Here is a 230,686-nt window from a genome sequence, read left to right on the forward strand (position 1 = left end):
CATTTGCGACTTTATTTCAGCTATATCCTTTGTGTTTTGATTTGTCTGTACTGCTATTTGTACCAATTCTTTTGAGCTAATAAAATCTTGATTTTCGATTATAAAGTCTTTCATCTGCTTAAATGTTCTAATTAAGGCTCTACTTTGCCTAATCGCAAGTTCACCTCTTAATACCGTCATAAGCATATAAATACCTTGTTCTGTAAAGGCATTTGGTAAGTATCTTGAACCGCCCCAACTTGAGGTGAAATTTTTGCACCTCAAGTTTTCAAATTCATTCTCGGTCAGTTGAAACATAAAATCTTCGCCTTCAAACTTCTCAATATTGTTTTTCACCTGTCTATTAAAGTTTTTTGTTTCATAACCATATATTTCAGCTAAATCTGCATCAAGCATTACTCTTTGCCCACGAATAAGATATATTTTTTCTTGTATAGTTTTATCATCTACAATAACTATCTCTTTATTCTCTTCTGCCATGAAATGCACCTCCAACATTATCTAAATTCTTTTATATTTTTCTACTCCGCCTTCAGCTTTTCCGATGTGTTCCACATTTTTTACAAGTCTCTTATTTACATTTTCATAAAACCATCTGCCAATCAATGCCGGCGGTGTTGCGATTAACTCTCTCAAAACAAATTCTTTGCCCTTCGGTAAAGAGCTAATTTTGTTTAATAAGGTAGTATATAGGTCAGCATAGCTTGTATTTTCTTGTAAACTGCTACACTTACAATATTCAGTAACGCTTGGGAAACCTCCCTCTATTGCTTTTTTAGTTAAAATTTCAAGTTCTTCATCGGTTACAGTAAATTGAATTCGCATTTATATATCCTCTCCTTATAACTGAGTTTATTACCATATCACTATCATTTTATCATAAATACGATATTTTTTTCATACTGCAATTTTAAGCCCTATTTTACACTTAGCTATAGTCTGATACCTATTTTATCATTAACGCTCTAAAAACACCTTTCCACCGTCTTATACGAGGTCTACAAGTGTTCCCCCTTGTCATAATCTTCAAAGGTATATACTTTTGATTTATGGCTTTCTTTTAATTTACCTTTATCTTGCTCATACCAATGAACTAAGGTCGCATAATGATCTTTATAGTTTCTTCCCGTGCTTTGCATATAGGTTGACAGCTTCTCTATCATTTCTTCCCTATGACCTTGCATTTTATCCTTTAACTTCCCATATTCTTCATCGGTTAAGGAAACATTTTTATATTCTCCATAAAGGTTGGGGGATATTTTTTCTATCTCCCCCTCTTTTTCTAACTCTATATCTATCTCTTTATCTATCTCTATATCTCCGTTGCAGTTTTGTTGCAAAAGGTTGCAAGGTGTTGCACCAGTGTTGCATTGCAACGCTTTTTGTCCTCTCGATTTTCTTGAACGCCTTGTAGAAGCTGTTTCTGAACCTATAAGACTTGGAATTTCTGTTAAAAAATACTCGTCATTTTCTGTAATTATCTCCATCAATCCTTGTGCTACAAGATAATTTACTATAACCATTACATCATCTTCCGTTTCATCAATCGTTAAGGCAAGCTCTTTGATAAAGTCTGTTTCTACTCCATCATAATACAGCTTCCCACTATCTTTTAAGCTAAGTAAAAGCAATTTAAGATAAATGATTGTATAGGTATCTCCTCCTGATATTTTTCTTAGCCTTTTGATTCTCTTATCTGTAAAAAAATCTTCTTTCAATTTTAACCAATAGTATCTTCTGTTGTCTGCCATTTTTATCTTTCCTCCCCTTTATTTTTATAATTTTCTTTAGCCTTTTCTTTTGCTTTTTGTTTGTACTGACCCTTTCTTTCCTCTTGCTCTTGAAATTTTTTCAGTTGTGCAATTACACTTGGTTTATCTCCCCTCTTAATTGCCTTGTCTATCTCTATAGATAAATCTATTCCATACTCGTCACCCACAATCTTTACTGCATATTTGATATGATCTATCTGCTTAAATTCGTCTTGAACTTTAGCTTTATCTTCAGTTAAGTCTTGTATCTCTTTTTCAAGGCTTGATATTTCTTTCTGCCAATCACTCGACTTTATAGCTGATGTTCCAGTAAATTTTTCTATAGTCTTTCTTGCTTTTTTGTAGTTTTCAATTTCATCTTTATGTGAATTGTAAAATTTATCTTTAAGAAAAGTTTTATCTTTATATTCCTGATATACCGCCTTATTTTCTTTGATGATGTCTGCACAAATAAAGCAACGATTTAACTCCTTTATTCTTTGGGTTTTGCTTTGAATATCTTCACTTATCTTTTTACTTTGCTTTGCCAGTTCAAAAACTTTTTCTTGTAGGTCTGCTATGGTTTGAAGATGATTATCTTTTAGATAGTAGATTGCTTTTACAAATCTCTTTAGGTCTGCATTTCCCTTTTTTATCTGTCCATAGTCGGATAGATTTTTTGTTTTTTCTCCCTGTATTTCGTTGTAGATAGAAATATATTCATAAAGGTTAAAGAGTTCTGCTTTGTTCTCCAGTTCATCTTTCTTGGTCTGTTTATACCCATCGTATTTTGCTTGCAGATTTCCAAGTAAAGAGTCTATCCAAGAAGTGATTTCTTTTATCTTGTTCTTGATAGCTTTTACTAAAGAGTTATGTTTTTTTATTTCTCTGTTGATGTTTCCTTTGTCGGTTTCGATTCCTTTTTTCTCTAAGGCACTGGCACTTGCTCCCATGTGAATGGTTGGGATTTCTTCTATCCCTTGCCTTTTGTAGGAACGATGATCCACTCTCTTTTCTTGATGATTTTTTTCTAAATACTGATTACAAAGTCTTGCAAAATTCTCTCTCCATTTCTCTGCGTTTCCTTTATTGTTCCAGTCTGTCAGCTCTACTTTTCTTGTTTTGTAGTTCCCGCTTTTTAGTTTTATCTTTTCTCCATTTTCATCAATTACATATTCTTTTTTGCTTTTTGCCTGCCACTCTCCTTTTTCATTGATTGGTCTAAGGGTAGTCATAATATGAGCATGTATATTGTTGTTATCTTCACTTGTTCTATCATGGATTGCAAGGTCTGCTATCATTCCTTTTGATACAAAATTTTCCTGTATAAAGTCGGTAATGAGTTTCTTGTTTTCTTCAAAAGATAATTCTTTTGGTAAAGCGATAATGAAGTTTCTTGCAAGCTGTGCGTTGCTTGCTTTCTCATTTAGCTCAACGCTGTTCCATAAGGTAGTTCTATCTTTTAATGCTATGGGGACATTCTCCGGCAAGAAAATTTCTGAATGTAAAAGTCCTTTTTTATTGTGATAGTCATGAACTTCTCCGTCCCATTCATTTTTGATTTTCTCGCAAGAGATATATGCTGCACTTGCAACTGCCGATTTACTTTTTCCTCTGCTTATCATTGAAATATTAAAGTGAAATGTTTCTGCCACTTTTAAACTCCTTTCATTTTTTTATTTGTTTTCAGGTAAAGAAAAAAGCAGACGGGTTATTTTTTGTATCTTTTCCTATCTGCTTTATCCGTATGTTTTTATTAGGTTTTGGATTTTCAAAGACTTGCTAAAATCCCTTAGTTTACTAAGGGCGCAATTATACACCCTAAAGGGTGCTTTGCGTCCTGCGGAGCTTTTTGCCCTTGCAGGGAGCTTCTGAAAAAACTAAGGTCTTTTATTTTATCTACTCTATGTCTGTTTCATCTTCCATATCTTTCCCATTTATCATTTCTTCATAGGCTTGTCTGTATTCTTCTGTGTGAGTAGAGATATTTAACAGTTTTTCTATCTCCTCATTGGTAAATATTAGAGGATTTTTAATGACCCTTTCTACTATCAATCCCCTTTGTATGAGCCTGTGATTTCTTCTTTTTCGTTCCTTTTCATTTGCCAGTTTTTCTAATTTTTTGCCTTGATTTTGTAATTGTTTCAGCTTTACATCGCACTTTTCTCTTTCTTCCTGAAGTTCAGAAATTTGTTCCTGTACTTCCTGTAATGTTTTTTCTTTCTTCATTTTTAATTCCTCCGTTTTGGTATCTGCTTGTTTCCATAAAGAAAGGTTAAGCACCTTTTTTGACACTTAACCTTTCCAAGTTTTTAGATTTTATCTTCTAAAATCTTTCTCAGTTTTTCTAAAATCCTATCCCTCCTCCCACTGATTGCTTGATGTGTAACTTTCTCTCTTCTGCTGATTGACCTTAGACTTTCTTCTTTGTAGAAGATGGCTTCCATTAGTTCTCGTTCTTCTTTTGTAAGAGTATTTAATGCTTTATGAAGTTCTTCAATTCGCATTTTTACTTCTACAATTTTTTCTAAGTCTATCTTTTCATCTATGATGTTATCTACAAAGTGTCCATCATGATCCAGTGCCGAAAATGGTATTACATTATGCTTCCAATCTTTTCTTTGGAGATACTTTTCATGCTCTGTTATCTTCCAATAGGCTTTGTAGACTTCTTCACTTACAGGTACGGCTTTGCCTTTTACATAAAGGTAATATTCTTTCTTTGCCACTTAGTCATCCTCCTTTTTAAGTTCTCTGTTTTGGTTTTGAGAATAAAAAAGGAGGACTTCTACACTTTGGCGTAAAAAGTCCTCTCGGCTTAAAAACTAATGTTTTATATAATTTTCTATTTGGTCGTTTCTGGTAAAGTATTATTGCTATGTGTAAGCAATTCCAAGAATAAAAAAGGATAATTATATCGTTCTGTGAAAACCGAAACTATAAGTTTTGACATAATTATCCCTCCATTATTTTCCCTCCTAAGTAAATTTATTATTAAATCACTCCTGCTTTTTCAAAATGCTTTTTGAGTATCTTTGTTGCAACGAATGCTCCTATGCAAGCAAGAACAAATGTTATCAAGGCAAAGCCTACTGCCCATGAAACTTTGAAATAAGATAATGCTTCATTTATTTGTGCTTCACTCATTTTCCATTTTGATGCTCTTTCCACAAAAGAAGCTGTTCCGAATAAAATCACAGGAATTACTGTCCCTAAAAAATCCGCTAATGCAAATATCCCATATCCAATAATCATTCGTCCCTTGCTCTCATAATTTCCTATAATCAAATCACATATAATTCCACCGATTACAGCAAAGACTGCATGAGGCAAATGTCCTCCTGACAATGCAATTAAACCAAGAAGCGTTCCTGATATTGTAAATACGCCCTTCTTTTTAACTTTCAAAGCCATAAGGATATAAACGGTAGCAGCTACCATAAAGCTAACTCCTGAAGCAATAAATCCTCCAATCACTGTTGTTGCCATAGCAAATGCAACCGCCATGTATATGACAATTCCAATTGCATTAAAGATTCCGATTGTAATAAAATCACGACCATTTAATTTGTTTTTCATAAAAGTCCTCCTAATAAATTTTCTGTATTACTATCACAAGAGCAATCATCAAAGCTCCTAATAGTCCAATCAACAAATCCGTTGTTCTAAACCTCAATTTTGTTAATGTAACCCTGTTCTCATCACTATCAAGTCCTCTAATGAGTGCTGAAGCTGACAGTTCATCTGAAATCTTAATCATTCTCATTAAAAGCGGAACAAGCGTATATTCAATATATTTAATTGGATGTAGCAAGGGGAAAAATCTACTTGTTACGATTCCTCGAATCTTCATATTCTCTTTTAATGCCTTGAGTTCTATTTTTATAGTTGGTACAAACCTAAGCAAAACACTAAAAGGTATACCAATGCTTCTTGGTACTTTCATTCTATTTAATGCTTCAAGCATTTCACTTACACTTGTAGTCTTTGTTATATATCCACCAAACATAGCAATTAAGGTCATCCTTGATGCAAAGTAAATAAACATATATATTGCAAATACGATACTTGCTTCACAAAACTTTCCAAGCCATAACTCTATGCAGTATAAAATCACAAAAAACAAAATAAAGCGTAATGCTCTTTTCCACATACTGCTGTATACATACAGAAAAAAGGCAAAGAGAATCAGTCCGAAAAGTAGAATTGTATCGCTTATAAAAAAGCTCGTAAATCCAACAATTGGAAGTAGAGTAAGTTTTATTCTCGGATCGACTGTTTTTCTATCCATCAAGTTATCTACCTCCTCTCATCTTGTCCAATATGAGAATTTTATTACTTTCACTCATATTCAAAACACTTTCTATTTTTCCATCTCCCATTACCCAGAGCTTACTCACTGTGTTCGCTAAAAACTCAAAATCATGACTTATCACCAAAACTGTTGTTCCATTTTTTAATTGTTCTTCAATTAATTTTGCCACTGAAAGCATTGAGTCTTTATCACAACCTGATGTTGGTTCATCATAGATAAAAACTTTTGCCTGTTTCATCATTCCACAAGCTATTGTGAGTCTTTGTTTTTCTCCTCTTGATAAAGCAAACGGATGCTTATCAATGTATTTATCTAAGCCAAGTACATTCAAAATAGACTTTGCCTTTTGAGTATTTTCTTTTTTATCTTTACTTGAAATACCAAGCAGCATTTCATCAAGTACACTTTCCGAAAACAACTGATAGTCTGAATCTTGAAAGACAAAATATGACATATCCATTAAATCTTTATGATTAAGCGAATTATCTTTCCCCGTCCATATCTTCCCCTCTTTTATCTTCTCAAGTCCTGAAATCACTCTTGCAAAGGTAGTTTTTCCGGTACCATTTAAGCCGATAAGACCAATGGCTATTCCGCACTCCATATTAAAATCAAGATGATTTAAAATGTACTGTTTTTGCTTCTTTCCATCCTTAGCTACATTCGGATAGCAAAATCTCAAGCCTTTTCCGTTTATACTTTCATCATTTAATTGATATGAGTCTTTCTTCTCACTTATCCTATATTCTTCTAATTCAAGAGTTCTTAGTCCATTCTCATCCCAAAACTCCCCTTCAAGATGAATAACTTCTTCCCGACTCAAGTCCAGTGCAATTTCTCCATCTTTCACCAAAAGAAAACGGTCAAATAAAGATTTTACATAGTACAAACGATGTTCAATTAGAACAACTGTTGTTCCTTTTTTCTTTAATTTTTCCAAAATTAAAAATAGGTCAAATGTTGCTTTCATATCCAAATTTGCTGAAGGTTCATCTAAAATTAAAACTTTCGGATTCATCGCATAGATACTTGCAATAGCTATCTTTTGTTTCTGTCCGCTTGATAATTCAAAAACAGATTTTCCTTTCAGTTCCTCAATATCCAGTTCTGCATATACTTCTTCTACTCTCTGTTTTATTTCATCTCTTGATTTGCAAATGGTTTGAAGCCCAAAAGCTATTTCTTCATCTGTCGTTGTCGTAAAAAATTGACTTCTTGGATCTTGAAATACAGTCCCTACAATATGCCCTATTTCATGAAGCGATAATTTGCTTATATCTTTTCCGGACGCAAAGGCTTCCCCTTTCATTTTGCCTTTGTAATAATGTGGAATAAGACCATTCATCACACTTCCAAGAGTACTTTTACCACTTCCACTTTTCCCTGAAATTAAAACAAATTCACCTTTTCTAATTTCAAGATTGACATTTTTTAAAGCAGTTCGTCCATCTTCCCATTCATAATAAACATTTTTTAGCAAAATCATGGTTATACCTCATACTGAGCTTTCCATAATTTTGTGTAGTAACCATTTTTTGCAAGAAGTTCGCCATGCTTTCCTTTTTCAAGTAAATTTCCTTTTTGAAATACGAGAATTTGGTCAGCTTTTTGAATTGTTTTTAAATGATGAGCCACTACAAGTACAGTTCTATTCTTTGCAAGTTCTGTAATAGCATCCTGTATCAAAGATTCGTTTACAGGATCAACATTACTTGTCATTTCATCAAGAATTAAAATCGGTGCATCTTTTAGAAAAGCTCTTGCAATAGATATTCTTTGTCTTTGTCCACCTGATAAAATTCCTCCATTTTCGCCAATATCAGTTTCATAACCTTTTGGTAAGCTCATAATGAAATCATGTATCCTTGCCTTCTTTGCAGCTTTAATGATTTCCTCTTTTGTAGCTCCTTTTTTACCTACTCTAATATTTTCTTCAATCGTGTTATCGAATAGTTGAACATTTTGCATGACAATACTGATACGATCCAAAAGCTCATCATAAGGAATATCCCTTATATCAGTTCCTCCGAGTGTAATTTTCCCTTTATGCACATCATAAAATCTTAGAAGTAAGTTTGTTATAGTAGTCTTTCCACTACCTGATTCTCCAACTAAGGCTGTCATTGTTTTTTCAGCAATAGAAAAACTCAATTTTTCCATTTTAAATTCATCTTTTTCATAGGAAAAATCTATGTTTTCAAAAGCTATATCATTATCTTTCGGAACAATTCCATTCACTTTATCCGGGATTACATCTGCATATAAAATTCTTGAAAGTCTTTCGTAACTATCTACCGCCGAAACATAGTACATATAGTGTTGTTCCATAGAAGCGAACGGCTTATAAAACTCTTTTGAAATTACCGCAAAGATAATAAAATTAAGCACATCGAGATTTCCCTTTATAACAAGTATTGCTCCTGCAATTAAAAGAACTAAATATCCAATATCCAGTAAAAAACCAAATATAGATAACTGTTTTGCCTTGAATCTTGAAGCTGCTTTACTTGTTTCTCCGAACTTTTTCGTTTTGTTCATAAGCTCATTATCTAAGCTCTTATTGTTTGAAAAACTCTTTAGTACAGGTATTCCTCTAACATATTCAACAAATAAGCTAACCATATCAAGAAGTGCTGAGTTGTTCTGATTTTCTATTTTTTCAGATTGCTTAATTGTCAGATATAGAAAGATAAGTGCAATCGGAACAGATACAGCCATAATAATAGCAAGTTTGAAATCAATACTTGCAAGACCAACAAATACGACTGCACCTATCAAAAAATCACCAAACATTCTTGACCACATGTGTCCTACAACAAGGGACATATTATCAACATCTTTGTGTAAAATTGTATTGATCTCGCCCAGTCTTTCGTTGGTATAAAATCCTAAGCTGAATTTTTTTAATTTGATAATCATGCGTTCTCTGATTTGCTGAACAATATCAAAACCTGCACTATGCTTTTTCATATCTGCAACCATATTACAAATACCTTTGAACACTACAAGTAATCCAATCGCAATAAAATATTTATATAGACTTGCTAAGCTCGTTCCATCGAATATTTGGAACAGTATAGAAAATACGATCACAATCATAGCTATGGAGCTTAGTCCATAAAGGGCAAAGAATACACTCGATATAATCAAATCTCTCTTGCCAGTTTTTGTAAGTAGTTTTAACATTTCTCTAAACATTTTCTGTTACCACCTCTTTCAAATTCCATCTATCTACCTTGTTCTGTGCTTCAACCATATCCTTATAAAAATCACATCTTTTCATCAGCTCTTCATGGCTTCCTGCATCAAGAACAACACCCTTATCCATAACAATAATTTGGTCTGAATCTCTAATCGTATTTAGATGATGAGCAATTGTAATGATGGTTTTATCCTTGCTTAAATCGTCAATTGCTTCGCCGATAAGTCTTTCATTTTCACTATCAACAGCCGCCATTGCTTCATCTAATATTAAAATCGGTGCATTTTTCAGTATCATTCTTGCTATAGAGATTCTTTGTTTTTCTCCACCGGATAACTTAACTCCCATTTCACCTACTCGTGTTTCATATCCATTTGGCAATGCTGAAATAAAATTATGGCATCTTGCTTTTTTAGCAGCTTCTATGACTTCTTCTTTTGTTGCATTTAGTTTTCCAATTGCTATATTTTCAAAAATACTTAAGTCAAAAAGGATAACTTCTTGTTGCACACTACCAATCAGCATTGAGATATTTTCTTGACTATATTCTTTTATATCTTTTCCATTTATCAGTATTTGTCCTTCATCTGCATCCCAAAATCCCATAAGCAAATTAGATACCGTACTCTTTCCACAACCGCTTGCTCCTACAAAGGCGTTCAAACTATTTTTCTTAAAATTCAAATTGATATTTTTAAGCTCAAAGCTATCTTTTCCGTATGCAAAATTCACATCTTTAAATTCTATGTTTCCAAATTCTAAACCTTGTTCTGTCTTTTTGTTTGGAAGTGGAACTGTTAATACTTTCCCTATCGCCTTTAACGCTTCCTTAAACACAATAGAAAAATGTTGCAATGTAGCTGTCTTACTTATAGAAGCAGTAAAAGCAGACGATAAAATAATGGCAAGGATAAAATTAGGCGTTGTAATATTTCCATGATAAAGAAATATGCTTCCCAAAATCATGACAATAACCACTCCAATTTCCATAAATATGTCAATGAGTCCCATTGGAATTGTAACCATCCCCATGCTCTTTTTAACCCAGTAAATATATTCTCTTGCCGTTTTTAATGTTCTTTCACTAATTTCCTCTTCTTTAGCAAAAGCCTTAATCACAGAAATATTTTTTACATATTCCATTAGCTCTTCTCTCATTCTGTTTTCATGATTGAAGTAAATCGCAAAGTTTTTATCCATTGTTTTCTGTGAAAGAACTTTTACCAAATACATGAGTGGAACTCCGGCAATCATCCCAAGAGCAAGACGCCAATCCACAAAAATCATAGCTACAAAAATAATGGTAGGCAGAAGTGTAACTGACATTATTTCAGGGAGACCATGAGCAAGATATACTTCCACTTGTTCTACATCATGTTGGACAATGTTGGTAAGCTCTCCTGTATTATGTTCTTTAAAGAATCCCAAACTTAGTTTTTTCAGATGACCGATAATATCTAACCTAAGTTCTGTTAATTTTTCGTATGCTTTCTCATGGGCAACCTTTGTTGCAAAATAATAAAACACTCCTTTTAATACAAACGATATAAAGATTCCCAAAAATATATACTTTAAATTACCTTCGTTAATATTGTTTGTAATTAAAGAACTAATCAAATATACGAGTAAGATTTGTGGTATCAAATCAAATACTATTTTTAAAGCAAGAAGTGAATTGGATAAACCGTTTTTCCCAATCACTTTTTTTCTTAATTCTTTTTCCGGCATGAACAACTCTCCTTTCAAAATTGAATAATATTGAATTTTAATTCAGTATTAAGGTTTAAAGTAAGACTTTGCTGATTACGCAAAGTCTATTTTTTTGTGCTGATTATAGGGATTCCACTCCCTTGTAATAACACCTTGCAATAAGTTTTAGCATATCTTTTGCCCACTTTTCACTTTGATAATGCCTTGCTATTTCAAGAAGTCCCTCTGTAAAGTTACTGGCTAAAATATGGGCAAGCATTGGATCATATTCCTGTTTCGATTGTCTTTTTAAACTTACTTCAATATGAACCTGCATTTGTGATATGAGTTTTTGTTTTGCTTCTGTATGCTTTGTACCTGAGCTTTTATCCATTAAAATAATTAACTTCTTACGATCTTTTAAAAGTTCATGAATATAATTTTCTCCAACCTCATCAAACCTTTCAGAAGCAGAACCTTTTTCCAAAGATTCTTCCTCATTAAAAGCTGACTCGAAGTTTATATAAACAGAACTTACTACTGCATCAAACAAAACTTCCTTATTTTTGAAATAGGTATAAATGAGTGCCACAGGAATATCTGCTTCTTTTGCAATTTCTGTTAATTTGGCACCTCTATAATCCTTTTTATAAAATACTTTTTCTGCTGCTTCGAGTATTCTATTTCTAACTTCTTCTTTTAATACTTGTGCCATAGCACACCTCTTTCTATTCCAATACTGAATATATATTTAATAATAAATCAAAATTCAATATTTGTCAAGATAGGTTTAAATATTTGTTTTTATATACTCACTCACCGGTATCCCCACTCTTTTCAAAACCTTTATTTTCTCCTGTTTCTTCTGTTCTCTCCTTGCCTTATATTTATCTTCATACTCTTTCTGTTTTCCGCTTGCTTTTCGTTTCAGGTAATTTTGATGTAGCTTGTCTTTTCTTTTCTTTATTTTTCTTTCTTCTTCCTCAAGTTTTTGTTTTTCTTCATCACTTAACTCCGCCTGTGGCAGTTCATAATTGCCTATGAAATTAAAGTAAATTTCTATCTTTTGCTTTGATGTCTGACTTCCTTTTCTATCTCTTTCATGTACGACAATCTTTTCTACAAACTCATTTATCATTGTGGTTGTAAGTTCATCAAAGTTTTCATAACGACTGATAAGAGATATAAATTTTTTAGCTCTGTCTGTTTCTTTTTCATATCTTGATACCTGCTGCTCCAAATCCTTAATTTCTTTACTTAAAGTTATCTGCTCCGTTTCATATTGGTTATTTAGTATTTCATATCTGCTATTTGGTATTTTGTTAAGGATCATATCTTCATAGATACGACACATCAGTCTTTCTAATTCCTGTAATCTTCCTTTGCTGTCAATAAGCCTTGTGCGTTTCTTTTCTATCTCTATTTTTTCCTTTTCTTCCATTTCATTTTGAATGGAACGGATAAAGGCTTCATTATCTTCATTAAGGTATTTTTTAATATCTTTTAGTGTTTCCCTAATAAGGTTTAAGACCGCTTCTGCTTTTATTCTGTGTGCTGATGGACAAAGTGTGCCACAAGGTGTTTTGGTATAGGCACTGCAAGTGTAATAGGGAATATTCTTATAATTGCTTGTTCTATGAACATACATCTTGCTCCCACAATCTGCACAATGCATTAGTCCTGTGAGTGGGTGATATTCTCCCCAACCGTCAGGATACCTTTTTACATTTCCTCTTATCCTTTGCACATTATCAAAGGTTTCTTGGTCTATGATTGGCTCGTGTGTATTTTCAAAAATAAGCCAGTTATCCTCGGATACATATTTGCTTTTCTTGTCCTTGAAGTGCTTTCTTGTTTTGAAATTGACTGTATGCCCCAAGTATTCCTGTTTCTTTAAAATGCTTGCTATTGTTGAGCTGCACCAACGATAGGGATGTTCAAAGTTTTTGCTTTGATATAGTCCATAGCCTAATTTCTGTTGATGATAGGCGGGTATATCTACTTTTTCACTCTCCAATATCTTTGCTATTCGATACGGACCATTGCCTTGCATGGTCAGGTTAAATATTCGCCTTACTATCTCTGCTGCTTTTTCATCTACTATCCATTTGTTTTTATCTTTTTCATCTTTGATATAGCCATAAGGCGGTGTGCTTGCAGTATGTTTCCCACTTTCGCCTTTTGACCTGAAAGTCGATTGTATTTTTCTTGATGTATCTCTTGCATACCATTCATTCATGATATTTCTAAAGGGAGTAAAATCATCTTCTCTGTAAAAACTATCTACATTATCATTGATAGCGATTAGTCTTACGCCCTTTTGTCTTAGTATCTCCATACATTGACCGACTTTGAGATAATCTCTGCCAAGTCTGCTCATATCTTTTACAATGATACAACCAATATTTCCTTGATTGACTCCGTTCATCATTGCCATAAATCCCGGTCTGTCAAACTGTGTTCCGCTGATTCCGTCATCTGTAAAGTGAATAATGTTTGACAGGTTATTTTTGCTTGCGTATTCTTCCAATATTTTTTTCTGATTGATGATAGAGTTACTTTCTCCTTGCAGTTCATCATCACGACTTAATCTCTCATAGAGTGCTGTTATCTTTTCAAAATTCCTCATTTTTACCCCCTTTCTCTTAATTTTTCAATAAAAAAAGAATTAAGAAGTACATATTTCACTAAAATAGTGATTAAGTGTTCTCCTTAATTCTATTACTCCAGCAGCAAGTTTATACTTTTTATATTGCTTGACTGCAAAGTGTGTAGGCTCTTTCTTTTCTAATGCTTCAAAGAGTCTGTCTATCGGATTCATATAGGTTTCATCATCTTCTCTGACTTCTGAAGCATCAATCATATCAAGCAGTGTCGCAAAGTTCTTTTCTTCTCTTGGAGCTTCATAGAAGATATATCCAATAAGAGCTGTATAGTAGAGTTTTTCGGCTTTGACCCAAAAATCTTCACCTGATTTTTCACCCTCTCCCTTTGTATTTGCAATGATTGTCTGCACTAATTTGAGTATATCTTTTTCACTTCTGAGATAGGCGAATGGATTGTACTTCATGCTCTTTTTGAAGTTGATGGTATTTAAAATTTTTATCTCATAGCCATTATCTTCAAGCATCTTGCCACACTCAATGACTATCGTTCCTTTCGGATCTGTAACACAATATGATGAGTGCATTTGCATTAGATTTGGCTTTACATAAAATCTTGTTTTTCCGGAGCCTGAACCGCCAATAACAAGTACATTTTTGTTACGAGCATACTTTGGATTAGCAGGTCTCCCATTCATGGTTAATCGCTCGGTTTGAGTAAGCAAAATATTGTTTTGGAACTTTTCATCCACATACGGCTCTATATCTTTTCTCGTTCCCCATCTTGCCGATCCATACTCTTTCCCCTGTCTGAACTTTTTTGCATTTTTGCCTTTGGTATAGACGATAAATTTAATTAAAGCTGCCACACCCACGCCCATTAAAACATCTATTGGATGAACGCTTGGAATAAAACTCATGGTATTAAGTTCTAATATTCCTTGAAAAATTTTGTCAATAATATCGCCACCCGTATATGCTCGTACATGGTGAGAAAAGATATTGCCAACATAGAAAAATGCAAGATAGGGAATATTCTGCTTTAGAAACTTTGCCTTATCCTGCACCTTAAATAAGCCTTTGATGTCTTTTAGTATTTTATCTATCATAGGCTCTGCTCCTTTTGTTTATTCTTGACTTTATCTTTAGAAACAGCGTTCTTTGCCATCTCCTTGAACTTCTCAATATTTTTATGAATGGACTCTTTTCTTTCCGTTTTCTTTTCTGATTCTGCAAGAGCGTATTTAAAGGCTTTATCCATTACTTTCATGTCTTTTGCCTGAAAGAATACGGAGTATTTCCCGCTTTCTTTATCTTTCATCACAGAAAACTTTACCCCATACCTATTCAGTTCCTTTTTCAGTTCTTTCAGCTCTGTTTCTTCTACCGGAATTTCTTCAAGCTGTCCCTTTTTTACCATATCTTTTAACTTTACTTCATTTCCTTTGCTACTAACGAGCTTTTCCAGTCCTCCAAGTTTTTCAGCCTCTTTCATCAGTTTCTTTAATAAGTTAAGAAGCAGCTTCCCCGTTACTTTGGCAGCTTTCACTTCCATGTTCAGCGTTTTTCTTGCGATTTCTTCATTGATCAAGTTCTCTCACCTCCTGTCAGCAGTCTTTCTTTATTCCTCTTTAATTTTTCTTCCTGAATAACTTTCCTGTAATCTTCTCCAAGTACCATCACAGGAATACACATCTCGATAATCCTTGAGTAAATTCTTTGGTATTCCACGCTCTCTGTACAGTTTCCAATTTGGCTGTATGAAAGATTTGTGGTAAAGATTGTTGGCTTATGCTTTAAGTACCTGTTATTCACAATGTTATATACCTGCTCTTTTGCATAGCTTGTATCTCTTTCAATTCCTAAATCATCTAAGATGAGAACGGAAGTGTTTACAAGGGATTCGATATATGCGTTTTTATCAAGGTCAAATCCTCCTTTTTGCAGTTCATTAATTATCTGAGCAAAGTTTCTAATCTTTACGCTTATCTGATGCTGTTCAATCAGAGCATTGGCAATAGAGCAGGCAAGATAGGTCTTTCCGCTTCCAACAGAGCCATAAAACAGGAGTCCGATATTTTCTTTTCTCATCAGCTCATAGTCTTTTACAAAATTCTTTGCGATGATAAGGCTTTGATTTTCTTTTCCCTGATAGTTTTCAAAGGTATATGCCCACTGAATCATGGATGTGAAACAGATACTTTTTAATCTCTCGATTTCAAGCTGCTTTTGTCTTTCTTTTTCTTTTGCTTCTCTATCTCTATCGCATTTACAAGCTGTCTTAAATATCATCTGCTTTCCGAAAAATTCTAATGCTTTTCCATCTTTTCTTTCATGGCACACTTTACAGTAAGCATGTCCGTCTTTGATGTATTCTTTTTCAGGATCAAAGCTGTATTCCACATCTTCTATCATCACTTTTTCTAATTCTTTAATCATAAATGTACTCCTTTGTTATATTCCTCCCATGTAGGAATATTGGTTTTTTTCTTACTTCCCTGATCTTTATAAAACCAAGAAAGAATTGTTGCTTTATGGTCTTTATATGTCTTTCCGGTACTTTGAAGATAGGTTGATAATCTCTCAATGTAGTTATCAAGCTCTCCTGCCATTTTTATTTGTAATTCGCCTATATCCTCATTCTTTAAAAAAACATTTTGAAATGTTCCAAGTCCGTTTTCCCCAAAACTATATTCTCTCTTACTATACTTACTCTTATTATTCTCTATATAGTTAGAGTCAACATTTTGAACTTCCTGAAGTTCATTTTCTTTACTTCTGAGGTTAAAATCTTTTACTTCTGAAGTTAAGTTTTTTGACTTCTGAAAGTCATTTTCTTTTACCGCTATTATGCTCATAAAATCTTTAACATAAATGACATTCGGCTTACCAAGTCCAAGCCTTACTCTTTCAATCAGTCCTATTCCTTTTTTGCTGTCTAACTCGTCCAATATTTTTATGGCAGTAGGCTTTGAGATATTTCTTCTTCTCATAATTTCTTCAACAGTAAAATAGATAAATACTCTGCCTTCCTTGTCCACCCAGTTATTCTTAAAGGACATTCCTGTGCGTTTCAAAAGCATGGAGTATAGGATAATGGCTTCAGCAGACAGTCCCTTAAATTCTTCTCCGTCTACCAATATTTCAGGCACTTTTAGAAAGTTAAATCTTTCCGCTTCTCTGTTATAGAAATAGTCAAAGTCCATGCAGGATCACCTCCCTCCTTAAACATTTGCAAAGAAAAAGACGATAGTTTTTTCTCTATCGCCTTTGGTAACCATTTTTATGAAATTTTTTAGATTGATTTTATTGCTTCATTGATACCTTGTAAAAAAGCTATAACTGCTGCTCCAACCATCGGTATTCCGTATGGACTTAACAGGAATCCTAATATCAATGCTTCTATTCCGATGGTAACTTCTTTTTGCAGAAAAGAGGCAATTGCTCCAAATATGCAAAACATCATCAGCAAATATAGTAGGGCTGTTCCAATACCAAGTAGAAATGTCAGAAATGCTGTGAGGATACTTAACACCAAGCTAATTGGAAACAAGATTATTTTTATTATCCATCTCATCATTTAGTAGTCCTCACTTTCTAAAGCATTCTTTGTATCTCCACACACCATATCAATGCAAACATTCACATCAATATAATTTTTTAAGACTTTTTTTCGTCCTCCCTCTCCGTCTTCTACAAATACATAATGCTTGTAAAACTGCTTAAAATGCAATATTTTCACGATTTCACTCTTTGTATCAACGCTATGCACTCTACATGCTGCGTTACATGAATCATTTCTAACGCTACTCCTTCTTGTTCTGCGACTTCTTCTACTCGTGGCTATAATGCATGACACCCCCCACAAGTTTCGCTTCCTAAATAGATTACTTGAATAGTTTTCATATACTCACCTTCCTTATAGTGTAACATTTTCAGAAAAATTTCTTGTAAAATGCATTTCTGAATAGAAAATACTTAACAAACCTAGCTTCCATCTGTATAATGAAGAATGTCTTATAGATATTTTAGAAAGTGAGTGAGAAAATGGGACGTAAATGGGCTAACATCGTAGAAAAGAAAACTAAACTCGATGCTAACAACAGTAAAATTTATGCAAAATTCGGAATTGAGATCTATGTAGCAGCAAAACAAGGTGAACCAGATCCACATTCTAACCAAAAGTTAAAATTCGTAATTGACCGTGCGAAAACGTATAATGTACCTCGTCATATTATCGAACGTGCAATTGAAAAAGCTAAAGGTGGCGGCGATGGTGATTACCAAGAATTACGTTATGAAGGATTCGGTCCTAACGGCTCTATGATTATCGTAGACGCACTAACAAATAACGTAAACCGTACTGCTGCAGACGTTCGTGCTGCTTATAGCAAAAACGGTGGAAACATGGGTGCACCAGGTTCTGTAACTTATTTATTCGACCATACAGCAATCTTCGGTATCGCAAACAAAGATGCAGACGAATTATTAGAACAATTAATGGAAGCAGAAGTAGACGTTCGTGACGTTGTACAAGAAGACAACCAAGCAATTGTTTATGCGGAACCAAACGACTTCAACACAGTTCGTACAGCATTAGAAGGATTAGGCATTTCTGAATTCACAGTATCTGAAATCGAAATGATTCCTCAATCAGAAGTAACATTAACAGGCGATGATTTACGTTTATTTGAACGTATGATTAACGCTTTAGAAGATAATGAAGACGTTCAAAAAGTTTACCACAACGTAAACTTAGAAGACTAAGCATTATTGATTTTTTCAAAATAAAACAAAAGTCTGTCCTAGGAGATGTTCTCCTGCGACAGACTTTTTTCTCGTGTTCTATTTACTTTTCCAATTTTAACAATTTATGATTCAATCGTAACGCGTTTAGCACCACTGATACGGAACTAAAACTCATCGCAGCGCCTGCAATCATCGGACTTAATAATGGGCCTCCAAAGAAATGTAAGACGCCCATTGCTACTGGAATTCCAATCACATTATAAATAAATGCCCAGAATAAGTTTTCTTTAATCGTCATCATTGTCATTTTACTTAATTGAATCGTTTTCGGCACTAATCTTAAATCATCTTGCATCATCACCATATCGGCAGTTTCAATGGCAACATCTACTCCAGATCCAATCGCAATTCCGACTGTTGCTTTGGCAAGCGCAGGTGCATCATTAATGCCATCTCCTACCATGGCTACTTGATAACCTTCGTCTAATAATTGTTGGACAACACTTGCTTTTTCATTCGGTAATACTTGGCTATATACCGTCTCAATTCCTACTTCATTCGCAATCGCTTTTGCTGTTTTTTCATGATCTCCTGTGACCATTCTAACTTGAAGTCCTAACGCTTTCATTTGTTGGATTGCTTCTTTACTCGTTGCTTTAATCGTATCCGCAACTACAATAATTCCGGCTACTTGTTTTTGAATGACTACGAACATCGCTGTTTGTCCCCGAGAAGCGACTATATCAATCACAGCATTACATTCATCTACCACAATTCCTTGATTTTGTAATAATAAATGATTTCCTAATAGCACTTCTTTTCCATCTACAATTCCTTGAATTCCCATGCCAGAAATAGATTGGAATCGTTCAATTGATAAAATATCACATTCTTGTTTTTCAGCTTCTTCCACGATGGCTTTTCCTAATGGATGTTCAGAATGTTTTTCAATCGATGCTGCTATTTTTAGTACTTCTTCTTTTGAATAATCATCGAATACTTGAATATCAACAACTTTAGGTTTACCGTTTGTAATCGTTCCTGTTTTATCGAGTAAAACAACTCCTACATGTCCCGCTTCTTCTAAAGCTGCACTACTTTTAATTAAAATTCCTCTTTTAGCACCGAATCCTGTTCCTACCATAATGGCAGTTGGAGTCGCTAATCCTAAGGCACATGGGCAAGCAATCACTAACACAGAAATCATCACGGTTACGACAAATTCAAACGATTCGCCACCAATCAATCCCCAATATAGACCTGCTAATAGAGACAATCCCATTACGATTGGAACAAAAATTCCGGCTACACGGTCTGCAATAGCAGCAATTGGAGCTTTAGATCCTTGCGCTTCTTCTACTAAACGGATAATTTGAGATAAGGTCGTATCTTTCCCAACTTGGCTCACTTCTACTTGGAATGAACCAGTTGTATTCAACGTAGCTCCAACCACTTTACTTCCTTCTTTTTTGAAGACTGGTATACTTTCGCCTGTAATCATGGACTCATCAACAAAGCTTTCTCCAGATAGAATGATACCATCAACAGGAATTTTTTCTCCTGGTCGAACGAAAACTACTTCTCCAACTTGTAATTCCTCTACAGGAACTTCTACTTCTTTTCCATCACGAATCACTGTTGCCACTTTTGGAGATAAAGCAACTAACGATTGAATGGCCTGAGAAGTTCTTCCTTTTGTTACAGTTTCAAAATATTTTCCTACTGTAATAAACGCTAAAATCACTGCTGCAGATTCTACATAGAGATGCATCACATAATGATACTCTCCAGCTAAAATACGAATCGTATTCCATACACTATATAAAATCGCAGCACTCGTTCCCATTGCGACTAATGAATCCATATTCGGATGCTTTCTAATCAATGCTTTAAATCCATTCACAAAATAACTACGACCCACCCATAAAATAGGAGTTACTAAAATGAATTGTGTTACAGAAAATACAATTGGATGCTCCATTGACTGTATGATTTGTGGAAGAGGAAATCCAATCATTTCTCCCATCGCAATATAAAGTAATACAATGGCAAACACACCTGATACCCACGCTCTTACTTTCAGCGACTGTAATTGTTTTTCTTTTTTTATGGCTGTTTTTTTTAACATATCATCTTCATCTTTGATTAAAATAGCCTGATATCCAGCTAGAGAAACAGTTTCAATAATTTTTTTTACATCTGCTTCCTTTGAATTGAATTGCACCATCATTTTTTCGGTCGCTAAATTCACATTTGCTTCCTTAACTCCTGGAAGATCTTGAACAACCTTTTCAATCGTACTTGCACATCCCGCACAATGCAATCCTTCTAGTGCAAATTCTTCTTTCTTCATTACTAACAACACCTTCTTACCACTATACTATCTCAGCTTGATATCCTGCTTTTGATACAGCTTCAATAATTCTTTTTTCATCCACTTTAGCTTGTAGAAATTGTACAGTTAGTTTTTTAGCTTCGAAATCAATACTTGCTTTTTCAACACCTTCAACAGCACTCGCTGCATTTTCAACAGCTTTCGCACAACCTGAACATTTTAATCCTTCTACTTTAAATTCTTTTATCATTAAAAAACCGCCTTTCTTAAATTTACATTTGTAAACTTTATAAATTGATTATACCTCTTTTTGAAAAAAAGTCAAAAGAAAAAGGAAGACCAAAAAGTCTTCCATAGAAATGTTATTCTGCTAATTCAGGACTAATGTTAATTACTCGCCCTTCTTTTTTCCATTGACGGAATTCTGCTGCTGCTGTGAATAAAACGTCTGTTGATGAATTTAAGGCAGTTTCACAAGAATCTTGTAATACCCCAATAATAAATCCAACTCCAACAACTTGCATCGCAATATCATTTGAAATTCCGAATAAACTACATGCAACAGGAATTAATAATAATGATCCACCAGTTACACCAGAAGCACCACATGCTGCTACTGTTGATAATACACTTAGCACTAACGCTGTTAAGAAGTCTACTTGAATTCCTAAAGTATTTACAGCAGCTAATGATAATACTGTAATTGTAATTGCTGCACCCGCCATATTAATGGTTGCCCCTAAAGGAATTGATACTGAATAGCTATCTTCATCTAATCCTAAATCTCTACATAACTCCATGTTTACTGGAATATTCGCTGCTGAACTACGAGTGAAGAATGCTGTAATTCCACTATCTTTCAAGCAACGGAATACTAATGGATATGGGTTTTCTTTAATCATAAAGAATACAATAATTGGATTCATAATTAAAGCTACAAAGAACATACTTCCAAGTAGCACTAAAATTAGCTCACCATAATTCGCAAATGCCTCTACTCCATTTTCTGAAACAGTTGTATAAACTAAGCCCATAATCCCAAATGGTGCAAAACTAATGACTACTTTAACAACATGACTTGTTGCTTCTGCAATTTGATGTAAAAATGATTTCGTTGCTTCATCAGCTTTACGGAATGCAAGTCCAAATACAACTGCCCATGATAAAATACCAATATAGTTTCCGCTCATTAAAGCATTCACTGGATTATCTACGATTTTTAAAATTAAGGTTTGTAATACAGAAGCAATTCCTTCTGGTGCTGCAATTTCTGATACAGTGTCCGTTAATGTTAATGTAATTGGATACGCAAAGCTAGCGATAACTCCAACTAATGCTGCTGCAAAACTTCCTAATAAATATATAATCACAATTGATTTCATATTTGTTTCGTGTCCTTCTTTATGTTGCGCTAACGCGCTTAAAACAATAAAGAATACTAATAATGGTGCGATTGCTTTTAACGCACTTACAAATACTGTTCCGATAGTTCCTACTGCTACTGCTTGAGGAACAAAAATTCCTAATAAAATACCGATAATCATACCAATGACAATTCGGTTAATCAAACTTAATTGATTCCAAAAAATTAATACTTGTTTCATCTCATTTCCCCTATTCTCTTCATATAGCGACAATCATACACAAACGAACCTTATTTTGTCAATAAAAATCCACATATCAGATACATTTGTACTTAAATCAAAAACACTTCTTTTTCACTGCTTTTGAGAGGAAGAAAATGTATTTTTATATGATATGATTTATCTACGCCATTTTTGACATTTTGGCATAGATAAATAAACTTTGGCGAGATTAGCCTCTATAAACACAAAAAACTATCGAGCCCATTGACCCGATAGTTACTATCATTATTCTTCTGTTTCTTCTTCGTTTTCTTCTTGTTCGTACGCTTCTACTTCTTCTGGAGTTAGTAAGTGTACATGAATACGACGAATTCTTCCATTTTCTACTAAAGTTGGTTTTAATAGAACATTTTCTTGACGAACTTCCACCACTTCATCATCTTCTGGGAAATATCCTAATTCTTCTAAAATAATTCCCGCCATTGTATCCACTTCATCTGAATCAATCGTTGTTTGGAACGTTTGATTGAATTTTTCCAATGTCATTCCCGCATCAATTAAGAAATTCTTCTCATCAATTTCACGATAACTCATTTCTTCCACATCATACTCATCTTCAATTTCTCCGACAATTTCTTCAATTAAGTCTTCCAATGTCACGACGCCCTCGACTCCACCATATTCATCTTTTAAAATCGCCATATGTTGACGTGTTTTTCTAAATTCGACTAATAAATCATCTACGAAAATCGTTGAAGGTACAAATAATGGCTGATGCGCTAAATCCATTAATTGAATTTGATCAAATCCTTGTTCTTTTGCTGCTCTTAAAACGTCTTTAGAATGTAAAACTCCAATGACATTGTCTTTATCTTCTTCATAAATTGGAAAACGTGAATAAGAACTACTTAAAATGATTTCGATATTTTCTGCTAAATCATCTTCCACATCAAGCATTAATGTGTCCGTTCTTGGTACCATCACTTCTCTAGCTAGTTTTGAATCAAGAGATAAGACTCCTTGAAGCATTGTAAATTCTTCTTTATCAATCGCTCCATCATTGCGACTATTCGCTAGAAGAGATTTCATTTCACTACGCGTTAATTTTTCTTGTTCATTATTAAATTCAATCGGCGTCATTCGTTTTAATAAACCAGTTGAAACAGTTAAAATCCATACAAATGGTTTAGATATCTTTTGGACAAATAAAATAATTCCTGCCGTATGTAAGGTAATCGGCTCTGCTAATTGTAAGGCAACTTGTTTTGGATATAATTCCCCAAACACCAATGTTAAATAAGATAAGATTACGGTCACAATTAGTATTGCTAGCGTTTCTGCACCCGGTACATTCTCCAATAACGGTTGAATACGAGAAGCAAAACTTGTTGCTGCAGAAGCACTTGAGAAGAATCCTGCTAAAGTAATCGCAACTTGAATCGTTGCTAAAAATTCATCCGAACTTTCTAACAAACGCATCACTCGTTGTGCCTTTTTATCTCCTTCACTCGCTTTTTGACTCATCTTTCCTTGATTGACCGATACAAAAGCAATCTCAGCCGCTGCAAAAAATGCATTGATGGCAGTTAATAGTACAATAATTAAAATCTGGATTCCCAGCGAACTCCCATCAGAATCTGCTGTCATCATTCAGTTATCCCCTTTACTTTGTTAAATTTTTAAAAATATACAAATATCATACTCACTTTTGTGTAAAAATGCAAGATATGTCCATTATATAGAGATTTTTGCCCCCTATTTTAATAAATTTCTCGTTACTTTTTAATCAAAAAGTGGTATTATCAATAATGAAAACGTGTCTATATTTTACAAAACACGAAAATTAATTTCAAGAAAGGGGCATGTCTATGCTATTAAAATCACTTGTTATTCCTAAAAAGAGTTTAACGGTTGTTAAAGAATCTTGTACTCTTGAAGAAGCCATTGTTATTTTAGAAAACTCTGGATATCGTTGCGTTCCAGTTTTAGATGAAACAGAAACTTTCTTCCGTGGAAATATTTATAAAATGCACATTTATCGTCATAAAGCAAACGGGGGCGATATGAGTTTACCAGTTACTCATCTAATTAAAAATACTACGAAATTTATCAATATTACGAGTTCGTTCTTCAAAGTATTCTTTACGATTAAGGAATTACCTTATATTGCTGTATTAGATGATTCGCAACGTTTTTATGGCATTTTAACGCATAGTAGTTTATTAAATATGCTTCAAGAGTCTTGGAGTGTGAATAACGGTTCTTATGTTTTAACGATTATTTCTGCTGGTGAAAAGGGATCATTAGCTCAAATTTCTAAGATTATTAATCAATATGCTTCAATTGCCAATGTTATGACATTAGATACAGAGAAAGATCGTACACTTCGTCGTTTGTTAATTACGCTTCCAGAAGGAGTTTCAAACGAAACATTGAATCAAATTATTGCAGCTCTAGAGAAAAAAGACTTCTCAATTGCTGAAGTGGAAGATTTGAACGATTACTAGACAATTAGACAAAAATAAAAACAGAAAAAATCTGCGCTATAGTAGCTAGGGACGCTAGTAGCCTCGCTTTGCGAGTCTCTTAGCTAAAAATCGAGCCTTGGTCTCGATTTTTCCCGTACTATAAGCCTCCGTGGCTTATAGTACTAAAGCTACATGCTCCGATTTTTTCTGTTTTTATTTTTTGTATACCTGTTACTCTTTTCATGCAAGAGTTAAAATATTAAGAACAAAACATAATACTAGCTATGCTTATAGTAGAATTCATTGCAAACGCAAGAAAAGTAATTCAACGTAAATACATAAATAAAGCAGAAAAAGATGGAGCTTTTTAGCCATGAGATTCGCAAAGCGAAGCTGCTGGCGTCCTTAGCTACCAAAACGTAATCTTTTTCTGCTTTATTTTTTCGTATTAATCAACAGACTTCAATGCTTCTAACATATCCACCTTTTTCAACATATGGTTCACTAATATTCCTAGCACTACTAAAATCAAAACGATAAAAATGCACGGCCAAATATAAACATCCAACCCAACTTGCGGATTGAACCGCACAAACGCAGGCGCCGCCGCTTCAATAATCACACGGTGCAATACTTTCCCCAACAATAGCCCCACTCCTATTCCAATCAAAGAAAGAACCATCGTTTCACGATAAATGTACAATGTCACCTCTCGATTCAAAAAGCCTAACACCTTAATGGTCGACAATTCTCGAATCCGTTCTGCCACATTAATCATTGTTAAATTATATAAAATAACAATAGCTAACAGAACCGACACAATTGTTAATAAAATCATCACTCGACTCAATGAACCAACAATCGTTTCAATTCGATGAATCATAGAAGTATTTTGTACAACTGCTTTTACTCCATCTTGGGCTAATAATTGAGCAGACATCTTACGAACACTATCCGCATCTTTTTCTTTAAAGCTAACAAAAGTTGCGTTTTTTGCCGGTGTTTCTTGTGCCAGTGTTTCATAAACCGTTGGCGACATGACCATAAAATGTCCCGCATACATTTCAACAATGCCTGACACAACTATGTCTCTTGTAACGCCATCTTTAATCGGCAAACGAACCGTTTCCCCTTCGTGAACATTCAATAACTGCGCTAATTTTTCCGATAAAAACACTCCATCATTTGAAAGTGTCTTTACTTGCTTCGTTTTCGCATCATACAACTGTAAATAACGACTTAGCTCTGCCTCTTCCCCTACTAATACTGTCACTGATTGTTCTTCATGTACGCCAGCAATTTTAGTGGCAATCGTTTCACTATGTACATCACTATAATGCTCGATTTCTTTTGTTGCTAATAATTGGTTCAAGGCTTCTTGTTCTTTTCCTGTCATCACAGCTTCTTTGATGATAATGGCATCATACGTAATAATTTCCCCAAATTGACGTTGAGCAATGCCTGATAAGGAAGATAAAATTCCTCTTCCAGCAAATAATAAGGCGACCGAACCCGCTACTCCAAATATCGTCATCAACATTCGTTGTTTATAGCGGAAAATATTTCGTGCCGTTACTTTTTGAGTGAAACTAAATCTCTTCCAAATAAACGGTATATACTCCAACAAAATTTTAGAACCCACACTCGGAGCTTTTGGCAATAATAAACTTGCCGAACTTTCTTTTAATTCTCGATACGCAATCCATACAGGTGGAATCACACTACACCCAATTGAACAGAGTAAGGCTATAATCGTAATTCGCAAATTAAACAATAGCGAAATCGAAGGAAGAATCGTTTCTTTTAATAAAGTAACGCCTAATATACTTGGTAAAAAGTAAGTCCCTAATCCAATTCCTAGGATTGTTCCAATTATCCCCGCACTAAATCCATAAAAGGCAAATTTTTTCATCACATCAAATGTACTATAACCTAGCGCTTTTAAAATGCCGGCATTCATTCGTTCTTCATTCACAAAACGAGTCATCGTTGTCACTGTTACAAGGGCTGCTACAGCATATAACACAACTGGAAATAAATTCGCTACAGAAATAATTCCATCTGCGGTAGACTTCATATTTAAATAGCCTTCACTTCCTAGCATAGTCGAGCGCGTATAAACAGAATATCGAGGGTTCGTTAGTTTAGCCGATTTGACTTTTGCATCTTCTAAATCCGTCTCAGCTTGACTAATTTTTTCTTGAGCTTTTTCTTTTTCATCTGTATATTGTTCTTGTTTTTCTTGGATTTCTTGTTTTGCCTTTGATAAAGCTTCTTCACCAACTGAGACTTTTCTTTTGCCTTCTGCTAATACTCTTTGCCCAGCATCTAGCGTATTTTGCTTAGCCTGAACGGTTGCTAATCCCTCTTGGTATTGTTTCAAGCCCTCTTGATAACTAGACCATCCGCTCTCATATTGCTTCATGCCTTGTTCATAAGCGGTAATCCCAGCTTCTAATTCTTGTTTTTGTTGAAGGATTTTTTCTTGCATAGCAGATAATGATGTTTGAGGAAGTCCTTTTTCTTTTTGAGCTTCTAATTGTTGCTCTGCTTCCGCTACTTTCTTTCTTCCTTCTTGTAAGACACTATTTTGTTGATCTAACATCTGTTTAGAACTTTCTAACTGTACTCGATTAGCTTCAAGTAATTCAAACTGACTTTGTAAGTTTTGTTTTGCTTGTTGAATTTCTTGATTTCCTCTATTTAGCGAGTCCTGATTTTGTGCGAGTTCTTTTTGACTTTGAACTAATTTATCTTCTTGATTAGCTAATTGTTGTTTCCCATCTTCTAGCTTCGTTTTTCCCTCTTCTAATTGATTTTTAGCTTGAGAAATTTGTTCTTCTCCATCTTGGATTTTTCCATCTGCTTCCTCTTTTAAATCATTCAGCCTTACGGTTCCATTATCGGATAATGTTTCTTCGATAGATTGTTGAATCCCAACAACTTCATCTAAGTATTCCCTACTAAATGTTTTCAAACTGCGTAAATTTGGATACCGTAAACGAGCAATCGTATAAACAGAACTATCAAAACTTTCTTGTGGAACAATGGCAAATCCTGATAAGTCACCACTGCCTGCAGTCGAGACACCTTTACTATTTTTCGATAAAATTTCACTCGAATGAGCAAATCCCACAATTTTAAACTCGTGTTGTTTTAATAATGACGGTGCCTTTACTTCATTTAAACGGACAGAATCCCCAATTTGATAATTTTTCGACAACTGTTCATCTAATACCACCTCATCAAGATTACTAGGATAAGATCCCCTCACTAATTCCACTTCCGATTGCTGAGCAGTCTTCGAAAATACTCGAATCGCTTGCGGGCTGTCCGCTATTACCGTATCCACAAAATATCCAAATTCAACTTCGGCATTTTCTTCTTGTAATTCTTCTTGATCTTTTGGACTTAGTCCATAATCCGCCAATACAAAAATATCCGCTGTATGATACTTCTCCAAATATTGATGAACCGTCTCTTGAATATCCGGACCCGAAACTTTTAATCCCACTAATGCAAATGAACCAAGCATCATTAAACATAAGATGGATAAAAATCTTCCCTTCGATTCCTTCAATGAAGAAAGAATCGCTTTATTCAATATTTTTTTCTTCACGATTCTTCTCCTTTCAATATTCCAATTCCTCAATCGCTTGCGGAGATTCATTCAGTACAATACTTTTCACCCTAGCATCATGCATATGAATCACACGATTCGCTAATGGTGCTAGTGCCGTATTATGCGTGACGATAATAACGGTCGCTCCATAATCTCTTGACATTTCTTGTAAAATCTTCAATACTTGCTTGCCTGTTTGATAATCTAATGCCCCTGTAGGCTCATCACAGAGTAAAATCTTCGGCTTTTTCGCAATTGCTCTAGCAATCGATACCCTTTGTTGTTCTCCACCCGATAATTGTGCAGGAAAATTATGAAGGCGATGCCCTAATCCTACAGCTTTCAATGCTTCTTCTGCGTCCCAAGCATCCTTCACAATTTCAGCGGCTAATTCTACATTTTCTTTTGCTGTTAAATTTGGCACTAAATTATAAAATTGAAAAACAAATCCTACATCATCCCTACGATAATACGTTAATTGCGTTTCATCAAAGTTTGAAATATTGACACCATCAATCCATACTTCGCCCTCATCATTTGTATCCATTCCCCCTAAAATATTTAAGACGGTGGATTTTCCTGCTCCAGATGCTCCAAGAATTATAACGAATTCACCTTTTTCAATATCGAAATTCACATCATGATTGGCAATTATTTCCGTTTCTCCTACTTGATATCGTTTAAAACTATTTTTTACTTGTATATATGTCATCACTTTTCCCTCTACTTATTAAATAAACAACGTGTTGATTATTGTTTAGATTTACTATATAATAGCGCTAAAGAAAATTCAATGCGCAATTACAAGCCGTGTGTTGATTTAAGAAGGATGAAACAATGGAAGTTCAAAAACGACAAACTCAAACGAAAGACATTTTAAAAACAGCCTTAATTCAACTTCTTCAAACAAAGGATTTTGAAGCCATTACAGTTAGTGACATTTCTCGCACTGCAGGCGTGAATCGAGGAACTTTTTATTTACATTATGTAGATAAATTCGATATGATGAATCAGTTAGAAGAAGAAATTTTGCATCATATTTTAACGATTTTGCATCATCATTCTATTACTCAAAAACAAGAAGCCTATCCGGCAGTCGTTCAAATTTTCGAATATTTAAAAGAAGAATTTGAATTTATACACGCAATCGCTACGAGCCGTTTCACGTATACGAACCAACTCGTTCGGAAGTTTCTAATGGAACTAATGGAAAAAATGGACTCAATTAAGCAAAATTTAAAACAAGAACTACCCATTCCAGAAGACTATGCTAGAGAAGTGTTCATTTATAGCAATAGCGCGATTATTTTCCACTGGATTTTAAAAGGGGGAGTAGAATCCCCTGAAGAAATTACGAAAATATTTCTTGGAATGTGCCAAGAATAAAGGAGAACCTATGAAAAAAGAAATTATTAAAGACCCATTTTTCTTATCACAAAAAGCAACCCCTGCTAATCCTATTACGGATAAACAAGTTATTATTGACTTACAAGATACTTTACGTGCCAATCGTGACCGTTGTGTCGGCTTGGCTGCGAATATGATTGGAAGTCATAAAGCCATTATTATTGTTGCTGCTGGTCCATTTGATATCGTGATGGTAAATCCAGTTATGACTAAAAAATCTCAACCCTATCAAACAGAAGAAGGTTGCCTCTCTCATACAGGAATGAAGGGGACTATTCGCTATCAAAAAATCGAAGTTCGCTATCAAGATGCTATGGGGAAACCTCATACAGGGACATTTACAGAGTTTACTGCTCAAGTCATTCAACATGAGATAGATCATTTACAAGGAATTTTAATTTAATCTTTCGAAACCAAACATAAAACGAGCATCTCCTAAATGAGAAATGCTCGTTTTTCTATTCTCTCTTTTTCTTAACGAACTACCGAACTTGCCATTCTTGCAACGGTATGTCTCATACCTCGAATCGCAACAGACAAAGCAAAGATGTTATTTACATCGGCTAAACCGCCATAACCAGCATCCCCAATATGTTGAATATCAACTCCACAAATTTTATTGCGAATCGCTATTTGTTCAATGACTTCCTTAGAAGAACCTTCTTGACTAGTTCCAATGGCAGATAACACAAGTGTTTCATGTTCATGTGCAAACTGGACAATATCAATGAGCGCTTCTTCTGTGAATCCAGGAACTGTTCCTACTGCTGGAACCAATAAAATATCCGCTCCCGCTTCAATCAATTCCTTTGCAATTGCTCGATTCATTACAGGTTCTTTGGAGCCTGCACCATGCATTTTTCCAGCAATAATGACCCCTGTAAAATATTTTTTCGCTTTTTGAATGGCTTGAGCAATTGCTTGATTCGTTACTCCTGTACCAGGATTTCCTGTTAAGCAAATAAAGTCTAAGCCTAATGCTTCTGCTGATTTCAATGTTTCTTTTGAACAAATTCTTCCCGCTGGAATGACTAGTCGAGTCTCCAACATTTCTGCTTCTAAATCGACTGGTTCTAAGTTAGCACCAATAGGACGTCCGCATAATTCTTTTAATCGTTCAATTGGATTGGAGCTACCTTCTACTCCGTATAATTTTGGATTTAAACAATCAAATCCATTTAAAAGCATTAAGTCTCCCCCAAATGCACTGGCGATTTCCGCATGTGTTAATTCAGGAATAATAGGGCGATGATGAATCGCCATTTCACAGCATACCGTTCTACCCTCACCTGCCTGAATGGCTAATTTTAATTCTTCTGCTGAAAATTTTCTAAAATCACTTGCCACACAGTTTAAAATTCGTTTTCCCATTGTAAAGTCCCCTTTATTTTAAAATAGTAACTGCTTCTTTCATACTTTCTAAATGACACAAATCATAATCTCCGCTATCAGAATAGCGATAAGAAACTTCTCCATTCGTTGTCGTTGGATCCACTACCCAAGATTTAAAACTTCCATGAAGTTGTTCTAATCCTGTTTTTTCTAGGATTTCTGTTAGATTGGCAAGAGAAACGCCACATCCTCCTAAAAATTCGATTTGCTTTCCATATTGTTTTTGCCATTTTGCTAAATTCTCCAAGCCAGACATAATATTTTTTCCTTGCCCACTTGTTAAAATACGAGTGCATCCTAATTCGATTAATGTTTCTAGTGTTTCTTCAGGATTTTTCACACAATCAAAGGCACGGTGAACTACGCTATCAGCACCGTATTCTTTACATAGCTCTATCATTTTCTTTGTCGCATCCCAATCCATGTCCCTTTCTGGAGTTAAGAAACCAAAAGCTAAGCCTTTTGCTCCTGCTTCTAAGAAAATTTTCGCATCTTCAAACATTACTTCTTTTTCCAATTCGTTATAACAAAAACCGGCTCCCCTTGGTCGAACCATACAAATAATAGGAATATCGATTTTTTTAACAGCCTGCGTTAAAACAGCTAATGAAGGACTTAATCCTCCTAAATGTAACGCACTATTTAATTCAATTCGATCGGCTCCTGCAGTTTGAGCATTGATACAGTCCTCAATCCCTCCTGCACAAATTTCTAAAATCGTCATCCTTTCCCTCCTTCTCATTATTTTGTTATGAAACTTAATTTATACAATGCTAATCCATAAATAATAGTATTCACTTTTAAATCTTCGATTCCTATCCACTCATTTGGAAGATGTGCAATATCTCTTTGCCCTGGAAAACTTGGTCCATAAGCAATAATATTTGGAATAATTTTCGCATAAGTTCCACCCGTTGTCGTGACAGGTGTTGCATTGCCATCAACGACTTCTTGATACACTTTTTGTAAAGTTTGCACATAAATCGAATCTTTATCATACAACACTGGCTTCCATGAACTGATTTCTTCTAAATGGCTTCCTTCTGGAATATATTTTTGAATATCCGATAATAATTGTTCTTTTGTCACAGAGGCTGGATAACACATCGTCCACTCAATAAAGTGTCTTTCTTCCTCTATTCCGACTGTATATCCTCTTAATTGCATCATTCCAAAATCTTCATCGGAATAGTTGATTCCTAATTCTACTCCTTGATGAGTCGTATGAAGTAAGTACTGATTGATAAAATCATATAATGCTGAAATCTGTTCTAAAGAAGTGCTCAATCTAACTTTCAATCGGCCTCTTTCTCCATAAACAACTGGCCATTTACAGTCTGGAGTCCATCCAAAAGTAGGTGGCTGTTCTTTTGTCAAATAATACTTCACACAACCAAATCCCGTTTCCTCATTTGTTCCAAATACAATTCGAATTGGACGGTCAAATTGAACTCCCTTTTCCTTTAATACATATAAGGCAAATAAATTCGACAAAATCGGTCCTTTATTATCCAATACGCCACGTCCAAATAGTTTCCCATCTCGCATCGTTGCTTTTAACGCAGGACTTTCCCATCCTGTTCCTAATGGCATGACATCTACATGTCCAAAAATACCATAATACTCTCCATCTTCTCGAGGGTCTCCATATTGTGCATAGCCAATGTGATGATCCAAGTTTTTCGTTTCAAACCCTAATTCTTCAGCGATTGCTAATACTTCCAATAAAGCTTGTTTTGGACCTTGTCCATAAGGAGCTTCTGGCAAAGTTTCTCCCCGAACACTTTCAATGGCGACTAATCGCTCGATTGCTTTGTGCAATTCAGGTTGAACGCCTTCCAACGCTTTGACTAAATCCTCTCTTATTCCCATTTATTTCACCTCAAGTGGTTTCATTCGTTCTCTTAAATAGTCATCCAACCATTCTTGAGTGGCTTTTTCATGAAGCATTGTGCCATCTTCTTGTGGATATACTCTGTAAACCGTTAAGGGCTCTTTTTCAGTTGCTACTACAAAAGAAAAATTAGCAATATTCGTTGCAGCTCCCCATTCTCCTTTGTGATTCATCGCTACAACGGATAAATCCCCAGCACTTCCTCTTCGTTGGATTAATTTTTTAGATAAATTCTTCACTGCTGTTTCACACGCTTGTTGAGGATGCATTCCTTGTTCCATGAACCGAACAATTTCATAGGAAATAATTCCCTTCATTAAATCTTCCCCTAAACCTGTGGCAGTTGCTCCACCAATCATGCTATCCACATATAAACCAGAACCAATAAATGGAGAATCTCCTACACGTCCTCTTTTTTTCATAAATAGTCCGCTTGTAGAAGTTCCTGCAACCATTTTCCCGGTTGTATCTAAGCTAACCATTCCAACGGTATCATGACCTGCATATGGTGCTAAAGATTCTGTTTGTAAATCTTTGACACGATTATGATAATGAATTTTCGCGCGATTGGTTAACATATTTTTCCGTTTAAAGCCCTGCTTTTGTGCATAAGCTTGAGCTCCAATCCCAACTAATACATTATTCACCGATTGTAAACTTAATTGACGAGCCACTGAAATGGGATTCGCCACATCTTGAATAGCACATACCGCTCCAAAATCAAGAGTAGTTCCATCCATATAGGCTGCATCTAATTCCACTTCCATCACTTCATTAGGAAGTCCTCCATAACCGACTGATTTATAATAGGGAAAATCTTCGACTGCTTTAATCGCTAATTCAATCGCATCTCCCGAAGATGATTGTTGTTCTAATGTTAAAACAGCCTCTTGCACTCCTTCTAGTGCCATTCTCCAAGTGGCAATCATTCCCCACATAGTCACTCCTCCATTCCATATTGATAATTGTGTTCTAGTATTTGATGGTATTTTTCCATCGTTAAATCTTCACAAATCGCACACATTAGTCGAAGAGTTGCTTCAATATCTCCTAAATGCACAATACTTTGATGCGTATGCATATAACGAATTGGAATTGATAAAGTTGTCGCTAAAATTCCCGTTTCAGATTTGTAAATATTTCCCGCATCTGTTCCACCCTTTGTAAAACAACCAATTTGATAAGGAATTTGATGTTTCTTACAAAGATTTTCCAAATAAATCAGCAATCCCCGATTCGTCACCGTCATATTATCAATGGCAGTAAGCGAGACGCCTTTTCCTAATTTCGTATGATTTTGATTGGCTGGAGTATCGCCTGCTAATGTTGTATCAACTGCAAAAGCAACTAAAGGCTTTTCTTTGAAAGCTGTCGTACGTGCACCTCTTAACCCAACTTCTTCTTGAATCGTTGTTGCTAATGTCACCCTTTTAGATACATGTTGATGTTCTAAAGCTTGCATCAGCCAAATTCCTAACGAAACACTCACTCGATTATCGAGAGCTTTCCCAATCATATATTCCTGATTCAAACCAATCGTTTGGCAAGTACTCACTAAACTCACAACATCCCCTACTTCAATGCCCATTTCTTGAATAGACTCACGATTCTCAACACCCAAATCGACAAATAACTCTTCCATTGCAACAACTTTTTTACGAGCTTCTAGAGAAATCGCATGCGTTTGAGGTCCACCAATAATTCCCGTCCATTTTCGACCATCACTCGTTGTAATGGTCACTAATTGTTGTAACAACGTATGCGCCCACATATTCCCTACAGGTTGAATCGATATATATCCTCTATCATGAATCGAAGAAACAACAAATCCAACTTCATCCATATGAGTGGCAAACATGATAGAAAAGTCTCCCTCTCCTAACGAAAATAATCCTGAGCCTAATTTATCTTGTTCTTTCGTACAAAAAGGAAGTTGTTCTGACACAAATTGTAACATTTGCTCTTCATGTCCTGAGACACCTACAAGATTACTCAATGTTTTTAATAATTCTATTTGATGATTTTCTAACATCGCTTCACCAACTTTCTTGGAAAGCCAGTTGCTGAACTTTTTGGAGAGTTAAATGTTCTAAAAATACTTGAAGCGTATGAATGACAGGTTTCAAATCTTCCTTATTCAATAATTGGACCAATTCTCCCTCTTCTTTTAACGGAATCACAACCACAACCGTCGGTGTTCCTGCTAGAGATTTATGAATAAACGATCCATCCGTCCCTTTTTCTTGGACATTTGCCTTCACTTCGTATCCTAAACTTTGAGCAACTGTTTTAATTTCTTTCACTAACGAAACATTCGGTAATAATGTCTTGTCAAAATAACGAATATAGACAGTTTGTTCTGCATAATCTCTAACTGGCGCTACATCTAATACAATCGAAACATCGGGTAATATCGTATTTGTAGCAGTAATAGCTCCTCTATATCCCACAATCGATTGAGCAATTCCCCCAATACTAAGTGTATACGGCAAAGAGGATATTGTTTTCATCAACTCATATGCAGCATAAACTCCCGCTCGATTAGATAGATTTTTACTTAAAATCATTTGTTCGGTTTCAATCACTGGAATTTCTAATACAAAAGTATCTCCTACTTGAACTCCAAACTCTTCCACTTCTTGCAGTGATTTAGCTCCTATATGAATCCAAAATTTCTCTTGTTTTTGTAGAATATAGCCATAGACTCGTTGATGATGTCGTGTTAACAGACAAACTCGTTGATGAAGAAAATCTTTTGGCAAAATATCTCCAATAGTCACAAAAGACAATAATCCATTTCCATGAATATCGTCAATCACTCCTCCACATTCATCGATATTAGAACTAATCATCACTTTAAAAGGACTATTCTCCACTTGTCTCTCACCAAAAATCGAACCCAACTTATCTCTTTTCAAGTCTAAATTCAATTGTTTATATGCTTGAGACAAATATTGATGGACTTCATACTCATCTCCTGAAACTCCAGGTAGACTACATAAGGTACTTAACTCCACTTCACTCGCTTCCTTTCTAACGATAAATCCGATTCGAATCTTGTTGATCATGCGCAATAATCAATGCAATGTCTTTCAATGCTTCATTCAGACCAACTGCACCTTTTTTAGGCATTTCAATCATTGTCGTATGTTCCTTGAATTGTTGAATGATCTCTTCATTTTCTTTTGAACAAGCTACATACGTTTTACAATCTGTTTGATGTTCAATAAAAGAAGCTACATTCGCTGCCATTTCTGTAAAAGTTTCATCATTAAAGCACGGACCAGCAAATAACACTTCTGCTTTTGTTTTCAAAATCAAATTATGAATTTTATGAAGCACTTCTTCCTTATGATTCGCAAAATAATCTGGACCACAATAGACAGTCGCTAATACTTGTAAATTTTCTTTTAAAAAGTAATCTTTATACATTAAGTAGGAGCCAATTCCTCCTTTTTCTAGCCCAAGAGGAGTATCTGCTCTTTCCTTTCCACCATAACCTGCCTGTATTTGATTTAAAAATAATATCACTCGCATATGCATTCTCCCTTCAAAAAAAGTGGGAATAGCGACAGAAATTTATTCATTTCTGTTGTCTTCCCACCTCCGCACATTCAACTTTTCTACTCGTTTATTACTTTTTATAAATCATCAAAACTTAAATCATCCAATGACAATTCATCTAATTCATCGCTTAATGAATTAGAAGCTTGATGTTCTTCATGAAGATATTGTTTATCAATCACTCTAAAGAATGGATAGTAAATACACATTCCGATAATAATTAATACAATTTGGAATAAACCTGCTACGATACTTCCTGTGGCTAACCAACCAGAGAAGAAGAATGGAGTTGTCCAAGGAAGTGCTGCTCCTGTAGTATATGGAATTAATCCTACAAGAGTTGCAACAGTCGCTAAAACAGTATTCACTAATGGTGTTAAAATAAATGGAATAACGATTAATGGATTTAATACAACTGGTAATCCAAAAATAATCATTTCGTTAATCCCAAAAATACCAGGTACAATGGCTAAACGTCCTAATTTTTTCATACGTTCTGATTTTCCAAAGAATACCATTAAGAAAACAAGTGACAATGTACTACCGCCACCACCAAAGTTTCCAAAGAAATCGCCGAATGGACTTGTAAAGATATTAGGAAGTGTTACTCCTTGTTTAAAGGCTTCTAAGTTTTCTGCTGTTAAAGCTAAATGAATTGGATTAAATACTGTATTCGTTACAGCAGGACCATTAATACCAAAGAACCAGAATAAAGTAGATAAGAACTGATAAATTGGTTCAAAAATTAAACTTTGTCCGAATCCCATTAATGGTGCTTGTAAAATTTTATAAATAAAGTTATGAGCATATTGATAATCTGTTACTGAGAACACTAAATACACTACAAAGAAGAAGAACATTGCAAACGCACTTGGAATTAATGCTGCAAATGATTGTGTTACAGCTGGCGGAACACCGTCAGGCATTTTAATAACCCAACCTTTGTTTTTAACCGTTACAAAAATTTTTACAGAAATAATAGCTGTTAACATGGCTAAAAACATTCCTGCAGAACCTAAATGACCTAACGCAAATCCATTAAACACTTTACCATTCGCTGCATTTACGAAATCAGAATGAACTTTTGGTGTAATAATAAGGAAACATACAAGAGCAACGGCTCCACCCGCAATTGGATCGCTTTCTAATTGACGGGCATAAGCGTAACCAATCCCTACAGCTCCTAATAAACCTAAAACACTAAATGTTGAATCAATGACAGCATCCATTTTACTTGGCCAACCTTGACCAAAAAATTGAGCTAAGAAATCAACATAACCTGGTATTGGAAAGTTCGCAATGACAAGGAAAATAGAAGCCACAATAATTAATGGTGTGGATACTAAGAAACCATCACGAATCGCAATTAAGACTTTATTATTGCCTAATTTTTCCGCGGAACTTCCCATTATTTTTTCTAACGAAGCAAACATAACAATTCCCCCTATTTTTTATTTTTGATCAGTTGAATCGCGCGTTTTAATATACGTTCCCCATTGACATTCCCATAATCTTCCAAATTAATGACTTCTACAGGAATACCAGTAGGTTCGTATTTTTCACGAGTAGCATTAAATTTGAATTTCACTTGAGGCCCCAACAAAATGACATCCGGATGAAATTCTTGAACTACAGAATCTAGCTGAACATCAGAAAATGCTTTAACTTCTATTGGCAATTGATGTTGATTTGCAACTTCTTGCATCTTACTTGCCACTAAACTTGTAGACATTCCTGCATTACAAAATAAATACACACGTTTCATATCTATTCCTCCAATGATTTATGATTTTTCAATTTTATCCAATCGTTGATATAATGCGAGCACTTCTTCACTTGTTACTTGTAAAATTTCTGCACTCATCAATTGATCTTCTGAATGTAATAAAAGCAACGAAAAAGGTACTTTATTTCCTGAACTATCTTTTTGTAATAATTCAAAATGTATTTCATGTCCTTTTAATCGTTGCTGTTGACCTTCCTCAATCAGAGATTGAGCTTCTTCAAAATTTCCTTTTTTTGCGGCTGCCATTGCCTCCATAAAAGCAGAACGAGCCGCCCCTAATGCACTAATCATTTTAAAACAAACTAATTCTATTTCATTCATGATTATTCCTCCTCTCCTAATCATTTTTAAACGCTTTCTTTACGAAGTAATTATAAACCGTTTTCGAGAAAAATCCTAGTCTTTTAACTTAAAACCCTTAAATTATTCCATTTTTTACAAAAAAAAACAAATAAACTCTCAAAACAATAGAGCTTCTATTATTTTGAGAGTTTACTTTAACTAACTTTCTTTTCATAAGGAGTCTTCACAAATTGAATCGCTTTTAAAATCGCCATAATTGGACTTACCAATACTAATACATATTGCATCATCCCAAGCAGTCGTATCACTGAAATCATTGGAATAGACAAATGAAGAATCCATCCTAAACTTAATACTTCTGCCATATAACGATACGACATAAAAAAGATTGGTGTTAACATAATCGCAAACATCATTTCTCCTAATACCATTAATGGAGAATTTTTGCACATTTTCACATTCCGTTGTTCGGCAATCATAATCAATAAGGCCATTAGAAAAACAAATAAAATGACTTCACCATCTTTAGCTAATAATGAACTTCCTTGATTCATGGCATATACTGTTAGGACACTCGTTAGTACTATCATTCCCATGATGAACTTCCAATAATAGGTACTAAACTTTTTCATCACCTTTGCTCCTTTCTCTAACTCCCACCTTTACGACTATCATCACTGACTAGGTATTTAAAATCAAGAGTATCTGAGAAAATTTAATAAAAATTTAGGAAATAAAAAAGACAGCCGAAGCTGTCTATCCTACTGGGGTAGCTGGATTCGAACCAACGAATGACGGAGTCAAAGTCCGTTGCCTTACCGCTTGGCTATACCCCAATGGTGGAGGGGGGCAGATTCGAACTGCCGAACCCTAAGGAGCGGATTTACAGTCCGCCGCGTTTAGCCACTTCGCTACCCCTCCAGCTGTTATTAAAATAACGTACTCGTATATAGTACACTAGTCTTTAACTTTTTGCAATACCTTTTTTCAAAAAAATATTTATTTTTATATAAGAAAACTCCAACCACTTCATTCGAAACGATTGGAGTTTTCGTCATTTTATCCTTGTTGTTCAATCCAATTTTTTTGGTGTTCACGAGAAATACGCATTAATTCAGTATAAAGTTCAGCCAAGTCCTCTTTTAAAGACTCATCTTTTAAATACGATTGAACTTTCAAAATCACTTGTTCCTCACGTCCACTATCTAAAATTGGAATATCGTTCTCTAACTTAATTTTTGCAACTTCTTCGACTACATTCGTACGTTCTTCAAATAACGCAACAATTTGTCGATCAATTTGATCAATTTTTTGACGTTGTTCTTCTAACATGATTTTCTCCTTTCTTACATCCATAGAGTCCCTAATGGATACCCGATTGCGACGGCACTTGCAATACTTAACACCAATAACCATCCACCATATAAAAAGGCATCTTTTGAACTCGTCCATCCACTACCTACAGAAATAGCTACATAAGGCATTGCTGGTGGAGTCATATAGGCTAAACTTGCCATAAAACCAATTAAGCAAGCGACAACTGCTGTATGAATTCCTAAGTCTGTACTAGCAGCAATCGTTGTTAATACTGTCGTCACAACAGAAACGGTAACTAAGTTCGATGAAAAATTCGTTTGAATGCCAGCCCAAATGACAAAGACAATGACAATCATCATCGCACTCCATTGATGGAATAATGGAGTTAACCCACTTTCAATTAAAGGTAATACTCCTAATTCTGGTTTTGTTAATAAAGTTCCTAAACTTAAAGTTGCACCCACTAATAATAAGCTTGGCCAGTAAACGCCACGTGTTAACGCCTCTTGAATCGACAGTAGCGGTTTTTCACCATCACGGACACAAGCTAATAATACAGCCCCAATCATTGGAGGAAATGCCATCCCTGCAGATTTTAAGAAAGCTGCCACACTAGGTGAAACAAGCCCTAACCACTCTGGAATAATCCATAAAGCAATTACAATTGAAAAAATAGAAACAATCCATTTTTCTTTTTTCGTTACTGCTGGTAAATTTTCCAATGATTCTAAACTTTGAAAAGTTACTTCTGATAAATCTAATTTCCATAAGCGGTGTAAACTCGCCAACATTCCAACAAAAATACAAAGCCCGGCAGGCATCGCAATTCCCATATATTGGACATTCGAAATACTTACACCAGTTGCAGTATGATACAAGCCCATTGCCGTAATGGCAAATACATGATTAATCGGCGTCATCGCAGTCCCAATTGCAATAGTTGAAAATAATGTCATTAAAATAAAGGACGCTTGTCGACTGCCTTTTTCTAAACCAAATACTTCCATCATTTCTTCATAAATTGGAAAAACAATCATAAATAAAATCGTCGGTGAAATAAAACAACTAATAACTAATACCGCTCCTAGAAAGGCTCCTAAAAAATGACTCGGACTTTTCTTAGCAAAATTCGTTTTTAAAAACCAACCGACTAACCGTTTCAGAGCAGGAGTCTGTTCTAAAGCATACGTTACTATAAAGGTAAATAATAAGAAAACAAATGTGCTGTTCCCAAAAGAAAGAGAAAACACTTGACTATAGGTTACTTTGGGCAGCCACCCGAGTCCTAATAAGACTAAACATAAAATACTAGGCCAGTCTATTCCTACAAATAACCATAATAATAAGCAACTCATAAAAATTGATAATAAGGCAAATGCACTTCCCGGTATCGCTAATAATTGCCAATCAAAATGTGAATTCATCATCGCAAGAACGATAAAAAGGATACTTAACACTATTGCGCCCGTTTGAAACAAACTTCGCGTGTCTTTTTTCATATTCTACTCCTCTACTTTCATTTATTCCGGTATCCATCCTACCGTATTTTTCTCAAAAATACTACTAAAACTATCATTTCGATTATAGTCGAAACTGAATTGATTTTTCTCCCTTTTATCGACTATACTCGAAACATCTCGTTTGATGACAATTCACCAACTATCTTTAGAACATCAAAAAAACGATAGAGACTTTCCCTCTACCGTTTCCTGTTCTTGTATTTAATTATCTAATACAACCTCTGGATTTAGTTGATAATGTTGACCATAATTATCTCTAATGATAAATTTATAATCCACTAGATAACGGCGCATTGTAGCAAAATCATCATATAGTTCCTTAATTTTTTCATTCAATTCTTTTTCAGTATAAGTCTCTGAATGACTCTTTAAATGCGCATAAATAAATTCAAAAATCTCTATTTTATTTTTCTGTTTTTTAGGAAGAACAATAATCTTTCCATCCTTCATAAATCTTGAAATATTTTCTTCTTTCATATGAAAACACCTCTTATTCATATTTTTGTAAAGTTTATACTACATACAGAAAAAAGGCAAATCTTTATAAGAAACTTCTTCGATCTACAATACCAAGAATTTTCTCCACAAAAAACTTGTTAGAAACGGTAGTTATTTCTAACAAGTTTGGGGTAGTAGGTTTGTTAAATTTATTGTTTTTCTAGTTTTAATACTTTTTCAACTTTTTTATAAAGCATTAACGATAGTACACTGCTTAAACCGAATTTTAATACATTAAATGGTAATAAAGCAAATAGCATTAATGACCATAGATTTGTCACAAATGGATTTGTAGTAGCTGCAAGGGCAACAATTTTATCAATTGGGAAATGCATCGCTGTTGCATATAATGGGAACATTACAAAATAATTCGCTGTTAATAAGACTACTGTTGCAACAGTTGTACCAATCACTAAACTTGTAATCGCCCCTTTGAATGTACGGTTGTATTTATAATAAAATACCGCTGGTAACATGAAACTTAAACTTCCAATTAAGTTAACTGTTTCGCCAATCCCAAATGTTGTTGTTCCATTTAAAACAAAGTTCAATGCAACTTTTACAATCGCAATATACGCACCATATAATGGTCCTAATAAATAACCTCCTAAAATAACAGGCAATTCAGAAAAATCCATTTTAACAAATGGTGGAATAAATGGCAGACTAAATTCTAATAACATTAAAATCGCACTTAACGCACCGAACAGTCCTACTAAAATGATTTGTTTTGTCGCATAACGTGACACTGTTTTTGCATTTGTACTCACCGTACATCTCCTCCTTAACCGGGTGAAGGATCGGATGGTTTCTCATGCTCTTGTTCCATTTTATTTGTATAACTGCACCAAAAAACGCAGCAACAAAATGGTCTACATTTCATTGCCGCATTCTTATATATCAAATGAATTGGTATCTTCGAACGTGAAATATAACCATTTTCTCTCATCTAGACTATCACTATCGGTTCTGGAATTGCACCAAATCATGCCTGTTCGGCTCGCGGACTATACCGCCGGTAAGGAATTACACCTTGCCCCGAAAACGTTATTTTATAAACAAAGAATACCACACTTTTTTTTACATGACAATCATTCTGCTTGAGTTCTCAAAAAAGTCTAACTTTTATGATAAACAGTCTCTAAAAACTTTAAGGCAGTTCATTATTTCAATACTTTCCTCAAATATTGCCCTGTAAAGCTTCCTTCAACTTGAGCCACTTCTTCAGGTGTTCCAGTAGCGACAACTAGTCCTCCGCCACTACCACCTTCTGGTCCCATATCAATAATATAGTCAGCCGTTTTAATTACATCTAAATTATGCTCAATCACTAAAACTGTATTTCCTGATTCTACTAAACGATTCAATACTTCTAATAATCGTGCAATATCATCTGTATGAAGCCCTGTCGTTGGCTCATCTAATACATAAAAGGTATTGCCTGTAGACACTCGTTGCAGTTCACTCGCTAATTTCATTCGTTGTGCTTCTCCACCTGATAAAGTTGTAGCAGATTGCCCTAAAGTCACATAGCCTAAACCAACATCTTTAATCGTTTGAAGTTTTCGCTTAATTTTTGGCACAGCTTGGAAAAATTCTACCGCATCATCTACCGTCATTTCTAATACTTCAGCGATGCTTTTTCCTTTATATTTGACTTCTAATGTTTCTGAATTATAACGACTACCATGGCAAATTTCGCACGGAACGTATACATCAGGTAGGAAATGCATTTCAATTTTTAAAATACCGTCTCCCTTACAGGCTTCACATCGTCCACCTTTGACATTAAAACTAAAACGTCCTTTTTTATAGCCACGTAATTTTGCTTCATTTGTCGTTGCAAATAAATCACGAATATCATCAAATACACTTGTGTAAGTCGCTGGATTACTTCTTGGAGTACGACCAATTGGACTTTGATCGATATCAATAATTTTATCTAAACCTTCATATCCTTCAATTGATTTAAAGGCCCCAGGTTTTTCTTTTGATTTTGAAATTTCTCTTGCTAAAGCTTTTTTCAATACTCCATTGACAAGAGAACTCTTTCCAGAACCTGAAACTCCTGTAACTGCTACTAATCTTCCTAAAGGAATATCCACATTAACAGATTTTAAGTTATTTTCACTTGCTCCTTTTAAGTGAATCCACCCTTTATCTTCTGTTCTACGTTCAGTTGGAACGGCAATTGATTTTTTCCCTGATAAATATTGACCCGTTAATGAGTTTGGATTTTTTTCCACTTCTTTTGGCGTTCCAGCAGCAATAATTTGCCCACCAAATTCCCCTGCTCCTGGTCCGATATCAATTAAGTAATCCGCTGCTCTCATGGTGTCTTCATCATGTTCGACTACAATTAATGTATTTCCTAAATCACGCATATTTTGTAACGATTGAATTAATCGATCATTATCTCTTTGATGCAATCCAATTGATGGCTCATCTAAAATATATAAAACTCCTGATAAATTCGATCCAATTTGAGTCGCTAAACGAATCCGTTGCGCTTCTCCCCCTGATAATGTTCCTGCTGCACGGCTAAGGTTTAAATATTGCAAACCAACATTTTTCAAAAATGTTAAACGAGATTGCACTTCTTTTAAAATAGGAGCGGCAATTTGTTCATCTTGTGGAGATAAGGTTAACTCTTTGAAAAATTCAATTTCTTCATCAACGGATAATTCTAACACTTCACTAATATGTTTATGATTCACTTTTACTGCTAATGCCTGTTCATTTAAACGGTGTCCATGACAAGCTTTACACGATAATTCTGTCATATATTGACGCATTTGTTCTCTTGTATACTCGCTATTCGTCTCATGGTAACGGCGTTTCACATTGACAATGACTCCTTCAAAAGGTACATCCACATCTCGAACACCACCAAATTCATTTTCATAATGGAAATGGAAAGTGGCGTCTCCAGAACCATATAACACTAGATTTTTCTGAGATTGTGTTAATGTTTCAAAAGGTAAATCCATTGGAACTTTAAACTGCTCACAAAATTGACGCAGCATTTCTGGATAATAGTTCGAACTAATCGGATTCCAAGGCGCTAATGCTCCTTCATTTAAAGTTTTCTCTTTATCTGGAATAACTAAGTCGATATCCACTTCTAATTTCATTCCTAATCCATCACATTTCGGACAAGCTCCAAAAGGTGCATTAAATGAAAATAGACGTGGCTCTAATTCTCCAATAGTAAATCCACAATGAGGACAAGCATAATGCTCACTAAACAAGATTTCTTCTTGCCCAATGACATCGACAATCGCATACCCTTCTGCTAAACGAAGCGCTGCTTCTAATGAATCGAACAATCTTGAACGGCTCTTATCGGACACAATAATACGGTCAACAACAATTTCAATCGAATGCTTTTTATTTTTTTCTAATGAAATTTCATCCGTTGTTTCCATCATTTCGCCATCTACTCGAATACGAATATAGCCGTCTTTTTGAATATTTTCGAAAACTTTTTTATGTTCTCCTTTTTTCCCTTTTACAATTGGAGCTAAAATTTGAATTTTTGTTCTTTCTGGCAATTCCATTACACGATTCACCATTTGTTCAATCGACTGACTTTCAATTAAAGTTCCGTCATTTGGACAGTAAGGTTTTCCTACACGTGCATATAGCAATCTCAAGTAATCATTAATTTCCGTTACTGTTCCCACTGTTGAACGAGGGTTACGAGAAGTTGTTTTTTGGTCAATCGCAATTGCCGGACTTAATCCATCAATACTATCGACATCTGGTTTATCCATTTGCCCTAAAAATTGTCGTGCATAGGCTGATAAACTCTCTACATATCTTCTTTGTCCTTCTGCATATAATGTATCAAATGCTAGTGAGCTCTTCCCTGAACCAGATAATCCTGTAATTACTACTAATTGATCTCTTGGAATTGTTACATCGATATTTTTTAAATTATGGGAGCGTGCTCCACGAACGATAATCTGATCTTTCGCCATTCCATCTTCCTCTATTTCTATCTAAAATCAAAAACTCTGCCTTTAGGCGTTCGCCTTAGTATAGCATAGTTTCTTTTACATTACGAACAAACGTTCTTGTATAGTCATACATCTTCATTTTAAGTGAATTCAAAAAAATGAGCAAATTTTGAGCAGATTCCTACTTAACAAAAAAGTCTGAATCTTCATAGTCCCTCACTACCAAAATTCAGACATTTTTAAACTCTTAGATAATTTCCATCTCCACTGGACAGTGGTCACTTCCGGTTACATCCGCACGAATTTTCACTTCTTGAATGCGAGAGGTTAACACTTCTGATACAACAAAATAGTCAATTCTCCATCCAATATTTCTTGCACGAGCACCACCCATATAGCTCCACCAAGTATAAGCTCCTACTGTATCTGGATAACGATAACGGAACGCATCTACTAAGCCATTCTCTACAATTTGATCAAATTTTTCACGCTCTTCTTTTGTAAATCCTGCATTTTTTGTATTTGTTTTTGGATTTGCCAAATCGATTTCCTTATGCGCTACATTTAAATCACCACACAAAATAACCGGCTTTGTTTCTTCTAACTTTTTAATAAAGGTTAAGAAATCATCTTCCCACACTTGGCGATAACTTAAACGAGTTAAATCACGTTTTGCATTTGGCGTATACACTGTCACTAAATAATAGTCCGTATATTCTACTGTAATGACACGTCCTTCTTGATCATGTTCTTCAATTCCTAATCCATATTGAACAGAAATCGGTTCTTCTTTTGTAAAAATGGCTGTTCCAGAATACCCTTTTTTCACAGCTGAATTCCAATAGGCATGATATCCTGCAAATTCCATTCCTAACTCCACTTGTTCAGGCTGTGCCTTTGTCTCTTGTAAACATAAAATATCTGGTTGAGCTTCTAATACATATTCTTGTAAAGCTCCTTTATTTAACACCGAACGAATCCCATTCACATTCCATGTTGTTAATTTCATACTTCTTCCTCCACGTTCATTTTGTTCTATCATAACAATTTTATAAAATGATGACTAGCAAAAAGATACCGACCTCCAAGCGTTAGATTTTTAGTCAAACTTTTCGGGGTCGGTATTTCAGAAATACTTTTTCTTTAAACATCCGCATCATTCGGCAAGCAAATATAAAAACTAATCACTTCTCCAACGGATTCAGCTAACATTCTTCCACCATGACTACGAACGATATTATCCGCAATGGCTAACCCTAGGCCTGTTCCACCTGTTTCTTTCGAACGAGAGCCTTCTGCACGATAGAAACGACTAAATAAACGCTCCAACACTTCTTTAGAAATAGGTTCTCCAATATTACGAACCGCAATGGTTACAATGTCTTTTTGTTCCAATACTTCTATCATAATTTTTGTATTTTCACGACCATATTTAATGGCGTTTGATAGCAAGTTATGAATAACACGCACCATTTTTTCCGCATCCATTTCTAACACCATTTTTTTCTTTGGCGGAATCACTTCAATCGTCATTTGACGTTTTTGTGCTTCTAATTCAAAATCGGCTGCTACTTGTTCTAAGAAATTTGCTACCGGAATGTCATTCAATCGCAACGGTGCTCCATTTGGACTTGTCGTTGTATATTCGAATAAATCATCTACTAATGCTTTCATTTGTTGCGCTTTATGATACGCAATTTCTGCATAACGTTTTGTTTCTTCGGGTGTTTTTGGCTTACCATTAATGACTAATCCTAAATACCCAATAATAGATGTTAAAGGGGTACGAATATCATGAGAAACATTTGTAATCAATTCATCTTTTGATTTTTCAATCATCCGTTCATCTTCCATGGCGCTTACGGTTGAATCTACTAAACGATTAATACTCGTCACTACTTTTCCCATATCACCTGCTAATTGGAAAGGAATTCTTCGATCATAATCTCCTTGCGCAATTAAATGTAATTCCTCTAAAACATGAGACAATTGCATTTGATGATAACGACGAATTAAACGCCAATAGGTAAATCCAATCGCAAAAATAATCGAACTAATGGAAAAAATATTTTTATATAATCGAATTTCACTAAGATCTACATTCCATGCTTGACGAATCGAACGACTACCGTCTACAAAGTATCTAGGTGCATCTAGAAATTGATTCAACAATACTAATGCTCCTAAATATAAGACAAAGACGATACAGAGCGTAATAATGCCTTCTAAAAATAATTCACTAATTTCCCTGGCTGTTAATTTCAATAAGGCAGCAGGTTTTTCCACTCTAACTGCCTTTTTTTGAAAAAATCTCCTATTTACTTTCAATTTTATAGCCAACTCCCCATACGGTTTCAATGACTTTATCTCCACCTGTTGCTTCAGCAATCTTGTCACGTAAATGACTCACGTGAACCATTACGGTTTTAGTAGAGACAATACTTTCTTGTTTCCATACTGTTTCAAAAATCTCATCCGCACTAAATACTTTATTTGGATGACTTGCAAGTAGGAATAGAATCCCAAACTCTAACACGGTTAATTGAATTTCTAAACCATCTAATGTTGTTACTTGATGAGAGCCATTATTAATTAATAATGGACCAATCGTAATCTCTTCAGTACTTTCACTTTCTTTTGTTAAAGCTGAAGTTCGACGTAATAATGATTTTACACGTGCAATGACTTCTAATGGGTTAAAAGGTTTCGTTACATAATCATCTGCCCCATTTGTTAATCCTTGAATTTTATCAATATCTGTTGATTTAGCACTAAGTAATAAAATCGGTAAAGTATCATTCGTTTTACGAATTTCATGCACAACAGAAATTCCATCTAATCGTGGCATCATAATATCTAAAATCACCATATCAATATCTGGATAAGCTTGGATTTTTTCCAATGCTTGTTTTCCGTCATATGCTTTTACAATTTCAAATTTTTCATTTCTTAAATAAATCGATAATAATTCAACAATCTCGCGATCGTCATCTACGACTAAAATTTTCATAAAAATCCCTCTTTTCGTATTATTTTCAACTTTATCCTACTCAATCTCTAAGAAAAACTCCACCATTTCATTAAAATCTTGAAAATTCTTTAATAATTTGGCAAAAAAATCGCTTCTTTATGCCTGAATACGCGTTTTTTTGCTATAATGTAAGTGTATTCCTAATTTATTGGAAAGGATTTTTTATGATACAAACACCTATTACAAATCAACAAGTACAATTACTAGAAACGATTGTCTCTTCATCAGAACAAATGCAAGATTATTTTGTTCCATTTGCAGTGGATGAATCCATTTTACATCATTTGGTGCAATTCCCAGCAGAAACTTTTCTACATTTTTGGGAAATGGAAGATACAGTCATTTTAGGAATGACAGATACTAAAACACCCTATTTAGAAGAAGGAGTTGCTTTATTAAAACAACGAAACTACACACCAGTTGTTCGTCATGCTGGAGGCTTAGCGGTTGTTAGTAACTCAGGCGTTTTAAATATTAGTTTATTATTTTCTAGACAAAACGCTACGATTGCTCAAGTCTATGAATGGATGCAAGAACTCATTACACGTGCCTTTCCAGAAGCCATTGGAAAAAAAAAATCCAAGCCTTTGAAGTGAGTGATTCCTATTGTCCAGGAGACTATGATTTAAGTATCCAAGGAAAGAAATTCGCTGGAATTGCGCAGAGACGTTTCAAAAATTCTATTTGCGTCTCTATTTATCTTAGCATTAATGGAAATCAAGAAGAACGTGGAAACTTAATCCATGATTATTATGAAAAAAGCATTAAGAGAGAAGAAACTCGTTGGCATTATCCAACTGTTAACGCCAATAGTATGGCAAATATATCACAATTATTAGACTTAACACTAACGGTACAAGAAGTCAAAGAACGCATTTTAACAGCTCTATTAGATGGGCAATGCGAATTATTAGAATCAGAAATTAATTTTGCAACGGAAGCAAGTTATCAAAAAGCCATGGAGCGTTTAAACCTTCGAAAAGTTTAACGATAACTCCAGATAATATAAGGAGGAAAAGATTGATGTATATTGAAGAACTATCCCGTGAAAAAGTATTACGTGACCCTGTTCATAACTACATTCACGTTCAACACCGTGTTATTTTAGACTTAATTAATAGCCGAGAAATGCAACGATTACGCCGAATTAAACAAACTGGTGCTTCTATGTTCACCTTCCATACGGCTGAACATTCCCGCTTTTCTCATTCACTAGGCGTCTATGAAATTGCTAGAAGAATTTGCGACAAATTTGTTCGAAACTACCCTTCTACAACCCCAGAAGATGGATTATGGGATGACTCTAATCGACTCGTTGTCCTATGTGCCGCTCTTTTACACGATATCGGACATGGCCCTTATTCTCATGCTTTTGAGAAAATTTTCGATACAAATCATGAACAAATTACGATTGATATTATTTTGTCACCAGACACAGAAGTGAACAAAATTTTAAAAACAGTCTCTCCTACTTTCCCGGAAGAAGTAGCCAGTGTCATTCAAAAGAAACATCCAAATCCACAAGTCGTTCAATTAATTTCTAGTCAAATTGATGCTGACAGAATGGATTACTTACTACGAGATGCTTATTTCACAGGAGTAAATTATGGAACTTTTGATTTAACTCGTATTTTACGTGTGATTCGTCCTTATAAAGGTGGGATTGCCTTTAACTTTTCAGGAATGCATGCCGTAGAAGATTATGTCGTTAGCCGTTATCAAATGTATATGCAAGTTTATTTCCATCCAGTATCAAGAGGGATGGAAGTTGTGTTAAATCACTTATTAAAACGTGCTACTGAGTGTTATCATTCATCGACTCATCCATTAAAATATACCGCCTCTTTCTTAAAACCATTTTTTGAAAAAAATTGGACATTAGAAGATTACCTTCGTCTAGATGACAGTGTATTAAACACTTATTTTGCTCATTGGCAAATTGAAGACGATGCGATTTTAAGCGATTTAGCCGATCGTTTTATTAATCGTAGACCTTTTAAATCCGTACCATTTAATCATGTCAATGACATGGCAACGATTGAACGTATGAAAGAACTTGTACAAAATGTTGGTTATAATACCGAGTATTATACTGCGATTAATAATAGTTATGATCTGCCATATGACTTCTATCGTCCAGATTCCGTAAAACCAAGAACGCAAATTGAATTAATGGAACGAAACGGCAATATGGTCGAATTATCTCTTGTCAGCTCGATTGTATCAGCTATTTCTGGAAGAGTGCGTGGAGATGAACGCTTATACTTCCCAAGAGAAATGTTTGCAGAAGGAACATCCGAATTATTTAGCGAAGATTATCAAGAATTTCAAGAACTAGCTTCAAAACTTGATGTCTACTCAAATCAAATGAAATAATATTACAAAGACTTTTCTAAACTAGCGAACTCAACTTAGAATTCAGCTACAAAGGAAAGTCTTTTGTGCTTTTTCATTCAGTTGTAAAATATGATATAATGAAACTGATACAAAATAAAGGAGACTAACTATGATTAAATTAATTGCCATCGATATCGATGGAACTTTGATTAACTCAAAACACGAAATTACACCTCGTGTTCATGCAGCATTAACAAAAGCAAAAGAACAAGGCGTCTATGTTGTTCTTTGTACAGGACGTCCACTTCCAGGCGTTCAAAGATATTTAAAAGAACTAAACTTAATCAATGATCGTGATTTTGTCATTACTTATAATGGTTCACTTGTTCAAAGAACAGGAACAGGAGAAAGTTTAGTACGCTTTGGAATGACGATGGATGATTTAAAACAGATGGATGATTACCATCAACAATACGGCGTTCACTATCATGTAATCGATGAAAAAAATATTTATGTAACAACTCCAAATATTGGAAAATACTCTTATATGGAACGTGATCTTATTGGAATGCCGATTGTACAACAACCTCTAGACCAATTTGACCCAAATGCTACTTTTTCAAAAATGATGTTCGTAGATGAACCAGAAATTTTAGAAAATCTTATTCCAAATTTAAGTGACTCATTCAAAGAAAACCATAATATCGTTCGTAGTATGCCTGTTTACTTAGAAGTTCTACACCCACAAGCAAGTAAAGGACATGCTGTCGCTAAACTAGCAGAACTATTAGGATTAGATGCCAGCGAAGTCATGTGTATCGGAGACCAAGAAAACGATAGAGATATGATTGAATATGCAGGAATGGGCGTTGCAATGGGAAATGCGATTGACGAAATTAAAGAACTTGCAAACTTCATTACAACAATAAATGATGAAGATGGCGTTGCAGTAGCTGTAGAAACTCACGTATTAAATACGGAGGACTCTCTATAATTCAAAAAATAAGAACAATAAAGCGAAAAACCAAAGGAGACTCTCCGTTCTCCTTTGGGTTTTATTACAATTCAACAAAAAGAAACTCTTCACAAAACACGATTATTAATAATAATTTTTGAAAGAAAAATCGATTTTTAACGAATGTTCGTCTTATTTTTTTATTGTAATTTTCGTAAATTTCTGTATAATAGTTTTACTGGAGCAATCTTCAGCCAGAGCTGTCTTATAAGCTTTGATTCAAATTAAAGGAGGCTAACCGATGAAATTAAAGAGAAGCGAACGTTTAATCGATATGACACAACGATTACTCGATAATCCTCACACATTGATTTCATTAACAAGTTTTACAGATTTATACCAATCTGCAAAGTCTTCCATCAGTGAAGATATTGCCATTATTAAACGCACCTTTGAAATCCAAGGAATTGGTGTTGTTAATACACTTCCTGGAGCAGCAGGAGGCGTGATTTTCACTCCAAAAATAAAAAAAGGACAAGCATTAGAAGCAGCACAAAAAATTTGTGACCAGATGAATGACTCAACTCGTCTACTTCCTGGTGGATATATTTACTTATCTGATTTACTAGGAAAACCAGATGTTCTTCATCACTTAGGAAAAATGATTGCTTCTGCCTATGAAGATAAAAAAGTTGATGTCATTATGACTGTAGCCACAAAAGGCGTTCCAATTGCTCAAACAGTTGCCAATTATTTAAATGTGCCATTTGTTATCGTTCGCCGTGATTCTAAAATTACAGAAGGAGCTACTGTAAGTATTAATTACGTATCTGGTTCATCTTCTCGTGTTGAAAAAATGGAATTATCCAAACGTACTCTCCCTAGTGGATCAAATGTATTGATTGTCGATGACTTCCTAAAAGCCGGTGGTACTATTAATGGGATGCGAAGCCTTATCAAAGAATTTGATTCTCATGCAGTAGGGGCAGTCGTTTTCTGCGAATCAGGAGTCTCAGGGCATCAATTAAAAGATTATTCTTCTATCATTCGTATCACAGAAATCAACACCGAAAACCAACACATCAAAGCTGAACTCGGCAACTTCTTCGATACACATACATTTTTAGAGGAAACACATTAATGAACTATTAAGAATTAAGAATTAACCATTAACACAAAATAACAGAAAAACTTCCTTTAATAGCAACAGTAAAATGAGCCACGGAAGTGGCTTATTTTACAAGGGAAATTCGAAACCAAGGCTCGAATTTTAGGCATGAGACTCGCAAAACGAGGCTGCTGGCGACCTTGCTATTCAAGGGAAGTTTTTCTGTTTATTTTTACTTTACGTCATTAAATTTTACATTCTACTGGAACACCATCGAAAACAACATCATCCATACGGGTAAAATCACGATATAGAGTAAAGTCGTAATCGTAACAGCTGATGTCGCAAAATCAATGTCCGCATTTTCCTCCGTTGCCAATAACGGCATAATCACCAATGTAGGAATCGTTGATTGAAGGAAGAACGTTTCTTGTAATTTCATTGGTAATTCGATTGAAAAGAACTGCATGACTCCCACTTGAATTGTTAAAAGAATTGCTGGGAATAATACAAAACGTCCAAATATCGATAAACGCATATCACCATCGAATGTCAACGAACGCAGCCCCACTTGTGCCAAATGAATTCCAATATACATTAACGATAATGGAGTTACCAAACTACCTATATAAATCAGAGAATCATTCAAAAATTCAGGAAGTGTCCACCCAAACCATACCCAAATCATACTCCCTAAAAAAGCGATTAATGGTGGTGAGAAAATTCTCTCCCATTGAATTCCTTTTCCAACATGTTGCTGATTATAATAAGCAAACAAATAGGTTCCTACTGTAAAAGTCGATAAAGTATTCACTACATAATATACTAAAAAATAAGGCCTAGCCTTTTCACCAAATAAAGATAAATTTAACGGTAATCCCATAAAAATCGTATTCGCATTAACAATCGTATTCATTACCGTTGCCTTACGTTCATTAGGAATACGAAAGACTTGAACAATGATCCAAGCAACAAAATATCCAATAATGACACTCAAAAGTGGAATTCCTAAACTTCCTACAAATTCAATCATTTTTTCTCTTGAAATAAATCTTAAAACAGAAATCATAATCGAAGCAGGTAAAGCAATTTTAATAATAAGGGAAGCAATACTGGATGAAAAATTTTTATCAAACCATCCCTTTATTTGTAATACATATCCTAAACTAATCATGATGACAATCGTTGCCATACTTGAAAAGATTTCACCTAACATTTTAATCCTCCAATTTCTTCGTACAGTCACTATACTCTGCTTTTCCTCTACCTGTCAACATTCTATAAAAGATAAAAAATCTCGAAAAATCTGTTAGACAAACTTTCCGAGACTTCACTTTTATTTCTTCAATTGATTTTTAATCATTGTTGCAAATAAACTAATTACCAAAATAATTAAGAATACACAAGTAATCGTAGCACCTGGTGGTGTATCAAATTCATAAGACATACTTAATCCACTAAAAATACCAAAAATACTAATGAACACACCTGACACAATAACTCCTGTAAAACTTCTCGTTAAACGAATTGCGATAGATGCTGGTAACACGATTACCGCTGAAACTAATAAAGCTCCAGCAATTGGCATCATCACAGAAATGACTACACCCGTAATCATCGTGAAAACTTGTGTCATTAAACGAACAGGTAATCCTGCCGTATAAGCCGTATCTTCATCAAATGATAAAACATATAACGGTCGTCTAAAAATCAAATATAACACAACCACAATGATCGCTAAAGCAATCATCAACCACATTTGTTGTTGTGTAATCGTCACGATAGAACCAAATAAAAATTGATCAACACTAATCGTTGAACGCCCTTTTTGGAAATTCATTAAAATTAAGGCAATTGCCATCCCACCGGACATTAATATCGCAACGCTCACTTCTGAATAACCTTTAAAGTATTTTCCAATTACTTCTAATACAATGGCTGCTAAAACTACCACTACCAAAGTCATAAAGGTAGGATTGTAGCCTAATAATAAACCTAGAGAAACCCCCACTAAGGAAACATGCGATAATGTATCTGCCAATAATGACTGTCTTCTTAAAATTAAAAACAATCCCAAAATTGGCGTAATCATCGCCATTGCTAATCCTGTGATGAATGCTCTTTGCATGAAACCATAGAAAAACATCTCCATGGAGAATCCTCCTTTCTCATCAAATGAATATGTTTATCCACATAATGTTCCAAATCTTCTTCTTCATGCGTCACCATTAAAATTGCTTTTCCATGATGGGCACAACTATGATGTAAGAGATGATAGAAACGTTCTCTACTTGTTTTATCCATTCCTGCTGTTGGTTCATCTAATACAAATAAGTCTGGATCTGTCGCAAAAATACGTGCTAAACAAATTCTTTGTTTTTGACCACCTGATAATTCTCCAATTCGTTTATCACGTTCATCCCACATTCCAACAGATTTTAAGGCTTTTTCAATATGTTCATGGTCTTCTTGATCTAATCGTTGAAACCAGCGACCTTGTTGGTAACGACCTGAAGCAACTAATTCATAAACGGTTGAAGGAAATCCCACATTAAAAGAAGAAATTTGTTGTGGGGCATACCCAATCGATAAAGTTTCTCCTTGTGTATTAACGGTTGCGATTGTTGCTTTTCCTTGTTTTGGAGTTAATAATCCTAAAATATTTTTTAATAAAGTGGATTTTGCTGCACCATTTTCGCCTGTTAAAATGACAAACTCTCCCGGTTCAACGGTAAAACTAATGTTTTCTAAAACGGGTTCATTATCATACGAAAATGATAAATTCTCAACTGAAACGTAACTCATGCTAACTCCTTCCTTTTCTAAATCGTAGTAATTCTTTTTTATATACGTTTGTTAGGATAGCATATTTTAGTACGAATAATCAAGAATTTACGATACTGTTCACGAAATTTATAGACAAAAAAGTAGGCAATGACAATTGCCCACTTTTAATTGTTTATTTTAAAGTTGCTAAATGATCTTTTAATCGTTTGATCACTTTTTGCTCATAATCTGTACGAACTTTTTGAGAAATTTCTGTCGTTTTAAATGGTAGACTTCCTGTTTTCTGAATATAAGAATCATCCACAAAGATAAAATGTCCAGAATCTCCTAATCCCACACCAAAATATTGATCTTTATAAGATTTTCCAGAATTTACTCCAGCAACACTTTGAGCGTAAACATTTTCTTGATGATTTAATAAGAATAATAAAATAGATTCTCTTATTTCTGTACGAATTTTGAAATAATCTTTATTTTGGAAATCAATACTAATTTCACTTTCATAATACTGAGTTCCTTTTTCTTTCGCATTATCTCCAGAAGTTAATAATCCATATTGCTCTACTACTTTATTAATAGCATGAGCATCATGACCTTTTCCATCTAAAACAAATCTACCATCATTCATATATTCTTTCGCAATTTTTTTGAAATCATCACCATTGTTTCTGTCACTTTTACAGGAGATAATTTCATTTATTGACGAACGGGATTCATTAAAGAAGCTGCGTAAAGATTTAAAGATTGTTTCACTTCTTCAGGCATTGTACGTAAATTATATTTTTCTAATAAAGTAGTAGAAATATTACCTATATCCTTTTTATTTTCTTTTTGTAACTCTTCGCTTAAAGATTTTAATTTTTTAATATTTTCCTTAATTTTTCCTTTATAAGAAGAACCATATTCCATTAAATATTTTACATAAGAATCATTAATCGTAATAGAATCTTCTGATTCTAACCATTGAATCGCTTGTTCTAAAGCTTTTTCTCAGCTTGTTGTGTTTGAGGAGAATTGCCAAATTGTCTTTTAGCTTTTTTAACTTCTGTCTCTCTTATTTTTCCATCAGATTTTAAATAATACCAAAAATCATTTTCTTTAATCCAACCTTGTTTTGAAGTTTCTTCTGCATGTACAGCAGTAAGACTTGTTAACGCGACTGTTGTTAGTAATGAAATAACTGTTTTCTTGTTCATAAAGATCCTCCTTTATTTCTACTGTTATTGTACAGAATCTTCTGTAAAAATTAACTAATATCCTAAAAAGAGAAACTCCACTCTCAGGCACAACTCTGATAGTGGAGAAAAAGGGAAAACACACCAAAATGATGGCAACAATTTGGTGTTTTACTTCAATTCGAAAGCACATGTTTCCTGTTAACAGAAACAATCCGTTAAAACTATATAAAAATCCCCTCTTGTTATTACAAACAAAAAGGGAATCATCGCATAATCATAGATTGGAATAAAATACTAGTTTAAAAACTGTAAGTTACCCTTTTTCTATACTTGATCGTCATTTTCCTTCGCTGGTATTATCCAGAACAGGTTCAATGGGTATGATCTCAGCCTTTCGGCACCCCAAATGCTTCTCTATTGAATTGAGTTCAGTATAGCATGTTTCCTCTAAGAAGAAAAGTTATCTAAACTACTTTTATGAATGAATATGATGATTGTAAGCAAAAATTACTAATTGCGTACGGTCTCTCAAAGCTAATTTTGATAAAATTGTACTAATATTATTTTTAACGGTTCCTTCAGATAAAAATAATGCTTCTGAAATTTCTTTATTATTTAACCCTTGAGATACAAGTCGAATCAATTCAATTTCTCTATCCGTTAATCCGAATGAAGAAATATCCATTTTTTCGATAGTAGTCGGTGCTTTTGGTTGCATGACTAATTTTTCAGAAACTGTCGCATCCATCACTACTTTTCCAGATAAAGCCACTTTAATCCCATCATAAATAGCTTCATAACTACTATCTTTTAATAAATAACCTGAAGCTCCATATTGCATCGCTTCTATAATATATTCTGTATCTTGAAAGGTTGTCACCATTACAATCTTCACTTCTGGATAAGCTTCTTTAATCAGTTTAGTTCCTTCAATTCCCGTACTTACTGGCATATGAATATCCATTAATACAACATCTGGAACTTCTTTTTTACAACATTCAAATGCTTCTCGTCCATTTCCAGCTTGATGAATGACTTCAATATCTGGATAAGTTTCTAGCATAATTTTTAAACCTGAACGAATTAATTGCTCATCATCTACTAGCATCACTTTAATTTTTTCAGACATTGGTTTCTCCTTTCAATTTCATTTGTACTGTAAATCCTTGTTCAGTATTTTTGATTTCTAATTGCGCTTGTTGTTCATGCAGTCGCTCTTCTAACACTTTTAATCCGCCTTCTAGTGAAATAGCTGAAGAGCCCACTCCATTATCCATAATCGTTACAATGAGTTCATTTGCAGAATACATCATTAATAGCGTAATTTTAGTTGCTTTTCCATGACGAATTGCATTTGTCGTTGCTTCCTGCACTCCTCTAAAAATCGTCAACTCTTGCCCTTTAGTAAGTTGAATCGTTGGCTTATTTTGTCTAAATACAAATTCCACTCCACTATGTTGTTTTGTTTCATAAATAAATTCTTCTAAAGCTACATTCAATTGTTGTTTCGTTAATTGTTCTGGTTTTAAATCATGAACTACAGTACGCACTTCTTGTAACCCTTTAACTGCAAATTCTCTTAATTGTGCGCTCATTTGAGAAACTTGTGGACTATTTTCTTCACTTAATTTACTAATCGCTCCTAGTTGAATAATAATCGTTGAAAGACTATGTCCAACTGAATCATGAATTTCTCTTGAAATACGATTTCTCTCTTGTAAAGTATATAATTCCTTCATTGTTCCCATTGTATATTGGGCTTGTTGCAATTCTTTTTTCTGCTCGAACAATTGATTTTCTTGCTCTTTCAATAAATTTCCTTGGTCATTTAACTTTAAAACAAGCTGTGCACCATAATAAAATAATACATTTCCAAAAATCATTACCGAAATCGCCCACCATTGTTGCTGCTTAATCCCTAATATAATAACTACTAGACTAATCATCCCTTGAAGAATAATCGCATACATAGATGAAAATCGAAAACTAATTTCGAAACATAATAAAAGCATTAAAGTAATAAAAATATTCCCTGTAAAATAACAAAATAGCAAAATAGCTGTTCCTTGAGCTAAAATTGCCCAAGGATATTGAATCGAATAATAATCTAATTGGGCTACAACAACAATAACAAGAAATAGAAGCAAGTGATAAGCATTCACTGGATGATATAATGCCCACTCTACAAGAGCTGTTATTAACAAGCCATAGCGAATTAAAAATTTTAATTGATTTTCTTGAATCATTTTCATGCTAGGAACCCTCTAGCTACTAAAAAAATCATCGCAACACTATTACTTACAAAATGCATTAACATGGATGCCGCAACATTATCCTCATAATAGCGATACATTCCGACTAAAGGAATCGTTAACGGAACATACATCAAAGCAGCATTCCAATCAATTCCACCACTATTTGAAATCGAATGCAGTAAAACAAAAAAGAAAATAGAAATTCCCGTTAAAATCCAAGAATTCATTTTATCTTTAAAAGCTCCAATAATCGCTTCCCTAAATACTAATTCTTCCACAATCGGTGCAACCACACAGGTTAAGATTAGCATTAATACAAGAGATGTAGAATTTAATAATGATTCAATATTAGCTTGATTATCTGTTTGCTGTAATGGAACAACAAGAGCTACAAACATAGTCAGTACAACTCGAACTACATAACCAATCGCAATATCGCGAACAAATCTACGCTTTACTAAATTTTCAAACCCTCTTTGAATTACTTCTCGATAAGACCAAACTGCATACATTGCTGTAATCAATTGAACTAAAATATATACTTTTCTGTCCACATGTAATGTACCATCTTCAGCTTGTGTTAGAAAAAATCGAGGAACAATCATTAAATTAGAAAAATAAACAAACCATAATAATACTGCTTTCTTCTTCATCCTTTACCTCCATTAATGGAAATCTTTATGTTCTAAACTATAAATTTTTTGAATTTCACCATCATGCCATACAACACCATGTAAAGCTCCGCCAAATACAGCTCCGCCATCCATGCCGATTTTTCCATCCTGTTGCCATAACTTCATATAATCTCCATCTTCATTTAAACCTTTTAATGGAGTATGACCAAAAATAATCGTTTTTCCAGTTGTATTTTTTCCAGTATGGAAAGGTTCACGAATCCAATAAAAATCTTTTGGAACAGTGTCTAACCAATGATCTAATCTTAAATCAACTCCAGCATGAACAAATAAGACATCCTCTTCATCAATATATAAAGGACGTTCTCTTAATAAAGATATTAACTCAGGATATTGTTCTTTTACCAATTCGCAATCTTTTAAAGAATCTATTTCTGTATCGACTGGACGATTTAATAAATGGTTAATAGTTGTATTTCCATTATTTCTCATATAATGATCAAAACGCTCTTCTGGATTATCAATCCATGCTAAGAACATGACTTCATGATTTCCCATTACATACCAAGCATTTTTTTCTTTTACATACTCCATTGCAGTTAAAACACTTTTTTTATTATTAGGGCCTCTATCAATTAAGTCACCAAGGAAAACTAATTGTTGAGTACTTTCATCCCAATTTTTTAACATTTCATCGAGCATTTTATCCTCTCCATGAACATCTCCAATAATAAAATAAGTTTTTTTCATATATTTCTACAACTCCTCTTTAAACATACGATGATTATACCATACTACAAAGTTTCAAAAAAGCTTGTAGAATCATGTAGGAAGTAGCTAAAACAAAAAAAAGACTGGTATTCACCAGTCTCACTTAATTTTATATTTTTATGTAAGCTACTTGCCGGGATTGAACCGGCGACCTCCACCTTACCAAGGTGACGCTCTTCCGACTGAGCTAAAGCAGCAAGTTGCTGAATTTTGGGTAAAAAAAAAGAACTCCGCAAGTAGGACTCGAACCTACGACATCATGATTAACAGTCATGCGCTACTACCAACTGAGCTATTGCGGAATATTTGAAAAGCGTGGCAACGTCCTATCCTCACAGGGGGAAACCCCCAACTACTATCGGCGCTAAGAAGCTTAACTTCTGTGTTCGAGATGGGAACAGGTGTATCCTTCTTGCCATCGTCACCACACTTCTCTCTTGAAAAAGCTCTCGCTCTCTCAAAACTGAATCTATATCCAATTCCTTCCTCATTTACCTTCAACCTTGGTTAAGTCCTCGACCGATTAGTACTAGTCCGCTCCATGCCTCACGGCACTTCCACTCCTAGCCTATCTACCTGTTCGTCTCTCAGGGGTCTTACTCACTTAAAATGATGGGAAATCTCATCTCGAGGGGGGCTTCACGCTTAGATGCTTTCAGCGTTTATCCCGTCCACACATAGCTACCCAGCGATGCTCTTGGCAGAACAACTGGTACACCAGCGGTGTGTCCATCCCGGTCCTCTCGTACTAAGGACAGCTCCTCTCAAATTTCCAACGCCCGCGACGGATAGGGACCGAACTGTCTCACGACGTTCTGAACCCAGCTCGCGTACCGCTTTAATGGGCGAACAGCCCAACCCTTGGGACCGACTTCAGCCCCAGGATGCGATGAGCCGACATCGAGGTGCCAAACCTCCCCGTCGATGTGAACTCTTGGGGGAGATAAGCCTGTTATCCCCAGGGTAGCTTTTATCCGTTGAGCGATGGCCCTTCCATTCGGTACCACCGGATCACTAAGCCCGACTTTCGTCCCTGCTCGACTTGTTGGTCTCGCAGTCAAGCTCCCTTCTGCCTTTACACTCTTCGAATGATTTCCAACCATTCTGAGGGAACCTTTGGGCGCCTCCGTTACACTTTAGGAGGCGACCGCCCCAGTCAAACTGCCCGTCTGACACTGTCTCCCACCTTGCTTCTAGGTGCGGGTTAGAGGGTTCATGTAACAAGGGTAGTATCCCACCATTGCCTCCTTGGAAACTGGCGTTCCCATCTCTTCGGCTCCTACCTATCCTGTACATGTCACACAAACACTCAATATCAAACTACAGTAAAGCTCCATGGGGTCTTTCCGTCCTGTCGCGGGTAACCTGCATCTTCACAGGTACTATAATTTCACCGAGTCTCTCGTTGAGACAGTGCCCAGATCGTTACGCCTTTCGTGCGGGTCGGAACTTACCCGACAAGGAATTTCGCTACCTTAGGACCGTTATAGTTACGGCCGCCGTTTACTGGGGCTTCAATTCAAAGCTTCGCCCTAATGGACTAACCTCTCCTCTTAACCTTCCAGCACCGGGCAGGCGTCAGCCCCTATACGTCATCTTTCGATTTTGCAGAGACCTATGTTTTTGATAAACAGTCGCCTGGGCCTATTCACTGCGGCTGGTATTTCTACCAGCACCCCTTCTCCCGAAGTTACGGGGTCATTTTGCCGAGTTCCTTAACGAGAGTTCGCTCGCTCACCTTAGTGTTCTCCACTCAACTACCTGTGTCGGTTTGCGGTACGGGTTCTGTTAATCTCACTAGAAGCTTTTCTCGGCAGTGTGACGTCAGTTGCTTCGCTACTTTTTTTCGCTCCCCTTCACAGCTTACCCCGTTTGTGACAAGCATTTCACTCATCAGCGGACTCGCTGCTTGGACGTACTTTTCCACTCGTACGCTCAACTTAGCCTCCTGCGTCCCTCCATTGCTCAAACAATTAACAGAAGTACAGGAATATCAACCTGTTATCCATCGACTACGCCTTTCGGCCTCGCCTTAGGTCCCGACTAACCCTGGGAGGACGAGCCTTCCCCAGGAAACCTTAGTCATTCGGTGGACGGGATTCTCACCCGTCTTTCGCTACTCATACCGGCATTCTCACTTCTAAGCGCTCCACATGTCCTTACGGTCATGCTTCTTCGCCCTTAGAACGCTCTCCTACCACTCAGTTATTATCTGAATCCACAGCTTCGGTAATCTGTTTAGCCCCGTTACATTTTCGGCGCAGGGTCACTCGACTAGTGAGCTATTACGCACTCTTTGAATGATGGCTGCTTCTAAGCCAACATCCTAGTTGTCTGTGCAACCCCACATCCTTTTCCACTTAACAGATATTTTGGGACCTTAGCTGGTGGTCTGGGCTGTTTCCCTTTCGACTACGGATCTTATCACTCGCAGTCTGACTCCCGGACATAAATACATGGCATTCGGAGTTTATCTGAATTCGGTAACCCGAGATGGGCCCCTAGTCCAAACAGTGCTCTACCTCCACGATTCTTCATTCCGAGGCTAGCCCTAAAGCTATTTCGGAGAGAACCAGCTATCTCCAAGTTCGATTGGAATTTCTCCGCTACCCACACCTCATCCAAGCACTTTTCAACGTGCCCTGGTTCGGTCCTCCAGTGCGTTTTACCGCACCTTCAACCTGGACATGGGTAGATCACTTGGTTTCGGGTCTACGTCAACATACTCTGCCGCCCTATTCAGACTCGCTTTCGCTACGGCTCCGACTCTTCATCTTAACCTCGCATGTTAACGTAACTCGCCGGTTCATTCTACAAAAGGCACGCCATCACCCATTAACGGGCTCTGACTACTTGTAAGCACACGGTTTCAGGTACTCTTTCACTCCCCTCCCGGGGTTCTTTTCACCTTTCCCTCACGGTACTGGTTCACTATCGGTCACTAGGTAGTATTTAGCCTTGCCAGATGGTCCTGGCGGATTCCGACGGGATTCCTCGTGTCCCGCCGTACTCAGGTGCTCTCTTGTGCCAACTTTCTGTTTTGCATACAGGACTGTCACCTTCTTTGGCCCTGCTTTCCAACAGGGTTCTGCTACAGATTGTCATACACGTTGTTGAAAGTCCTACAACCCCAGTGTGCATGCACACTGGTTTGGGCTCTTCCCGTTTCGCTCGCCGCTACTCAGGAAATCGATTTTTCTTTCTCTTCCTGCGGGTAATGAGATGTTTCAGTTCCCCGCGTCTACCTCGTCATAAGCCTGCGCTTATGCGTAACACCCCATCACGGGTGTTGGGTTCCCCCATTCGGAAATCTCTGGATCTTAGCTTACTTACAGCTCCCCAAAGCATATCGGTGTTCGTTCCGTCCTTCTTCGGCTCCTAGTGCCAAGGCATTCACCGTGCGCCCTTATTCACTTAACCATTATGGTCGCGTTGCTTCTTGTTAAAAAACTCTTTTTCGTTAGATTTCTCTAACTCTCGGTAAATTTTTGGTTTTCATTTGTGATATAGTATTCAGTTTTCAAAGGTCGAGTTGAGAGTTAACCTCTCAAAACTAAACAAAGATTTCAACCTGTAGGGTTCCGTGTTCATCTAACGTCGAAACATTAGATGTTATCCTTAGAAAGGAGGTGATCCAGCCGCACCTTCCGATACGGCTACCTTGTTACGACTTCACCCCAATCATCTATCCCACCTTAGGCGGCTGGCTCCGTAAGGTTACCTCACCGACTTTGGGTGTTACAAACTCTCGTGGTGTGACGGGCGGTGTGTACAAGACCCGGGAACGTATTCACCGCGGCGTGCTGATCCGCGATTACTAGCGATTCCGGCTTCATGTAGGCGAGTTGCAGCCTACAATCCGAACTGAGAATGGCTTTAAGAGATTCGCTTACCCTCGCGAGTTCGCTGCTCGTTGTACCATCCATTGTAGCACGTGTGTAGCCCAAGTCATAAGGGGCATGATGATTTGACGTCATCCCCACCTTCCTCCGGTTTGTCACCGGCAGTCTCACTAGAGTGCCCAACTCAATGCTGGCAACTAGTAATAAGGGTTGCGCTCGTTGCGGGACTTAACCCAACATCTCACGACACGAGCTGACGACAACCATGCACCACCTGTCTCTTTGTCCCCGAAGGGAATGCTCTATCTCTAGAGTGGTCAAAGGATGTCAAGACTTGGTAAGGTTCTTCGCGTTGCTTCGAATTAAACCACATGCTCCACCGCTTGTGCGGGTCCCCGTCAATTCCTTTGAGTTTCAACCTTGCGGTCGTACTCCCCAGGCGGAGTGCTTAATGCGTTAACTGCAGCACTGAAGGGCGGAAACCCTCCAACACTTAGCACTCATCGTTTACGGCGTGGACTACCAGGGTATCTAATCCTGTTTGCTACCCACGCTTTCGAGCCTCAGCGTCAGTTACAGACCAGAGAGTCGCCTTCGCCACTGGTGTTCCTCCATATATCTACGCATTTCACCGCTACACATGGAATTCCACTCTCCTCTTCTGCACTCAAGTCAACCAGTTTCCAATGACCCTCCCCGGTTGAGCCGGGGGCTTTCACATCAGACTTAATTGACCGCCTGCGCTCGCTTTACGCCCAATAAATCCGGACAACGCTTGCCACCTACGTATTACCGCGGCTGCTGGCACGTAGTTAGCCGTGGCTTTCTGGTTAGATACCGTCACACGCATAACAGTTACTCTATGCGCTGTTCTTCTCTAACAACAGAGTTTTACGAACCGAAATCCTTCTTCACTCACGCGGCGTTGCTCCGTCAGACTTGCGTCCATTGCGGAAGATTCCCTACTGCTGCCTCCCGTAGGAGTTTGGGCCGTGTCTCAGTCCCAATGTGGCCGATCACCCTCTCAGGTCGGCTATGCATCACAGCCTTGGTGAGCCGTTACCTCACCAACTAGCTAATGCACCGCGGGTCCATCCATCAGCAGAAGCCGAAGCCTCTTTTCCTTCTTCAGTCATGCGACTAAAGAACCTATGCGGTTTTAGCATCCGTTTCCGAATGTTATCCCCCTCTGATGGGCAGGTTACCCACGTGTTACTCACCCGTTCGCCACTAGATTGACCAATGCAAGCATCGGTCGCTCTCGTTCGACTTGCATGTATTAGGCACGCCGCCAGCGTTCGTCCTGAGCCAGGATCAAACTCTCATGAAAATACATTCATGAGCTTTTGAAAGCTCATTTTAATTACTGACTTATTGTTTTTCTCCTTAGAGAAAAGAAATTGTTGTTTCTTCACTTTTGTGAAGTCCCTACACATTTGGTTTGTCTTCTTTGTTTAGTTTTCAAAGGTCAACGTCGCTTTATCGCGACAACTTCTATATATTATCACAGGTGTTTTTTTCTGTCAACTACTTTTTAAAATTTATTTTAAATTTATTTTTCGCAATCGTTTCAAAGGCGAACGCTCGTTAACAGTGTTTATAATTTACCATAGCCAGAGTTCGTTTGCAAGTCCTTTTATATAAAAAAATTATTTATTTTCATCCTTATCTTCTATTGGCTCTAACCATTCTTTTTTTATATTTTTTTCTAGATTTTTTTGACGTTGATCTTCTTCCATTTTCGGCATCATAATAAATGTATCTCCAAAACTATCAAAGTCGTATTCTTCTTCTATTGATGGTAATTGTATATCTTCCGGTAAAATTACTTTTTCTTTTTTTAAAAATTCATCTTTATTGAATCGTAAGCCCATTTTAATCACTCCTTATATTCTATAATAAGTATCATTTTCCCTTTTTCAATTATTTTTCCTTATCTTTACAAAAAAAGGAAGAATTGAATTCTTCCTGATTACACTTTTTTATTTATTATAAAGAATCATTTATTTTTTCAATTTCAGTTAACAATTCATCATTAGAATTAAATCTTGCAAAAGCTGCTGCATCATTTAAGTATACTTTTACTTCTTCAACATTAGAATTATTCTTTAATGAATTCATTGCTAATTGATAATACAATCTTGATAAATAGTAAGTAATATGGAATTGACTACATAATTCAATACCTCTTTTTAATAATTCATTACTCTTTTTATAATTATTATTTTTTGTAAAGAACATAGCACTATGATATAAAACCATTAATACTCGCCATACATCTTCCATTTTTTCTAATTCATGTTTTTCTATTTCTTGAATAGCTTTAATAAAGAAATATTCTGCTTTTTCTATATCTTCTTGTTTTTGATAAACTAATCCTAGTCCTGTATAAGCTAAGTGCAAATAAGTATCTTGATTTTCATTTTGCTCTGCTAAAATTTTATTGAAATAAAACAAATCATCTTCCACTTTTTTACCTTGTATTACTTGGGTGAATCCTTTTAAGTATAACAAGTGAATTTTTTGTTCATCTGTTAATTGTTCATTTTGAATGGTTCCAATTAATTTTTCAGCCAATTCATAATCCATTGTTACAATACTTTCTTCTATTTTATCTAAAAGTTTATTTGTTGCAACTTCCTTGGTATTAACACTCGCAAATAAGTCCCCTACATCTAATTGCAATCGTGCACACAATTGACTTAGAATTTTCATTGAAGGAATTTGCCCATGATTTTCAAATCGACTTAACGTTGCCTGCGTACAAATCCCATGACTCAATTCAATTTGAGATAAGCCTTTTTCCTTACGACGCCTTATAAACACTTGAATATCCATAATGATTCTCCTAACTATAAAATTTCACTTTTATTGTACATTGTTTTTGGAAATTTTTCCAATGTTTTTATTTGTTTTTCTTATATAAAATTTATTTTATGTTTTATATAAAACACAAATATTCATCGTTGTCTTCTATGTAAAGACACTGCAGAAAACTCATTTTAACCTTTTTCATAAAACGTTTCAACCTTTTAAGTAGGATTTTATCAAGTTTCTTTCTATTTTTTTGTATTTTCCTTCTACTATTATAGTTTATTCATCCGAAGTATATTGATAAACAAAAAAGACTGGAATACTTCATTCCAGCCTCTAACTATTTTATTCTGCAATTTCTACAACCAAATAACGATGTGGTTCTTTACCTTCTGAATGAGTAGAAATACGTTTATTTTTACTTAAATATGCATGAATTTGTTTTCTTTCATATGCCGGTAATGGTTCTAAATATACCGGTTGTTTTGTTTTTAAAACACGACGTGCTGTTTTTTCAGCAATTTGTTGTAAAGCTTCAGTACGACGTAAACGATAATCTCCTACATCTACCTGTACAGACATTCTTCCTTTTACAAAACGATGAACTGAAACTTGCGCTAATACTTGTAAAGCATTTAAAATTTTACCATATTTACCAATTAATAAACCTGGCTTATCTGTTTCAAAAATGAAATTCATTTTTTCTTTTTGTACTTCTACATGAACGACACTTGGTGCACCATAAGTTTCTGCAATTTGTTCTAAATATGCTTTCGTAATATGAGCAGCTTCTTCAATATGATTATCTAAAACTTCAACTGTTTTTTCTTCAGCTTCTTCATCGTTAACTTCAATTTCAAATTCTTCTTCAAAAGATTCTTCGATTTCCTCAACAACTACTTCTTCAATTTTTTCTTTAACTGTAATTGATACAATAGCATCTTTTTGTCCGAAACCAAATAATCCTTTTTTTCCTTCATCAATTACTTCAATTTCTACATCATCTTGTGTTAATTGTAATTGACGTAATCCTTTTTGGATAGCTTTTTCTACTGAAGCATCATTTACTCGAATTGTTTGTGTCATCTTTTATATCCTCCATATTGCAAATTTACATGTATTATCTCATGTTCTTTGGATCTGAACAAGTCTATTCTTTAACTTCTGCCGTGTTTTTTCTTAGCTTTTTCTAAAGCTTTCTCACGACGACGTTTTTCCTGTGTAATAGCTTTTTGCTCTGCAATAAATGTAAATGGATTATTCATAATTAATGTTTGAATAACCATAAAGATATTCCCTACAACCCAATATAATGATAACGCACTTGGGAATGTTAAAGCTGTAAACCCAATCATTGCTGGTAATACAAATAACATAATTTTTCCAGCTGCTCCACTATCTTGCATTTTCATTGTTAACCAAGAAGTGGCATAAGTTGTAGCTACTACTAAAATTGGTAAAATGAAAAATGGATCTGGTTGATCCAAATTAAACCATAAGAATGATCCTGTTTTTAAAGCTTCTGTACGACTAATTGCTTGATATAAAGCAATCATTACAGGTAATTGAATCGCCACTGGTAAACATCCAGCATATTGATTCACGCCTTCTCTCTCATATAATGCTGAAATTTCTTCACGTAAAATTTCTTGTGTTTGGTGATCACGAGCAGAGTATTTTTCTCGAAGTTTATTAATTTCAGGTTGTAAAATAGCTGTTTGTCTTGTTGTCTTATATTGGAAATGCATCACTGGTACTAGTACAATTCTTGTTATAATTGTAAAAACGATAATTCCTAAACCATAACTATTTCCAAATATATGAGATAACGTGATAATAAATTGAGATAAATTATAAATAATCCCTCGATCCCAAATTCCTGTACTTTCTGCTGTTACAGGCGTTGTGCTACATGCTGCTAAAAATAATGTTAAAACTGCTAATGTTAAAGCTAATTTATGCTTTTTCTTCACTTAATTCCCTACTTTCTCCATTATAATCATCTTTCATTAAAATTTTCCCTAATTTTAATACATGCATCATACATTTTTTTATTTCTTGATAATTCATAGATACTACAGGTTTACGTGCGATCACGATAAAATCAATCTCTGACTGTAATTGTGGCTTTAGTTCTGTTAATACACTTCGTATTAATCGTTTGATACGATTTCTAACAACTGCATTCCCTAATTTTTTACTCACAGAAATTCCTACCCTAAAATGAGATTGATTCGATTTATCGATTTGATAAACCACAAATTGACGATTCGCTACTGAATTTCCATGATGAAAAACTTTTTGAAACTCTTGCTCTTTCTTTACTCGATAAGATTTACGCATACACTCACCTTTATCTAAGTTTTTAAAACATTTATAAAAAAAAGATCACTGAGACGTTCAGTGATCTAAGCTGCTAAAACTTTTCTACCTTTACGGCGTCTGCTTGCTAATACTCTACGGCCATTTTTTGTACTCATACGTTTACGAAACCCGTGAACTTTTTGACGTTTACGTTTGTTTGGTTGATATGTTCTTTTCATAACTTCTTGCACCTCCTAGTTCTGTGTCATGTCTAACTATCCTAGACAGTCTACATCATTATAATGATATTCCTTAACAAAGTCAATACTTTATTTCTTGCATCACTGTACTGGAGTATAATACCATATTTTATTCAAAATACCTAGTAAAATTATTCATCTTCCGATAGTTATCCACAATTATTTTTTGCAAACTTTTGAAATTTTAAACTTTTCCTCATAATTTCCACAATTTTTAAACAAATTCAAAGTGTGTTTACAAAGTTTTATCCACAATCTGTGGATAATGTGGATAGCTTCCTAAAATCCTTTATTTTTATTGCACTTTCGTTATTAATAATTCTTGTGAATAACTAAAATTTCTTTTCTTTTTTTATTATTTATCCACAATTTTGTGGATAACTTATTCTAAATTCAAAAAAATTTGTTAAAATTGGATTTTCTGTGGAAAACTTTTAAAAAAAATGCTACACTTACTCTTAGATTTTAATATTATTTATCAACAAGGAGGTGTTTTTATGGAGCTATTAGATGAATTTTGGAAAATTTTATTACATCATTTTGAAAAAACAAATTCAGATTTTACAATTAAACATTGGATTATGCCTGTGAAATTATTAAAAATTGACAAAAATTATCTATATATTCAAGTACCTTCTCAAACGTATGCAAATTTTTGGGAAGATAATTTATTAACCGACGTCATGGAACGTGGGTATGATTTTTTTAGAAAGTCTTTTGAACCAAAATTTATCATTTCAGATGAACAAGATTTTTCAGCAAAAACAGCCATTATGGAATCTACTCCACGAATTCCAGCAAATGAAGATAAGAAAGAAGTTACTCAAAATATTTATATAGAAGATGATTCTCTATTAAATCCTAAATATACATTTGATTCATTCATTATTGGTAAAGGAAATCAAATGGCGCACGCTGCTGCTTTAGTGGTGTGTGAAAGACCTGGACAATTGTATAACCCACTATTTTTCTATGGTGGTGTTGGATTAGGAAAAACTCACTTAATGCAAGCGATTGGAAATCAATATAAATTGTTAAATCCAAATGCACGTGTTAAATATGTAACGAGTGAAGCTTTTACAAATGAAATGATTACTTCATTGAGAACAAACACGCAACAAGAATTCAGAGATTATTATCGTAATGTTGATTTATTATTAGTGGATGATATTCAATTTTTTGCTGAAAAAGAGGCTACTCAAGAAGAATTTTTCCATACATTTAATGCACTGTTTAATAATCAAAAACAAATTGTATTAACAAGTGATCGACAACCAACAGAAATTAAAGCTTTACAAGAACGGTTAGTTTCCCGTTTCGTTTCTGGACTTCCAGTTGATATTACTCCACCGGATTTAGAAACAAGAATTGCAATTTTATCTAAAAAAGCAGAAACGGTTGGTATTGATATTTCTGTAGATACGTTAAGTTATATAGCTGGACAAATTCAATCCAATGTCCGTGAATTAGAAGGGGCTCTTGTTAGAGTTCAAGCCTATTCTGTAACTCATGGAGAAGATATTACAACGAATTTAGCAGCTGAAGCGCTACAAAACTTTTTACCTGGAAGTAAAGAAAAAATTGTATCCGTTCAAGATATTCAAGAAGCGGTAGCTCGTTATTACCATATTTCTCTAGAAGATTTAAAAGGTAAAAAACGAACAAAATCCATTGTAGAACCTCGTCAAATTGCCATGTATTTAGCAAGAGAATTAACGAATAGCTCTCTTCCAAAATTAGGAACAGAATTTGGCAAAGACCACTCTACTGTATTACATGCCTATGATAAAATTAATGAAGAATATAAACTTCAAGGCGATGTTACAAAAGCTGTTAATGATTTGAAAAAAAAACTTGGATTTTAAAATGTGGATAACTATTCTATTTATAAAAAAGTTTTGCACAAGTTTTATCCACAATAAAAAATAGTATCACTAAAAGAAATCAGATAGTTTTCCACAACATTAACAGGCCCTACTACTATTACTATATTTATTATAAATAAAATTAAATTTAAGACAGGCACACATACAACTAGGAGGTATAAAATGAAATTTTCAATTAATCGTCAAGCATTTTTAAAAAATTTAGCAGACGTTCAACGCGTGATTCCTTCAAAATCAACCATTACAATTTTGACAGGAATTAAGTTAGTTGTTTCTCAAGAAGGAATTACTTTAACAGGTAGTGACTCTGAAGTTTCTATTGAAATTTTTCTTCCAGTAGAACATGAAGAATTACAATTATCTATTGTGGAGACAGGTTCAATTGTATTACCTGCTCGTTTCTTTGGTGAAATTATTAAAAAATTACCTAAAAATACATTTACTTTAGAAACAAATGACCAATTACAAGCAACGATTACAGCAGGAAGTGCTGCATTTACATTAAATGGCTTGTCCGCTCATGATTATCCACAACTTCCAGAAGTTGAAAAAGATCATGTATTAACATTACCAGTTCCATTATTTAGACAAGTAATTTTACAAACATCTATTGCTGTTTCTACTGCTGAATCTCGTCCAATTTTAACGGGAATTCATATGGTCATTTCCAATAATCAATTAAAAGCTGTGGCAACAGACTCTCACCGATTGAGTCAAAGAATTATTCCTTTAGAAATACCTGAAACAAGTAATGCATTAACATTTGAAATTACTTTACCAGGTAAAACATTAATTGAATTATCACGTATTATTGATGGTTTAGAAACGATTGATTTTGCAATTACTGAAAATCAAGTTCTTTTCCAAACAGAAACTCTTTCTTTCTACTCTCGTTTATTAGAAGGACGTTATCCAGACACAGATCGATTAATTAATGATCAATTTAATACAGCGATTACGGTTGTTGCGAGTGATTTAGTAGCAGCTGTAGATCGTGCTTCATTAATGTCACATACAGATAAAAATAATATTGCGACATTATCAATTAATGAAAATCGTATTTTATTAACAGGTAATTCGCCAGAAATCGGAAAAGTTGAAGAAGAAATTATGGTAGAAAATTATGAAGGTGCTTCATTAGATGTTTCATTCAATCCTGATTATTTAAAAGATGCGCTTCGTTTATTTGGTTCTTCAGAAGCAACGATTCAATTTTTAGAAGCGAATCGTCCATTTACATTGACGTTAAAAGATAATCATTCCGATATTCTATATAGTTTTATTCAATTAGTAACACCAGTTCGTACATTTAATGGTTAAATGATAAAAAATAGTCCATGATGACAAAAATCTGAAGTGACCCCAAAAAGTTAGACTTTTTTTGAGACGACTTAAGTCGTCTCTTTTTGATTATGTGACTTTCAGTCCGTCATGCTCCGAAGGTGCGTGACAAATAAACCACCCGCTATGCGGGTGCGCATCTTTCGGATGGTTTAAATCGTGTTCTACAAACAGTTAAGAAACTTCTACCGTATATTCAAAATACATGTGAGTATCCAACACTTTCAAATGAACCTATTGAAGGGATTAACAACAAGATAAAAGTACTAAAAAGAAATGCCTATGGTTACAGCAGTTTTACTCATTTTAGAAATAGAATTCTATTAATGTCTAAACTATTTACTTCAACAACTAAAAAAGGAATTGTTGCATCAACCCTATTTGACAAAGAGTCACAAAATATATCAATAACTCCCTAGGGAGTTCGCGCCAAAATTTTTGGCGCGTTTTTTCTTAGATAGATTATCAAACTTTTAAGTTGAACGAGCTAATTTAATTACTTTAAGAAGAATCTCCAATGCAAATTCATTGATTAATTCTTGAACAATTTCAGTCTTTCTTCTTTCTCTTTTTCCTCCTTCAATCGGAGTTCTCTCAACTTTTTTAGAATTGCATTCTCCGTTCTTAAGTATTCATTCTCTAGTTGAAGACGTTCTAAATCTGTCATTTCTTCTAATGTTTTCTTTGGTTTACGTCCCATTGTATTTGGTCTCTACCCATTTTTCTTATATTGTGCTAGCCAATTCGAAAGTAACCCCCAATTTGGAAGTGCATAATCAATAGATACACTTGATTGTGAACGACCTTCTAAAAGAACTTTATCCATTATTTCCTGCTTTAGTTTTGGTGAATAGTAACGATTTTTTTCTTTTTTAACAATTTCTATTCTATATCGATCAATCAATCGAACTAAGTATTTAATATTAGAAACGGCGATATCGTATTTTTGTGAAAGATTCTTTAAGCTTTTACCTTGTTTTCTTAGTTGATAAATTTCTATTTTATCTTCATAAGTTAATTTCATTAAAAAACACCCCAAAAGTTAGATTTTTCATGTCTAACTTTTGGAGTGCAGTACAATCATCATGGATTTTTTTCTTATTTTTAAAATTTTGAAAAAATCCTAGTAAATTTCATTTTTCCCTTTAAAAAAGGTTTTTTATTTATTTAATAAAAAAATGCAAAAATAGGCTAAATTTTTCAAAATCTTTGAGAATTCTCCAAAAAAAAGGTATAATACAGTAGTATGTGTATACCCAAATGAGAGAAAAGAGGAAAATCATGACAAAGATTGTAACGATCACAGAAGAATTTATTACATTAGGACAATTTTTAAAACATATTGATGTCATTACAACTGGTGGACAAGCAAAATGGTATTTGCAAGAAACAGTTGTATTTGTTGATGGTGAAATTGAAAATCGTCGTGGTAGAAAACTTTATGATAAAACACGTGTAGAAATTCCTGAAGAAGGTATTTTTGTTGTGAAAAGAGAATCTGAGGAAGTAATGGATGAGATTAGTTGAATTACAACTGAATCATTTTAGAAATTATGAAGAACTTTTTCTTGAATTTGGGAACGGGGTTCATATTTTCATTGGTGAAAATGCTCAAGGAAAAACGAATTTAATGGAATCTATCTATACTTTGGCAATGACAAAAAGCCATCGTACTAATCAAAATCGAGAATTGATTATGTGGAATCAAGATACTGCTACCATTAAAGGAAAAGTAGAAAAGAAAATTAGCAGTATTCCATTAGAAATTCGGTTTTCCAATAAAGGAAAAATAGGACGAGTCAATCATTTAGAACAAAAGAAGCTCAGTTCCTATTTAGGACAATTAAATGTTATTTTATTTGCACCTGAAAATTTAGAATTAGTGAAGGGTGCTCCTGCAAATCGCCGAAAATTCATGGATATGGAATTAAGTCAAATGAATCCTATTTATTTACATGAATTAGTGGAATATGAACGCCTTATAAAACAAAGAAATCATTATTTAAAACAATTAGCAATCAAAAAATCATCGGCTGATCTTTATTTAGAAGTTTTAACAGAACAAGTCATTGAAAAAGCAAGTGCAATTTTAAACCATCGTTTAGAGTTTATGGAACAATTGGAAGCTTTAGCGAAACCAATTCATGAACAAATTTCATTAGGAAGAGAAGAGTTTTCTTTGAAATATCAAACATCTCTTTCGATTGAAAAAGGAATATCTCAAGATGATGTAAAAGTATTGTATCAAAAACAATTTGAAGCTGTACAAAAAAGAGAATTGGAGCAAGCGAGCACTTTAGTAGGCCCGCATCGAGATGATTTGATTTTTTATTTAAATGATAAGCCTGTTCAAAATTTTGGTTCTCAAGGGCAGCAACGTTCAACTGTATTAAGTTTAAAACTAGCAGAAATAGAATTAATGAACATTGCTACTGGAGAATATCCAATTTTATTATTAGATGATGTGCTATCCGAATTAGATGATGATCGACAAACACATTTGATTAAAGCAATTGAAAATAAAGTACAAACATTCATAACAACGACTAGTTTAGATGGAATTCGTAAGCAATTTATTAATGAACCAATTGTATTTCCAATTCATCAAGGTCAAGTTCAATGAAAAATGGAGTGTGAGAATAGAAAATGACAGAAGAAAATAAAGAAGTTCTTGCTGCACAATATGATGCCAGTCAGATTCAAGTATTAGAAGGATTAGAAGCTGTACGTAAACGTCCAGGGATGTATATTGGTTCTACAAGTAGTGCTGGTTTACATCATTTAGTATGGGAAATTGTTGATAACTCAATCGATGAGGCTTTAGCAGGATTTGCGACTCATATCGAAATTGAGATTACACCTGAAAACCATATCCGTGTTACCGATGATGGTCGTGGAATTCCAGTTGATATTCAAGAAAAAACAGGCCGTCCTGCTGTAGAAACTGTCTTTACGGTACTACACGCTGGTGGTAAATTCGGCGGCGGAGGTTACAAAGTTTCTGGTGGTCTTCACGGGGTAGGTGCTTCTGTTGTAAATGCACTTTCTATAGAGTTAACTGTCCAAGTTTTTAAAGATGGAAATATTTATGAACAGTCTTATAAACGTGGTGCTGTTTTAGAAGATTTAAAAGTAATTGGACAAACGGATAAACATGGAACTAGTGTTTATTTTGTTCCAGATCCAGAAATTTTCCAAGAAACAACTGTATATGACTTTGAAAAATTAGCGAATCGTGTTCGAGAACTAGCTTTTTTAAACAAAGGTTTAAAACTAACGATTACTGATTTGCGAGTAGAAGAGCCTGTTGTAAAAACATTTTATTATGAAGGCGGAATTAAAAGTTATGTGGAACATTTAAATAAATCTAAGCAAGTATTATTTGAAGAACCGATTTATGTTGAAGGGGAACAAGATGGCATTCAAGTGGAAGTAGCCATGCAGTATACTTCAGGATATCATACGAATTTATTAAGTTTTACAAATAATATCCATACTTATGAAGGTGGAACGCATGAATCTGGAATGAAAACTGCCCTTACTCGTGTTATTAATGATTACGCTCGTCGTCAAAAAATCATGAAAGAAAACGAAGAAAAATTAAGTGGGGAAGATGTACGTGAAGGATTAACGGCTGTTGTATCTATTAAACATCCTAATCCACAATTTGAAGGACAAACGAAAACAAAATTAGGAAATTCTGAAGCAAGAACAATTACAGATCGATTATTTGCGACTCATTTTGATAAATTCTTAATGGAAAATCCACAAGTCGCTCGTAAAATTGTTGAAAAAGGGATTTTAGCTTCTAAAGCACGTTTAGCTGCTAAAAGAGCTCGTGAAGTAACTCGTAAAAAATCTGGTTTAGAAATTTCTAATTTACCAGGAAAATTAGCGGACTGTTCAAGTAATGATCCAAGCGTTTCAGAAATCTTCATCGTCGAAGGAGATTCTGCGGGAGGTTCTGCAAAACAAGGACGTTCTCGTCACTTCCAAGCGATTTTACCAATTCGAGGGAAAATCTTAAACGTTGAAAAAGCATCATTAGATAAAATTTTAGCCAATGATGAAATTCGTTCCCTATTTACTGCAATGGGAACAGGATTTGGTGGAGATTTTGATTTATCGAAAGCTCGTTATCATAAATTAGTTATTATGACCGATGCCGATGTCGATGGAGCGCATATTCGAACATTATTAATTACATTATTCTATCGTTATATGCGTCCAGTAGTGGAAGCAGGATACGTTTATATTGCGCAACCGCCTCTTTATAAATTAAAACAAGGAAAACAAGAGTTTTATATTCAAAATGATGAGGAATTAGAAGCAAAATTAAAAGAACTTCCAGCTAGTCCAAAACCACAAATTTCTCGATATAAAGGCTTAGGAGAAATGGATGCGGAACAATTATGGGAAACAACAATGAATCCTCAAAATCGTTCGATGTTACAAGTAACGGTTGAAGATGCTGCTGAAGCTGATCAAGTGTTAGATATGTTAATGGGCGATAAAGTAGAACCACGTCGAGAATTTATTGAAGCAAATGCGAAATTTATTGACGTGAATGATTTAGATATTTAATGATTGAAGAAGAGGAGAGACAAAATGTCTGAGGAAAAAGATTTAGAATTTTTCGAAGAAAAATTCGAACCAACGGATTTAGCAAAAACAATGCGTAAATCATTTTTGGAATATTCCATGAGTGTTATTGTATCTCGTGCGCTTCCTGATGTTCGTGATGGGTTAAAACCCGTTCACCGTCGTATTTTATTTGGAATGCATGAATTAGGAGTAACGCCAGATAAACCCCATAAAAAATCCGCTCGTATTGTTGGGGATGTAATGGGTAAATACCATCCACACGGAGACTCTGCGATTTATGATGCAATGGTTCGTATGGCACAAGATTTCTCATATCGTTATCCATTAATTGATGGTCACGGAAACTTTGGTTCTGTCGACGGAGATAGTCCAGCGGCAATGCGTTATACCGAAGCAAGAATGAGTAAAATTGCTTTAGAAATGCTACGTGATATTAATAAAGATACGATTAATTATCGTGATAACTATGATTCAACAGAGCGTGAGCCAGAAGTTTTACCATCTCGTATTCCAAACCTTTTAGTCAATGGAGCTACAGGGATTGCGGTAGGGATGGCAACGAATATTCCTCCACATCATTTAGGGGAAGTCATTTCTGCTTTACATTTATTAATGAAAAATCCTGATGTTACAACAGCTGAGTTGATGGAAGTATTACCAGGACCTGATTTTCCAACAGGTGGAATTGTACTAGGTAAATCTGGAATTCGTCGTGCTTATGAAACAGGTCGTGGATCTATTACGGTCCGTGGACGTGTACAAATTGAAGAATTAAAAAATGGAAAAGAACGGATTATTATTACAGAATTACCATATATGGTCAATAAAGCTCGTTTAGTAGAACGTATTTCTCAATTGCATCATGAAAAGAAAATTGAAGGAATTACGTACTTAAATGACGAATCTGACCGTAAAGGAATGCGTGTCGTTATTGAAGTGAGAAGAGATGTTTCTGCTTCAGTTGTGTTAAATAATTTATACAAATTAACGCCATTACAATCAAATTTTGGATTTAATATGTTAGCAATTGTAGGGCAAGAACCAAAAATTTTAAGCTTAAAAGAAATTTTACGACACTACTTAAATCACCAAGAAGAAGTGATTCGTCGTCGTAGTATTTTCGAAAAGAAAAAAGCTGAAGATCGTGCTCATATTTTAGAAGGTTTACAAGTAGCTCTAGATCATATCGATGCCATTGTGGCGATTCTTCGTAGTTCTGCTAGTGGTGATATTGCTAAAGAACGTTTCATGAATGAATATGGATTAAGCGATAAACAAGCTCAAGCTATTTTAGATATGAGAATGGTTCGCTTAACAGGATTAGAACGTGAGAAAATCGATGCAGAATATGCAGATTTACAAGCACTTATCAAAAAATTAAATGAAATTTTAGCCAGCGAAGAAAGACGTTATGAAATTATCGAACAAGAATTATTAGAAATTCAACAAAAATTTGATAATCCTCGTCGTACTGAATTATTAGTCGGAGAAGCTTTAAGTTTAGAAGATGAAGACTTAATCGAACAAGAAGATGTAGTCATTACATTAACGAAGAATGGCTATATTAAACGATTAGCAAATTCTGAATTTAAAACACAACGTCGTGGTGGTCGTGGTGTACAAGGAATGAGTGTCCATGATGATGACTTTGTAGAAAATATGATTTCATGTTCAACTCATGATTCATTATTATTCTTTACGAATACAGGTAAAGTATATCAAGCAAAAGGATATGAAATTCCAGAATACAGCCGTACTGCGAAAGGATTACCAGTCATTAACTTATTGAATATTGACTCAACTGAGAAAATTCAAGCGATTATTAGTGTACCGGAATCTGATGAAACAGAAAGATTCTTATTCTTTACAACTTTACATGGAACTGTTAAACGTGTGAAATTATCAGACTTCAAAAATATTCGTACAAATGGATTACGTGCGATTCAATTACGAGAAGATGATCAATTGATTCGTGTAGTAGTAACAAGTGGTCAAGATGGCATCATTCTTGGAACTTACCACGGAAATGCTGTAACATTCCATGAAGAAAAAGTTCGTGCAATGGGTCGTACAGCAGCAGGGGTTCGAGGCGTATCCCTACGTGATGATGACTTCGTGATTGGAATGGATATTTTAACGCCTGAACGTGAAGTATTAGTCGTTAGTGAAAAAGGATATGGTAAACGTACAGCTGCCAGCGAATATGCCTTAAAAGGTCGTGGTGGTAAAGGAGTTAAAACCCTTCGTATTACTGAGAAAAATGGTCCTCTTGTATGCTTAAGAACCGTAACAGGTGAGGAAGATTTAATGATTATGACGAATAAAGGAGTAATCATTCGATTCCACGCTTCAGATGTTTCTCAAACAGGTCGTGGAGCTCTTGGAGTACGTATGATGCGTTTAGATCAAGATGCTATTGTAAGTTCATTAGCCATTGTTAATCGTGAAGAGGAAGCAGAAGAAACGATTACTTCATCAGAAGAAACAGTTGTTTCTGAAAAAGTAACCGAAAACTTACAAAACTTCGCACAAGAATTAGTAGACGAACAAGAATAAAATAGTAAAAATAGACTTTTCTAAATGAGCAAAGGTATTAGACATCCTTTCATGCTATGAGGAAAAGTCTTTTTTCTATTTATGATTAAAATACAAAAAATCAAGCAATTCTATTGAAAAATCAGACTTTAGTCACTAGAAAAGCGCTATTATTAGGTGTATAATCATCGTAATTACAGGATGGGAGGAAGTTTGTCATGATTGAATTTAAACAAGCAACAAAAAAATATGGAGATAAAGTAGCTTTAAACAACTTAAACTTAACGATTGAAAGTGGAGAAATTGTTGGATTAATTGGACATAATGGTGCAGGAAAATCCACAACGATTAAATCATTAGTGAGTATTTTGCCACTCACTAGTGGAACCATTGAAGTAGATGGTGTTCCTCTATCACAAGATCCATTAACGATTAAGCGAAAAATTGGATATGTAGCAGATTCTCCAGATTTATTTTTACGTTTAACAGCTAATGAATTTTGGGAATTAATTGCAGTTTCTTATCAATTAACAATGAATGAAGTAGAAGACAGATTAACCGATTTATTAGAGTTATTTGACTTTACTCCTTATCGTTATGATGTTATTGAATCATTTTCTCATGGAATGAGACAAAAAGTATTCGTCATTGGGGCTTTATTATCCGACCCAGATATTTGGATTTTAGATGAACCATTAACTGGTTTAGATCCACAAGCTGCTTACGATTTGAAAAAAATGATGCGGGAACATGCTGAAAAAGGAAAAACAGTCTTATTTTCTACTCACGTATTAGAAGTAGCAGAACAATTATGTGATCGTATTGCCATTTTGAAAAAAGGTGAATTACTATTTTACGGTACAATCGAAGAGTTAAAAGAACATAATCCTCAAGAGTCTCTTGAAAGTATTTACTTATCTTTAGCGGGACGTAAGGAAGGAGAGACTGTCGATGAATCTGCAAGCTGTTAGAAAATTAGTGAAGTTGAATTTATTATATGCAGTTGCTCCTGCTCAATTAGCTGCTTATCGAAAAAAACAAGAAAAAAATCCACTAAAAAAAATCGATATCCCTAAAAAAATTCTTCGTTCTCAGCTCATGATTGGATTAATTTATATTGCTTTTTTTGGGGTGTTTAATTCATTTGTAAACCCTATTGGAAACAATCCTGTCTTATTTGCAAATATGATTAGTATTTTTAGTGCTTTTACATTTTCTCAAAGTTTTATTGCTTTTTATAATGTATTTTATGAAAGTAAAGATTTAACTTCTTATCGACCTTATGCTTTTAGAGAAGTAGAAATTATTCTTGGAAAAGCTATTTCAGTTATGATGGTCACTTTAATGGGATTAGGCCCTATTATTGCTTTTTTTATTGTTTTACCGATTCAATATGGAAAAGATTTTTGGTATACCATTCCTTTAATGATTGTTAACTGCTTCATCTTATTAGTCTTTTTAGGAGTATTTATTTTTACACTCGTACATTATTTGACAAGTTTGTTATTTTTTAAGAAGCATAAAAATATTATTTCGAATATTTTATTAGGGTTTGTTTCTATTTTTTCAGGTTTACTCTATATTTTAATTTCTAATCATAATAGTGTTTCAATATTAACGAAACAAGAGAGGGCTTTTATTCCTCCTGTTGAAGCTTTTTATGCGATGATTCTTCATCCATTATCATTTGAAGGAATGATTGGCTATATTGGATGGATTGGAATTACAGTTCTCTTATTAGTAAATATTCACTATAAAGTATTGCCAACATTTTATGAAAAAGCGATGGAAGTTAGTTCAATTCAACAATATTCTAAAAGAGTTCGTAGCTTTACATTGGATAATTTTTCAAAATTAGTGAAAAAATACCATATCCAATTAATGAAAGAAGGCTCCATTATTGTTCAAGGAATCATTGTACCAAGCATTTTACCGTTTTTGATGTTTTTACCAATGATTTTTGGAGTAACGAGAGAAGGAATTACTGTTACAGAATTTTTTACCTTCCGATTTTTAGTTTCTTATTTATTATTTGCATTACTATTTGCAGTAACGAACTCAATTGGAAATAACTTAACAAGTATTGGTTTTTCTTTAGAAAGAGAAAATTTTGAATATTTAAAAGTATTACCAATTGATATGAAAAAATATGCTCGTGAAAAATTTAAAGTATTATTTTTAGCGCAATCTTCAGTGCCAATTTTATTATTAAGTATTGTATTATTAGTACTACGCATGCCAATTTTATTAGTATTAGCTGTACTAGTTACTTGGTTTTCAATTAGTTTTGGCTTATCAGCTTGGGGATTTGAAAGAGACTATCGTCTACGTGTTCCAAATTGGAGTAATATTGTCGAACTACAAAGTCGAGGAAATAAATTTTTATTAGGATTATTAATGTTTATTTTATTTATTTTTTTACTCCTTTGTATAGTAGCCTCTTTCCCAATTATTCACTTCCTTCCCGAAACAATTGGTTATATTATAGGAGCTGTAGCTTTTATCATTCTCAATGGACTAGGGCTATTCTTTGGGGAATATTATTTAAGAAAATTGAAAAAAGCCTTATAATTTTTGACTCCATAGTGAAAGCTATGGAGTTTTTGTAAATTTTAATATAGTTTTAAACTATAACTAAAGACAATAATTAGATAGTTTGTTAGAACACTTTTTCCTGTTATTCTAAGTTCAGTTAAAGAACAGCACTGTGAAAATGTGAGTAGAGAAGGAAACTTGTTTAGAGAGTCTCGGTAGGTGAAAAGAGATCAAGATTAAATTTTTGAAGATGGCCTTGGAGTGTTAGATATTGAATGATTAAATATCTACGGGTAGCCTGATATAGAAAGAGTATAACTATACTCAAAGAGGGAATTATTGCGAAATAATTCTAAAACAAGGTGGTAACACGAAATTTCGTCCTTGCAGTGAAAAACTGTAAGGATTTTTTATTTTAGGAAGAATGTATCATGACAAAACAACAAGCACCATTTAGAGTATCACGTAGGAAGTTTCTTACGTACAAAGGAATTAGTAGAAGCAAGAGAAAAATTTGCAAACGGAAGTATTTCTAGAGAAGAGTTAACAGCAGTGAAAGATAAAACGATTCAAGAAATTGTGAAAAAACAAATTGCTACTGGATTACAAGGGGTAACAGATGGAGAATTTCGTCGTGCTTACTGGCATTTAGCCTTTTTTTGAGGGGTTTTATATGGAGTAGAACATGTAGTGGGTGAACGTAGCTATTTATTTCATGGAATTGAAACAAAAGCTGATACCGCAGTACTTAAAGCACCGATTAATGGAAAAAAGCACCCATTTGTTAAACATTTTGAGTTTTTAAGAGATTTAGTAAAAGAAGAAGATGTCATTGTTAAATTTACAATTCCTTCACCTTCACAATTTTATTTTGAATTAATTCGTACACCAGAGCATATTGTTGCTCGTGCTTTACGTTTAAACAATGGTGTCATTGCAAATGCACTTAAAGATTTAGTGATTAACACTCACGTTTGTCGTGGTAATTTCCATTCTACTTGGATTTCTCAAGGAGGATACAATAAAGTAGAAGATGAATAACTGGTGGAAAAAATGTAAATGCCTATTATTTAGAATTTGATACAGATCGTGCAGGGGACTTTAAACCATTAGTAAAAGTTGGAACAGAGAAAAAAATAGTTCTTGGACTATTAACATCAAAATTTGCTGATTTAGAAAATAAAAATGACATTATTGTTCGTATTAAAGAAGCTGGTCAATATGTTCCATTAGAAAATCTATATTTAAGTACACAATGTAGATTTGCTTCAACAGAAGAAGGAAATATTTTAACGATTGAAGCACAATGGGATAAATTAAAACTAATTGACGAAATTGTTCGTGAAGTTTGGAAATAGTCTCTTAACAGTATGTGGATTCTCTGCATATTATTTTTCAAACTAGAACATAGATTGAGAATTTAGCTATTTAAACGATCACAAGGAGGAAGTTTTTTATGTTCATCTAGTTGTTTAATGACTAAATGTTTACGAATTTCTTTTGAAACAGAAGAAGGATCTTTCTCAATTTTAGCGGAAATCTCTCTAAATGAAGAACTTTGTGTAATACCTAATTCAATTTCAATACGATCAGATAATGTTAAATGTTTATGTTTCATCGTTCCATACCATCATTTGTCCCATACTAAATTCTACCATAAAATGTAGTCTTAGATTAACTTCTAGTATTGATACTTAACTAGAAGTTACTTTGAAACTTTATGGTTAAATAAAAATTAATGCAAAATCGTGTCAAGCACAAGTTAAAATGTCCCGAAAAAATTAGTTTAGTACAGGTGTGCTATACACGCTAAAGCATGTATAGCTGCCCAAAAATAAAACATCAAAATATAAATATTTTAATGTTTTATTTTCGGAAAAAAAGGGGGGTTAGTGTTTCTTACTCAGTTTATTTAAATAATTCTGATAAGACTGTGCTTTCCAAGGATGTGACATAGGTGGAATATGAGGTTTTTTAGCTTTTTTTCTACCTGTTCGATCGTTTCTAAGTCAAGATCCTTAGACACAGCCTCATGCTCTTTAATAACTTCTAAAGCATATAATTTATCATTTAAACTAGCGAATAATTGTTCATCTAGTGTTTCTATAACCATTACTCTAGAGTTTCGTAGTAAATAAATTTGTTCACCATTCGCATCAATAAAACGATAAGCATTGTTTTTATATTTAATAGAATGCCCTGCTGATACCGTTCTAAATGTATGTTTTGACAATAATTGATTAATCGATAATGTTGTATCTAGCTTTTCGAAAGCATTTTGTGTATCCTTAAGAGGGAAAGCAAATTGTTTATTAAAATTTTCAACAAAGGATTGTAAATAAAGATTTGCTTCTTCAAAAGTTTGGATATTGTAAAGATACAATTCGCTTGCGAGGCGGCTTTGTAAGGTGCCAAAGAAACGTTCAACCCGTCCTTTTGCTTGAGGAACAGAGGTAGTATCTAAGGAAACACCTAGAGTTTTACACATATATCCATATTGAGTAAGGGTTTCTCCGTCGGAAGAGGAATCCTTCTTTTTTTTCTGATTGTATATAAAAACAGAACGTCTATCCGTTAAAATTTTAACAGGAATTCCGTATTTTTCTAAAAATTGAGCGGTTACTTCGTAATAGCCTTTCAACGTTTCTTGATGATCAAAATAAGCTCCGACAATCATCCCAGTACAATCATCAACAGCGATATGTAAATGCGACACCTCTTCTCCAAACCAAACAAAAGGCGAAGCATCCATCTGCAATAATTCACCAGCGTATTTTTTTCTAGGACGAGATGGATGAGCCTTTTCTAAAGGAACGATATTTTCTTTAACAGAGGAATCAGAACTATCACTATAGTTTTCCTTCTTTTGTTTTTTTTCGAGTACTAATTTTTTCTTCATCTTTCTTTTCGTTGCTTTACGAGCTTTAGGAGAAAGGCAATTTGCTTCAGCAAGAATATTTCTTAAAGAACTTAAAGACACTGAAATATTCTCATGAGAACGTAGAAATTCATGAAAATGAATAAAATTAAACCCATTATATCTAGAACTATAAAGAGCAATAATTTGTTGTTTTATTTCAGACGAAATGGCAAAGGAACATTTCCTACCAGCATTTTTATGTTTAAAACCAGGACGACCTTCAGCAGAAAATCGTTGAATATAACGATTAATTTGTCTACGAGATAATCCTAATTCGCATTCTGCTCTTTGTTTTGATTTTTTCCTTCTACAACTTTTTTAATGACTTCATATTTAATTTTTTCGTTCATATTTAGATAATCCTCCATACAAGCCCTCCATAATATTAGAATGAATTTATTGTAACATTAGTTGGGACATTTTTACTTGTGTTTCATTGAGACATTATCACTTGTGTTTGACAAGTTAAATAAAAATTAATGCAAAATCGTTGTCAGAATGCAATTTTTCTGTTATAATGATGGAACATGAGTATTAGTTTTAATACTCTCCTTGCTTGTTCAAAAGAATAAGCCAAAAGTCCATAAGGAGGTGACAGTCAATGAGTCAAACATCAAATTACGAGATTTTATACATTATCCGTCCAAACATCGATGAAGCTGCTAAAGCTGAATTGGTTGCAAGATTTGATGCTGTATTAACAGATAATGGCGCTGTTATTGTTGAATCTAAAGACTGGGCGAAACGTCGTTTTGCATACGAAATTAAAGATTTCCACGAAGGTATCTATCATTTAGTGAACATCACTGCTGAAGATGCAAAAGCAATTGACGAATTCGACCGTTTAGCTAAAATCAGCAATGACATCTTACGTCATATGGTTGTTAAAGTAGAAGCATTTGCTTAATAATAAGTAAAACAAATCTTGAAAGGAGCAGATACTATGATCAATAATGTTGTGTTAGTTGGTCGTTTAACTCGACCAGTAGACTTAAAATATACTCCAAATGGAGTAGCGGTTGGAACTTTTTCAGTTGCATGTGACCGCCGTTTTAAAAATCAACAAGGAACAAGAGAAACAGATTTTATTAACTGTAGAATTTGGAGAGAACGTGCTGAAACGTTAGCGAAGTACACTCGTAAGGGTTCTTTGATTGGAGTTGAAGGACGTATTGAGACTAGAACTTATGAAAATCAACAAGGACAAAAAGTTTATGTAACTGAAGTTGTCGCTGAGAATTTTTCATTATTAGAGTCTAAAAATGTTACTGAACAACGTTCAATGAATGATTCTTATAACGGTTATTCACAACAAAATCAGTATCAATCACAAGGTGGTTATAACTCACCAGGTGCTCCTACATCATCATTTGGAAATGTTCCAGCAGACCCATTTTTAGCTAATGGTGAAGCAATTAATATTTCTGACGATGATTTACCATTCTAATTAAAAGGAGGATACCGTAATGGCTCAACAACGTAGAGGTGGCGGCGCTCGTCGTCGTAAAAAAGTTTGCTATTTCACTGCAAACCACATTAAATATATCGATTACAAAGATGTAGAATTATTAAAACGCTACATTTCTGAAAAAGGTAAAATCTTACCACGTCGTGTAACAGGTACTTGTGCTAAATATCAACGTCTTTTAACTGTTGCTATTAAACGTGCTCGTATTATGGGATTATTACCATTTACAACAGTAGACTAATTAAGATAAAGGACTGGTTTTCCAGTCCTTTTTTCTATCAAAATGTTTCACGTGAAACATTAGAAGAGAATTTCAATATCAGAATAAATGTTTCACGTGAAACATTTTGACAAAGCATCAAGGGTATTCCTAAGCTGGAAAATATGTTAAAATGTATATAGAAAGATGGTGATAAACATATGTTAAATCATTTTAAGGAATGGTATGAAAAACTTCCATCTTATCTAAGAGTCCCTTCTGTAAAATATTATGGAGGATCTTTTATAATCCTTTTATTTATTCTATGTATAATGAGTTTTGTAACTCATGTATGGTTAGGTTTCGTATTTTTATTTTGGATATGTTTATTTGCCACATTAGTATATTTTTCAATACAGCATATTAATAAAAAAATTAATGAATATGCGATTGATATAGCTTACAAGATTCTTAAAGGTGAGCAAGACGCCTATTTAAAAATGCCAATAGGTATGATTTTATATGATAAAAATGAGAATATTACATGGATAAATCCATATCTTCAGAAGAAACTCCAAAGACAGGATGTTATAGGAATTCCGTTAAAAGAATTAAATGAACGATTATATTATCAAGTGAAAAGACAAATTCAAAATCAAAAAGAAAATGATATCTTTACTCATGTAGATAAAAAATATCAAGTAATCGTACATTCTGACATTCGAATGATTTATTTAACAGATATTACAGAATATGCAAGTGTTGAAGAAAAATATCATGAAGAACAAATTGTTTTTGGACAAATATTTTTAGATAATTTTTCAGAAGTTTCCCAGTCATTAAATGATAGAAGAAAATCAAATTTAAACAATTTTGTAACGAATCAATTATCAAGTTGGGCAATTCATCATAATATCTTTATGAAGAGAGTGGACGATGATCGTTTTATTGCATTTTTAAATCGAAAATCATTGGAAATTTTGGAAAAAGAAAAGTTTGATATTATGGATAAAATTCGTGAAACTACAGCTAAACAAAACTATCCATTAACTGTAAGTATGGGATTCTCCTATCCAGATAAAGAAAATAGTGATGTAACATACCCAGAAATTGCTTCTTATGCGCAAGCAAACTTGGATTTAGCTCTAGGACGTGGTGGAGACCAAGTAGTTGTTCGTTCTCAAAATGAGGATGCACGTTTCTATGGTGGAAAATCAAACCCAATGGAAAAACGAACAAGAGTAAGAGCAAGAATGGTTTCTCAAGCATTAAAAGATTTAATGGAAGAAGCATCTGAAATTATTGTAATGGGACATCAATTTCCAGATATGGATGCTATAGGAGCTTGTTTAGGAATTCGACGTATTGCAAACATGAATCAGAAAAAAGCTTGGATTGTGACAAATGAAAATCAATATTCTCATGATATTCATAAACTGATGGATGTCATTCAAAAACAAAAAGCACTACGAGAGGATATAATTACTCCAGAAGAAGCATTGGAAAAACTAACACCCAATACATTAGTTATATTAGTGGATGTGAGTCGTCCAGTCATTGCTGCTTCTCCAGAAGTGTTGAAACAAGCTAATAAAATTGTTGTAATCGACCACCATCGAAGAAGTCAAGATTTTCCAAAAAATCCTGTGTTGGTTTATATTGAACCTTATGCTTCTTCAACTGGTGAATTAATCACAGAATTATTTGAATATCAGAATAATTATGCAGAAAGTATTCAACCAATTGAAGCAACAGCGATGTTAGGTGGAATTATTGTTGATACAAGAAACTTTACATTAAGAACAGGTTCAAGAACATTTGACGCAGCAAGTTATTTAAAATCAGTTGGTGCAGATACAATTCTAATTCAAAGATTATTGAAAGAAAATGTAGAAACTTTTTTATTAAGAAGTCATTTATTAAATTCATTAATTTTATTGGATAATAATATTGGAATTGTACAAGGGGAAGAGGATAATCCTTATTCAACAGTTGTTGCTGCACAAACAGCCGATATGATGCTTTCAATGGAAAATATTGATGCTTCATTTGTTGTTACAAAACGTGAAGATGGACGAATAGGTATTAGTGGAAGAAGTTTAGAAAATAAAAATGTACAACGAGTAATGGAAAAAATGGGGGGTGGAGGACATCTCTCGAATGCAGCTACTCAATTAAGTGATACTACGATTGAAGAAGCTGTTATCCAATTAAAAGAAGTAATTTCTGATTTAGGAAATGATATAGATTTATAGGAGGTAAGAAAAATGAAAGTTATTTTTCTACAAGATGTTAAAGGTAAAGGTAAAAAAGGAGATGTAAAAAACGTAGCAGATGGCTATGCACAAAATTTCCTTATTAAAAATGGTTTAGCGAAAGAAGCAACAAATGCTAGCTTATCAACTTTAGCTGGTCAAAAGAAAGCAGAAGAAAAACATAATGCTGAATTATTAGCACAAGCTAAAAAATTAAAAGAGTTTTTAGAAAAAGAAGAAACTGTGGTAACGATTAAAGCAAAAGCAGGAGAAGATGGACGTTTATTTGGAGCAATTCCAGCAAAACAAATTGCAGAAGAATTTAATAAAGCTTTTAATCTATCATTAGATCGTCGTAAATTTGAATTATCTGCTCCTATTCGTGCATTAGGATTTGCTAGAGTACCTGTTAAATTACATCATGATGTTCAAGCAATAATGACTGTGAATATTGTTGCTCAATAATAACTTTTCCAAAACTGTGGATAAATTTCCACAGTTTTTATTTATTTGTAAAATTATTCACAAATAAATGTAAATAAAAACCACCGATTTTCATCGGTGGAAAAAAGGATTAGAAATATTTATTTTGGGAGGATAAATATTCTTATTTGGGAATGACTAAAGTATAGAGGAAGAATATGAAAAAATTATGAAATAAATTTATAGATTTTATTATGTTTTATGAAAAATTATTTATGATAGGCATGCCCTGCAGTAATACGAAATGCACGATAAATTTGTTCAACTAGAACTAGTCTCATTAATTGATGAGGAAGAGTAATTCTACCAAATGAAATTTTAACATTCGCACGTTTTTTTACCATATCACTTAGTCCAAGTGAACCACCAATAATGAAAACAATAGAACTTTTTCCATTTATTCCATAATTTTCAATTTTTTTAGCTAATTGTTCTGAACTAATTAAATCTCCCTCAATTGCCATAGCAATAACGGTATCAGAATCCTTTACTTTAGAAAGAATTTTTTCTCCTTCTTTATCTTTAACTTGCTCCATTTCTTTTTCACTTAGATTTTCTGGAGCCTTTTCATCAGGAACTTCAATGAATTGAAGTTTACAATAACTTCCTAATCGTTTGGCATATTCGTCTATACCTTGTTTCAAATATTTTTCTTTTAATTTTCCAACACTAATAATGGTAATATTCATATGACTCTCCTTTAAAAAGTTTACGTTAGTATTATACTAAATATTTGGATAAGATTTCATTTATTTTATCGATTTTTTTATTGAAAAGCATTATAATTTTCAAGAATAGATTTTTTATCATTAAAGGAGGAATTAAATGATTCGTTTTTTATTTCAACAATCCATTCCTAAAAGAATAGCAGCTAGTTTTGCTATCGTCATTTTAGTGGGTTCTTTATTATTAAACTTACCTATCTCACAATTAGAAACTTCACAGGCAACTTATTTTGATCATTTGTTTACGACAGTTTCTATGGTTTGTGTAACTGGATTATTTACTCAGCCAGTTGCTTCTACTTATAATACATTTGGTCAAATGATTGGTATGATATTAATACAAATTGGTGGGCTCGGGTTAATGAGTATGATTGCTTTTTTCTTTTTTGATTCAGGAAAGAAATTGTCTTTAATGGATCGTCTGGCACTGCAAGATAGTTTGAATAGAGATGATACAAAGAATTTTAAAGATTACTTAAGTACTATTTTTAAATATACTTTTATCATTGAAGGAATAGCAGCTATATTATTTATGATACGTTTTATACCGATGTTAGGAGTTGGTAAAGGGATATTTACTTCGATATTTCTTGCAATTTCTGCTTTTTGTAATGCTGGATTTGATAACTTAGGAAGTAATAGTTTGATTGATTACGCAACAGATCCATTATTATCAATTGTCATTTCAGCATTAATTATATTAGGGGGAATTGGTTTTGCAGTATGGTTTGATGTGAAAAATTCTATTTCACGCTATCGTCGTTCGCTTCCAAATAAATATCACAAGTCATTTTATCAACGATTACATTATCATACGAAAGTGGTCATTTTATTAACATTAGGGATTTTGCTAACAGGAACTTTCTTAACGTTGATAACAGAGTGGCATAATCCTGATACGATTGGAAATTTGAATTTTGGAGAAAAATTATTAGTTAGTTTTTTCCAAACGGTGACGATGAGAACAGCAGGATTTGCTAGTATTGATTATACAAAAGCTAATCCTTCAACTTTATTACTCTATTGTATTCAAATGTTTATTGGTGGATCTCCAGGAGGAACAGCAGGCGGTGTGAAAACTACAACAGTATTAGTCGTTTTATTATTTATTCGTTCTGAAATTTATGAAAAGAAGTCCATTAATTTTAGACATCATACGATTTCCTATGAAATGGCTCGAAAATCATTAACGATTTTTATGATTTTTACCGTTTTAACATTAAGTAGTGTATTCTTGTTAAGTTTAACGGATCCACAGGTTCCATTATTATATACATTATTTGAAACAATTTCTGCCATGTGTACAGTGGGGGTAACAGCTAATTTAACACCGACCTTATCGATGTTTGGACAAATTATTATTATGATATTAATGTTTATAGGAAGAATTGGGCCTTTAACAGTATTACTAAGTTTTTCAAATCGTAATCAACAAGAGTTACTGATAAAATATGCGAAAGCTCCATTATTAATCGGATAGAAAGTAGGAATATATATGACAAAAACAGTAGGAATCTTAGGAATAGGCTTATTTGGTACTACCATTGCGAAGCAATTAAGCCAATATGACTGTGATATTATTGCAGTAGATAGTCAAGAAGAAAATGTGAATCGTTTAGAACCTTATGTGGCTAAAGGAGTCATTGCGGATATTACAGATATTCATGTATTAGAAGAAATTGGTATTAGTGATTGTGAAGTTGTAGTGGTAGCTACAGGAAGTAATTTAGAAGCAAGTATTTTAGCAGTGATGCATTGTCATAAATTAGGAGTTCCAAAAATTGTAGCCAAAGCAAAAAGTAAAACTTCAACAGAAATTTTAATGAAGATGGGAGCCACTAGAATTATTAATCCTGAAAAAGAAACAGGAATTCGAGTTGCAAAAAATATTGTATATCATAAATTAGCAGATGTAATTTCTTTAGATGAAAATATCTCCTTAGTAGAATTTTATCCACCATTATCATGGGTTGGAAAATCTTTAGATAGCTTACAATTACGCCAAAAATATGATTTGAACTTAATTGGCTATCGTACAGAAGAAAATGCTTCGTTAAATACACAATTAAGTGCTGATTTTGAAGTGAAAGAGAAGTTTATGTTAGTTGCTATTATGGATAGTAAACGATTAGAAAATGCTGATTTTTTAAATGAGGAGTAACAAAAAGAGGCTGGGCAAAAAGTCTCAAAAATAGAAGAAAGCACGTCCCGATTTTGACTGAAATCAAAATTAGGACGTGCTTTTTAATAAATTCAGTAAAATCAAGGGGGATAAACCACCCTTGATTCATATTATTTAAGATATATTTCCTTAATCTCTGCAAATTCATCCCTAAAAAGAGCAGACCAATGTCATTATGAACTGCATTTTTACCTCTAACATGAGTTCTGCGCATGCCAAAATTGCGCTTCATTTGACCGAAAACTGGCTCAACTTCAATTTTTCGTTGAGCATATATACTACTTCCACGGTCACTATGTAACGCTTCTTTAATCGTTTCTTTATAAGATTCCCAAACTTGGTTTACACGGATTTGACGTTGTTGTCCAGTAGGAGTTTTCGCTAATTCATCCAATGCTTCTGTTTCTTGAATTGAATCTGTCTCATACACTTTAAATCTACGAGTAAATCCATTCTTATCGTTTCTTGTTGAATAATATTTAAAACTAAATTTTACACCTAAATGATCAATATAATAATCTTCCTCTTCATTGTAATACCAATTTTGTCTATTAGATGGATCATTTTTAAATTTCTTCGTTTGTTCTTTTTCGTACATTGTGTAAGGAATCAAAGGTGTCTTTTCATACTCTTCAAGAATCAATTGATAGTTTTCTTCACTACCGTATCCAGCATCCGCAATAATAATAGAAAATTTGTCTAATAGTTTAAATGAATTTAAAAATGGTTTAAGAGTACGCATATCTGTAGGATTAGGAAATACATCAAAACCTAAAACATATTGATGATTCGTTGCGATTTGAAGATTATAGCCAGGTTTTAATTCTCGATTTTTCATGGCATCTTCTTTCATACACATAAAAGTAGCATCGTTATCTGTTTTAGAATAACTATTCCGGTTATCAAATGTTTCCTTAGCTATCGTATATTTTTCTTTACGAGGCAGAAAATCTTTTTCAAGTTGACGTTTAAAAGAATTTAACAAGCGTTTTTTCTGTTTGTTTTTAGAACCACCAACAATATGTTTAGGTTCTTCTTCAATGAGTTCTTCTAACTGTTCTAGAGAGTTATTAGTAGCTTCAATCATGGCATGAACACCATATTCAGTAATTTTTTCTTCTTCTGATAAAGCAATATTCACTTGATTTTGAATTAATTGATCATATAATGTACTAATTTTTTCATTTAAAGCTTCATCATATCTTTCAATAGCTTTACGCCATACAAATGAATAACGATTGGCATCTGCTTGAACTTTTGTACCATCAATAAATAAACTATCTGAATCAATAATATGATAGTGTTGGAGTAATAAAGTAAAGTATACGAAAATGTTTTTAATGATAGAGGAAAACTGTTCATTACTTCTAAAATTATTAATAACATGGTAACAGACATAAGTTTGTTGAGAAAGCCACTGCATCGGAATATTTTCTTCATTTAATTGAACAATTTTTCTACCACTATACGTAGAACGAGTATAAGCGAAGAGAATCATTTTTAATAACATACGAGGATGATGAGCAGGTCTACCCATTTTTGATGTTGTATTAGGAAAGATAATAGAATCTGGAATAGAATCTACAAACTGATTAATAAATTGAGCAATGTGGTTTTTAGGGACGGTTAATGTAAAATTTAGTTCTAAAGTATCTGTTGGTGTGGTATAATTTTTGTACATAGGAGTCACCCTTTCTTATTTTATTTCATTCAAACTTATTATAACAGAGGTAGACTCCTATGTTTAATTTATAAGACTAAAAAGCACTATAAAATCCTGTTTCAGAATTTTATAGTGCTTTCTTCTATTTTTGAGACTTTTTGCCCAGCCTCTTTTTGCGTTTACATTAACGAATAACTGTTTCAGTTTCTGCATCGAAGAAATGTGATTTATTTAAGTCAAATGCTAAATCAACCATTTCTCCTGGGTTGTGGAAGTCACGAGCATCCACTTTAGATACGAATTCAGTGTCATCTACTTTAGTATATAACATAGTTTCAGCACCTAATAATTCTGATACAACAACTTCAGCTTTTACAGAAGATGAAGGATATGTTTCAAGAACAATTTGTGAACCTTTAATATCTTCTGGACGAATACCGAAGATTAATTCTTTACCGTTGTATCCTTTTTCTTCTAATAGATTTTGTTTAGCTAATGGTAATTGTAAAGCTAAACCTTTACCGTTTGAAATTACGCCATCTTGTAATGTTACTTTGAAGAAGTTCATTGCTGGTGATCCAATGAATCCAGCTACGAATACATTATTTGGAGTATTGTAAACTTCTTGAGGAGAACCAATTTGTTGAACGATACCGTCTTTCATAATAACAATACGGTCAGCCATTGTCATCGCTTCAGTTTGGTCGTGTGTTACATAAATTGTAGTTGTTTCTAAACGACGGTGTAATTTAGCGATTTCTGCACGCATAGCAACACGTAATTTAGCATCTAAGTTTGATAGAGGTTCGTCCATTAAGAATACTTTAGCATCACGAACGATTGCACGACCTAAAGCCACACGTTGACGTTGTCCACCTGATAAAGCTGCTGGTTTACGTTCTAAGTATTGAGCTAATCCTAAGATTTCTGCTGCATTTTTAACACGTTTATCGATTTCAGCTTTGTCATATTTACGTAATTTTAATCCGAATGCCATGTTATCATAAACACTCATATGTGGATATAATGCATAGTTTTGGAATACCATTGCGATGTCACGATCTTTAGGAGCCACATCGTTCATTACAGTGTCCCCAATTTTTAATTCACCTTCAGAAATATCTTCTAAACCAGCAATCATACGTAAAGTTGTAGATTTACCACATCCAGAAGGTCCTACGAATACAATAAACTCACGATCTTTGATATGTAAGTTAAAGTCTGTTACTGAATAGAAATCAGCATTATCGTATTTTTTGTGAATATGATTTAATTCAATTTGCACCATTTTATAATCCCCTTTTGTTATCTTATTGGATAATATAATTATACATGAAAAAGCTTTCAAAACCTACAGTCCCCTTGCCTAAAAATTCTTCGTCATTTTTGTGCAAGATGCCTAGAAATGTAGAGTATAAGGATTTGTAAAAAATGAAGGGACTTCTAGTGTAATTTTCCTCTTTCAATGTTATGATAGAAGAGAATAGAATGATTGGAAAAGGTGATGAAATGGAAAGAAAACGTGGATTTGAAATTATATCAAGTTATCAAGATAAAGGGATTAATATCCCAAAACGTTCCACAAAACATTCAGCAGGATATGATTTTGAAGCAGCAGAAACAATTGTGTTACCAAGTATTTGGAAGATGATTTTTAAATATTGTGCTGTTCAATTAAAACAATGGGTGTACCGTAGCGATAGAAAAGTAGTGGAAGCTGAATTAGAAAAAGAACAAAAAGTATTAAAACCGATTTTAGTTCCTACAGGAATTAAAGCATATATGCAAGAAGATGAATATTTACAATTAGCAAACCGTTCTAGTAATCCATTAAAACACTTCTTAGTATTACCAAATGGAGTAGGAGTTGTGGATAGCGATTACTATAATAATGAAGGGAATGAAGGACATATTTATTTCCAATTATTGAATTTTGGATTATTTGATAAGGAAATTCAAAAAGGTAATCGTATCGGTCAAGGAATTTTCCATTCATTCTTGAAAGTAGATGAAGATGATGAACAAGAAGCGAATGAGAGAACAGGTGGATTTGGTTCATCAGGCGTTCGCTAGGAAGGAGTTTTTATGGCAAAAGCAACCGTTAGCTATCTATGTTCAGAATGTGGGTATGTTTCTCCTAGATATTTAGGGAAATGTCCAAATTGTGGACAATGGAGTACGATGGAAGAATATAAGGAAGTTGCTACAAGTAGTACTAAAAAACAATCTTTAGTGAGTCATTCTGAAGAAAAAAATCGAGCAAAACCACTTCGTATTGATCAAGTTGCTTATGAACGTGTCAAACGTGTAGAAACTTCGATGCAAGAATTAGATCGTGTATTAGGTGGTGGAGTCGTTCCTGGTTCTCTTGTATTAATTGGTGGAGACCCTGGAATTGGGAAGTCTACTTTGTTATTACAAGTATCGAGTCAATTACAAAAATCAGGAGGCAGTGTTTTATATGTTTCAGGTGAGGAAAGTGCTGCACAAGTAAAAATGCGTGCAGAACGTTTAGGGATGCAAGCAGATGGGTTTTATATTTATCCGGAAACAAATTTACAGGCTGTAGTGACACAAGTCGAACAATTAAAGCCAGACTATGTGATTATCGATTCGATTCAGACAATGGCTCATCCGCAAGCAACAGGAATTGCAGGAAGTGTTTCTCAAGTAAGAGAATCAACGGCAACATTGATGAGATTAGCGAAGTTAAATCAAATTGCGATTTTTATTGTAGGACATGTAACGAAAGAAGGAGCTTTGGCAGGGCCTAGAATGTTGGAACATATGGTGGATACGGTATTGTATTTTGAAGGGGAAAAACACCATAGTTTTAGGATTTTACGTTCGGTAAAAAATCGTTTCGGTTCGACAAATGAAATTGGTGTATTTGAGATGATGCAAGATGGATTAAAAGAAGTGGTGAATCCGTCAGAAGTTTTCTTAGAGGAACGATTAAAAGGGGCAACAGGATCTGCAATTGTTGTGTCGCTTGAAGGAACTCGTCCAATCTTAGCAGAAGTTCAATGTTTATTATCTCCAGCAATTTTTGGAAATGCTCGAAGAACAACGAGTGGATTGGATTATAATCGTGTAGCTCTACTAATGGCAGTATTAGAAAAGAGAGCCGGATTATTGTTACAAAATCAAGATGCTTATTTCAAATCTACAGGCGGTTTGAAATTAAATGAACCAGCAATTGATTTAGCGATTGCGATGAGTATTGTTTCAAGTTATAAAGAACAGGGAACAGCAGTAGATGATTGTTTTGTAGGAGAAATTGGATTAACGGGAGAAATTCGTCGTGTCAATCGTATTAGCGATCGTGTAAAGGAAGCACAAAAATTAGGGTTTAAACGAATTTTTATCCCAAAAAATAATATCGATGGATGGGAATTTCCAAAAGGAATTGAAGTTGTCGGAGTTTCCTCTGTGAAAGAAGCCATTCAAAAAGCATTTTAATAAAATCATCAAATAAGGAGGTTGAATAACATGGATTCATCCGTAAAAGGTCAACTTTTTGCTAAACGAATGATTAGCCTTATCTTTGTCATTTTAGGCGGTAGTTTGGGAGTGACCTATTTATCATTATTTTGGGAATTAATAGGAATTTCCAATGATTGGTTGAATTCTGCTGTGTGTAGCGCGGTGATTGGTGCCATTATTTTCTTTTTTATTTCTTTATTATTAACTAAACCAATCATGGCAGGATTTAAAAAATTAGAAAAACTAGTAAATCAATTATCCGTTACTTATTTAGTATTTGGATTATTAGGAATGTTACTAGGATTAGTAGTCGCTTCATTTATTAGTTTACCACTAACAAATTTACAAATACCGGCGATTACACAAGTTGCACCAATAGTATTAAGTATTATTTTTGGATATTTAGGATTTTATATAGGAACGAGTCGTCGTGGGGATTTTCAGAAATTAGTAAGTTTAAAGAAAAAAACAGAAGAACCTCAAGTGCTTGAAAGAAAAGTGGATGATGCTTTCCATAAATATAAAATTTTGGATACGAGCGTGATTATAGATGGACGAATTTATGATATTGCGCAAACAGGATTTTTAGAAGGAGTATTAGTGATTCCAGTCTTTGTACTGAATGAATTACAATATATTGCGGATAGCTCTGATAGTGTAAAACGAGTTCGTGGACGTAGAGGATTAGATATTCTGAATGCTTTACAAAAAGAATCGAAAGTTCCTGTTGAAACATATGATGGAGACTATGATGATATTACTGAAGTGGATCGTAAGTTAATTCGATTAGCTAAAGCGATTGATGGTGTTATTATTACGAATGACTATAATTTGAATAAAGTTAGCGAATTTCAAAATGTTCCGGTCTTCAATATTAACGCATTAGCAAATGCCATTAAACCTGTTGTAATTCCTGGAGAAATGATGAAAATTCAAGTTATCAAATCGGGGACTGAAAGACAACAAGGGGTTGCTTATATGGATGATGGGACAATGATTGTAGTCGAAGATGGTCAGTATTATATGAATCAAGAAATTGACGTCATTGTAACGAGTGCATTACAAACAGCAGCTGGAAGAATGATTTTCGCAAAACCTGCTCATTCACAAAAGAAAATGAATAAACCAGAAGAGTAGACTGAATAAATTTGTAGAAGTGAGAAAAACTTTTTTGTTTTTCTCACTTTTTTGTGTTGAAAAAAGGGCTCTTTGTCAAATAGGGTTGATGAAACAATTTTAGTGAAGGAATTAAGCAGCGTCAGGTTGCTTAATTCCTTTTTTAGTTGTTGGAGTAAATAGTTTAGACATTAGTAGAATTCTATTTCTAAAATGAGTAAAACTGCTGTAGCCATATGCATTTCTTTTAAGTACTTTTATCTTGTTGTTAATCCCTTCAATAGGTCCATTTGAAAGTGTTGGATACTCACAAGAATTTTGTAAATACGGTAAAAATTTCTTAAATGTTTGGAGAACACGATTTAATCCATCAGACAGAAGTTTTGGTTGTACACTTATCAATTCTTCTTTAAATTCAATGAAATTTCTCTCTTTAAAAACTTCTCTTAATTGATGTACTGTTTCATATTCTGGTTTAAGTGAAGGTACTTCTTGTAATAAATAATCTACAATTCCTTGAGAATGCGTTAACCAATCGAATAATCTGTAATAGCTGTAGTGATAGGATTGAAGGTCATCTCGATTTTTTAAGATTAGTTTCCAGTAACGTTTTAATTTATTATAAAGACGTCTATCTTTAAAGCGTACTTGATTCATTTTTCTTGTTCTTGTCTTGTTTAATTCTCTATTTAAAGCTTGAATAATATGAAATGGATCAATAATAATTTTAGCCTTAGGGAATAAATGTTTAATCACTTTAATGTATGGAGCATACATATCAATCGAAATTGTTTTAACATTTAAACGTGTTTGTAGAGGAAACTGGTTGAAATAACGAACTAAATTCTTCATTTTTCTATCTTGAATAACATCAACAAGTTGATGAGTAATAGCGTCACAATAAGCAAAACTCATACTAGCTTCAGCGGAGGCTACAGACTTAAATTCATCCCAACACATATGTTCAGGTAACTCATTTAAAGGCTTAATTCTAAGAGATTCAGCAGTTTCATTGACAACTCTGCGAACAGTATGAACAGAAACATTCATTTCTTTAGCGATATGAGATTCAGAAACTGTTTTGCAAGCTTTGACTTTAATTTCATTTTTTACATTTTTAGAAATAAAAGCATTAAGGTCTACGATACTAGTTGTATCAGCAGTAAAACTATGAGAGCATTCACGGCAGAAGAAACGCTGTTTTCTTAATTTAAGAAAAGCAGGCAATCCAGAAACCGGATTAAGCGTAATTCTAGAAGTACGAGTACCGTTTTTAACAATAGAAAAATCACGATTTACACAACTACAGTTAGGGCAAGCGTCTGGGCAATAGGTATAGGTAGCGAAGAAAAACAAGCTTTTTTTCTTCTTAAAATACCCTTCTTCTACATTATCTTCCCATTTTACATTTTTATCTTTGATTTGTAGCACAACTTCTTGTATAGTAGTCATAGGGTTTCATCTCCTCTTAAATAGTTTAGACGCTTTTAATATAAGGGATGAAGCCCTTTTTGTATACACTAAAATAGGGTTGGTGGATTTTCTCCATCAACCCTATAAATTATAGAACCGAAAAAAGTGACTAAAGTCATTCCAGTTGGTGACGAAAGTCAGTAGGCGAGTGTAGGAATAATTTATATAATAAGGATACAATAAAGTGAAGGGAAGAGTATATGATGACCTATCAAAAAGAAAAAGAAAAAATTGTAATCGTCATATTAGGAATACTCTTAACTTTTGTTTTTTTATAAATTTTTCTTACATTAATGACAATCAATATATAAAGGAGAACAAATATGGCATACGTTGAAATTCAATCTATTACAAAATCATTTGATGAGAAAAAAGTATTAAATCAAGTTTCTTTTGAAATGATGAAAGGGGAATGCTTTGGATTATTAGGTCCTAATGGAGCTGGTAAATCAACATTGATTGATATTATTACTGGATTAAAGAAAACAGACCAAGGAGATGTCTTGATTGATGGGATGTCGATTAAAGAAGACGCCTTGATGATTCGACAAAAATTAGGAGTCGTTCCACAAGAATTAGCGATTATTGAAGAATTAAATGCTGTCGATAATTTAACATATTTTGGTGGGTTATATGGCTTATATGGGAATACGCTAAAAGAGAGAATTGCAGAAATTCTAGCTGTAACTGGATTAGAAGAAAAGAAAAAAGAAAAAGTAAAAACTTTTTCAGGCGGGATGAAGAGACGATTGAATATGGGGATTACTCTCTTACATCAACCAGAATTTTTAATTTTAGATGAGCCAACAGTTGGTGTTGACCCACAATCGAGACAACATATTTTTGACTTTTTAGAAACTTTAAATCAAAAAGGAACTACTATTTTATATACTTCGCATTATATGGAAGAAGTGGAAGCATTATGTGATCGTGTATTTATTATGGACCTTGGAGAAGAAGTGGCCTATGGAACAAAAGAACATGTGAAGGAATTAGTCGGTTTAACGTATTCTATTGAAGTAGTAATGGATCGTGTTCCACAAGGATTCGAGCAAGTAGTGCTAGATAGCGAAAACGGGATTCAAGAAGTAACAGTTTCAAATCGTCAAATGAACTTAGTCGTGGATCGTTCGATTTATTCGATGATGAAATTTATTTCTTTAGTAGAAGAAAATCACTTAGTCATTAAAAAAGTTTCAGTCAATGAAACAACATTAGAAGAAGCCTTCTTGAAATTAACGGGAAAAGCACTACGAGATTAAAGGAGAGTACTATGAAGTTTTGGTATTTTTTAAAAGTAAATATTCAGATGATGTTCAAACAGTTTCATATGCTGTTTTTTATGATTGTATTAGCTCCGCTAGTAGTAGGACTGTTTATTAATTTTTCATGTAAAAATGTCATTGAACGTAAACCGAATAAAGTAGATACATTATTATATGTAGAAAATCAAGATCAAGAAGTGCTAGGAAATATTGTCCAAAAAACGCTTGAACAATTATATGAACAAGAAATCATCGCCCTTACAACTGATAAAGAAAAGGCAGAATTGATTGCTATTATTCCAACAGATTTTTCCAAAACCGTATCAGAGGGTCAGCAAACAAATCCAATTCAAGTACAAAAGAAATCAAAAGTTTCAACGAGTGATCAATTGACGTATGAAATTATCTTGAAAAATATTACAGGTCAATTATTCGAGCAAGCAGAATTGAAGGAATTGGTGAAGGATAAAAAACAAGTGGATGATGCAACGGCAGCTGTAGTATCTACGCAGATTCTTCAAAAAACAAATGAGGTTCTTAGTACAGAACTCTATCAACGAAATGATTATCAAACAAGTCGAATGTTGACAAGCGAGCAATATTTCTCTACGGCACAATTAACGATGATTTTGGCTATAGTTTTTTCAACAGTGGTGGCAAGTGCTGTGAAGCCTGAATTAAGTGGGCTAAATAAACGAGTGAAATTATTACCCCTTAGTGTTCGCCAAAGAGAAACGTATGGATTGATTTCGAATTTTATCCAATTTTATTTTTTTACTTTATTATATGTAGGAATTTGGAAGCTCATTAATCCATCAACTTTTAATGGCAATCTATTGGGAATTGCAGGGATTTTAGCGATTCAATTATTTGCAATACTATCGATAGCAGGATTTGTAAGTATATTTATTACGGAGAAAACGTTAGGATTATTTTCTTCTATTATCTCTATTGGATTTGTTCTTTTTTCAGGAGCTCTTCCACTCGATAAAATGAGTCCAATGTTCCATGGATTTGCAGATAATCTATTTAGAAGAGTATTAGTTGAACCAATTATTCGTATGATGCAACAAGAATCTGTAGCAGAATTTATCATAGTCTATTTGGTTATTATCATTGTAAGTTTAATCATTATGGAATTACAAATTTGTTGTTTACAAAGAAGGGAGGAATACTAATGGATTTATTAAGAGGTATCTGGTTTCATATTAAAAGAATCGTAAAGAGTCCAGCATTAATAGGTCAAATGGTGATTCTTCCAACAGTTGTGACGCTTCTAATGGTGTTTATTCAACTATCGTCTACAAATAAAAATAATACAACAACTTCTTCATCAACTCCTTCACTAGCAATGGTTTTAGAAGAAGGAAATGAAGAGTTTCAAAAAGAATTAGAAAGTTTATATTCTGAAAATATTTTTTATACGGATAAAGAAAAAGCCTTAAACGATTTGGAAAAAGGTTATATTCGAAGTGTGTATGTAGTTCCTAAAAATTTTGTTCAATCTTTAGGAAATGGACAAAAAATACAGATGGAAGTGTATAGTCGTCAAAAACAAAAAGAAGTTTTATTAGAACAAGATATTCAAGGAATCTTGAAAAAACAATTAGTCAATACAGCTATTCAAAAAGAAGGAATATTAGAAAAGGGAGAATTATTCAAACAAAGTGAAAATCAACTGATTCATTTTGAAGAAGAAAACTCAACAACTGTAAGATATGTGTTATTGCTATTATTAGTAATGTTTTATATTTTATTTAATATCGCTTCTATTTCGTTTGACTTAATTACTTTTAAGAAAAATTATGTATTAAAACGTTCATTATTAGCGCCACGTTCAAATGCGTGGATTACAAAGAGCTTTTTAGGGGCATATTTTGTAGTCATGTTTGTTGCGAATCTATTCATTATCTTCTTTATTGATGAAGCAATGTCTGTAGGTATTCCAAATTGGTTCAATGTTTGTTTATTAGTGGCAAGTGGGATTATTTATAGTTTGAGTCTAGGATTGTTTTTATTTAGAATTTTTAAAAATCCAATGATAGCTCAACAAGTAGGGGTTTTCGGTTCCCTTTTACTTGCGGGACTAGGAATGGCACCAAAACTATTTCAGTCTGAGATTATTGATATTGTAGCGCATTTTAGTCCAGTTTACTGGTTTGTTCAAATCGTTGATCGTCAAGAATTACTTCCAGGCATTCCAATGATATTAGTCATGGCACTTGTATTTTTCACAGCTGGGAACTATCGTTTAGAAACGTATGTCGATTAAGAAGGTTTGCATCAAATTTTGAATAATGGTAGGATGAATTGAAAAAATATTAAACGAAGGAGATTATATGCCGGTAGGAATTATTATAAATTCATTTGCCATTTTATTAGGGAATTGTTGGAGGGGTTGCCGAACATAAAACTCTATCGGAAATCAACATTCAATTAAACTTAATTTTTGGATTGTCTGCTATGATGCTAGGAATTACTTCTATAGGATTAGTAAAAAATATTTCAGCAGTTATTCTATCTATGATTATAGGAACAATTGTGGGAATATTTTGTAAAGTAGGAGTAAAAATCAATCAATTGGAGCAATTATTGGAACGTCCAGTGGCGAGATTTAGTAGTGGAGGTCATGGTGGATTAAGTCAGGAAGAATTTTTTTCGCAATTAGTAACAGTAATCGTATTATTTTGCTTTAGTGGAACAGGGATTTATGGTTCGCTTGATTCTGGAATGACAGGAGATCATAGTATCTTAATTGCAAAATCTATTTTAGATTTTTTCACGGCTACTATTTTTGCTTGTTATGCCGATAAGTTGGAGATGGGTTAATTGGATTCTCCCATTGATTATGCAGTAGAATAGGTGTAAAATAAATTGATAAAAAACACAAAAGGAGTGGTTAGAATGATTATTACAACAACGCCAATAATTGAAGGACATCATATTGTTGAATATAAGGGAATTACTTTTGGAGAAGTTATTTCAGGGGTAAATGTGTTAAAAGACCTTGGAGCAAGTTTTCGTGATTTCTTCGGTGGTCGTTCTCAAGGGTATGAGGGAGAATTGTTAAAAGCTCGTGAAGATGCTCTTCGTGAATTAGAAAAACGTGCAGTTCAAATGGGAGCAAATGCAGTTGTGGGAGTAAAAATCGATGCTGAAACAGTAGGAACAGCTGGTATGTTAATGGTAATGGCATCTGGTACTGCGGTCGTGATTGACTAAGCTCCTTATTAAAAGATAGAAATAGGGTTGATGGATTTTCCATCAACCTTTTTTAGTGCACATGAAAAGAAGTAAAGATAATATAAAGTAGTAGTTAAATATAAAGATAAAGAAGAAGTGTATTATATACAGTTATAAAAAATAGGGAATCTTTCATATATTTTTGATGATAAAAATTTCTTTTACGAAATGAATGGAGAAGTTTAAATAAAATAGAAGAATAAGAAAACGTGGTAATTACAGCGTTCTCATTGTTTTTTTAAAAGACTGTTGTTCGATTTTAAGTCAATGATTTTATTCTAAACATTTTTAAAACCACTTAATTTCTAGGCGTCTGTATTAATACAGTTTATTAGAGGTGTTATATTTATAGAGAAATAATCTGTTTTTTTACGAAAAGCTTTAAAAATAGGTTTTTCAATAGTTTTTATTTATAATTTTTGAACAAATTACTTGTATTAAATATCACTTATTTGAAAAAATAGTACAGATTTTTGTGATTATTCCATTGCTAATTCTTGAGAAAAGATGTATAATGTATTTGTTAAAAGAAAAACAAAAATAAAAAAATATAAGAAAAGAGGAAAATAAATGGTTAATAAAGCAGTTGTTGAATCCCAAGATTTTTTTGAAAAAGCTTGGGAAGGCTTCAAAGGTGTAGATTGGAAAAAGAAAGCAAGTGTATCTCGCTTCGTTCAAGCTAACTACACACCTTACGATGGAGATGAAAGCTTCCTTGCTGGGCCAACAGAACGTTCACTACACATTAAAAAAGTAGTAGAAGAAACTAAAGCTCATTATGAAGCAACTCGTTTCCCAATGGATACTCGTCCAACTTCTATTGCTGATATTCCTGCTGGATATATCGACAAAGAAAACGAAATAATCTACGGTATTCAAAATGATGAATTGTTCAAATTGAACTTCATGCCAAAAGGTGGTATCCGTATGGCGGAAACTACTTTGAAAGAAAATGGATATGAACCAGATCCAGCTATTCACGAAATCTTTACAAAATATGTAACAACAGTTAACGATGGTATTTTCCGTGCTTATACTTCAAACATTCGTCGTGCTCGTCACGCTCACACTGTAACTGGTCTTCCAGATGCATACTCTCGTGGACGTATCATCGGTGTTTATGCACGTCTTGCTTTATATGGTGCAGACTACTTAATGCAAGAAAAATTAAACGACTGGAACTCAATCGAAGAAATCGATGAAGAAACAATCCGTCTTCGTGAAGAAATCAATCTTCAATATCAAGCATTGCAACAAGTTGTTCGCTTGGGTGACCTTTACGGAGTTGATGTTCGCAAACCAGCGATGAACACTAAAGAAGCAATCCAATGGGTTAACATCGCATTCATGGCTGTCTGCCGTGTTATCAACGGTGCTGCTACATCTCTAGGACGTGTGCCAATCGTATTGGACATCTTTGCAGAGCGTGACCTTGCTCGTGGTACATTTACTGAATCAGAAATCCAAGAATTCGTTGATGATTTCGTTATGAAACTTCGTACAGTTAAATTTGCTCGTACAAAAGCTTATGACCAATTGTACTCAGGTGACCCAACTTTCATCACAACTTCTATGGCTGGTATGGGTAACGATGGTCGTCACCGTGTTACTAAGATGGACTACCGTTTCTTGAACACTCTTGACAACATCGGTAACTCTCCAGAACCAAACTTGACAGTTCTTTGGACTGACAAATTGCCATACAACTTCCGTCGCTACTGTATGCACATGAGCCACAAACACTCTTCTATCCAATACGAAGGTGTTACAACAATGGCTAAAGATGGATATGGTGAAATGAGCTGTATCTCATGCTGTGTATCACCACTTGACCCAGAAAACGAAGAACAACGTCACAACATCCAATACTTTGGAGCTCGTGTAAACGTGTTGAAAGCACTTCTAACTGGTTTGAACGGTGGTTACGACGATGTACACAAAGACTACAAAGTATTTGACATCGATCCAATCCGTGATGAAGTTCTTGAATTCGAATCAGTTAAAGCTAACTTCGAAAAATCTCTTGACTGGTTAACAGACACTTATGTAGATGCATTAAATATCATCCACTACATGACAGATAAATACAACTATGAAGCTGTTCAAATGGCATTCTTACCAACTAAACAACGTGCTAACATGGGATTTGGTATCTGTGGATTTGCTAATACAGTTGATACATTATCAGCTATTAAATACGCTACAGTTAAACCAATTCGTGATGAAGATGGATACATCTATGACTATGAAACAATTGGTGAATACCCACGTTGGGGTGAAGATGATCCTCGTTCAAACGAATTAGCAGAATGGTTAATCGAAGCTTATACAACTCGTCTACGTAGCCATAAACTATATAAAGACGCAGAAGCTACAGTTTCATTATTAACAATTACTTCTAACGTTGCTTACTCTAAACAAACTGGTAACTCTCCAGTTCATAAAGGGGTATTCTTAAACGAAGACGGTACTGTAAACTTATCTAAACTTGAATTCTTCTCACCAGGTGCTAACCCATCTAACAAAGCTAAAGGTGGATGGTTGCAAAACTTGAACTCACTTTCTAGTCTTGACTTTAGTTATGCAGCTGATGGTATCTCATTGACTACACAAGTATCACCTCGTGCTCTTGGTAAGACTCGTGACGAACAAGTTGATAACTTGGTGACAATCCTTGATGGTTACTTCGAAAACGGTGGACAACACGTTAACTTAAACGTAATGGACTTAAACGACGTTAAAGATAAAATCTTATCAGGTGAAGATGTTATCGTACGTATCTCAGGATACTGTGTAAACACTAAATACTTAACTCCAGAACAAAAAGCTGAGTTAACTCAACGTGTATTCCACGAAATCTTATCTATGGACGATACATTAGCGTAAAAAAAAACATACACCACCTAGCCAACGGCTGAAGTGACCCCAAAAAGTTAGACTTTTTTGAGACGACTTAAGTCGTCTCTTTTTGATTAATAAAACAAAATGTATGAATAACCCCCTAGGGGGTTCGCGCCAAAATTTTTGGCGCGTTTTTTCTTGGAAATATTATTAAACTTTCAATTAGATTTACTAGTTAAGCAATACGAGCAGAGTTTGAATGAGTTATTCTGTAATTTACAGGACTTAGTCCATCCAGTTTAATTTTTATACGTTTGTTGTTGTAATAATCAATATAATCGATAATAGCTTTCTCTAATTCCTCAAGAGACTTAAATTCTTTTTCAAATCCATAAAACATTTCTGATTTCAAAATACCAAAGAAAGATTCCATCATACCATTATCTGCACTGTTCCCCTTACGTGACATAGACGGCTTTATATCTTTACTTTCTAAAAATCGATGATAAGAATCATGCTGGTATTGCCAACCTTGGTCACTGTGGAGAATAGTATTTTTGTATTTTTCATCTGTAAATGCCTCGTTTAACATTGCCTTTAGTTGATGTAAGTTAGGTGAACGAGAAAGATTGAACGCAATAATTTCACTGTTAAATCCATCTAAGACTGGTGATAAATATAGTTTCTGTTCACTACTTGGAATGGCAAACTCCGTTACATCTGTGTAACATTTTTCCATTGGTTTAGATCCTTCAAAATCACGTTGAATCAGATTATCTGATTTCTTTCCAACATCTCCTTGGTATGAATAATATTTGCGTTTACGACGAATACGGGCAATTAAACCAAGTGCTTTCATTAAGCGTTGTACCTTCTTATGATTCACTTTAAAGCCACGATTTCTTAATTCTAAATGAATTCTACGGTAACCATAGTTTTCCTTATGTTCTGTAAAAATATCTTGTATTTCATCTTTAAGCTGTTGATCCTTATCCGGTTGGTTCATTTGTTTTAAATGGTAATAGTACGTTGAACGAGCTAAATTAATTACTTTAAGAAGAATATCCAATGGAAATTCATTGATTAATTCTTGAACAATTTCAGTTTTTCTTCTTTCTCTTTTTCCTCCTTCAATCGTAGTTCCCTCAACTTTTTTAGAACAGCAATTTCCGCCTTTAAGTATAGATTTTCTAATTCAAGATGTTCTAATTCTGTCATTTCTTCTAATTTTTTCTTTGGCTTACGTCCCATTGAATTTGGTCTCCCTCTTGTTTTCTCAACAATAGTATACCCATTTTTCTTATATTGTGCTAGCCAATTTGAAAGTAGGGAACGATTAGGAAGTGCATAATCAATAGCCACACTTGTTTGTGAACGACCTTCTAAAAGAACTTTATTCATTATTTCCTGCTTTAGTTTTGGTGAATAGTAACGATTTTTTTCTTTTTTAACAATTTCTATTCCATATTGATCAATCAATCGAACTAAGTATTTAATATTAGAATCGGCAATATCGTATTTCTTTGAAAGATTCTTTAAACTTTCACCTTGTTTTCTTAGTTGATAAATTTCTATTTTATCTTCATAAGTTAATTTCATTAAAAAACACCCCAAAAGTTAGATTTTTCATGTCTAACTTTTGGGGTGCAGTACAGGCTAGGTGGTTTTTTTAATGACGGACTAAAAGTCACTAATTAAAAAAGGCTGGAGAATAACTCCAACCTTTTTTGTATTTATAAACTTATTTTACTTCTACACGATCTAACCATGAAGTAGCTGTTGCATCTAATACAACATTTAAGTCTTCAATATTTTGACGACCAGTTGAAGCTAACCATTCACGACCTTTTTCGTCTCCTTCGTTAGCATAAACTGCTACTGAATCTTTCCAAGTTGCACGTCCACATAATACTCCGTTAAATTTAGAGCCTGCTTCTTGAGCGAAACGTAATGTTTCTTGGAATAATGCTGCAGATACACCCGCACTTAAGAAGATAAATGGTAAGTGTGTGATTTCTGATTGTTCTTTGAAGTATGCTAAAGCTTCTTGACGAGTATAAACTGGTTCAACGCCTTCTGCTGTAAAGCCTTCTACGAAGTTCATATTTACAGGAACTTCAACTTTTAATACATCTACTTGATAACGTGGATCAGAGAATACTTTCATCGCATCATTTACTTTATGAGGTTTTAAGCCTGCATAGTGAGCAGATTTTACATCTTCATTACTTGCATCATAAGAAACGATTTCTAAGAAGAAAGGAATATCTTCCGCAGTACATTCACTACCAACACGTTCTACCCATGCGTGTTTAATATCGTTAATTGCTGGATCTTCGTCAATATCATAGTATAGTAATACTTTTACTGCATCTGCTCCGATTTCTTTAATACGTTTAGCTGACCAGATTGGTAATAAATCAGGTAAGCGGCCGATTTCAGTAGCGTCATAACCTGTTTTTTCATATGAAATTAATAATCCACAGTCTGCATTTCTTTTTTCTGCAGCAGGTAAGCCATATTCAGGGTCTAATAAAATTGAGCTTGAATATTTCGTTAATTCTTCAGAAATTAATTCTTTAAAATGAATAATACCTTCATCACCTGTTTGGTCTGGATTTCCAGCAGCAATCATTTTTTTAAGTGAACCACGTTGGTCGATAGCTAATGCACCGATGACCTGATTTTTATTTGATAAACGAACTAGATGTTCATATTTTCCTTTTGTTACAGTTAGTTTTGACATAATTAACACTCCTAATCATTTTATTGCAAGGGTTTCTCACGCCTTATATTCTCTGTTTAACCTTTTTTATTTTTCAAAATAAGCTTTACCGTCTAAATAAGTTGCTTGTAATTGTAAGTCATCATCTAATACGATAAAGTCAGCTGCATATCCTGGATTTAGATGTCCACAAACATCGTCAATTCCAACTGATTTTGCAGGGACTAAACTAGCCATTAATAAAGCTTCGTGAGGAGTTGCAATTCCCCATTTTACAACATTTTGAACTCCTTGGATTAGTTCTAAAATACTTCCAGCAAGGCTACCGTTATGTTTCAATCGAGCTGTTCCATCTTTTACAATGACATCAAATTCTCCTAATGTAGATTCACATTCACCTAATCCACCAGCACGCATACAGTCTGTAATTAAAGCTGTACGGTGTCGGCCACAACAATTCATGACAATATTAGCAGAAACTGGATGAACATGGTGACCATCACAAATTAATTCGTCAAATACATTAAATTCATTTGGGAGAGTAAGAGCAGCTCCAACAACACCTGGTTCACGGTGGTGAAGTCCACGCATACCGTTATAAGTATGAACGAAAATATTTGCACCTGCTTCAACTGCATTTTTACATTCTTCATATGTTGCATCTGTATGAGCTAAGGCAACGTAGATATCTTCTTTGACAGCATGTTTGATAAAGTCAACGGCTCCATCACGTTCAGGAGCAATCGCAATTTTTTTCACCCAACCATTTGCTTTTTGTTGCCATTCATCTAAAATTTCTGTTTTTGGATCTCCCATGTATTTAGGATTTTGGGCACCTTTATACGTTTCACTAAAGAAAGGCCCTTCTAAGAAAATCCCTCTAATTTTAGCTCCTGAGATAGATGCGGCATTTTCTCCAATAGTTTGACAGACATCATTTAATAATTCTCTAGAAGCGGTTAAAGTAGTTGGTAAGTAGGAAGTAACCCCGCAACTAGGTAAGCCAGCAGAAATCGTTTTCAAGCCTTCTACATCATTATCCATTACATCTGCGCCTTTGTATCCATGAATATGTGTGTCCACAAGACCTGGGGCAATGCTATAGGCAGAATAGTCTACAATAGAACCGTCCGTTGGTTTTTCTTCTTGAAATTCTCCGAACACTCCAGAATCTAATATAGGTAAATATCCAGGACCTTTTACACTGTTTTCAAAATAAAATTGTTTTGCATAAATATAAGTAGTCATAATAGCCCTCCTTTTAATCTTTTTTACGATATATTTATGAACGAATTAAACATTTAATGGGTGAATGGTTACCCCTTTTACAACACGGTTTACTGTTCCGCTTGGAGAAGGTGTGTCAGGTTTGTTCCCAACTTTAACAGAAGATAGTAATCCAATCGTTTGACCGAAAATCGCATATGGAAGTGCTAAGTAAGCATCTGGAACTGATGAAAATTCTTCTGCAAAATCAAAGCTAGTGCCTTCATATTTACCTTCTACAGATACACCTACTGCACATACTAGAGGTGCAATGCTGTCTCCATACATTTCTTCTAAAATATCTAAGTCATATTGACGTGTATAAGCATCATTTGAAACAAAGACAAATGCTAGAGAACGAGAATCTACGAATGATTTTGGACCGTGACGGAATCCCATAGAAGAATCATAGATTGTGGCAATTTTACCAGCTGTTAATTCTAGAATTTTTAATTGTACTTCACGTGCTAGACCTGCTAATGGGCCAGATCCAAGATAAATGACACGATCATAGTCTAAGTCTACAAATTGTTGTAAGACATGTTCACGTTCTAAAACACTTTCTCCCATTTGACGAATAGCTGTTACAAATGCAGCTTTTTCTTCAAGTGAGTGGCCTTCATCGAAAATTAATAAAGCTGTTAATGTCATACAAGTAAAGCTACCAGTCATTGCAAAACCAGCATCATTTGAACGAGCAGGCATCATTAATAATAAGTTACGGTCATCGCCAGGTGCTGCTAGAGCTAATTTTCCTTCTGGAGCACAAGTAATGGTAATTTGATAGAACTCTTTCACAATTTGTTGTCCTAATTGAACGCTTGCTAAACTTTCTGGAGAATTTCCGCTACGTGCAAATGAAACTAAAATAGTAGGGATTTCTGCTTTAAAATAATCTAATGGATTACTTACTAAATTAGTTGTTCCTACAGATTGGAATTCAAAACGATCTTCACGTCCATGACGTTTTAAATAAGGTAAAATTGTATCTCCTACATATTGAGATGTACCTGCACCGGTAAAAATAACACGATAGTGATTATGTGGTAATGACTCTAAGAATGCTTGAATTCGGTTTAAGTTTTCTGCATAATAGTCAAATGCTTCCTGCCATAATTCTGGTTGTTGGCGAATTTCACGAGTTGTGATTTCCGCTGTTAGTGCTTCTAGTTGTTCTTTTGAAAATTGAAACATTTCAAAACCTCCCATATTTGATTGTTTAATGTTTATTTCTATGATAACGAACTTTATAAAAGAATTGGTCACTTCTAGCAACGCTTAATGTAAATTCAATCACATGATTTTCGCTATTGACACTTGTTCTCTTTAAACGCAAGCAAGCAGCATGAATTGAACCGTCCAATATTGGAGCTTCATCTTTTGTTAAAATACTCGCTGAAAATTCTTCATCTGCATAAATGATTTTTTGTTGAAAATCATCAGAGAAAACTTCATATAAGGAACGATTTTGTAGTTGTTCTTGTGTGAGGTTAGGGAATAGTCTAGCGGGTAGGAAGGTTGTCTCTTTCATCATTGGAATACCATCTGCAAACCGAATACGTTTGAGTCGATAAATATATTCGCCCGTTTCAATTCCTAGTTGCTGAGCGATATAACTATCTGCTTTATAGTAGTGAAAAGCTGTAATGATAGTAGAAGGAGTTCTTCCTAATTCTTTCATTTGTTCTGTAAAACTGTAACCTTCTAGTAAATTTTGACGTTCTTTCCATTGACTAGAAATAAAAGTGCCTTTTCCATGGCGTTTGTAAATATAGCCTAATGTTTCTAATTCTTTTAATGCCGTACGGACAGTGGTTCTGCTAACTCCATACTCTTTACAGATTTCTCTTTCCGACAACATTTTTTGGTGAACCTGTCCATGTGTCGTAATATATTCGATTAAGTCAAAACTAAGCTTGGAATAAAGTGGCACTTGTTCAGTTTCTACCATATCATTTCCTCCTTTCCAAATCATGTAACGTCTACTGGTCATTACCAGTTAACTATATTGTAAGTTTATTAAGGACATAAGTCAAGAAGACACTGAAAAATAATTGTTGGTAACCATAGAATGAGGAAGGTGCTTTTAGATAAAGACTATAGCAAAAAACGATTAGTCGTTCGTATTTTTTTGAATAAGCTAAGAAAGTTGGAAACTTGACGAGCTTCCTAGAAAAAAAGTAAAATAAAGGGTACGAGAAGAGAGGGGGATTATTGTGGATAAAGTGTTCAATTATAAAAGTTGTTTCGATATTATCGGTCCCATTATGATTGGACCATCAAGTTCTCATACGGCAGGAGCGCTTGCGATTGGAAGATATGCCAGACAATTATTTGGAGGAACTCCTACAAGTGTTCAATGTATTTATTACGAATCATTTGCTCAGACTCATAAAGGACATGGAACGGACTTTGCGGTTATTAGTGGTGTTCTGGGATTTGAAACGGATGATGAACGTGTTCCACAAGCGGTGGAAATTGCTACGGAACAAGGCGTTTCCATTGAATTTATCGAAAGAGATGATCCAAGCCCAGTCGCTCATGCGAATACGGCGGATTTAACATTGATGTCTGCCACAAGACGAGTCCGTTTAATTGGGACTTCTATTGGTGGAGGAACTGTGGAAATCAAATATGTGGAAGTAGATGGATTCATCTCTAATCTTTCAGGACCACTACCGATTATTTTAGAAATTCTTCCAATTGAAGAAGCTTCAACAGTGGAACTTCTATTAGAAGAATTTAGTGTTTCGATTGGAAAACGAAAAGAATTGAAGGAAGGTTCATCTCGTTTTATTCGGTATGAATTGAATGGATTAATTTCCCCAACTCTTCAAGAAAAATTACAATTGATTCAACAAGAAAAAACAATCTATGTTTTTACATAAAATTAAGAAAGGAATTTCGTGATGTTTGTTAGCATACAGGAATTAGTCGCATTAGCAACTAGCCAAAATAAATCTATTTCTGAAGTCATGATTGAACAAGAAATGGAAACGACCCAACAAAGTCGAGAATTTATTTGGGCGAAGATGGATAAAAATCTTCAAACTATGAAAAATGCGGTAGAAAGAAGTGTACAGGGTCAGGGAGTATTCTCTCCAACAGGACTAACCGGTGGGGATGCTGTAAAAATGAAAAAATATCGCGAAAAGGGAAAAACTTTATCCGGAGATAACATTTTAGCAGGAGTGCAGTACGCTCTAGGAACGAATGAAGTGAATGCAGCAATGGGGATTGTGTGTGCAACTCCAACTGCGGGAGCAAGTGGGACATTACCAGGCGTTATATTCTCCATTGCAGATAGCATGGACTTAACTCATGAGCAACAAGTTAGATTCCTATTCACTGCTTCAGCATTCGGAATGGTTGTAGCCAATAATGCGATGATTGCAGGAGCAATGGGTGGTTGTCAGGCAGAAGTTGGTAGTGCTAGTGCGATGTCTGCAGCTGCAGCTGTTGAAGCTTCCGGAGGAACCCCACAACAATGTTCAGAAGCTTTTTCGATTGCATTAGGGAATTTGTTAGGATTAGTGTGTGACCCTGTTGCCGGCTTAGTAGAAATCCCATGCGTGAAGCGAAATGCGATTGGAGCAGGAAATGCATTAATTGCGGCTGATATGGCGTTAGCAGGAATTACAAATGTTATTCCGGCAGATGAAACGATTGAAGCAATGCGTTCTATCGGAAGAAAAATGCCAAGTGAATTAAGAGAAACAGGGATAGGTGGAACCGCGGGTACTCGAACAGGACTAGCAATTAAAATGAAAATTTTTGGACAAGATGTTTCGTTAGAAAAAGAGGAGGAATAACGATGGTAAAAGAAGTTGCAACATTTGCAGGAGGATGCTTCTGGTGTATGATTAAACCGTTTGATACACAACCAGGAATTGAATCTGTCATTGCAGGTTATACAGGAGGGCATAAGGAGAATCCTACTTATAAAGAAGTTTGTTCAGGAACAACAGGACATACAGAAGCTGTACAAATTACTTTTGATCCAGAAATCTTCTCTTATGAGCAATTAGTTGAAGTCTATTGGCAACAAACAGACCCAACCGATGCGATGGGACAATTTGTAGATAGAGGCGATTCTTATCGACCAGTGATTTTCTATCACTCTCCAGAACAAAAAGCAATCGCAGAAGCTTCGAAAAAAGCTTTACAAGAAAGCGGACGTTTTAAAAAAGATATTGTTACAAAAATCGAACCAGCAAGTACATTTTATCCAGCAGAAGAGTATCATCAAGATTTTTATAAGAAAAATCCAGACCATTACTACCGTTACCGTGGTATGTCTGGACGTGATACGTTTATTGAAGAGAGTTGGAGATAGGAGTATACAAAATAAACCCGAGGAATTTCGAAAAATGAAATTCCTCGGGTTTCTTATGTTACTCCTAAACTCTCTTACTACCCATTCCAGTAAATTTACTAATAACAGTAAACACAACTGAACCAATAATAGCAGGTACTAACCATTCGAATCCGAATTGATGTAATGGTAAGGTATTTGTCCAAGCGGCTAATTCAGCTAGGAAGTTGCCACCTTGCATTTGTGAGAATAAATGAATCGCTTGAATTCCTCCAATGAAGAATGCTCCAACAACTGCACCTGTATAAGTCCAGTTATAAACAATATAGCGATCAAAAATGGATAAGAAGATTAAGGCGATGACCATTGGGAAAATAGCACTTAGTACTGGAACGGCTAATTGTAATAAGGCATCCACTCCTAAAAGTGATAGAAGGAATGAAAGAACAACTGATACTACAACAATTTTTTTATATTCTAATTTTCCATTTGTTAAAGTTGAAAAATAATGCCCACAAGTTGTAATTAATCCAACAGATGTTGTTAAGCAAGCAAAGGATATGGCAATCCCCATAGCGACTTTACCGAATGAGCCTAACAATTTTTCAATTAATCCGATTAATAATGCAGGTCGTTGAACGGTTGAATCATAAACCGTACTTACAGTTGCTCCGACATAAGTTAAGCTGCTGTACACTGATGCTAGTAAAATGAAAGAGACAATCCCTACTCCAAACATCATTTGATGTTGTTCTTTTTTCTCTGTATAGCCACGTCTAGTTAAGTCTGATATCACAATTCCTGCCATTAAGGCTGCTCCAAGTGCATCCATTGTTTGATAGCCTTCTTTGAAGCTTTGAGAAAATAATCCTGTAGAAGTTGTTGTTTGGAAACCTGCATTTGGCTGAACTACAGCCGCAATAAATACAAGTAGTAAAATGAATAATAAAATAGGTGTTAAATATTTTCCAATCGCATCAATAACGGTGTGTGAATGAATCGCAATATATAACGTTAACCCGAAAAAGATAAGAGACGTTATCCATTGTGGAGCAGTGGGTACAAGTGATTGTACAAAAATCTCATGAGTCGTAGATCCGGTTCTTGGAACAGCAAATAATGGTCCAATTAAGATGATGGAAATCGCTCCAATAATGATAGAAAAATGTTTACTAACTCTTTTTCCTAAATCTGTTGCTTGTCCTCCTAACAGAGTTGTTACAATAACCCCAAGAATTGGTAATAGTGGGTCTGATAATAAAAAGGCGATAGTGGCAATTCCCCAATTATTTCCAGAGATAACTCCTAGATAAGGGGGGAAGATTAAATTTCCAGCGCCAAAGAAGATAGCAAATAATGCAAATCCACAAATAATAATGTCAGTGATTTTCTTTCGAGACATAAAATTCCTCCTGTGTTTCTTAAAAAATGATTAAAAAATTATAAATAGTGTACCATTTCTTTTTCTATAATGCTAGTAATATTTTTTTAAAATCCACAAATGTTTTGTAGGCTAAAAATAGATCATGATAATACACGAATGTTGGCTATCTATGGTACAATAGCTAAGCAGAATGATTGAAAGTGAGGAAATGAAATGAGTTTTAAGATTGGCAATATTCAAATTGACAATCCAGTAGTTGTTGCACCGATGGCGGGAATTAGTAATTCAGCCTTTCGTGTAACAGTAAAAGAATTTGGAGCAGGATTAGTTGTTTGCGAAATGATTAGTGATAAAGGGATTCAATTTAGAAATGAAAAAACATTAAGCATGTTGCATATTGAACCGAATGAATACCCATTGAGCGTCCAAATTATGGGCGGAAATAAAGATACATTAGTAGAAGCTGCCAAATATGTAGCTGAAAATACAGAGGCTGCGATTATCGATATTAATATGGGATGTCCTGTTAATAAAGTGATTAAAGCTGAAGCAGGCGCAAAATGGTTATTAAATCCAAATAAAGTTTATGAAATGGTTGCCGCAGTAGTGGATGCAGTGGATAAACCTGTAACAGTGAAAATGCGTACCGGTTGGGATGATGAACATTTATATGCCGTTGAAAATGCACTTGCAGCTGAACGAGCAGGTGCAAGTGCTGTTGCGATGCATGGTAGAACTCGTGTACAAATGTATGATGGAAAAGCAAACTGGGAAATTCTTGGAGAAGTGAAGAAAAACTTAACACGTATTCCATTAATTGGAAATGGAGATGTACGTTCTCCTCAAGATGCTAAGAAAATGATTGACATTGCGGGTGTAGATGGTGTTATGATTGGACGAGCTGCTCTAGCGAATCCATGGATGATTAAACAAACCGTTCATTATTTAGAAACGGGAGAATTATTACCAGAAAATACTGTTCCAGAAAAAATTGAGATTGCTAAAACACATTTAGACCGTTTAGCGTCGTTAAAAGGAGAAGCAGTAGCGACAAAAGAATTCCGTAAATTAGCTGCTTATTACTTAAAAGGAATTCCACGTGCAACGAAGACAAAAGTTGAGATTAATGAGTCTACAACGGTATCTCAAGTGAATCAACTTTTAGATCAATTTGTCCAAGAACATTTAGAGCGTGTTGAAAGACAGTTAGAGCGTGGAAAAGAAGTAAAGTAAGTCTTTTATCATATGTTAAAGAGATCAAATTGAATTTTTTTCGATGATATAAACGCTTTATTTATCTGACAATAATTGGTACAATAGACTAGAAATACAGTGACAGTTGTCACAAAAAGGAGGAAATACAGTGTCTAACGAAGTAGAAGTACAAGAAACACTGAATGATCAATTACAAGTTCGCCGTGAAAAAATGCATCAATTACGTGAAAAAGGAGTAGAGCCTTTTTCAACAGGATTTAAACAAAAACAATCCACTGAAGAAATTCATCAACAATTTGAAGGTGCGACAAAAGAAAGTTTAGCTGAACAAGAAGAAGTGACAGTTCAAATCGCAGGTCGTATTATGACAAAACGTGGAAAAGGTAAAGCAGGTTTTGCTCATATTCAAGATGGTAAAGGACAATTACAAATTTATGTTCGTAAGGATGTTGTTGGAGACGAAGCTTATGAATTATTTGATAAAGCTGACTTAGGAGATATCGTTGGTGTTGTAGGAACAGTTATGGTGACAAACACTGGTGAATTATCTGTTAAAGCAAATCAATTTGTTCATTTAACAAAAGCTTTACGTCCATTACCGGATAAATATCATGGATTAACAAATGTAGAGCAACAATATCGTCAACGTTACTTAGATTTAATTAGTAACCGTGACAGTATGGATCGTTTCGTAACACGTAGTAAAATTATCCGTGAAATTCGTCATTACTTAGATTCTCGTGATTACTTAGAAGTGGAAACACCAGTATTACATACATTAGCTGGTGGTGCGAACGCTCGTCCATTTATAACTCATCACAATGCTTTAGATATGGAATTATACATGCGTATTGCTCCAGAGTTACACTTAAAACGCTTAGTAGTAGGTGGTATGGAACGTGTGTATGAAATCGGTCGTGTATTCCGTAATGAAGGAATTGATACAACACACAACCCTGAGTTTACATCAATCGAAATCTATACTGCTTATACTGACTATCAAGATGTTATGGACTTAACAGAAGGAATCGTATCAAGCGTTGCGCAAGAAGTATTAGGAAAAACAAAAGTTCTTTATGGGGAATATGAAGTGGAATTAAAAGCTCCTTGGAAGAGAGTTCATATGGTAGATGCCATTAAAGAAGTAACAGGAGTAGACTTCTGGGTAGAAATGACAGATGAAGAAGCTCGTGCGATTGCTAAAGAAAAAGGTGTGAAAGTTGAAGACTCAATGACTTATGGTCATGTAGTGAATGAATTCTTCGAAACATTTGTAGAAGAAACATTAATTCAACCAACATTTATTTATGGACATCCAGTAGCAGTGTCTCCACTTGCTCGTAAAAATGATGAAGACCCACGCTTCACAGATCGTTTCGAATGCTTCATTTGTACAAAAGAATATGCAAATGGATTTACAGAGTTAACAGACCCAATCGATCAACGTGAACGTTTCATGAAACAAGTAGAAGAAAAAGAAACTGGTAACGATGAAGCTCATCCATTAGATGAAGATTTTGTACAAGCATTAGAATATGGATTATCTCCAACTGGTGGGGTAGGTATCGGTATTGACCGTTTAGTCATGTTACTAACAAATAGCCAATCAATCCGTAACGTATTATTATTCCCAACAATGAAGCCAATAGGCTTAGAAAAGGCAGAAAATGGGGGTTTGTCAAAAGAAACTTACGAAACTTACGACAAACTTACGACAGAAGAAATTGACCTTTCAAAAGTGAAAGTTGAACCATTATTTGAAGATATGGTAGACTTTGAAACTTTCTCAAAATCTGATTTTAGAGTTGTAAAAGTTAAGAACTGCGAAGAAGTTCCAAAGTCAAAAAAACTTTTGAAATTTACATTAGATGATGGTTCTGAAAAAGAAAGAGTTATTTTATCTGGTATTAAGGAATATTACAGCGCAGAGAGCTTAATTGGAAAGACACTACTTGCGATTTGTAATCTTCCTCCTCGTAAGATGATGGGAATCGACTCAGAAGGTATGATTATATCTGCAATTTGTGAGTACGACGGAGAAGAAAAACTTAACTTAATAATGTTGGATGATAATATCCCAGCAGGAGCAAAATTATATTAAAGGACACGCTAATTATGAAACTGGGGTTTGTTATGAATCCCAGTTTAATTTTTAGGAGTATGTATGAGATGGATAATTAGAATAATTTTATTACCGATAAGATTAGTGTTGAGTTTGCTCATAGCTTTTTTAACCTTCATATTAAGTTTGAGTACTGCGTTGTTAAGCGTAGTTTCTACTTTGATTTTTATAATTGGATTAGCTAGCATATTTCAAGGAGACAAGCAAATTGTAATTGAAGCACTAATATTAGCATTTTTATTTAGTCCATTTGGATTACCTAAATTAGGTATATATGTTATTGGATTATTAGAATTATTAAACTATACAATAAAATCAATTTGAAGAAAAATAAATATTAGACAATCGTAGACGATAGAAAGTAATAATTCTGTCGTCTTTTTTTTATTTCAAAGAAAGGAGGTAAGAATGAATTTTGATTATTTTTATAATAGGCAATCTGAGATGTATAACTTCATTAGGTTACCTATGGTATTAATGAAAGATGAGATTTTCGAGAGCATTTCTATTGAAGCTAAAGTTTTGTATTCATATATGCTTAATCGAATGGGTCTTTCATATAAAAATGGTTGGATAGATGAAGATGGAAAAGTCTTTATTTACTACACAATAGAAAGTATAAAAGATCAATTTAATTGTGCAAGTGAAAAAGCAAATAAATTAATAGCTGAACTTGATATTAAATCAGGAATAGGACTGATTGAAAAGAAAAGACAAGGACTTGGAAAGCCTAATAGAATCTATGTTAAAGACTTTATGAGCATATTTAATAATATGGAATTAAAAAATCAAGAAGTTCGAAAAACAAAATTTCAGAAGTTCGATAATCGAAATTCAAGAGATTCGAATATCGAAAGTCAAGATTTTCGAAAATCGGAAAGTAACTATAACAATATTAGTAATAATGAGTTAAGAAATAATGATTTTAGTAAAGGGCAAAAGCCTTATGGAATATATAAAAATATATTTTTGACTGATGAAGAATACAAGGACTTAACAAATGAGTTAGGAAGTAGAATTAGTGAATATATTGATAGGTTGTCGTCGTATATGAAAGCAAATGACAGAGTCTATCAAGATCACAAGGCAACCATAATCAATTGGTATCTTAATGATCAGGCAAAAAACATTAATGATAATACAACAAGGAAAATGAATTACGATATAGGAGAGAGTTTATGAAAAGCTTAAAAGATTTTGTATTAAGAAAAAATGATATTGAAAGAAATGGACATATCTATTGTAAATCATGTGGTAAAAGAGTCGATGGAGAATTAGTTGACCTTGGATTTACAAAGTTTATTCCAAGAATTAAATGTGAATGTGAAATAAAAAGAGATAAGGAAAATGAAGAAAGAGAAAGACTGATGAAAATATCATCATTGAAAAGAGATTGCTTCTCATCGCCGCTCCAACACCAATATACTTTTGAGAAATTCTTAAATGAAAAAGGTCAAGCCTATAAGGTTGCCTATAATTATGCCAAAAGTTTTGAGCAAATGAAGGAAGACAATGTTGGACTTTTATTTTATGGAGATGTTGGCAGTGGAAAGACTTATCTTGCTTGTTCTATTGCAAATGAATTAATTGAAAGAGAACAAGTTAAAGTTAAGATTATGAATTTATCTCAAGTTATAAACCAAATACAAAAATCAGCATTTAAACTAGATTCAAATGAAATAATAAGTAACCTCTCTAATATTCCTTTGTTAATTTTAGATGACCTTGGAATTGAAAGGGATACATCTTATGCAAGAGAACAGGTATATAACATTATAAACTCAAGATACTTAAAGGGTAGGCCGACAATTTTTACTACAAACTTATCATTGGAAATTATTCAAAATCCTAATATTGACCTTGAGTATCAGAGGATATATTCAAGAATACTTGAAATGACAATACCAGTTAAAGTTACGGGAGAAGATTTTAGAAGAAAAATCCATCAAGAGAAGTTAAGAAAATACAAAGAGTTACTTTTATATGGAGGTGGAATAGATGATTAATGAAGAAGTATCTAGGTCAAGTCTTAATCTTGAAGTAAGACTTGCAAAAGCAACAAGTAAAGCAATTCTTGATGCCTTAAAGAAAGTACACAAGCAAATAGAAGAACAAGGAGGCTTGAAAAATGTAATAAAAAATAACGGAGAAGAAGTAAAGCTAAAGGATATGGTTAAAAAGGGACAGTTAGAAGAAATTAATCTAAAAGATCCTGAGTTAAAAGAACTAAAGAAAATTTTAAATAAACACGGAGTTAAGTTTTCTGTTATGAAAGATAAGGAAACTGGTAACCACTCTGTGTTTTTTCAATCTAAGGATATAAAGGTAATGGAACATGCCTTTAAAAAAGCAGTTAAGGAATCTGAAAGAAAGGCCGATAGAAAAGATTCAATAACGAAGACAATAAATAAGTTTAAAGATATGGCTAAGGATACCATTAGCAAAGATAAGGTTAAAAATAAACATAAGGAGCAAAGCTTATGATAAGTAATTTAAAAACATTTGAAAATAAGAATTTTGGGAAACTCACTGTTATAGAAAAAGACGGTGAGTTTTTCTTTATAGCAAATGAAGTAGCAACTATGTTAGGATATGTCAATCCAAGAAAAGCTGTTTATGACCATGTAGATGAGGAAGATAAGGGTGTAACGAAATGGAACACCCCTGGAGGAATACAGAATATTTCAATAATTAACGAATCAGGATTGTATTCACTTATCCTCTCATCAAAACTACCACAAGCAAAAATATTCAAAGCTTGGGTAACTAGAGAAGTCTTACCAAGTATTAGAAAAAACGGAGGATATATAGTAGGGCAAGAAAAGAAAACTAATGAAGATCTACTTGCAGATGCAATTCTTGTAGCCAATAGAATTATTGCTGAAAGAGAAGAAGAAATTGAAGAATTAAGACCAAAGGCAGATTATTATGACAAATTAGTAGATTATAACCTACTTACAAACTTTAGAAATACTGCCAAAGAGTTAGGAATACCACAAAATCAATTTATAAGTTTTCTAATGGATAAGGGATTAATTTACAGAGATAAGAAAAAGAAACTCTTACCTTATGCAGATAAGAACAAGGGATATTTTGAAGTAAAAGAATGGATTGATCCACTAGGTACACTTGTAGGCATACAAACATTTATAACACCAAAGGGAAGACACTACCTACTAATTTTATTAGATAGTGAAGGTTTCTACGATGAATAAGATATTAGAAGCCATTCTTTCTGATATTAAATACTTAATTAAAATAGACAACCCAAAGAAATTTATATTAGCAAACATTCCTTATCTATCTTTCTTCTACATTGGAAATATCTTTTCTAAGCACATCAATTCTTATGTAGGAGGAGATATTATTGATAGAATAATGGTGGGAATTTCTGATATAGGAACTTTATCTTATATACCAAGCCTTAATCCAAGGGACTTGTTAGTAGGTATTTCAGTTGCTGGTCTTGTTAAGCTAATTGTTTATAGTAAAGGTAAAAATAAAAAGAAATATAGGCAAGGCAAGGAATATGGATCTGCAAGATGGGGAGAAAGCAAGGATATTGCTCCATACATTGACCCTAAGTTTGAAAATAATGTTCTCATAACTAATACCGAAAGACTTACAATGAACTCAAGACCTAAAAATCCTAAATATGCTAGAAATAAAAATGTATTAGTAATAGGTGGTTCTGGATCAGGTAAGACAAGATTTTATGTAAAGCCAAATCTAATGCAAATGCACTCTTCCTATGTAGTAACAGACCCTAAAGGCACACTTGTGTTAGAGTGTGGAAAAATGCTTTATGAAAATGGATACGATATAAAGATATTAAACACAATAAACTTCAAAAAGTCCATGAAATACAATCCCTTTGCATACTTGAGAAGTGAAAAAGATATTTTAAAGCTTGTCCAAACAATTATTGCCAACACCAAGGGAGATGGAGAAAAGGCAGGAGAAGATTTTTGGGTAAAGGCTGAAAAGTTATATTACACTGCTCTTATTGGGTATATTTATTATGAAGCACCTGAAGAAGAAAAGAACTTTAAGACACTTTTGGATATGATTGACGCAAGTGAAGTTAGAGAAGATGACGAAACCTATATGAACCCAATTGATAGGCTCTTTGAAGCTCTTGAAAAGAAAGACCCAAGTCATTTTGCAGTTAAGCAATACAAGAAATATAAGCTGGCAGCAGGAAAAACTGCCAAGTCAATTCTAATATCTTGTGGAGCAAGACTTGCACCTTTTGACATAAGAGAGCTTAGAGAACTAATGAGTGAAGACGAACTAGAACTTGATAAAATTGGAGATAGGAAAACTGCCTTGTTCGTAATAATATCAGATACTGATGATACCTTTAATTTTGTAGTATCAATAATGTATTCCCAATTATTTAATCTCCTATGTGATAAGGCAGATGATGTGTATGGTGGAAGACTTCCAGTTCATGTTAGGTGTCTACTTGATGAGTTTGCAAATATTGGTTTGATTCCTAAATTTGAAAAACTGATTGCGACAATTCGTTCAAGAGAAATATCAGCAAGCATAATACTGCAAGCACAATCTCAATTAAAAGCAATTTACAAAGACCATGCAGATACAATAGTTGGTAACTGTGACTCAACACTCTTTCTAGGAGGAAAAGAAAAAACAACAGTAAAAGAGTTATCTGAAACCTTAGGAAAAGAAACCATAGACCTATATAACACATCAGAAACAAGATCAAACCAGAAATCTTTTGGTCTAAATTACCAAAAAACTGGGAAGGAACTTATGAGCCAAGATGAAATAACTGTAATGGATGGTGGTAAGTGTATTTATCAGTTAAGAGGAGTAAGACCTTTCTTGTCTGATAAATTTGATATTACAAAGCATAAGAATTACAAGTTGTTGGAAGATTATGATAAGAAGAACTTGTTTGATGTGGAAGAGTATTTAACAAATAGAGATAAAATAAAAATAAACAGGAACAGTTTGATTACAAGATTATGAATTAAGCCTAGGATAAAAATATTTTTGGTATAATATCTATATAAACCATGGAGGTAGGCATATGAGGTCTTATGAAAGTAAGGAAGAATTAAAAAATGAGATAAAGAAAACTTTTGGAAAATATATTTCAGAGTTTGATAATATCCCAGAAGAATTAAAAGATAAAAGAGTAGATCAAGTTGATAGGACACCAGCTGAAAATCTTGCCTATCAAGTAGGTTGGACAACTTTAGTTTTGAAATGGGAAGAAGATGAAAAAAAGGGAATTGAGGTTAAAACGCCATCTGACAAATTTAAGTGGAATCAACTTGGAGAATTGTATCAATGGTTTACAGATACCTATGCTCATAAATCGTTAAAGGAATTAAAAGAACAACTATCACAGAATATAGAAGATATTTACTCTTTGATAGATAATCTTACAGAGGAAGAATTATTTAAACCACATATGAGAAAATGGGCAGATGAAGCAACAAAAACTGCAACTTGGGAAGTATATAAATTTATCCATGTAAATACAGTAGCACCATTTGGAACATTTAGGACTAAGATTAGAAAATGGAAAAAACTTAATAATTTTGTGAATGTAATTAAATAATAAGGTTGGTGCTTTAATTGAATTATGAAAAATTTAAAAAAATAATAAATAGAAAAACCTCTATAATAGTATTAGATACAAATGTAATACTTGACTTAGCTCGATATTCATTATACAGTAGCAAAAACATATTAGAAATTTTCAAGGAGTGTAAGGATTTAATATGGATTCCGAATCAAGTGTATAAAGAATTTAATAAAAATAAATATAGCGTATTCGGACAATTGAAAAAAAGTATCAAAATTTTGAAAAAGATTTACTAAGAGTAATTGAAAGGAGTCAAAAAAATTTAGAGAGTGTCTTGATTAAATCATCTAAATATAATTATTTTGGAAGAAAAAATTTGGAGAATGAATTAAATAACAAGTTAGTTGAATTAAAACAAATAATCAAATCTTATAAAAATAGTGTTGGTATTGAATATGATGAAATAACAACAGATTCTCCTGAAATAATTAAAGATATAGATAATCTTATTTCATATTTAGAAAAAAATAATAGGATAGGTAATAGGATAAGGTTTAGTGAACAATTAAAAATTATTAGAGAGGGTGAACTTAGGTATAAATATAAAATTCCGCCTGGATATGAGGACATTAATAAAGATGGAGTTGAAAAATTTGGAGATTTATTTGTTTGGAAAGAGATATTAGATTTACCAGTTGAAAAATCAGTAAAAGATATTATTTTTATTACGAATGATATAAAAGAAGACTGGTGGAGTAAGGATAGTCAAGATAATTTAGTAGTTCACGATAAATTATTAAGTGAATTTAAAGAAAAAAATCCAAATGTAAATATTGAATTTTTAACAACAGGAATGTTTCAGAATTTCGCTTCAAAAGTATATGATAGATATGATTTTAATGTTTATGTAGATTTAAATAGAAAAGATGTGTCATATGTAGAAAGAGTAAAACAAGATATTTCTAATGATATAGTTGACAGTATTTATAATAACAACTATTATTATCTAGAATCGTATGTTATTGGAAGTGAGGGTATTGAAGAATTAGATATAAATAATTGTGAATTCAATGAGATATTAGATACTTATGAAGAGTTTACAGACGAGATTGTTAGTATAACTTATGAGCTAGAATATTTAATAAATTTAAGTTGTGTATCCTTTGATTATTGGGGACGTGATGATGATACAAAAGAAGTCATACAATCACCACCAATAGAACAAGAATTTAGTGGAAGTGTCATAGTTAATGTCACAAGATTAATTAATAAAGATGATATCGAAGAAGATTCTTTTTATATTAATAATGATAAAGAATATACAGATATTGAAATAATTGAAATTCAGATAGATCAAGATTCTATAAACAAAAATGAAGAAGACTACGATGACTCTTATTTAGAAGAGGAGAATTACAATAATGATTATGCATTTATTTGCTCTAAATGTGGAAAGGGATTTAAGGATAGGCGAGAAGATGTAGGTGGTATTTGTCGAGATTGTTCATTTAATGATTAATAATATAGGATATTTTATTAAAGCAGTAATTATAAAGTTTACTGCTTTTTTTATACTCAAAATTAGGAGGTTAAGATGTTAAGGATAAGAGCTCCTACTTAGAACAATTTAATAAGGAATAATGTATAGCGATTGGAAATAAATAGATCCAGTCGCTTTTTTAATTGAAATTTATAGATTAAGGAGAAGAAATTAATGGATAGAGAAATGATAAATATTAATGCAAATTTAGTTAAAGAAGTGGAATTATCAGAATTTGAAAGAGATGGAGAAAAAGTAGATGTAGCAAATTTTACTCTCATTAAAAAATATGGTAAAGGAAAAGAATATATAAATTGTTCAGTCTACGGAGAAAAAAGCGAACGTGCAAAAGAATTAGATAAAGGAGATCTAATCCATGTCTTTGGATATTTCAAAGAAAACAAAAAAGGAGATAAGGTCTACAAGAATTTTATAGTTAAATCACTAAATAAAATAGAAAATAAGAAAGAAAACGAGGAGGAATAATATGGAATTTTTTACAGCTGGAGTTGGAGTTTTAAAGACACTTGTAACTGCAATTGGTGCAGGTTTAGGAGCATGGGGAGTTATTAACTTAATGGAAGGTTATGGTAATGATAACCGTGCGACACGTTCATAAGTGAAAAGCTTATGCACTAAGTCGAAGGACTAAAAGTTCAAAACTTAGGAGAACTGACAATCTGATAGGTAGAATGATGGGGTAACGCCCTGAAATGCCTACACTGATACTCCGATTGGCAATGAATATTAGACTATTTCATTGTCAAAAGCTCGGTGAAGTCGGCAGAGAGTAGCCGTAAGACTGATATTTCATATCAGACACGAAAGCTGTTCAGAGGTGGACGGTGCTACCTATATGCCGGGTGTCGAATACGCATGGTGAGAATGTGTATACCAAAGCACTGACGTACTTCCGAATGTACAAGTCTAAACGTTTGAATTTGCCTAACGGCAATTCCCATCAAAGATGGGGTGTTTGTGGATGAGTAAGAATGGTTGTTATAAAAATCCATATATTGTTACAGGCGATATGGTGAAAACTAAACACAGGCTTAGAGGAAGAACCTAAACGTATTCAATGATAAGATTGTCGGAACGTGGTAAGCCAAGAACACGGAAGCAGTCTAATGCTAAAGAAGTGTTGAATGGGAAAATGACTGTAAAAACAGCATATAACCGTTCTTTATCTTGGTGAAAGCGGTGGCACAGTACCTATGAAGCGAAAATAATAAGTTCGTGGAGGGATAGCCACCAGTCACAGGAAAGTACAAGAACTGAAATTAAGACAAACACAGCTTCGAGTATGACAAAGAAAATCAAATCCGAAAGGAGATGGTGACTGTGTCCACTTCGAAACAAACACTGAAACAAAGCAAAATCCGTTATACGGAATACTATGACTTGCAAAAAGTCCTTGATGATTTATATGAAGATAGCGGTAATAATAAAGTATTTTCAAATTTAATGGAGTTGATAACTTCAAGAGAAAATATTAAACTTGCCTATCGTAGTATAAAAGGGAACAAAGGAAGTCATACAGCCGGAGTAGATGGCAGAACAATAAAACATCTATCAAGGCTAAATGAAGAAGAATACATTTCTCTCATACAAAAACAGTTTCATTGGTATAAACCACGCCCTGTAAAGAGAGTGGAGATACTAAAGCCTAATGGGAAAATAAGACCTTTAGGAATACCGACTATTGTAGACAGAATTGTACAACAATGTATCTTGCAAATATTAGAGCCGATATGTGAAGCCAAGTTTCATGACAGTTCCTATGGGTTTCGACCTAACAGGAGTACGGAACACGCTATTGCAGAATGTGCAAGACTAATGCAGATACAGCACTTACACTATGTAGTCGATATTGATATACAAGGATTTTTCGATAACGTATATCATGCAAAGCTCATAAGGCAGCTTTGGAATTTAGGAATCCAAGACAAAAAGTTACTTTGTATCATTAAGGAAATGCTTAAAGCAGACATAGTTATGCCCGATAAAAAGGTAATTACACCAACAAAGGGAACACCACAAGGCGGAATATTATCACCGCTACTATCTAATGTAGTCTTGAACGAATTAGATTGGTGGGTTTCATCTCAATGGCTGACAATGCCTACGCATTATCCATATAAACAGAGAACGAACAGTCAAGGAACAGAGATAAAAAGCCATACTTACAGAGCTTTAAGAACAAGCAACCTAAAAGAAATATACATTGTAAGGTATGCTGATGATTTTAAGATATTTTGCCGTAATTACTACGATGCAAAAAGAACCTATCAGGCAGTTACAAAATGGTTGCAAGACCGATTAAAACTAAATGTGAGTGAAGAAAAATCTAAAATAACAAATCTAAAACAAAGGTATTCGGAGTTCTTAGGATTTAAGCTTAAGGTTAAACCAAAAGGCAAAAAGTTTGTTGTACAGTCGCATATAAGTGATAAGGCACTGAAAAATGCAAAAGAAGATATTTCTAAATGTGTTGCGGATATAAAAAGACCTGCAAACGAAAAGGAACAGTACAAAGCAATAGCCAAGTATAATGCCACTGTTTCAGGCTTGCATAATTACTACCAAATAGCAACAAATGTAAGTTTGGACTTTGCTAAAATAGCCTTTCACATTAAAAAGCAGATGAACAACAGACTTGATATTAAAACCAGTGGAACGCTAAACAAAGGATTTATCAAAGCAAAATATGGAAAAAGTAAACAGCTTCGCTTCCTTAATGGACATCCGCTAATTCCAGTTGGATATATTAGGACAAAGGACGCAAAACACAAGAAAAAGATTGTAAATAAATACACTGTAAAGGGCAGAGCTTTTATTCATAAAAATCTGCAAATTGATGTAGATACACTTGTTTGGTTGATGAGACATCCTGTGCTTGATAAAAGCATAGAGTTTGCAGACAACAGAATCTCGCTCTTTGCAGCTCAATATGGCAGATGTGGAGTAACAGGTGTAAAACTTATACCAAACGACATACATTGCCATCACAAGATACCGCTTGAACAAGGCGGTACAGACAGTTACAGCAACTTAATTCTTGTTACAGAAGCAGTTCATATACTCATCCATGCAACAAAAGTAGATACAATCCAAAAATATATAAAAGAGCTTGGGTTAACAGTCAAGCAGATTGAGAAATGTAATAAGCTTAGAAAAATGGCAGAATTGCCACTAATTTAGAGAAAAAAATAATTTGTTACGAAGTGTGTAAGTCTTAGTTAAAACGTGAAAATCTTTCTTGTGATGGAACGCCGTGTGCGGTGAAAGTCGCATGCACGGTGTGAAGTGGGGGAAAATCCGGAGATAACATCAAAGGATTACCTATCACTATCTGGTGCTAAATCTCAAGGTATTAAGCAATTTATGGCAAAATAAGGACGGAATAACACAACAAATTCTCTAAAACAAATCACTAAATCAATGTAAGATTGAATGAAATCAATATTTATGCTATAATTAAATAAATCTAATGAAGAGAAAAAGAGGGATATTATGGCACTAAACTATAAACCATTATGGATACAGTTGGCAAAAAAAGGATTAAAAAAAACAGATGTAATAGCTATGGCAGGACTAACAACAAATGTTATGGCACAAATGGGCAAGGATAAACCAATTACATTTAAAAATTTAGAAAGAATATGTAAGGCTCTATCTTGCACTCCTAATGATATTATTAGTTTTGAAGATGAATTTTAAAAAGAAATTTACAACGGAACAGATATGTATTAAAATAAAAAAACATTATTTTAAATGGTCAAAACACTTGACCATTTTTAAAAACCGTGGTATACTCAAGATGAAGATAATTAAATTAACAAAAATAGAAAAATAAACGAAACTGTAATTTACAAAGGAGGAAATATAGTTGGAATTTTCAGATGGAGAACTACTAGTAATGGAAGAGTTGTGGAAGGGCGATGTATTAGATGAAAATGGAGAAATCCAAGCCTTAGAATTATCTAAAGTATTGATGGAAAGGCACAATATAAGCAAAACATCTTGCTACACATTTTTTGGAAGATTAGTAGAAAAAGGAGCTATAGCTAGGAGGTATCCTAAATATACAATTAGGGTCCTTGTATCAAGGGAAGATGCACTTTTGAATAAGCAAAAAGAAGCCTTTCACAAACTTTTTAAGGGATCACTTTTAAATATTTGTAAAACGTTTTTACAAAATGAAGAAGTTACAAAAGAAGAAATAGAAGAGATGAAAAAATTAATAGCAAGCTTTGACGAAGAGGAAGAAGACCAAGAGGAAAAAAAGGATGACACTAAGTCTAACTAGTGTTTTTATACTCGAAAAATCAATAAAAAGTCTTTTAATATTAGCCATAATTTTCCTAGTTAGACCAATCTTAAATAAAAAAGCCTTCAGGTCAGCAAGTATCATCTTGTGGATTCTCTTAATAATCTATTTAATAACTCCCTACGAACTCGATATTGGAATAGAAAACGTAAGAGGAAATTCTATATTATTTGTTATAACAAATTTCTTTGATTCATCCCTAGGATGGTTAGCAAATGAAATAGGCTGTATCTTTTTTAAACTAAACCGCCTAATAGGTTCGATTTTGATTTTTACTTATCTAGGAATAAAAATTTATAAATTCCATAAAGTTATGAAAGGCTCAGTCCTGATTGACAATAGCTTGTGCAAGGAAAAAATAAGGGAATTTGGACTAAAAAGAAAAGTAGAGATTTATATCAATAACAATTTAAAAACTCCCCTTACCTTTGGGATTTTAAAACCCAAGATAATCTTACAAGATCATATCCTAGCAGATGAAAAATTACTAGACCATGTTTTGATTCATGAACTAATCCATATAAAGAAATTTCATATCCTACTCAACCACCTTGTAAATATATTAGCCTGCCTATATTGGTTCAATCCACTCTTATGGTTAAGCTTAAAATACCTAGACCAGGATATCGAAATCAACTGCGATAAGCTAGTGGTTGAAAACTTAGGCGATACTGTAAAAAATAGAAAAGAATATTGCATGTCAATGCTAAAATTATTAGAAATAGGAAGTAATACAAATAATTTATTTTTAAAATTAAACCCAAATAAAGAAAGGATACTTATTATGAAACAATGTAAGAAGACACTTACAGGACTGGTAGTTTTTATATCGACATTTATATTTTGTTTACCAGCCTTTGCCAATGTGGCTGATCTAAATCAAGATAGGATTGATACAAAAGGTGAAATAGTCACTAATATTAATTCGGAATTTGGAGATAGAGTTCAAATAATAAGTGACGAAGAGTACCAAAAATTGGAATTAGGAGAAGTATCGAGAACAGGTCTTAGAGCAGCAAATGTTGATGAGAATATAAGGTTAAAAAGTTTTGATAAGATAGACTATAAATTTAACATGGATACATGGACAGGTCCAGTTCATGATGGTTTTACAGTTAGATTAAAAGATATGTCTTGTTCCGGAGGAATTAAATATCAGGTAATTATTCAAGAAGATGGAAAAATTATATATAATAAATTTTTTGCTTCAGACTCAATATTAAAGGTTAAGGCTAATAGGAGAAGTAATTATATAGTTACAATTGATAATGAATTAAATAAAATATTATCAGGCAAGGTAAAGATAAACTCATATGTAAGGTAGATAGGAGGTGAATTGATAATGAACTTAAATCCTATGAGGTATAAGAATGGTGATATATTAAACTATATTTTCACTTTTGGATAAATGTATAGTTGAAATTCTAAGCTTAATAAAAAATATTTCGGGTTATAAAAATTTAGTGCATAAAGTGAGGTTTTTTATGAAAAAGAATTTTAAATTAATTGTATTGATGCTATTAGGAATAATAATATCACCTAGTATTGTAAGTGCAAAATGCAATAATGAATTTGAATATTTTATTACACCAAAATCAGAAGAATGGAAAAAATATAGTGCTTATGAATTACAGGATAAATTAAATATCCCTAAAGAAAATGTGGATAAATTAAATACAAAAGACTTGTTAGACTTAGTCTTAGATTATCCATTCATTGGAGATGTCTATGCTTTTAATACTGTAGAAGATGGAATTAACGAGATTAGAAAGAGATTTAATCCACTAGATGTTCTATTAAATAGAGAAGATATAGCAAAAGTATTATATAATAGATATATTAATTTAGAAAATCCAGTTATATCAAAAAATATAAAATGCGAAGAGAGTGATGATTGTTTAAAGATTAATTTCATAGAATTTCTTCTTGAAAAAAATGAAGTGTTCATAAAGTTAAATGAAGAACAGATCAGAGAAATATCAAAAAAAGCTGTGAAGATGAGTCTTGAATCAGAAATTGAATCAGAATTTGAAAAAAAAGACTCGGTATTTAGTGAGTGTTATACTGATGAATTAAAAAAATCATCTTCTGGTGTGTATACGCCTAGAGGAACGTATGTGGAAGCTTTTATATTAGGCGAACAGTTATCACAATCAAAGAAAAATGAAATAAATTCATATTTTGACAAGACTTATCCTAATGCAAAAAGATTAAGAGGTGCAACTACAAATTATAATTGCCATTCTTATGCATGGTATAGTACGTCAGCGAATAATAGATATTGGATAAACGATACATCTCCATATAAAAATGATGGAAGCTATACAAATGTTGGATTTCTACCAAAACATTCTGGCCAAATATTATATTATCCAGTTGAAGGAGGACATAGTGCAATTGTTAATAGAACAAGCTCTAATATTTGGGGAGTTAATATGACTTCTAAGTGGGGCAGGGCAGGACTTTACAATCATAACTATGGAAATGATCCTTATGCATCTGGAGCTCTTAATATAAGTAATTGGAGAAAAAATTAAGATTTTTATAACACTTTAATTAAAATAATAAAAATATATGGTAGTTATTATAGCAACTAAAATTTATAAAGAGGTTAATTTTATGATTTATGAAAATTCTTATAGGTATAAAAACGGAGATAGTTTAATTTTTAGAATGATTTTATAATTTGAAAAATTTATATTTTAATTTAGGAGGAATATTATGAAATTTAAAAATAAAGTTATCAGTAGTTTTTTATTAGTAAGTGCTTTAGTTACTCCGATAGTTGCATATGCAGCTAAAGAGAGTCTGGATGGAGGAAGCGGAACTTGGCTTGGTGGTATAGATAACCATGTTGTCTATTCTAAAGTATGGGATAATAAAGTGGATGGAAGAAGGTATCATGTAACTGTATGGGTTAAAGATGATAATGGAGATAAAGATGAATTAACAGGGACAACCTATGGTGTTAAGGAAGCTGGTGAAGTGAAGATTACCAAAACTGCATCTTACGATCACTGGTTTACTCCTAATAAGGCTGGTTATAAGAATTTCAGTGTTATAACAAATTATAGTATGGATTATAATGAAATGGATACTGCACCTACTCCTGCTGAACTTGAAGTTAATTTGTGGGATGAGTTACAATAGTATTGAATTGTAATAACATGGGGAGTGAGAATTCTCACTCCCTTACTTTTATTATTGAAGGTGATTATTATGAAAAAATTATTTACATTGACAGGTGTTTTTGCAGGAATATACTTAGTATTTTTATTCATACTTTTTTCAAGTTCTCTGATTTTCCCTAATACTCAGGGACAGTTGTATGACTGTATGTTAGAAAAAACAATTACTGCAAATGAATTAAGTTCCATATCGAATAAATATAAAATTACAACATTTACAACTGAATATAAAAACACTAGTTTTTTTGAAAAAGACATAACCTTTAATTATTTTAATAATTCAGATGCCGACAATATTAGATATGGATTGCAAAAAAAGATAATTAGAACTAATAAAATCGTGTATGAGGAAAATTTAAATAAGGAATTAAAAATACAAAGATTTTGGGCTATAAATAATGATGAAACCAATTTCAAGTTGTTTTCTGAAGATTTAAAAGAGTATGGATTACAAAAAGAGGCATTTGAAAGTCATAGAATGAATTTCTCCATTGTTTTTGCGGAAAGAAACATTGAGTTTTTTATATGTGTAATGATGTTTTTGATTTTTTGCGTAAGTATATATTATATATTGCGAAGCAAGGAAATTGCAATAATGAAATTGAATGGGTACAATGTCTTTCTTATATCTATGAAAATTTTAGTAAGAGCAATTAAACAGATTTCGATAGGATATACCTTAATAGGGTTGGTTTTTATTGTTTATTTAAGTTTGCTGAATAAGACTTTGATTGGTGATTTTTTAAGATTATATATATATATTTTTGTTTGCTTATTTGTCGTAATGTCAGTTATATTAATAATCGGTGCAATTTTTGTTAAAATATTAAAAATAGTGCCGGCTTTAAAAAATAACAAAAACAATAAAATTCTTATTATCTTGTTGGTGGTGTTTAAGGTAGCTATAACAGGAATATTTATATTTTCTGCAACTCATTTATGTAATGACTATTTAGACTACAAATTAACCGGTGAGGGTTATGAAAGCATAGAAAATAAGAATTTTAATTATATAAAAACATCAAAAACACCAGATGAAAATTTAATGAAAAATATTTTGATTGCTATGGGAAATAGTAATTCACAAGATATTTATAATTATTCAAACCCAACCTATAGTCTAAGTGGACATGAGGTATTTAATAATATCAAAAAAAGAGAAGAAATGATTACTAACCCACCTGTAATTAGAATGTCTCATAATATGCTAAAATATATAAAGATATATTCAGAGGATAATTCTGTTCTTGATGTAAAATCTTTTGTTAACAGTAAAGAAACGATTTTATTGTTACCTAACAACTTGAAAAATAGAGAAAATGAAATACTAAAAAAATTTGATTATATATCAAATCCAAAAGTTATATATATAAAAGATAAACAAGAACATTTTAATTTCTTAAGACCTAACGAAAAAGTTTATAATGCTATTTATTTATTGAAGCCTATAGAAAGAAGTATTTATTTTAATAATGGTAGAGTTATTTTTGGCAAAGAAGCAACAACTAAAATGGAAAAATATTTACTGAAAATAGGAGCAGATAAAGGAACAGTACAACTTGTTAACTTGGAGTCTGAACACAAAAAAATGTTAGATAATATGCAATTGAAATTGATAGATAATATTCAATTATTTTTAATAAATACGTTATCGTTTTTCTTAGCAATTATTGCAGTTGGTGTTGTTTACTGCGAATTTAGAAAAAAAGAGATTGCGATAATGAAAGTATCGTCACAAAAACCACTCAGGGTGATTTTTGTATTATGTAGTATAAATATAGCAATTACAACAGGAATAAGTTTGATTTTGAATCCGTTGTTATGTGTGGTTTGTGGATTGGAAATTGTAGTATATCTTCTAATTGTTTATTTATATTATACGAGAAAAGCTGTGAGTGTTTTGAAGGGTGAATAATTTTCACAAGGAGGATTTTATGATTGAGCTTAAAAAAGTATCCAAATCGTATGGAGAAAAAATATTATTTCAAAATTTTGATTGTAATGTAAAAAAAGGAGAGTTTGTAGGTATTAAAGGTTGCTCAGGAAGTGGCAAATCAACCCTTTTAAATATAATAGGCTTGTTAGAAAACTGTGATAGTGGAGATATCATAATAGATGGCCATAAAGTAGATCATAAAGATAAGAAGATGATAAATAAATTATTAAAAACATATATAGGTTATCTATTTCAAAATTTTGCGTTGATAGATGACTTTACAGTTTTAGATAATTTATCAATAGGAATTAGTGGCAACAAGAACGAAAAAATTAATAAGATAAAAAAGGTTCTTGAAGATTTAAATTTAGATGTCGATTTAAATACGAAAATATTCAAACTTTCTGGAGGTGAGCAACAGAGAATTGCAATAGCAAGACTTATATTACAAAATAAGTCTATAATATTAGCGGATGAACCAACTGCATCGGTTGATCCGCAAAACAGAGATATAATTTTAGATATATTAAAAAAATTGAACAAAGAAGGAAAAACGATTATTTTAGTTTCACATGATGACTATGTGATAGAACATACAGATAGAGTTATATTCTTATAAATTATATTATAAAAGGACTATGGTAAAATACTTTAGTCCTTTTATAATATTTTAGATTTAGTAACTCGGATTGGAGAGTAAAACTTCCAACCTGAGTTGATTGAAAAATAGAAACGGAGAAAATAAATATGAAAGAATTAGAAAATGTAATGATTAAATTAGAAAAAGTTACAAAGAAAAAAGAGCAGATGGACAATCAAATTAAGCTATTGAAACAGAAAGAAAAGAAGCTTAAAAGAAGTGCAAAAACAAAAAGAAAAGTAAGGAAAGGTGGAGTGTTTGAAGCCTTTGAAAGAGAAATTACAGGTATGCAGGAAGAAACAAATAATGATTTGATCTATGACTTTTTAGACTATATCCTATCAGATAATAGGAATAGAGAAAAACTAAAGGAACTTACAGAAATTTATCTTAGAGACAGAGAAATTCCTGTAGAAGAAATTGAAAATCTTGATGATGAAAATGATAGCTTAGATAATCTAAAAGACGAAAACTTAGATGAAGATTTGGAAGCTGGCTTTTTAGAAAGTTAAGATTAAAAAATAAAGAATAGATAGGTGGCTTTTATGAAAAAATTAGAGCAAATAAGACAAGAATCAAAAGAAATAAAAGATAAAATAGATGATACAGAAGAAAAACTAAGGCAACTAAAAAATCAAGAAAAAAAGATACTAAAACAAGACATAGTAAAAAGAAGAAAAGAAAGAACTCATAGGCTCATAACAAGAGGAGCAATCTTAGAAAGCCTTATAGAAAATGCAGAAGAACTAACAGATGAAGAAATAAAAATCTTACTTGAAGAAGCAACAAAGACAAAAGAATTTAAAGAAACACTAAAAATAATAAGAGAAAATTAGGGAAAATAAAATAACCAAATCTCCCTTAGATTTTCTAAGGGCGCAATTATACACCCTAAAGGGTGCTTGCGTGCCTTTAGAGCCAAACCCTTGCAGAGACCAACAACCATTCGCTTTTTAAAAGTCAAGGGTAAATAAACTCGCTAACGCTCGCCCTTGACTTTTAAAATTTGAAATGAACAAAACAATTAAGCCGACTAACTGCCTGTACCCGTAAGGGTGAAACAACAAAAATTAATTCAGTAGTCGGCTTTTTCTATTCTATCATTTCAAAACGCTCATTCACAAAGTGGATATAGAAAATCTTCTAAGCCTCCACCTAAAACAACAAAAAAAGAAAGGAAGTGATATAATGGCAGACAGTTTTCATTTTTCAGTAAACATAATATCAAGAGGAAAAGGAAAAAGTGCAGTAGCAAGTGCAGCATATATAAGTGGAGAAAAAATAAAAAATGAATGGGACGGAGTAACCCATGACTATACAAGAAAAGAAAAAGTATTAGTAAAAAATATAATATTACCTGATCATATACCAAAAGAATTTAATGATAGGTCTACCTTATGGAATAAAGTAGAAATGGCAGAAAAAAATTCTAATGCACAACTAGCAAGACAATTCATAATAGGACTACCAAAAGAATTAACTTTAAGTGAAAATAAAAACCTAGTCGAAAGATTTATAAAAGAAAATCTAACATCCCAAGGAATGATAGTAGATTATGCAATTCATGGTGAGAGTCAAGATAAAAATGGAAATATCCATTGTCATATCATGACCATAATGCGACCCATAAACGAAAAAGGAGAGTTCTTAGCAAAGTCAAAAAAAGAATATATCCTAGATGAAAAAGGAGAAAAAGTTTTAAACAAAAATGGAAAACCCAAGACAAGAAAAGTAGAACTAACAACCTGGAATGATAAGGGCAATGTAGAAAAATGGAGAGAAAATTTTTCAGACCTTTGCAATGAATATCTATCAAAAAACAAGATAGAAAAAAGAGTAGACCATAGGAGTTTTAAAAGGCAAGGCATAAAACAAATACCAACAATACATCTAGGAGCAAGTGCTAGTGCAATGGAAAGAAAAGGGATAAGAACGGAAAAAGGAGATATAAATCGTGAAATAAAAAAACAGAATGAACTATTAAAAAACATAGGCAATGAAATAAAGAAAATAACATCTTGGTTAGCAGGCTTTAAAGATAAGCTAAAAGAATCATATAGGGAATATAAAGACCAAAGTAAAAAGCAAATCGAAAATGAATCAGGACTCTTTAACCTTTATGAATATTTAAGCTTCTATCAAGAAATGCAAGAAAATAATAGAGCTGAATTATCATTTTATGGGAAAAGAAACAAGGCAATCTATGATCTAAAAAGATATGCAAGTGGAATAAATTATCTAAGAGAAAATAAAATAAAAACCATATCAGATCTACAAGGACATATAAACACCCTAAGAAGTAAAAACACTGAGATATATAAGACCATAAAAGAAAACAGTCAAAAGATAGAAGACCTTAATAAATGCTTAGCCTATGCAAAGACTGTAAGAAAAACAAAAGCAACCTACCAAGAATATGAAAGCAAGAAAATATTCAAAGAAAGCTTCTACAAGAATAATCAAAAGGAAATAGACCAACATATAAGGGCAAGAAACTTAATTGAAAAAATCAGCGGAAAGAAAAATTTAAGAGAAAAAGAATGGTTAGGAGAAATTAAAAGCTTAGAAGATGAAATTAATATATTAAATACAGAGTCAGAAAAGATAAGGGAAAGATACAAGGAAATAAATCATATCAAATATGCAGTAGAAGTAGTGAATAAAGAATATGGTATCGACCTATCAATAGAAATTGACAAGGCAATCAAGAGAGGAGAAAAAGAAAGTATCATAGAAAAGATAAAAGAATATAAGCAAGATAGTGATAGCTTTAATAAAAAAAGACAAATGACTAAAGACTATTACAAAAATCAAGAAAGATAAGACCTGGTAAAAATATCTTATCCAAGCTATAATATGACCAAGAAAATAAAGGCAGATCTAGGAGGTAATAGAGATGAATAAAAGGCAAGAGCTAATAGATGAACTCATAAAAGCAGATCAAGATGGAACATACAAAACATATAAAAGCACAGAAGAAATAAAAGTAATGAGCAATGAGGAAATACAAGTTTTACACTCCAACATGAAAAACTATCTATCAGACAAAAGAACACACATAAACTACTAAAGGTGGAAAGGCATTGTAAGCTATTTAAAAGTATAAAAGGTACAAAGACCTAAGAAATATATAAAAACATCAAAATAAGCGTTCCACCACCAAGAACAATAAAATAAAAACAAGCAAAGGGAAGTATAGAAAAATTAAAGCCTATACTTCCCTTTTTTTAATTCAAACAAAGGAGATAAAACATGATAAACGAAGAAATAAGCAAAGAAGCAGGTCAAGCAGCACAAACCATAATAACATACACAATAAAGGCAGCAAAAGAATCAATCAACTTAGACAAAGAAATAAGAAAAAAGATGAATGAAACTTTAGAGAAAGCCAATGGAAACCTAAAAAGCCTTATGGGCGATGAAATGAAAATAAAAGACCTCTACAAAAAAGGACAACTAGAAAATATAAGCATAGATCAAAGCGACCTAAAAGACTTAAAAAAAGAACTAAACAAACTTGGAGTAAGTTTCTCAGTAATGAAAAACAAAGAAAGCAAAAACTATGAAATATTCTTCCAAGCCAAAGACATAAAAGTAATGGAATATGCCTTTAAGCAAGTCATAGCCAAAGAAAATAAAAAAGAAAAAGAAAGTATCCTAAAGCAAATAAAGAAATACAAAGACCTATCTAAGAACAAGGATAAGACAAAAGAAAAAGTCAAAAGGAAAGTAAAAGAAAAAGTAAAACCAAGCAAAAAAGATATGACCAGATAAATCTAAGGGAGTAACGAAAAGTTACACCCTTAAATAACCACAATAACAAGACTTCCGAAAATCGGAAATCAAGAATTTCGATTATCGAAAATCAAGAAAGGAGCAGATATGGCAACAAACAAAAGATATTATTGGATAAAATTAAAAAAAGAATTTTTTACAGACAAAATAAACAGAGGACATTGTCCTTAATGAGTCCAACCCATGTCCGACAAGAGATAGAGATAGAGAAAGATATAGAGATAGATAAAGAGAGAGAGGGAGAGATAGAAAAAATTTAACGTTTTTGGTATAATCACATTAATTAAACTAAATGTGTAATGATAAAATGAGCTTGTTTACCGTAAGCTGATTGTGATAAAAAGATTAAAACTCCCACCATTGGAGCAAGAAATAGATAAAATAAAGAAAATCAGATTGGAGTGATGAGAATGAATAAAAAAGATTTAGCTATTGTAGGAGATAGTGAATATATAAAAATGCTTGAGAAAATAAAAAAATCATATACAAGCAGGCAACTTAAAGCAGCAGTTTCGGTCAATTCTGAAATGCTAAAGTTTTATTATAGTTTAGGAGAAGAAATTATTAGCTTAAAAGCAGAAAGCAGATGGGGAAGCGGATTCTATAAAAAATTAAGTTCGGATTTAAAAAATGAAATTCCCAATGTTAAAGGATTTTCTGTTACTAATTTAAAATATATGAAGAAATTTTATGAAATGTATTCGCCATTAAATCGTCCACAGTTTGTGGACGATTTACAAATATCTAAAGTCGGTGGAGATTTTAATATGATTTTTAGTATCCCATGGGGACATCAAAGATATATTATGGATAGATGTGAGGGAAATTTGAATAAAGCATTTTTCTTTATATCTAAAACATTAGAAAATAGCTGGAGTAGAGCTGTGCTTTTAAATTTCTTGGATACAGATCTGTTTGAGAGACAAGGAAAAGCAATAACAAATTTCACAAATAATTTGCCTGCAACCCAAAGTGATTTAGCTAATGAAATGACAAGAGATCCGTATAATTTTGACTTTATATCTATAAGGCAAAATTATGATGAAAAAGAATTGAAAGACGCTTTGATGGATAATATTCAAAAATTCTTATTGGAACTAGGGACAGGTTTTTCGTTCGTGGGCAGAGAATATAGACTTGTAGTTGGAAATTCAGAAGAATTTATTGATATGTTATTCTACAACATTAAGCTACATTGCTATGTAGTTGTGGAGGTTAAAATTTCCGCATTTAAACCTGCGGATATAGGACAACTTGGAACCTATGTAACATCTGTAAACCATATATTAAAGGGAGATGGGGATAATCAAACAATAGGTCTTTTAATCTGTAAGACAAAGGATAATGTATTGGCAAAATATGCTTCTGAAAGCTCCAGAGAGCCTATTGGAATTTCAGAATATCATCTACAAAACTTAATTCCTGAAAGTTTAAAGGGAGCATTACCAACCATAGAAGAAATTGAAAACGAACTAAAATAAATTTTAAAAACATAATAAATGTACACAAGGCGGTAGAAGTAAAAACTATCGTCTTTTTTTATTTGAAGAAAGGTAGGAGAGCATGGCAGATAAAAGAATGTTTTCACTAAAGATAGTGGATAGCGACTTATTTTTGGATATGCCACTAAGTAGTCAATGTCTGTATTTTCATCTATCAATGAGGGCAGATGATGATGGTTTTGTAAATAATCCTAAGAAAATCATCAAGATTATCGGAGCTAATGAAGATGACCTAAAAATACTTATTACCAAAGGCTTTGTGATAGTCTTTGATCAGGGAATTATCGTCATTACTCATTGGAAGATAAATAACTTTATTAGAAAAGACAGATACAAGCCAACAATGTATATCGATCAGAAACAACAGCTTTATCAAACGGAAAATGGAGCATATATTTCAGAAGAAAAAGTTGGTTGTCATCTGGTTAACCAAAGGTTGTCAAGTGGTCAACCCAGTATAGGTAAGGGTAGATTAGATAAGGTTAGTATAGATAAGGGGAGAGAAGAACAGTCCACCCCCATCTTTTATGGAGAATTCAAAAATGTAAGGTTAAGCAAAGAAGAATATAAAAATCTTAAAGAAAAATTAAACTCACACAAAGAAATAATGATAAATAAGCTATCAAGATACATGAAAAGTAGTGGCAAGACCTATCAAAACCACTATGCAACAATCTTAAAATGGTATGAAGAAGATAAAGAAAAACTAACACATCAAGGTGGAAATAAAAAAATGAACTATGATGTAGGAGAATCTTTATAGATAAAAAGAGGTGGAAAGGCATTATTAAAGACTTTAAGTCTAAAAAGGTATCAAAGTATGCCAGAGATAATAAAAATGTAAATATGACACTTTAAAGGCGATTAGAAAATTAAAAATCTAATCGCCTTTTTTTATTGCATGAAAGGATAAGCTATGACAAAAAGACAAACAAAATACATTGTAAAAAGAAATTATGATAATAGAAGAACAGACACAGAAGCTTTTCTAAGACTAATAAAAAAATCAAGCAAATTAAATAAGGCTAATGAAATTGAGTATAACAAATATAATATTGATAGTAATAAAAAAGAGTGCTATAATAAAAATAGTTTTAGAGAAAGTTGTGTTATTTCCGAAAACTCAAATAAGGAGGAATAGGAAATGATACAAACAAATTCAAATCACTTTTCATTCAAAGCTGCAATTTATTGCAGACTATCTAAAGATGATGAGCAGAAAGGAGAGAGTGCCAGCATACAAAACCAAAAGGAACTTTTAGAAAACTATGTAAAATCAAGGGGTTGGAGTATTTACGATGTATATATAGATGATGGATATACTGGATTAAATACAAATAGACCATCATTTCAAAGACTAATTAGAGATATTGAAAATAAAAAAGTGGATATAGTCATCACTAAGGACTTATCAAGGCTTGGAAGAAACTATTTGCAGACTGGATACTATACAGAAAATTTTTTCCCAAAGAACAATGTCAGATATATAGCTTTAAATGATGGAGTAGATACCTTTCAAGAAAACAACGAAATAGTTCCTTTTAAAAATGTTTTAAACGAGTTTTATTCAAGAGATGTTTCCAAAAAGATGAAATCTGCTTATATGACAAGGGCAAGGCAAGGAAAATTTATTGGTTGTCTTGCTCCAATAGGATATAGGAAAGACAATGATGATCCACATAAACTAGTAATCGATGATGAAACTTCATGGATTGTTGAAAAAATTTTTGATCTTGCTTTTAGTGGTTATGGAGTACAAGCAATTAGAAGAAGACTTTTTGAAGAAAAAATACCTACACCTACCTGGTGGAATAGAAAAAAAGGACTTAGAAATAAAAAAACTAAGTTAGAAATGACCGTAGATGGTGGAGAGTATTGGTGGGACTGCACAACCCTAAAAGAAATTATTGAAAACCCAGTTTATATTGGTCATATTGCTAGTCAAAAAGTTAATTATAAATTCAAAGTAGGTTGGTTATCCGATAAACCTAAAGAGGAATGGATAATAGTAGAAAATACACACGAACCAATTATTTCTGAAGATATTTATAATATAGCAAATGAAAAATTAAAGAGCAGGAGAAGACCATTTAAAAATGGAGAAGAAAGCATATTTGCAGGCATTGTGAAATGTCCCGATTGTGGAAAATCTTTAAATCTTGGAAGAAACAAATCGAAAAAAAGAGAAAAGTTACTCACTTGTAACACTTATAGAAGATACGGAAAGTCATTATGTAGTCAACATAGAATTTATTACGATACTCTTTATGAGATAGTGCTTAAGGATATTAGAAAAAATGCAGAAATAGCATTAAAAGATGAAAAAGAAATTATAAAAGCACTTGAAAAATCACGAGAAATTGATAATGAAGAAGAACAAAAATTTATTATGGATAAGATTTACGAAGATCAAATAAGAGTAGAAGACTTAACTAAAAAGATTGAAAGATTATATGATGACTGGCTAGACAATAAGATAAGTGAAAGTAACTTCCAAAAAATTCTTGAAAAATCACAAAACGAACAAGATTATCTAAATCAAAGAATAAAAGATAATCAAAAATTGATTGTCAAAGAAGATCTTGAAGATATTAATGTTAAAAAATGGATTGAACTCATAAAAAAACATAGGGATATAAAGAAGCTGGACAAAGAAACCTTAAACGAACTCATCTCAAAAATCTATGTTCACGAAAAAGAAGTAGTGAATGGAGAAATCACCCAAACAATTGATATTTACTACAATTTCATAGGAAATACAGACACACTACAAGTATTTTACAATCTCTAATTAGGCATAAAGCAGCTTATGGCTGGTGGGGGAATTGTACTAATCGGTATTAAATTAATTCCACTACTTGCAAATGTACTCAAGTAAGAAGAAAAGGAGAAATTAAATGTTTGGGATATTCGACAAGATAGAGGAGTTTTTCAAAGACCTTCTACTGGGCGGTATCCAAGCAAATCTTGAGTCCATGTTTCTTGACATCAACGATAAAGTTGGTGCGATTGCAACGGATGTGGGAAAGACACCAATGGGGTGGAACGGTCAGGTTTTCAGTTTTATTAAAAGCATTAACGATTCCGTTATCATTCCCATTGCAGGGCTAATCATTACGGCAGTCCTTTGTATCGAGCTTATCAATATGGTTATGCAAAAGAACAATATGCACGATACGGATACCTTTGAATTTTTCAAATACATCATAAAGATGTGGATTGCCGTATGGTTAGTGTCTCATGCTTTTCAGTTTTCTATGGCAGTCTTTGATGTGGCACAGCACATGGTAAATAAAGCGGCAGGGGTTATCAATACCTCTGCCGTTATCTCCGGAGATCAGATTGTAACGATGGTAGAAGGCTTAAAGGAAAAAGGTCTTGGAGAGCTTGTCATGATACTCTTTGAAACCTCGCTCATAAAGGTGGCAATACAGGTCATTTCCATTGTGATTATGCTTGTAGTGTACGGAAGAATGTTTGAAATTTATGTTTACTCATCCGTTTCAGCCATTCCATTTGCCACAATGGGAAACAAAGAGTGGGGACAGATTGGAACGAACTATATCAAAGGCTTATTTGCCATAGGACTACAAGGACTCTTTTTAATGGTTTGTCTTGGAATATACGCAGTATTAGTTAAGACAATACAGATAACAGATATACACACAAGTACCTTTACGATACTTGGATATGCGGTTTTGCTGGGGTTAATGATGCTAAAGAGCGGAACACTGGCCAAAAGCGTATTAAATGCACACTAAAAGAAAGGATAGATATGATGAACAAAAGAAAAACAGTATTGATAGCAGTAGCAGTTGGAACAGGTATTTTGGCAGTGATGGATAGAATCAGGCTTCACAGCAAAGTGAATGACTTGGAAGAAAGAACAAAGGACATCGGTCGCTGCCATAATGATTTTTGTCTAATGCAGGAAAGATATAACAGAAGTACAAATGAACAGATTGCAAGCATTCAGGAAGAAATCGGCTCCGTATATGAGCATATAGAGGAGCTTTCAAAGGGTAAAGAAGATGGGAGGTAAGTTATGGCGTATGTACCTATCCCAAAAGACTTAAAGAAGGTAAAAACAAAGGTAGCATTCAACTTGACGAAAAGACAGCTTATCGGTTTTACGATTGCAGGACTGATTGGAATACCAATCTATTTATTTATGCGAAAGGTTGTTCCAAATGATATAGCAGTCATCTTTCTCATTGTGTCTACTCTCCCAATATTTTTTATCACTCTTTTTGAAAAGGACGGACTTAGCTTTGAGAAATACTTTAAGTATATTTACCTTCATAAATTTTATCAGCCACAAAAAAGAGTGAGAAAGGAGGTTTACCTTGAAAGACAAAAGAAAGATTCAGCAGCTAAAGTTAGAACAAAATCAAAAGAAGTTAAGAAGTCAAAAACAGGACTTAAAGCAAAATAAGGGAAAGTCTAAAAAAGACAGGGGCGGATTACTTGACCTTATCTTTAGGAAAGAACCGAAAAGATACACTGTTGAAGATACCATTCCCTATCTTAGACTCTTAAAAAGCGGGATATGTCAGATTGATGAAAAGCATTTTAATAAGAGTATTGCCTTTGAGGATATAAACTATCAGCTTGCCTTAGAAGAAGATAGAGATTTGATTTTTAATCAGTTTGCAAATTTTCTTAATTCCTTTGATCCAAGTGTCAGCATAGAGTTTTCATATATTAATCAGCTTGGCAGAAATGAAGAAATGAAATCAGCTATTCAAATACCGGATAAAAAGGACGGGTTTGACGATATTCGCCTTGAGTTTAGAGAAATGCTGAAAAGTCAGATTGTAAAGGGAAATAACGGACTGAAAAAATCAAAGTATGTAACCTTTACGGTGGAAGCGGATAATTTAGAGCAGGCAACATCAAAACTGGAAAGACTGGAGATAGATATATTATCGAGTCTTAAAAGTATGGGAGTAAGAGCAGAAAGCCTTAACGGAGAGGAAAGGCTAAAGATACTTCATGATGTTTTAAATCCGAATAAGACCTTTGAATTTTCATATAAGGACTTAAAGAAGAAAGAAAGCACAAAGACATACATTGCTCCTGATGAATTTAACTTTACACCGTCAAGGTATTTTAAGTTTGGAAAATTTATCGGAGCAGCAAGTCATTTTCAAATCCTTGCAAGTGAGCTTTCAGACCGTATGCTTGCCGAGTTTTTGGATATAGATGATAACATCAATATTTCTTTTCACATCAAGGCAATCGAACAGTCAGAAGCCATCAAGATGGTAAAAAGGAAAAATACCGATATTGACAAGATGAAGATTGAGGAAAACAAAAAGGCTGTAAGGTCGGGATATGATATGGACATTCTTCCAAGTGATTTAATCACCTATGGGGAAGATGTAAAAAGCCTCTTAAAAGATCTTCAGACAAGAGATGAAAGAATGTTTGTTGTAACCATTATCTTTATGAACTTTGCAAGGACAATTCAAAAGCTGGACAATACCATTTCTCAAATCAGCTCTATTGCCAATCAGCATAATTGCAAGTTAAAAAGGCTTGACCATTCCCAAGAGCAGGGCTTAATCAGTGTACTTCCACTTGGGGTAAATAAGATTGAAATTGACAGAGGACTAACCTCATCATCTACGGCAGTATTTATGCCTTTTACCACAGAGGAGCTTTTCATAAATTCGGCGAACAGTTTGTACTATGGACTAAATGCCCTAAGTCATAACCTGATTATGGCAGACAGAAAGAAACTGAAAAATCCAAACGGTCTAATTCTCGGAACTCCGGGAAGCGGTAAGTCCTTTAGTGCAAAAAGAGAAATGGCAAATGCCATTCTTACAACCGATGACGATGTTATTATCTGCGATCCGGAGGGCGAGTATGGAAACCTTGTGCGTCAGTTTAAAGGAGAAGTCATAAAGGTCAGCAGTAAGTCAAAAGACTATCTCAATCCTTTAGATATAAATATGAACTATGGCGATGGGGACGCACCGCTGAAAGATAAGGCAAACTTCATTATGTCAATGCTTGAGCTTGTAGTAGGTGGTAGCGGTCTTACGGCAGAAGAAAAGTCGGTTATAGATAGATGCCTACCTAAGATTTATGAAAAGTATTTTGAAAATCCAAAGCCTTGGAATATGCCTATTCTTCAAAACCTGTATGATATGTTAAAAAATCAGGAAGAAAAAGTCGGCAAAAAACTGGCAACGGAAATGGAGATTTATGTAACAGGCTCTCTTAATGTATTTAACCATCAGTCCAATGTGGACTTAAATAAGCAGCTTCTTTGTTTTGATATTAAGGAACTTGGAAGTCAGCTTAAAAAAATCGGAATGCTTGTTATTCAGGATCAGGTGTGGAATAAGGTATCGCAAAACAGAGGAAATAAGGCTACAAGGTACTATATCGACGAGTTTCACTTGCTTTTAAAAGACGAGCAGACAGCTTCCTATTCCGTAGAGATTTGGAAAAGATTTCGTAAGTGGGGAGGAATCCCGACAGGCATTACACAGAATGTCAAAGACCTACTGATGAGTAAGGAGATAGAAAATATCTTTGACAATACGGACTTTGTCTTAATGCTTAATCAAGCAAGCGGCGATAGAGAAATTTTAGCAAGGAAACTTAAAATATCACAGCCACAGCTAAAATATGTAACCAATTCCAATGCAGGGGAAGGACTTTTGTTCTTTGGAAATACCATTGTTCCTTTCCTTGATAAGTTCCCGAAAGACACAATCCTTTATCAGAAGATGACAACCAAGCCTGAAGAAGTGAGGTAGGCTTATGGGAAAGAAACTGAAAAAGGACTTTAAGGAAAGGCAAAGGGCAAGGATTGAAAAGGAAAGGCTGCAAAGTAATGGCAGCATAGAGCCTGAAGAAAGTAAGTTAAAGCATAACGATGATTACAGAGGGAAAATCGTCCATGACAAAGACAGATTTCAAGATAAGGTTTATGAAAAGGTCAGTAAGAGAAGTTCAGAAACTGAATTAAACAGGAAAACTTCTAAAAGCAATGCAAGGTATAGAAGTCCTGAAACAGGAAGTGTAAGTCAGGAAGAAATTGGAAAAGCTGATTATATTACTGAGGTTAAAGATGGAAAAATCTATGATCCTTTAGGAAAAGACCTCGACAATGATGGGATTATAGACAGATATGACAATGACTTTAGGGATAGCGACTATTTTGAGTCAACCTATGATGTAGAGGATAATCTTCATCATAAAGTAGAAGATACAAAAGGCTTTTCAAAAAGCCAAAAAGCTCAAAAGAAAAATTATAAGAGAAAAAACTATTCCGATAAGCTCTATACCAGAAAAAAGGACAAAGAAGCCAAAGAGGAAAAGGCGGACAGTAAAAAAAGGGGAAAAGAAGCCATTCTGGATAGAGAAAAGAAAAACAGGCTTTCTAAAGAACAGGAAAGAACTTTTAGGGATAAGGCTTCTAAGGTGTCCGCTTTATCAGGACTTGCTAAAGGAAGTGAAACCGTAAGAGATTACTTATCACATGGAAGTGATGAAAATCAAGGTGTAGAGGCAGGAGAAAAAACAGCCGACACAAGCTCAAAACTCATTCATGGCATTAAGAACTATTCAGATAAGAAAAGAGCAAAAAAAGGATATGACCTTACGAATAAGGACTATAAAATTAGAAAGCGAAAATCCAAGTTAGAGTTTCGAGATGCCAAAGAAGAACTGAAAAAGACACAGGAGTATCAAAAAGCAAATAACTTTAAGCGATTTCAAAAGCGAAAGCAGATGAAAGATTCCATTAAAAGGCAGAATAAGTCAAGGCTTAGAGATCGCATTAAGGAAGGGCTTATAGGAAGTCTTAAAAGTTCAAAGGAAGTTATATTAAGAAAAGCGAAGGGACTTATGATTATTTTCATAGGTCTTATTATTTTGGGAACTTTCTTTATCAACTTTGCAGGAACGGGAATGACAGGCTTTATGAACTCCACAAGTTCTGTTCTTACAACAAGCTATTTGTCAAAGCCAAATGTCCTAAATGAAATCAATCAGAACTTTTCCGCTATGGAAAGTGAGCTTCAAAACGAGGTTGATCATGTCAAAGAGAATTATCCCGGATATGACGAGTACATCCTAAATAACACAGAGTACATCGGGCATAATGTCCATGAGCTTTTATCCTACATTACATCAAGGTGCGGAGAAGTAAAGAATGTATCGGAAGTAAGCTCTGTATTAAATGAGCTTTTTAAGTCCATGTATGACCTTGAGTATAAGGAAGAAGTAGAAATCAGATACAGGACAGTTACAGAAACCTATACCGATGAAGATGGAAATGAATATACCGAAAGCCATGAAGAACCTTACGAGTACAAGAAACTCATTGTAACCCTTCATAAAAGGGAAATGGACAGCATTATAAAGGAAGTCTTTGCAAACTATCCTGACAATCTGAAACACTATGAAGCTTTATTCCTTGCTCAAGGCAATATGGGAGAAGCCTTTGGTAATAGCGACCTTATTGCTTCCAATGGAGGTATCGGAGGTGGAAAAGAATATGAAGCTTCTACGGAAGTTCAAAAGAAGATTGTAAATGCTGCATACATTACGCCATCTCCGGGTGCAGGCTGGTGTGCTATGTGGGTATCGCAGGTTTATCAAAATGCAGGACTTGGATATATCGGAGGAAATGCCTGTGATATGTACCGAAACCACACCTTTACATCAGATAAATCAAAACTCAAGGTAGGAATGCTTATTGCAGTTGAAAGCAGTAGTAGTGGAAGTACAGCAGGACTTACCTATGGTCATGTAGGAATTTATATAGGCGATGGCAAGGTAATAGATAATATCGGTCGAATCAGAGTAACAACTTTAGATGATTGGATAGCAACTTTCTGCAAGCACCATCCAGTAGGCTTCGGCTTTCCGCCAAATGTAAACAGATAAGGAGGACACAATTTGAAAAAAGAACTGACAGCAGTAAAAAACAGAATAAAGAAGTTAAAGGATAAAAAGGCTCTGATTGATGAAGAATTGGAGCCTTTGTTCATTCGTGAGGAAGAACTTGAAAACGAAGAAATTATTGCCATTTGCAGAAAGAACAACATTACAATCAGTGATTTAATGGCAAAAGTAAACAGAGAAAAAGCAGAAGTGAAAAAGGAGAAAACAAATGAAAACCAGTTTGAAAAATAAAAGAATTACAGCTATTGTTGTAGCTTTTACCCTGTTAATGGGTGGAGTTTTAGGGGTGTTAAAAGTTGGTGCAAAGACAGTATTTGCGTCAAATGAACCGCCTGAAAAATATGAAACATATTATGAACTGAAATTTGAGGATCATACTTCAGATGACACCTTTAGAGGATTTTATTATGTAGGAAAAGAAAATAAAGAAGGTCAGCCATTGAACTTTAAGTTTTCCTTATCAAAATCCTTTGAAGAAAAGGGCGGTGTGGTTGTCGATAAGTATAATGAAACCTTTACCAATGAGAACATGGACAAGGAAAATGAGTTAGATGATCTAAGATATATGACAAAGAAAACTTATCCTTATTATCGAATTCATAATGTAGGGACAGGTGCTTTTACAAGTATCGTTTCTCCAAGAGATAAAGATAATTACTATATTGGAGATATTACAGAAAATGCGGAAGAGCGAACCGTAAAAGGAAAGAAAGTAAATGTCATTGTCTATACCTGCCCTGTTTTACAGTTAAATAGAAAAATTGAGAAAGTAACAGTTGACTATGAGGGAGAGCTTAAAGAGGAAACAAAGAACGCTATTATTGGCAGAGTAAAGGAAGCAAATCCCAATATCAATAATGTAAAAGAAATTAAGATTGTTAAGGACAAGCTGATTATTGAAACATGGAACAGATTTCATACCGGTGTACCATACCTTGAATTACCTTTAGAGGATTTATATAAGAGGGTAGCGAATGCGTCAGCTCAAACAGATAATAAGGATACAAAGGATCAGGAAAGTCAGACAAAAAGTGAAGTAAAGGTCAAATATCAATATCAGGACGGAAAGGTATATAAGGAGTATTCAGCTTTCTTTGACAAAAATCAGATGATTGATGCGTCTGACCTTGAAATGCTTCCTGATAATATGAGTTTTAATGACGATTTTGTAAGCTACACAGTAAAAGGTGATGGAAGCGATAGTATTATCCGAATTGTAAAGAAGTTAGAAAGTAATGCTCAGACGCAGACGGAAAAGCCAAAAACAGAAGATAAGGGAACTCAAACAGAGCTTAGCAAAGATGATATTTCCAAAATGGAAAAGGAATCTAAGGAACTTCAGGAAAAACTTGATAAGCTAAGTCAGGAGATTAAGGACAAGGATAAATTAAGCGACAAGCAAAAGGAGAAAATCAAAGACCTTGAGGAAAAAATAGATAAGCTGAAGGAAAAACTTGAAAAGGGCAAAGACGATAAGGACTTATCGGCAGATATGAAAAAGGAGATTGAGAAGCTAACTGAGAAAATTAAGGAGCTTGAGAAAAAGACGAATGAGGTTGGCAAGGCTACAGTTACGCATAATCCTACTGTAACACCAATCAGCCCTATCTCCGGAATGAAAACAGGAACAGGAAACTTTCCTCAAACATCTGTAAGTGATACGGGTAAAGGCTCATCATCACAGGATAATACAGGAAAGATTACAAAGGACACAAATATTGGTAAGAATAATGGCAAAGAAAAAGAAGTTCGTTATCCCAATAAGCTGACACCGAAACAACCTGCCAATAACAGCGGTCAGGATTCCTCTATGGATGGTTCAAGTAAGAATGTAAATACCAATAAAGGAGTTGCTTCTGCTCCATCAAAGGCACGAGGAACTGTTACGGAAAATAAGGATAATGCGAACAAGGATTATCCAATTCACCATAATGACAGTAAAGATAATAAAGAAACGGATAAATATTCTGCTGATGCAAGACAGTTTGTTACCTTTACTACTAAGAATGGCAAGACCTTTCATTTAATCATCAATCACGATGAGGATAGCGAGAATGTCATGCTCCTAACAGAAGTATCAGAAGATGATCTTCTCAATATGGTTGAAAAGAAAGAAGCTCCGAAACAGGAAATTAAAAAGGAAGAACCTGAAAAAGAAGAACCTAAGCCAGTAAAAAAAGAAGAAAGCAGCAATATGGGAACTTACTTAATTCTCATTCTTGTAGTAGCAGGAGCATTAGGGGCAGGATATTATTTCAAGGTCATTAAGAAAAAAGAAGATAAGGAGCTTGAAGGCTTTGAGGAGGAAGATGATGATTTCTTTTCGGAGGCAGAAGAAAGTGAAAATGAAACAGATGAAACAGAAACAGAAGATAAAGAAGATGATGAGTTAGAGTAGATTTGCACCTAAAACTATACAATATTTGGGGCAAAATACAGGGCGAGAGAGTAAAATCTTTCGCCCTCTTATTTTGAAAAACAGGAGGATAAATATATATGAAACTTGTAATTGCTGAAAAACCAAGTGTTGCAATCTCTATTGCAAAAGTGATTGGAGCTACAAAAAAGAAAGACGGATATTATGAAGGAAACGGATACAAGGTAAGCTGGTGTGTTGGACATTTAATTCAAATGGCAAATCCTGATAGTTATGATGAAAAATATGCGAAGTGGAATATGGCTGATTTACCGATTATCCCAAAAGAATATAAGTATGAGATTGCAAAGTCCACAAAGAAACAATTTACGATTCTTAAAAAGCTGATGAATGGTAAGGATATAGACATCGTGATAAATGCCTGCGATGCAGGGCGTGAAGGAGAAGCCATCTTCAGACTTGTCTACAATCAGGCAAATTGTAAAAAGCAGATGAAACGCCTTTGGATTTCATCAATGGAAGATAGTGCCATAAAGGAGGGCTTTGATAACCTGAAAGACGGAAGTTTTTACGATAATCTATTTGAATCATCACAAGCAAGGGCGATTGCAGATTGGCTTGTGGGAATGAATTTAAGCAGACTGTATTCGTGTCTATACAAGCAAAATTACAGTGTGGGCAGAGTTCAAACACCTACCCTTGCAATGATTGTAAATAGAGATGATGAGATAGCCAATTTCAAGAAAGAAAAATATTTTACAGTCGAACTTTCTATGAATGGTTTTACACTATCAACAGATAGAATTGATGATGAAATAACAGCGGAACAGCTCTTAAATTTAGTAGGCGATAAGATAGAAATTACCGATGTTATTCAAAAGGAAAAGATAACAAAGCCTGAGCTGCCATTTGACCTGACAACGCTTCAAAGAGAGTGCAATAAATATTTTGGATACTCAGCTAAGCAGACACTTGATTATGCTCAAAGTCTTTACGAAAAGAAACTGATTACCTATCCAAGAACAGACAGCAGATGCCTTACTGAAGATATGATTGTAAGTACGGTTAATAACATTTTAGGAAAGAATGATTTTGACACAGGGCGTATCAAGACGGTATTTAATTCTAAAAAGGTTACAGACCATCATGCGATTATACCGACAGCAAGCAGTATGAATGGGGACTTAACTTCTCTTCCGGAAAGTGAATTTAAGGTATATGAACTTATTTTAAATAAGCTACATGCAAGTGTAGGCTATCCTTTAATTGAGAATACAACGAAGATTGTGGCTGAATTTGATGGATTTGAATTTACAAGTAGTGGAAAGGTGATTGTAAATGAGGGCTTTACCAAATACCTAAACGAATATGCAAAAAAGAAAAATGAAGCTACAGTGCTTCCGGATGTAAAGATTGGTTATAGTCTTGATATTAAGAACAAAGAGATAAAAGAAAAATACACATCACCGGCTAAACATTTTACGGAAGATCTTCTTCTAAAGGCGATGGAGCTTGCAGGAAATGACGCATTGGAAAAAGGTGTAGAAGTTGAGCGAAAAGGACTTGGAACACCTGCAACAAGAGCAGGAATCATTGAAAATTTAATCTTTAAAGGTTTTGTAGAAAGAGATAAAAAGAATCTTATTGCTACATATAAAGGAATCAGCCTTGTAACTATTGTAGCCGATACATTTAAATCGGCAGAAACAACAGCAAAGTGGGAAATGGAGTTATCGGATATTGCACAGGGAAAATCTTCAAAGAAAGAATTTTTAGAGGCGATTGAAAATGAGATAAAGGAAGTAGTTTCAACTTATAGCAAGTAAAACACTACCAATTTCAAGGTGGAAAAAATGCCCTAAAAATGCTATAATATAAGGTAATCAATTTAATGATTGAGAGGTGATTATGTGTCTAAAATAAATGTTGAAGGTTCAGAAATCAGCATTATTGCCATAGATAATAGGGACTACATTTCTTTGACAGATATGGTTAGAAATATTGAGAACGGCTCTGCTTTAATAGAAAAATGGCTTAGAAACAAGAATACAATAGAGTTTTTAGGTATTTGGGAAGAAATGTATAATACAAATTTTAATTCCCCCGAATTCGAGGGAATTAAAAATGAAGCAGGATTTAACCGATTTATTTTATCTGTTAAGCAGTGGGTAGAAAAAACGAATTCTATCGGTATAGTTGCGAGAGCAGGAAGATATGGCGGAACTTATGCTCACAAAGATATAGCATTTGAGTTTGCTTCTTGGGTATCTCCATACTTTAAATTGTATTTGATTAAAGAATTTGAACGCCTAAAGGAAGAAGAACAAAAGAAGTTAGGCTGGGATATAAAAAGGAATTTGGCAAAAATCAATTATAGGATTCATACAGATGCCATTAAAAATAAACTTGTACCTGAAAAACTTTCAAAAGAAAAAATTAACTTTATTTATGCAAGTGAGGCAGATATTCTTAATGTTTCTTTGTTTGGAATAACAGCGAAAGAATGGCGTGATGAAAATCCGGATTTGAAAGGAAATATTAGAGATTATGCAGATATATCGCAGCTTGTATGCCTTTCTAATCTTGAAAATCTTAATGCGGTATTTATAAATGAGGGCATGAGTCAATCTGAAAGACTGGAAAAACTAAATTCAATAGCAATTGAACAGATGAAGATATTATCCGAGAGTGAATCAATTAAAAAGCTGAAATAGGATGATAATGCAATATTATTACAAAGGTGATTAGAGTAAAATCTAACCGCCTTTTTTGTTTGTAAAAAAAGAAGGAGGTAAACATGCGAATAAATGATTTTCATAACATTTTGGAGCTAATAAAACAAGATATTCTGCAGAGTGAAGCAGAGTATCTGAAGCTCTTAAAGGTTGTCGGAAACAATCAGAAATATGATTTTAGAAGTCAGTTAAGTATTTATGATAAAAATCCTGAAGCGACAGCTTGTGCCAAGTTTGACTACTGGAGAGAACACTTTAACCGAACTGTCATGCGAGGTCAAAAGGGTATTCCCATTTTAGAGGACTATGGCACATACAAAAAGGTGGACTATATCTTTGATATTAGTCAGACAGTTTCCAAAAACAGAGATGTCAATGAGGTAAATCTTTGGAGATTTGATAAAGAAGCTCATAGAGATGTATTAAAAGAAATGATAAAAGCTGAGGGCTATCAAGAAAGCGAAAGCACCTTAGAAAATATCTTTTCCTTAAGTAGGCTTTACGGAGATGAAAAAATAGATAGCTTGATGAATGAACTTAGAATATCTGATGAGGACAAAATATCCTTTACCAAGTTTGCAAGGGACTCAGTGAGCTATGCAGTAGCTTCAAGATTTAAGTTAGACTATCCTGTGGATAAGGAGCTGTTAAAGGAAAACTTTGCAATGCTTGACAGCATTTCTCTTATGAGCCTTGGAGAAACGGTATCGGACATTAGCGGAACAGTCATTGATGCAACCATTCAAAAAAGCAAAGAGTTAGAGCTTCAAAAAGAAGTTTTAAGAGGTAAAGAAGCAGGATATAATAAAATAAAAGAAGAATTAGAGGAGGTAGAAGAAAATGTACTTCGACGAGATGATCAGGAAAGAATTAGTGAAAACGAGCGAATTTTCCGAAATGGAGAGTACGGACGAGATAATAGAGAAAATCAAAGAGAATACACTGAATCAGTTAGAGGAACAGGAGGACTTCATCAAGGAATATCCGAATCCGGTGTACGCAGTGATGAGACTGGATTATCTTTCAAGCAGCGAGGAGCAGAGCAACTTCGAGATGTTAGTGGATCTATACAAGGAGAAGAAGCTGATAGGACACCTGATGGATACTCAGAAACAGGCGATAGAGTTTATGAGAGCAGAGAAGCCGAAACTGATGATGGCTTGGAAGATAGAGGACGAGAGCCATCCGCAGTACAAAGCGATGATTTCAGCCCTCAAAGAAATGACCATCAAGGAGATAGTGGAAATCTAAAAGAAAATACGGATAAAGAGATAAGAGAAGCTGACAAGGCTTCTTTTTCTTTACCCGAAAACAGATCAGGGCAGATTAAACTTACAATACCTCTTACTCAAAATGATATTGACAGTATTCTTGTAAATGGTGGAAACCATGAGGGCGAAAGACTTCCTATCATTGCTGAATTTTCCAAAGGGAAAACAGTAGAAGAATTAGGAGAATACCTTAAAGATACCTTTAGAGGCGGAAACGGTTTATTTCTTAATGGAGCAGAAGTATCTTCCTGGTATTCGGATAAAGGCATTCATTTAGCTTATGGAACTTCTGCAAGAGAAGATAGCACGCAAATTTTAAGCTGGAGTGATGCTGCAAGAAGAATCAATGAGCTTTTAGAAAATGGAGAGTTTGCTACAAATGTAGAGATTTTGAAAGCACATGACTATGCAAGAGATAGAGTTTCAGAATCGCTATGGTATCTATATCACGATTTAAGCGAAGAAGGAAAAACACAAGGTTATTTTGACTTTATAGAAAGGGGTGGTGGCTTTCCGAAAGAAACAAGACAGTTATCGGAAGCTCTTAAAAATCCTGACTATCTAAAAAATGTTATTTCCGAGTACAGTCGCTTTTTGAAAGGATATAGAGAAAACAAAGATGTACTAAGATTTCATTATCACAAGGTAGATAGCCTTTATCAGAAATTACAGGAGCTTGCACTTCCAAGAAAGGAATATATCTCTAACCTAACTGAACTTCCAAAAGTACATGGCTTTATTACAGAAGATGAAGTCCTTGCTACGATTTCAAGGGGAAGTGGAGTCGATAAGGGAAAAGAGCGAATTACTAAGTTTTTCAAAGAAAATCATACCTTGCAGGAAAAAGCAAATTTCTTAAAAGATGAGTATGGAATCGGAGGTCATTCTCATGCTGTTTCAGGAGCAAAGGGAAGTGATGAATGGCACGATGCAAAGGGACTTAAATTACAGAAGAATCATTGTAACGATGTATTTCTTACATGGTCAAATGTAGCAAAGCATATAGATGAGCTGCTTTCTAAAAATCTTTATCTTGAAGAAAAAAATATTGAAAGCAAGGTAGAGATAGAAGAACAAAAAGAGCCAAGTTATTATTCTAAAGATGATCCAAATAATCTAATGACTGATGAAATGCTTGAGAGAGTGCCTGAGCTTTATGCACAGGAAGATGTAGCCTTAGCAGACAAACAGGTTCATGCAGCATACATCATTCCATTTAGAAGTAACTGGACTTGGTATATGACGGAGTATGACAGGGAAAGTAAAGATGCTTTTGGACTTGTTTTAGGAATTGAACCTGAATGGGGATATTTTAATCTTGAGGAGCTAAAGGAATTAAATGCCCAAAGACTTGTTTTAGAGGATTTCCCAAAGACCTTTAGAGAACTGAAAGACAGTGAACTTAAAAAGCAGATGGATGAGCAGGAGCTTAACCATGTTTTTAATGGAGAACTCAGTTTTGAGGACAATATTGCAGAGCTTGAAGCACCTGAAGAAGTAGAAGAAAGAATACAAGCAGAACCTTTTCAGGCTACCTTATTAGATTATCTAAAGGAAAGAGAAGAAGTAGAACTTAACGAAAAAGAGGATAACCCTTCAGATGAGTTTGCAGTTAAAGAAGGTGATACCGTCTATTTTAATCATGAGGAGTACAAAGCAAGAGAGATCTCTAAAAATCAAATCACAGGAAGAAATGATTTGTGGCTTGATCCTGTAAGGCAAGGTAATCATCAAATTCCGATTATATCCTTTATAGATGATGAGGATTTATTAAGACAAGTAAATCTTGAAAGACCTGAATTTATCATCGGTGATGAAGTGAAGTACAAGGGAAAAGAGTATACCATCACAAGATTTGATGATATGGGAAATAACCTAAAGACAGTAACGGTCAAGGATAATACAGAGTATCTTGGAGGTATGATTACAGGCTCCGATGTAATTCCTTATCGTAAGGAAAGTGAGCTTGATAGAATCTTTAAAAATATGACCAATGAGAAGCCCGAAAAGACTTTTAAGGAAGCAGAAATAAAGAAAAATGAGGCTCACAATTTCAAGATTGCAGAAGAAACGATCCCTGCAAAGTTATCTCCAAGTGAGAGATTAAACAATAATCTTGAAGCAATCTCTATGCTTAATAGGATTGAAAGTGGAGAACGAGAGCTTGATATTACAGCTCAGGAAGTTTTAGCAAAATATGTAGGCTGGGGTGGATTATCTGAAGTCTTTGATGAAAGTAAGGATGGACAGTGGAAAGAGGCAAGAGCCTTCTTAAAGGAAAATCTATCGCCATCAGAATATGAAGCTGCAAGAGAATCTACCCTAACGAGTTTTTACACACCGAAAGCAGTCATTGACGGAATATATAAGACGCTTTCAGGTATGGGATTTAAACAGGGAAATATCCTTGAACCGTCAATGGGTGTTGGGAACTTTATCGGTAATCTACCTGATGAAATGAGTAAGTCAAAATTTTATGGTGTGGAACTTGATTCGGTAAGCGGGCGTATTGGAAAACTCTTATATCCTGAAAGTGATATACAGGTTAAGGGGCTTGAAGAAACTTCCTTTTCCAATAACTTCTTTGATGTAGCAATCGGAAATGTTCCATTTGGAGAGTATAAGGTAAATGACAGGGAATACAATCGTAATAACTTTCTTATCCACGATTATTTCTTTGCCAAGTCCATTGATAAGGTAAGAAACGGCGGTGTTATCGCCTTTATTACATCTTCAGGAACAATGGATAAAAAAGACGAAAGTGTAAGACGCTATCTTGCAGCAAGAGCCGAATTTTTAGGAGCAATCAGACTTCCAAATGATACCTTTAAGGGTGTTGCCGGCACAGAAGTAACTTCGGATATTATCTTCCTAAAGAAAAGAGATAGCGTATTAGAGCGCGATGAAGATTGGATACACCTTGCAGAAGATGAAAATGGACTTTCATATAACAAATACTTTGTTGATCATCCTGAACAAGTGCTTGGCACAATGCGTGAGGTAAGCGGAAGATTTGGAAAGACACTCACTTGTGAACCGATAGCTTTTTTAGGGCAAGAGAACAATATGGCTTCGTTAAAGGAGCGTATCGAGATTGCAGGAGAAAGAATTTCAAAAGATGCCAAGTATGAAGAAGTAGAGCTACTTGATGATGAGATCACTTCTATCCCTGCAACTGATGATGTAAAGAACTTTTCTTATACCTTAATTGATGATGAAGTCTATTACAGAGAAAATTCACTCTTTATCAAAAAGGAAGTATCAGATAAAAACAAAGAAAAAATCAAGGATTATCTTGAGCTGAATGCTGTTTTAAAAGATGTAATTTACAAGCAGAAAGAAGATTTTAGCGAGGAAGAAATCAAGGCTTCACAGGAAAAACTAAATGAAGTATATGATAACTTTTCAAAGAAGCATGGCTTTGTAAATAACCTAAGTAATACCAGAGCCTTAAAAGAGGATAGCAACTTCCCGCTTGTTTCTTCCATTGAAATCCTTGATGAAGAAGAAAACTTTAAGGCAAAGGGAGATATTTTCTCCAAGCGAACAATCACAAAGGCGAAGGTTATCGACCATGTAGACACTTCCCTTGAAGCTCTTGTTTTATCGGTATCTGAAAAAGGCTATGTGGACTTTGACTATATGGGAAGTCTTACAGGAAAAGACAGAACGACCTTAATTGAGGAGCTTCGAGGGGAAATCTATCTAAATATCAGAGAAGAACAAAACTTTTACAGACCGCTTTCATTTAACTTAGAGGATGGCGATTTACCTTTTGCCTGTGCAAATGGCAGCAATTCCTATAAATATGGCTATGTAACAAAAGATGAATACCTAAGTGGGAATATCAGGGATAAGATTGCCATAGTAGACAGTTACTTATCAAAGCTCAGACAAACGGAAAGAGAACTCCCTCATCTTGGTTTCGCCGAGAATGGAAAAGAAAAAGAGCTGATAAGATATGAAATGAACCGTTTGGAATATCAAAAAGCAGAGCTTACAAAAGTTCTTCCAAAGGAATTGGAAGCAAGTGAAATCAATGTGCGTCTTGGTGCAACTTGGATACCGATTAAAGATATTGAGAAATTCATCTTTGAAACGCTAAAAACTCCGGGATATGCCAAATGGGATATTAAGGTTAAATTTTCAAATTTGACAAGCGAATGGAATGTAGAAGGAAAAAGCAGGGACAGGGGAAATGACCTTGCTGAGATGACCTTTGGTACATCAAGGGTAAACGCCTATAAGCTGATTGAAGATGCCTTAAATCTGAAAGAAACAAAGGTATTTGACCAGATTGTAAATCCGGATGGCTCTAAAACTTCTGTCTTAAATAAAAAAGAAACCATGCTTGCAGGACAAAAGCAGGAGCTATTAAAAGAAGAGTTTAAAAACTGGATATTTAACGATCAGGAAAGAAGAAACCGTCTTGTAAAACTGTATAACGAGCGTTTTAACTCCATCCGCAATAGAGAATATGACGGAAGTAATCTTTCTTTTGAGGGAATGAATACGGAGATTGATTTAAGACCTCATCAAAGAAATGCCATAGCAAGAAGTCTTTATGGAGGAAATACCTTACTTGCCCATGTAGTAGGAAGTGGAAAGACCTTTGAAATGGTAGCTTCCGCAATGGAAAGTAAAAGGCTTGGAATGTGCAGTAAGTCCTTATTTGTTGTACCCAATCACTTAACAGGACAAATCGGGCGTGAGTATATGCAGCTATATCCGTCAGCTAACATTATGGTGGCTGATAAGAAAGACTTTGAGCCAAAAAACAGAAAGAGATTTATTGGTAAGATTGCCACAGGGGAATATGATGCGGTTGTTATCGGACATACGCAGTTTGAAAAAATCCCTATGAGTAAGGAATATCAGGAGAAGCACATCCAAGATCAGATTGATGAAATCGTAAACTATGTAGAAGAATACAAGAATGATAGAAACCAGAACTTCACAGTAAAACAACTTGAAAAGACAAAGAAAAAACTGGAAACAAGGCTTGAGAAACTAAACGATGATTTTAAGAAAGACGATGTGATTACTTTTGAGGAACTGGGAGTTGATAAGCTCTTTGTTGACGAGGCACATGGCTTTAAGAACCTTTATCTCTATACAAAAATGCGTAATGTTGCAGGTATCGGACAGTCAGAAGCCTTTAAGTCCTCCGATATGTTTATGAAATGCCGATATATGGATGAAATGACAGGCGGAAAAGGCGTGGTCTTTGCCACAGGAACGCCTGTAAGTAACTCAATGACCGAGCTTTATACTATGCAAAGGTATCTTCAGTATGAAAGTCTTAAAAAGAACGGACTGGAGCATTTTGATTCTTGGGCTTCCACTTTTGGAGAAACTCAAAGCTCCTTTGAATTATCTCCTGAAGGAACAGGATATAGGGTAAAGACGAGATTTTCAAAGTTCTATAACTTGCCTGAGCTTATGTCTATGTTTAAGGAAGTTGCTGATATTCAGACGGCAGATATGCTTAATCTTCCTACACCTGAAGCTAACTACGAGGTTATTAAGACAGAGCCTTCTGAAGAACAAAAGGAAATCCTAAAGAGCCTTTCTAAAAGAGCAGATGATGTCAGAAATAGGGTTGTGGAGCCTGATGAAGATAATATGCTTAAAATTACTAATGACGGTAAGAAACTTGCCTTAGATCAGCGTTTAATCAATCCACTTCTTCCTGATAATCCTGATAGCAAGGTCAATGTATGCGTAAAGAATGTCTTTTCCATTTGGGATAAGACAAAAGAAAACAAATCTACACAGCTACTTTTTTCCGATATGTCTACTCCTAAAGGAGATGGAGAATTTAACATCTATGATGATATTAGAGAAAAGCTCGTAGCTATGGGCATACCGAAAGAAGAAATCGCCTTTATACATGAAGCGAATTCCGATAAGCAAAAGGATGAACTCTTTGCAAAGGTAAGAAAAGGGGAAATCCGTATCTTAATGGGTTCAACTCAGAAGATGGGAGCAGGAACGAATGTGCAAAACAAACTGATTGCTTTGCATGACCTCGATGTGCCTTGGCGTCCTGCCGACCTTGAACAGCGTGCGGGTAGAATTGTAAGACAGGGAAACGAAAATGAGAAAGTAAATATTTATCGTTATGTTACGGAGAATACCTTTGATGCCTACCTTTGGGTGCGACATGAAGTCGCTTAATTTAACTGTTTGGCATGATGACCAAACCAACTATTCCGTTAGTTGAGCCGAGTATCGACTGCACTTAGGTGTGGTAAGCCGATATTAAAGTAGCCCTACTTGATGTAAAACCGTGAGGTAATACCGAAACTGCTAGCAACAAGGCGGTTAGGGAGCGAGGCTTGATAATATGGCTAACATATGTGAACTACTGATAAATGTCGTTAAGGCGAACAGGCTAAAGTTGCTGATAAGCCTGAACCAAAATGGTGTGTAGTAGGATAATCCTTTCCGCAGTGGGATTACACGGACAAAAAGACTACCGGCAGAGAGGTAGAGCCTAAGTTATCAACGTTAATTAAGTGAAACATGGTAAGCCTGTACTATTGCCAAAAGGCAAGGCAAATCGTAAGAAATGCTGATAATGGTGCAGGTAAAGGAGAATGGAAAAAGCGAATGCCATCTTGTAATGAGATGGATAGGGGTTCAAAATTTGCCCTAACTTGAAAGAGTGCAGACTTCCATTTGGTTTTTAATCACAAGAGAACTTGTAGAATTTTTGAAAGGAGAAAGCAAATGAACAGTAAAATGTGTGCTACTACTAACAGAGCTAAAAACTGGGAAAGTATAGACTTTTCTCTAGCAGAAAGCTATGTTAAAAAACTACAAATGCGTATTGTGAAAGCGTGGAAAATGAGTAAATATGGAAAGGTAAAATCTTTACAACATTTACTCACAACTTCATTTTATGCAAAAGCCTTGGCTATTAAGAGGGTAACTGAAAATCAAGGCAAGAAAACAAGTGGTGTTGATGGTGAATTATGGCTAACATCACAGGCAAAGTATAAGGCGATAGAAAAGTTAAATTTAAGAGGATATAAACCTAAGCCTCTTAGAAGAGTGTATATACCAAAGAAAAATGGTAAGAAAAGACCTCTCAGCATTCCTACAATGACAGATAGAGCAATGCAAACACTATATAAATTTGCACTTGAACCCATAGCAGAAATTACTGCTGACCCTAATTCTTATGGATTTAGGGCAAAAAGATGTACACAAGATGCTATCGAGCAGTGTTTTACGTCACTCAATAAAAAGAAGTCTGCAAAATGGGTACTTGAGGGAGATATAAAAGGTTGTTTTGATAATATAAGTCATGAATGGATATTAAATAATATCCCAATGAACAAGAAATTATTAAAACTCTGGCTTGAGTGTGGATATATAGAAAAACAAAAAGTATTTCCAACAGAAACAGGAAGTCCACAAGGCTCGCCAATATCACCTATTATTTCCAATATGGTATTAGATGGTTTAGAAAAAGCAATCAAAGAGAAATACCATAGAAGAACAGTAAACAAGAAAACATATTTCCCAAAGGTTAATTTTGTTAGATATGCAGATGATTTCATTGTTACAGGAGAAAGTGAAGAATTGCTTGAAAATGGTGTAAAGCCAATCATTGTAAAATTCTTGGCTGAAAGAGGTTTAGAATTATCAGAGGAAAAGACACTTATAACACACATAAATGACGGTTTTGATTTTCTTGGAGTTAATATTAGGATGTATAAAGATAAGTTGCTTACAAAACCATCTGATAATAACTTCAAGGCTATTGTCGATAAAATCAGACGAATCATAAAAGATAATCCGTCAATGAAACAAGAAATTTTGATCAGAAAATTAAATCCAATCATTATAGGTTGGGTAAACTATCAGAAATATAATGTTTCATCTAAAGCCTTTGAAAAACTTGATTATGAAATATATAAAAGCTTGTGGACCTGGTGCGTTCGTAGACACCCAAAGAAAGGTAGAAAATGGATAGCTAAGAAATACTTCCATACCATTGGAAACAGAACCTGGACTTTCAGTGTAGCAACTGGCGATAGAATGGAAAATGGCGAGAAATACTATCTTCGTCTTAAATATGCTACAGACACTGATATTAAAAGATTTACCAAGATACAAGCTGAAGCAAATCCATTTGATGAAAATTGGCAAATATACTTTGAAGAAAGAGAAGATTTAAAAATACGAAACGAACTTAAAGGACGTACAGTTATAAATAGACTGTATAAAACGCAAAATGGAATATGCCCTGTTTGTGGAGAGAAAATAACTATAGATACAGACTTTAGAGTACATCAAACAATTCAAAATAACATTACCCTTAAAACTTTAGTACACCCTTGGTGTCATAGAAAATTGCATATAAATGATGAAGAAAACACGCTGGCTCTTTAATTAGGGCTTATAAAAACTTGAGCCGTGTGAGGGGAAACTCTCATGCACGGTTCTTAGAGGGGAAAGGGATAGTAATATCCCCGACCTACTCGACCAGACGATAGAAAACAAACAGAAATTCATTTCTCAGATTATGACTTCAAAGACACCTGTTCGTGTGGCAGAAGATGTGGATGAAAGTTCTCTCAACTATGCAGAAATTAAAGCTCTTGCCACAGGTGATCCGAAGATTAAAGAGAAGATGGACTTGGATAATGAGGTTACGAAACTAAAAATGCTTGAAGCAAACTATAAGTCTAACCGTTACAGATTAGAGGATAAAGTGGCGAAAAACTATCCTGAAGAAATTGCAAGAACGGAAAAACTAATTGAAGCTGTCAAAAAAGATATATCTGATGTAGAGCCTAAAGCGGAAGGTGAGGAAAAGTTTACTTCCATTACCATTGCAGGAGAAAAGATTACCGACAAGAAATTAGCCGGAGAAAGACTACTTGAAGCAATTTCAAAGATTAAAATCAATGAAAGCAAGGTTATAGGCAAGTATAGGAATATGGATTTAGAGGTAAGCTATAATTTCTTTACCAATGAGCATAACTTTAGCTTAAACGGTGCTGCAAAGCATTCAGGAGAGCTTGGAACAAGTGCGGACGGTAACATCACAAGACTGGATAACGCTCTTGAGAAAATGCCTGAGAAATTAAACAGGCTTGAAGAAAAACTCATCAGCACAAAGGAACAACTGGAAAATGCCAAAGAAGAACTCAAAAAGCCTTTTGAAAAGGCAGATGAGCTGAAAACTAAGGTATTAAGACTTGCAGAACTGAATAAGCTGCTCGATATGGGAGAAGTAGAAGAAAAGAGAAATGATAATCCGCTTATAGAAGATGTAAAAAGGGCAATCATTGATTTCTGTAACAGGGAGTATGAAGAAAATCACAGCTACGATGAATTTAATACCTTGTATCCTGACTTAAAGCATATCGGTATCGCCTATACCAATACACCGGATGAAAGACATGGTATTCAGTATGAGCTTAATTTAGATGAAAAAACTTGGACACAGTATATTGATGATACGCCTATAAAAACAGAGAGCTTCGATTATGAAAACAAGGGAGAGAATGAAGCTCTAAGGAATATGAAAAATGAAATAGAAATGTCCTCTTTTAGCGATTTAGTTTATGTTGATTCCGAAGATTTAAGAGCAGCAACAGGACTTGATATTGATGATGAGGGTAACTTCTATGATCCACTTTCTAAAGACCTCGATAATGACGGTATTCCTGATAGATATGACAATGACTTTAAGGACAGTGATTATTTTGAGTCAACTTATGATGTGGAGGACAATCTTCATAGCAAAGAAGAAACCGCACAAAAATCAGATGATAAGCCATCTATTTTAGGACAGATAAGAGCCTATCAAAATGAAAGTAAAACAGAAGAAAAGCAAAAAACAAAAGAACAGGAAATTTTAAGATAAGGGGAGGGTAACCTCCCTTTTGCCATGAAAGGAGACAAAAACATGGATTACAAAACAATGAGAAATCAAATAGAAGATATGGTAAATGATAATCATAAGGACTTTGTAAAAGCGATTATAAGCGTAGAAAAAGGTATCAATGATGAAAGTGCTTTAGACAAGCTCTATGACGCTTATATGGACAATGACAGCCTTAATTTGCTACATGAGGAATTTGACTACATGATTGATGATTTAAGGGAACAGGGACAGATAAAAGATCTGCCTTATGTTCAGGAAGAAAAGGATAATCTTATCAATATCGTTGGCAATATTGTAGGGGAAGTCGATTTAGTTGAAAGGGAAAATAAGAACGGAGAAGCCTTTAAGGTAGCTAATTTCTCCGTAGTATCTAAAGACGATGAAGGAAACAAGGTATATCGCAACTGCTCCGCTTATGGAGAAAAAAGCGATATTCCAAAGGACTTTAAGCAGGGAGACTTTGTTAAGCTCTTTGGACAAATAAGAACATCCATTGATGATAACGGCAAGGAGCATAGCAACATCAGGATACTTTCTTCAAAGCTACTAAAGGCAAAGGAACAAATGAAAGGACAAGAAGAAAAGAAAGAATCTGTACTTGGAGCTATCAAGAAATATCAGGCGGAAGATAAGGAAAAGCCAAAAGAAAAGAAAGAAGCAAGCAAAGAAGCTGAGAGATAAATTTATGGTCGGTGTGGTCTTAGGACTGCACCGACTCTTTTTTTATACAAATGGCGTATGTTTGCGTAAAAGGAAGTTTGTAGTGAAAAAAGTGAATAAATATGATATAATGATAAAAAAGAAATCAGATGCATGGGGAGGACAATTGTGTCAAAAATAAGTTATAAAAAGCTATTTAAAAAAATGATAGATTTAGACATGAAAAACTCTGAGCTAATGGAAAAAGCGGAAGTTAGTCGAAGTACTTTTTATAAAATGAAGAATAGTGAGAATATCACTACTGATGTGATTGTCAGAATATGTGATAGTTTGAACTGTGGTATAAATGAAATTATGGAGTTGGTGAATGATGAAAATAATTGATTATGTAATTGAATCTACAAATAAATATATTGAACAGATGCCAAAAGAAATTCGCAAGAAAAATGGGCAATTTTTTACAAGCAAAGAAACAGCTCTTTTTATGGCATCATTATTTGATTTATCATCATTTTCAAAAGAAATTTCTATACTTGATCCGGGAGCGGGTTCAGGGATACTTACTGCGGCACTTGTCCAAAGAATAATTGATACAGATAAGATTAAAACGATAAAAATAACTTGTTATGAAACTGATGGTGATATTTTAGAACTTTTAAATAAAAATTTGTTGTGGATAAGAGACAATTCATCATTAAAAATTGAATACAAAATAGTCAAAGATAATTATATAACGAGTCAAACGCTTGAATACAACAACATGCTGGGTGCGTGTACTGAACCTGAAAAATACGATGTGATTATAGGAAATCCGCCTTATTTAAAGATTGGGAAAACGGCTAATGAAGCTTTATCTATGCCTGACATCTGTTATGGAGCACCAAACTTGTATTTTCTTTTTATGGAGATGGCAAGTTTTAATTTAGTCGATAATGGCGAATTAGTATTTATCGTTCCGAGATCATGGACTTCTGGAGCTTATTTCAGAAAGTTTCGCGAGAAATTTTTAAGAGAAGTAGTTTTGAGGCATATTCATTTATTTGTGAGCAGAGATAAAGTTTTCGATAAGGAAGCTGTTTTGCAAGAAACAATAATTATTAAGGCTAAGAAAGAATCTAACAAGCCTAAAAATATTACTATAACTACAACGAACGCTAATTTTGATTTCGACAGCAAGACTGTTTTTGAAGCTCCTTACGATATGGTTGTTTCTGGAGAACACAAATATGTTTTTTTGATAACTGATAAAGAAGAAGCTGATACGATTAAAAAGGTAAATGAATGGAATGATACCTTGCCAACTCTTGGCTTGAAAATGAAAACTGGTTTGACAGTTGATTTTAGAAATCGAGAGTCTCTAAGAAATGATGCAGAGGAAAAAGCAGTTCCTTTATTTTATTCGCAACATATAAAAGATGGTAAAGTGATTTTTCCTGTTGGAAAAGAAAATGAGTATCTATTAACGGAGCAAAAAGGATTATTGCAGGAGAACACTAATTATTTATTTGTGAAAAGATTTACGGCAAAGGAAGAAAAGCGTAGATTACAATGTGGAATTTATTTAGCTAAAAATTTTTCAACATATAAGGCAATTAGCACACAGAATAAGATAAATTTTATTACAGGCTTACAAGGATTATCAGATTGTTTGGTTTATGGTTTGTATGTTGTAATGAACTCTACGCTTTATGATAATTATTACAGAATTTTAAATGGATCAACTCAAGTGAATGCTACTGAAATTAACTCGATGCCAATTCCGCCACTAACCTGTATTGAGAATATGGGAAAGGAACTGATTAAATTAAAGGATATGTCTGAAGAAAATTGTGATGAAATATTAGGGAGATTTATATATGTCTAAATTAGAAGAAGCAAAGAATATTTTAAGTGAGCTTAAGGTTCCACCAAAACAGCAGTCAGATCTATGTGGATATGTTATTTTGGCAATGGCAGATATTAAAAAGAATGATGAATGGGCTAATGCAACTAATAAATGGATAAGAATACATGATGTTATTGCCTTTATTAGAGAGTTTTATGAGGTTTCATATGCAGAGAATAGTAGAGAAACATTCCGTAAACAGGCGATGCATCATTTTAGGAATGCAGCATTTATTGAAGATAATGGGAAAGCAACAAATAGCCCTAATTACAGGTATCGATTAACTGATGAAATGTTGTTATTAGTAAAAACATTTCAATCAAGTCTGTGGGAAGAACAGAAGAATATTTTCTTAAAATCTCATCAGAACTTAATTGATCTATATAGTTCTAAAAAAGCAGTAAGAAAAATGCCTGTTAAAATAAACGGGGACGAGTTCACATTTTCTCCCGGTAAACACAATCAATTACAGAAATTTATTATTGAAGAATTTGCTCCACGATTTGCTGAGAACTCTGAATGTTTGTATGTTGGTGATACAATTCAAAAGGATTTGGTGAAGAATGAGGAGAAACTAAAAGAATTAGGCTTTGAGATAACACTCCATGACAAAATGCCGGATGTTGTTTTATATTCAGAAGATAAGAACTGGATTTACTTTGTTGAGTCTGTAACTTCTGTAGGTGCAATGGAGCCAAAAAGAATAAAAGAAATTGAAGAAATGACGGAAAATGTTTCAGCTGGGAAAATATATGTAACAGCATTTTTAGACTTTAAAACATTTAAGAAATTTTCAGAGTCTTTAGCGTGGGAAACGGAAGTATGGATTGCGGATATGCCAGACCATATGATTCATCTAAATGGGGATAAATTCTTAGGACCGAGAAAATAATGAGGGAGGTGTTTTTTATTAAAGGTGAAGTATCCAAAAAAGATTTGATTAGAGAAATTGAAAAAGCTATTAAAAGTGATGAATTAGGAGCATTTATTGGAGCAGGATTATCAATTCCTGCTGGGTTTTGTAGTTGGAAAGAACTTCTCAGAGAACCAGCAGAAGAGATTGGATTAGATGTTGAAAAAGAAAATGATTTGGTTAATTTGGCTCAGTATTATTCTAATTCGAAAAAGAGAACATCAATAGATGATCTTATCAAAGGTCAATTTTCTCAATTAGTAAAACCCACTGAAAATCATAAATTATTATCACAGTTACCCATTTCAACTTTTTGGACAACAAATTATGATAAGTTAATAGAAAAGGCTTTAGAAACCAATATGAAAAAGCCTTATGTAAAAACAAAGGATGAACAACTAAGAGGTACAAATTATAATTTTGATGCAATAGTATACAAATTGCATGGCGATGTAGAATCTCCTGAAGATGCAGTACTTACAAGAAGTGATTATGAAGAATTTGGATATAACAAAAGAAAATTATTCAGAGAGGTTTTAGAGGGCGATTTGCTTACCAAGACATTTCTATTTTTAGGATTTAGCTTTGAAGATCCAAACTTTAACTATGTAATAGGAAGATTAAGGGTATTACTCGACGAAAAGAATACAAGAAAACATTATTGTATTATGAAAAGAGTTCAAGATACTGATGAGGATTATGAGTACAAAAAAGTAAGACAAGAGCTGCAAATAGAAGATATAAATAGGTATGGTATTTTTACCTATTTGGTAGATGACTATAATGAAATTACTGACATATTAAGTATACTTGTAGATAGATATCGAAGAAAAACAATATTTGTATCGGGTAGTGCATATTGTTATCCGGGTTATTCTCATGAAACTGGTAAAAATTTTATTCACAAGCTATCTTTTGAACTATCAAAGAATGGTTATCGTATTGTGAATGGATATGGCAAAGGGGTAGGTGAATTTATATTAAATGGTGTCGCAGATTATTGCTTGAATCATAATTCCAAAATAAGTGATTTTTTGACGCTTATGCCTTTCCCGCAAAATAGCTCATTGGGAATAGATTTAGATAAGTTATATAAAGAAAATAGAGAGCAAATGATTGATAATTGCGGAATCGCTATATTCATTTTTGGAAACAAAGAAACAGAAAATATTGCAAGTGGAGTTATAGATGAATTTGAGTTATGTAAAAAGCATGGGTTAGTATGTTTACCAATTGAACATACTGGTGGGTCAGCTAAAGAAATATTCAATAAAATAACTCGAGAAATTACAGATAAAAATACAATAAGTGCAATTGAACAGGCAAATAAACAATGCGATGGCGATATTGATATGTCTGTTAAAAACATAGTTCAAGCAGTTAAAATATTAAACAAGGAGGAGCTTTAAATGGCAAAAAGACAGGTATTTTTTAGCTTTCATTACGATAATGATAATTGGAGGGCAGGACAGGTTCGCAACATGGGGAAAGTAGACAGTAGTTCTACCTTTTCTGATAATGACTGGGAGGAAGTAAAAGAAAAAACTGAAAGTAAAATTAAAGAATGGATTGATGAACAGTTGAATAAGCGTTCATGTTTAGTTGTTTTGATTGGAGAAAAAACAGCAAACAGAAAATGGATAAATTATGAAATAAAAAAAGCATATGAGTTAAATAAAGGAATTGTAGGAATCTATATTCACAAACTGAAAAACGCAAAGGGTGAACAAGATAGTAAAGGTTCTAATCCTTTTGATTACTATAATATAAGCGGAGTATCAATGTCTAAATATGTTAAATGTTTTGAGTCCAATTGGTCAGCAAGTGATAATGTTTATAATGACATCAAGGATAACATAGAAGATTTGATAGAATATGGTATTGAACACAAACCATCAACTTGGTAATAAATGATGGAGAGAAAAGCTATCTCTCCATCTCCTTACCCATGTAAATTCCATAGTTCTTTCGTATTTGATAAAGCTCGTCCATAGTAGATTTGGTAGAAGAATACTCTTGCATTAGGGTATTCTTTTTTTCTTGCAATTTATCAAGTTTATCTAAAATATTCTTTGAATTTGGAAGTTTAGAATAGGAGCTTTTTAGCTTGGAAAGAGCAGTTTCATAGAGCGCAATTTGCGATTTGTATTCTTCAAAAAATGCCTTGTCCGATGGATTTGCCTTATATTCCTTGTAACAGGCTCGATACTTTTTAACGGTATGAATTTGTTCCATCGTATTAGAAAGTAGCTGCATATCCTTGTCAATTTCTTTGATTTTATCTTGTAAGTTCTGTCTCTCTTCAGCACTTTTCCTAATGTATTCATCAAGCTGCTTAACGGATTTAATGCCATGTTCTCTGATAAAAATAACTGACTCAGCCATTGTATTTAAGTTATGCTTGGTTGCCCAATATTCATAGCCTTTGCTCTCTTTCACTTTGGCATTGGTATTCATATTGATGATATTTCCGATTCGTTTTTTGACAGGTGGGGTTTTAATCGTTTGATTTTCCGTAATACGCTCTTTTAATCTTTCTTCGGTATAGTCCTCACCAATCGTCTTAGCCCTTGTAAATCTTTGCTTATCTTTTGGCTTAAAAGCAATGTGTTTTCCATGTTTTATTTCATAACCAAGTTTCGCCATTTTCTTTAGAAATTCCTCCCAATCTTTAGACTGTTTTATCAAACGATCAATATCAAATTGAAGTCTGCTTTTCCAAGAATTGCCTTTCTTAGATTGCTCATTTTCATACCATGACTTACCATTTGTTTTGTACTTTCTCTTATAGCTCTCGTAGAACTCATCAATAACAGATAGATTATTTTCTTTGCATAGTTTATCGCTTTGATACCTGATTTGGTGGTAGCTTCTCTTGTTGGATTGGTAGCACTTGCCTGTAACTATATTTACATTATTGAATATGATGTGATTGTGGATATGCCCTTTATCTATATGGGTAGATAAGACATATTCGTACTCATCCTTTAATATCTTTTTACACAGTTCAAGACCGATTTGATGTGCTATTTCCGGACTTGCTTCTCCGGGTAAAAAGGATTGAATAAGGTGTCTTGCAAGAACAGTTCCGTTTGTTCCGGCATCATTTCGTGTTCTTAAAAACTGGGTATGAGCAGTTTCCTGATGGCATTTATGAGTGCTTACTAAGATTTGCTCATCTGTTTTTTCTCCATTAACAATATATGAAATGGCAAGATTAAGGGTTGATTTTATAGGATGTATTTTTGTAATAGCCATAAAATTTAATCACCTCCGGAAGTTCTGTTAAGAAGCAGTGAATGTATCTGCCACAACTCTTTTGAGAAATGTTCAATCTGCTTTTTCATATCGTTTATATCATCTTTGTAAATTATGCCGATAGAATTTACACGATTTGCAATCTGATTGATGTTGTTTGTAGCGTTGGAAAGCAAGCCCTGTAAATCTCTAAACGGTTCTAAATCCACTTGATATATTTCCTTTTCTAAAACGCACTTGCGAATGAAATGGCTCATATTTCTACACTTAGCAAGTTTTCTTTTCTCTTCAAAAAGAGCCTTTTCTTCTTCGGTTAATTTAATTTCCAGTCTTTCATTTCGCATTCTATTTGCCATAGGTAAATCCTCCTTTGAATGTATTTCGGGGTCTTAGGGTACACCCTAACAAGTTAAAAATTGATAAAAAAAGAAGCAGATCCCAGAGGGCTGCTTCTTTTTTTATCAATTTTTTCGTAAGTGTCCGTACACTTACTGTGCTTGCTACATAAGAATGAATTAGATAGCAAGCATTAAGCAAGTTTTGAATTTATAACTATATTATACCAAATTATAATGATTTATTCAATTCGAGACTATCTGTGAATATAAAACAAAATATTCATTGACTTTTAAAATTGTGGGTGTTATAATATCTATGAATAAAAAATAAAAAATTCATAGATTGGTTTGAGAAGTTTGGAGGTTAAAAATGGCAAAGGCATTTACAGAAGAAGAAAAGATAAAAATCAAAGAAAGTATTATGGAAACTGCTCTTGATTTATTTCATGATAAAGGTACAAAATCACTTAGTATTTCGGAATTGACAAAAAGAGTAGGAATAGCACAAGGAAGTTTCTATAATTTTTGGAAAGACAAAGAATCTCTTATCATCGATTTAATGGCATATAGGTCAATACAAAAATTGGAAAACATTGAAAGAGAATTTTCAAATTCACTCACGAATCCTAAAAAATTCCTTTCAGAGGTAATTTATAAGTATTCGATAGATATGACTGAGAAAATTAAAACTCAGCCAATTTATAAAGAGGCATTTAGAATATTTGCAAGTCAAGATTCAAAGAAAGTGAATAGAGTAGAAAATCTATATGGTGATTTTTTGGATAGGTTAATAGATTATTGGTACAAAAATAATGTAGTAAAAAGCGTAGATAAGCAAGGCTTATCAAATGCCTTTGTTGGCAGCTTTGTTCTATGTTCAAATTATTTCCATTTTAATAAAGATACCTTTGAAGAAGTGCTTAATATTTATATACAAAGCATTGTTTTTAAATATATAGAAATTTAATTGTATAAGGGAAGGTGATAACAATGATTCTGGATTTTAATGAGATAAAAAAGGAAGATGTATTAGTTGCTGGAGGTAAAGGTGCTAATCTTGGAGAAATGACTTCTGCTAAAATAAATGTTCCAAGTGGATTTGTTATAACAGCAGACGCATATAGAGATTTTTTAAAAGTAAATGGGATTGATATTCTCATTGAAAATGGAATTAAAAAATCAGTAGATGATAAAAGAAAACTTCTAAATGAAGCTGAGCATTTTAGAGGAAAGATAAAGTCTGGAAAATTTCCTGAAAGGTTAGAGAATGCAATAAGAGAAAAATATTTTGATCTTGGAAATAATACAAGAGTTGCAGTGCGTTCTTCAGCAACGGCAGAAGATTTGCCAGATGCCAGTTTTGCAGGGCAACAAGAAACTTATTTAAATGTTCAAGGTATTGAAAGTGTATTGAATGCAGTGCGTAATTGTTATGCTTCGCTTTGGGGAAATAGAGCTGTAAGTTATAGATTTCATCAAGGTTATGATCAAACTTCAGTTTCTATTGCAGTTGTTATTCAAGAAATGATAGAGAGTGAAAAATCAGGAGTTTTATTTACCGTAAATCCAGTAAACAAAAAAGAAAATGAAATGCAAATAAATGCAAGCTTTGGATTAGGAGAAAGTGTTGTAAGCGGAAGAGTTACAGCTGATAGCTACATTATTGATAAATCAGGGAAAATAGCTCAAGTAAATATTGGAAGCAAGGAAACACAGATTATATATGGGGATAAGGAAACTGTTGAAGTAGCAGTAAGCTCTGATAAAAGAAAAACTCGTGCATTAAATGATAGAGAAATACTTGAACTTATGAAGTGTGGTTTAGAGATTGAAAAACACTATCGCATGCCTATGGATATTGAATGGGCAATCAAAAATGATATTGTATATATTTTACAGGCGAGAGCGATTACCACATTAAAAAATTCCGGAAATGATATAACTGGCAATGATTTAATAGAGAAGTATATAAAGGGTAAAAAAATCAAAAAGGATACACGAGAAGTAATGTCATTCTTTTTAGAAAAAATGCCTTTTGCACATAGAGTCCTTGATTTCGATTATTTAATGGCAATTAATGATCAGAAAGTAAACATTTTATCAGAAGGTGGGATTATTTTACCAAGAAATCCAATTATAGATGATGATGGCATACAAACTTTTTCTGATGAAGGAAAGCGAATTGGAAAGAATATTTTCAATTTTTTAATATCTTAAAGAACATGAAAGATTTTGAGTTCTGTTATAAGAAGTGCAAAGATTTTATGAATATATATGAAACTGAGATAGAAGAAATCAAGCACTTAAATTTTGAAAATATGACATTAATGGAGTGTGGAAATTTTTTAGAAGAAAGTTATGCTCTTTTGCAAAAGCTTGCTTATGATAGATTTAAGTATGCCTTATTTCCATCAGTATTAAATAGCAAGAAATTTACCAAAATAATAAAAAAAGTAAATAGCAATTACTCATCGTTTGATTTTTATTGGGACTTAGATAATAAAACATCGGTGATTACAAATGATGTCTATACAATGGCTTGTGATATAAGAAAAAATGAAGCTTTAAAAAGAGCGATAATTTCCGGAGATAATTTTAAGGAATTATATAAAAAGTTTAATGATTTTAAGAATATATCAGATGAGTTTATGAAAGATAATGGCTTTAAATCTGATTATAACTGTTATTGTTTATCTGCAAAAACATTTCTCGAAGATCCTGATAGGCTAACAAATATATTACGACCTATATTAAATGAAAATAGTAATGAAAGTAAAGATACAAAGGATTTTTCTAAGCTTATGGAGAGTATAGAGGGAATCTATGGTAAAAAGTATCAGGATATAGAAAAACAGATAAAATATTTTAGATATTTTCATGTGGTTCGTGAAGAAAGTCAATATTTGTGGGAAACACTATTTTATTATGTAAGGAAGTGTGTTAAAAGAATTAACTTTATACTCTTGGGTGATGAAAACATAGAAATAGGAGTGGCTAATCTTTTTCATAAAGAATTACTTAAAGCAATTAACAGAGGTAATTTAAATGAATCAGATAAGGAAAAAATAAATAGGAGAAACGAAAAATTTCCTTTAGCAATGAAAGTATGGGAAGCTTCAAAGTTATTGATTTTTAAAACGGATGGTGATGTCTTAAAAGGAGTAAGCGGAAGCACTGGTATTGCAGTTGGAAAGGTGTGCCTGATAAATAGTCCCAAAGAATTTTATAAAATGAAAAAAGGAGATATATTAGTTTGTCATCTTACAGATCCTGAGTGGACTCCATTATTTAAGCTGGCAAGTGCTGTTGTGGCAGATACAGGTTCTGCTTTAAGCCATGCTGCAATTGTTGCAAGAGAATATAATATACCGGCAGTTCTTGGAGTTGGTTTTGCAACTACCAAATTCAAAGATGGAGATACCATACAAGTAGATGGTAATACCGGCGAGGTCATAGGTTGCTGATATGAAATCAAAAAATCAAATAGATCAAAAAGAATTGAGAAGGCAAAAGATTTTAAGTGAACCGCTTTTACCTTTGATAGTAAAAATGTCTGTTCCAACAATTGTTGGTATGCTAATTATGGTTATTTATAATTTGACAGACACATTTTTTGTCGGACTTTTAAATGATAAATCGATGACAGCTGCTATTGGTGTTGTTTTTAGCTTCGTGAGTATTATTCAGGCTATTGGTTTTTGGTTTGGATATGGCAGTGGGAATATTATGTCTAAAAAACTTGGAGAACAAGATGAGGAAGAGGCAATAATTATTTCTTCAATCGGAATAGTATTTTCTATTATAAGTGGATTTTTAATAGCTATAATGTCATGGATTTTTATATCTGACTTGACAAAGTTCATTGGTGGGAATGCTTCTGTTAACTTATTTAAATTTACTACTCAGTATTTAAAGGTGATTATAATAAGCGTTCCATTTAGTCTGTATTCAATTACTATTTATAATCAATTACGACTTTGTGGAAATGTAAAAGATGGAATGATAGGTTTGCTTTTAGGAATGTTTAGCAATATGATTCTTGATCCTGTATTTATGTTTATATTCAAGTGTGGGTTTGTTGGAGCTGGATATGCAACTTTGACAGGTCAAATAATTGCGTGTATTGCACTTACTATGTTGGCAAAAGGAAATGGTAATATTCCTGTTTCTTTGAAAAATGTCAAATGTAGTAAAGAACGCATATACCATATTCTTGTAGGAGGAATGCCTAACTTTTCAAGGCAAGCAATTACAAGTGTTTCTCTCATTTTATTGAATAGAGTTGCAGCAAACTTTGGGGACAGTATTATTGCAGCTTTAACCGTTAGTTCAAGAATAGTTGCCATAGCTTATATGATTATGATTGGATGGGGGCAAGGGTTTCAACCTATTTGTGCAATGAATTATGGTGCAAAAAAATATGGCAGAGTTAGATCAGCATTTAATTTGACAGTTGTTGTTGGAACTATATTTTTGATTATATCAGCAGTGGTGCTATATATTTTTTCGGAACATTTTGTTATTGCAATGTCTAAAGATAGTGAAGTTATTTCTATAGGAGTGCAAATACTTAGAATGCAATGCATAACAATTCCATTGTTAGCCTATTATGCGATAAGTAGTATGTTGATGCAAAACATAGGTAAATATTTTTGGTCGTTGATAATTTCGATTTCAAGGCAAGGTATTTTCTACATCCCTCTTTTATATTTACTTACTAATTTATATGAGAAGTTTGGGATATATTTATTGCAACCTGTTTCTGATGTGTTGTCATTTGCTTTGGCTGTTATTGTTGTTTATAAAATAAAAAATGAACTAAAAAACGAGGGGAATATACGTTATATGAATTAGCAACAGGTTGAATAGTTGGAGGAAATTACTATGTATTATTTTAGGTCTAATGTTTATATAGAAAAAAATCACAGACCTTTTTGATATTAGTAATTACCATAAAAAATCAAATTTAAAGTATAGAGAAAGAGCAGTATTCTTTCATTTCAGAGGACTTCTTATGCCTATGTGCAGAAGTCCTCCTTTTTTTGCCTGAAAACAAGCAGACAAAAAAAGAAATGGAGGAAGCATATATGCCAAAAGAATATTACCTTTATGTCAGAGGGCAAAAGGTCAAAGTCAGCGAGCAGATATACAAAGTCTACTGGCGAGAAAGAGAACACGAGAAGTATTTAGAGCAGGTGGACAGAAAAAACCACTTGCTCTTTTTTTCATCATTGGATCACGATGGACACTTTGTAGATAATATTGTTGATGAAAGTGTAGATGTAGAAAAGATTGTTGAAACACAGATGATGATTGAAGCAGTCAGAAATGCTATATCAAGGCTCAATGCAGAAGAAAGAGATATTATTGAACGCTTGTATTTCAATGATGAAACGGTTCGCTCAGTGGCAAAGCTAAAAAGTATTACACATCCGGCTTTAATCAAAAGAAGAAACAAAATTCTTGAAAAGCTGAAAAAATTCATCAAAGAACTTTAGAAGTTCGGTAACCAAAGGGGTCAAATTTTCCTTATGTAAAGTGAAGGGGAGTTTGACCTCCTTTACTTTCTTGAATAAGAGATAGCCTGCTTATGGCAAATAGGAAAATGTAAAGAAAACAATCCCTTTCAAATATTGATCTTTGACAACTGAATAGACCAAGGTAGGACTTTATCTACTTGTGGAGAATTATGACTTACGCCATGACCTTTCTGCTGAAAGCAATTTCGGTTCTATGAATACTGGGTTAGCCAAGGATACAAGAAAGTGAGCGATAAATAAGAATACATAAAAAACAGAGGTGGCAATCTGTTCGGTGATACAAGTAGTGATAATGATACTTCAATAGTTTAAGCCGGCTCGTCTTAATAAGGGGCGGAGGTGAGATTCCTATGTTGCTGCCAAGCACCTACCAATGTCAAAAAACTTAAAAATGAATTTTAACAAGGAGGGTTTCGAATGAATAACGAATTACTAAAATATAGCCTCCAATTATCTATGCTATCTATTTTGCTTTCCAAACATTTACTAAATGATATTGAATATAGGAAGATAAAGTTAAAACTGATGAAAAAGTACAACATTTCAACAGAATTATATTTATAATGTTTTGCAAGTGTGGTATAATAAGACTGCATAGAAAGATACAAAAAAAGGAGGCGGATGCAGTGAAGAAAGAAGTAAAAGTTATTAAAGGTGATACCACACTGAAAAGAACTGCATCAGGCTGTGTTGAACGCTCAATAAAGAGAGTGGCAGCTTATTGCAGAGTTAGTACGGATACCGAAGATCAGATTAACAGCTATAATTCTCAGGTAGAGCACTACACAGAATTTATACAGAAGAATAACGAGTGGACTCTTGCCGGAATATATGCTGACGAAGCGATAACAGGAACACAGGTTGATCGAAGAATTGACTTTCAAAGGTTGATAAATGACTGTATGAATGGCGATATAGATATGATAATTACAAAGTCTATATCAAGATTTGCGAGAAATACATTAGATACCTTAAAGTATGTAAGAAAGCTGAAAGAATTTAATGTTGCAGTCTTTTTTGAAGAAGAAAACATAAACACCTTAACAATGGACGGTGAGTTGCTTTTAACAATTTTAAGTTCAGTTGCTCAACAGGAAGTAGAGAACATTTCAGCCAATGTCAAAAAAGGTTTGAGAATGAAGATGGAAAGAGGAGAAATGGTCGGCTTTCAAGGGTGTTTAGGCTATGACTATGATCCGGAAACCAAAAGTATTTCTATCAATGAAAAAGAAGCTGAGATTGTAAGATATATTTTCAGAAGATACATTGAAGGTGTTGGCGGTATGGTAATTTCCAGAGAACTGGAAGAACAAGGATATTTATCGCCAAGAGGAAATAAAAGATGGACTGAAACAACTGTTTTAGGAATCATAAAAAACGAAAAATATAAAGGGGATCTTATGATGGGAAAGACCTATACGGTTGATCCTATTTCAAAGAGAAGATTGGACAATTATGGAGAACAGGATAAGTTTTATATAGAAAACCATCACGAGCCAATCATTTCAGAAGAAGATTTTGAAAAAGCTCAAGGTATTAGATTGAGAAGGTCAAAAAACAGAAATACTGTTGCCAATAATGGTGGTAAAAGAGAAAAGTATTCAAGAAAATATGCTTTTAGCAGTATGCTTGAATGTGGATTTTGCGGTCATAATCTTTCAAGAAGAAATTGGCATTCGAGTTCAGAATACACAAAAGTTATATGGCAGTGTGTCAATGCCACTAAAAACGGAAAGAAGTATTGTCCGCATAGTAAAGGGATTGAAGAAGAAGCCATAGAAAAAGCATTTATGGAAAGCTATCGTCAGGTATGCCATAATAATGTGGAAATTACCAATGAATTCCTTAAAACTGTGGAAGAAGAATTGAAAGACAACAGTTTAGCTAAAGATCTGAAGAAGATTACAAATCAACTTGATAAGGTGCTAAAGAAAGAAAAGGATCTTGTTGAGTTAAGGCTGAATGAGTCAATCAGCATGGATATATATCAGGACAAGTATAATGAAATAGCCATTAGCAAAGAGAAATTACTTGCAGAAAAAAGGACTTTAGAAGTAACACTTACTGATGAAAAAGCATTGAAGAAAAGGCTTGAGGGTTTTAAAAAATTACTTGAATCCAATAAATACCTTGAGGAATTTGATAGAGCTGTATTTGAAAGTATAGTAGATAAAATCATCATTGGAGGAACTAACGATGAAGGAGAAATTGATCCTGCAATGATTACTATCATATATAAGACAGGGAAAAAGGATTCTCAGGACGGAAGATTATTTAAGAGTAGAAGAAAAAATGCTAAGGAAGTTGATGAGAAAACTGATAACAAATTGTATCCTCAATCAAGCGACGAGGTTAATAATTTGTGTTCCTATCCTATTGACAACACATGTCGAAGCTATAGCGTTGATACAAAAGATGTAAATTTAGAAATCCTGCATTTTAAGCAGTTTTATAAGCATTTTGTATTTGAAAAAGACGAAGAAGGATATGTCAAAAAGACTCAAAAAAACTATATGGACGTGAGAGTTGTTTTGAGACTAGTATGAGGAAACACAAAAAATATAATTAACTCATTTTGTACTTTCTACAAGAGTAGCATAAAAAGCTGCTCTTTTTTTATTGAAGGGAGTAAGGATTCGTTACATCCTTTTCAAAATATAAAACAATCACAAGCCAACTTTACATATTCGCTTTTATAACATATAATAAAAGCGTAAACGAGAGGAGGTGGACTATGAATACACTTAAAGAATATATACAAGAAAATTTAGTAATAACTAATAAAGAAGCAGAAGAACTTGGATATAGTAGGCATAATTTATCAGAATTAACAAAAATCGGACAATTAGAAAGATTAAGACCAGGACTATATCAATTAAAAGGAAAAGTAATAGACGATTTTGTTTTAATATCATCTAATAGCAATCGAATTATATTTTCCCATCAAACAGCCCTATACCTCCACGACCTATCCGATAGGACTCCAAATGTATTTCACATATCTGTGCCCCAAGGCTATAATGCAAGCCATATCAAAAAAAGATATGAGGATCTACAAGTTCACTATGTAAAAAAAGACTTATACGAAATAGGAAAGACAGAAATAAAATCACCACAAGGCAACCTTATTCCAGTTTACGATATAGATCGAACAATTTGCGATATCATAATAGACAGAGAAAAAATAGATAAGCAAATTTTTACAGAAGCAATAAAAAGATATTTTAAATCACCAAATAAAAATCTAAGGCGACTCATAAAATACAGTAGACTATTTAAAATAGAAGATGAAATTAGAAAATACATGGAGGTATTATCGTGATTAATATCGAGAGTATAAAGGGTAAGATAAGAAGTTTAGCAGAGAAGAAAAATCTGAAGTCGCAAGAAGTTCTGCAAATATATTTCTTCGAAAGATTTTTAGACAGACTATCTAAATCATCATACAAAAGTAATTTTGTAATAAAGGGGGGATTCCTTATATCATCCTTAATCGGCATTGAAAATAGAACAACCATGGACATGGATACAACCATTAAAGGCATAGCTCTAAAAGAAGAAAAAATAAAAGAAATTGTAGAGGAAATTATAAATATCAATGTAGATGATGGAATAAGATTTGAAATAAAAGACATCAGTTATATAAGAGATGAAGACGAGTACGAGAATTTTAGAATATCACTAATGGCAAATGTTGGTAAAACTAAAAATCCAATGAAACTAGACCTAACAACAGGAGATGCAATAACACCAAGGGAAATAGAATATACTTATCCCTGTATCTTTAGCAAAGAAGCTATAAAAATAATGGCATATCCATTAGAAACAATTTTAGCTGAAAAATATGAAACCATAATCAGAAGAAATATAACAACAACACGAATGAGAGACTTCTACGACCTATACACCCTCTATAAGTTAAAAAAAGATGAGATAAACTATAAAATTTTAAAAGAAGCAATAGAGAGAACCTCAAACAAAAGAGGAAGTCAGGAGATAATTAAAGACTATGAGGAAATAATCGAGGAAATAAAAGAAGATTCATACCTAAGATCTTTGTGGGAAGTATATTGCAGTGAAAATAAGTATATTGAAGATCTGACCTTTGATAAAGTTGTTGATGTAGTGAGAATTGTCTCGGAAACAACAAGTTGATGTAAGTAGACAAAGGATTTTAGGAAAATAAATATAAAAAAAAGTTTGATGTAGAAGGTAAAAAGGAGTATTAAAATGATTTTAAAAAAGATGAAAGTCAAAAACTTTAGATTATTAAAAAATTTTGAGTTAAATTTTAAAGATGAATTGTCGCTAGTTATAGGTAAAAATAATTGTGGAAAAACGTCATCCATTATTGTTTTAGATAAAATGCTAAATTCATCTAAATTATTTTGGGAAGATATAAATTTAGAATGCCAGAAAGATCTTTATAAAAAAATAATTGGTTTTGATATAACAAAGCTGGATGAAGTTCAATTATTAGAAACTATTAATATGCAATTATTTATTGAGTATAATGATAATGATTCATATGAGAATATTCAAAAATTCATGATGGACTTAAATCCAGATAATAACATAATAGTTTTAGAATTTATTTCGTTAATAGCTGCAAAAAAAATCATAGAATTAAAAAACATTATGAGTGAAAAAAATATTGAAGATTTTAAATCATTTTCCAAATTTATGAGTAAGAATTTTGGAAACTTCTTTGAAACGAAAAAATATTCAAGAGGGTTTGATGTTGAAGCAAACGAAATAACGCAAGATAGATCAGAAGAAATTGATAATAAAGATATTCAAAAAGTCATTAAAGTGGCAGGAATAAGAGCTGATCGAGCGGTTTCTAATGATGATCGTAATCATGTTTTATCAGGTTTAACTGGTAAATATTTCAGTTCTTATAAAGCTGCAAAAGATGAAAGTGAATCGGTATTTACAAGACTTGAAGAAAAATTGGAGGAAGCCGATAAAGAATTATATAAGATTTACAATGGAGAAAAAAGTGAAGGTGAAGAACCTATTGATGGTATTTTTAGTGATGTTATAGATGTTATTAAAACTTATGGTGGCGCAGAAAATGGAATTGATATAGCAATAGAGTCATCTATTTCAGAGAAAAATTTATTGTCAGATAATACAAACTTAAGTTATAGACAAGGGGGAGATTGTTCGCTTCCAGAAACATATAATGGGTTGGGGTATTTGAATTTAATTGGTATTTTATTTGAGATTGAAACCAATATACAAGAATTGTTTGAACAACCAGCAGATATAAATCTTTTATATATTGAAGAACCTGAAGCACATACACACCCTCAGTTACAGTATATATTTATAAGGAATATTAAATCTCATATCAAAGCACATAGAAATAAGTTGTTGAAAGAAAAGAATAAGCAGTTGCAGGTTTTAATTACTTCGCATTCATCACATATAGTTTCTGAATGTAACTTTGATGACATTATATATTTGAAGAAAAACGGAAATACGGTTATAGCTAAGAGTTTTAATTCTTTAAAAGAAGAGTATGGCGGAGATGAACAGAAAGGATTTAAGTTTGTAAAACAATATCTGACAATGAATAGAAGTGAACTTTTCTTTACTGATAAAGCTATTTGTATAGAAGGAGATACTGAACGAATTTTAATGCCAATGATGATGCATAAGATTGACAATAAAGAAAAGCCAAAAGCAAATCTTATACCACTATTATCACAGAATATTTCTATAATAGAAGTTGGAGCGCATTCACATATCTTTATTCCATTATTTGAGTTTTTAGGTATTAAGGTTTTAATAATCACAGATATAGATGCCGCTACTAAAAATAACAATGGGAGATATGTAAAATCTCACCCTCAGGAAGCAAAGTATACAAGCAACGCTTCGATAAAAGATTTTTTCAAAGATACTTGTCTTGATGAGTCAAATAATGAATTTGAGGAACTTTTAAAAAAAACACCTGAGGATAAAATTAAAAATAATATAAGAATAGCTTATCAAATACCGGAAACTGATGGTGGGTACCAAGCAAGTAGTTTTGAAGATGCATTTATAGCGTTAAATAAAGACTTTATATTAAAGAATAAAGAAGGTCTTTGTGAGTACGGAGCTTTAAAAGATTTTTCGAATGATGAAATAGATAATGGTGATTATTATAATTTTGCTTTAAATAATGTGAAAAAGAAATCGGCATTTGCATCAAGCTTATTGTATTTTGATGATGAGAATGGAGAAGAAGATGAAAAATGGGCAGTTCCACATTATATTGAGGAGGGCTTATTATGGATACGCTAACATTGGAAAAAGAAGTATTAGAAGCTCTTCAATGTATAAAAAATGGTGAAAATTTTATTTTAGAAGGTGGAGCAGGAAGTGGAAAAACATATTCCTTAATTTCCTTAATAAATGCACTCACAGAGGAATTTCCAGATATTAAGATAGTATGCATTACATATACAAATAATGCAGTTGCCGAAATTTTATCAAGAATAGAAAATGAGAATATTTGGGTTTCAACAATACATGAGTTTATATGGGCTCTTATCAGAAAATATCAGAATGAAATAAAAAATATTTTAGTTGAGCTTATTAACGATGATAATGAAAAGAACTTTAAAAAGCCAAAAGATTTTTCTGAGGATTTAATTTCTGAAGAATATTTCGAAAATCTTTATGTTGATTATGACGAGTATTATTCTGTAACGCCAAATGATGAAAATATAGTGAAAATCAGCCATGATCACATTTTGATTGTTGCAGAGAAAATGTTTGGGAAATATAAAAAAATAGCGGACATTTTAAAGGATATTGCAGATTGTATTTTTGTTGATGAATATCAGGATACAAGTCCTTTAGTTGCTGATATTTTACTAAAGCATCTTGAGCAAAGCGATAAGAAAAATGTAATTGGTTTTTTTGGAGATTCAATGCAGTCTATATATGACGCCGGAGTTGGTAATTTAAATCAATATAATTTAACTAAAATAGTAAAGACGCAAAACCGAAGAAATCCAAGAGTTGTAATCGAAGTAGCCAATAAGTTTAGAGATGATGATATTGAGCAAAGACCTTCAGAAGATATAAATGCACCTAATATGGAAAATGGTACTATTAGAGAAGGTAGTATTAAATTTTTATATGGAACTGAAATAAATGATTTTATAAGTGTAAAGGGGAAGAATATTTTTGAATCTTGGGATTTTTCTGATGGAAAACAAACAAAAGAGTTAAGGCTAACACATAAATATAATGCTGAAATGACTGGCTTTAAAGACTTATATGATCTATATAATGCTGATTTGATAACTAAGCTTATAAGTGGGATAAAGAAAAAAATTGATAAGGGAAATTTAGACTGTAATAAGACTTTGGGAGAAATAGCGTTAGAGGTAAAACCGATATATAACAAAGTGGATCTGTTAGATCAAATTAACGGAAATGAAATTTATCAGTCAATATATAGTGTTTTAGAAGATATGTCATGGGAAGAAGCTTACGAAAAATGTAGAATCACTAAGGAATCACTCATGTCATATAAATTAAATGGAATGAGTGGTAGATATGAAGCTAATTCTTATAGAGATAGGATTTTACGCAGATTAGATATATTAGAGGAGATTATTGAATTATATGAGGCTAATAGATTTAATGATTTTCTACGAATAACAAAATTTTCTATTCATAATAGAAATGATAAGATTTGCCTTAAGCAAGCAATTGATTATCTTGTAAGTGAAGATAATCAAACGATAGAAAATGTATTAAAATTTGCGGAAGTAAAAGGGTTACTCAAAGAAGATGAATTGTTTAGTGATTATATTTCAAATAAAGGGTTTTATTTATGGGAGAGAATAAAAAAGATAACATTTAATCAATATAGAAAAAGCGTTTTATATTTAAAAGAATTTTCACCAATTTGTACTCAACATAGTGTTAAAGGTAGTGAATATGACAATGTATTGCTTGTATTAGAGTCTGATTGGAATAAATATGACTTTAGAACATTATTTGGGAAAGGATCTCCGAACTCTAATGTTCAGAAACGTACAAAAAAATTATTTTATGTATGTATAACAAGAGCAAAAAAGAATTTAATAATATATATGCCTACTGATGATTCTGACATATTAGAAAAAGCTAAAGAGTATTTTGGAGAAGAAAATGTTATAGATCTCTCTTCGATTTAATTGAAAAGTAGGTACTATTTCTACTTATGTTTTAAGCTACTTTTTAATATTATTCTATAGAATGAAAAAAGATAATTACTATTTTTATTTTAAGAATACTCTTGCATGAGGGTATTCTTTTTTTATTGTATTTACTAGAATACTATATTTAAGTTCGGAAAGATACTTTTCAAATCATGTGGATTGATTTGAAAAATAAAAACTTGATTATATTCATGAAAAATGCAGTATTTGATGTACCTAGTTTTTATTAAAAATGTAGAATTTCTCATCTGGTATTTAATGTATTTATAAATTAAATTTTGACTTATATAATAAATTTCATTTTGATTTATTAAGAAGTAGGGAATGGATCTGCCATATTTCTCTTGATAATTTTTCTATCTGTTTATTCATTGATTCGATTTCATTCTTGTAAATAACACCAGTTGTATTAGTAGCTTTTTCAATCTGGTTTATATTATTTGTTGCATTTGAAAGTAGCCATTGTAAGTTTCTAAATGGTTCTAAATCTACTACATAAATTTCTTTTTCTAATACACATTTCCTAAGAAAGTGGGACATAGTTTTGCAATTAGCAAGTTTCATTTTCTTTTCAAAAACTTCCTTTTCTTCATCTGTTAAATATATTTTTAGTTGATTATTTCTTTTTCTATTATCCATAGTATATCTCCTTATCATAAATTATTGGGGTCTTAGGGTTCTCCCTAACAAGGTAAAATTGATAAAAAAAAGAAGCAGTCCATAAAGGTTCTGCTTCATCAATTTTTCGTAAGTGGGTACTCACTTACTGTGCTTGCTATTAAAGTTATAAGCGTTAAGCGCGTGTTATTTAATTACTATCATTATACCATAAAATTGAAATGTCTGTATCTAATAGAAAAGCTTAAAATATAGATGTACGATTAATATGCTATAGTGTATTTTTAGTATAAAAACTAATTTTGGGGTATAATTTAATTGATTATTATGATGCATTAGGAGGTAGAGTTTTGGAATTAAATCATGAAGATATTATAGAAAATGTCCTTGAAGGATATATTTTTTCTGAAAAAAAGGTTACTGATGAATGTAAAATTTATACAATTGAAAATTCTACTGGCTGTGGCGAAATGCGTTGCTACAATTTATTTGAAGGTGTTCAATTATCTTATAATAACCTTAATATGGAGACGGCATATCAAAAAATAAATCCTAAAAGCGGGGTTTTAGAAATAGATCATTGCTTAGAGGGATGTTATGAGTTTAAACTTGAAAATAATGAACGTGCTCTGATAGGTAAAGGTGATCTAAGTGTAATCGAAATAGGTAAAGTTCCTTTTGAAGATTCATGCATACCAACAAAAAAATATGTGGGACTTTCAATATTTATTGATATTGAAAAGGCACAAAAATCTATTGATAAATACTTTCCGTACGCAAAAATTGATTTGTTAGAAATAAAAGACCGTTTATGTAAAAATGGTGCAGCTTTAATTATTCATTCACGTCATGAGATAGACCATGTTATTAGTGAACTTTATAGAGTAGATTCTAGAATAAGACTTTCTTATTCAATTATAAAAACAATAGAGTTGTTATTATTTTTAAATTTAGTTGAAAGTTCAGATACATTTAAGTTAACGTCTTTTTCAGAACCAGTATATAAAGCAACTGTAGAATCATATAAGACGATTTTAAATAATCCTTTTGAAAGATATTCTATTTCTGATTTATCAAAAAAATATGCTATTTCAGAATCCAGTTTGAAGAGATGTTTTATATACATAACTGGAAGCTCAATAGGTAATTTTATTAGGGAAAATTGTTTAGAAGCCGCTGCTAAATTATTAATTCATAAACCCTTAATGTCGATAGGAGAGATTTCTGATTTGTCAGGATATTTGAATCCTAGTAAATTTTCTGAGTCATTCAAAAAACATTTTGGGCAAACTCCTCAAGAATATAGAAAAAAATCCATCTGACCTTTTTAGAGCAAATAAAGAGCTGTCAGGTTATAAAGAAAATATCCATCTTACTTTATAATAAAGTTGAGATGGATATTTTTTTGTAAATATTCTCTATACACATTCTATGTACATTTTATTAATTAACGGAGGTGTTTTATGAACAATAAAAAAATGACTACAAAAGATGTAGTAACAGTAGCTATTATGATTGCTTTATTTTATGCAATTTCTATTGTTATTGGAATGAGTATGGTTGCTGTTCCAGTTGTATATATTTATGGTACTGCTGGAATTGAAATGTTTATAGGAGCTATTTTCTACTTAGTAGCAGCTAACAGACTTAATAAACACGGGCTATTATTTATATGGATATTAATTTATGGTCTTATCACAGCAGCTATGGGTTATGTGTTTATGCTTCCATATTTTATTGGACTTGCTATTTTGTGTGAAATAGTAATGATAGGCAAAGACACTTATATAAATCCAATAAGAAATATGATTGGCTGGAGTGTTTATGGTGCTGGTATGTTCATGGGAATAGGAGTTCCATGTTGGATAGCTTGGGAATCTTATCAAAAGCAAGCTTTAGAGAGTGGGTTTGCAGATAAGACATTAACATTGCAATATAATTTGGTATCTTCACCAAAACTACTATTATTAGGTGTAACAATAACCGTTATATTATCTGCTTTAGGTGTTTTGTTTGCACAAAAAATTCTTAAAAAGCACTTTAAAAAGGCGGGTATTTTAGAGTAAATGGAGATATATGGGAAATGAAAATAGAAAAAATAAGTGGAATAACTTGTCTTTTTTTAACTATTATTTCCTGTATGGTGTCAATATTTACAAAAAGTTACTATATGCATGCTCTGTTTGTAGGATGGCTTTGTATGCTTTTAGCATATTTTGGTTTTATCAAACAGAGCATAATTTATTTTATGATATATAGTTTTACTACATTTCGGTTATTAAAAATGATACCTAGTGGTGTAGTTATAATTTCACCAATGCTTTTGGGAATGTTGTATAAATTCATAGTTCCAATCATGGCAGGATTTTTAACTTTTAAGATACCATCAGGAAAATTAATTTCAATATTTCACAAATTAATGTTGCCACGAAATTTTGTACTTATATTAACGGTAATTATTCGATTTGTACCAACAATTGCTGGGGAATTTAGAACAATAAAAGAAGCTATGAAAGTAAGGGGATTTATAGGTAACTTTTTTCATATTTTATCAAATCCTTTGAGGACTCTTGAATATGCTATAGTTCCTTTAATTTTTCGTTCTATAAAAGTAGGAGATGAATTATCAGCAGCAGCGATTGTTAGAGGAATTGAAAACCCAATAAAAAGGGATTCATATTATAGTAACAAGTTGTGTAAATTAGACATAATTATAATAACTGCAAGCTTTGTTTTATTTATATTATGTCTTATATGAGAGGTGCATCATTGAATAATAAACTGGAAATTAGGAAATTATCTTTTTCATATAATAGCAATAAAGATGAACAGTTGAAAGATATAAATTTAGACATTAAAGATGGTGAATGTTGTGTAATTATAGGGGAGTCGGGATGTGGCAAGTCTACTTTGACAAGGGCTATAAATGGATTAATTCCAAATTTTTACGAAGGAAATTTAGATGGAGAAGTATTTATTGATGGCAAATCTATCAGAAATTTAAAATCCTGGGAAATAGCAAAGTTAGTCGGTAATGTATTTCAAGATCCTAGAAGCCAATTTTTTGCCAATGAAGTTAATGGAGAAATTGCATTTGGACCGGAAAATTTGGGATATAAGCGTGATGAAATAATAAGAAGAGTAAATGAATCAACTGAGAAAATGAATATTGATAAATTGCTAAATAATAGGATATACAATTTATCCTATGGAATTAGGCAAAAAGTAGCAATTTGTTCAGCAAGAGCCATTGAACCATCTATTTATGTATTTGATGAACCATCTGCAAATCTTGATTTACAATCAATATATAAATTTTCAAAACTTGTAATGGACTTAAAAAATGAAGGAAAAACTATAGTAATCGTTGAGCATAGGTTATTTTATTTAAAAGGAATAGCTGATAGGTATTTATTGATACAAAATGGATCTTTAACAAATAGTTATAAAGCAGAAGAATTTGAAAAAATTAGTTCAAAAGACTTAAATGCATTGGGCTTACGCTCAATAAATCTTGATGATATTGTTGTAGATGACTACAAAGTTAAAGAAAAAGAAATTAGTAGTGACAATTCTTTTGATTTTGAGGTGAAAAATATTTGTAAAAAATATAAAAATATTTTCGTACTAAAAGATGTGTCATTTAAATTTGATAGCAATGAGACTATTGCTTTAGTAGGAATAAATGGAACAGGTAAAAGTACACTCGGTAAAATTTATTCTGGGATTCAAAATCAGACTGATGGAGAAATAAAGATAAATGGACTCAAAGCTAATAAAAAGATGAGGTTAAGCAAAGTGTGGTATATTCCTCAAGATTTAGACTCTCAATTATTTGGGGAAGATTTGATGGATGAATTATTAACTGGGTTAAAAAATAGAGAAGATTATATCACGAAAGCAGAGGAACTTTTAAAAAAAGTTGGATTATTTGATATAAGAGATAAGCATCCAGCAACTTTATCAGGTGGTCAAAAACAGAGATTGGTTCTATGCGTAGCTATGTTGAGAGAAACACCTTTTATTATATTGGATGAGCCGACATCAGGGCTTGATTTCAGGAGTATGGATAAGGTGGGGAGATTAATCAAAGAGGAACAAAAAAAAGGAACAAAATTTTTGATAATTTCTCATGATATTGAATTTATAGCAAAGACGTGTGATAGACTTGTAAAACTAGAGAATGGGATAATAACAGAAGATTTTTATATTGATAATATAGGACAGCTGTTAAGAGCTATGGAGGCTAAATAATTTAGGAGGTGCGTAATGGAAGTTTTACCATCAACTTTATTATTTGTTTTACCAACTTCTTTATACTTGTATATGAATGGAAGTATTGAAGTAGGCAATCTAATAATGTGTGTTTTATTATCTTATGCCTGCTACAAACCTTTGATTAAAGCTATGAGTCATATGGATACTATGGCGAATGTAAGAGTTGTAATAGATGAAATAAAAAATGTTATGGAGTTACCAGAGTTAGAACGAGGTAATGGAGAGGAAAAAATAAGATCATACGATATTAATTTTGAAAATGTATGTTTTGCCTATAATGATAAGAAAAAAGTTTTTGATAACTTATCCTTTAGTGCAAAAGAAAATAAACTTACAGCTATTGTTGGTTATTCTGGTGGTGGAAAATCACTATTGCTAAGCTAATTGCGGGATATTGGAACATTAATAAAGGGAAAATATCCGTAGGAAATGTAAATCTTAAAGATGTTTCTCTTGAAAAGAACATGGAACTTGTAACCTATGTATCACAAGAAACTTATCTATTTAGAAAAAGTATTATAGATAATATGAGAATGGCAAATCAAAATGCTAGTATTGGAGAGATAAAAGACGCTTGTAAAAAAGCTTCTTGTCATGACTTTATTATGAGTCTTCCTAATGGATATGAAACCATAATTGGAGAATCTGGGAGCAACTTGTCTGGAGGAGAGAGACAAAGACTTACAATAGCAAGAGCTTTGCTTAAAGATAGCCCAATAGTTTTATTAGACGAAGCTACAGCATATTCTGATCCAGATAATGAAGCTGAAATTCAAAAATCTATAGATGCATTAGTTGAAAATAAAACGGTTATTATGATTGCTCATAGGCTTTCTACAATAATAGGAGCCGATAAGATCATAGTATTAAACAATGGGGAAATTGAAGCAGAAGGAACTCATAAAGAACTTCTTGGAAAAAGTGAAACATATGCAAAAATGTGGAAATCACACATAAGTTTATCAAACGATAGGGGTGAGTAAATGAAAGAATTAATTCACAAGTTATATTGGGTCGCTGGAAAAGAATCTTCCAAAATTAGCAAGATGTTTTTCTTTGAAGTATTAAAAAGTATATTTGAAGGAATATCCCTTGGAGCTACAATGTTGCTTTTACTTAAAATATTTCAAAATATATTTGAAGGAAGAAATATTACACAAGAAGACATCTATGTCGTATTTGCAATAGCTCTACTAAGTGTAGTAGGGAAAATATTATCTAGTTATATGGCTGATAGAAATAAATACATCGCAACTTACAATATGGGAGCAGAAAATAGGCTATATATAGGTGATCAGCTAAAAAAAGTGAATATGGGATATTTTAGCAGTAATCGCCTTGGAAACATTTCAGGCGGATTAACCACAGTTATAGGTGAACTTGAAACCGTAGGAGTTAATATAATAGAAACTTTATTTGTGGGAGTAATTCAAACTATAATAATGGCGATATTTATGATTCCGTTTGATATAGTTACAGGTTCTATAATTTTAGGAACTTTATTCTTAGGAATGTTATGCAATGTTATCTTTCAAAAGAAATCAGATGAGTTGACTAAAAAATTACAAGCGTTAAAAATAAATCTAAACGCATCTACTTTAGAGTATGTTAAAGGTATTAGCGTCATTAAGTCGTTTGGAAAAAGTGGTGAAATGACTAAAGAATTGGACAGAGAGATTTATAAAAATAGAAGAGGCTTTATAAATGTTGAAAAAACTGTAGCACCTGCTGCTTTGATATTTCTAATTATATTTAAATTAGGGATTTGTCTTATTATATTTTCAGCTATTTATAGATTTTGTATAGGAGAAATTGATCACTATAAAGCTGTAATGCTTGTAGTGTCTAGTTTTATTGTTTTTTCTGGTTTTGAAATGGCTGGAAGTATGCAAAACGTTAGAGGAATAGCTATACAAAACTTGGATTCAATTGCTAAACTTAGGAATTTACCAACAATTTCAGAAGGCACAAGAACAAGCTTTGAAAAAGGAGATATAAATCTAAAGGACGTTGACTTCTCATATGACGAACAGAACTTATTTAACCGTTTAAATTTAGATATTCCAAAAGGTAAGACTACAGCAATTGTAGGTGGTTCTGGAAGTGGAAAAACAACACTTTGTAATTTGATAGCTAGATTTTGGGATGTAGATTCTGGAGAAATATTGATTGATGATAATAACATAAAAGATTTTAGGTATGACAATCTGTTATCTAATTTCACTTTTGTTTTTCAAGACGTCTATTTATTTGATGACACTATAAAAAACAACATTAAGTTCGGAAATCCAGAAGCTAGTGATGAGGAAGTTATTAATGTTGCTAAGCAAGCACAGTGTCATGAATTTATTATGAAGTTGTCAGATGGTTATGACACAGTTTTACAAGAGGGTGGTTCAAATTTATCTGGAGGAGAGCGTCAGAGAATATCTATAGCAAGAGCTATGCTAAAACCAAGCAGAATTGTTATTCTTGACGAAGCTACTTCAAGTGTAGATCCAGAAAATGAACAACAACTTATAACTGCTTTAAACAATTTGTTAAAAGATAAAACTGTAATTGTGATTGCACATAAACTTGAAACTATTAAAAATGCTGATCAAATTGTTGTTATGGATAAAGGAAATATTGAAAGTATTGGTAAACATAAAGAGCTTATGGAAAAATCACACATATACAAGAGTTTTATTGAGAAAAGAGAAAAAGCTACTGGTTGGAAAATTGAATAAAATTTAATAGAGGATGATTTTATGAAACAAGATATGAAAGAACAATTATTAACAAAAAGACCCATAGATTTACTTTTTCAATTATCTGTCCCTGCTGTAATAGGAATGATAGTAATAGGTCTTTATCCACTAATGGATGGAATTTTTGCAGGAAATATTATAGGACAAACTGCAATGACAGCTTGTGGTGTAGCTATGCCACTTACCTTTTTTAATAGTGGAGTATCTACACTCATAGGTGTAGGTTCAGCATCAGTTTTATCAAGAGCTATAGGAAAGGGTGACCAAAAAACAGTTGATAAAATTATGGGGAATTTAATCTTTTGGGTTATTCTATTCTCATCAATTATTACAATAGGCGGAATTTTACTTGCACCACATTTTTTAGATATGGTTGGAGCAAGTGGAGAAATTAAAGAATATGGTATCAGATATTTACGAGTAATTTTCATTGGTTCTTTATTTGTAAACTTTACTCAATCAGCAAACATGGTTATGCGTGGAGAAGGATTAATGAAAAAAGCAATGTTCATTATGGGGCTAGGGGCTTTTTTAAACATAATTCTTGATCCAATTCTAATGAAATTAATGGGAAAATACGCAATAGAAGGGGCTGCACTTGCAACTATTACAGCACAATTTGTTCAAGCAATAATAACACTCCATTACTTCAAATATAAAAGTAAAGCAGTAAAAATAAATAAAATCAAACCTGATCAGGAAATAAAAAAAGAAATGTTTGGCGTAGGGTCATCTGCTATGATGATGCAAATTTTATTTATGATTCAACAAACAATGCTATATAAAATGTCATTTAAATATGGCGGAGATACAAATGCTATCTTGATGGCAGCAACACTTAGAATATATGCCTTTTCATTCATTCCACTTTGGGGAATGAGTCAAGGTTTACAACCTGTAGTTGGTACAAATTTTGGAGCGAAAAAATACGACAGAGTAAAAGAAGCTATGAAAGTATTTTCTATCGGAGGATTAGTTCTTGCATCAATATTTTGGATACCAGCATTAGCATTTTCAAAGAATATTCTGTCTTTATTTGGAGTAGAAGAAAGTATTATAACTCAGGGAATAGGAAACTTTAGACTATTTTATTCTATCTTTATCCTATATGGAGTAATGGTAATGACTATAACATTCTTCCAATCAATAGGAAACGCTAAAAAAGCCGGCATAATAGTAATGCTAAGACAGTTATTTTTATTCGTACCTGCCATGATTATTTTACCAATGATATTTGGAGTTAAAGCAGTATGGTTTGCAGAACCCCTTGTAGATTTAATTATGATAATAGCTGGTGTAGTAATGATGTTTGGGGAATTAAATAGGATGGATAAAATCAGTTTGAAAAATTCAAGTAATGAATAATAAGTGGGTTTATTTAAAAGAATGGAGGGAAATATGCAAATAAATATAATTAAAGTAAATTTACCTTTTTTCTTTGGTTTACGCTGTTTACAAGTTAGATAACTCAGTTAAAAAATTAAATACAATTACTATTAGAAAGAGTTTCTTTCATTCTAGAGGACTAACCATGCCCAAGAGCAGGAGTCCTCCTTTTTTTGTCTGAAAACATAAAGACAAAAAAAGAATGGAGGAAACATAAATGACAAAAGAATATTACCTTTATGTCGGTGGACAAAAAATCAAAGTAAGTGAGCAGATATACAAAGCCTACTGGCAAGAAAGAGAACATGAAAAATATTTAGAGCAGGTGGACAAGAAAAACCACTTGCTATTTTTTTCGTCTCTAAATCACGATGGGAATTTTGAAAATAATCTAGAAGATAAAAATGTTGATGTAGAAAAAGTTGTCGCAACACAAATGATGATTGAAGCACTAAGAAATGCAATGTCAAAGTTAAATGAGGAGGAACGGGAAATAATTGAAAGATTATATTTCAATGATGAAACACTTCGTGCAGTAGCGAAGACTCAAAATATATCACATCCTGCTTTAATAAAAAGGCGAGATAAGATTTTAGAAAAACTAAAGAAACTTATAGAAGAAATATAATTTCTGGTTACCAAAGAGGGCAAATTTTCCTTTATAAAGTGAGGGGAGTTTTGTCCTCTTTCTATTTTAAAAGAAATTTAAACAATATTTGAACCTTAACAATTGAATAGACCAAGACAAGACGTTAATCATTTTTGGAGCGTGATAACCTATCCGCCAAGATCTTTCTGCTGAATAATTCGGTAAAACAAGTACTGCTAAGCTAAAAGCAAGGGAAGAAGAAAGGGAGCGATAAGTAAGAGTTTGAATATAGGGAGGGATACCCTATTCGCTATGAAGAAAGTGAGGATAATGATACTTCTAAGGTTGAAGCCGGCTCATCCTGAACAGAGGCGGAGGTGAGATTCCTATGTTGCTAATCCAATGCACTTGTCAATGTCAAAAAACTTTAAAAATATTAAAATAAATATTTTAAATATATTATTTGGAGGATTTATGATTAATGAAAATATAAAAGTAGTTCGTGTTTGTGAAAAAGCATTTCTAACATTAAAAGAAGCATCTGAATATTTTAATATTGGTCAAGATAAAGTTAGACAATTAACGGATGAAAATGATTGCGATTTTGTATTATTTAATGGTAGTAAGCGTCTTATTAAGAAAAAGTTAATGGAAGAATATTTAAATAGACAGTTCTCTATTTAATCTAAAACTATATATAAAACACGCTTAATGCGGTATAATAATTATAGCGTGTCTTTTATCAAAAAAGGAGAATTTTTATGGTAAAAAGACGCAAAGATAGTAAAGGGGTTGTTTTAAAAGACGGTGAATATCAAAGATCAAATGGCACTTATGAATTTAAGTGGCAAGACAAAATAGGTCGTAGAAAATCTATCTATGCGAAAACTCTAAAAGAATTAAGAGAAAAGGAATTAGATATTTTACGCAATACTATAGATGGAATCAACAACGAAGGAAGTAGCTTATCTGTAAATGATACTTTTAAGCTATGGACAAAGGTAAAAAGAGGTTTAAAAGATAATACCTTTAAAAATTACATCTATATGTATCAACAATTTGTCGAACCGACTTTTGGTCGCATTAAACTATCTGATATTAAAAGATCTGATGTTAGAAGTTTTTATAACAGATTAAAGGAAGATCAGGGATTGATGGTTTCTACCATAGATTGTGTTCATACTGTCTTACATCAGGTTTTAGAATTAGCAGTGGATGACGAATATATAAGATTTAATCCATCTGACAATGCTTTGAAGGAATTGAAAGTAGCTTATCGAAATGAATCTCTGAAGAAAAAAGCCATGACAATAGAAGAACAAGTGCTATTTGAAGAATATTTATCTAATAGTGATGAATATAAAAAATGGTATCCAATATTCATTGTTATGCTTTGGACAGGAATGAGAGTTGGAGAAGTTACAGGATTGCAATGGGACGATCTAGATTTTGATAATGGTCTTATAAATGTAAATAGGACTTTGGTATATTATAGTAAAGGTAAAGGATTAAACAATAGATATGCTATTAATACACCGAAGACAGTATCAGGTAAGCGAAGTATTCCTATGGTTCAAAAAGTAAAAGATGCTTTTCTTATGGAAAGAGAGTTACAAAAGACTTTTGGAATCGAATGTTGTGATTCAATCGATGGATTTAAAGACTTTGTATTTTTAAATAGGTTCGGAAAGGTTCACAATAATGGAACACTTAATAAAGCTTTAAGAAGAATTGTTAGAGATTGCAATTTAAGTATAATGGATAAAAATAAATCGAGCTCTAATGATATTCTATTAGTTCCACATTTAAGCAATCACATTTTCAGACACACCTTTACTACAAGGCTTAATGAACAAAATATAAATACAAAAGCAATGCAGTCTATTCTAGGTCATTCTGATATTAGTACAACAATGGATATATATGTAGATGCAACAGAAGATTTTAAGATAGAACAGATGGGAGAATTTGAAAAAGCGATGAAATTTATATTTTAGAATTTACGACAGCTTACGACAAATTTACGACAATTTGCTAGAAATCTATAGGCACTTATAGAGAGTTAGCAAATTGTCGTAAATGGAAAAGTACCATAAAATAGACTTTTATAGAGATTTAGACAATTATCTAAAGTAGAGGGGATTTTCCCAACAATGAAACATCAAGACTAATAGAAGAGGCGCTTCTTAGAAAATCCAAGACGGAGAAACCGACTTGGATTTTTTCTGTTCTGTGAAAGGTTCTGTCTGTTTCTTTTGTAGATTTTATGGTAAAATGACACCGTATGTATGGAATGAAAGAAGGTGTCAATGGACAAGTGGATGAACAATTTGAAGGAAGAATTCCACCGCAAAATTTAGATGCAGAACAATCTGTACTAGGAGCGATATTATTAGATCCAGATTCAATTGTATCTGTAATGGAATTTTTAATGCCTGATGATTTTTATCGTGTGAATCATCAAGTCATTTTTAAAGCGATGGTAGAGTTAAATAATGATTCTTCGCCCATTGATATTGTTTCAGTTGCAGAACGTTTAAATCAAAATAAACAATTAGAAAATGCAGGAGGACAACTGTATTTGCTTGAATTAGCAGAAAAAGTTCCAACTGCTTCGAATGTGGAATATTATTCTAAAATCGTTAGTGAAAAATCAACTTTACGAAAATTAATTCGAACTTCTACGGATATTGCAACAGATGCATATGGTGAAACAGATGAAGTAGCAGCCGTGTTGGATAGAGCTGAAAGAAGTATTTTAGAAGTTTCTGAAAAGAGAAATCGAGCAGGATTTGTAGATATTACAAAAGTCTTGAATGAAGCGTATTTATCTCTTGAAGAGCGTATGAAAAATACGGGAGAAATTACAGGGATTCCAACAGGATACATCGATTTAGATCGAATGACTTCTGGACTTCATTCGGATGAATTAATTATTTTAGCAGCACGTCCATCTGTTGGTAAAACAGCGTTTGTATTAAATATTGCTAAAAATGTTGCGACAAAAACAAATGAAACGGTAGCCATTTTCAGCTTAGAAATGAGTGCGGAATCTCTTGTAAACCGGATGTTATGTTCGGAAGGAAGTATTGATGCAAGTAATATGCGAAATGGACGTTTAACGGAAGAAGAACTACGTAGTTATTTTGTAGCATCGGGTACTTTATCGAATGCACCTATTTATATTGATGATACTCCAGGGATTCGTGTATCAGAAATTCGTGCAAAATGCAGACGATTAAAACAAGAACGAAATAATTTAGGATTAATTGTGATTGATTATTTACAATTAATCGAAGGAAATGGACGAGAAAGTCGTCAACAAGAAGTTTCAGAAATTTCAAGAAATTTAAAGAAACTTGCTAAAGAACTAAGTGTTCCAGTGATTGCTTTATCTCAATTATCTCGTGGAGTAGAGCAAAGACAAGATAAACGTCCGGTGATGTCGGATATTCGTGAATCTGGTTCGATTGAGCAAGATGCGGATATTGTAGCATTCTTATATCGAGAGGATTATTACCGACAAGAACCAGATGAAGATGGAAATGTTCCACAACAAGAATCGAATAATATTATTGAAGTCATTATAGAAAAGAACCGTAGCGGTCCACGAGGAACCGTAGAATTAATGTTTATTAAAGAATATAATAAATTTACATCGATAGCATCGAAAAGTTTAGAAGCTTCAATGCCACCAATGTAAAAAAAATCAATTAAAGAGGTGTGGATATGTCATCAGTAGTAGTAGTAGGTACACAATGGGGCGACGAAGGAAAAGGTAAAATTACTGATTTCCTAAGTGAAAAAGCAGAGTATGTGGCTCGTTATCAAGGAGGGGATAATGCTGGACATACGATTCAGTTTGGTGGAGAAACGTATAAATTGCATTTAATTCCGTCAGGAATTTTCTCGCCAGAAAAACTTTGTATTATTGGAAATGGGGTTGTGGTCAATCCAAAATCTTTAGTAACAGAGTTAGCTTATTTACATGAACGAAATATTACGACTGATAATTTAAGAATTTCAGATCGTGCGCACGTAATTTTGCCATATCATATTGAATTGGATCGTTTACAAGAAGAAGCTAAAGGGGACAAGAAAATCGGTACAACGATTAAAGGAATTGGCCCTGCTTATATGGATAAAGCTGCTCGTGTGGGAATTCGTATTGCGGATTTGTTAGATCGAGAAGTTTTTGAAGAACGTTTACGTTTGAATTTAGAAGACAAAAACCGTCAATTTACTAAATTATATGATGCAAGTCCAATGAATTTTGAAGAAATTTTTGAAGAATATTATGAATATGGGCAACAAATGAAACAATATGTTTGTGATACTTCCGTATTATTGAACGAAGCTTTAGATAATGGAAAACGAGTATTATTTGAAGGTGCACAAGGTGTGATGTTGGATATTGACCAAGGAACCTATCCATTTGTAACTTCTTCTAATCCATTAGCAGGTGGGGTGACAATTGGTAGTGGCGTAGGTCCTTCAAAAGTGACAAAAGTAGTCGGTGTTTGTAAAGCATATACCTCTCGTGTAGGAGATGGCCCATTCCCTACAGAATTATGTGATGAAATTGGAAGCCGTATTCGTGAAGTTGGTCGTGAATATGGAACAACTACTGGACGTCCACGTCGTGTTGGATGGTTTGATAGTGTTGTGATGAGACATTCTAAACGTGTATCAGGCATTACAAATCTATGCTTGAATAGTATCGATGTATTAACTGGATTAGAAACGGTAAAAATTTGTGTTGCTTATCGTAAACCAAATGGAGAAGAAATTAGCCATTATCCAGCAAGTTTAGTAGAATTAGGACAATGTGAACCAGTTTATGAAGAACTTCCAGGTTGGACTGAGGATATTACAGGTTGCCGTACATTGGATGAATTACCAATTGAAGCGCAAAACTATGTACGTAGAGTTTCAGAATTAGTAGGAGTAAAAATCTCAACATTCTCAGTAGGCCCTGATAGAAATCAAACCAACATTTTAGAAGATGTTTGGGATAGTAAATAATATTTCCCGAACGCTCAATCGCAAGAGAGGAGCTAGTTATGAAAAAGATTTTAGTAGTAGATGACGAAAAGCCAATCTCAGATATTGTCAAATTTAGTTTGTCAAAAGAAGGGTTCGAAGTTGTTACCGCATTTGATGGAGAAGAAGGATTAGCAGTTTTTGCTGCGGAAAATCCTGATTTAGTCATTTTAGATTTGATGTTACCAAAAATTGAAGGATTAGAAGTTTGCCGAGAAATTCGTAAAACAAGTAATGTTCCAATTATTATGGTAACGGCTAAAGATTCAGAAATTGATAAAGTGTTAGGGTTAGAATTAGGAGCCGATGACTACGTGACAAAGCCATTCTCGAATCGAGAATTAACGGCACGTGTAAAAGCGAATTTACGTCGTCAACATATTGCCCCTAGTGAACCGGAGGAAGAAAAAGTAGCGAACGAAATTGTATTAGGTTCTTTAATTATTCATGAAGACGCCTATGTGGTATCTAAACGAGGAGAAGAAATTGAATTAACACATCGTGAATTTGAATTACTTCACTATTTAGCAAAACATATTGGGCAAGTCATTACGAGAGAACACTTATTACAAACAGTTTGGGGATATGATTACTTCGGAGATGTTCGTACGGTTGACGTAACTGTCAGACGTTTACGTGAGAAAATTGAAGACACACCAAGTCATCCGACATGGATTATGACAAGACGTGGAGTAGGTTACTATATTAAAACTCCAGAACAAGAAAAAGAAGCTTAGAAAGATGCGCTTTTCTTTACCAAGAACTATTCTGGGAAGAAAAGCGCATTTATTATCTATAAAGGAGAAAAAAGATGCAAAAAGTGAAACGATTCTTTCGTTCCATTCAATTTAAAATCCCTGTGTTATTTATTTTCATGCTGATGATTTCGTTACAATTAATTGTTGCAAATTTCCTTCGTCAATTAGAAACACAGATGATTTCAAATTTCCAAGAACAAATTCAATTACAAGTTGGATTTTTGAAAAATAGTGTGCAACCCATTTTAGATAGAGAAGACAAGGATGAAGTGAAAATTACAGAAATTTCGAAAATTCTGCAAGATTATCCGACGGGAAGTAGTATTGTGGAAGCAAGAGTTTTAGATTCGCAAGGGTATATATTAGGAACGACTAATCAGTCTCAACAATCGGTTATTGGAACTAGAACTACGGAATCAGATGTGCAACAAGTGTTATTAACGAACACTGTATATACATATAATTATACGGAACATGATACACGTTATTGGAAAATTGTTTCCCCAATTTCGTCTAGTAGTGGTAATTTAGGAAATCCTCTAGGCATTATTTCTGTAACGACTAACATTGAGTCGAGGTATACTCAAGTAAAAGATATCGGGGTTATTTTTGTTAGTTCATCATTAATTGCCATTGTGTTGGTCATTATTATTACTTTCTTAATTTCTCAAGGGATTACAAAACCGATTGCGGAAATGAAAAAGCAAACGGAAAAAATTGCGGAAGGGAATTATACGGGTGAAGTTAAAATATACAGTGATGATGAGTTAGGGCAATTAGGTCAAGCGATTAATGATTTGTCCTTTAAAATTAAAGAAGCCCAAGAGAGTACAGAGTCAGAACGTCAACGTTTAGACAGTGTCTTGCGTCATATGAGTGATGGAGTGATTGCAACTGATAGACGTGGTCGTATTGTTATTATGAATACGGCAGCTTTAGATATTTTGAATTTAAAGTCTGAAAAAGTGATTGGAATGCCATTGTTATCTATTTTACCATTGGAAGAAAAAGTGAGTTTTAGAGAGTTATTAGAAACGCAACAAGAGTGTTTGATACACTTGGAAGATGATGGAGAAGATTCCATTATTCAATGTGAATTTTCTGTTATTCAGCGTGAATCGGGATTTATTAGTGGATTAGTTTGCGTTTTAACAGATGTTACCGAACAACAAAAAATTGATCGTGAGCGTAGAAATTTCGTATCCAATGTATCGCATGAATTGCGTACGCCGTTAACAAGTATTAAGAGTTATACTGAAGCCTTAGTCGATGGAGCGTGGGAAAATAAAGAAATTGCTCCAGGATTTTTAAAAGTCATTGAAACTGAAACAGAACGTATGATGCGAATGATTACAGACTTATTAAACTTATCTCGTATGGATCAAAATCGTTTAGGCTTGGAAAAAGAATTTATTCATATGAATGAATTAGTGGTTCATATTGTGAGTCGATTTGAAATGGTATTGCAATCAGAACCTTATCGAGATAAAAATTATCGTATTTTAACAGATATTACGCAACGTGATTTATGGGTGGAATTAGATCAAGATAAGATTACGCAAGTGTTAGATAATATTATTAATAATGCGATTAAATATTCTCCAGATGGAGGACGTATTATTGTTCGTTTAATGGAAACTCATACGGATATTATTGTAAGTGTGAGCGATGAAGGGTTAGGAATTGCTAGAAAAGATATTCCTCATTTATTTGACCGATTTTATCGTGTAGATAAAGCTCGTTCTCGTGCAATGGGGGGAAGTGGTCTTGGATTAGCGATTGCTCAAGAAGTTATTCAATTACATGGTGGAAAAATCTGGGTGAATAGTATTGAAAATAAAGGTTCTACCTTCTTTGTTTCTTTACCATATATTCCATTTGAAGAGGATGGTGAATGGGAATGAGAATACGTTTAAGATTTTTAGTCGCAATTTTGTTACTATTAAGTTTATTGAGTTTAGTATTAACAACAGTCATTGTTTTTCGTCCAGTAGAAATTTTTTCTCCAAATGGATTTACGAGAAATGTTGCTTCTACAAACCAAGATGCTAGTACGCAAACAAGAGTTAATTATACATTAGAGGATGTTTTTCGACCAACACGCTTTGTTTATTCTTATGAAAATAAAGTAAAAATGACTAGTGATCCTTCGATTCTTGACGCGGTGAATAATTTTTTTGTAGGAAAATATAAAGAATTATCGAAAAAAGAAGTACTATCTCAAGAAAATTATGAACAATTAGTCATTCGAGATTCATTTAGTCAGTTATTATTTGATGCTCCAGTAACATTTGGAGTGATGACAAGATATTTTAATGATGTGCCTGATGAATATAAACAAGAAACTTTTAGTCGTATCATTTATCGTCATGATGATCAAAAGAATGTTTACTTTATCAATGATTATACAAAGCAAGTATTTCAAGCTAAGTCAGATGTAGATATTCAAACAGAATTTGCTAAATATTATGAGGAGGATAAATTTCACTTAGTAGAATCGTATATTTTGAAAAATAAACAAATTTTTATTGAAGTGAATACGATTCCTCTTGAAAAACAAACATACTTAATGGAACAAATTCCGATGAGTTTTTATATCACTCAACTTTTCGCAAATCCTTCGGAATTAAGAAATAGAAGTGATGGACAATCGATTATTTATAATGATAATTTATCCCAATTAAAAATGGATCGTTCAACGAATGTTATTTCTTATTACCAAAATCGAGTGGATGATGAACATTTAACTCCAACTGTTCATTTACAACAATCTTTTGCTCAGATGAAAAAATTAGGTGGATGGAAATTAGGAATGAGTTTTTCAGACTTTGATAGTGAGAGAAAAATTGTAGAATATATGCGATATGCAGGGGCTTATCCGATTCTTTCAAATGCCAAAGAAGGATTATCTCAATTTATTATTACAGCAACAGGTATTGAAAAAATGCGTGTATCTTCTTTAATTGCAGAAACACCAATTCCATCTAAAAATGAATCGGTTGATTTAATGAGTGGAAAAGACTTAATGGACCAAATTTTAGGAAAAGGAATTGCACTAGATACATTAGAGGATATTCGTTTAGGATATGCTTGGCAATTAAGCCGTGAAAGTAACCAAATTGTTGAATTTGTTCCAAATTGGTTTATGAAGATAGATCATACTTGGAGAACTTTAGAAGAACTAACTTTACCAACGCTTGAACAAGGAGGAGATAACGATGGATTTTAGACGTTCAACATTAGTGTTAATTATCAGTTTTCTCTTTCTAGATATCTTTTTGTTTGGAACATTTTGGCAAATGAAAAAAGAAATCAAGACGCCTTTAAATACAAGTATCAATGTAATGGAACAAATGAGAGCGGATGGCATAACGGTAACAAGCGTGAATACGACGGTAGAATCTCTTCCTATTATTCAAATCAGTCCAACTAATATTGAACATTTAATCAGCAATTTACCGAACCAAGTTGCAACTTATGATAAAGGTGTTATTTCTTCACAATTATTAGCACCGATTCAACTAACATTGGATGCGAATAGTAATACTACAATGGATAATTTTGCAGAATTAACAAGTTATGTAGAAAGTGGTTCGATTATAAACGGAAATCAATATACATGGTTTAATTATAATCCGACAACACGAAAAGTGATTTACGCGCAACGTGCAAATCAAATTCCTGTCATGGATGGAAGTAGTCAAATTATTTTTACGCTAAATGCCAATAATCAAGTCATTAGTTATGAACAAACTTTTGCGGGAAACGTTGAAGTGTTGGGGGCTAATCGTGCCTTAATTACTTCTCAAAAAGCAATGGAAGTATTATATTTAGCCGGAAGAATCCCAACTCGTTCGACTGTTTCTGTTGTTCGATTATCGTATTACAAGTCTTTAGCATTAAAAGATTTATCGATTTATTCTCCAGCATGGTATGTAGAATTTAAACAAGCAGATGGACAAACTCTCGTTCGTCGAGTAGATGCGATTCGTGGTACAGTATTAACAAATGAGGCTACAGAAACAGTGAATACAACGAATCCATAGTAGAAATGTAGATTATCAAGGAAGGAAACAAGCATGAGTGAATCAAGTTTTTTAGTGAGTTTGCTAACGAGTGGAAGCTCGGGAAATGCGACCTATATTGAAACACCACAACGAAAAATTTTAGTCGATTGCGGTTTAACTGGAAAAGCAATTACTGCTCAAATGGAAAAAATAGGGCGTTCAGTTGCAGATATTGATACCATTTTAGTGACGCATGAACATTTAGATCATATTAAAGGTATCGGAGTATTAGCAAGAAAATATGGTATGGATATTTATGCCAATGAGAAAACATGGAAAGCGATGGAAAATAAAAATATTGGTGTGATTAAGCAAGAACAAAAGCATTTATTTGAACCAGGAGTGACCAAAACTTTTGGAGATATTGATGTAATGAGTTTTGCTGTATCTCATGACGCAGCTTGTCCTCAATTTTACACTTTTCAAAAAGATCAAAAACAATTTGTCATGCTGACCGATACAGGGTATGTGAGTGAGAAATTAAGAAGATTATTATATAATGCAGATGCTTATTTAATGGAAAGTAATCATGATGTCGATATGTTACGCATGGGAAATTATGCTTGGCATTTAAAACAAAGGATATTAAGCGATAAAGGGCATTTATCCAATGAAGATGGCGCATTAGCGATGTGTGAAATGCTAGGAGATAAGACAAAAAGAATTTATCTAGGTCATTTAAGCCAAGATAATAATTTGAAAGAATTAGCGTATCAAACAGCTGAATCTATTTTATTACAACATGATTGTGGCATTCATGAAACTTTTGAAGTGTATCATACCGATCCATATGAACCGACTGAATTGTTTAGAGTTTAATAAAATTTTCAAATAATAACGGGATTTTTAACAGCTTTATAACGATTTCATTACACTATCTTCAAACTTTTTTCAAAAAACTAGATTAGTATAAGAGTGTCAAAAGAAAGCAATGAAGTGATTGCTAAAATGAAAAAGGGGGGATATTCATGACAAATGAATTCCATGAAGAAGTAGAAACTACGCAAGAAAATATCGTATTAAATGAAGAAATCACACCAGAGCCTACTCCGGTAGAAAAGAAAAGTGCTAAAAAGAAAAAAGTTTTTCGTTCAGGTTTTGTTGGAGGAGTAACCGGTGGATTATTAGCGGTTATTATTGGATTCGGTGCTATGAGTGCAACTGGAACATTAAACCAATTAACTGGAGCAAAATCTACGGTAAGTAGTACAACAACTGTCAAAACAAGCCCTACGGCATTATCGAACAAGGGTGCTGGAGATGTCTCAGATGTTGTTGCTAATGTAAAAAATGCAGTTGTATCTGTTATTAATAAACAAAGTTTAAATCAAAATAGTTTATTTGGTAATTACGGACAAAGTCGTAGACAAAATCAAAAAGCAGAAGATAGTGATTTAACAACTGCTTCTGAAGGTAGCGGAGTTATTTACAAAGTTGAAAATGGTTATGCTTATATCGTAACGAATAATCATGTGATTTCTGGTTCTCAAGAATTAGAAGTATTAATGGCAGATGGAACTCGTGAAAAAGCAGAATTAATTGGTGCAGATAAATGGACTGATTTAGCAGTTTTAAAAATTAAAGCCGATAAAGTCACAACAGTAGCTGAATTTGCTAATTCTGATGAAGTGAAAGCTGGTCAAACAGCTATTGCCATCGGTTCACCTCTAGGAACGGAATTTGCTACAAGTGTCACTCAAGGAATTGTGTCTGCCAAAGATCGTTCTGTTCCAACAGATGTAGATGGAGATGGAAAACAAGATTGGGTTGTAACGGCTATCCAAACAGATGCAGCGATTAATCCAGGAAATTCCGGTGGAGCATTAGTCAATGCCGCAGGACAAGTTATTGGTATCAATTCTATGAAGATTAGTAAGACTAGTGTAGAAGGAATTGGATTTGCGATTCCAAGTAATGAAGTTGTTTCGATTATTAACCAATTAGAAAAATCAGGAAAAGTGATTCGTCCAGTCTTAGGTATTTCCATGGTTGATTTAACATCTGTTTCTTCTCAAGGGCGCCAACAATTAGGATTATCGAATGATGTGAAAGAAGGTGTCGTTGTAGCAGATGTTCAAGATGATAGTAGTGCAAGTAAAGGTGGATTAAAACAATATGATGTCATTACAGAAATTGATGGTAAACCAATCAAAGGTGTGCAAACATTAAGAAAAGCACTCTATAGTAAAACAGTTGGTTCTGGTATAGAAGTCACTTACTATAGAAATGGACAAAAACAAACAAAAACCATTCAATTAACAAGTTCAGACAGTCCAAGTTTATAAAAATAGAATCAAATGATGCTATCCACATAGTTATCCACAAAAATGTTGATAACTATGTGGATAGTTTTTTTTAGTTGTGCAGAAAAAAAGAAAAAATTTTTTTAAAATCATTGATATAATAAGCTTTTTTTGAAAATAAGTTATCCACAAGTGAATGGCAAGTTGTGAATAAGTCCACCGTTAATGTCTAAAAAACGTTGTTATAGCAATGATTGTAGCTATTTTGGACAACTTTGGATAGTGGATTAAAATTGTGGATAAAGTAAGCGAACAAGATATAACAGAAATATTACAAAAAAAGGGTATTGACCAATATATAGTGAATAGAGAGGAAAGATAAACAAAATTTAGTAGCGAACATGTGTACATGTGGATAAGTCTGTGGATAAGTTATGAATTTCTTGTAATATTTTGGAAAAATCTTGAGGAGTTGGGGGAAAAGGAATATACTATTGTTTATAATGGAGAAGTACCCAAGAGGCTGAAGGGGTCGCACTCGAAATGCGATAGGTCGTGGAAGCGGCGCGGGAGTTCAAATCTCCTCTTCTCCTTTTAAGTTATTGACATATCAATGTTTCTAGAGTATAAATGCTACTATAATAATGCACACATTTTGGAATTTAAAAATGTACAAAAGTGAAAAAACAAGAAACAAAACATTTGAGCAGTTGGGTTGCATAATAGTTGTATAACTTTTAAAAAAATTGCGAAAATTTAAGGGGGAATAGTTTGCCCTTTTTTAGGAACAGAGGTTAATATTGAATAAGTATGTCCGAAAATGAAAATAAAAAAGGTTTTCCGAAATGATTTTCCGTTTTTGGAATCATTTTTTGTTTCGAGAATCGATTTTCTTTTTCAAAAATAACGAAACCGCTATTTTAGATAAAAAAGTACTACAGAGTAAATGATTTAGAATATAAAAAGTATAGACAATATAAAATTTATCTTTTATAATTAGTGTATTAAAAGTTACGCATAAAAGGTTGACAAGCCATGAAAATACTGACAAAATCCTTGACAGACAGCATAACTCTGTCTCTTTTCACATAGAATTTTTAATTGGCAGAATATATATACCTGATGGATAGGTACGTGTTTCTGACTATTTTTATTCAATTTTTCAAAACAATAAAAGGAATATCAATAAATTGATAAGGAGATATATAAGGTGAAAACATTATTAAAAAAGAAAACGGGGCTATTAATGGCCACATTAGTAGTATTTGGCGTTATGGCTGGAACTACACGAGCATTTGCTGATGGCAGTGCAGAAACAGTTAAGCAAGATCGGCAAGGTGGTATTGGGGAGTATCAAAGTCACGACAAATATACGGAAATAGACATGCAGGAGCCGATTATACCAGACGCAGAGCTGCATGTTTATTCTGTAAAAGACGATAACGGCTCGCCTGCAGCCACAACAACTATCACGTACAAAAATTCGCTTGGAGTTTTCCCTCAGCTTACAGGCGTAAGGGAGTATAAAGCCGTTGCAAAGGAAGGTTGGATTTTTAAGAACTGGACGTACGAGCAGTTTTTTAATGGCAAGGACTACGAAAACTACAAAGATCCTGCAGGGGGGGTCTCTTCATTCTCGGAAAATCGCAACAGCAATAAAACTCCTTATACATCGGGAAATGTGATTTCCGTAAACAGGACGGGAACTATAGGAGAAACAGTATTCAGTAAGCGAATTTATAAGGTCTATGCAAACCTTAATCCTACTATAAAGGCAACTGCCGGTGAAGGCGGATCGATAACTTCTGCCGGAACGACAGAAGTCTCATACGGAGGAAATCAGAAATACGATTTTACACCCAACAAAGGATACGTAATAGCTTCGCTGAAGATAGACGGAGTAGAACAGACCGTCAAACCTGCAGCTTCGGGTTCATATGAATTCAATGCGGTAAAATCGCCTCACACTATAGAAGTAAGCTTTAAAAAAGCGAAAGATTCTGTGCCTATGACGAAATTGAAGCCGCAGACACCAGCTCCTAAGCCGGAGCCTAAGACACCAGCTCCTAAGCCAGAGCCTAAGACACCAGCATCTAAGCCAGAGCCTAAGACACCAGCATCTAAGCCGGAGCCTGAGACACCAGCATCTAAGCCGGAGCCTGAGACACCAGCATCTAAGCCGGAGCCTGAAAAGCGTATTGGTATGCTTCCTAAGACAGGCGAATCAGCATCATATGCAGGCTTGCTCGCAGCGCTTGGCTTCTCAATTGCAGGACTTGCAATTCTTCGTAAGAAGAAAATGATGGAAGAAAACAATAAGTAGGCACTGCTTGTTTTAAGTAACTAGCATTGTTTATTGGAAGATGGCTCTAGCTATATGTTAGAGCCATCTTTTTGTATGTCATCTTGTGAGTGTTATTTGAGAATATGATGCTCCAGCTTGCGCATCAGGGGTTAAGCAGTACAGGGATAATCATTTATGGAAGTTTTCTATTAATTGGGATATATTCACTTAAATCGCTTATGTAAAATCTTAAGTGTTTTTAGCTTTCAATTTAATGATCTTCTTCTACCATTTCTAAACATTCATCTAAATCAAATTCTTCTGTGAATTCTGGATCCAGATGGGTTAAGAAGTGCCAATCTTCAGAATCTTTTTTTCTAAATAGGATTGCTTCTCCGTCTTCTGATCCGAAGTAGGCTCTTTCTACTTGGTAGCCTTTCTTTTCTAAATTTTTCTTTACTTCTAAATAATTATTTTCTCTCACTTCGATATATTCTCTTAAATCTGAATTCGCCACTGTGTAGGCATCCACTCTAGTTGCACCTTCTATGATTCCTTTTCCTTTTTTAGATAGGTTTGGAAGTTCTTTCCAATATACTTCTACATCGTCATCTTCTGTAAACATAAACTTAGTTAGTGGTACTATGTTGCCATTTATTTCTAGTTCCATGTAGTTTGAGATTGAATCTAGCTTTATAGTTTCGTATTCAAATCCGTCTATCTCTTCAAATTTGTATCCTTTAAGTTGAGATACAAATTTTCTTCCTTCTTCTATGGTGTCAAATAGTCCTAGCTCTGTGCTTATTCCATCTTGGTATAATTCTAATATAAACATTTTTTCTCCTTATCTCTATTGATACTATTTTTATTTTCATAAGTGTTTTCGATGTATATATCCCCTTTTTCTGATCCTATATTTATACTACCATATTATTTCACTACATTGGAAATGAAATTGGATAGGATTATTCGAAGGGCAGTCCGGAGCTTCGGAGCAAGAAAGCACTTGTTCAAATGATTAAGGAAGAAAAACTTAAAGAGCTTGAAACAAGGAAGTTCATTGAGAATGCCTTTCGTGTTGGTGGTTCATTTACCGCAGATACACCTAAAGTTTTGAACTATGTTGATTCCTCTTCAAAGCAACCCTTAATGATGGTAGCTGATGATACTGTAACTTATGATTAGCGCACATACTTTTTGGTATGTGTTATAATGAGGTACAAGAAAACGACCACACAGGAGTATTTCTACTCTTGTATGGTCGTTTTTTCTTTTTGTACCGCTTAAAGGCGATCAGTTAAACTTTGTTTTCTTCAATCCCTAACTGAACGCTCCTTTAGTAGCTTTTTTGTTTTACATGAAATATCCTAAGTAATAACGAACAAATAATGCAGCAGCTACAGCACCGATAAATGGAGCAGTACCTGGAACTAATAATCCATATTGCCAGTCATTAGTTACTTTGTTTTTGATTGGTAATACTTGGTAAGCTAAACGAGGACCTAAGTCACGAGCTTGGTTCATCGCAAATCCTGTAGTACCTCCTAGACCCATACCAATAGCCCATACAAGTAAACCAACAATAATGTTTAATTGATCTTTATTCACTTGTTCAGTAGCTAAAATAGCTGTTAAGAAAATAAATGTTGCAAATGCTTCGACGAAGTAGTTACGAGGTAAGTTACGGCAGTTAGGGTTTGTAGAGAAGATATTACGAATCGCAATTCCATCTACTTGACCTTCAGAAGCTGTAAAGTGGTCTGCATACATGAACCATACGATAACTGCACCTACGAAAGCTCCTAAAAATTCAGCAATTGCTACAGGAATAAATTGTTCAGCAGGTAATAATCCTAATACAACTTTTGCTAATGCCATTGCTGGGTTAATACTAACTCCACCAAAGATGAATAATGTAACAGTAATACCGAATGCCCATGTTGTGATAGCAAATAAGTGACCTGAACCATTATATTTAGTTTTTTTCAATACTTCGTCACAGTGTACCCCAACCCCGAATAAAATCATAAGGGCAGTTCCCATAAATTCTGATAATAATAAGTGAATAAATTCTTGTGTAAACATATAAAATAAAAGACTCCTTTTTGTTTTTAATTTTAAATTATAACAATATTTCTTTTTCTAATAGTTGATAGACTTTTCCAATTGGTAATTGATGTTCTTTGGCTAGTCTGGCACAATCCTCGTACTCGAGAGTTGTTTTAGAGATGTTTTGGTATGTGTTTTGTTTGACACGAATCGTTCCTAAACTTGTTTCGACTTCTTGAAAAGTTCGTTGCATGACTTTTCTTGAAATTTTTTGATAACGAAATCCAATGGTGCTTGTTTGTTCAAATAGAATGTTAGTAAATTCCTCTAATTGTGTGAGAGAAATTAGAAGAGTTACATGAATCGCGGGACGATTTTTTTTCGCTAAAACACTGAAATAAGTAACATCTAGTGCTCCTTTTTCATATAGGAAATTCATTAAATAACCCATTTGTTCAGGTGTTTGATCATCGATTGTAGTGTCGATTTGATAAATATCATCGTCTAATTGATGTACTTCTTTGAACGAGTGAGTGGTTGGCTGACATAGGCTTCCACGTAGAGCATTGAATTTTCCAGTATCTCGTTTACCAAATCCATAACCGACAGAAGTAATTTCCAAGTTTTCAGGAATAGTAAAATCTGGATGAATCGCTTTGAGCAAGGCAATACCTGTTGGTGTAATCAGTTCAGTTTTAATATCAAAGTCTTGATGAATTAAGATAGAAGTTCCTTTTCTTAATTGCATGACTGCGGGTACAGGCACAGGCATAACGCCATGAGCAACTTTGATAGTACCACTACCTTCGACTAAAGGTGCGCTATACACTTTTGTAATTCCTAAGTTTTCATACAAAATGAAGAAACTAGCGATATCTACAATAGAATCAATTGCACCCACTTCGTGGAAATGAATGTGTTCAATTGGAACTTGATGAACAGCAGATTCTGCACGAGCGATGTCACGGAACACTTCCATACTTTTTTCTTTTACAAAGTCAGAAACGGTACTATTCTCAAAAATTTCAATAATTTCTTGTAATCCACGAACGTCATCGTGATGATGGTGGTGACCATGTTCATGATGATGATCGTGTCCATGATGATGATCGTGTTCATGATGATGATCGTGGTCATGTGAGAAGTCTCCATGGACTCCTTGATCTTTTTCACCATGGTCTAAATGAACATCAAAATCAATTCCATAAATACTACTTTTAGCAATTTTATGAATATGTAAATGATAGCCATCTACAGCTAATTTTTTAAGTTCTTGTTGTAGATAGTCTGAACTAGCTCCTAAATCAATTAGGAGACCATTTAGCATATCACCACTAATGCCAGATAAAGGTTCTAAAAATAAATGTGTCATGATGAAACACCTCGAATCTGATTAATCATACTAGCAGAATAAGCAGCGCCAAATCCATTATCAATATTGACAACTGTCACACCAGAAGCACAAGAAGTTAACATACTCATCAGAGTCGTTAGACCTTGTAAGTTACTTCCATATCCTACACTTGTAGGCACTGCAATGACAGGGACATCTACTAATCCTGCAACTACACTCACAAGAGCACCTTCCATTCCAGCAATGACAATAATGACGCTAGCACCACGTATATCATCTAAACGATTGAATAGTCGATGGATACCAGCAACTCCAACATCATAAATCCGTTTTACAGGATTGCCAAATGTTTCAGCAGTAATCGCAGCTTCTTCTGCTACAGGCATATCACTTGTTCCTGCCGTTACTACAGCAATGTAATGTTCAGATTGAATTGGAGTTGGATGAACGACAAAAGCTCTAGCTGTTTCGTAATAAAATCCGTGAGGAATTTTTTTTAATAAATATTTTCCTTTTTCGCTATCCACTCTAGTTGCTAGTACAGGAAGATTTTCTTTTTCTAATGATTCAATAATTTTTTTGATTTGCTCTTTTGTTTTTCCTTCTCCATAAATAATTTCTGGAAATCCATTTCTTTTATTACGAGAAAGATCTAAAGAAGCAAAACCCATATCGTCGATGCCTTCTAGTAGAGAGGCAGCTTCTTCTAATGAAAGCTGTCCCTCTTGAAAGCGAATAAGAATCTCTTTTTTATCCATAATGATTACCTAGTCTTCAACGATAACAGATAAACCATCACGAATAACGGTAACTTTAGCATCTGGACCTTCAATTTCAAAGGCACGTGCTAATGCTTCGTCAAATGTTTTAGCAATTTCCATATGCATATCTGTAATTAATGTAGGATCTACTAAATCAGAAACAAAAATCACACGATGATGAACTAAAATACGTGCTAAAATTTGAGAAGTCCATTGGTCTGGGATTGTTTCTAAACGTGGTGTGTTAATTGCTTTTTCTAAAAATTCTTTTGGATGGTTGTAATCCGCTAAGTTGTGATAGAAACCTGAACCACCGTGTCCGTCACGACATCCTGCAACCATAATAATAACGCCGCCTTCTTTATTAGTAGCTTCAGCAGCAGTCATTCCTTTAACAGCTTGATAAATATTTTGGTCAAGTGGGAATCCACCATTTGTTGAAACAGCGATATCGCAAGGAATTTTCTTAACATGAGCTAATTTACGAACAAATTCACATCCAACATGGTGGGCTTCTTCCATATCACCAGCAAATGAACCGATAATACGTTTTTCTCCATCTAATACTACGTTAACAATAAAGGCTAAGTTTGCAGTACGAGCGGCATAAACCATATCTTCATGAATTAAGTTGTGTTTTAAGTTACCTGTTCTTGATTTATCAGAGTCGATAAATTCACCAGAGTGGTTAGCCATAATCGTTTTATAAGAAGCTACCCCAGGCAATACAGATTTACGTCCGCCTGAGAATCCCGCAAAGAAGTGAGATTCAATGAAACCTTCAGCGATTAATAAGTCTGCTTCTGCAGCGATACGGTTAATAATGCAGTCACCACCTGAAGGTAATTTACCAATGGTTACCATATCTTCATCATTTGTTGAAATATGCATAACGATTTCTTCGTTATCTACAATTTCTTGACCATACTTATTAATTAACTCTTCACGAGTTGAAGGACGGTGAAATCCTGTTGCTACTAAAATACGAATACGAGCATCTGGAGCGACACTACGAATACGACGTAAAATAATCGGAGTAATAATATGAGAAGGAACCGGACGAGTGTGGTCTGAACTAATTAAAACAATGTCTTTTTTTCCTTTTGCCAATTCTTCTAATGATTTACTACCAATAGGATTATCCATTGATTTTTCAACAGTTTCTTGTTCAGAAAGTGGATTTGAAAAATTTTCTGCTTCTGATTCTAACAATCCTGCAAAATTTTTATCAGGAATGCTAGCAGTGATTAGTTGTTTGTCATAAGGTAATTTAATGTCTACCATTTTTTACATCTCCTTTGTTAATAGCTAACACAATATAGTATATAATTTTTTTCTTTGTATGTGAATACAAATGATGTTAACATATGTTAATAAAAATATTTTTGTAAATAGGATAATAATGTTTAAGAAATGCAAGTGGATTTTTGAAAAAGGAGTATAAAAATGGAAGAAAATTATCTTGTCAACTTTCTTGAATCGCATAATGCACCTGTGATTAAAAAGAAGAAGCACATGTATTTAGCGTATCACGGATTAGAGGAATCTTATACATATGTATTGAAAGAAGGGGTTGTTAAAACAAGTATCATTTTAAAAGATGGGCGGGAATTTAACTTAGCGTATATTACCCCTATTGATATTATTTCCTTATTAAGAGACGAAGTATCGAATTATACCTGTGCCCCCTTTAATGTACGAGTAGAATCAGATGAAGCAAGTTTTTATCGTATTCAGCGTATTAAGTTTTGGGAATATGTTAAAGAAAATCGAAAATTGCAAGACTATATTCGAGAATATTATCGTCAAAAATTATCTGAAAATATCGAATCTTTACAATATATGACGATGAATGGAAAAAAAGGTGCAGTATGTGCATTTATTTATAAATTAGTAAAGCAGTTTGGAGTACAAACGGAAGACGGGATACTGATTGATTTTGCAGTAACGAATGAAGATATTGCAGGATTTTGTGGTATTTCTACTCGCAATAGTGTGAATCGTATTATTCATGATTTAAAAGTAGACGGCGTTGTCGAAATCAAAAATCAGAAAATTATTGTTAAAGATATTAGTTATTTAGCAGATTTTACTGGAAGAGAAGGCTAATAAGAGCCAATGTTAAGGAGAATCAATATGGATGAAAAAGAATTGAAGCTAAAAGAACTATTAAATGAAATTGGAAAGATTGTTATTACATATTCAGGAGGGATTGACAGTAGCTACTTATTAAAAGTAGCACTAGACACTCTTGGTAGTGAGAATGTATTGGCGGCCGTAGTGAATTCTGAATTATTTCCGGATTACGAGTTTGACATGGCAATTGATTTGGCCAATGAAATGGGAGCTCGTGTGCTAGGATTAGAAATGGAAGAATTATCAGATCCAAGAATTGCAGCAAATACTCCTAAAATTTGGTATTACAGCAAGAAATTATTGTATCAAACGATTAAACAACATGTAGAAAAAGAAGGGTTTACCGTATTATCAGATGGTACGATTATGGATGATGTGGATGATTTTCGTCCAGGAGTAAAAGCTCGTAATGAGGAAGGCGTTCGAAGTTTATTACAAGAAGCTGAATTATATAAGAGCGAAATTCGTCAATTAGCCAAAAGACTTGGTGTAGAAAATTGGAACAAAGTGCCTTCCTGTAGTATGGCATCTCGCTTCCCATATGGTACAAAAATTACCGCGGAAAAAGTTCGTTGGGTACAAGAAGCAGAAGCGTATTTAATTCAATTAGGATTTGAACAAGTGCGTGTACGTGTTCACCATGATTTAGCAAGAATTGAAGTGTCTCTTGATTTAGTCCCTACATTATTAGAGCATCGTCAAGAAATTGAAAGTAAATTACGCTCGATTGGGTTTAGTTATGTTGCATTAGACTTAGCAGGTTACCAGTATGGACGAATGAATCAAGTGTTAAGTGATAAAGAAAAAGCAAAAATTGGATAAGAGATATAGGAGAACTTTGATAAGGAGTTCTTCTTTCTTTGCATAGAAATGAGGAGAGTATGGAAGCTCAAGAAGTATTACAATTTTGGTTTGAGGAATTAGAACCAAAAGACTGGTTTGAAAAATCCGTTGCAGTAGATTCAGAAATCTATCGACGTTTTTTTAACATTCATCAAGCAGCTATTGCTGGAGAATTAAGTCATTGGAGAAAGACTATTCAAGGAAGATTAGCAGAAATTATAGTATTGGATCAATTTTCTAGAAATTTATATCGTGATGATGCGAGAGCTTTTTTATATGATGGCATGGCACTTGTACTCGCTCAAGAAGCTCTACCTTATTCCGAAAAATTAACGATTATTGAACGAAGTTTTTTATATATGCCATTTATGCATTCAGAATCATTAGCGATTCATCACGCAGCGGAAAAATTATTTTCCGAACCTGGTATGGAAAAGCGTGCGAAATATGAACAGATGCACCGAAATATGATCGAACAGTTTGGACGCTATCCGCATCGAAATGAAATTTTAGGAAGAAAATCGACTGAAGAAGAGTTAGAATTTCTTCAAAATCATTCAGGATTTTAAGTAAAAACTTTTTGTAAAGCGGATTAAAAAAAGTAATAAAACCTTAATATAAATAGAGTTGTTTTTTCGTAGAAAATTCGATACGATGGATAGGCAAAAGAGAGAATTGTGGAGATATAGATATGAAAAAATTCAAATGGATGAAGGCGGTAGTGACAGTTTTATTGGCTTGTTGTTTAGCAGCTCCGATGCAAACAAGGGTTCACGCTGATGAACCTGAAAGACCTAAAACAGCAGAAGAAATTGCCGCATTAGAAGATGTAGCATCTTACATTGCTATTGAACAAACAAGTGGAAAAATTTTGATGGAAAAAAATCAAGATGATGTTCGAGGCATTGCTTCGATGAGTAAAATGATTAGTCAATATTTAATATTAGAAGCGATTAAAAATTCAGAAATCACATGGGAAACAAAAATCCCCATTAGTGAACGTGCAAGTAAATTAAGTGCCAATTATTCCTTATCAAATGTTCCATTATGGCCAAATGAGAAATATAGTATTCAAGAATTATTTGAAGCAAGTTCCATTTATTCTGCTAATGCAGCAACCATTGCAATGGCAGAATATTTAGCGGGCAGTGAAGCTAAATGGGTGGAACGAATGAAGGAAAAAGTTGAATCTTGGGGGATTCAAGATGCAACGATTATGAATGCGACAGGATTACCAAATAAATACGGAACAACAGAAAAAAATCCAAATTTTGGTGATGATGCAGAAAATAGTATGTCTGCACGTTCTGTTGCCATTGTTGCAAGACGTTTAGTATTAGATTTTCCAGAAATTTTAAAAATTTCTTCTGTTGCAACGAAGGAATTTAGACCAGGAACTGCTGGGATGACAAAGATGGATAATTTTAACTATTTAATTCCAGGGTTATTATTTGGCTATGAGGGTGTAACTGGCTTAAAAACTGGGACTTCTGAGATGAGTGGAGCTTCTATTACGACAACTGCAACTCGTAATAATTTTTCAGTCATTGTTGTATCTATGGGGTCTAAGCAACCTTTGAATCGTTTTAAAGTAACAGCGAAAATGTTAGATGAATTATTCAAGAAATATGAAGGTTTAGTAGTAGGAATTCCAGGGAAATCGGTTCAAAATATCCAATCTTATCCAGTTAACGGCGGTTCTGATGAAAAAATTAGTGTCGATTATGGCGATAATTTTGTAGCAGCTGTTCCAAAGGGAACGGCTATGAGCCAAGTAAAAGTTCGTTTTGAACCATTTAAGGAATTATTAGATGAAAATAATGCTTTAAAAGCACCTATCACTGCAGGAAAAACAATTGGAGATATTTATTTCCAAATGCCTGGAGAAGATTTGGGATATGTAGATGGACAAGCTGAAGGTCATGTACCAGCTTTTGCAGGATATGAAATTGATCCATCGAATATTGTGACAGATAGCTATCGACAAGCGAGAGGATTTGTTGAAAAGATCATTCACCGAATCCAAGACTTTTTTGCAAATATCTTCCAAAAAGTAACAGGTTTCTTACATGCGCAAGAAGCGTAGCATGGATTTGTTAAGAGTGGGGACGACGAAGGTCGTCTCTTTTTTATAAGCAAAAACTATTTCTATATAGAACGTTTTTATTGATGGAGAATTTATTTTTATATAGAATAAAACGCAAAGAGTTAGAGAACTAGTTCTAAACTCTAAAAATTATTTAACAAATAAGAGAAAAGAGGGAATTAATATGACAAACTTTACAGATTTACAAGAAAAACGCCGTTCAATTTACGCTTTAGGAAAAATTTGGAACTTTCTAATCAAGAATTGGTAGAAACAATTCAAGGAGCTATTATTCTACCTTATTTTATAGTAGATTTAAAACTTTGCAACAGAATCAGAAAAACTTATTAAGTACACGATAGAATAAAATGATCATCTTTCAAGCGATACCTAAACCATGACAGTATCGATGAAAAAAGTAATTTTAGTGATTATAAATAAAAAATGGTTTTACAAATTGAATTTCTCCACCAGATATCCTATCTTAAATGAATCTATTTCGCCATACGACAGCTCACAAAGACAATCTTAAGTCCACCATTTGAAACCAAACTCTTGCTAGTAATTCAAGTTCGTTATATCAATTTGGTTTCAGAGGCTGGGCAAAAAGTCTCAAAAATAGAAGAAAGCACGTCCCGATTTTGACTGAAATCAAAATTAGGACGTGCTTTTTAATAAATTCAGTAAAATCAAGGGGGATAAACCACCCTTGATTCATATTATTTAAGATATATTTCCTTAATCTCTGCAAATTCATCCCTAAAAAGAGCAGACCAATGTCATTATGAACTGCATTTTTACCTCTAACATGAGTTCTGCGCATGCCAAAATTGCGCTTCATTTGACCGAAAACTGGCTCAACTTCAATTTTTCGTTGAGCATATATACTACTTCCACGGTCACTATGTAACGCTTCTTTAATCGTTTCTTTATAAGATTCCCAAACTTGGTTTACACGGATTTGACGTTGTTGTCCAGTAGGAGTTTTCGCTAATTCATCCAATGCTTCTGTTTCTTGAATTGAATCTGTCTCATACACTTTAAATCTACGAGTAAATCCATTCTTATCGTTTCTTGTTGAATAATATTTAAAACTAAATTTTACACCTAAATGATCAATATAATAATCTTCCTCTTCATTGTAATACCAATTTTGTCTATTAGATGGATCATTTTTAAATTTCTTCGTTTGTTCTTTTTCGTACATTGTGTAAGGAATCAAAGGTGTCTTTTCATACTCTTCAAGAATCAATTGATAGTTTTCTTCACTACCGTATCCAGCATCCGCAATAATAATAGAAAATTTGTCTAATAGTTTAAATGAATTTAAAAATGGTTTAAGAGTACGCATATCTGTAGGATTAGGAAATACATCAAAACCTAAAACATATTGATGATTCGTTGCGATTTGAAGATTATAGCCAGGTTTTAATTCTCGATTTTTCATGGCATCTTCTTTCATACACATAAAAGTAGCATCGTTATCTGTTTTAGAATAACTATTCCGGTTATCAAATGTTTCCTTAGCTATCGTATATTTTTCTTTACGAGGCAGAAAATCTTTTTCAAGTTGACGTTTAAAAGAATTTAACAAGCGTTTTTTCTGTTTGTTTTTAGAACCACCAACAATATGTTTAGGTTCTTCTTCAATGAGTTCTTCTAACTGTTCTAGAGAGTTATTAGTAGCTTCAATCATGGCATGAACACCATATTCAGTAATTTTTTCTTCTTCTGATAAAGCAATATTCACTTGATTTTGAATTAATTGATCATATAATGTACTAATTTTTTCATTTAAAGCTTCATCATATCTTTCAATAGCTTTACGCCATACAAATGAATAACGATTGGCATCTGCTTGAACTTTTGTACCATCAATAAATAAACTATCTGAATCAATAATATGATAGTGTTGGAGTAATAAAGTAAAGTATACGAAAATGTTTTTAATGATAGAGGAAAACTGTTCATTACTTCTAAAATTATTAATAACATGGTAACAGACATAAGTTTGTTGAGAAAGCCACTGCATCGGAATATTTTCTTCATTTAATTGAACAATTTTTCTACCACTATACGTAGAACGAGTATAAGCGAAGAGAATCATTTTTAATAACATACGAGGATGATGAGCAGGTCTACCCATTTTTGATGTTGTATTAGGAAAGATAATAGAATCTGGAATAGAATCTACAAACTGATTAATAAATTGAGCAATGTGGTTTTTAGGGACGGTTAATGTAAAATTTAGTTCTAAAGTATCTGTTGGTGTGGTATAATTTTTGTACATAGGAGTCACCCTTTCTTATTTTATTTCATTCAAACTTATTATAACAGAGGTAGACTCCTATGTTTAATTTATAAGACTAAAAAGCACTATAAAATCCTGTTTCAGAATTTTATAGTGCTTTCTTCTATTTTTGAGACTTTTTGCCCAGCCTCATCCGATACGTTGTAAGCGATTTACTAATATGATAAATTACTTTGTAGATACGTATCTAAGAAATGTAAATAAGGAGGTTGTTTTGATGAAAGAGAATATTAGTCAAGCAATGCAAAAATTTTCTCGATCTGTTATCGTTCCTGTAAAATTCATGGCTGTTATGGGTTTATTCTTAGCTTTTTCAGTTGTTTTACAGCTTCAATTTATGCCTAGTTTTCTACAAACATTTGGCACATTGATAAAAACCATGATGGATAGCATGTTGAATAATTTATCATTAATTTTTTGTATAGGTATCGCTTCTTCTTTAGCTAACAAGAAAAAGGTTGAAGCCTCCCTCATCGCTTTGGTTTCATTTCTTTTTTTCTAGCAGCGAATAATGCATGGTTAAATCTAACGAATCAAATCGCTAATCCAGGAGAAGTGGGATTGTTTGGGACAGGGCAAGGAATGGTGTTAGGTTTTCAAGTTGTTGATATGAATGTATTTTTAGGAATGATTATTGGTTGTATAGTTGGTTACTTCCACAATAAATTTTCAGATAAAAAATTTGTTGATTTCTTAAGTATTTATGGTGAATCTCGCTTTACGTTCATGTTACTTATTCCTGTCATTTTAATTTTAGCAGTAGCAATGTGTTATATTTGGCCAATTGTCAATGGATTGATTTCATCACTATCTGGCTTTATTTTAACAACAGGGTTAATTGGCGTATTCGTGTACTCATTCGGAAATCGCTTCTTAATCCCTACTGGTCTTCATCACCTATTATGGATGCCGTTTTGTTTTACCGCACTTGGCGGTACAGCAGAAATCAATGGGCAAGTATATAGTGGTGCAGTAAACATTTTTTATGCGCAATTGGCTAATGCTAGCACAATTACTAGCTTAGATTCCTCTTTAAGATTTGCAACATTCGGTTTTGTAAAAATATTTGGTTCGATTGCAGTTGCTTTAGCAATCATCTACTGTGCGAAAAAAGAAAGAAAAGATGAAGTAAAAGGGATGGTTTTACCTTCAATGTTTGTTGCATCTGTAGCAGGTATCACCGAACCTTTAGATTTCACCTTCTTATTTGTTTCGCCTCTGCTATGGTTCGTTCATAGCGTATTAACTGCTATCTCAGAAACACTTTTATGGGCATTAGGCGCAAGGACATATATGCTCTATGGATTGATAGACACCGTTGTATCAAATTCAGCATTTAGTCCAAGTGTAACCAAGTTTTATATTGTGATTATCGTAGGAATTATTATGAGTGCCATTTGGTTTGTAATCTTTGTTTTCTTGATTAGAAAATTAGATATTAAAACTCCTGGCAGAGAGAATTTAGAATTAGCCGCTGAAGATAATGTTATAACTACCTCAGAAGTAGAAGAAAATAGTCAATCAGAATTGTTAAATTCTAATGACGTTACTTTAGTCATTGATGGATTAGGTGGTCCAAATAACATTGAACATGTAACAAATTGTTTTACAAGATTAAGAGTTACTGTAAAAGACGAAAACAAAGTTGAAAAAGGGATATTAGAAAAAGTTTCTCAACAAAAAGGGATCGTTGAAAATGGAAAAAATATTCAAGTTGTTATTGGTATGGGTGTACAAACTTTCAAAGAAGAAGTATGCGATGTCTTAGGAATTACAGAATAATATGAATCAAGGAGTGGATTAAATATGGAAAGAAAAAAACAATCAGTCGTTATCGCAGGAGGCGGAAGTACTTATACTGCGGGAATTGTTATGATGTTAATTGAAAATCAAGATAAATTCCCTTTACGCACATTGAAGTTTTACGATAATGATCAGAAACGTCAGGATATTGTTGCCAAAGCTTGCGAGGTGATTGTAAAAGAAAGAGCCCCAGAAATTGAATTTATTGCAACAACCGATCCCAAAGAAGCATTTACAGATATTGATTTTGTCATGGCTCATATCCGAGTAGGTGGATTAAGAATGCGAGAAAAAGATGAAAAAATTCCTTTAAAATATGGTGTTGTAGGACAAGAAACTTGTGGACCTGGTGGAATGGCCTATGGAATGCGTTCTATTCCGGGAGTCATTGAGCTGATTGACTATATGGAAAAATATTCCCCAAATGCTTGGATGTTAAACTATTCAAATCCAGCTGCAATCGTTGCTGAAGCAACACGTCGTATGCGACCAAATGCAAAAATCATTAATATTTGTGATATGCCTGTAGCTATTAAGAAATCAATCGCTGATATTCTTGGGCTCGATAGTGAACTTGAAATTGTTGATCGATATTATGGATTGAATCATTTCGGCTGGTGGACTGAAATGTATGACAAAGAGGGCAATGATTTAATGCCAAGATTAAAAGAGCATGTACAAAAATATGGGTATGCTTCTGCTACTGAGGAAAGTAATCCTTTACTTGAAGAAGCCAGCTGGATGGACACTTTCCAAAAAGCAAAAGATGTTTATGCAGTTGATCCTGAAACTGTACCTAATACGTACTTAAAATACTATTTATACTCCGATTATGTAGTTTCTCATGCCAATCCTGATTATACTCGGGCAAATGAAGTAATGGATAATCGTGAAAAAAATGTATTTGCTGAATGCAAGAGGGTCGCAGACAATCAATCAGCAAAAGATACTACTATTGAAGCTGGCGAACATGCAGAGTTTATTGTACATTTAGCAGCAGCATTAGCTTACAATACCTACGAACGTATGCTATTAATTGTAAAAAATGACGGAGCAATTGCTAATTTAGATGATGATGCGATGGTTGAAGTGCCTTGTATTGTAAGTAAACGTGGTTATGAACCACTATGTATGGGTAAAATTCCTCATTTCCAAAAAGGAATGATTGAACAACAAGTAGCAGTTGAAAAATTAGTAGTAGATGCTTATGAGCAAAAATCTTATCAAAAATTATGGCAAGCATTGACTCTATCAAAAACAGTTCCTTCAGCTAAAGTCGCAAAACAAATTTTAGATGAGCTAATTGAAGCAAATCAAGAGTGGTGGCCAACATTAAGTTAATTGTCTTCTATCTGAAAGTATGTTATAAAAATGGATAAGATACTATAAGAATTTTATTTGAGATAGGATGAGTACTATTATGCACTTTACAGATTTAGTAAACGAACATTATGCTGATTTAAACGAAACAGAGTTATTAATGTGTAATTATATCATGGAAAATATCGATATAATTCCCACTATGAGTACACTTAAATTTGCTAGAAATAGTTTATCCTCAAAGTCTTCAGTTATACGCTTTTCACAGAAATTAGGGTTTACTGGATTCACCGAACTTAGAAATTTCATTAAATGGCAAGATCATGAAGAACGTTTTGATGAGCAAATAACTTTTACTAATCAAGTAATTAAAGACATAGAACGTTTATTAAACATCTTGAAAGACCGCAATTGGCTCCCAATTTATCAAATTATTGATTCTGTAGATAATATCTACGTCATTACAACAGGGATTACACAAAAAAATCAGGCAGCAGAATTACAACGATTATTTCTTTTGATTGGTAAACCTCTGCAAATCATTCCTGGAAATGGTAACTCCAACGAGTTCAGAAGAATCCTTGAGAGACTAACTGAAAAAGATATCGTTTTTGTTTTATCATTATCTGGAGAAAATAATCGGTTAGAATCTATCATTCATCAATTAGAACTTGTTAAAAGCAAAATTGTCTCAATTACCAGTTTACAGAATAATTGGTTATCTGGAAAATCAGATTTTAACTTGTATGCTACAACTAGTCGCAGTCCTTTACCTAAAGATTGGTGGATACAGACAGCCTCTTCTTTTTTTGTTTTAATTGAAGCTTTTGCTTTTGGATATATGGATTATAAACGCAAAGAATCCTCTTAAACAATTATTTATCTTATGAAACGACGATGTATTCGTCGTTTTTTTATTATGGCGAAAATTGTTTCTATATAAAAATATTTCACATGCATAAAAGTAGATATTGCTGATTTCTTTTGTGTATACTTTTTATCAAAGAGTAGGAAAACCGATTATTAACTCTTAAATTAGTTCAGAATAGAAGGAGAAATATATATGACAAACTTTACAGAATTACAAAAAATAACGCCGTTCAATTTATGATTTAGGAAAAAATGTGGAACTTTCTAATCAAGAATTGGTAGAAACAATTCAAGGAGCTATTCTTCAAAATCCATCAGCATTCCATTCACAAACAACTCGTGCTGTGATTTTATTTGATGAAGAATCAGATGCACTTTGGAATGAAATTGCTTATTCAGAATTAGAAAAAGTAACACCTGTTGAAGCGTTTGAAACTACAAAACAACGTTTGGCAGGATTTGCGCAAGCAAAAGGGACGATTTTATTTTATGAAGATTAAGATGATTCGATGATTGATTTAGGTGTAGGCAAGACCGTTTTAGTTCGATTAATCAAAACTGAGGAACTACGGGATGTTGCTAGTAGTTATGGCCTTTATCATTTGGCGATTTTACTCCCCTCTAGAGAAGATTTGGCACAGATTTTTAAACATTTTGTAGATCGTTCGGTTCCATTAATTGGAGCGAGTGATCATGACTATAGCGAAGCGATTTTTTTAGAAGATACAGAAGGAAATGGAATTGAAATCTATCGCGATAGACCTGTTTCTGAATGGGATATTAGAGAAGATGGCCGTATTATTGGGACAACAGAAGCGATGAATGCAGAAGGATTATATCGTTTAGCCACTCCTTTAGAAAGTCCTTATCAAATGCCAGAAGGAAGCCGAATGGGGCATGTTCGTCTATCGGTTCGTAAGAGTGGTGTTTCGAGCGAATTTTATCAAAATGTTCTTCAAGTTCAAGATAAATTCTCTGTTCGTTCTGCTTCATGGTTAGCCTCTGGAAATTATCACCATCATTTAGCAGTCAATGAAAGGGATGAGCAAAATTTAACCACTAGAACAGAAGGAATGCGAGGATTAGCTTACTATACCGTTAATTTCAAAGATGAACAATTGTAT

194 protein-coding genes, 5 tRNA genes, 3 rRNA genes, 12 pseudogenes, 2 riboswitches and 1 other annotated feature (2 of these 217 running past the window's edge) are annotated in these 230,686 nt (G+C 33.5%); of the genes and pseudogenes, 126 read left to right on the forward strand and 88 right to left on the reverse strand.

The window, feature by feature from the left end:
• The 19 genes and pseudogenes from LK443_RS02340 to LK443_RS02430 all read right to left on the reverse strand — a co-directional run.
• A protein-coding gene (locus tag LK443_RS02340; protein WP_000797008.1) for an ORF6N domain-containing protein crosses the window boundary here: on the reverse strand, positions 1–480 show its 5' portion. 510 nt of this gene lie to the left of the window's left edge; the window shows 480 of its 990 coding nt (coding positions 1–480); its start codon is at positions 478–480; its stop codon lies off the left edge, out of view.
• Between the two features lie 21 nt (positions 481–501).
• Entirely contained in the window at positions 502–825 is a 324-nt protein-coding gene (locus tag LK443_RS02345) for a hypothetical protein (RefSeq protein WP_001222545.1), read from the reverse strand.
• Positions 826–998: 173 nt separating this feature from the next.
• Positions 999–1,751 carry a phage replisome organizer N-terminal domain-containing protein gene (locus LK443_RS02350; RefSeq protein ID WP_000774839.1) on the reverse strand — a complete coding sequence of 251 codons (753 nt, stop codon included), beginning with the start codon at positions 1,749–1,751 and terminating at the stop codon, positions 999–1,001.
• A 2-nt stretch (positions 1,752–1,753) separates the two neighbouring features.
• Positions 1,754–3,406: a MobQ family relaxase gene (mobQ, locus tag LK443_RS02355; protein WP_227931968.1), complete on the reverse strand. Its 1,653-nt coding sequence runs from the start codon at positions 3,404–3,406 to the stop codon at positions 1,754–1,756.
• 244 nt (positions 3,407–3,650) lie between these two features.
• A complete protein-coding gene (locus LK443_RS02360; protein WP_009346081.1) occupies positions 3,651–3,980 on the reverse strand; it encodes a DUF3847 domain-containing protein in 330 nt (109 codons plus the stop codon).
• An 83-nt stretch (positions 3,981–4,063) separates the two neighbouring features.
• Positions 4,064–4,480, reverse strand: coding sequence for a sigma factor-like helix-turn-helix DNA-binding protein (locus LK443_RS02365; RefSeq protein WP_001074477.1), 417 nt, complete (start codon positions 4,478–4,480; stop codon positions 4,064–4,066).
• 265 nt (positions 4,481–4,745) lie between these two features.
• Positions 4,746–5,330 carry an MptD family putative ECF transporter S component gene (locus LK443_RS02370; protein ID WP_000791747.1) on the reverse strand — a complete coding sequence of 195 codons (585 nt, stop codon included), beginning with the start codon at positions 5,328–5,330 and terminating at the stop codon, positions 4,746–4,748.
• Between the two features lie 10 nt (positions 5,331–5,340).
• Complete coding sequence (locus LK443_RS02375) at positions 5,341–6,045, reverse strand: energy-coupling factor transporter transmembrane component T (protein WP_025194627.1); 705 nt, start codon at positions 6,043–6,045, stop codon at positions 5,341–5,343.
• A gap of 1 nt (position 6,046) precedes the next feature.
• On the reverse strand, positions 6,047–7,552 hold the full coding sequence (locus tag LK443_RS02380) for an ABC transporter ATP-binding protein (protein ID WP_000601969.1): 1,506 nt from the start codon (positions 7,550–7,552) through the stop codon (positions 6,047–6,049).
• A 2-nt stretch (positions 7,553–7,554) separates the two neighbouring features.
• Entirely contained in the window at positions 7,555–9,264 is a 1,710-nt protein-coding gene (locus LK443_RS02385) for an ABC transporter ATP-binding protein (RefSeq protein ID WP_000488165.1), read from the reverse strand.
• Positions 9,257–10,996, reverse strand: a complete 1,740-nt coding sequence (locus LK443_RS02390) for an ABC transporter ATP-binding protein (RefSeq protein ID WP_001114254.1) — start codon at positions 10,994–10,996, stop codon at positions 9,257–9,259. The genes LK443_RS02385 and LK443_RS02390 overlap by 8 nt, the downstream gene beginning before the upstream one ends.
• A gap of 103 nt (positions 10,997–11,099) precedes the next feature.
• Entirely contained in the window at positions 11,100–11,672 is a 573-nt protein-coding gene (locus LK443_RS02395) for a TetR/AcrR family transcriptional regulator (protein ID WP_000079886.1), read from the reverse strand.
• A gap of 75 nt (positions 11,673–11,747) precedes the next feature.
• Positions 11,748–13,586: a recombinase family protein gene (locus tag LK443_RS02400; protein ID WP_001243446.1), complete on the reverse strand. Its 1,839-nt coding sequence runs from the start codon at positions 13,584–13,586 to the stop codon at positions 11,748–11,750.
• A 96-nt stretch (positions 13,587–13,682) separates the two neighbouring features.
• Positions 13,683–14,669: pseudogene (locus LK443_RS02405) on the reverse strand (type IV secretory system conjugative DNA transfer family protein); the annotation flags it as partial.
• Positions 14,666–15,151: a PcfB family protein gene (locus LK443_RS02410; protein ID WP_227931969.1), complete on the reverse strand. Its 486-nt coding sequence runs from the start codon at positions 15,149–15,151 to the stop codon at positions 14,666–14,668. The gene LK443_RS02410 and the pseudogene LK443_RS02405, both read right to left, overlap by 4 nt.
• A complete protein-coding gene (locus LK443_RS02415; protein WP_227931970.1) occupies positions 15,148–15,999 on the reverse strand; it encodes an ATP-binding protein in 852 nt (283 codons plus the stop codon). Before LK443_RS02415 ends, LK443_RS02410 begins: the two co-directional genes overlap by 4 nt.
• Positions 15,996–16,766: a replication initiator protein A gene (locus tag LK443_RS02420; RefSeq protein WP_019117898.1), complete on the reverse strand. Its 771-nt coding sequence runs from the start codon at positions 16,764–16,766 to the stop codon at positions 15,996–15,998. Before LK443_RS02420 ends, LK443_RS02415 begins: the two co-directional genes overlap by 4 nt.
• Before the next feature lie 89 nt (positions 16,767–16,855).
• Positions 16,856–17,137 carry a CD1845 family protein gene (locus LK443_RS02425; RefSeq protein WP_026074037.1) on the reverse strand — a complete coding sequence of 94 codons (282 nt, stop codon included), beginning with the start codon at positions 17,135–17,137 and terminating at the stop codon, positions 16,856–16,858.
• A 3-nt stretch (positions 17,138–17,140) separates the two neighbouring features.
• Entirely contained in the window at positions 17,141–17,302 is a 162-nt protein-coding gene (locus tag LK443_RS02430) for a hypothetical protein (RefSeq protein ID WP_001843395.1), read from the reverse strand.
• Between the two features lie 305 nt (positions 17,303–17,607).
• Here LK443_RS02430 and LK443_RS02435 point away from each other — a divergent pair, with 305 nt between their 5' ends.
• Positions 17,608–18,327 carry a YebC/PmpR family DNA-binding transcriptional regulator gene (locus LK443_RS02435; RefSeq protein WP_227931971.1) on the forward strand — a complete coding sequence of 240 codons (720 nt, stop codon included), beginning with the start codon at positions 17,608–17,610 and terminating at the stop codon, positions 18,325–18,327.
• An 82-nt stretch (positions 18,328–18,409) separates the two neighbouring features.
• On the opposite strand, the pseudogene LK443_RS02440 reads toward LK443_RS02435, so the two are convergent.
• From LK443_RS02440 to LK443_RS02455, 3 genes and pseudogenes are all read right to left on the reverse strand, one after another.
• Positions 18,410–20,894: pseudogene (locus LK443_RS02440) on the reverse strand (heavy metal translocating P-type ATPase).
• 112 nt (positions 20,895–21,006) lie between these two features.
• Complete coding sequence (gene sstT, locus LK443_RS02450; protein ID WP_227931974.1) at positions 21,007–22,248, reverse strand: serine/threonine transporter SstT; 1,242 nt, start codon at positions 22,246–22,248, stop codon at positions 21,007–21,009.
• A gap of 267 nt (positions 22,249–22,515) precedes the next feature.
• Positions 22,516–23,880 carry a hemolysin family protein gene (locus LK443_RS02455; RefSeq protein WP_227931975.1) on the reverse strand — a complete coding sequence of 455 codons (1,365 nt, stop codon included), beginning with the start codon at positions 23,878–23,880 and terminating at the stop codon, positions 22,516–22,518.
• Positions 23,881–24,098: 218 nt separating this feature from the next.
• On the opposite strand from LK443_RS02455, the gene cbpA reads away from it, so the two are divergent.
• Positions 24,099–24,737, forward strand: a complete 639-nt coding sequence (gene cbpA / locus LK443_RS02460) for a cyclic di-AMP binding protein CbpA (RefSeq protein WP_227931976.1) — start codon at positions 24,099–24,101, stop codon at positions 24,735–24,737.
• Positions 24,738–25,146: 409 nt separating this feature from the next.
• Here the strand turns inward: cbpA and LK443_RS02465 are convergent, their stop codons facing one another.
• Both LK443_RS02465 and LK443_RS02470 read right to left on the reverse strand, forming a co-directional pair.
• Positions 25,147–28,317, reverse strand: a complete 3,171-nt coding sequence (locus LK443_RS02465; RefSeq protein ID WP_227931977.1) for an FtsX-like permease family protein — start codon at positions 28,315–28,317, stop codon at positions 25,147–25,149.
• Positions 28,318–28,330: 13 nt separating this feature from the next.
• Positions 28,331–29,032 (reverse strand): ABC transporter ATP-binding protein, encoded by a 702-nt coding sequence (locus LK443_RS02470; protein WP_227931978.1) that lies wholly within the window; start codon positions 29,030–29,032, stop codon positions 28,331–28,333.
• Between the two features lie 125 nt (positions 29,033–29,157).
• Between LK443_RS02470 and LK443_RS02475 the strand changes: the two genes are divergently transcribed.
• Positions 29,158–29,706, forward strand: a complete 549-nt coding sequence (locus LK443_RS02475; RefSeq protein WP_227931979.1) for a TetR/AcrR family transcriptional regulator — start codon at positions 29,158–29,160, stop codon at positions 29,704–29,706.
• Between the two features lie 10 nt (positions 29,707–29,716).
• Positions 29,717–30,130 carry a peptide deformylase gene (locus tag LK443_RS02480; RefSeq protein ID WP_227931980.1) on the forward strand — a complete coding sequence of 138 codons (414 nt, stop codon included), beginning with the start codon at positions 29,717–29,719 and terminating at the stop codon, positions 30,128–30,130.
• 71 nt (positions 30,131–30,201) lie between these two features.
• Here LK443_RS02480 and LK443_RS02485 read toward each other — a convergent pair whose 3' ends face one another.
• From LK443_RS02485 to LK443_RS02585, 21 genes are all read right to left on the reverse strand, one after another.
• Positions 30,202–31,098: a haloacid dehalogenase-like hydrolase gene (locus tag LK443_RS02485; protein ID WP_227931981.1), complete on the reverse strand. Its 897-nt coding sequence runs from the start codon at positions 31,096–31,098 to the stop codon at positions 30,202–30,204.
• 13 nt (positions 31,099–31,111) lie between these two features.
• A complete protein-coding gene (locus tag LK443_RS02490) occupies positions 31,112–31,843 on the reverse strand; it encodes a copper homeostasis protein CutC (protein WP_227931982.1) in 732 nt (243 codons plus the stop codon).
• 17 nt (positions 31,844–31,860) lie between these two features.
• Positions 31,861–32,991, reverse strand: coding sequence for a Sapep family Mn(2+)-dependent dipeptidase (locus tag LK443_RS02495; RefSeq protein WP_227931983.1), 1,131 nt, complete (start codon positions 32,989–32,991; stop codon positions 31,861–31,863).
• Complete coding sequence (locus tag LK443_RS02500) at positions 32,992–33,951, reverse strand: N(4)-(beta-N-acetylglucosaminyl)-L-asparaginase (protein ID WP_227931984.1); 960 nt, start codon at positions 33,949–33,951, stop codon at positions 32,992–32,994.
• Positions 33,952–33,953: 2 nt separating this feature from the next.
• A complete protein-coding gene (locus tag LK443_RS02505) occupies positions 33,954–35,045 on the reverse strand; it encodes a M42 family metallopeptidase (RefSeq protein WP_227931985.1) in 1,092 nt (363 codons plus the stop codon).
• A gap of 4 nt (positions 35,046–35,049) precedes the next feature.
• Positions 35,050–36,081 (reverse strand): hypothetical protein, encoded by a 1,032-nt coding sequence (locus LK443_RS02510; RefSeq protein WP_227931986.1) that lies wholly within the window; start codon positions 36,079–36,081, stop codon positions 35,050–35,052.
• The gene (locus LK443_RS02515) at positions 36,047–36,550 is read right to left on the reverse strand and encodes a GrdB-related putative oxidoreductase (protein ID WP_227931987.1); all 504 of its coding nucleotides are present in this window, start codon (positions 36,548–36,550) and stop codon (positions 36,047–36,049) included. The genes LK443_RS02510 and LK443_RS02515 overlap by 35 nt, the downstream gene beginning before the upstream one ends.
• 104 nt (positions 36,551–36,654) lie before the next feature.
• The gene (locus tag LK443_RS02520; RefSeq protein ID WP_227931988.1) at positions 36,655–38,010 is read right to left on the reverse strand and encodes a PTS sugar transporter subunit IIC; all 1,356 of its coding nucleotides are present in this window, start codon (positions 38,008–38,010) and stop codon (positions 36,655–36,657) included.
• Between the two features lie 11 nt (positions 38,011–38,021).
• The gene (locus LK443_RS02525) at positions 38,022–38,342 is read right to left on the reverse strand and encodes a PTS sugar transporter subunit IIB (RefSeq protein ID WP_227931989.1); all 321 of its coding nucleotides are present in this window, start codon (positions 38,340–38,342) and stop codon (positions 38,022–38,024) included.
• 18 nt (positions 38,343–38,360) lie between these two features.
• Entirely contained in the window at positions 38,361–38,684 is a 324-nt protein-coding gene (locus tag LK443_RS02530) for a PTS lactose/cellobiose transporter subunit IIA (RefSeq protein ID WP_227931990.1), read from the reverse strand.
• A gap of 176 nt (positions 38,685–38,860) precedes the next feature.
• Entirely contained in the window at positions 38,861–39,298 is a 438-nt protein-coding gene (locus LK443_RS02535; RefSeq protein ID WP_227931991.1) for a hypothetical protein, read from the reverse strand.
• A gap of 132 nt (positions 39,299–39,430) precedes the next feature.
• Positions 39,431–39,502, reverse strand: a tRNA-Gln gene (locus LK443_RS02540).
• Between the two features lies 1 nt (position 39,503).
• A tRNA-Tyr gene (locus tag LK443_RS02545) sits at positions 39,504–39,587 on the reverse strand.
• Between the two features lie 138 nt (positions 39,588–39,725).
• Positions 39,726–39,998 carry a chorismate mutase gene (locus LK443_RS02550; protein ID WP_227931992.1) on the reverse strand — a complete coding sequence of 91 codons (273 nt, stop codon included), beginning with the start codon at positions 39,996–39,998 and terminating at the stop codon, positions 39,726–39,728.
• A gap of 14 nt (positions 39,999–40,012) precedes the next feature.
• Positions 40,013–41,482, reverse strand: coding sequence for an SLC13 family permease (locus tag LK443_RS02555; RefSeq protein WP_227931993.1), 1,470 nt, complete (start codon positions 41,480–41,482; stop codon positions 40,013–40,015).
• 222 nt (positions 41,483–41,704) lie between these two features.
• Positions 41,705–41,980, reverse strand: coding sequence for a DUF2087 domain-containing protein (locus LK443_RS02560; RefSeq protein WP_227931994.1), 276 nt, complete (start codon positions 41,978–41,980; stop codon positions 41,705–41,707).
• Positions 41,981–42,150: 170 nt separating this feature from the next.
• A complete protein-coding gene (locus tag LK443_RS02565; protein WP_227931995.1) occupies positions 42,151–42,771 on the reverse strand; it encodes an ECF transporter S component in 621 nt (206 codons plus the stop codon).
• Between the two features lie 163 nt (positions 42,772–42,934).
• Positions 42,935–43,051: riboswitch (FMN riboswitch) on the reverse strand.
• Positions 43,052–43,164: 113 nt separating this feature from the next.
• Positions 43,165–45,984 carry an excinuclease ABC subunit UvrA gene (uvrA, locus tag LK443_RS02570; RefSeq protein WP_227931996.1) on the reverse strand — a complete coding sequence of 940 codons (2,820 nt, stop codon included), beginning with the start codon at positions 45,982–45,984 and terminating at the stop codon, positions 43,165–43,167.
• Between the two features lie 226 nt (positions 45,985–46,210).
• On the reverse strand, positions 46,211–46,972 hold the full coding sequence (locus LK443_RS02575; RefSeq protein ID WP_227932436.1) for an exodeoxyribonuclease III: 762 nt from the start codon (positions 46,970–46,972) through the stop codon (positions 46,211–46,213).
• Between the two features lie 134 nt (positions 46,973–47,106).
• Positions 47,107–48,360, reverse strand: a complete 1,254-nt coding sequence (locus LK443_RS02580; RefSeq protein ID WP_416217397.1) for a sensor histidine kinase — start codon at positions 48,358–48,360, stop codon at positions 47,107–47,109.
• Positions 48,278–48,973: a response regulator transcription factor gene (locus LK443_RS02585; protein WP_227931998.1), complete on the reverse strand. Its 696-nt coding sequence runs from the start codon at positions 48,971–48,973 to the stop codon at positions 48,278–48,280. The genes LK443_RS02580 and LK443_RS02585 overlap by 83 nt, the downstream gene beginning before the upstream one ends.
• Positions 48,974–49,158: 185 nt before the next feature.
• Between LK443_RS02585 and LK443_RS02590 the strand changes: the two genes are divergently transcribed.
• From LK443_RS02590 to purR, 5 genes are all read left to right on the forward strand, one after another.
• A complete protein-coding gene (locus tag LK443_RS02590) occupies positions 49,159–49,590 on the forward strand; it encodes a lipoyl protein ligase domain-containing protein (protein WP_227931999.1) in 432 nt (143 codons plus the stop codon).
• The gene (locus LK443_RS02595; protein WP_265416431.1) at positions 49,587–49,982 is read left to right on the forward strand and encodes a lipoate--protein ligase family protein; all 396 of its coding nucleotides are present in this window, start codon (positions 49,587–49,589) and stop codon (positions 49,980–49,982) included. Before LK443_RS02590 ends, LK443_RS02595 begins: the two co-directional genes overlap by 4 nt.
• Before the next feature lie 35 nt (positions 49,983–50,017).
• Positions 50,018–51,370 (forward strand): HD domain-containing protein, encoded by a 1,353-nt coding sequence (locus LK443_RS02600; protein WP_227932437.1) that lies wholly within the window; start codon positions 50,018–50,020, stop codon positions 51,368–51,370.
• A gap of 130 nt (positions 51,371–51,500) precedes the next feature.
• Positions 51,501–52,325: a sugar-phosphatase gene (yidA, locus tag LK443_RS02605; RefSeq protein ID WP_227932001.1), complete on the forward strand. Its 825-nt coding sequence runs from the start codon at positions 51,501–51,503 to the stop codon at positions 52,323–52,325.
• A 262-nt stretch (positions 52,326–52,587) separates the two neighbouring features.
• Complete coding sequence (gene purR, locus LK443_RS02610; RefSeq protein WP_227932002.1) at positions 52,588–53,427, forward strand: pur operon repressor; 840 nt, start codon at positions 52,588–52,590, stop codon at positions 53,425–53,427.
• 226 nt (positions 53,428–53,653) lie between these two features.
• Here the strand turns inward: purR and LK443_RS02615 are convergent, their stop codons facing one another.
• From LK443_RS02615 to rpmH, 21 genes are all read right to left on the reverse strand, one after another.
• Complete coding sequence (locus LK443_RS02615; protein WP_227932003.1) at positions 53,654–54,610, reverse strand: AEC family transporter; 957 nt, start codon at positions 54,608–54,610, stop codon at positions 53,654–53,656.
• A 120-nt stretch (positions 54,611–54,730) separates the two neighbouring features.
• Positions 54,731–55,546, reverse strand: coding sequence for a metal ABC transporter permease (locus tag LK443_RS02620; RefSeq protein WP_227932004.1), 816 nt, complete (start codon positions 55,544–55,546; stop codon positions 54,731–54,733).
• Complete coding sequence (locus LK443_RS02625) at positions 55,495–56,199, reverse strand: metal ABC transporter ATP-binding protein (RefSeq protein WP_227932005.1); 705 nt, start codon at positions 56,197–56,199, stop codon at positions 55,495–55,497. Before LK443_RS02625 ends, LK443_RS02620 begins: the two co-directional genes overlap by 52 nt.
• Positions 56,200–56,353: 154 nt before the next feature.
• Positions 56,354–56,809: a hypothetical protein gene (locus LK443_RS02630; protein ID WP_227932007.1), complete on the reverse strand. Its 456-nt coding sequence runs from the start codon at positions 56,807–56,809 to the stop codon at positions 56,354–56,356.
• Positions 56,810–56,877: 68 nt separating this feature from the next.
• Entirely contained in the window at positions 56,878–57,090 is a 213-nt protein-coding gene (locus LK443_RS02635) for a hypothetical protein (protein WP_227932008.1), read from the reverse strand.
• A 68-nt stretch (positions 57,091–57,158) separates the two neighbouring features.
• Positions 57,159–57,377 carry a hypothetical protein gene (locus LK443_RS02640; protein ID WP_227932009.1) on the reverse strand — a complete coding sequence of 73 codons (219 nt, stop codon included), beginning with the start codon at positions 57,375–57,377 and terminating at the stop codon, positions 57,159–57,161.
• Positions 57,378–57,684: 307 nt separating this feature from the next.
• A riboswitch (TPP riboswitch) is annotated at positions 57,685–57,774 on the reverse strand.
• A gap of 60 nt (positions 57,775–57,834) precedes the next feature.
• Positions 57,835–58,488, reverse strand: a complete 654-nt coding sequence (locus LK443_RS02645) for a response regulator (protein WP_227932010.1) — start codon at positions 58,486–58,488, stop codon at positions 57,835–57,837.
• Positions 58,481–59,611, reverse strand: coding sequence for a sensor histidine kinase (locus tag LK443_RS02650; RefSeq protein ID WP_227932011.1), 1,131 nt, complete (start codon positions 59,609–59,611; stop codon positions 58,481–58,483). Before LK443_RS02650 ends, LK443_RS02645 begins: the two co-directional genes overlap by 8 nt.
• Positions 59,608–60,267: a CPBP family intramembrane glutamic endopeptidase gene (locus LK443_RS02655; RefSeq protein ID WP_227932013.1), complete on the reverse strand. Its 660-nt coding sequence runs from the start codon at positions 60,265–60,267 to the stop codon at positions 59,608–59,610. Before LK443_RS02655 ends, LK443_RS02650 begins: the two co-directional genes overlap by 4 nt.
• Positions 60,268–60,279: 12 nt before the next feature.
• Positions 60,280–60,999: a metallophosphoesterase family protein gene (locus LK443_RS02660; RefSeq protein ID WP_227932014.1), complete on the reverse strand. Its 720-nt coding sequence runs from the start codon at positions 60,997–60,999 to the stop codon at positions 60,280–60,282.
• Positions 61,000–61,144: 145 nt separating this feature from the next.
• Positions 61,145–61,217: transfer RNA gene (locus tag LK443_RS02665), tRNA-Thr, on the reverse strand.
• Between the two features lie 31 nt (positions 61,218–61,248).
• Positions 61,249–61,322: transfer RNA gene (locus tag LK443_RS02670), tRNA-Asn, on the reverse strand.
• Positions 61,323–61,333: 11 nt separating this feature from the next.
• Positions 61,334–61,449: ribosomal RNA gene (rrf, locus tag LK443_RS02675) — 5S ribosomal RNA — on the reverse strand.
• A gap of 74 nt (positions 61,450–61,523) precedes the next feature.
• A 23S ribosomal RNA gene (locus LK443_RS02680) occupies positions 61,524–64,440 on the reverse strand.
• A gap of 202 nt (positions 64,441–64,642) precedes the next feature.
• Positions 64,643–66,192 (reverse strand): 16S ribosomal RNA (locus tag LK443_RS02685).
• Together the 16S, 23S and 5S rRNA genes with 2 tRNA genes alongside form the textbook arrangement of a ribosomal RNA operon.
• 319 nt (positions 66,193–66,511) lie before the next feature.
• Positions 66,512–66,736, reverse strand: a complete 225-nt coding sequence (locus LK443_RS02690) for a hypothetical protein (protein ID WP_227932015.1) — start codon at positions 66,734–66,736, stop codon at positions 66,512–66,514.
• 115 nt (positions 66,737–66,851) lie between these two features.
• The gene (locus tag LK443_RS02695) at positions 66,852–67,700 is read right to left on the reverse strand and encodes a helix-turn-helix domain-containing protein (RefSeq protein WP_227932016.1); all 849 of its coding nucleotides are present in this window, start codon (positions 67,698–67,700) and stop codon (positions 66,852–66,854) included.
• A 321-nt stretch (positions 67,701–68,021) separates the two neighbouring features.
• On the reverse strand, positions 68,022–68,762 hold the full coding sequence (jag, locus tag LK443_RS02700) for an RNA-binding cell elongation regulator Jag/EloR (RefSeq protein WP_227932017.1): 741 nt from the start codon (positions 68,760–68,762) through the stop codon (positions 68,022–68,024).
• Between the two features lie 71 nt (positions 68,763–68,833).
• Entirely contained in the window at positions 68,834–69,649 is an 816-nt protein-coding gene (gene yidC, locus LK443_RS02705) for a membrane protein insertase YidC (RefSeq protein WP_227932018.1), read from the reverse strand.
• On the reverse strand, positions 69,633–70,019 hold the full coding sequence (rnpA, locus tag LK443_RS02710; RefSeq protein WP_227932020.1) for a ribonuclease P protein component: 387 nt from the start codon (positions 70,017–70,019) through the stop codon (positions 69,633–69,635). Before rnpA ends, yidC begins: the two co-directional genes overlap by 17 nt.
• A gap of 65 nt (positions 70,020–70,084) precedes the next feature.
• Complete coding sequence (rpmH, locus tag LK443_RS02715) at positions 70,085–70,219, reverse strand: 50S ribosomal protein L34 (RefSeq protein ID WP_006703104.1); 135 nt, start codon at positions 70,217–70,219, stop codon at positions 70,085–70,087.
• A gap of 518 nt (positions 70,220–70,737) precedes the next feature.
• On the opposite strand from rpmH, the gene dnaA reads away from it, so the two are divergent.
• The 3 genes and pseudogenes from dnaA to LK443_RS02730 form a co-directional block, all read left to right on the forward strand.
• The gene (gene dnaA, locus LK443_RS02720) at positions 70,738–72,105 is read left to right on the forward strand and encodes a chromosomal replication initiator protein DnaA (RefSeq protein WP_227932021.1); all 1,368 of its coding nucleotides are present in this window, start codon (positions 70,738–70,740) and stop codon (positions 72,103–72,105) included.
• Between the two features lie 183 nt (positions 72,106–72,288).
• Positions 72,289–73,446, forward strand: a complete 1,158-nt coding sequence (gene dnaN / locus LK443_RS02725) for a DNA polymerase III subunit beta (RefSeq protein ID WP_227932022.1) — start codon at positions 72,289–72,291, stop codon at positions 73,444–73,446.
• A gap of 161 nt (positions 73,447–73,607) precedes the next feature.
• A pseudogene (locus LK443_RS02730) lies at positions 73,608–73,886 on the forward strand (transposase); the annotation flags it as partial.
• Between the two features lie 57 nt (positions 73,887–73,943).
• On the opposite strand, the pseudogene LK443_RS02735 reads toward LK443_RS02730, so the two are convergent.
• A pseudogene (locus LK443_RS02735) lies at positions 73,944–74,491 on the reverse strand (transposase); the annotation flags it as partial.
• Positions 74,492–74,748: 257 nt separating this feature from the next.
• On the opposite strand from LK443_RS02735, the gene yaaA reads away from it, so the two are divergent.
• The 7 genes and pseudogenes from yaaA to LK443_RS02770 all read left to right on the forward strand — a co-directional run.
• Positions 74,749–74,994 carry a S4 domain-containing protein YaaA gene (gene yaaA, locus LK443_RS02740; RefSeq protein ID WP_020991435.1) on the forward strand — a complete coding sequence of 82 codons (246 nt, stop codon included), beginning with the start codon at positions 74,749–74,751 and terminating at the stop codon, positions 74,992–74,994.
• Positions 74,981–76,090, forward strand: coding sequence for a DNA replication/repair protein RecF (recF, locus tag LK443_RS02745; RefSeq protein WP_227932023.1), 1,110 nt, complete (start codon positions 74,981–74,983; stop codon positions 76,088–76,090). The genes yaaA and recF overlap by 14 nt, the downstream gene beginning before the upstream one ends.
• Positions 76,091–76,113: 23 nt before the next feature.
• Positions 76,114–78,051, forward strand: coding sequence for a DNA topoisomerase (ATP-hydrolyzing) subunit B (gene gyrB / locus LK443_RS02750; protein ID WP_227932024.1), 1,938 nt, complete (start codon positions 76,114–76,116; stop codon positions 78,049–78,051).
• Positions 78,052–78,075: 24 nt separating this feature from the next.
• Complete coding sequence (gene gyrA, locus LK443_RS02755; protein WP_227932026.1) at positions 78,076–80,628, forward strand: DNA gyrase subunit A; 2,553 nt, start codon at positions 78,076–78,078, stop codon at positions 80,626–80,628.
• Between the two features lie 197 nt (positions 80,629–80,825).
• Positions 80,826–81,578 (forward strand): ABC transporter ATP-binding protein, encoded by a 753-nt coding sequence (locus tag LK443_RS02760; RefSeq protein WP_227932027.1) that lies wholly within the window; start codon positions 80,826–80,828, stop codon positions 81,576–81,578.
• Complete coding sequence (locus LK443_RS02765; RefSeq protein ID WP_227932029.1) at positions 81,559–83,178, forward strand: hypothetical protein; 1,620 nt, start codon at positions 81,559–81,561, stop codon at positions 83,176–83,178. The genes LK443_RS02760 and LK443_RS02765 overlap by 20 nt, the downstream gene beginning before the upstream one ends.
• Positions 83,179–83,305: 127 nt before the next feature.
• Positions 83,306–83,531, forward strand: a binding site (T-box leader).
• A 73-nt stretch (positions 83,532–83,604) separates the two neighbouring features.
• A pseudogene (locus LK443_RS02770) lies at positions 83,605–84,500 on the forward strand (5-methyltetrahydropteroyltriglutamate--homocysteine methyltransferase); the annotation flags it as partial.
• Between the two features lie 62 nt (positions 84,501–84,562).
• Here LK443_RS02770 and LK443_RS02775 read toward each other — a convergent pair.
• A complete protein-coding gene (locus tag LK443_RS02775; RefSeq protein ID WP_227932030.1) occupies positions 84,563–84,760 on the reverse strand; it encodes a helix-turn-helix domain-containing protein in 198 nt (65 codons plus the stop codon).
• Positions 84,761–85,054: 294 nt separating this feature from the next.
• On the reverse strand, positions 85,055–86,314 hold the full coding sequence (locus tag LK443_RS02780; RefSeq protein ID WP_227932438.1) for an ISNCY family transposase: 1,260 nt from the start codon (positions 86,312–86,314) through the stop codon (positions 85,055–85,057).
• 349 nt (positions 86,315–86,663) lie between these two features.
• Between LK443_RS02780 and rpsF the strand changes: the two genes are divergently transcribed.
• The 5 genes from rpsF (at position 86,664) to rplI (ending at position 90,449) form a co-directional block, all read left to right on the forward strand.
• On the forward strand, positions 86,664–86,969 hold the full coding sequence (gene rpsF / locus LK443_RS02785) for a 30S ribosomal protein S6 (protein ID WP_227932031.1): 306 nt from the start codon (positions 86,664–86,666) through the stop codon (positions 86,967–86,969).
• Positions 86,970–87,005: 36 nt separating this feature from the next.
• Complete coding sequence (gene ssb, locus LK443_RS02790) at positions 87,006–87,509, forward strand: single-stranded DNA-binding protein (RefSeq protein WP_227932032.1); 504 nt, start codon at positions 87,006–87,008, stop codon at positions 87,507–87,509.
• A gap of 19 nt (positions 87,510–87,528) precedes the next feature.
• Positions 87,529–87,771 carry a 30S ribosomal protein S18 gene (rpsR, locus tag LK443_RS02795; protein WP_227932033.1) on the forward strand — a complete coding sequence of 81 codons (243 nt, stop codon included), beginning with the start codon at positions 87,529–87,531 and terminating at the stop codon, positions 87,769–87,771.
• Between the two features lie 290 nt (positions 87,772–88,061).
• Positions 88,062–89,984, forward strand: a complete 1,923-nt coding sequence (locus LK443_RS02800; RefSeq protein ID WP_227932035.1) for a DHH family phosphoesterase — start codon at positions 88,062–88,064, stop codon at positions 89,982–89,984.
• Between the two features lie 12 nt (positions 89,985–89,996).
• Positions 89,997–90,449 (forward strand): 50S ribosomal protein L9, encoded by a 453-nt coding sequence (rplI, locus tag LK443_RS02805; protein WP_227932036.1) that lies wholly within the window; start codon positions 89,997–89,999, stop codon positions 90,447–90,449.
• 227 nt (positions 90,450–90,676) lie between these two features.
• On the opposite strand, the gene rlmH is transcribed toward rplI, so the two are convergent.
• Positions 90,677–91,156: a 23S rRNA (pseudouridine(1915)-N(3))-methyltransferase RlmH gene (gene rlmH, locus LK443_RS02810; protein WP_227932037.1), complete on the reverse strand. Its 480-nt coding sequence runs from the start codon at positions 91,154–91,156 to the stop codon at positions 90,677–90,679.
• A gap of 136 nt (positions 91,157–91,292) precedes the next feature.
• Between rlmH and LK443_RS02815 the strand changes: the two genes are divergently transcribed.
• Positions 91,293–92,672, forward strand: coding sequence for a TrkH family potassium uptake protein (locus LK443_RS02815; RefSeq protein WP_227932038.1), 1,380 nt, complete (start codon positions 91,293–91,295; stop codon positions 92,670–92,672).
• Between the two features lie 15 nt (positions 92,673–92,687).
• Positions 92,688–93,353 carry a potassium channel family protein gene (locus LK443_RS02820; RefSeq protein ID WP_227932039.1) on the forward strand — a complete coding sequence of 222 codons (666 nt, stop codon included), beginning with the start codon at positions 92,688–92,690 and terminating at the stop codon, positions 93,351–93,353.
• Here LK443_RS02820 and LK443_RS02825 read toward each other — a convergent pair.
• Together LK443_RS02825 and LK443_RS02830 are read right to left on the reverse strand one after the other, a co-directional pair.
• Positions 93,304–95,055, reverse strand: a complete 1,752-nt coding sequence (locus LK443_RS02825) for an IS1182 family transposase (protein ID WP_227932040.1) — start codon at positions 95,053–95,055, stop codon at positions 93,304–93,306. The genes LK443_RS02820 and LK443_RS02825 overlap by 50 nt on opposite strands.
• 166 nt (positions 95,056–95,221) lie before the next feature.
• Complete coding sequence (locus tag LK443_RS02830; RefSeq protein WP_227932041.1) at positions 95,222–96,325, reverse strand: ABC transporter ATP-binding protein; 1,104 nt, start codon at positions 96,323–96,325, stop codon at positions 95,222–95,224.
• Positions 96,326–96,546: 221 nt separating this feature from the next.
• Here LK443_RS02830 and LK443_RS02835 point away from each other — a divergent pair, with 221 nt between their 5' ends.
• The 3 genes from LK443_RS02835 to LK443_RS02845 are packed head-to-tail and all read left to right on the forward strand — an operon-like array spanning position 96,547 to position 99,660.
• Positions 96,547–97,110 (forward strand): dUTP diphosphatase, encoded by a 564-nt coding sequence (locus LK443_RS02835; RefSeq protein WP_227932439.1) that lies wholly within the window; start codon positions 96,547–96,549, stop codon positions 97,108–97,110.
• 12 nt (positions 97,111–97,122) lie between these two features.
• Positions 97,123–98,499, forward strand: coding sequence for a DNA repair protein RadA (gene radA, locus LK443_RS02840; protein WP_227932042.1), 1,377 nt, complete (start codon positions 97,123–97,125; stop codon positions 98,497–98,499).
• A gap of 30 nt (positions 98,500–98,529) precedes the next feature.
• Positions 98,530–99,660 (forward strand): PIN/TRAM domain-containing protein, encoded by a 1,131-nt coding sequence (locus LK443_RS02845; RefSeq protein ID WP_227932043.1) that lies wholly within the window; start codon positions 98,530–98,532, stop codon positions 99,658–99,660.
• 111 nt (positions 99,661–99,771) lie between these two features.
• Here LK443_RS02845 and LK443_RS02850 read toward each other — a convergent pair whose 3' ends face one another.
• Positions 99,772–101,091: an ISL3 family transposase gene (locus LK443_RS02850; protein ID WP_227932044.1), complete on the reverse strand. Its 1,320-nt coding sequence runs from the start codon at positions 101,089–101,091 to the stop codon at positions 99,772–99,774.
• 344 nt (positions 101,092–101,435) lie between these two features.
• Here LK443_RS02850 and LK443_RS02855 point away from each other — a divergent pair, with 344 nt between their 5' ends.
• The 6 genes from LK443_RS02855 to pflB all read left to right on the forward strand — a co-directional run bounded on the left by LK443_RS02855 (position 101,436) and on the right by pflB (position 108,506).
• Positions 101,436–102,374, forward strand: a complete 939-nt coding sequence (locus LK443_RS02855; protein WP_227932045.1) for an ABC transporter ATP-binding protein — start codon at positions 101,436–101,438, stop codon at positions 102,372–102,374.
• Between the two features lie 11 nt (positions 102,375–102,385).
• Positions 102,386–103,555 (forward strand): ABC transporter permease, encoded by a 1,170-nt coding sequence (locus LK443_RS02860; protein ID WP_227932046.1) that lies wholly within the window; start codon positions 102,386–102,388, stop codon positions 103,553–103,555.
• Positions 103,555–104,649: an ABC transporter permease gene (locus tag LK443_RS02865; protein WP_227932047.1), complete on the forward strand. Its 1,095-nt coding sequence runs from the start codon at positions 103,555–103,557 to the stop codon at positions 104,647–104,649. The genes LK443_RS02860 and LK443_RS02865 overlap by 1 nt, the downstream gene beginning before the upstream one ends.
• Positions 104,650–104,807: 158 nt before the next feature.
• Positions 104,808–105,206 carry a DUF554 family protein gene (locus LK443_RS02870; protein ID WP_322563570.1) on the forward strand — a complete coding sequence of 133 codons (399 nt, stop codon included), beginning with the start codon at positions 104,808–104,810 and terminating at the stop codon, positions 105,204–105,206.
• A gap of 75 nt (positions 105,207–105,281) precedes the next feature.
• Positions 105,282–105,599, forward strand: a complete 318-nt coding sequence (locus LK443_RS02875; RefSeq protein WP_227932048.1) for a heavy metal-binding domain-containing protein — start codon at positions 105,282–105,284, stop codon at positions 105,597–105,599.
• A 591-nt stretch (positions 105,600–106,190) separates the two neighbouring features.
• On the forward strand, positions 106,191–108,506 hold the full coding sequence (gene pflB, locus LK443_RS02880; RefSeq protein ID WP_227932049.1) for a formate C-acetyltransferase: 2,316 nt from the start codon (positions 106,191–106,193) through the stop codon (positions 108,504–108,506).
• Positions 108,507–108,696: 190 nt separating this feature from the next.
• On the opposite strand, the gene LK443_RS02885 is transcribed toward pflB, so the two are convergent.
• The 5 genes from LK443_RS02885 to LK443_RS02905 all read right to left on the reverse strand — a co-directional run bounded on the left by LK443_RS02885 (position 108,697) and on the right by LK443_RS02905 (position 114,403).
• A protein-coding gene (locus LK443_RS02885; RefSeq protein ID WP_227931110.1) for an IS3 family transposase occupies positions 108,697–110,060 on the reverse strand; the annotation gives its coding sequence in 2 pieces (ribosomal slippage) (positions 108,697–109,619 and positions 109,619–110,060; 1,365 coding nt in all).
• Positions 110,061–110,202: 142 nt separating this feature from the next.
• Positions 110,203–111,207 carry a tagatose-bisphosphate aldolase gene (lacD, locus tag LK443_RS02890; RefSeq protein WP_227932050.1) on the reverse strand — a complete coding sequence of 335 codons (1,005 nt, stop codon included), beginning with the start codon at positions 111,205–111,207 and terminating at the stop codon, positions 110,203–110,205.
• 66 nt (positions 111,208–111,273) lie between these two features.
• Entirely contained in the window at positions 111,274–112,434 is a 1,161-nt protein-coding gene (gene nagA, locus LK443_RS02895) for an N-acetylglucosamine-6-phosphate deacetylase (protein ID WP_227932051.1), read from the reverse strand.
• 45 nt (positions 112,435–112,479) lie between these two features.
• The gene (locus tag LK443_RS02900; RefSeq protein ID WP_227932052.1) at positions 112,480–113,646 is read right to left on the reverse strand and encodes an SIS domain-containing protein; all 1,167 of its coding nucleotides are present in this window, start codon (positions 113,644–113,646) and stop codon (positions 112,480–112,482) included.
• A 25-nt stretch (positions 113,647–113,671) separates the two neighbouring features.
• Entirely contained in the window at positions 113,672–114,403 is a 732-nt protein-coding gene (locus LK443_RS02905) for a GntR family transcriptional regulator (protein ID WP_227932053.1), read from the reverse strand.
• Between the two features lie 316 nt (positions 114,404–114,719).
• On the opposite strand from LK443_RS02905, the gene LK443_RS02910 reads away from it, so the two are divergent.
• Genes LK443_RS02910 through msrA form a run of 3 tightly spaced genes read left to right on the forward strand, consistent with a single transcriptional unit; the run spans position 114,720 to position 116,788 of the window.
• The gene (locus tag LK443_RS02910; RefSeq protein WP_265416440.1) at positions 114,720–115,340 is read left to right on the forward strand and encodes a serine dehydratase beta chain; all 621 of its coding nucleotides are present in this window, start codon (positions 114,720–114,722) and stop codon (positions 115,338–115,340) included.
• A 21-nt stretch (positions 115,341–115,361) separates the two neighbouring features.
• The gene (gene sdaAA, locus LK443_RS02915) at positions 115,362–116,264 is read left to right on the forward strand and encodes an L-serine ammonia-lyase, iron-sulfur-dependent, subunit alpha (RefSeq protein ID WP_227932055.1); all 903 of its coding nucleotides are present in this window, start codon (positions 115,362–115,364) and stop codon (positions 116,262–116,264) included.
• Positions 116,265–116,266: 2 nt separating this feature from the next.
• Positions 116,267–116,788, forward strand: coding sequence for a peptide-methionine (S)-S-oxide reductase MsrA (gene msrA / locus LK443_RS02920; protein ID WP_227932056.1), 522 nt, complete (start codon positions 116,267–116,269; stop codon positions 116,786–116,788).
• A gap of 64 nt (positions 116,789–116,852) precedes the next feature.
• Here msrA and brnQ read toward each other — a convergent pair whose 3' ends face one another.
• Positions 116,853–118,169 carry a branched-chain amino acid transport system II carrier protein gene (brnQ, locus tag LK443_RS02925; protein WP_227932057.1) on the reverse strand — a complete coding sequence of 439 codons (1,317 nt, stop codon included), beginning with the start codon at positions 118,167–118,169 and terminating at the stop codon, positions 116,853–116,855.
• A 195-nt stretch (positions 118,170–118,364) separates the two neighbouring features.
• On the opposite strand from brnQ, the gene dusB reads away from it, so the two are divergent.
• The 48 genes and pseudogenes from dusB to LK443_RS03165 all read left to right on the forward strand — a co-directional run bounded on the left by dusB (position 118,365) and on the right by LK443_RS03165 (position 174,571).
• Positions 118,365–119,384 (forward strand): tRNA dihydrouridine synthase DusB, encoded by a 1,020-nt coding sequence (dusB, locus tag LK443_RS02930; RefSeq protein ID WP_227932058.1) that lies wholly within the window; start codon positions 118,365–118,367, stop codon positions 119,382–119,384.
• Between the two features lie 130 nt (positions 119,385–119,514).
• Positions 119,515–121,467 carry a lysine--tRNA ligase gene (lysS, locus tag LK443_RS02935; RefSeq protein WP_227932059.1) on the forward strand — a complete coding sequence of 651 codons (1,953 nt, stop codon included), beginning with the start codon at positions 119,515–119,517 and terminating at the stop codon, positions 121,465–121,467.
• Between the two features lie 63 nt (positions 121,468–121,530).
• The gene (locus tag LK443_RS02940; protein WP_039880650.1) at positions 121,531–121,812 is read left to right on the forward strand and encodes a CD1845 family protein; all 282 of its coding nucleotides are present in this window, start codon (positions 121,531–121,533) and stop codon (positions 121,810–121,812) included.
• 84 nt (positions 121,813–121,896) lie between these two features.
• Positions 121,897–122,670 carry a replication initiator protein A gene (locus LK443_RS02945; RefSeq protein WP_227932060.1) on the forward strand — a complete coding sequence of 258 codons (774 nt, stop codon included), beginning with the start codon at positions 121,897–121,899 and terminating at the stop codon, positions 122,668–122,670.
• Positions 122,667–123,494, forward strand: coding sequence for an ATP-binding protein (locus LK443_RS02950; protein ID WP_227932061.1), 828 nt, complete (start codon positions 122,667–122,669; stop codon positions 123,492–123,494). The genes LK443_RS02945 and LK443_RS02950 overlap by 4 nt, the downstream gene beginning before the upstream one ends.
• Positions 123,487–123,972 (forward strand): PcfB family protein, encoded by a 486-nt coding sequence (locus LK443_RS02955; RefSeq protein WP_007894980.1) that lies wholly within the window; start codon positions 123,487–123,489, stop codon positions 123,970–123,972. Before LK443_RS02950 ends, LK443_RS02955 begins: the two co-directional genes overlap by 8 nt.
• Positions 123,969–124,703 (forward strand): BRO family protein, encoded by a 735-nt coding sequence (locus LK443_RS02960; RefSeq protein WP_227932062.1) that lies wholly within the window; start codon positions 123,969–123,971, stop codon positions 124,701–124,703. Before LK443_RS02955 ends, LK443_RS02960 begins: the two co-directional genes overlap by 4 nt.
• Entirely contained in the window at positions 124,696–126,486 is a 1,791-nt protein-coding gene (locus tag LK443_RS02965) for a VirD4-like conjugal transfer protein, CD1115 family (protein WP_227932063.1), read from the forward strand. The genes LK443_RS02960 and LK443_RS02965 overlap by 8 nt, the downstream gene beginning before the upstream one ends.
• Before the next feature lie 61 nt (positions 126,487–126,547).
• Positions 126,548–127,084 (forward strand): ClbS/DfsB family four-helix bundle protein, encoded by a 537-nt coding sequence (locus tag LK443_RS02970; protein WP_001258251.1) that lies wholly within the window; start codon positions 126,548–126,550, stop codon positions 127,082–127,084.
• A 17-nt stretch (positions 127,085–127,101) separates the two neighbouring features.
• Positions 127,102–128,570: pseudogene (locus LK443_RS02975) on the forward strand (PIN-like domain-containing protein).
• Between the two features lie 195 nt (positions 128,571–128,765).
• The gene (locus LK443_RS02980) at positions 128,766–129,077 is read left to right on the forward strand and encodes a hypothetical protein (protein WP_002839977.1); all 312 of its coding nucleotides are present in this window, start codon (positions 128,766–128,768) and stop codon (positions 129,075–129,077) included.
• Between the two features lies 1 nt (position 129,078).
• Positions 129,079–129,207: pseudogene (locus LK443_RS02985) on the forward strand (Maff2 family mobile element protein); the annotation flags it as partial.
• 725 nt (positions 129,208–129,932) lie between these two features.
• A complete protein-coding gene (gene ltrA / locus LK443_RS02990) occupies positions 129,933–131,792 on the forward strand; it encodes a group II intron reverse transcriptase/maturase (protein ID WP_227931966.1) in 1,860 nt (619 codons plus the stop codon).
• A 312-nt stretch (positions 131,793–132,104) separates the two neighbouring features.
• Positions 132,105–132,311, forward strand: coding sequence for a helix-turn-helix domain-containing protein (locus LK443_RS02995; RefSeq protein ID WP_227932064.1), 207 nt, complete (start codon positions 132,105–132,107; stop codon positions 132,309–132,311).
• A gap of 169 nt (positions 132,312–132,480) precedes the next feature.
• Positions 132,481–132,900 carry a BlaI/MecI/CopY family transcriptional regulator gene (locus tag LK443_RS03000; protein ID WP_227932065.1) on the forward strand — a complete coding sequence of 140 codons (420 nt, stop codon included), beginning with the start codon at positions 132,481–132,483 and terminating at the stop codon, positions 132,898–132,900.
• Positions 132,881–134,245 (forward strand): M56 family metallopeptidase, encoded by a 1,365-nt coding sequence (locus LK443_RS03005; protein ID WP_227932066.1) that lies wholly within the window; start codon positions 132,881–132,883, stop codon positions 134,243–134,245. Before LK443_RS03000 ends, LK443_RS03005 begins: the two co-directional genes overlap by 20 nt.
• A gap of 160 nt (positions 134,246–134,405) precedes the next feature.
• Positions 134,406–135,458, forward strand: a complete 1,053-nt coding sequence (locus LK443_RS03010) for a hypothetical protein (protein ID WP_227932067.1) — start codon at positions 134,406–134,408, stop codon at positions 135,456–135,458.
• 184 nt (positions 135,459–135,642) lie between these two features.
• Positions 135,643–136,071, forward strand: coding sequence for a hypothetical protein (locus LK443_RS03015; RefSeq protein WP_227932068.1), 429 nt, complete (start codon positions 135,643–135,645; stop codon positions 136,069–136,071).
• Between the two features lie 69 nt (positions 136,072–136,140).
• Positions 136,141–138,024, forward strand: coding sequence for a hypothetical protein (locus tag LK443_RS03020; RefSeq protein WP_227932069.1), 1,884 nt, complete (start codon positions 136,141–136,143; stop codon positions 138,022–138,024).
• 19 nt (positions 138,025–138,043) lie between these two features.
• A complete protein-coding gene (locus LK443_RS03025; RefSeq protein WP_227932070.1) occupies positions 138,044–138,664 on the forward strand; it encodes an ATP-binding cassette domain-containing protein in 621 nt (206 codons plus the stop codon).
• A 128-nt stretch (positions 138,665–138,792) separates the two neighbouring features.
• On the forward strand, positions 138,793–139,197 hold the full coding sequence (locus LK443_RS03030) for a hypothetical protein (RefSeq protein WP_227932071.1): 405 nt from the start codon (positions 138,793–138,795) through the stop codon (positions 139,195–139,197).
• 33 nt (positions 139,198–139,230) lie between these two features.
• A complete protein-coding gene (locus LK443_RS03035; RefSeq protein ID WP_227932072.1) occupies positions 139,231–139,521 on the forward strand; it encodes a DUF3847 domain-containing protein in 291 nt (96 codons plus the stop codon).
• A gap of 352 nt (positions 139,522–139,873) precedes the next feature.
• Positions 139,874–141,508: a MobQ family relaxase gene (gene mobQ, locus LK443_RS03040; protein ID WP_227932073.1), complete on the forward strand. Its 1,635-nt coding sequence runs from the start codon at positions 139,874–139,876 to the stop codon at positions 141,506–141,508.
• A 73-nt stretch (positions 141,509–141,581) separates the two neighbouring features.
• A complete protein-coding gene (locus LK443_RS03045; RefSeq protein WP_227932074.1) occupies positions 141,582–141,755 on the forward strand; it encodes a hypothetical protein in 174 nt (57 codons plus the stop codon).
• Positions 141,756–141,937: 182 nt separating this feature from the next.
• On the forward strand, positions 141,938–142,459 hold the full coding sequence (locus tag LK443_RS03050) for a PcfB family protein (RefSeq protein WP_227932075.1): 522 nt from the start codon (positions 141,938–141,940) through the stop codon (positions 142,457–142,459).
• A 431-nt stretch (positions 142,460–142,890) separates the two neighbouring features.
• Positions 142,891–143,961: a PDDEXK nuclease domain-containing protein gene (locus LK443_RS03055; RefSeq protein WP_227932076.1), complete on the forward strand. Its 1,071-nt coding sequence runs from the start codon at positions 142,891–142,893 to the stop codon at positions 143,959–143,961.
• An 82-nt stretch (positions 143,962–144,043) separates the two neighbouring features.
• On the forward strand, positions 144,044–144,745 hold the full coding sequence (locus tag LK443_RS03060) for a replisome organizer (RefSeq protein ID WP_227932077.1): 702 nt from the start codon (positions 144,044–144,046) through the stop codon (positions 144,743–144,745).
• Between the two features lie 153 nt (positions 144,746–144,898).
• Positions 144,899–145,123 (forward strand): hypothetical protein, encoded by a 225-nt coding sequence (locus tag LK443_RS03065; protein ID WP_227932078.1) that lies wholly within the window; start codon positions 144,899–144,901, stop codon positions 145,121–145,123.
• A gap of 3 nt (positions 145,124–145,126) precedes the next feature.
• Positions 145,127–146,773, forward strand: coding sequence for a recombinase family protein (locus LK443_RS03070; protein ID WP_070738750.1), 1,647 nt, complete (start codon positions 145,127–145,129; stop codon positions 146,771–146,773).
• A gap of 3 nt (positions 146,774–146,776) precedes the next feature.
• Positions 146,777–146,860 (forward strand): annotated as a pseudogene (locus tag LK443_RS03075) (Maff2 family mobile element protein); the annotation flags it as partial.
• Between the two features lie 19 nt (positions 146,861–146,879).
• Positions 146,880–147,743, forward strand: coding sequence for a VirB6/TrbL-like conjugal transfer protein, CD1112 family (locus LK443_RS03080; protein ID WP_050139227.1), 864 nt, complete (start codon positions 146,880–146,882; stop codon positions 147,741–147,743).
• A gap of 17 nt (positions 147,744–147,760) precedes the next feature.
• Positions 147,761–148,024, forward strand: a complete 264-nt coding sequence (locus tag LK443_RS03085; RefSeq protein ID WP_047200001.1) for a hypothetical protein — start codon at positions 147,761–147,763, stop codon at positions 148,022–148,024.
• Positions 148,025–148,027: 3 nt separating this feature from the next.
• A complete protein-coding gene (locus LK443_RS03090) occupies positions 148,028–148,417 on the forward strand; it encodes a PrgI family protein (RefSeq protein ID WP_227932079.1) in 390 nt (129 codons plus the stop codon).
• On the forward strand, positions 148,329–150,758 hold the full coding sequence (locus LK443_RS03095) for a VirB4-like conjugal transfer ATPase, CD1110 family (RefSeq protein WP_227932080.1): 2,430 nt from the start codon (positions 148,329–148,331) through the stop codon (positions 150,756–150,758). Before LK443_RS03090 ends, LK443_RS03095 begins: the two co-directional genes overlap by 89 nt.
• Before the next feature lie 4 nt (positions 150,759–150,762).
• Entirely contained in the window at positions 150,763–152,895 is a 2,133-nt protein-coding gene (locus tag LK443_RS03100; protein WP_227932081.1) for a CHAP domain-containing protein, read from the forward strand.
• A 12-nt stretch (positions 152,896–152,907) separates the two neighbouring features.
• Positions 152,908–153,144, forward strand: a complete 237-nt coding sequence (locus tag LK443_RS03105) for a hypothetical protein (protein ID WP_000711923.1) — start codon at positions 152,908–152,910, stop codon at positions 153,142–153,144.
• Positions 153,122–155,311, forward strand: coding sequence for a CD1107 family mobile element protein (locus tag LK443_RS03110; RefSeq protein WP_227932082.1), 2,190 nt, complete (start codon positions 153,122–153,124; stop codon positions 155,309–155,311). The genes LK443_RS03105 and LK443_RS03110 overlap by 23 nt, the downstream gene beginning before the upstream one ends.
• Before the next feature lie 98 nt (positions 155,312–155,409).
• Entirely contained in the window at positions 155,410–157,116 is a 1,707-nt protein-coding gene (locus LK443_RS03115) for a DNA topoisomerase 3 (protein ID WP_227932083.1), read from the forward strand.
• Positions 157,117–157,200: 84 nt separating this feature from the next.
• Positions 157,201–158,004: a KilA-N domain-containing protein gene (locus tag LK443_RS03120; RefSeq protein ID WP_002843620.1), complete on the forward strand. Its 804-nt coding sequence runs from the start codon at positions 157,201–157,203 to the stop codon at positions 158,002–158,004.
• Between the two features lie 83 nt (positions 158,005–158,087).
• Positions 158,088–165,476 carry a helicase-related protein gene (locus LK443_RS03125; protein ID WP_227932084.1) on the forward strand — a complete coding sequence of 2,463 codons (7,389 nt, stop codon included), beginning with the start codon at positions 158,088–158,090 and terminating at the stop codon, positions 165,474–165,476.
• A 555-nt stretch (positions 165,477–166,031) separates the two neighbouring features.
• The gene (gene ltrA / locus LK443_RS03130) at positions 166,032–167,702 is read left to right on the forward strand and encodes a group II intron reverse transcriptase/maturase (protein ID WP_227932085.1); all 1,671 of its coding nucleotides are present in this window, start codon (positions 166,032–166,034) and stop codon (positions 167,700–167,702) included.
• Between the two features lie 88 nt (positions 167,703–167,790).
• A pseudogene (locus LK443_RS03135) lies at positions 167,791–169,185 on the forward strand (helicase); the annotation flags it as partial.
• Between the two features lie 42 nt (positions 169,186–169,227).
• Complete coding sequence (locus tag LK443_RS03140; protein WP_227932087.1) at positions 169,228–169,887, forward strand: DNA-binding protein; 660 nt, start codon at positions 169,228–169,230, stop codon at positions 169,885–169,887.
• A gap of 147 nt (positions 169,888–170,034) precedes the next feature.
• On the forward strand, positions 170,035–170,250 hold the full coding sequence (locus LK443_RS03145; protein ID WP_000036627.1) for a helix-turn-helix domain-containing protein: 216 nt from the start codon (positions 170,035–170,037) through the stop codon (positions 170,248–170,250).
• Positions 170,234–171,730 carry an Eco57I restriction-modification methylase domain-containing protein gene (locus tag LK443_RS03150; protein ID WP_227932088.1) on the forward strand — a complete coding sequence of 499 codons (1,497 nt, stop codon included), beginning with the start codon at positions 170,234–170,236 and terminating at the stop codon, positions 171,728–171,730. The genes LK443_RS03145 and LK443_RS03150 overlap by 17 nt, the downstream gene beginning before the upstream one ends.
• Positions 171,723–172,643: a BsuBI/PstI family type II restriction endonuclease gene (locus tag LK443_RS03155; protein WP_004819958.1), complete on the forward strand. Its 921-nt coding sequence runs from the start codon at positions 171,723–171,725 to the stop codon at positions 172,641–172,643. Before LK443_RS03150 ends, LK443_RS03155 begins: the two co-directional genes overlap by 8 nt.
• 8 nt (positions 172,644–172,651) lie before the next feature.
• Positions 172,652–174,073, forward strand: a complete 1,422-nt coding sequence (locus tag LK443_RS03160) for an SIR2 family protein (protein WP_115312102.1) — start codon at positions 172,652–172,654, stop codon at positions 174,071–174,073.
• Positions 174,074–174,571: a TIR domain-containing protein gene (locus LK443_RS03165; RefSeq protein ID WP_115312101.1), complete on the forward strand. Its 498-nt coding sequence runs from the start codon at positions 174,074–174,076 to the stop codon at positions 174,569–174,571.
• Positions 174,572–174,590: 19 nt separating this feature from the next.
• On the opposite strand, the gene LK443_RS03170 is transcribed toward LK443_RS03165, so the two are convergent.
• Together LK443_RS03170 and LK443_RS03175 are read right to left on the reverse strand one after the other, a co-directional pair.
• Positions 174,591–175,922, reverse strand: coding sequence for a relaxase/mobilization nuclease domain-containing protein (locus tag LK443_RS03170; protein ID WP_227932089.1), 1,332 nt, complete (start codon positions 175,920–175,922; stop codon positions 174,591–174,593).
• A 5-nt stretch (positions 175,923–175,927) separates the two neighbouring features.
• The gene (locus LK443_RS03175) at positions 175,928–176,278 is read right to left on the reverse strand and encodes a plasmid mobilization protein (RefSeq protein WP_227932090.1); all 351 of its coding nucleotides are present in this window, start codon (positions 176,276–176,278) and stop codon (positions 175,928–175,930) included.
• A 352-nt stretch (positions 176,279–176,630) separates the two neighbouring features.
• Between LK443_RS03175 and LK443_RS03180 the strand changes: the two genes are divergently transcribed.
• The 10 genes from LK443_RS03180 to LK443_RS03225 all read left to right on the forward strand — a co-directional run bounded on the left by LK443_RS03180 (position 176,631) and on the right by LK443_RS03225 (position 189,989).
• On the forward strand, positions 176,631–177,227 hold the full coding sequence (locus tag LK443_RS03180; protein WP_003060389.1) for a TetR/AcrR family transcriptional regulator: 597 nt from the start codon (positions 176,631–176,633) through the stop codon (positions 177,225–177,227).
• A 23-nt stretch (positions 177,228–177,250) separates the two neighbouring features.
• On the forward strand, positions 177,251–178,477 hold the full coding sequence (locus LK443_RS03185; protein WP_227932091.1) for a PEP/pyruvate-binding domain-containing protein: 1,227 nt from the start codon (positions 177,251–177,253) through the stop codon (positions 178,475–178,477).
• A 5-nt stretch (positions 178,478–178,482) separates the two neighbouring features.
• Entirely contained in the window at positions 178,483–179,724 is a 1,242-nt protein-coding gene (locus LK443_RS03190; RefSeq protein WP_227932092.1) for a PEP-utilizing enzyme, read from the forward strand.
• Position 179,725: 1 nt separating this feature from the next.
• Positions 179,726–181,114 (forward strand): MATE family efflux transporter, encoded by a 1,389-nt coding sequence (locus tag LK443_RS03195; RefSeq protein ID WP_003060030.1) that lies wholly within the window; start codon positions 179,726–179,728, stop codon positions 181,112–181,114.
• A gap of 233 nt (positions 181,115–181,347) precedes the next feature.
• A complete protein-coding gene (locus tag LK443_RS03200; protein WP_227932093.1) occupies positions 181,348–181,758 on the forward strand; it encodes a sigma-70 family RNA polymerase sigma factor in 411 nt (136 codons plus the stop codon).
• A gap of 668 nt (positions 181,759–182,426) precedes the next feature.
• Positions 182,427–184,346, forward strand: a complete 1,920-nt coding sequence (locus tag LK443_RS03205; RefSeq protein ID WP_227932094.1) for a recombinase family protein — start codon at positions 182,427–182,429, stop codon at positions 184,344–184,346.
• 188 nt (positions 184,347–184,534) lie between these two features.
• Positions 184,535–185,122 carry a type IV toxin-antitoxin system AbiEi family antitoxin domain-containing protein gene (locus LK443_RS03210; RefSeq protein WP_227932095.1) on the forward strand — a complete coding sequence of 196 codons (588 nt, stop codon included), beginning with the start codon at positions 184,535–184,537 and terminating at the stop codon, positions 185,120–185,122.
• The gene (locus tag LK443_RS03215; protein WP_227932096.1) at positions 185,119–185,955 is read left to right on the forward strand and encodes a nucleotidyl transferase AbiEii/AbiGii toxin family protein; all 837 of its coding nucleotides are present in this window, start codon (positions 185,119–185,121) and stop codon (positions 185,953–185,955) included. The genes LK443_RS03210 and LK443_RS03215 overlap by 4 nt, the downstream gene beginning before the upstream one ends.
• Before the next feature lie 75 nt (positions 185,956–186,030).
• On the forward strand, positions 186,031–188,097 hold the full coding sequence (locus tag LK443_RS03220) for an ATP-dependent nuclease (RefSeq protein WP_227932097.1): 2,067 nt from the start codon (positions 186,031–186,033) through the stop codon (positions 188,095–188,097).
• Positions 188,085–189,989, forward strand: coding sequence for a UvrD-helicase domain-containing protein (locus LK443_RS03225; protein WP_227932098.1), 1,905 nt, complete (start codon positions 188,085–188,087; stop codon positions 189,987–189,989). The genes LK443_RS03220 and LK443_RS03225 overlap by 13 nt, the downstream gene beginning before the upstream one ends.
• A gap of 321 nt (positions 189,990–190,310) precedes the next feature.
• Here LK443_RS03225 and LK443_RS03230 read toward each other — a convergent pair whose 3' ends face one another.
• Positions 190,311–190,652, reverse strand: coding sequence for a plasmid mobilization protein (locus tag LK443_RS03230; RefSeq protein ID WP_227932099.1), 342 nt, complete (start codon positions 190,650–190,652; stop codon positions 190,311–190,313).
• Positions 190,653–190,981: 329 nt separating this feature from the next.
• On the opposite strand from LK443_RS03230, the gene LK443_RS03235 reads away from it, so the two are divergent.
• The 20 genes and pseudogenes from LK443_RS03235 to LK443_RS09370 all read left to right on the forward strand — a co-directional run bounded on the left by LK443_RS03235 (position 190,982) and on the right by LK443_RS09370 (position 214,068).
• Positions 190,982–191,953, forward strand: a complete 972-nt coding sequence (locus LK443_RS03235; protein WP_005953739.1) for a helix-turn-helix domain-containing protein — start codon at positions 190,982–190,984, stop codon at positions 191,951–191,953.
• 141 nt (positions 191,954–192,094) lie between these two features.
• A complete protein-coding gene (locus LK443_RS03240) occupies positions 192,095–192,697 on the forward strand; it encodes an MptD family putative ECF transporter S component (protein ID WP_001060382.1) in 603 nt (200 codons plus the stop codon).
• 17 nt (positions 192,698–192,714) lie between these two features.
• A complete protein-coding gene (locus tag LK443_RS03245; protein WP_227932100.1) occupies positions 192,715–193,389 on the forward strand; it encodes an energy-coupling factor transporter transmembrane component T in 675 nt (224 codons plus the stop codon).
• Positions 193,377–194,885 (forward strand): ABC transporter ATP-binding protein, encoded by a 1,509-nt coding sequence (locus tag LK443_RS03250; protein ID WP_227932101.1) that lies wholly within the window; start codon positions 193,377–193,379, stop codon positions 194,883–194,885. The genes LK443_RS03245 and LK443_RS03250 overlap by 13 nt, the downstream gene beginning before the upstream one ends.
• 12 nt (positions 194,886–194,897) lie before the next feature.
• A pseudogene (locus tag LK443_RS03255) lies at positions 194,898–195,892 on the forward strand (ABC transporter ATP-binding protein); the annotation flags it as partial.
• Positions 195,893–197,638, forward strand: a complete 1,746-nt coding sequence (locus tag LK443_RS03260; protein ID WP_006701969.1) for an ABC transporter ATP-binding protein — start codon at positions 195,893–195,895, stop codon at positions 197,636–197,638. It begins immediately after the preceding pseudogene.
• A gap of 21 nt (positions 197,639–197,659) precedes the next feature.
• Entirely contained in the window at positions 197,660–199,024 is a 1,365-nt protein-coding gene (locus LK443_RS03265; RefSeq protein ID WP_227932102.1) for an MATE family efflux transporter, read from the forward strand.
• A gap of 238 nt (positions 199,025–199,262) precedes the next feature.
• A complete protein-coding gene (locus tag LK443_RS03270) occupies positions 199,263–199,673 on the forward strand; it encodes a sigma factor-like helix-turn-helix DNA-binding protein (protein ID WP_010815648.1) in 411 nt (136 codons plus the stop codon).
• A gap of 435 nt (positions 199,674–200,108) precedes the next feature.
• Positions 200,109–200,318 (forward strand): excisionase, encoded by a 210-nt coding sequence (locus tag LK443_RS03275; RefSeq protein ID WP_035109578.1) that lies wholly within the window; start codon positions 200,109–200,111, stop codon positions 200,316–200,318.
• Positions 200,319–200,395: 77 nt separating this feature from the next.
• Entirely contained in the window at positions 200,396–201,631 is a 1,236-nt protein-coding gene (locus tag LK443_RS03280) for a tyrosine-type recombinase/integrase (RefSeq protein ID WP_002836633.1), read from the forward strand.
• A gap of 320 nt (positions 201,632–201,951) precedes the next feature.
• Positions 201,952–203,337, forward strand: coding sequence for a replicative DNA helicase (gene dnaB / locus LK443_RS03285; protein WP_227932441.1), 1,386 nt, complete (start codon positions 201,952–201,954; stop codon positions 203,335–203,337).
• A 26-nt stretch (positions 203,338–203,363) separates the two neighbouring features.
• A complete protein-coding gene (locus tag LK443_RS03290) occupies positions 203,364–204,659 on the forward strand; it encodes an adenylosuccinate synthase (protein WP_227932103.1) in 1,296 nt (431 codons plus the stop codon).
• A gap of 38 nt (positions 204,660–204,697) precedes the next feature.
• A complete protein-coding gene (gene yycF / locus LK443_RS03295; RefSeq protein ID WP_227932104.1) occupies positions 204,698–205,414 on the forward strand; it encodes a response regulator YycF in 717 nt (238 codons plus the stop codon).
• A gap of 74 nt (positions 205,415–205,488) precedes the next feature.
• On the forward strand, positions 205,489–207,339 hold the full coding sequence (gene walK / locus LK443_RS03300) for a cell wall metabolism sensor histidine kinase WalK (RefSeq protein ID WP_227932105.1): 1,851 nt from the start codon (positions 205,489–205,491) through the stop codon (positions 207,337–207,339).
• Positions 207,330–208,664, forward strand: coding sequence for a YycH family regulatory protein (locus tag LK443_RS03305; RefSeq protein ID WP_227932106.1), 1,335 nt, complete (start codon positions 207,330–207,332; stop codon positions 208,662–208,664). Before walK ends, LK443_RS03305 begins: the two co-directional genes overlap by 10 nt.
• On the forward strand, positions 208,654–209,481 hold the full coding sequence (locus tag LK443_RS03310; RefSeq protein WP_227932107.1) for a two-component system regulatory protein YycI: 828 nt from the start codon (positions 208,654–208,656) through the stop codon (positions 209,479–209,481). The genes LK443_RS03305 and LK443_RS03310 overlap by 11 nt, the downstream gene beginning before the upstream one ends.
• A 33-nt stretch (positions 209,482–209,514) precedes the next feature.
• Positions 209,515–210,321: an MBL fold metallo-hydrolase gene (locus tag LK443_RS03315; RefSeq protein WP_227932108.1), complete on the forward strand. Its 807-nt coding sequence runs from the start codon at positions 209,515–209,517 to the stop codon at positions 210,319–210,321.
• A 149-nt stretch (positions 210,322–210,470) separates the two neighbouring features.
• Positions 210,471–211,787, forward strand: a complete 1,317-nt coding sequence (locus LK443_RS03320) for a S1C family serine protease (protein ID WP_227932109.1) — start codon at positions 210,471–210,473, stop codon at positions 211,785–211,787.
• 463 nt (positions 211,788–212,250) lie between these two features.
• A tRNA-Ser gene (locus LK443_RS03325) sits at positions 212,251–212,338 on the forward strand.
• Positions 212,339–212,955: 617 nt separating this feature from the next.
• Entirely contained in the window at positions 212,956–214,068 is a 1,113-nt protein-coding gene (locus LK443_RS09370; RefSeq protein WP_265416432.1) for an LPXTG cell wall anchor domain-containing protein, read from the forward strand.
• Between the two features lie 232 nt (positions 214,069–214,300).
• Here the strand turns inward: LK443_RS09370 and LK443_RS03340 are convergent, their stop codons facing one another.
• Positions 214,301–214,864 (reverse strand): hypothetical protein, encoded by a 564-nt coding sequence (locus LK443_RS03340; protein WP_227932110.1) that lies wholly within the window; start codon positions 214,862–214,864, stop codon positions 214,301–214,303.
• A 179-nt stretch (positions 214,865–215,043) separates the two neighbouring features.
• Here LK443_RS03340 and LK443_RS03345 point away from each other — a divergent pair, with 179 nt between their 5' ends.
• The gene (locus tag LK443_RS03345; protein WP_227932111.1) at positions 215,044–215,214 is read left to right on the forward strand and encodes a hypothetical protein; all 171 of its coding nucleotides are present in this window, start codon (positions 215,044–215,046) and stop codon (positions 215,212–215,214) included.
• Positions 215,215–215,382: 168 nt separating this feature from the next.
• On the opposite strand, the gene larD is transcribed toward LK443_RS03345, so the two are convergent.
• The 4 genes from larD to larA are packed head-to-tail and all read right to left on the reverse strand — an operon-like array spanning position 215,383 to position 219,477.
• Positions 215,383–216,114: a D/L-lactic acid transporter LarD gene (larD, locus tag LK443_RS03350; protein ID WP_227932112.1), complete on the reverse strand. Its 732-nt coding sequence runs from the start codon at positions 216,112–216,114 to the stop codon at positions 215,383–215,385.
• Between the two features lie 37 nt (positions 216,115–216,151).
• Positions 216,152–217,450: a nickel pincer cofactor biosynthesis protein LarC gene (gene larC, locus LK443_RS03355; protein ID WP_227932113.1), complete on the reverse strand. Its 1,299-nt coding sequence runs from the start codon at positions 217,448–217,450 to the stop codon at positions 216,152–216,154.
• The gene (gene larB, locus LK443_RS03360) at positions 217,447–218,190 is read right to left on the reverse strand and encodes a nickel pincer cofactor biosynthesis protein LarB (protein WP_227932114.1); all 744 of its coding nucleotides are present in this window, start codon (positions 218,188–218,190) and stop codon (positions 217,447–217,449) included. Before larB ends, larC begins: the two co-directional genes overlap by 4 nt.
• 9 nt (positions 218,191–218,199) lie before the next feature.
• The gene (larA, locus tag LK443_RS03365; protein ID WP_227932115.1) at positions 218,200–219,477 is read right to left on the reverse strand and encodes a nickel-dependent lactate racemase; all 1,278 of its coding nucleotides are present in this window, start codon (positions 219,475–219,477) and stop codon (positions 218,200–218,202) included.
• Between the two features lie 162 nt (positions 219,478–219,639).
• On the opposite strand from larA, the gene LK443_RS03370 reads away from it, so the two are divergent.
• The 4 genes from LK443_RS03370 (at position 219,640) to LK443_RS03385 (ending at position 223,258) form a co-directional block, all read left to right on the forward strand.
• On the forward strand, positions 219,640–220,302 hold the full coding sequence (locus LK443_RS03370) for a Crp/Fnr family transcriptional regulator (protein ID WP_227932116.1): 663 nt from the start codon (positions 219,640–219,642) through the stop codon (positions 220,300–220,302).
• A 27-nt stretch (positions 220,303–220,329) separates the two neighbouring features.
• Positions 220,330–221,151, forward strand: a complete 822-nt coding sequence (larE, locus tag LK443_RS03375) for an ATP-dependent sacrificial sulfur transferase LarE (protein WP_227932117.1) — start codon at positions 220,330–220,332, stop codon at positions 221,149–221,151.
• Positions 221,152–221,210: 59 nt separating this feature from the next.
• Positions 221,211–221,741, forward strand: coding sequence for a DUF924 family protein (locus tag LK443_RS03380; RefSeq protein WP_227932118.1), 531 nt, complete (start codon positions 221,211–221,213; stop codon positions 221,739–221,741).
• 122 nt (positions 221,742–221,863) lie between these two features.
• On the forward strand, positions 221,864–223,258 hold the full coding sequence (locus LK443_RS03385) for a D-alanyl-D-alanine carboxypeptidase family protein (protein ID WP_227932119.1): 1,395 nt from the start codon (positions 221,864–221,866) through the stop codon (positions 223,256–223,258).
• A 580-nt stretch (positions 223,259–223,838) separates the two neighbouring features.
• On the opposite strand, the gene LK443_RS03390 is transcribed toward LK443_RS03385, so the two are convergent.
• On the reverse strand, positions 223,839–225,548 hold the full coding sequence (locus LK443_RS03390; protein WP_227932120.1) for an IS1182 family transposase: 1,710 nt from the start codon (positions 225,546–225,548) through the stop codon (positions 223,839–223,841).
• A 238-nt stretch (positions 225,549–225,786) separates the two neighbouring features.
• Here LK443_RS03390 and LK443_RS03395 point away from each other — a divergent pair.
• The 5 genes and pseudogenes from LK443_RS03395 to LK443_RS03415 form a co-directional block, all read left to right on the forward strand.
• Positions 225,787–227,351 (forward strand): annotated as a pseudogene (locus LK443_RS03395) (PTS transporter subunit EIIC).
• 24 nt (positions 227,352–227,375) lie between these two features.
• Positions 227,376–228,713 (forward strand): 6-phospho-alpha-glucosidase, encoded by a 1,338-nt coding sequence (locus LK443_RS03400; protein WP_227932121.1) that lies wholly within the window; start codon positions 227,376–227,378, stop codon positions 228,711–228,713.
• Positions 228,714–228,792: 79 nt separating this feature from the next.
• Positions 228,793–229,563: a MurR/RpiR family transcriptional regulator gene (locus tag LK443_RS03405; protein WP_227932122.1), complete on the forward strand. Its 771-nt coding sequence runs from the start codon at positions 228,793–228,795 to the stop codon at positions 229,561–229,563.
• A 192-nt stretch (positions 229,564–229,755) separates the two neighbouring features.
• Positions 229,756–230,059: pseudogene (locus LK443_RS03410) on the forward strand (nitroreductase); the annotation flags it as partial.
• A 12-nt stretch (positions 230,060–230,071) separates the two neighbouring features.
• Positions 230,072–230,686, forward strand: the 5' portion of a protein-coding gene (locus tag LK443_RS03415) for a VOC family protein (RefSeq protein ID WP_227932123.1). 57 nt of this gene lie beyond the right edge of the window; 615 of the gene's 672 nt are visible here — the first part of the coding sequence; it begins with the start codon at positions 230,072–230,074; the stop codon falls past the right edge of the window.

This window comes from Granulicatella elegans, assembly GCF_020735385.1.
Classification (GTDB): Bacteria; Bacillota; Bacilli; order Lactobacillales; family Aerococcaceae; genus Granulicatella; species Granulicatella elegans_B.

What these genes read in the sequence shown, in the direction of transcription:
- LK443_RS03050 (WP_227932075.1), top strand. Translation starts at nt 141,938, where the DNA reads ATGATAAACGAAGAAATAAGCAAAGAAGCAGGTCAAGCAGCACAAACC.
- LK443_RS03185 (WP_227932091.1), top strand. Translation starts at nt 177,251, where the DNA reads ATGATTCTGGATTTTAATGAGATAAAAAAGGAAGATGTATTAGTTGCT.
- LK443_RS02495 (WP_227931983.1), bottom strand. Translation starts at nt 32,991, where the DNA reads ATGGGAATAAGAGAGGATTTAGTCAAAGCGTTGGAAGGCGTTCAACCT.
- LK443_RS02980 (WP_002839977.1), top strand. Translation starts at nt 128,766, where the DNA reads ATGGATAGAGAAATGATAAATATTAATGCAAATTTAGTTAAAGAAGTG.
- pflB (WP_227932049.1), top strand. Translation starts at nt 106,191, where the DNA reads ATGGTTAATAAAGCAGTTGTTGAATCCCAAGATTTTTTTGAAAAAGCT.
- yidA (WP_227932001.1), top strand. Translation starts at nt 51,501, where the DNA reads ATGATTAAATTAATTGCCATCGATATCGATGGAACTTTGATTAACTCA.
- LK443_RS02645 (WP_227932010.1), bottom strand. Translation starts at nt 58,488, where the DNA reads ATGTCTGAAAAAATTAAAGTGATGCTAGTAGATGATGAGCAATTAATT.
- LK443_RS02415 (WP_227931970.1), bottom strand. Translation starts at nt 15,999, where the DNA reads ATGATTAAAGAATTAGAAAAAGTGATGATAGAAGATGTGGAATACAGC.
- LK443_RS03175 (WP_227932090.1), bottom strand. Translation starts at nt 176,278, where the DNA reads ATGGCAAATAGAATGCGAAATGAAAGACTGGAAATTAAATTAACCGAA.
- LK443_RS03245 (WP_227932100.1), top strand. Translation starts at nt 192,715, where the DNA reads ATGAAAATAGAAAAAATAAGTGGAATAACTTGTCTTTTTTTAACTATT.
- LK443_RS03060 (WP_227932077.1), top strand. Translation starts at nt 144,044, where the DNA reads ATGGCAGATAAAAGAATGTTTTCACTAAAGATAGTGGATAGCGACTTA.
- LK443_RS02835 (WP_227932439.1), top strand. Translation starts at nt 96,547, where the DNA reads ATGGAAAGAAAACGTGGATTTGAAATTATATCAAGTTATCAAGATAAA.
- LK443_RS02485 (WP_227931981.1), bottom strand. Translation starts at nt 31,098, where the DNA reads ATGGGAAAACGAATTTTAAACTGTGTGGCAAGTGATTTTAGAAAATTT.
- LK443_RS02845 (WP_227932043.1), top strand. Translation starts at nt 98,530, where the DNA reads ATGGATTCATCCGTAAAAGGTCAACTTTTTGCTAAACGAATGATTAGC.
- LK443_RS02800 (WP_227932035.1), top strand. Translation starts at nt 88,062, where the DNA reads ATGAGTTTTGTAACTCATGTATGGTTAGGTTTCGTATTTTTATTTTGG.
- LK443_RS03310 (WP_227932107.1), top strand. Translation starts at nt 208,654, where the DNA reads ATGGATTTTAGACGTTCAACATTAGTGTTAATTATCAGTTTTCTCTTT.
- LK443_RS03190 (WP_227932092.1), top strand. Translation starts at nt 178,483, where the DNA reads ATGAAAGATTTTGAGTTCTGTTATAAGAAGTGCAAAGATTTTATGAAT.
- LK443_RS02520 (WP_227931988.1), bottom strand. Translation starts at nt 38,010, where the DNA reads ATGTTTGCTTCGTTAGAAAAAATAATGGGAAGTTCCGCGGAAAAATTA.
- LK443_RS03150 (WP_227932088.1), top strand. Translation starts at nt 170,234, where the DNA reads ATGATGAAAATAATTGATTATGTAATTGAATCTACAAATAAATATATT.
- sstT (WP_227931974.1), bottom strand. Translation starts at nt 22,248, where the DNA reads ATGAAACAAGTATTAATTTTTTGGAATCAATTAAGTTTGATTAACCGA.
- LK443_RS03020 (WP_227932069.1), top strand. Translation starts at nt 136,141, where the DNA reads ATGAAAAAATTATTTACATTGACAGGTGTTTTTGCAGGAATATACTTA.
- LK443_RS02855 (WP_227932045.1), top strand. Translation starts at nt 101,436, where the DNA reads ATGGCATACGTTGAAATTCAATCTATTACAAAATCATTTGATGAGAAA.
- LK443_RS03125 (WP_227932084.1), top strand. Translation starts at nt 158,088, where the DNA reads ATGCGAATAAATGATTTTCATAACATTTTGGAGCTAATAAAACAAGAT.
- LK443_RS03055 (WP_227932076.1), top strand. Translation starts at nt 142,891, where the DNA reads ATGAATAAAAAAGATTTAGCTATTGTAGGAGATAGTGAATATATAAAA.
- LK443_RS03315 (WP_227932108.1), top strand. Translation starts at nt 209,515, where the DNA reads ATGAGTGAATCAAGTTTTTTAGTGAGTTTGCTAACGAGTGGAAGCTCG.
- LK443_RS02970 (WP_001258251.1), top strand. Translation starts at nt 126,548, where the DNA reads ATGAGGTCTTATGAAAGTAAGGAAGAATTAAAAAATGAGATAAAGAAA.
- LK443_RS03035 (WP_227932072.1), top strand. Translation starts at nt 139,231, where the DNA reads ATGAAAAAATTAGAGCAAATAAGACAAGAATCAAAAGAAATAAAAGAT.
- yaaA (WP_020991435.1), top strand. Translation starts at nt 74,749, where the DNA reads ATGACAAAGATTGTAACGATCACAGAAGAATTTATTACATTAGGACAA.
- LK443_RS03305 (WP_227932106.1), top strand. Translation starts at nt 207,330, where the DNA reads ATGGGAATGAGAATACGTTTAAGATTTTTAGTCGCAATTTTGTTACTA.
- LK443_RS03260 (WP_006701969.1), top strand. Translation starts at nt 195,893, where the DNA reads ATGAAAGAATTAATTCACAAGTTATATTGGGTCGCTGGAAAAGAATCT.
- LK443_RS02690 (WP_227932015.1), bottom strand. Translation starts at nt 66,736, where the DNA reads ATGGGCTTACGATTCAATAAAGATGAATTTTTAAAAAAAGAAAAAGTA.
- LK443_RS02965 (WP_227932063.1), top strand. Translation starts at nt 124,696, where the DNA reads ATGAATAAGATATTAGAAGCCATTCTTTCTGATATTAAATACTTAATT.
- LK443_RS03380 (WP_227932118.1), top strand. Translation starts at nt 221,211, where the DNA reads ATGGAAGCTCAAGAAGTATTACAATTTTGGTTTGAGGAATTAGAACCA.
- LK443_RS02435 (WP_227931971.1), top strand. Translation starts at nt 17,608, where the DNA reads ATGGGACGTAAATGGGCTAACATCGTAGAAAAGAAAACTAAACTCGAT.
- LK443_RS03230 (WP_227932099.1), bottom strand. Translation starts at nt 190,652, where the DNA reads ATGGATAATAGAAAAAGAAATAATCAACTAAAAATATATTTAACAGAT.
- LK443_RS03080 (WP_050139227.1), top strand. Translation starts at nt 146,880, where the DNA reads ATGTTTGGGATATTCGACAAGATAGAGGAGTTTTTCAAAGACCTTCTA.
- LK443_RS03345 (WP_227932111.1), top strand. Translation starts at nt 215,044, where the DNA reads ATGATTAAGGAAGAAAAACTTAAAGAGCTTGAAACAAGGAAGTTCATT.
- LK443_RS02815 (WP_227932038.1), top strand. Translation starts at nt 91,293, where the DNA reads ATGATTCGTTTTTTATTTCAACAATCCATTCCTAAAAGAATAGCAGCT.
- gyrB (WP_227932024.1), top strand. Translation starts at nt 76,114, where the DNA reads ATGACAGAAGAAAATAAAGAAGTTCTTGCTGCACAATATGATGCCAGT.
- LK443_RS02370 (WP_000791747.1), bottom strand. Translation starts at nt 5,330, where the DNA reads ATGAAAAACAAATTAAATGGTCGTGATTTTATTACAATCGGAATCTTT.
- LK443_RS03290 (WP_227932103.1), top strand. Translation starts at nt 203,364, where the DNA reads ATGTCATCAGTAGTAGTAGTAGGTACACAATGGGGCGACGAAGGAAAA.
- LK443_RS02385 (WP_000488165.1), bottom strand. Translation starts at nt 9,264, where the DNA reads ATGTTTAGAGAAATGTTAAAACTACTTACAAAAACTGGCAAGAGAGAT.
- LK443_RS02760 (WP_227932027.1), top strand. Translation starts at nt 80,826, where the DNA reads ATGATTGAATTTAAACAAGCAACAAAAAAATATGGAGATAAAGTAGCT.
- LK443_RS02515 (WP_227931987.1), bottom strand. Translation starts at nt 36,550, where the DNA reads ATGCGAGTGATATTATTTTTAAATCAAATACAGGCAGGTTATGGTGGA.
- LK443_RS02475 (WP_227931979.1), top strand. Translation starts at nt 29,158, where the DNA reads ATGGAAGTTCAAAAACGACAAACTCAAACGAAAGACATTTTAAAAACA.
- LK443_RS02455 (WP_227931975.1), bottom strand. Translation starts at nt 23,880, where the DNA reads ATGATGACAGCAGATTCTGATGGGAGTTCGCTGGGAATCCAGATTTTA.
- LK443_RS02850 (WP_227932044.1), bottom strand. Translation starts at nt 101,091, where the DNA reads ATGACTACTATACAAGAAGTTGTGCTACAAATCAAAGATAAAAATGTA.
- LK443_RS03170 (WP_227932089.1), bottom strand. Translation starts at nt 175,922, where the DNA reads ATGGCTATTACAAAAATACATCCTATAAAATCAACCCTTAATCTTGCC.
- LK443_RS03030 (WP_227932071.1), top strand. Translation starts at nt 138,793, where the DNA reads ATGAAAGAATTAGAAAATGTAATGATTAAATTAGAAAAAGTTACAAAG.
- LK443_RS03025 (WP_227932070.1), top strand. Translation starts at nt 138,044, where the DNA reads ATGATTGAGCTTAAAAAAGTATCCAAATCGTATGGAGAAAAAATATTA.
- LK443_RS03195 (WP_003060030.1), top strand. Translation starts at nt 179,726, where the DNA reads ATGAAATCAAAAAATCAAATAGATCAAAAAGAATTGAGAAGGCAAAAG.
- LK443_RS03385 (WP_227932119.1), top strand. Translation starts at nt 221,864, where the DNA reads ATGAAAAAATTCAAATGGATGAAGGCGGTAGTGACAGTTTTATTGGCT.
- LK443_RS03225 (WP_227932098.1), top strand. Translation starts at nt 188,085, where the DNA reads ATGGATACGCTAACATTGGAAAAAGAAGTATTAGAAGCTCTTCAATGT.
- LK443_RS02490 (WP_227931982.1), bottom strand. Translation starts at nt 31,843, where the DNA reads ATGACGATTTTAGAAATTTGTGCAGGAGGGATTGAGGACTGTATCAAT.
- LK443_RS02945 (WP_227932060.1), top strand. Translation starts at nt 121,897, where the DNA reads ATGAATTTTGATTATTTTTATAATAGGCAATCTGAGATGTATAACTTC.
- LK443_RS02775 (WP_227932030.1), bottom strand. Translation starts at nt 84,760, where the DNA reads ATGAAACATAAACATTTAACATTATCTGATCGTATTGAAATTGAATTA.
- LK443_RS02480 (WP_227931980.1), top strand. Translation starts at nt 29,717, where the DNA reads ATGAAAAAAGAAATTATTAAAGACCCATTTTTCTTATCACAAAAAGCA.
- rnpA (WP_227932020.1), bottom strand. Translation starts at nt 70,019, where the DNA reads ATGCGTAAATCTTATCGAGTAAAGAAAGAGCAAGAGTTTCAAAAAGTT.
- LK443_RS03390 (WP_227932120.1), bottom strand. Translation starts at nt 225,548, where the DNA reads ATGTACAAAAATTATACCACACCAACAGATACTTTAGAACTAAATTTT.
- purR (WP_227932002.1), top strand. Translation starts at nt 52,588, where the DNA reads ATGAAATTAAAGAGAAGCGAACGTTTAATCGATATGACACAACGATTA.
- LK443_RS02510 (WP_227931986.1), bottom strand. Translation starts at nt 36,081, where the DNA reads ATGATCAACAAGATTCGAATCGGATTTATCGTTAGAAAGGAAGCGAGT.
- nagA (WP_227932051.1), bottom strand. Translation starts at nt 112,434, where the DNA reads ATGACTACTTATATTTATGCAAAACAATTTTATTTTGAAAACAGTGTA.
- LK443_RS02630 (WP_227932007.1), bottom strand. Translation starts at nt 56,809, where the DNA reads ATGAATGATGGTAGATTTGTTTTAGATGGAAAAGGTCATGATGCTCAT.
- LK443_RS02560 (WP_227931994.1), bottom strand. Translation starts at nt 41,980, where the DNA reads ATGAAAGAAGAAAATATTTCAAGATTTATGAAGGATGGAAAGATTATT.
- LK443_RS02500 (WP_227931984.1), bottom strand. Translation starts at nt 33,951, where the DNA reads ATGTGGGGAATGATTGCCACTTGGAGAATGGCACTAGAAGGAGTGCAA.
- larD (WP_227932112.1), bottom strand. Translation starts at nt 216,114, where the DNA reads ATGTTTACACAAGAATTTATTCACTTATTATTATCAGAATTTATGGGA.
- LK443_RS03370 (WP_227932116.1), top strand. Translation starts at nt 219,640, where the DNA reads ATGGAAGAAAATTATCTTGTCAACTTTCTTGAATCGCATAATGCACCT.
- LK443_RS02640 (WP_227932009.1), bottom strand. Translation starts at nt 57,377, where the DNA reads ATGAACAAGAAAACAGTTATTTCATTACTAACAACAGTCGCGTTAACA.
- LK443_RS02820 (WP_227932039.1), top strand. Translation starts at nt 92,688, where the DNA reads ATGACAAAAACAGTAGGAATCTTAGGAATAGGCTTATTTGGTACTACC.
- LK443_RS02525 (WP_227931989.1), bottom strand. Translation starts at nt 38,342, where the DNA reads ATGAAACGTGTGTATTTATTTTGTAATGCAGGAATGTCTACAAGTTTA.
- LK443_RS03280 (WP_002836633.1), top strand. Translation starts at nt 200,396, where the DNA reads ATGGTAAAAAGACGCAAAGATAGTAAAGGGGTTGTTTTAAAAGACGGT.
- LK443_RS02875 (WP_227932048.1), top strand. Translation starts at nt 105,282, where the DNA reads ATGATTATTACAACAACGCCAATAATTGAAGGACATCATATTGTTGAA.
- LK443_RS03320 (WP_227932109.1), top strand. Translation starts at nt 210,471, where the DNA reads ATGACAAATGAATTCCATGAAGAAGTAGAAACTACGCAAGAAAATATC.
- LK443_RS02655 (WP_227932013.1), bottom strand. Translation starts at nt 60,267, where the DNA reads ATGAAGAAGAAAGCAGTATTATTATGGTTTGTTTATTTTTCTAATTTA.
- LK443_RS03070 (WP_070738750.1), top strand. Translation starts at nt 145,127, where the DNA reads ATGATACAAACAAATTCAAATCACTTTTCATTCAAAGCTGCAATTTAT.
- walK (WP_227932105.1), top strand. Translation starts at nt 205,489, where the DNA reads ATGCAAAAAGTGAAACGATTCTTTCGTTCCATTCAATTTAAAATCCCT.
- LK443_RS03400 (WP_227932121.1), top strand. Translation starts at nt 227,376, where the DNA reads ATGGAAAGAAAAAAACAATCAGTCGTTATCGCAGGAGGCGGAAGTACT.
- LK443_RS03405 (WP_227932122.1), top strand. Translation starts at nt 228,793, where the DNA reads ATGCACTTTACAGATTTAGTAAACGAACATTATGCTGATTTAAACGAA.
- LK443_RS03065 (WP_227932078.1), top strand. Translation starts at nt 144,899, where the DNA reads ATGACAAAAAGACAAACAAAATACATTGTAAAAAGAAATTATGATAAT.
- radA (WP_227932042.1), top strand. Translation starts at nt 97,123, where the DNA reads ATGGCAAAAGCAACCGTTAGCTATCTATGTTCAGAATGTGGGTATGTT.
- LK443_RS02350 (WP_000774839.1), bottom strand. Translation starts at nt 1,751, where the DNA reads ATGGCAGACAACAGAAGATACTATTGGTTAAAATTGAAAGAAGATTTT.
- LK443_RS02940 (WP_039880650.1), top strand. Translation starts at nt 121,531, where the DNA reads ATGAGATGGATAATTAGAATAATTTTATTACCGATAAGATTAGTGTTG.
- LK443_RS03140 (WP_227932087.1), top strand. Translation starts at nt 169,228, where the DNA reads ATGGATTACAAAACAATGAGAAATCAAATAGAAGATATGGTAAATGAT.
- LK443_RS02590 (WP_227931999.1), top strand. Translation starts at nt 49,159, where the DNA reads ATGATACAAACACCTATTACAAATCAACAAGTACAATTACTAGAAACG.
- LK443_RS02910 (WP_265416440.1), top strand. Translation starts at nt 114,720, where the DNA reads ATGATTGGACCATCAAGTTCTCATACGGCAGGAGCGCTTGCGATTGGA.
- dusB (WP_227932058.1), top strand. Translation starts at nt 118,365, where the DNA reads ATGAGTTTTAAGATTGGCAATATTCAAATTGACAATCCAGTAGTTGTT.
- cbpA (WP_227931976.1), top strand. Translation starts at nt 24,099, where the DNA reads ATGCTATTAAAATCACTTGTTATTCCTAAAAAGAGTTTAACGGTTGTT.
- LK443_RS02625 (WP_227932005.1), bottom strand. Translation starts at nt 56,199, where the DNA reads ATGAGTTACGTTTCAGTTGAGAATTTATCATTTTCGTATGATAATGAA.
- larE (WP_227932117.1), top strand. Translation starts at nt 220,330, where the DNA reads ATGGATGAAAAAGAATTGAAGCTAAAAGAACTATTAAATGAAATTGGA.
- LK443_RS02955 (WP_007894980.1), top strand. Translation starts at nt 123,487, where the DNA reads ATGATTAATGAAGAAGTATCTAGGTCAAGTCTTAATCTTGAAGTAAGA.
- LK443_RS03220 (WP_227932097.1), top strand. Translation starts at nt 186,031, where the DNA reads ATGATTTTAAAAAAGATGAAAGTCAAAAACTTTAGATTATTAAAAAAT.
- LK443_RS03250 (WP_227932101.1), top strand. Translation starts at nt 193,377, where the DNA reads ATGTCTTATATGAGAGGTGCATCATTGAATAATAAACTGGAAATTAGG.
- LK443_RS02615 (WP_227932003.1), bottom strand. Translation starts at nt 54,610, where the DNA reads ATGTTAGGTGAAATCTTTTCAAGTATGGCAACGATTGTCATCATGATT.
- LK443_RS02555 (WP_227931993.1), bottom strand. Translation starts at nt 41,482, where the DNA reads ATGAAAAAAGACACGCGAAGTTTGTTTCAAACGGGCGCAATAGTGTTA.
- LK443_RS03090 (WP_227932079.1), top strand. Translation starts at nt 148,028, where the DNA reads ATGGCGTATGTACCTATCCCAAAAGACTTAAAGAAGGTAAAAACAAAG.
- LK443_RS02530 (WP_227931990.1), bottom strand. Translation starts at nt 38,684, where the DNA reads ATGAATGAAATAGAATTAGTTTGTTTTAAAATGATTAGTGCATTAGGG.
- LK443_RS02950 (WP_227932061.1), top strand. Translation starts at nt 122,667, where the DNA reads ATGAAAAGCTTAAAAGATTTTGTATTAAGAAAAAATGATATTGAAAGA.
- dnaA (WP_227932021.1), top strand. Translation starts at nt 70,738, where the DNA reads ATGGAGCTATTAGATGAATTTTGGAAAATTTTATTACATCATTTTGAA.
- LK443_RS03200 (WP_227932093.1), top strand. Translation starts at nt 181,348, where the DNA reads ATGCCAAAAGAATATTACCTTTATGTCAGAGGGCAAAAGGTCAAAGTC.
- dnaN (WP_227932022.1), top strand. Translation starts at nt 72,289, where the DNA reads ATGAAATTTTCAATTAATCGTCAAGCATTTTTAAAAAATTTAGCAGAC.
- LK443_RS02860 (WP_227932046.1), top strand. Translation starts at nt 102,386, where the DNA reads ATGAAGTTTTGGTATTTTTTAAAAGTAAATATTCAGATGATGTTCAAA.
- LK443_RS02535 (WP_227931991.1), bottom strand. Translation starts at nt 39,298, where the DNA reads ATGAAAAAGTTTAGTACCTATTATTGGAAGTTCATCATGGGAATGATA.
- LK443_RS02825 (WP_227932040.1), bottom strand. Translation starts at nt 95,055, where the DNA reads ATGTACAAAAATTATACCACACCAACAGATACTTTAGAACTAAATTTT.
- LK443_RS03010 (WP_227932067.1), top strand. Translation starts at nt 134,406, where the DNA reads ATGAAAAAGAATTTTAAATTAATTGTATTGATGCTATTAGGAATAATA.
- larC (WP_227932113.1), bottom strand. Translation starts at nt 217,450, where the DNA reads ATGACACATTTATTTTTAGAACCTTTATCTGGCATTAGTGGTGATATG.
- rlmH (WP_227932037.1), bottom strand. Translation starts at nt 91,156, where the DNA reads ATGAATATTACCATTATTAGTGTTGGAAAATTAAAAGAAAAATATTTG.
- LK443_RS02650 (WP_227932011.1), bottom strand. Translation starts at nt 59,611, where the DNA reads ATGAAAATGATTCAAGAAAATCAATTAAAATTTTTAATTCGCTATGGC.
- LK443_RS02550 (WP_227931992.1), bottom strand. Translation starts at nt 39,998, where the DNA reads ATGTTAGAAGAACAACGTCAAAAAATTGATCAAATTGATCGACAAATT.
- LK443_RS03180 (WP_003060389.1), top strand. Translation starts at nt 176,631, where the DNA reads ATGGCAAAGGCATTTACAGAAGAAGAAAAGATAAAAATCAAAGAAAGT.
- msrA (WP_227932056.1), top strand. Translation starts at nt 116,267, where the DNA reads ATGGTAAAAGAAGTTGCAACATTTGCAGGAGGATGCTTCTGGTGTATG.
- LK443_RS02960 (WP_227932062.1), top strand. Translation starts at nt 123,969, where the DNA reads ATGATAAGTAATTTAAAAACATTTGAAAATAAGAATTTTGGGAAACTC.
- larA (WP_227932115.1), bottom strand. Translation starts at nt 219,477, where the DNA reads ATGGTAGACATTAAATTACCTTATGACAAACAACTAATCACTGCTAGC.
- LK443_RS02470 (WP_227931978.1), bottom strand. Translation starts at nt 29,032, where the DNA reads ATGACATATATACAAGTAAAAAATAGTTTTAAACGATATCAAGTAGGA.
- LK443_RS03275 (WP_035109578.1), top strand. Translation starts at nt 200,109, where the DNA reads ATGATTAATGAAAATATAAAAGTAGTTCGTGTTTGTGAAAAAGCATTT.
- LK443_RS02585 (WP_227931998.1), bottom strand. Translation starts at nt 48,973, where the DNA reads ATGAAAATTTTAGTCGTAGATGACGATCGCGAGATTGTTGAATTATTA.
- LK443_RS03110 (WP_227932082.1), top strand. Translation starts at nt 153,122, where the DNA reads ATGAAAACCAGTTTGAAAAATAAAAGAATTACAGCTATTGTTGTAGCT.
- recF (WP_227932023.1), top strand. Translation starts at nt 74,981, where the DNA reads ATGAGATTAGTTGAATTACAACTGAATCATTTTAGAAATTATGAAGAA.
- LK443_RS02575 (WP_227932436.1), bottom strand. Translation starts at nt 46,972, where the DNA reads ATGAAATTAACAACATGGAATGTGAATGGGATTCGTTCGGTGTTAAAT.
- brnQ (WP_227932057.1), bottom strand. Translation starts at nt 118,169, where the DNA reads ATGTCTCGAAAGAAAATCACTGACATTATTATTTGTGGATTTGCATTA.
- LK443_RS02390 (WP_001114254.1), bottom strand. Translation starts at nt 10,996, where the DNA reads ATGCCGGAAAAAGAATTAAGAAAAAAAGTGATTGGGAAAAACGGTTTA.
- LK443_RS02360 (WP_009346081.1), bottom strand. Translation starts at nt 3,980, where the DNA reads ATGAAGAAAGAAAAAACATTACAGGAAGTACAGGAACAAATTTCTGAA.
- yycF (WP_227932104.1), top strand. Translation starts at nt 204,698, where the DNA reads ATGAAAAAGATTTTAGTAGTAGATGACGAAAAGCCAATCTCAGATATT.
- LK443_RS02905 (WP_227932053.1), bottom strand. Translation starts at nt 114,403, where the DNA reads ATGGTAGAAACTGAACAAGTGCCACTTTATTCCAAGCTTAGTTTTGAC.
- LK443_RS02830 (WP_227932041.1), bottom strand. Translation starts at nt 96,325, where the DNA reads ATGGTGCAAATTGAATTAAATCATATTCACAAAAAATACGATAATGCT.
- LK443_RS03270 (WP_010815648.1), top strand. Translation starts at nt 199,263, where the DNA reads ATGACAAAAGAATATTACCTTTATGTCGGTGGACAAAAAATCAAAGTA.
- LK443_RS02345 (WP_001222545.1), bottom strand. Translation starts at nt 825, where the DNA reads ATGCGAATTCAATTTACTGTAACCGATGAAGAACTTGAAATTTTAACT.
- rpsR (WP_227932033.1), top strand. Translation starts at nt 87,529, where the DNA reads ATGGCTCAACAACGTAGAGGTGGCGGCGCTCGTCGTCGTAAAAAAGTT.
- LK443_RS02425 (WP_026074037.1), bottom strand. Translation starts at nt 17,137, where the DNA reads ATGAGATGGATAATAAAAATAATCTTGTTTCCAATTAGCTTGGTGTTA.
- lacD (WP_227932050.1), bottom strand. Translation starts at nt 111,207, where the DNA reads ATGTCAAAACTAACTGTAACAAAAGGAAAATATGAACATCTAGTTCGT.
- LK443_RS02900 (WP_227932052.1), bottom strand. Translation starts at nt 113,646, where the DNA reads ATGTTTCAATTTTCAAAAGAACAACTAGAAGCACTAACAGCGGAAATC.
- LK443_RS02400 (WP_001243446.1), bottom strand. Translation starts at nt 13,586, where the DNA reads ATGAGGAATTTTGAAAAGATAACAGCACTCTATGAGAGATTAAGTCGT.
- LK443_RS02380 (WP_000601969.1), bottom strand. Translation starts at nt 7,552, where the DNA reads ATGATTTTGCTAAAAAATGTTTATTATGAATGGGAAGATGGACGAACT.
- LK443_RS03155 (WP_004819958.1), top strand. Translation starts at nt 171,723, where the DNA reads ATGTCTAAATTAGAAGAAGCAAAGAATATTTTAAGTGAGCTTAAGGTT.
- LK443_RS03045 (WP_227932074.1), top strand. Translation starts at nt 141,582, where the DNA reads ATGAATAAAAGGCAAGAGCTAATAGATGAACTCATAAAAGCAGATCAA.
- LK443_RS02420 (WP_019117898.1), bottom strand. Translation starts at nt 16,766, where the DNA reads ATGGACTTTGACTATTTCTATAACAGAGAAGCGGAAAGATTTAACTTT.
- LK443_RS02395 (WP_000079886.1), bottom strand. Translation starts at nt 11,672, where the DNA reads ATGGCACAAGTATTAAAAGAAGAAGTTAGAAATAGAATACTCGAAGCA.
- LK443_RS03165 (WP_115312101.1), top strand. Translation starts at nt 174,074, where the DNA reads ATGGCAAAAAGACAGGTATTTTTTAGCTTTCATTACGATAATGATAAT.
- LK443_RS03340 (WP_227932110.1), bottom strand. Translation starts at nt 214,864, where the DNA reads ATGTTTATATTAGAATTATACCAAGATGGAATAAGCACAGAGCTAGGA.
- LK443_RS02865 (WP_227932047.1), top strand. Translation starts at nt 103,555, where the DNA reads ATGGATTTATTAAGAGGTATCTGGTTTCATATTAAAAGAATCGTAAAG.
- LK443_RS03210 (WP_227932095.1), top strand. Translation starts at nt 184,535, where the DNA reads ATGAATACACTTAAAGAATATATACAAGAAAATTTAGTAATAACTAAT.
- ltrA (WP_227932085.1), top strand. Translation starts at nt 166,032, where the DNA reads ATGAACAGTAAAATGTGTGCTACTACTAACAGAGCTAAAAACTGGGAA.
- LK443_RS02995 (WP_227932064.1), top strand. Translation starts at nt 132,105, where the DNA reads ATGGCACTAAACTATAAACCATTATGGATACAGTTGGCAAAAAAAGGA.
- larB (WP_227932114.1), bottom strand. Translation starts at nt 218,190, where the DNA reads ATGGATAAAAAAGAGATTCTTATTCGCTTTCAAGAGGGACAGCTTTCA.
- LK443_RS02505 (WP_227931985.1), bottom strand. Translation starts at nt 35,045, where the DNA reads ATGTTAGAAAATCATCAAATAGAATTATTAAAAACATTGAGTAATCTT.
- LK443_RS03115 (WP_227932083.1), top strand. Translation starts at nt 155,410, where the DNA reads ATGAAACTTGTAATTGCTGAAAAACCAAGTGTTGCAATCTCTATTGCA.
- rpmH (WP_006703104.1), bottom strand. Translation starts at nt 70,219, where the DNA reads ATGAAAAGAACATATCAACCAAACAAACGTAAACGTCAAAAAGTTCAC.
- sdaAA (WP_227932055.1), top strand. Translation starts at nt 115,362, where the DNA reads ATGTTTGTTAGCATACAGGAATTAGTCGCATTAGCAACTAGCCAAAAT.
- LK443_RS03015 (WP_227932068.1), top strand. Translation starts at nt 135,643, where the DNA reads ATGAAATTTAAAAATAAAGTTATCAGTAGTTTTTTATTAGTAAGTGCT.
- LK443_RS03085 (WP_047200001.1), top strand. Translation starts at nt 147,761, where the DNA reads ATGAACAAAAGAAAAACAGTATTGATAGCAGTAGCAGTTGGAACAGGT.
- LK443_RS02600 (WP_227932437.1), top strand. Translation starts at nt 50,018, where the DNA reads ATGTATATTGAAGAACTATCCCGTGAAAAAGTATTACGTGACCCTGTT.
- LK443_RS02695 (WP_227932016.1), bottom strand. Translation starts at nt 67,700, where the DNA reads ATGGATATTCAAGTGTTTATAAGGCGTCGTAAGGAAAAAGGCTTATCT.
- LK443_RS03005 (WP_227932066.1), top strand. Translation starts at nt 132,881, where the DNA reads ATGACACTAAGTCTAACTAGTGTTTTTATACTCGAAAAATCAATAAAA.
- LK443_RS02620 (WP_227932004.1), bottom strand. Translation starts at nt 55,546, where the DNA reads ATGGAGATGTTTTTCTATGGTTTCATGCAAAGAGCATTCATCACAGGA.
- rpsF (WP_227932031.1), top strand. Translation starts at nt 86,664, where the DNA reads ATGAGTCAAACATCAAATTACGAGATTTTATACATTATCCGTCCAAAC.
- rplI (WP_227932036.1), top strand. Translation starts at nt 89,997, where the DNA reads ATGAAAGTTATTTTTCTACAAGATGTTAAAGGTAAAGGTAAAAAAGGA.
- LK443_RS02765 (WP_227932029.1), top strand. Translation starts at nt 81,559, where the DNA reads ATGAATCTGCAAGCTGTTAGAAAATTAGTGAAGTTGAATTTATTATAT.
- gyrA (WP_227932026.1), top strand. Translation starts at nt 78,076, where the DNA reads ATGTCTGAGGAAAAAGATTTAGAATTTTTCGAAGAAAAATTCGAACCA.
- LK443_RS03265 (WP_227932102.1), top strand. Translation starts at nt 197,660, where the DNA reads ATGAAACAAGATATGAAAGAACAATTATTAACAAAAAGACCCATAGAT.
- LK443_RS03100 (WP_227932081.1), top strand. Translation starts at nt 150,763, where the DNA reads ATGGGAAAGAAACTGAAAAAGGACTTTAAGGAAAGGCAAAGGGCAAGG.
- LK443_RS03240 (WP_001060382.1), top strand. Translation starts at nt 192,095, where the DNA reads ATGAACAATAAAAAAATGACTACAAAAGATGTAGTAACAGTAGCTATT.
- LK443_RS02660 (WP_227932014.1), bottom strand. Translation starts at nt 60,999, where the DNA reads ATGAAAAAAACTTATTTTATTATTGGAGATGTTCATGGAGAGGATAAA.
- jag (WP_227932017.1), bottom strand. Translation starts at nt 68,762, where the DNA reads ATGACACAAACAATTCGAGTAAATGATGCTTCAGTAGAAAAAGCTATC.
- LK443_RS02635 (WP_227932008.1), bottom strand. Translation starts at nt 57,090, where the DNA reads ATGGAATATGGTTCTTCTTATAAAGGAAAAATTAAGGAAAATATTAAA.
- ssb (WP_227932032.1), top strand. Translation starts at nt 87,006, where the DNA reads ATGATCAATAATGTTGTGTTAGTTGGTCGTTTAACTCGACCAGTAGAC.
- uvrA (WP_227931996.1), bottom strand. Translation starts at nt 45,984, where the DNA reads ATGGCGAAAGATCAGATTATCGTTCGTGGAGCACGCTCCCATAATTTA.
- mobQ (WP_227932073.1), top strand. Translation starts at nt 139,874, where the DNA reads ATGGCAGACAGTTTTCATTTTTCAGTAAACATAATATCAAGAGGAAAA.